Origin of the sequence: Shewanella sp. DC2-4, assembly GCF_013248875.1 — a bacterium.
Lineage (GTDB): Bacteria > Pseudomonadota > Gammaproteobacteria > Enterobacterales > Shewanellaceae > Shewanella > Shewanella oncorhynchi.
This window is the reverse complement of record NZ_JABRVR010000002.1, coordinates 4613061-4843746: the sequence shown is the minus strand read 5'-3', so window position 1 is coordinate 4843746 and position 230686 is coordinate 4613061. Positions and strand designations below refer to the sequence as shown.

Sequence of the window (230686 nt, the reverse complement as noted above, 5' to 3'; positions counted from 1 at the left end):
TGAAGATTTCAGTACGGCTAGCGTAGACAGCGATCTGCTCGGTCACATCGTAGACTAGGCCGTAGTAGGGGATGAAAATACCGGTTTTTTCCATGGTTGCATCTGTGCTGTTACCCACGAGATCATGCTTTTCATAGGACCAGTTACTTACGCGTCCACCGACCATTAATTTCAGTGAATCCAACAGATTGACACGGACTGTGCCGTAAACACCCGATTGGCTTTGCTCATTGGTTTGGCCATTGGTGGGTGAATTAGGAATATTAGGCTTGGGGTAATTGCCCTGATCCGCGACGTTATAGCGACGTTGGGGGGCGGAGTTCGTGTTGATGTTGTCAAACTCGTTGTCACCATAGTTAAAACCGATCACAGCGCTATGTTCACGGCCGAGTAAATCGAAGTTACCCGTTGCATACAGGTTGAAACTGTTGGTATCTGATTCGCGATCATGCTGGGCGGCATAAGTATCACCCCAAGGGCCAACAAATTCGCCGGTTGATTTGACGATATAATCGCCTGGGTAAAAGGCCAATGCATCTATGGTGGCGTTGGCGATACGATAGGCACTGACGAGTGACCAGTCGTTATCGAATCTATGTTTAAATTCGGCCATGAGACTCTTTTGGGTCACGTCCCAATGGGTCCAGTCCTGTGAGCTAGAGTAGTTGCGGCCAAAATCGACAGCTGTGCCATCGGTATAAAATGCGGGATTAGAGTTCCAGTTATACACACCGTCGGTTTGTGATTTTTGATAGTCCGCAAACAGCGACAAGCTAGTATCGGTACTTAGACTCGTTTCAACTACGCCATAGAGCACTGTGGTATCGCGCTGATAGCGATCGATAAAAGAATCGCCTTTCTTCACCGCACTGACGAATCGACCTTTCACATTGCCCGAATCCGTTAGCCAGCCAGAAACATCGGCCTCAAGTCTATAGGTATTCCATGAGCCATAACTTGCACTTGCCGTGGCACGGGTGTCATCCGTTGGACGTTTACGAATAAAATTAACCGTGGCAGAAGGTTCACCTAAACCGCTTAAAATCCCTGCCGCCCCTTTTAATACTTCAACCCGTTCGGCAATCACAGGGTCTAAACCTTGATCAATTGAGCCGCTGTAAACATGGGATGAAGAGGTTGTGATTAAGCCGTCAATTTGGACACCGCTGTCTAGTGCATAGCCGCGCACGAATATCTGACTATTTTCAGAGGCATCGCCCACCATAGTGACGCCAGGAGTGTGATTTAACACTGACTCCATAGTGACCAAACCTTTGTCACTGATCATTTCTTCGGTAATCAAAGTGACGCTTTGTGGGGTTTCTTTGAGTGACATAGACAAACCCGTGGCGCTATTCATTGCCGCGCGGGTGTATGTTCCTACCACGTTCAATCTTTCTATCTGTTCTGTATCTTTTTTCTCATCTTGCTTAGGGTCAGTATTGGCTTGAACCGACAGAGTAAGTGTGCTGAGAAGTACAGGGATCAATGGCGAGCGCCAAGACGTTAAAACAGATAGGGGAGGCATGGTATTTCAATCCTTTCAGGCGATTTCAGATTAAATAATGATTGGTGATCCTGAGTGCAAATAAAGTGTTTAGGTGCAAATGAGAATCGATCGCATGATAGGTTTGTTGAAAATAAATGCAATATGCTCAATGTGTAAATTGTTTAAGCTGGGTTGTAACTTATTGGCGAATAGCTTGTCAGCGAGCTGTGACAAGCCGTCGCAGTAGGATCTGCACTTTTAGCGCATGCCTTACTATAACTCGGTTTCAGGGCATTGACTGGGAACTCAGGCTGTTGTGGTTCGAGTCGATTTAGCCAACAAAAAGGCCACAGTCGTTACCGACTGTGGCCTTTAATCTTTACAATTGAATCGAAATCCAGCGGACTTGTTAAGCCTAAAAGTGTGATTTACACCTTAGGTTTATGCCCGTACTTGGCCTGTGCCTGAGACTAAATACTTCTCAGCGGTCAAGGATTCGAGTCCCATTGGGCCGTAGGCATGTAGCTTAGATGTCGCGATGCCGATTTCTGCTCCAAGGCCGAGTTCGCTGCCGTCGGAGAAGCGCGAAGAGGCATTGACCATTACCACAGAAGCATCGACCGCACGTTGGAAGTGTGCGGCTGTGACTTCATTTTCGGTGCAAATTACTTCGGTGTGCTGGCTACCAAAACGGGCAATATGTTGGATAGCATGGTCAAAGTGATCGACTTGGCGAATGGCAATTTCGAGATCTAAATACTCTTGGCCGAAATCGTCTTCTTCCATGTAAGTACAGTTTTCAAAATAACCACCGGATTGAGTACAAGCGTTGATTTTAACCTTATGCTCGGCCAGCGCTTTGGCTACTTTAGGCAGGAATTGCGAGGCAATTTCTTGGTGTACTAATAGGGCTTCGAGGGCATTACATACGCCAGTGCGCTGGGTTTTACCATTGAGCAGTAAGTCCATAGCAATATCCAGATCGGCATCTTTGTCGACGTATAAATGACACACGCCTTTAAAATGCTGGATCACTGGGATTTTACTGTTGTCAGTCACAAAGTTAATCAAGCCTTCGCCGCCGCGGGGAATGATCACATCGATATAATCTCGTTGCTGCAGCAGTTCTAGCATGAGGCCGCGATCTGGGTCTGGCACTACAGTGATTAACGCCTCGGGCAAGCCGTATTGTTTCAATACGCTTTGCAAAATAGTGGCGATAATTTTACTGCTGTGCAGCGCCTCTTTACCACCGCGCAGGATCACGGCATTGCCGGATTTAAAGCACAGGGCACCCGCATCGGCGGTGACATTGGGGCGCGCTTCATAAATCATACAAACCACGCCCAATGGAACGCGCATCTTACTGATGGATAAACCATTAGGTCGTTGACCAATATAGCGTTCGTTGCCAATGGGATCGGGTAAGGCGACGATGGTTTCAATGCCTACCGCCATAGCTTCGATACGCTCTGGCGTTAGCGTTAATCGGTCGAGCATGGCAGGGCCGACGTTATCGGCGGTCGCTCTGTGTAAGTCGATTAAATTTGCGCTTTGGATTTCATAGGACTTTTCGCGTAATGAGCGTGCCATATCGAGGAGTACAGTATTTTTAAGCTGTTCGTCAACTTGGGCGAGGATCAGAGCCGCTTTGGCAGCTTCTTGAGATAAATTTTTGATTAAAGTCATATTTACTCCGCTTAGATGTTTACTCGCTTAGTTTTATTCGGCTGATGCTTATTCGAGAATGGCGATGTTTTTCTCGGAAATAATCGGTCCAGTCTTTTGCTGAAATTCACTGGCAAACTCGCGATCGTCTTGGTCCGTAATAAAGCTAAGCAAACAACTGCTGTAATTGGATTTGGCCTTGGCCAATTTAGTGCCATCGTCTTTGCGTACTAAAATGGTGTCTCCGACAGAAAAGTCCCCATTGATGGCAACGACATCGTCACTGGTCAATTGCTCGCTATGGATATCAAGGGCGATATTAAAGTCATTTTCAACAATGACTTCGCCTTGAGCCTGCGAGGTATGTGTCATCCAGTGCAAGTGATCCTGCATTGGCTTTTCATCGGGGGTAAATAAGGTTCCTGGGTTTTGGCCCTTCAACAATTGGTTGAATGAGTCGGCATCAAAACCATTGATAATAAAGGTTTCGATCCCGTGGGAAATCGCCTTCTTGGCGGCTTGTATCTTAGTCCGCATTCCCCCCGTACCGACGGCACTGCTGGCGCCGCCTGCCATGGCGTAGATCTCGGCATTAATCTCGGTCACCTGCTTGATAAGCTGTGCATCGGGATATTCATGGGGGTTTTGCGTGTAAAGCCCATTCACATCCGAACAGATAATCAGCGTATCGGCATCGGCCGCCGCGGCGACCATGGCCGAGAGATTATCGTTATCGCCAACTTTGAGTTTGTCGGCGGTGACGGCATCGTTCTCGTTGATGATAGGCAATAGCCCATGTTCGAGTAGGCTGAAAATCGTGTCTTTAATACTGATGTAACGATCTCGATTGCGTAAATCACCGTGGGTTAACAGTAGCTGTGCGGTTGGGAAATCAAATAACTTGTTCCATGTGGCCATCATATCGGCCTGGCCCGCTGCAGCCATGGCTTTCTTCACTGTGACGCTCGGTTTATCAACCTCGCCAAAGTGATGCCATCCTGCAGCGACTGAGCCCGAAGAGACCAAGACAACTTGGATCCCTTGGGCACGACAATAAGTAATAAATTGGGCAATGCCGAGTAAGTAGTGGCTGCTGCAACCTTGTTTGTGTGGAGCAATCAGGGCACTACCTACCTTAACGACAATGCGTTTCCAGGGTAAGTCAGTCATACCTGCGCGCCTCATCTGTCTTCGGCTAAAACACGGCCAGCCTTATGGAATAATTTAGTGGTTTTGGCACAGGGATCAGTATCGAGTAACGAGACTATCCAAATCACCACACTGCTCACGGCAAAGCCGGGGATCATCTCATACACCACTGTGGTTAAAGCTTTACCGTCAGCAAGTACTGGTGCATAAATCCAAAACAGCACTGTGGCTGCGCCTGACACTATGCCGGCAATCGCGGCTTTGTGGGTTAGGTTAGCTTTATACAAGCTAAACAAGACTAACGGACCGAAGGCGGCACCGAATCCTGCCCATGCATTACTCACCAATGACAGCACACTGCTAGAGCGGTCAAGCGCCAGTAGACTTGCGACAATTGCCACGCCTGCTACGCCAAAACGTCCCATTTTCACCATGTCTTTTTCGCTAGATTCTTTCTTCGACAGCACGCGATAGATATCTTCCGTTAGCGAGCTTGATGACACTAATAGTTGCGATGAAATGGTGCTCATGATCGCGGCCAGAATTGCGGCTAATAAGAAGCCACTAATGATCGGATGGAACAACAACTCAGAAAACACGATAAAGATGGTTTCAGGATCGGTCAGCTTCATGCCAAATTTATTGGCGTAAGCGATACCGACAAGACCTGTTGCCAGTGCACCCACAATGGTCACTGTCATCCAGCCCATACCTATGTGTCTGGCGGTTTTAATGTCAGCGACTGAACGAATTGCCATAAAGCGCACAATAATGTGCGGTTGGCCAAAGTAACCGAGTCCCCAAGATAAGCTTGAGATAAGCCCTAACATAGTGACGTTCTGCATGGCATCGGTGAAGTGTGGAATCGATTGATACGCAAAGTTCAGCATAGTGTCAGCGCTGGTAAACTCTTGATATGCCACCACGGGCACTAAGATTAAAGCGACAAACATGATACAGCCTTGGACAAAGTCAGTGAGGCTCACTGCTAAGAATCCGCCCAACAAGGTATAAGAAACCACTACGCCGAGGGTGACGACTAAACCAATGTTGTAGTTCAGGCCAAATGCTGACTCAAATAACTTACCGCCAGCCACTAAACCCGCTGAGGTATACAAGGTAAAGAAGATCACAATGATCACGGCCGAGATAATACGGATACTGCCGTTGGCATTGCCGAAGCGTTTAGCAAAAAACTCCGGGATAGTAAGGGCGTTATCCGCGACTTCGGTATAGACCCTTAATTTGGGTGCAACAACCAAGTAATTAATTAGAGCACCAATTAATAGTCCAAGTGCGATGTAAATGGTTTCGAAACCAACCAAAAACATTGCACCGGGAAGACCCATTAGCATCCAGCCACTCATGTCAGATGCACCCGCTGAGAGTGCGGTGACCTGTGGGCTCACCTTGCGGCCGCCCAAAATATAGCCGGATACATCGCTGGTGGATTTTTTATAGGCGAATAAGCCAATAGCAAGCATGGCGATAAAGTAAATCGCTAAGGAAACGTAAGCCAGGTAATTCATGGGTTATTTGTCTCCTAACGCTTTGTTATTTTGAATAATACTCGGTTTCAAAATGACAAAGAGATAGGTGCTTAATATTGCGCATAAACACATAAACTGCATTGTTTCCTTGGCGTGTAATCGGGTAAAGCTTGCTACTTGCGAGATAAGATTTTCCTCTGGTGGGTTCTCCGTAGACATAATTGCTCCTTGGTTGATAATTGAATTTATATCACCAATATAGTTAGTGATCTAATTATATTAAGGCATTTTATCGGCCAAATATCAAGCTTCTATTGGATTTAAATGGTTTTGGCGGCGGTGCGAGAGTGGCTTTGGGGGCGGAAAATAGTTTGAGAACTGACTATTTTTCAGAGGTGTTTTTCTGCTCGGCGATACTGTGGGCAGTACGTTCGAAGGTTAAGGTGATGCGTTCAAACATCCCAGTAATCAGAGTGAATTGTTCGTGGGGTAACGGGCATTGCGCCAGCGCTTGTAATAAGGCTTCGCTGCTGATGTTAAACTCTTCTGCGACTTGGCCGTGGGCGCAGGCGATAAATGCCTGACCTAAATTGTGTTGCCAGAGGTTGAGTGCATTTTCTAAGCCTAAGTCTGAGTGCGTATCTGAAATCCCCTGCAACATGCGCCGCATTCGAATCGACACATGGCCTAGATTCAGTGCAGTGAACACCAGATCGGTAAATACCCTCGAACTCTTGCCCGAGCCTTTTTCGTAACTGGCTATCCGCAGCAGTCGATCGCCCATGCGGGCGTTAAACCAAGGCTCAGGATCATCATGCTGCGCGATATGCACTAGATCTTTTTGGATAGATTGCAGCAGACGATATTGCATCAGCCGCTGGCTAGGTTCGGTAATCAATTTAAACAACCAATACAGCACAGTAACGCCAACAAAAATCGCTAAGGCATTGCTGACAGTGTTTTCTATCGCAAATGAAATGGTATTACTGGGCTGTACTAATACCGCAAACGGCACGCAAATCCCGAGCCCATAGGGCAAGGTCGGTCGATTCGCTAAGGCGAGTAGCCCAATAAAAAAGGGGCCTGCGAGCACTAAAATGAGGATTTCGAAATCGCCGCTACTCTCTGCCAGCAAAGGTAAAGCGTAAAACACTGTGAGGGGCACAGCGATAGTGATACCAACAAGAATACGGCGCAAAATCGTGGTTAGCATCGGCAGTGGCTGGCGCGCCATCATGATGGAAAAGACTACAGGCATCAGGATCATCATGAGTACCGCACTCGACCCTGTGCCGATCCACAGCGAAGCCCCAATGACAAATACCGCCATGCTGCGTAGACCGGTCGTAAACCCTATCAGTGGATCTCGGTGAAATTCCATTGGCGGCGCGTTGAGTTGTACCGCAGAATTGCTTGTCAGTACGTTATAACTCTTGAGCACCATGATCAGATCGGCGCTTAACTCCATCGCAACTTTGAGTAAGCGAGTCTCTAATGGGTTTCGGTCGCGGTATTGCATCAGGTTTTGTTGGAGTTGATACCTTAAAGTACGCGCCATTTTGTAGCATTCTTGGTCATCAGTGGATTGCGCCATCAGGGTAAAACTGCTGCGCATATTGGCTAAGGTTTTCGCGAGCGGTTCGCTGACCAGATGGGAATGATTACGTTGTAGTCGGCCAAATATTTGGATTGCCGCCAACAGCGAAAGGGTTTTATTGCAGAGAAAGTTCGCCGCATGGCTCTGCCCGCGTCCTTCGGGGCCTTCATAAATCACTGCGCTGGAGTCGTCACTCAGCGCCGATACTGATTCCATAATAGTGTCGATATGTTCATGGCGGCTCGCATGTACGCCCTGTAAATCGAGTTCTAATGCAAGATAGTTAAGCGTTTGATTAATTGTGTTTTTAGCATGCAGTTGCAGACCATGTTTTACCTTAGTCGGCCAAAGTAGCGAACTGACCAAGACGGCACAAATTGCGCCGACGATAATTTCGCTGATCCTCGCCTGCGCCACATCGAATATTTTTGCACTATCGGCTGTGCCTGGGCTCGCCATCACAATGAGCACTATCAAGCAGGCTGTCATGCCCGCCATAGCAAAGGCATAGACAAAGTTTTGCTGGCGCACCATGGCCGACAACCCAGAATTTAACCCTATCCAGCAGGCGAGTAATCCTAAGGCGAGTTCGGGATAGGGCGTAAACCCGTTGAGTATGGCAATCCCCGCGAGCGCACCGACTAAGGTGCCGCCAATTTGGCATAAGCCCTTTTCGATAACGAGGCCACTTTCGGGGCGAATTTGCAAAAATACCGCCGACACCAGCGCCCAATATGGCCGTTCTAAATTTAAGAACATGGCCACATATAAGGCGAGCGCCATCGAAATCACGCCTTTAATCGCGAAGATGAGGGTTCGTCGGTCAGGAAAAAATAAACTCTTAAGTAACAGCGTCATAATGACTATTTGTCAGTCTGTAGCTGGATGGAAACTGTCATGCCGACGCTCAGCTCTATGTCCTTAGGAATGCTGTCTAGCTGGATATCGACCGGAATACGTTGTGACAATCTCACCCAATTAAAGGTTTGGCCGATTTGCGGTAATAACTGCCCATTAGTGGTGACATTGGTATTGGCGATTGCCTTACCTATGCTGACCACTTTGCCGTGCAAGACATGGCCACCACTCATTAGGCTGACATCGGCGTTTTGACCTATGTGAACCAAGGGGATTTTGGTTTCTTCAAAATAGCCTGTGATATAGAGAGAGTCTTGTTTGACGAGCGAAAATACTGAGTTGCCTTTGCTGACATAGTTGCCATTACGCAGGCTTAAATTGATCAGGGTGCCATTTTCGGGGGCGTGAATTTGCGTCCGCGCTAAGTCAATTTTGGCGGTATTCAATTGTGCCTGTGCGAGTTCATAACTGGTTCTTGCCAGTTCGGTATTGATAAAGGCTTCGTCGAAGGTTTCTTTGCTGACTAAGTTGGCGTTGGTCAAACCAATACGGCGTTTGTATTTATGTTTTGCCAGTTCCCATGCTAATTTTTGGCTTTCCGCTTTGGCATTCAATTCGGCAATGGTGGCTTTGTAGCGGGTATCGTCCACTGTGAACAATACATCACCTTTATTAACGACTTGATTGTCTTTTACATTCAGTTGGTTTACCCAACCGGATACATCTGGCGCTATGGTAATGATTTCGGCGCGAACTCGGCCGTCGCGGGTCCAAGGAGAATAAAGGTAGTGCGACCATATCCAATGTCCGGCGATACTTGCAATCGCGACCACAATAAGGGTGAGGCTGATACGAAAGATTTTTCCCATGAACAATCAACTCCCAAGCAAGTAAATGACCAAAGCCAGATAGCAGATAAACAGCCCAACTTCGAACCAAGCTGCGCGCCACAGCGTGTGATAGAGCCCAGTTTGATAGAGTACCAAGCGAGTGATGCAGGAAAGCAGAAAAGCTAAGGGGATAAAGATAATTAATGGACTAAATAACAAACCATCGAACGCGAGTTCTTTAAGCATTACGCTATTCATCCCGATAACAGTGGCGCAGCGATAACCGCGCTAGGTGTTTAAAATGCAAAGTACTCAGTCGAGATTATAGGAAAGTCGCGTGAGAGTTAATGGTTTTATACTATCTGTGATCAATTAGGGCCAGCATAAGCTGGCCCTAAATATGATGAAATCAAAGCGAAAATCGCTTCTACCTCATGGTAACAAACTCTTCGGCGCCCGTTGGGTGGATAGCAACGACCGCATCGAAATCGGCCTTAGTTGCACCCATTTTCATGGCGACGCCGAAACCTTGAAGGATTTCGTCCATACCAAAACCAATACCATGAATACCGACGACTTTTTCGTCCTTGCCAGCGCAGACTAGCTTCATCTTACAGGCTTGGCGATGGGCCGTAACGGCTGTGTACATGGAGGTAAACGTCGACGTATACACTTTGACGTTATCGTCGCCGTATTGAGTACGGGCCTCAGGTTCGGTCAAGCCCATAGTGCCGATAGGTGGATGGCTGAATACAACTGTTGGGATCAGGCTGTAATCCATTTTGGCATCTGTCATACCGTTAAATAAACGCTCGGACAACAAACGGCCCGCTTTAACCGCAACAGGGGTGAGCTCTACGCCGCCCGCCATAATGTCGCCGACACAGTAAATCCCTTTGTGAGTTGTATTTTGCTGCTCATCAGTGATGACATAGCCTTTGCTATCTAATTGCACTTCGGTATTTTCTAGGCCGATATTGCCTGTTGCAGGTGAGCGGCCAATTGCCCAAATCAAGCAATCGACTGTAATGCTTTCACCGTTTTCTAAGTTTAATGTCAGGCTGTCATTGGCATTTTTAACCACGGCTTTTGGTACGCTATGGGTGTGTAATGTCGGGCCTTCGGTTGCCATCGCATCGACGAGAGCATCGACTAATATAGGGTCAAAGTTACGCAGCGGCGCATGTTTACGCACTAATAAGTGAGTTTCACTGCCCAGAGCGTGTAACACGCCAGCGACTTCAACAGCGATATAACCCGCGCCAACAACGGCAACGCGCTTAGGTTGCTCGCGTAGGGCAAAGAAACCATCGGAATCGATACCGTATTCAGCGCCAGGAATATTTGGAATCGTCGGTGCGCCGCCAGTGGCGATAAGAATGTGATCGGCGGTGTATTGTTCGCCGTCCACTTCGATGGTGTTGCCATCCACAAAACGGCCGTAGCCATTTAACAGCGTCACTTTATTGTTGGCAAAACCACGGCCATAGGCATCGTGAATGCGACCAATGTAGGCTTCGCGGTTTTCGACCAAAGTGTTCCAATCGAATTTATTAACAGTGACGTCGAAACCATAATCTTTGGCGTAAAGGTTCATCGCTTCGGCAACATGGGCGCCATACCACATGACTTTTTTGGGCACACAACCTACGTTTACACAGGTGCCACCCACGTGTTTGGCTTCGATGAGTAGAACCTTAGCACCACGCATTGCCGCTCGGTTTGCTGAGGCGATACCGCCGCTGCCTGCGCCTAGGCAGATATAGTCAAAATGTTGAGCCATGAGTTTCTCCGTCTTACTTCAAGGATGAGATGCTTTACAGCAGAAGGTCATTGTAGGGGGCTTTGCGGTAACAGACCAGCCTATTGCATCACTAACGTATAAGGCATTGCTTTTAATAAAAATACTCCTAAAGTTGCATTCAGTTGTTATCGCGTGGCTGTTTCGCGGCGATATTGGCACTTAGAGTGATCGTTTTGAGCTGGGCCTTCTGCACCACATTTCAAACATTGCCACTCCTTTTGGCGGGCGCTGAGTTCATCGGCTTGATGCTTAGCAGCGTTATCTTGCTTGTTGCCGAGAAGGGACTCTAGCTGATCCATACGTTTATCGAGCCAACGGCAGTTAGGATCATTGGCGACATGTTCACGACTGGCTAGCTGTTGTTTGCGACTGAGTTTTTTACTCTTAGCGGCTTTGTTCGATTGAGTGGCTTTAGTTGATTTAGTGGTTTTGGATGGCTCTGCGGGTGTGACAGTGGGGGGGGAATACTCGAACGCACTTTGCACTTGGTTAGGCACATTAATCGGTTTGCCCTCATTGTCGAGCAAAGTGCCTAGGGGCAAAGGCGCGGTTTGTGTCGGTTGCGCTAAGGATTCTAGACTCGGTTCAGGCTCAGATACCTGCTGCGCATTTGTCGAGCTTGTAGCTTGGATAAAAAGCAGGGGCAAGGTAATGACAGCGGTTCGGATAAGATAGAAATGATGCGTTAACATTCCCTGTTCCTCGGCAAAATCGATGTGAATAGTGAGTCGCTCCGTCGACATTTTGAGTTTAGTTAGTGAGCTTTGTTTTTGCCAAATGTCACGGGATAAATTGACAGAGGAAGGTTGCAATACAGCGCTAGAAACATAGAGCTAAAACGATGTTAAAACGTTATCGCAAAGTGAATGCCGGCATAGGTTTGATCCTGTGAACTCATATCGCCATTGGCTGAGGCTTCTTGCTCAATATCACTCTGGGCAATGCTGTGGCTAATGTGTCCGCTAATACTCATGCTTGGGGTCAGTTGATAATTCGCTTCGAGGCCAAACTGCAGGTTATTACTGCCATCGTGTTCTTCTGTGCGGTATTTAAAATCAAACCCTTGAGTGATATAGGGCGTGAGGCTGAACTGGTCTGTGATATTCCAATAACTGTGCAAACTCACTTCAACAAAGTAGCCTGCCGCCTCTGTGGAATAGACATAACTCACCGATGGTACCAACCAATTTGTGGCGCTGTAGGCGAGTTCTGCAAATAGCTCGTTATCTTGGCAGCGGCTATTGCTATAGCCTTCAATGCGCTGATATCCCAGATTGGCCTCTAGGTTTTCGGCTAAGTCGAACCCATATTCAAGGCCGATATTCCACTCTGTATAGGCTTGGCTATCACCGCGTCCGACTAAGGCATAAGTGGTTAAGTTGCCGTGTTGAACAGCAGCATTGAGCCAATAAATACCCCCATTTTGCAAGTTATTGCGACCCTGTGAGACATATTTGCTGTCCCAACCTAAATCCAGCGTCACCGCCAAAGGTTCTGTTATCTGGCGGGGTAATATGGTGTTTGAAATACTATCGACTTGTTCTAGGCCCTCATTAGCAACTGCGTTGTGACTAAGGCAGTTGATCCCTAATGTGCAGAGGACGCTGGCGATAAGTTTCACTGAGTGTGTTGCCATATTTTTACTGATTTTGGTCGAGGTACGTTAGTTATGCAGATAATACCTTGCCCACATACAAACATTAATGCGAATTGATTCGATTTGCGATCGAGATTGCAACAATGTGTAGGTAAATAAAACGTAAATCCTAAATGCGAACTAGTTCACTTTTTTTCAAGGGAAATAGGGTTAAGTAAGGCGTTCGAAGGGGACAATCGGTTTTCTCGCCTTGATAAATAGGCCATTAGCCCTTATTTATAACAGATACAGATTGTTGAGGAGTCAATATGAGCAACCCTTTGCTTAGCGGCGCAAAATTACCGCTTTTTTCACAGATTAAACCGGAACATATTCAAGTCGCCGTTGAGCATGCCATTGCTCAGTGCCGCACTAAGATTGATGAAGTGCTGCAGAACCAAGGTCCTTTTACGTGGGACAACTTGGTCGCGCCATTAGAACAGGTTGACGATGAGCTAAGCCAAATTTGGTCGCCCGTTTCTCATATGAATTCAGTGACTAGCACAGATGAGTGGCGTGCCGCCCATGATGCTTGTTTACCTCTTTTATCGGAATACGGTACTTACGTTGGCCAACACCAAGGTTTGTATCAAGCCTATAAAGCGCTGCGAGCATCCAATGAATTTGCACAATTGAGCCAAGCGCAGCAGATGGTGATAGAGCACAGCCTGCGCGACTTTGAACTATCGGGTATTGGTTTAGATGACGCGCAAAAAGTGCGTTATGGCGAGATTGTAAAACGTCTTTCTGAACTCACCAGTGGTTTTTCGAATCAATTACTGGATGCGACGCAAGCTTGGACTAAGTTGATCACTGATGAAGCTGAGCTTGCTGGTTTGCCTGAGTCTGCCAAAGCCGCCGCTAAAGCGATGGCGCAGTCGCGTGAGCTAGAAGGTTGGTTATTTACCTTAGATTTTCCATCTTATCTACCCGTCATGACCTACAGCGAAAACCGCAGTCTTAGGGAAGAATGCTACCGTGCGTTTGTCACTCGCGCTTCAGATCAAGGTCCCAATGCCGGAGAGTTTGATAACAGCCCGCTGATGGACGAAATTCTTGCTTTGCGCCACGAACTCGCATTGTTACTCGGTTTTGACAGTTTTGCTGACAAATCCCTAGCGACGAAAATGGCTGAAACGCCGGCGCAGGTGATGGCATTTTTAAATGAATTAGCGCTGCGCTCAAAGGATCAAGCTAAGGCAGAACTGGCTGAGCTGAGAGCGTTTGCTGAGGCCGAATATGGCGTGACTGAAATGGCCTCTTGGGACTTAAGTTTCTATGCTGAGAAGTTGCAGCAGCATAAGTATGAGATTTCACAGGAAATCCTGCGTCCGTATTTCCCCGAAGATAAAGTGCTCTCGGGGTTGTTCTACACAGTATCGCGTTTGTTCGGCCTTAAAATCCTTGAGCAAAAGGATTTTGACCGATGGCATAAAGACGTGCGTTTCTTCGATATTTTCGACGAAACTGACGAACACAGAGGTAGTTTCTACCTCGATTTATATGCCCGCACAGGTAAACGTGGTGGTGCTTGGATGGATGACTGCCGTGTGCGCCGTCAAACCGCCAATGGATTACAAAAGCCAGTGGCTTATTTGACCTGTAACTTTAATGGTCCGGTCGATGGCAAACCTGCGCTGTTTACCCATGATGAAGTGACAACCCTGTTCCACGAATTTGGCCATGGTATCCACCACATGCTGACCAAAATCGATGTTGCAGGCGTGTCGGGTATCAATGGTGTGCCTTGGGATGCGGTCGAGTTACCAAGTCAATTTATGGAAAACTGGTGTTGGCAGGAAGAAGCATTAGCCGAAATTTCTGGCCACTTCGAAACGGGCGAGCCATTACCTAAAGCCTTGTTAGATAAAATGCTGGCGGCGAAAAACTTCCAGTCTGGCATGATGATGCTGCGCCAACTCGAGTTCTCGTTGTTCGATTTTAGAATGCACCACGAATACGACCCAGCTAAAGGCGCGTGCATTCAAGAAACCTTAGACGAAGTGCGTCGTCAGGTGGCCGTATTAACACCGCCGGATTTTAACCGTTTCCAACATGGATTTGCCCATATTTTTGCGGGTGGTTATGCCGCAGGTTATTACAGCTATAAATGGGCTGAAGTGCTGTCGGCGGATGCGTTTTCCCGCTTCGAAGAGGAAGGTATTTTTAACCCTGAAACGGGTCGTCGCTTCCTGCACAATATCCTCGAAATGGGTGGCTCAGCCGAACCGATGGACTTGTTCAAACAGTTTATGGGACGCGAGCCGAATATCGATGCTCTGTTAAGACATTCAGGCATTGCTGCATAAGCAATTGTGAGTTTTGATAAATCAGCCATTTTAATGGGATGATTATCTGAGGGTATTTAGCTTAATCGAACGATAAAAAGACGCCTTAGGGCGTCTTTTTTGTGAGCTATATCTCGCTTGCCCTGTGGTATGACCTCTGTTAGCCTGTGGCTCTTATTTCAAGGGCGGTGCGTTATGAATCTGTATTTTCGTTTGTTTTGGTTGTTATTCTGGCGCACGCGCCATTGTCGTAAGATCGATTTTCTAGGGACAAGCCGTATCACTTATCGTGCTTTACCGAGCGATTGCGATATCAATTTCCATCTCACTAATTCTCGCTATCCTGCGTTTATGGATCTGGCGCGGACTTATATGTTGGCTGAGATGGGTCTGCTGAAACGTTTCTTAAAGTTGAAGTGGATGCCAATAGTCAACGCCGCCGAATTTACTTATATTCGCGATATTAAGCCGCTAAAAACCTTTGAGATTGAAACCAAAGTCGTCGGTTGGGATGAAAAATATTTTTATATTGAACAACGCTTTGTGAGCGAACGTGGCCTACATTGTATCGTCCATGTACGCGGTGTGTTTGTGTGCAAAGGTAAGCAAGTGCCGCTAGATGTGTTAGTGAAAGAGGCTGGTTATACCGATCCTGCACCTGAGTTGCCGCCCGAAGTCGTGAAGTGGAAAGCGTTTTTGCAGTTGAAGAAAGAACGCAATATGTGATTGTGTTGAGGCATGACTTACTCGCTAAGGTATGCCTCTTATTCCTGCCGTTTCCTCCATCTCAGCCAGTAACACCTCTTCTTGTACTAACATCCAAGCGCCACGCAGTTGTGCCTGTTGCCAATAGCGCACGATTTCATCTAAATCCAACAGGTTTAGATGTTGGAAGCTATAGCTTAAGCAAGGGATGAGTGCACAGTCGGCTAAGGTAAAACTGTCGCCACAGACCCAATGATGTTGTGTGAGTTGCGCGTCTAAGCGTTGAAACTGTGCCAGTAGTTGCTTCTCTAATTGTTTGATTTCGAATTCATTACTGTCTTCTATATGCTTTAACTTTTCTAATTGAAATAATGGGTTGTTAATATCATTGTCTATGATGCGATCGAACAAACGTACCAGTAAGTTGCGTTGTGGTTCTTGTGGCAGCAGTTGGGTACTGTTTTCAAAATGCCTATCTAAGTACTCGATAATAATGCTGGATTCGGGTATCAGCTGTTCATTTTGGGCTTTAAGCAGGGGGATTCGCGCTTGCGGATAACGTTGGTGAAATTCCTTGCGGGACAAAGGGTCGCGTAGATCTATGATTCTGGGGTAGAAGTTGGCCTGCTTTTCATAAAGTGCGATGAGCACTTTCTGTGAATAGCGTGATAACGGGTGATAAAAAAGCTCCATAGGCACTCACTCCAAACCCAGTCTTTTACGGACTTTACGTTTTAACTTTAGTCGTAATTGAAGCGCTTGCTGTAAGAGTTTTTTTAAAAAATGCTGGAATAAACACAATTTTTCTTGGCAAAGCCAAGTGATCCATCAGGGATAAAAATCGGTATTATGAGCCCATATAGAAAGTGTCGGGATTTAATCATTTTAAAGGTAATAATATGAGCCAGTTAGAGCGTTTTTCATCTATTTATGCCAGAGCCAGTGAGCGCAAAGGCGGACCTGCTGGACTCGAAGCCTTATTGTCTGGTTGCCTGTCTGATGATGAAATTCGCCAATATCGGGATGCTGAATTATTGTCGGCGATGAGCCGTCAGGTGTTTCAAAGTGGTTTTGTATGGCGGGTGGTTGTTAACAAATGGCCCGAGTATGAGAAGTCTTTCTTTGGGTTCGAACCGCATAAAGTATTAATGTTATCACCTGAGCAAATTCAAGCGCGGGCAAGTGATGCGACCTTGATTCGCCATCTTAAAAAGACTCAAGCCATTTATGATAATGCTCTGATGATCCACGATGTTGCTCGCGAACATGGCAGCTTGGCGCAGCTGATCGCCGCTTGGCCGACGCAGGATATTATCGGGTTGTGGGCATTTTTAAAGAAACGCGGTACCCGACTGGGCGGCAATACGGGCCCCTATTTTCTGCGCGGTATTGGCAAAGATACTTTTTTGTTAACCGATGATGTACAAGGCTATTTTAAAGCACATAAGTTAGTCGATACGGGTTTTTCATCACAAACGGCGCTTAAACAAGTGCAAGCCGTATTTAATCAGTGGCAACAGGAGTCGGGTCGTTGTTTGGCTGATATCAGCCGTATTTTGGCTTGCAGCGTGGGCGATAATCGAATTTAGTCCTGTTAAGTTGTGATTGAAGATGAACAAATTAGTTTTAATAGACAAATATTGCTTTGTTAGCAATATTTTTCATTACAGAAGCATTATTTGTGGGAGTCTGAGTTTCATTTAATGGGGTATTAATCTGAATTTCGGGTTTGCTCCGTTTTGGGGTAACCACTAAAATAGCCCGCTAGCTATTATTTGTGACTGTTTAATTGTGTGGCGTTGGCTCATAACGCTGGCGCTGCCTTTTAGCCGTGCACAAATAGTAGATGTAATAAACTGCACAGCAATCCGCTATCGGATGTATTCATGTTTTTACGCACAAGCAGTCTGAAGCCAGCTCTTTGCTTACTCTCTTTCGGTATTGTCAGTCTTGATAGGGTCGTTTTTAACGACTTGATGCTGAGAGTGGCCTGAGTAAAAACAAGCGCGCTGCGTTTTCGTCTCTATGTACAAATTATTGCAACAAGTGACGGTTAAGCTAACGTCATTGAGCAGTGGGCCTTGGCCTGCCGCAAGTCTAGAATATGAACAGATTTGCAACATATTCAATATGGAGTAGGCTTATTGGGTGTTTTACGGCATATCCCCCTAACAATGCCACTCAAAGTTAACCGATTTTTTAAATCGAATAACAATTCGATGAATATAGTAATGCTGAATGAGTGAAAATTTTCATTAGTTTACAATTTAGTTTCGTTATCTTCCTTGTTGATTCATATAGGCTATGAGATAAATAACGGATTTGATTTTAGTTATAATTACGGCTCGTGTCAGCGCAATAAGTGTACTGGTATGTGGGCAGTTAATATTTGAAGGAGTTCTCATGCGGCAGACAATTAAACTTGCCTCAGTTATAAGCGTGGCGTTATGGATGGCAGCTTGCAGCCCTCAAGAAGAGAGCGCTCAGGCGGGCGCTGGTCCACGTAGTATGGAAGTGGGAATCCTTAATGTTGTTGCCCAGCCACAAGTGATTCAGGTGGAATTACCAGGACGCAGTAAAGCTTTCCTCGAGGCTGAAGTTCGTCCACAGGTTAACGGTATTATCACTAAGCGTAGTTTTGTTGAAGGTGGCAATGTGAAACAGGGTGAATCTCTGTATCAGATTGATTCTTCAACTTATAAAGCTGCTTTAGTGAGTGCCAATGCTGATTTAGCCAGAGCGAATGCGGGCTTAGCCTCAGCAAAAGCTAAGGCGGCACGTTATCAGCAATTGGTAAAAACCAACGCCATCAGTAAGCAAGAGTTCGATGAAGCTGAAGCGGCTTATAAAGAAGCATTAGCGAATGTAACCGTGGCTGAAGCTGCGATTAACACCGCTAAAATCAACTTGCAATATACTGAAGTATTAGCGCCTATCTCTGGTCGTATCGGTAAATCGAGTGTGACTGCGGGTGCGTTAGTCACTGCCAACCAGAGCCAAACGCTGGCGACGATTCAACAACTTGATCCTATCAATGTGGATATCGCGCAATCGAGTGCTCAGTTGTTACGTCTTAAAGCTAAGTTGCAGCAAGGTAAACTACAAGCTTCAGAAAATGCAGACGTGAAATTATTGCTTGAAGATGGTACTCAATATAGTCATCCGGGTAAGTTGCAGTTCGCTGAAGTGAGCGTGGATCCAAACACTGGCTCAGTTATTCTGCGCGCCGAATTCCCTAATCCTGAAGGTATCTTGTTACCTGGCATGTATGTTCGCGCTATGTTAAATGCGGGCACTGATCCACAGGCTATCTTGGTTCCACAAAAAGCGATTACGCGTAACTCTAAGGGTGAAGCTGTGGCTATGGTGGTGAATGACCAAGGTTTAGTCGAAGCGAAAACAGTGACGACCGCAGAAGTGATTAACAACCAATGGCGAGTCACTTCTGGTTTAACTGTGGGCGATAAGTTGATTGTGGAAGGATTACAGAAAGTTCGTCCCGGCGCTCCAGTAACCACCAAAGTTATTTCTGAAACGCAAGCACAATAGGGCATAGCTATGGCACGTTTTTTTATTGATCGCCCCATCTTTGCGTGGGTGATCTCCTTGATTATTATGCTGGCGGGGATCCTCTCGATCCGCTCGCTGCCAGTGTCCCAATATCCTAACATTGCACCACCGACCGTGGTGATCAGTGCTAACTATCCAGGCGCTTCCGCTAAGATTGTTGAAGATTCTGTGACTCAGGTGATTGAGCAACGTATGACGGGTATCGATCACCTCCGTTATATTGCCTCAGCCAGTGACAGTTTTGGTAATGCTGAGATCACTTTAACCTTTAACGCTGAAGCCGATCCGGATATTGCACAGGTTCAAGTACAGAACAAGTTGCAGGGCGCTATGACCCTGTTACCGCAAGAAGTGCAGGCGCAAGGGGTTAACGTTAACAAGTCGAGTTCTGGCTTCTTAATGGTATTAGGCTTCGTATCGACCGATGGTTCGTTAGATAAAGGCGATATCGCCGACTATGTTGGTGCGAACATCCAAGATCCTATGAGCCGTGTTCCTGGTGTAGGTGAAATTCAGCTGTTCGGTGCCCAATATGCGATGCGTATATGGCTAGATCCGTTGAAATTGACTCAATACAACTTGACCAGTTTAGACGTTATCGCTGCGATTCGTTCTCAAAACGCTCAAGTTTCAGCTGGACAGTTAGGTGGCGCGCCCTCTGTGGCTGGCCAAGAGTTGAACGCAACGGTATCGGCTCAAAGTCGCTTACAAACGGCGGAAGAGTTCCGCAAAATTATCCTTAAATCGGATATTTCAGGCGCAAACGTCTTCCTAAGCGATGTGGCACGGGTTGAATTAGGTTCTGAAAGTTATGCTGTGGTGTCACTGTATAACGGTCAACCTGCGACAGGGTTAGCGATTAAGCTGGCAACGGGTGCTAACGCGCTTGATACTGCTGAAGCCGTTCGTGAAAAAATTGCTGAGATGAAACCTTTCTTCCCGCAAGGGCTAGAAGTTGTTTATCCATACGATACAACGCCTTTCGTTGAAAAATCGATAGAAGGTGTAGTGCATACCCTGCTTGAAGCTATTGTACTAGTGTTCATCATCATGTACCTCTTCTTGCAAAATTTCCGCGCAACTTTGATCCCGACTATTGCGGTACCTGTGGTATTGCTGGGAACCTTTGCGATTCTGTCGTTAGCGGGTTTCTCGATTAACACTTTAACCATGTTTGCTATGGTGCTCGCCATTGGTTTGCTGGTGGACGATGCGATTGTGGTGGTGGAAAACGTCGAGCGGGTAATGGCCGAGGAGGGCTTAAGTCCACTGGAAGCGACGCGTAAGTCGATGGATCAAATTACCGGTGCTTTAGTCGGTATCGGTCTGACCCTCTCCGCAGTGTTTGTCCCTATGGCATTTATGTCAGGTTCAACGGGGGTTATTTATCGTCAGTTCTCTATCACTATCGTATCTGCGATGGCGTTGTCTGTTCTAGTTGCTTTGATTTTAACTCCTGCACTTTGTGCGACTATGCTCAAACCGATTAAGAAGGGCCATGCTCATATCGAAACTGGCTTCTTTGGTTGGTTTAACCGTAGTTTCGATAAACTGACTAATCGTTATGAGTCGAGCGTTGCTGGGATCATCAAGCGCGGCTTTAGAGTGATGGCGATTTACGTTGTGCTGGTTATTGCAGTGGGTTGGATCTTTATCCGTATGCCTACGGCATTCTTACCAGATGAAGACCAAGGTATTTTGTTCACGCAAGCCATTTTGCCGACTAACTCAACTCAAGAAAGTACCTTAAAAGTATTGGAGAAAGTGTCTGATCATTTTATGGCTGAGGAGGGCGTGAGATCGGTGTTTAGCGTGGCGGGCTTCAGTTTTGCGGGTCAAGGGCAAAACATGGGTATCGCCTTCGTTGGTTTGAAGGATTGGTCTGAGCGTGAAGCGCCTGGTATGGATGTGAAGTCTATTGCTGGTCGCGCTATGGGTGTGTTCGGTCAGATGAAAGATGCCTTAGTATTCGCCTTCGTACCGCCTGCGGTAATCGAGTTGGGGACGGCGAACGGTTTCGACATGTATCTGCAGGATAAGAACGGCCAAGGCCACGAGAAGTTAGTGGCGGCACGTAATCAACTGCTTGGTATGGCGGCACAGAATCCAAATCTGGTGGGTGTGCGTCCAAACGGTCAAGAAGATGCGCCAATTTATCAATTACATGTAGATCACGCTAAGTTGAGCGCGTTAGGCATTGAAATCACTAATATGAACAATGTGCTTGCAACGGCTTGGGGTGGTTCTTATGTGAATGACTTTATTGACCGTGGCCGCGTGAAGAAAGTATATGTGCAAGGTGATGCCCAGTATCGTATGCAACCGGGAGATTTAGATTCTTGGTACGTGCGCAATAACAAGGGTGACATGGTGCCATTCTCTGCGTTTGCCACTGGTGCATGGGAATACGGTTCTCCACGTTTAGAACGCTTTAACGGCTTACCATCGATGAACATTCAGGGTGCCACGGCTCCTGGTTTCAGTACCGGTGCAGCTATGACAATTATGGAAGACTTAGCCAAGCAGCTTCCTCCTGGTTTTGGTGTCGCGTGGAACGGTCTATCGTATGAAGAACGTCTATCGGGTAACCAAGCACCAGCGCTGTATGCTCTGTCAATCTTAGTGGTCTTCTTAGTATTGGCAGCACTCTATGAAAGCTGGTCGGTACCCTTTGCAGTTGTGCTCGTGGTTCCGCTTGGGATCATCGGTGCCTTAATTGCAATGAATGGTCGCGGCTTGCCAAACGACGTGTTCTTCCAAGTGGGGCTGTTAACCACAGTAGGGTTAGCGACTAAGAACGCCATCTTGATTGTGGAATTCGCCAAAGAGTTCTATGAGAAAGGTTCAGGCTTAGTCGAGGCGACCTTGCATGCGGTGCGTGTGCGTCTTCGCCCCATCTTAATGACGTCTCTAGCCTTTGGTCTAGGGGTTGTGCCGTTAGCTATCAGTACCGGTGTAGGCTCTGGTAGTCAAAACGCCATTGGTACAGGTGTACTCGGCGGTATGATGAGCTCGACTTTCCTAGGGATCTTCTTCGTACCATTATTCTTCGTGATAGTGGAGCGTCTCTTCAGTAAGCGCGAGAAGAAAGGTAAAGAACAGAAGCCAAACTCAGCTGAATAAGCTCGATCGTTTCTAAACTTCTAAACTAAAGCCCTGCAATTGCAGGGCTTTTTGTTATTTTAATGCTGTTAGTTATAAAGATGGATAGGCACTGTGCGCGAGTTCTGGCATATTGCGCTTAGGCAGTTAAGAGGACGAAACATGGATGATGCTGCGTTGGAATTGCAAAAACTAGATGCACTCATTGCTAAGGGTAAGTGGTACTTTATTTTGGTCTTTGGCGTACTTTACTGGGGTATGCTGACGTCCCTCGTGGTCGCCTTAATACATTATTTTATCTCGGGCGATCCATTCTGGGCGGAACTGCAAAGAGCGCTCTATATTTATCCCATTGGCGGTATTTTGTTTGGTTGGTTTGTGTGGGTGCAGATTAATCGTAAGCGAGATAAACTTCGCGCCTAATAGTATCAATAGTTCTGGTTAAGCTGAGTGTAGGAGTGACATGGTGTTTTCGTGGGGTAATCTTGCCACTAAGCAACTTATCGTGGGAATGGTATGCCATGGCATAGCGCTGGCATTTTTGGCCTATGGCGTTTATGCATTTTACTTGCAGGAGCTTGTACTACCAGAGTTAACTCGCTGTGTCGGTGCTGCTGTGTTATTTGTGGGCATGGGGTTAGCCCCTCAATTATTTTTTATGTCAGTGAGCCAGATAGTATCGCAAGCTGAGGACTCGACATTAAAATCTACCCTACAGACCTATGTGTTTAATCTAGGTATTTTTTTGATGATCTGCAGTCTGTTAATGGAATGGCTATACGACTAAAGCTATCGAATAAAGAAAGGGCGTCGACTTCATCATCGACGCCCTTTTTATTGCGGTTAAGGCGTGTAGTAAGTCGCGGCTCCCGGCCCAACGGGCAGACCAAAGCCAAATACCCACAGGAAGAAGAACGCTGTCCAACCCACGAAAAACACGAGCGAGTACGGCAGCATAGTGGCGATCAGCGTACCTATCCCCAGGTTTTTCTGGTAACGACAGGCAACCGCTAAGATCAAACCAAAGTAGCTCATCATAGGTGTGATTAAGTTAGTCACCGAATCCCCAATACGGTACGCCGCTTGAATCGTTTCGGGCGCATAACCAACCAGCATGAGCATAGGCACAAAAATAGGAGCGGTAATGGCCCACTGGGCCGAGGCACTGCCAAGCATCAAGTTGATAATGCCGCAGAGCATAATAAAGAACAAAAATACGATCGGGCCCGTCAAGCCAATGGATTGCAGAGCATCGGCACCTAACACCGCCAATACAGCGCCTAAATTACTCCAGTTGAAGAAGGCGACAAACTGTGCGGCGAAAAAGACGAGGACGATATACATGCCCATAGTGCTCATGCTGTGGGACATGGCATTGATGACATCTTTATCATTTTTGATGCTGCCCACGACTTTGCCGTAAATAAAGCCCGGTATGGCAAAACAGATAAAGATAAAGGCGACTATGCCCTTGAGGAATGGTGAACCTGAGATGAGACCGGTTTCAGGATGGCGCAGCGGTGCGCCTTCTGGTACGACTGAAATCGCTAAAATAACCGCGAGCACTAACATAGATAACCCAGCCCATTTTAAGCCGCGTTTCTCAATAGCACTGATGCTCTCCATCGATTGCAGTACGGTTTCGTCTGCATCATCATCTTGGTATTGACCTAACTTAGGTTCGACGATTTTCTCTGTGACAAAGGCGCCAAGGAAAGTGATCACAAAGGTGGAGACAAACATGAAGTACCAGTTTACTTCTGGGCCGACGTTGTATTGAGGATCTATCATGCGCGCCGCAGCTTCGGTAATGCCCGATAGCAAGGGATCGACAGTACCAAGCAATAAGTTAGCGCTATAACCTCCTGAAACCCCGGCAAAAGCGGCAGCTAAACCTGCAAGTGGATGGCGGCCAAGGGAGTGGAAAATCATCGCCGCCATAGGGATAAGTACCACATAGCCAAGCTCGGCAGCGGTGTTGGACATTATGCCGGCAAATACTATGGTCACAGTGACTAATCGTTTAGAGGCGCCCATGACTAAAGCACGCATAGCCGCAGATAATAAGCCAGAGCGTTCGGCAATCCCGACACCGAGTAGCGCCACGAGCACAGTGCCGAGCGGTGTAAAGCCGGTAAAGTTGGTCACCAGATGCGAGACTATCATCCGCAAACCTTCGGCGTTCATCAGGCTCACCACATGGATTAAACCGTCGGCACTGCGGCCGTGTGAGCCAATAGGTCTAGGATCAACCACGGTTAACCCAAAGTAGCCCGCAATACCTGAAATAATGACTATTGCAACACAGAACAGTGCGAATAAGGTGATTGGATGGGGCAGCAGGTTGCCTAAGCGTTCAACAATATTGAGAAAACGTACAAACCAACCACTAGAGCTGATATCGCCCGGTTGTGGATTGGGTTCAGAAGCTTTTTTTGGGGGAATATCGCCGGAATTAAAACTCATCGTCCTTCCTTTATGTCGACCTTTACGCAGCGCAATATTTGGACCCTATAACAGACTCGAGACATTGCCGACGGCCGATTGTGGATGACGTGGCTGAGGGGATAACTCTAGGTGCAAGACTCGGAGTGAAAGCTAAGGTAAAAGTTAAAAAATTAGCGGCAAAGTATGATTGTTAAGTTTTAATTGAAACTTAAATGTTGCTATTGACTGCGTTGAGGCGAGGAGGGCTAAAATTAGGATAAAAAAATGGACTCTCGAGGAGTCCAGTATTCACGAGCAAAATTGGATGCTCTAATGTTGTGCCATATCACTATAGACGTTGTTTGCTGTATCGGAGCTGAATATCGATAAATTTATAGGTTAAATGCTGTTTTTTATGCAGATGATCACTTTTCATCGCTGAATATGGCCAGTTTCGTTGATGATTGCTCGTTAGATAATATCGCCAGCTCTGACCAGCGAGTAATTTCATTGTCTTAATCAGCCCGCAGGTGAAATTTTCACTCATTTATGGTTAGCTGTATCCTATTAACAAGAATAAGAAACCTAAGGATGGAAGATGGAAAAATTGTTATTGGGATTAACGCTGATTTTTATCGTGACCTATCTTTGGTACGTCAGCCTAGTCAAAAAGCGCAATACCGCGCTCGAAGCCTTGTCGGGTATCGATGTACAGCTGACCAAGCGTGCCGACCTTGTGCCTAATATTCTAAAAATTGCTAAACGATTTATGGAGCATGAAAAGTCACTGCTCACTGAAATCACCGAATTACGCACTCAGCTCAGCCATAATTACAACAAGGCCGATCCGAGTGCCGTTAAAGAGCATTTAGTTCAGGCTGAGCGGTTGAACGACAAAATGAGCACCTTGATGGTGAATGTGGAGAACTATCCTGAGCTCAAGTCCGACAACACTATGTTGCAGGCGATGCAGACCTATAACGAGGTCGAAGCGCATATCTCAGCTGCGAGGCGTTTTTACAACTCGGCAGTTTCCGAGCTTAATACTGCGGTAGAAATCTTCCCCGGCTCGATTATCGCTTCTATGGCGAGTATTAAAGTGATGCCATTCTATGAGGTAAGCGAAGCGGCAAAAGCGCCCGTAGATGCGGCCGAATACTTGTAAGCTTAGCTGTGCAGGGTGAGTTATCACCCTGCAATACTATGACATCAATATGAATATCATCACTTTTATTTTAGGTAGCCCGATTCGGACTTATCGGGGGCCTGTTGGTTTGTCTGCGGATTTTGACGAACTACCTCAACTCGAAGCGTATTACGAAGAATATATCGCTCCAATCAGTCGCAAATATGAAACTAAGCGTGTGGCTTGCCTTAAGGCGGCGCGTAAACGTTTGTATTTGAGTTTGATGATAGTGCTTGGGCTGAGCTTGCTCACCGTTATTGGCTACTACAGCGGTGGCGCTTATTTCCCGCCTTTGCCATTGCTTGCTTTAGTCGGATTAAGCTGGTGGAGCTTTGCTCCGACTCGTGAGTTTAAGCATTTGGTTCAAAATGATATTTATCCGCTGATGTTTAAATATTTCGGCGATGATTTTATTTATAGCCGCGAAATGCGCCTCGACATGAATCGACTCGTTGCGGCTAAAGTATTACCGCGATACGACAAAGTCAGCTTCGGTGACTATATACAAGGCTGCTATAAGGGCGTTGAGTTGGCGGTTAATGAGCTTACCCTGACCAAGAATGTGCAAGTCGAAGAGCTGGATGTCAGTACCAGCAGGCGCAGAACTGTGACCCGCACGGAAACCCAGTTTCGTGGCTTAGTGGTTGAGCTGAGTAGCCATAAAGCGTTTATGGGTCATACTGTGGTGCTGAGGGATCGCGGTGGTGTAGCAAATTTCCTGTCCGACAGCCATGCGGGACTGGTACGAGTCAAACTTGAAGATCCGCAATTTGAAAAAGAGTTCGACGTGTTTTCAACGGATCAAATCGAGTCACGTTATTTGCTCAATACGGCATTTATGGAGCGCTTACAGGAGCTTGCCAAACATTTCGATGGCAATATTCAATGTGCATTTTTCCGCAATAAACTAACTTTGTTCCTACCGAATCGCAGAACGCATTTTCAAATGCAGTCCATTTTTCATGGCGCGACCTTTTCAGTAGAATTTAGTCAGATAAACCGAGAAATGAAGCAACTCTTTGCTATTATTGAAGTACTTAAACTTAATCAGTACACGGGACTTTGATGTTGCTTACTCGCTCAGCGCTTGCTCGTACACTGACTTTTGCAGCCTTTTCATTGCCCTGCAGATTTGAGGTGTTAGGCCTGTGCTTATTATTGATTTCGAGTTTGATGATAAATGCAAATGCTGAGGAGGCGCGCGAAAAAGCTAAGCCGCGTATTGTGGCGCGGTACTCACAGAGCGGCATAGTGAGTAGTGAAGGTCTAGAAAAACTCAAGGTTTATCAATACCAACAAGCTAATGGTGTCACCGTCTTTACCGACAAAGCCCCCGCAAATAACCAGTATCAAATTTTGTTATATGACTGTTTTGCCTGTCGTCCCGATTCGACCATAGACTGGAATGGTATTCGGCTATTTACCGCTAATTATGATGCCCTGATCTCCCATGCAGCCCATAAGCATCAACTTGATCCCGCCTTAATCCGCGCTGTGATCCACGCGGAATCTGCCTTTAATGCGCGTGCACTTTCGCGAACTGGCGCCATGGGATTAATGCAATTGATGCCAGAAACAGCAAAAGAGATGGGTGTGGCAAATGCATTTTTGCCCGAAGAGAATATCTTAGGTGGCAGTAAGTATTTGGCACAAATGCTAAAACAGTTCAATGGTGATGTCGCATTGGCCTGCGCGGCTTACAATGCGGGGCCGACTACCGTGGTTCAGTACAATGGCATTCCGCCTTATCCTGAAACCCAAGCCTATGTTGAGCGTGTGAAAATTTTATTGAAGCGTTACCGCGAGCAGAAGGACGTTTAGTTACCGCATTGATAAGCTGAAATGAAGTGGCGAAAATCCGGAGATCATCGCCGCCATTTGAGTCGAAGGTTACTCGCCGACTTCCCATTTTACAGTAATGTTACCGTCCACTTGTCCAAGTGTTTTACCCAAGTAATCCATTAATTCAGTTGCGATTTCGTCTAACTGCCAAGGTGGATTGATGATCCATAATCCTGCCGCAGTCATGCCAAATTCATCTGAATCGGGCTTAATGGCTTGTTCAATTCTCAGCTGACGTTTAATGCCACTGTTGGCGAGGCGCGATAACATACCTTCGGTCTGAGCGCGATTTACGACTGGATACCACAGGATAAACACACCCGTCGCAAAACGTTTGTGTGCTTTTATCAGGGTTTCGGCCACATCTTGGTAGTCGGTTTTCATCTCGTAGCTAGGATCGACTAGCACCAGAGCACGACGCTCTAATGGTGGTACTGCGGCGATAAGGCCTTTTAGGCCATCACCTTTGATCACTTTAACTTGTCTGTCTTCGCAGAAATAATCATCCAATAACACATAATCAGTGCTGTGCAGCTCGTGCAAGACCATGCGATCTTTAGGTCCTAGCTCCATGTCGATAATGGCGGGTGAACCTGGGTAGAAGTTGAGTTCGTCTGGATTTTCTTCATTAAAATGGCGCACGGTGGCGACATAGTCCTGCAGTGATTGTGGTAGGTCAGTTTTATCCCAAAGCTTAGCTACACCTTCGAGGTATTCACCTGTTTTCTGTGCAAATTCATCGCTTAAAGCATAACCACCCGCACCTGCGTGGGTATCGATATACACGAGTGGTTTGTCTTTCTTGTGCATCAGCTGCAAGGTTTGTAGCAAGATGGCGTGTTTCAACACATCGGCATAATTGCCAGCGTGATAACCATGGCGGTAACTTAACATGGGGGATCCTAGTAATTTGCAAACATAGCAAAGAGAGGCAAATGCCAGTCGCCAATTATACCTGCGATGCTTCTAGGCGTAAATTTAATGCCTCAGTTGGCGCTCTTTTTATTGGCAAACCAATGTGTGGGGGTTTGCATTTGAAAGGTTTTCAGCCAGAGATTCGCTGGTGCGGGTTTACCGAATAAATAACCTTGAAATTGTTCGCATCCTAGCGCAGTGAGTTGCAATAACTGGGCTTCGGTTTCGATACCTTCGGCAATGACGTTGAGTTTTAAGCTCTTGGCTAACAGGATGGCAGCGTTAACAATTTGGGTATGGCGTTCACTAATGCCCATTTGACTGACAAAGTAACGGTCGATTTTAATTGTGTCGGCACTGATATCAATGAGCTGGCTTAATGATGCATGGCCAGTGCCAAAATCGTCAATGGCGATAGAAACCCCCATGCGAGCTAAGGTGTTTAGGCGTCGGCCTGTTTCTTTATGGGTTGAAAATACAGAGGTTTCAGTAATTTCAATTTCCAACAATGGGATGAGTTCAGGATGATTCATATAGGTTTGGATCAACACTTTAAAGAAGCGATCCGACAGAATATCTTGCCCAGATAAATTAAAGGCAATCCTAACCAGAGGCACATTTTTAGGCCAAGAACGGATCAGTTGTAGTAATTGCCTGAAAACTTTTATCGCAAAAATCGCCTGCAATTGAGATGACTCTATGATGGGGATAAAAGTGTTCGGCATGATCATAGTGCCGTCTTCGTCAAACATTCTGGCTAGCGCTTCAAAGCTAGTAATGTGGCCATTGGCCATCACTTTAGGTTGCAGCCACATTTCAAGGCGGTTGTGTTTCAGCGCGTCACGGATTCTGGCTTTTTGCGATGAAGCTTCGAGCAGATTGTTAATCAAACCAATGTAATACACCATCACTGGGCTAGCTTGGGTGGTTTGTTTTATGGCAATTAAACATTGCTCCGCGGCTTGCTGCGGCGAGGCTTTATTACCAGAGCTGCAACCGACTCTGCACTCGAGATGATATTCAGTCTGTTGTTCTTGCTTAAGTTGTAGGTTTGTTGGAATACGCTCGCGTAATTGTAGCGCTAGGTTTTCAGGGGAGATAAGCGGCAGGCTAGTAAACTCGAGTGCAAACGATGCTCCTCTAAATCGGTATATTTTTGCGATATGACCAAAGCGATTTTTGAGTTCAATAGCAAAGGCTTTTAGGATGGCATCTCCGACGCTGATACCGAAAGCAGCATTAATTTGGCTAAGATTATCAATTTTGATTAAGGCTACGGTCATTTCCTGATGGATCAAGCTTGGCGCTGGATTATACCAGTGATTTTCGTTGGGTAATCCGGTCACTAAATCATAGAAATGCGTGCTGATGTGGTGTTTTTTAAGTCGACTCAGCTCAATCGCATGGTTTGCCTGTTCTGTGACATCGTGGCAGTGAAATAACAAAGTATCATGGTGCTGTAATGAGGCTTTTTGCAGCAGATATTTAGTGCTGTTATTGTTTTTTAAATGGGTTGGAAACGAGGCCGCCAGTAAATTTGTGCTGGTATCTTCGGTAAGTTCAAAAATGTCACATAGGCGAGTGCTGTTTAGTGTGACTTTCCCTGCGATTTCCCTCGCGGCATTATTCAGGTTGAGAATGACTCCATCCTCATTGCAGAAGAAAGAGGCTGTACCATTATTTTCAAAGATTTCAGCATATTGATCTAATGTATGTTGCAGTGCATTTTGATGCTGGATCATTTGCTGCGCATGGATTTTCTGGGTTTTTAGCAGGCGCATTGCCGACAACGGGATACAGATATTAAAAAACATAAACAGCAAACCGTTTAGATAAGCGTGGGTCGCAGGTAGGCTGATATCAATATCGATAATGGGTGGCAGGTTTTGGTTACGCAGTAGCAGTAAAAAAGGCAATACGTTGAAACACATCATAATAAAAGCGACTTTTCTGCCAAACAGGAAAAGCGCCATCAAGGGCAAGGTATATAAGAAAGTAATACCCACCTGCGATAAGTTAAAGTCAGGGATAAACAACAGCATAGATAAACAGGCTGCAATAACCATAGCCAGCAGGCTGATAGAGCTGACGAGTAAATATTTGCGCGTAAACCATAAAGACAGGAATAGTACGGTTAAAAAACTGACCGTAATGCTGATAATGAAAGTGAGGTTTAACTCATACGCAATTAAAGAGCTATGCAGCACTATGCTAGTGGTCAAGATGGCGCCACTAAGCAGAATAATCCGCAATAAGCTGGTTTTTAATATCGTTTTGTCAGGATTTAAAAAATCTTGCTCCCTGATAAACAAAAAACCTTTTAGCCATTGAAGCAAAAAAAGTCCTTATCCCGTACGGAAGTCACGCAGGTTGGCTGGGGACGTAACATATAACATAAATCACTAAACTGTTATACAAATAGATTGCTGCCTTTATAAATCAGTATATTACAGTGTGATACTTGTTTGAATTATTAAGGGCGCACTGAGACAAATTGGCTAATACAGTGGTGAGCTTGGTGATGTGTTTTGCTTACTAGCATATTCATAAACAAGATTTTTAGGCATAATGGCCATCATTTTCGTTGGTTAGAAGACAGCCTGTGACCCCGATTTTTTTCAATCAGCAATACCCAACACTTGTGGATATTTGTGCACGTTGGCAACTCGTCTACGATGCGAATGCGACCTTCGAATTGCGTTTTGAATCAGATACTTTATCACTGCATAAACGCGATGAGCCTAAGCTCGATGGCATAGTGGTGGATTTTGTGACTGGCGCCGTCGCCCATAGACGTAAGTTTGGTGGTGGTCGCGGCCAATCTATCGCTAAAGCGGTGGGATTGAAGCAAGGGGTAACACCAAGTGTGGTTGATGGCACTGCGGGTTTAGGGCGTGATGCGTTTGTGCTCGCAAGCCTTGGTTGTACAGTGACTATGGTAGAGCGTCATCCTGTGGTTGCGGCATTGCTTGAAGACGGCCTGCGCCGCGCCTATCAAGATGCTGAAATTGGCGATTGGATGCGTGAGCGGATGCGCCTGTTTCATGGATCTAGCCTAGAAGCACTATCGAAATTGGCACAAGAGGTGGATGTGGTTTACCTCGATCCTATGTACCCCCATCGTGATAAATCGGCCCTTGTTAAAAAAGAAATGCGTGTATTCCAATCCTTAGTCGGTGCCGATTTAGATGCCGATGGCTTACTCAGCCCAGCTTTAGCCTTAGCAACTAAACGTGTCGTCGTTAAGCGCCCTGACTATGCCGAAGATTTGGACGGGGTTAAGCCTAATACGGTTATTGAAACCAAGAAAAACCGTTTTGATGTCTATGTAAAAGCCGCGATGAAATAGCGAAGATTTTTCTCATCGCGAACATTGTATGCTTTCAGTGACAACGGCTTAGCTCATGTCGATATTTCAGTTTTATGGGCTATTTTCTTTTTTATACCCACTTGTGATTTTTTATATGAAACTCATTCCTCTGCTAAAACAACCGCGAATTCACTGACTATTCTAATGTGAAACTTCTCATAACATTATGTTTCATATTAACTATTTTGTTTATAAAGAGGATTTGCAATGCAGAACAAGCATTGGTCAAAAGTTCAGTTATTGCACGAGGTGGTCACCAATCCCAATATCATAGTCAAAGGTCAGCATAGCTATTACAGTGATTGCTGGGATGCTGGCTTTGAGGGAGCAGCGGTGAGATATCTTCATGGCGATGAAGTGAGCCGTGAGTGGGAGCCTAAGTGGCCTATCGATAAACTTTATATCGGTAACTATGTGTGCATCGCTGCCGAAGTTGTGATCTTAATGGGCGGAAATCATACGCATAGAGCAGATTGGTTTTGTTTATACCCCTTTATGGATTTCATCGAGGATGCCTACGTAGGCAAAGGTGATACTCATATTGGTGATGGGGCTTGGTTAGGCATGAGATGTATGTTGATGCCAGGTGTGACGATAGGTGAAGGCGCGGTTGTTGCCGCAAATAGTGTCGTCACCCAAAATATCGAACCCTACAGTATTGTGGCGGGGTCACCTGCAAAATTAGTCAAGTATCGGTTCGATAAAGACGTCATTACTGAGTTGCTGGCGTTAAAAATCTTCGATTGGCCTGCCGAAAAGTTTGAAAGCTTAAAGCGGTATTTGTGTTCGGCGGATTTTGACGCGCTCAGCAAAGCAATCACTCTCTATGACCAATCCGTACATCAAAGCAAGTAACCGTTAGTCCCAAAGTCAAAGGTCGCGCTTAGTCGAGGCCTTTTACTTATCCTGCCTTAAATCTGCCTTAAATCTGCTTTTGGGCGCTTTCGCTAAGTCGACCAGTTCTTCGATGATCACCCGTAGCTTGGGTTGGAGGTAAGGAGTTTTAAGCCAAATAAGGTGGATAGGTGTGTCGTCACTGGCGAGTTCGTCCAGTACCGAGATAAGTTCACCAGTTTTAAGATAGTCCTCAACCAACCATATTGGCACTTGCGCTAAACCCACTCCCGCCAGTGTGGCCGCTAAAATGGCTTCGCAATCAGCTATTTCGTGGCGTACTGGAATGTCATAGACCTCAGTGACCCCATCCTCATTTTTAAGTAACCAGCGATGTTGCTGCCCAAGCGGCCAGCCGACAATGCATTGGTGCTGGCTGAGATCTTCTTTGTCTTGTGGCGTACCAAGTCGAGCGAAATAGGCGGGAGATGCGCAGATCACTCGGCGTTGTTCTCCTAATCTACGGGCGACTAAATCCACAGTGTCGCCGAGTTGTCCGACACGCACCGCCAAATCAATGCCGTCACTGAACAAGTCAGTCGCTCTATCGTTGAAGGTAATAGATAACTCGAGCTTGGGATATTTTTGCGATAGTGATAATAGGGTTGGCAGTATATATCGCCGCCCAAATGTCACGGGTAAATCCACTCGCACTCGACCAGAGGGAATTTGCTGTTCGCTGCCGAGTCGGCTCTGTGCATTGTCTAGGATTGCCATGGCATTTTGGCAATCTGTGAGGTATGAATCGCCATCATTGGTTAAGCTCACACGCCTTGTGGTGCGGTGCAGCAGCTTAGTGCCTAAGCGGGTTTCTAATCGCACTATGCTTTTACTGAGCGCCGAACCAGTCATGCCTAACGCCTGCGCCGCTAAGGTAAAACTGCCTAGCTGGGCAACTGTGACGAAATGGCGTATCTCAACAAATTGATTATTTATCACGGCAATTAATTCCTTATAGGACTTAGTGAGGGTCATTTTAGTGACTTAATCATGGTAAGTGAATCGCGTAAGCTACTACCACAGTATGAAAATGAGCGTTAACGTACAAGCGAACGTCATTTTGTAATTGATTAAAAAGGTTTTTCTATACAATCAACCTTAACCCTCTATTGAGTGAGCTAACTATGAAATCGTCAAATAATCTGCAAGGTAAAGTGGCTTTTGTACAAGGTGGCAGCCGTGGTATCGGCGCTGCTATCGTTAAAAGATTGGCGAGTGACGGCGCCGCAGTTGCCTTTACCTATGTGTCATCTGAAGCCCAATCACAATTGCTTGTTGACGAAGTTATCACCCATGGTGGTCAAGCCATTGCCATTAAGGCCGACAGCACAGAGCCTGATGCGATTCGTCGTGCCATCCGCGAGACCAAAGCGCACTTCGGTGGCTTAGATATAGTGGTTAATAATGCGGGTACGCTGATTTGGGATAGCATCGAGAACCTGACGTTAGAGGACTGGGAGCGAACAATTAACACTAACGTGCGCAGTGTGTTTGTGGCGAGCCAAGAAGCCGCGCTGCACATGAATGACGGCGGCCGGATCATCAATATCGGTAGCACGAACGCTGAGCGTATTCCGTTTGTAGGTGGTGCGATTTACGGCATGAGTAAATCGGCCTTAGTCGGTTTGGCCAAAGGACTCGCGAGGGATTTAGGCCCTCGAGCTATTACGGTGAACAATATTCAGCCTGGACCTGTGGATACCGATATGAACCCTGATAACGGTGATTCATCTGAGCCCGTTAAGGCGATAGGCGCACTAGGGCGTTACGGTAAAGCCGAAGAGATCGCCAGCTTTGTCGCCTTTATTGCGGGCCCAGAAGCGGGCTATATCACAGGGGCGAGTTTGATGATTGATGGTGGGTTTTCTGCATAAGTTTTGCCTGTATTTATCTTTTAGGCAAAAAGTTTGATTCCACTCATTAATAAGCCTGCACAAGAGTCACTCTGGCGGGCTTTACTTAAGCTGTGGCTAGTTATGCAGAATCAATATGTTAGAGCATAAAAACTTGTTGAGTATGATGGTAAGAACTTAGGTCGTTGTTACTCAAATTATCTGTCAGCAAAGCGTGGTTTTATTGAAATGGTGGACTATGGCTTGACTCAGGCAAGGCAAAATAATTTGCTTGTTGATGAACTATTGTTACAATCCGCCGGTCTTATCTTCAGCTATCTGTTGAAAGACACTCATTTTTTATCTTTATTATCAAAGAATAAGACGAAGGGAAATCCAAATTTCTAAGTTATCGACTAAGCAAACAGGCAACTTATGGGGCGTGATGGTGTTTACTATTCTGACCTTGTTCTGTTTGACTCAAAATAGTGGAATACTTAACTTGTTGCTCAAGGAGTCGAGCGCGCAAGCGATGTCGGCTACGTCTTTTTCTGGTGCTGGTTTTAGCGCCAACTCAGCTTTAAACTCAAGTTCCGCTTTAAACAGCAGTTCAGCTTCAAACAATATGGCTAGCCACGCCGATGCTCAAGCGGCGGGTACTGAGCTGGTCAAAAGTGAACCTAAAAAATGTGAATTGTCTGAGAAATCGATCCGAACCTGTATCGACACTCCGAGTACCATCCCATTTCTTATCCTGCTGTTCCTACTGCCGTTACTTCCCCGCGCCTCCCGCGTGATAACACTGTTACCCATACAAGGTTATCAAGCTAAACCTAGGCGAATACATCTCACACATTGTCGCTTTCAAGAATAAAAACTTATTTATCAATTTGATAGGTGGGTTTGTTTAGGCATGCTTTCTCTCAGGCAATATTTGACTTTTCTCGCCAGTTTGCCGGTAGAAAAGAAAGTTAAGCGGCTGCAGAACATCCAATTTTACACATCACACCTCCCTATCTGACTGCTTGAACTTAAGCCTTCTATCACGCTGATGTTTCTTAAGCCATAACGATATTGGTAACCAGAACATAGCGTTAGCCAATATTTATATGGCCTAGAAGCAAGGTAAGCATGCACGCAGCATCACAGAGTCTTGTTTAACTTAGCTTGGTCTAACAGCGCTTAAGTATTGCAATGGCAAATGCTGACAATAATATCGAAGAGATTAATATGCAATTGAATAACAAACAGTTAATGCATATTTTGGGGACAAAATGAGTACATTAAAATCCATGTTAACCAGATTCTGGATACTCGCCTTGATAGTGACGAGCCCGTCGCTAATGGCCGCATCGACGGGGTGGTTGGTTAATGATAATCACCCGCCAGCCAAAGTACGTTTTATGCTAACGGGGGAGGTTGATCCTGCAACGAATACTTTGCCTGCTGTGCTTGAAGTACAACTTGAGGGCGATTGGAAAACCTATTGGCGCAGTCCTGGGGAAGGCGGTATCGCGCCGACGATAAAATGGGATGGCTCACACAATCTACAGCAAGTGGATTGGAGATGGCCTGCGCCAGAGGAATTCTCATTATTGGGGTTACAAACCTTTGGTTATAAAGGTAATACCACCTTTCCCTTAACCCTAGAAGTCGATGATATCGCTGCCCCAACTCAGCTGCGCGGCAAAGTGACCTTGTCGACCTGTACCACCATCTGTGTACTGACGGATTATCAGATTAGTCTCGACTTCACGCCTAATGCGCTGCAAGCGGATACCGATGCTATGTTGGCCTACAACAAGGCAGTGTCGCTTGTGCCGCAAAAAGTGTTGACCCAAGATGGCCAAAATCCTGCCATGACAATGGGTTGGGATGCCGCCAAAGGTCAACTTGAAGTCAGACTCAATGATGCCAACTGGCAGCAACCCACAGTGATTATCGATGGTGAGCCAGATACCACATTTAAGCTAGTGAGCTTAAAACCGAGTGAAAGCGATGTTAACGGCAAGCAATTGGTCGGTATTTTTAGCGGTAAAAGTTGGCTGGGCGAGCCTGAAGTTTTGGGCAAATCGCTGAACATGACTGTCGCCGATAGCGAGCGGGCGTTGGAATACAGCGCCGAAGTTAAGCCTGTGGTGATTACCCAAGAAAGTACCTCGATATTTGGCATGATTTTGTTAGCGCTTATCGGTGGTTTGATCTTAAACGTCATGCCCTGCGTGTTACCAGTGCTTGGCATGAAGCTCAGTTCAGTGGTTGCAGCACCTGATCTTAAGCGTAATCAAATCCGCCAACAGTTCATCGCATCAGCGCTGGGGATATTGGCCTCATTCTGGTTACTCGCTGGCTTTATCTTAATGCTTAAGCTCACGGGGCAGGCGATTGGTTGGGGCGTGCAGTTTCAAAACCCTTGGTTTATCGGCTTTATGGCGCTGGTGACCACAGTGTTTGCCTTCAATATGTTAGGTGTATTTGAGATTAACTTACCCTCTAACGTGCAAACCAAGTTGGCGACGACGGGCGGCAATAATAACAGCGGACACTTTTTACAGGGTATGTTTGCGACGCTACTGGCGACGCCGTGCAGTGCACCATTTTTGGGTACCGCGGTCGCCTTCGCTTTGGGCGCCGATGTACTGAGCTTGTTTGCCATCTTCACTGCGTTGGCCGTGGGTATGGCGTTCCCTTGGTTAATTGTGGCGGCATTTCCGCAAGTGGCGGGTTATTTCCCTAAACCCGGTCGCTGGATGAACACAGTCAAAGTGTTTTTCTCTGGCATGTTGCTCCTCACCAGTTTGTGGCTGATTAGCCTGTTGTCCAGCTTTATTGATGTGCTCTACCTCTGGCCCTTAGCGGGTGTCATTGCCCTGATATTTATGGTGTTTATGGCTAAAAAATATGGCGCGATTGCCATCGTGAGCTGCTTAGGTATCGGCATTTTACTGTCGGCGATTATCGCATTTATGACGGCGAACCAGTGGGCTAAACCTTTACCTGCGGATCTTGCTTGGACGCCATTGGATCAAGCATTGATTAATCAGCAGGTGGCCCAAGGCAAAACTGTGTTTGTCGATGTCACTGCCGATTGGTGCATTACTTGTAAGGCCAATAAAGTTGGCGTGATCTTGCAAGACCCTGTTTATAGCCTGTTGCAACAGCAGCATATTGTGCCGATGAAAGGCGATTGGACTACGCCTTCTAAGCCCATTACTCACTACCTGCAAAGCCATAATCGTTTCGGGGTGCCATTCAACGTGGTTTATGGCCCGGGTGCGCCGCAGGGGATTGAGCTGCCGGAAATTCTATCGACTGACCTTGTGCTTGCTGCGATTGAGCAGGCCTCAGCGTCCCCTGAAAAGTCATCCGTAGCGTCAGGGAAATAACGCTAACGAACAGCCATTCACTCGGACATGTCATTCGGCAATATCACTGGCGAGTCTCATTCAATAGCGAGTCGAGTGGCACTCAACAAATACTTAGGTCAGGGATAACTCTGACCTAAGACAATGGAAATCGATTATGAAACAGAAGATTGAAGTACAAAACAACACTGAATCAATGCAGAAAACTCAAGCCATTGGAGGCGCCCAAATGTCGAAATTTAGCTCTTTATTTAGTCCTTTATTTAGCTCTTTACGGAAAAATCGCAAGTTACAGATGTTTGCTGTCTCGGGTGTCGCCATGGCCATGCTGGTGGTTTCCTTGCCTTCGGTGAGCACCATGGCCTATGCCAAGGACAGCAGTTTATCGGCGGCCCAGCAGCAAGAGGTGCGAGCGATTCTTAAAGATGCCTTGATCAATGATCCTGACCTAATGAGAGAAGCAATTATTGCGTGGCAAGCAAGGGAGCAAGAGGGTGCCAATACCGCCATGCAAACGAGCCTAGTGACCCATCATAAAGCCATGTATGAGACTAAAAGCGATCCGTGGAAGGGCTCTGCGACACCTGAGATTGAGATGGTGTACTTCACCGATTTTAACTGCCCATACTGCAAGAAAATCGAGCCTTCGCTGAACCAGCTGATTGAAGAATTTCCGCAGTTAAAAATCATAGTAAAAATGGTACCGCTACAGGGCGAAGGCTCCAAAATGGCAGTCGATTTTGCCCAAACTGTTTGGTTAAACGAGCCTGAAAAGTATCTCAAGGTAAAGGATATGTTGATGTCGAGTCCGCGTGGACTCGATGCCGCCGCCATCGCTAAGGTCGCTAAACTGACGGCAACTGAGCGTTGGGTCGGCAACACAGATGCGCGCGTGGCTAAAATGGTCGATGACAATGTTAATTTAATGAATGAGTTAGGCATAGGTGGCACTCCAAGTATGATAGTGGCTGATACGCTTATTCCCGGATTAGTGCCTTACGAAGTGTTAAAAGAGCAGCTTGAAGCCGCGATTGCCGCTAAAAATAAGACACAGAAGAGCAGTTAAGATGCTGCCAAAGGAAACTGAAAATATGAGCGCCGAACAGGTTTCGACATCTTTACCTAAACGGATATTGGGCTGGATTAAGCAGTTACTACTTTGGTTATTGTTAGCCCTAGTGGTAACGAGCGTGATGGACATCTGGCGCGGCAAAGATATCCCGCGGGATAATTTGCCGCAGCTCCAAGGGACGACTTTGGCTGGGGAAGCGCTTGATATTGCCAAGTTAAGCCAAGATCAGGCGGTATTGGTATACTTTTGGGGCACTTGGTGCCCTGTGTGTAATTTTGTCAGCCCGGCAGTCAATCAAATGTCGGCCTATTACCCCGTGGTGACGGTTGCCATGAATTCGGGGGAGGATGAGAAACTGAGAAAATATCTTCAGCATCAAGGCTATGGCTTTGACACTATTAACGATAGTGACAGCAAGATTGCCCGTGATTGGTCATTGCAGGCGACGCCAACCATTATGATCTTTAAAGAGGGTGAGCTAAAACACTATACGACAGGCTTTACTAGCCTACCCGGTATGTGGTGGCGAATGATGTTCACTTAGAAGTGATGCTTCAGGGGCTGTTTTAGGAGAGAAAAAAAGCGCTAATCTTGGTTAGCGCTTTTGTATTATCAACTTATTTCAGGACTAGACAACTAGCTGAAAGCTTAGGATTTACTTCACTAAAGTGAGTAGTGGTGCCTGACTCACAACTTGGAAGTCGAGCGCCATAGTCACACTGAGCGCCGTAATAGTGATGATTGAAAAACCAAACACTTGGCGAGCCCAGCGTTGCATGTCGACGCCGTGGCGATAACCTTTTAATGCCATGGCAAGCCACCACAGGCTAGTGGCACAGGTGACTGCCATAAAGGCGATACCTGTGTAACCCGCGAGTGGTAACAGCGCACTGACTAAGGCGAACACGGCAATATAAAGCACGATATGCAGTTTTGCTTTGGTCATGCCTTCTGCAACTGGCAGCACAGGAATATTGGCTGCCGCATAGTCATTAAAACGGAAAATCGCGATGGCATAGGAATGCGGCATCTGCCATAGACTGAACATCAACAGCAAAATAGCCGCGCCCATGTCCATTTGCCCTGTCACACTGCAATAGCCCACCACGGGCGGTACTGCGCCCGAGAAGCTGCCGACCAAAGTGCCATACACTGAGTTACGTTTCATATAGAGGCTATAAACCCCCACATAAACGATGTAACCAATAACGGCAAATAGCAGGGCTAATGCATTGGTAAACAAGGCTAAGATGCTAAAGCCCAACACGCCTAAGGCGATACCAAACGCGAGGACGTTACCCACGGCAATTTCGCCCGTGACGGTCACGCGTTTGCAGGTTCGCTGCATTTTGGCGTCGATATCACGGTCAATACAGTTATTGACAGCGCAGCCCGAGGCTACAACCAAGGACAATCCTACTAAGCTCGCCAGCATCAAGACCAAATTTACGTCGCCTTTGGCGGCTAATAAAAAACCGCCAGCAACGGAAATCAGATTCCCGAAAATGATGCCAGGCTTAGTCACCTGCACATACCCTTTGAAGCGTGCTTTCCATTGCGGTGACATAAATCTGTCTTGTGTTTGCATAGACTGTTTCTCGTTACATCATCAAAGCGTTGGCTTCGAGTATGATCCACACCGACAGGCCGACGACCATGACAATAATCAGGGCGGTAAACAGGAAGGAGAAGGTATTCACTTTGCCTTCTTTCGAGAAATCTAAGTGCAAGAAGTACTTAAGATGTACCACTATCTGCACTATCGCCATCACTAGCACTAAGCTGAGGGTGGTCGCTTTCTCGAAGTGATGGGTCATTACCGCCCAAAATGGAATGGCGGTTAATACCACTGACAGCACAAAGCCTATTAGATATGACTTAATGCTCGCGGCCAGATCGTCAGTGCCATGGCTAGGCTGATTGTGCGTATGACTATGTGCGCCCATTACAGTGCTCCCAATAAATACACGACCGTGAATACACAAATCCACACTATGTCGAGGAAATGCCAGAACAGGCTTAAGCAGCTCAGGCGGGTGATGCTGCGATGACCTAAACCGGTTTTCGCCACTTCAATCATCATGATCGCCATCCAAATCAGACCTGCGGTCACGTGCAAACCGTGCATACCGACCAGGGTGAAGAAGGACGACAGGAAAGCGCTGCGCTGCGGGCCATTGCCATGTTCAATCAGGTGATGGAATTCATAGACTTCCATCCCGATAAACACACAACCGAGGACGAAGGTGACGAGTAACCAAGCCAAGGTCGCGGCTTTGTTATGGCGTTTAGCAAAAATCAGCGCCATGCCATAGGTAATACTACTGACGAGCAGGGCGGCAGTTTCAATCAGCACAAAGTCCAATTCGAAAATGTCTTTACCCGAAACGCCACCGTCCGTGTTCATGTAGAGCACAGCATAGGTTGCGAAAACCGAGGCAAACAAAATGCAGTCGGTCATCAGGTAAATCCAAAAACCAAACAGAGTGTTGCCACTCGTATCATGGTGTTCGTGATGATCTTCTGCGTGAGCTACTTCTAAATCTGCTGGGATTGCAATACTCATATCAGCCCCTTACTACATTGTTTAAGTGGGCATTTTCAATGCGAGCCACTTCATCGGGTTGCACGTAATAGTCGACGTCATTGTTATAGGCTCGGAATAAGAACACGATAAACGCGCCCACTAAGCCCACAATGGCTAACCAGAGAATGTGCCAAATAGCGGCAAAACCCGCGGCAGTGATCCCCAGCGCCATTAAGATACCGCTTGAGGTATTTTTCGGCATATGGATTGGCTGATAGTGTTTGAGGCCTTGATAAGCCAAGCCTTTTTCTTTCGCATCGGTAAAGGCATCGATATCAGCAACCTGTGGCAGCTTAGCGAAGTTATAGAACTGGGGTGGTGAAGCGGTTGACCACTCTAAAGTATGGCCATTCCATGGATCGCCCGTGGTATCGCGGTTTTGGTCGCGGTCACGGATACTCACGTACAGTTGGATAAACTGCAGAATGATACCGACCATGATGATGCAAGCACCCACGGCGGCTAAGTAGATCCACAGGTTCCATGCTGGGTTATCCGTATGACTAATTCGGCGCGTCATACCCATAAAGCCCAATACGTACAGCGGCATAAAGGCCACGTAGAAACCGATTTGCCAGCACCAGAATGACGCTTTACCTAAACGCTCATTCAAGTGGAAACCTGTCGCTTTCGGGAACCAGTAAGCAAAGCCTGCTAAGTAACCAAATACCGCACCACCAATAATAGTGTTATGGAAATGCGCGATTAAAAACAAACTGTTATGTAGAACGTAATCGGCTCCTGGTAAGGCTAATAGCACTCCGGTCATACCGCCTATGGTGAAAGTCACCATAAAGCCTAGCGTCCACAACACAGGTACAGTTAACCTTAGGCGGCCACGGTAGATAGTGAACAACCAGTTAAACAGTTTTACCCCGGTTGGAACGGCAATCACCATAGTCATCACCCCGAAGAAAGCGTTGACGTTGGCACTTGAGCCCATAGTGAAGAAGTGGTGTAACCAAACGATGAAACCTAAAATTGAAATCGCACCGCTCGCCCACACCATAGAGGTGTAACCAAACAAACGCTTAGCCGTAAAGGTTGAGATCACCTCGGAGAAAATACCAAAAGCAGGCAAAATCAGGATGTAAACCTCAGGATGTCCCCACGCCCAAAATAGGTTGATATACATCATGGCGTTACCGCCACCGTCATTGGTGAAAAAGTGGAAATCCATGTAACGGTCGAGCGTTAACATGGCTAACACGGCGGTTAAGATTGGGAATGACGCGACGATCAAAATGTTCGCCCAAGTACAAGTCCAAGTGAAGATTGGCATTTGCATCAGCTTCATGCCTGGGGCACGCATCTTCAGTACGGTGGCGATAAAGTTCACCCCGGTTAAGGTCGTCCCTATGCCTGAAATTTGCAGTGCCCAGATATAGTAATCGACTCCAACCCCCGGACTGTAAGCCAGTTCTGAGAGGGGGGGATACGCCACCCAACCTGTCTTAGCAAATTCACCTAAACCCAATGAAATATTGATCAGCACAGCGCCAGAGGCGGTCAGCCAGAAACTGAGGTTGTTCAAGAAGGGGAAGGCAACGTCGCGTGCGCCAATCTGCAGCGGCACTACTAAGTTCATTAGACCTATCATAAATGGCATCGCCATAAAGATAATCATGATCACGCCGTGGGCGGTGAAGATCTGGTCGTAATGTTCTGGCGGCAGATAACCTGCGGCGCCGTTGGTGGCGAGTGCTTGCTGGGTACGCATCATAATGGCATCGGAGAAGCCACGAATGAGCATCACTAAAGCCAACACTATGTACATGATACCGAGGCGTTTATGGTCAACTGAGGTTAACCAATTATTCCAGAGTACACTCCATTTTTTGTGTTTAGTGATCAAGGCTGCGATATACAAACCTACCACTGCGACGACCGCTAGGGTCACCATGATGATGGGCTCGTGATACGGAATCGCATCTAAGCTTAATTTACCGAGAAATGACATGATTACTCCGCCTCCACTTTATGAGTGGATGAGTGCTCTAAGGATGAAGGTTCTGTGGATGAATCCTGTGTTAATGACGTTACAGAAGGTGTTGAGCTATCCATGTCGGCCATGTTCTGTGTATTTTTCATCGCGTGCTCGCCTGCCATATGTGCCATGTCGTGCATACCTTTCATGTCTGCCATGTCTGCCATGTCAGATGTGTGCTCAGTGCCCATGTGTTCCATGCCTGCGTGACCTTTCATGCCCTCATGTGAGTCCATATACATGTATTGCATCACGATTTGGTCAAACATCCCTTTGCTCACTGAGCCAAAGTATTCAACTGGATTGTATTCACTCGGTTTGGCCAGTGTGGCATAGGCCGCTGAGTCCAATGTCTTGCCCTGTTGTTTTAACTTGGCTACCCATGCCTCGAAGTCGGCAGGTGTTTGAGTGGCAATCGCTTTAAACTTCATGCCCGCAAATCCGGCGCCGCTGTAGTTAGCCGAGATACCGTCGAAGGTGCCGGGCTCGTTAGCGATCAAATGCAGCTTAGTGGTCATGCCCGCCATAGAATAAATCTGGCTGCCTAACTGAGGGATGAAGAAGGAGTTCATTGCAGTGTCAGAGGTGATCTTAAAGTTCACCGGCACATTGGCTGGGAACGCCAACTCATTGACCGATGCCACGCCTTGTTCTGGATAAATGAATAACCATTTCCAGTCCAGCGACACTACTTCAACCGTGACGGGTTTCGCTTCGTGTTCTAAAGGCTTGTATGGATCAAGATCATGGGTCGAACCCCAAGTGATCACACCTAGCACTATCACGATCACAATCGGCACTATCCACACTACGGTTTCAATCGCCGTTGAGTGTGCCCATTTAGGCGCATAGATTTCCTGATCACGGCCATCGCGGTATTTCCACGCGAAGTACAATGTCATGGCAATCACAGGGATAACGACAATGAGCATGAGTAGGGTGGCGACGATAATCAGGTGTTTTTCATCGATACCGATTTGGCCCTTAGGGTCCAATACTCCGCCATCACAACCCGCGAGCATGAGTGCTACTGCCGCGATTGCTGCTTTACTTAATTTTCGAATTAACAAAGGAAGATTCCTCTAACCCTAAGGTTTACAACTCTGCCAAGCGTTAACCGGCAGTCGCACTAAGCGGCGTTATCTGAGCGCAAATCCTGAAACCCAAGAGGCATGACACAACAATGTGCCGCCATCCCGAGGCAAATCTAAGATCAGCTTTCAGCGCTTAATGCTTAATTTGAATTTAAAAACAGAGGGTTAAAATGGCGGAGCGCGACAACCGTGGGCGGTATATTCGAGGGATTTTAGCCTTGGGTGAGCTAAAAAAAGTGAAGCGTTAGTTAAATCGAGATGATTGAAAAATTTGAAGCAGCAGTCGATTAAATGCCATAACTGCAGAATAACGAGGGGATTGAGTAATAACAGGCTGAGCAAACTAGCGCCGATAAACTCGGCTAAAAAGCCATTGCTGAGGCTGATTAATTCACTAATATCGACACAACCGCCGATCAACACGGATAAAACGTCAGCAATAGGCAGCACAAACAATAACCCGAAAAACAGGGTTAGATTTGTCATGCTAAAGGTTGAAAGCCGAATAGTTAGGTTCAATCTTTCAACAATGAATTGGCTAAGAGCTAATTTCAATTAATGAGTCCGGCTGAACGGGAAAAGGAGTCAGTTGGCAGAACAAAAAATATTCAGCATGTAACTTTTTTATGCGGCAGGAGGATACCAAGAAGCGGCTATTGAATGAAAGCGGATCCCCGTAGTAAAAGGGCTTTAGTATTAAAAAAACCTTAATTAAAACTAAATTGGATCGTTAGCTTTACAAAATTAACAGTATTTAAACTGATTTTGTTCTCATAAAATAAAAAATTGTGAAGCCTCTCATTTATTCATTTTGACTAAAGTTGGTTTGCTTGTGGTGTCATTGAGTTGATTATAGCCCCTATAAACATGTTCGCTTTACCCGCAAAAAGACTAAGCTTAACTTCTATGGCGGGGCTAATGTTGCCGATAGTTGTCTTGATGGGTTAGCTTGTTTGTCGCAAGATTGGGTTCGCCAAGTTTGGCTGTGTGATTAAGTACATTTGAGATCGGCATCCCAAATAAAAACATCACGTTAAATGAGTGATTGTGTCAGTCATTTACGCTATTTACATTAGATAAACCGATTATTAAACTGTGAACTTATCTCGCCCCTGATATGTGCTTGAGATTGAGCCTGTGAGTCGGGCATGATGCTTCTCAATTCTCGAAGTGCGTCAGCATGAAGGACTACACATAAAGTCATTTATCCCATACCTTAAGGTAAACATTTTCATCGCCTTAGCTTACGTTATTGTAGGTAAAATTGGTTTGATGATTGCTTTGCCGCCTGGATATTCTGCTGCAATTTGGCCTGCCGCAGGTATTGCCATTGCCGCTTGTGTTTTATGGAAAGAATATGCGCCTTGGATTGGCGTGTTCATTGGTTCTTTGTTGATTAATCTCAACATCAGCGGACATATCCATTGGGGGTGGTTGCCCTTTGCGATTTCAATTGGCTCATCTATACAGGCAGTGCTTTCTGCCTATGTTCTTGGACGAGTCGATCATTTATTCACCCTAGATAATCCTAACGCCGTCATTAAATCCTGCTTGAGTTTAGCTTTAACTTGTACTGTAGCGACTGTTTTTGGCAATTTCTCCTTAGTGATTAACGGTACGATTCCACAGTCCGATTTACTGGGTAGTTTAATAAATTGGTGGACTGGGGATTTGCTCGGTGCCGTGATTTTTATCCCTCTGACTATGTTGCTATTTGATAAGCGAGTTATTTGGCGTTCTCGCCGCATTCAGACGGGTGTGCCTTTGCTGGTGGGTTTTTTATTTTGCGTGGGGATTTATTACTACTCAGATATGAATCAGCGCCAACAGTTACGGGATAAGTTTCTGGTTCAATCTAATGCGATTATTAGCAATATTGAAAGTTTTCAAGATGCTAACCTCCAACAAATTGTTGCCTTAGCAAGCTTGTTCGATAATAGCGAGCAGGTTTCTGAGGATGAGTTTGTACAGTTTGGCAAACGCAATATGTTGATGAAGGATGGCTTTAGAGCTTGGTCTTGGTCACCGCTTGTGGCGGCAGTCGATCAGCAAAGTTTTGAGGCATCAATTCGTTCTGTGGTTGGTGGTTCCTACAAAGTGACTCGTCCCGAAGGCTGGCAGGCGAATACTGATGGTTGGCTAGTCCCTGTGATGTATATTCAGCCGCAGATAGGTAACGAAGCGGCCTTGGGATTGGATCTCAATAGTGAGCCGACGCGAGCCGCAGCCATAGCAAAAGTGCGTGCGACGTTAGCACCCGTGATGACAGCCAAGATTCAATTAGCACAAGATCCCAATGGTCCTGGTGGCACTTTACTCATTGCTCCTGCTTTTGACAGATTGGGTAAGATCTCAGGGTTTTGTTCAGCCGTAATTGATTTGCAAGGCATTATTGATGATGTTGATAGTGTAAAAGGCTTGCAGTGGCAACTGACAGATATGAGTGCGGGCGGTACCTTACTTTATAGCAATACTCAAAAATCGTTTCCTGAATTTAGCAGCAAGCTCTTCAGCGATAAAACTGGGCAGTATTTTCAGGCAAACCTGATGTTAGCGGATCGTCATTGGCATATAGTGATTTATCAATCCTATGCGGTGCTGATGGGCGATACTTTTAGCTTATCGCTACTAATGCTGCTGCTCGCCTTTATCACTTGTGCGGTCGTGGGCGGCATGACACTGGTTTCCTCCGGCGAGCGCCAACGTATTGCCGAAAAAGTGACAGAAAAAACCATGGCATTGTCGAAGGAAATTGCCCGCCGTCAGGCTTTTCAAGCTACCTTGGTCGAAAGTGAGCAAAAATATCGAAACCTATTTGATAAGGCCCCTGTGGGGCATGTGCTTAAACGTTTAGACGATGGTCAATTTGTGGCGATTAACCCCGCCTTTCAAGCGATTACGGGTTATTCACTCGATGAGCTTAATCAACTTGATCCTTGGGATCTTACCCCAAAGCGTTATCAATTAAGTGAAGAAGAGCAATTAGAGCGCTTAAAGCAGACGCGCCGTTATGGTCCCTATCAGAAGCATTATTTACATAAAAATGGCCAATTAGTGGCGGTGCGCCTCAACGGGGCTTTAGTTACTGGTGCCAATGGTGAACAGCTAATTTTGTTTATCGTCGAAGATATTACCGAGCAGGAGCGTACCGTTGCGCGGGTAAATCTTTTGGCACAAGTATTTCAGCAGAGTGGTGAAGGCATCACGATTATGGATGCCAACGATATCATTGTGGATGTGAATAGCGCATTTTCTCAGATCACGGGTTATTCCCGAGAGGACATTATTGGTAAAAACTGCCGTTTTATAGAGGCTGAACGAACGGATAAAAGTATCGATTCTCAAGTCCGTGCTGCCCTCGAGCAAACGGGTTTCTGGCAAGGTGAAGTCTGGGATAGGCATAAACAAGGCTACGATTTCCCGAAATGGTTGATGATGTCTGTGGTGCGGGATGATTCTGGTGCCGTGAGTCACTATATTGGCAGCTTTACCGATATCAGTGAGCGTAAAGTCAGTGAGGAACGCATTCATTTCCTTGCCCATCATGACTCTTTGACCTTATTGCCTAATCGACTGAGCTTGCAGTCGCGCCTCGAAGTGGTGTTTAAGGATGCTCTGGTATCCCACAGCCAAATAGCGGTAATGTTCATCGACATGGACCACTTTAAAAATATCAACGATACCTTGGGCCATCATGTGGGCGATCAACTGCTGCTAGAGGTGGCCCGACGTTTGAAATACATCGTTGGTGATAATGATACTGTGGCGCGTTTGGGGGGCGATGAGTTTGTGGTTGCCTTGTCCGATACAAACCATGATGAAGTGGCCAGTTTGGCCGAGGCGCTGCGCAGTGGTTTGAGTCAAACCTATGTGATTAATAATCAAGCATTACATTCATCGCCAAGTATAGGGATCAGTTTATTCCCCAATGATGGTGACAGTGTTGAAGCCTTGATGAAAAATGCCGATATGGCCATGTACCGCGCAAAAGCGGCTGGACGCAATAACTATCAATTCTTTACTGCGGCAATGAACACCTTGATCACTGAGCGCCAGCATATTGAAACTGGCCTGAGGCAAGTGTTAGTAAACGACGAATTACGACTGCATTATCAGCCACAAATTGATATTAGAAGCGGGCAAGTGGTCAGTGTCGAAGCGCTTGTGCGCTGGCAGCATCCCGAATTTGGCATGATAGCGCCTGACCGTTTTATTCCCATTGCCGAAGAGATCGACATGATCATCCCAATTGGCCAATGGGTATTAGAAACGGCGATGGCGCAACTTGCTGTCTGGCGCGCTGCGGGTGCCACTGAGTTGCGAATGGCGGTGAATCTGTCGGCACATCAACTTCGTAAGGATACGATAGTCGCCGATATTACCAATGTGCTGGTGAAGCATAAGTTGGGCAAAGGCGCACTGGAGCTGGAGATTACCGAGAGTGTGGCGATGCAATATCCTGAGCAGAATGCGCGCCTATTAGCGGAATTGCGCCAACATGGTATCGAGCTCGCTATCGATGATTTTGGTACAGGATATTCCTCTTTATCCTATTTGAAACTCTTGCCCTTAGACAGGTTAAAGCTCGACCGATCCTTTGTGAAGGATATTGAGACCGACTCGAACGATGCAGCCATTAGCGCTGCAACTATTTCTATGTCCCATGAATTGGGGTTAACTGTGGTCGCTGAAGGGGTTGAAAACGAGGCGCAATTGGTATTATTGTCGAGTATGGGGTGCGACTTAGTGCAAGGGTTTTACTTTAGTAAACCCTTAGCGGCAGAAGAGTGTTTCCGCTTTATCCAGCGTAATTTATAACGGCAGAGTGTTGTTGTTTTTCTAATGCTGGCGCAGAGTTGGACTATACTTGAGTTTGCATTATGCATGCGTTAATCAAAATACTAAGGATGGTTTTATGCAAGTCATCTTCACTAAAGGTACTCAGCGTTATGGCCAGTTGCGTTGTGTGCGCATGGACGGTAGTGCGACACAAACCCAAATGCCAGAACAAGGTATAGCACCTCACGATATGATCCACTATGTGGTTGAAAAACGCCTGCATATTCAAGGCGCTTTCTTCTCGCAGATCAGAGCTGGCGCCGATATCAGCTTTACCTTAGAGCATAATGAAACCTCCCGCGGCATCGCTGATAAAACGGAGGTGTGGCAAACCGAATCCATAGTTGAGACCCTGCAGTCGCTACTGTGGTCGGGTGAAACGCCAACCTATGACGGCTTTATTTATCTGTTAGAGCAAGCCTGTAGCAGTCGAGACTTGGCCGTTCCTACTGTTAACCAAACAGATTTTGATCATATTCTCAATGAGATTATGGATTTGAGTGTTGAGTGGCAGGGAATGGGAGAAGGTCAGTCCTTGACCTTGAAGTTCTAATCTATTGATTAGGGCGGTGAGTGGCTAAATACCTTCCCCTAAAAAGACTTTGGTATAGCGCGGCTGGATCCAAGCGCTATCACCTTTGTTTATGCCAAGCTGTTTAAATTGCACTTTAGATAATTCAACATGGATCAGTTGGTTATCTAGCTCAGTTAGGACTTCTAATCTCACTGCTGGGCCAACTATGGTCACTAAGTCTAAACTGACTTTAAGGGCATTTTCAGTTGGTTGTGTCAGTACTTCGATTTCGTGTGGGCGCACATAGGCTAAGCCTTGTTGCTCTTCGTTAATCGTGTGCTCAGGTGAGGGAATGTGAATATTGCCTATAGTGCTATGCCCTTGTTTTACTCGGGCATGAAATAGGTTCACATTGCCAAGAAACTCGTACACAAAAGGATTGCTTGGATTATCATAGACTTCTTCTGGCGTACCTTGCTGCTCGATACGGCCTTGATTCATCACCACGATTTTGTCTGCGACTTCGAGTGCTTCTTCCTGATCATGGGTCACAAATACGGTAGTGACATTAATCTCATCGTGTAAGCGTCTTAACCAGCGGCGTAATTCTGCGCGCACTTTTGCATCGAGCGCGCCAAAGGGTTCGTCTAACAGTAGAACCTTAGGTTCGACCGCAAGCGCGCGGGCGAGTGCGATGCGTTGCCTTTGACCGCCTGAAAGTTGTGATGGATAGCGATTAGCAGTCCAATCTAATTGGACGAGTTTGAGTAATGAATGCACCTTATCGGCAATGTCTGCCTTACTCGGACGTGTTTTTCGTGGTCTGACTGTGAGTCCATAGGCGACATTTTCGAATACAGTCATATGTTTAAATAGGGCGTAATGTTGGAATACAAAACCGACACCGCGTTCACTCACATGCTGTGTGGTAATGTCTTCGCCATTAAATCTGACTATGCCACTGTCGGCCTGTTCGAGTCCGGCAATAATCCTGAGTAAAGTTGTTTTGCCTGAGCCGGATGGGCCTAAAAGGGCCGTCAGCTCTCCGGTTTTGATCTCTAAATTGACCGAGTCTACGGCAACAAAATCACTAAAACGCTTATTAACTTGTTGAATGTGTATGCTCATAATGCTCTGTTCCCAAGGACGTTGCGTTTAGTTAATTTGATGTTTGCGCTCATCTTTCCACTCCACGAGGCTTTTCAGCACTATAGTGACCAGTGCTAAACCTGTGAGCAGGGATGACACGGCAAACGCGGCCGTAAACATGTATTCGTTATAAAGCACTTCTATGTGTAGCGGCATAGTATTGGTCTCACCGCGAATGCGCCCAGAGACCACTGCTACCGCACCAAACTCGCCCATAGCACGGGCATTACACAGGATCACGCCGTAGAGTAAGCCCCACTTAATATTTGGTAACGTGACGTACCAAAAGGTCTTTAAACCACTGGCACCTAGGGTGAGTGAGGCCTCTTCTTCATCTTTGCCCTGTTGCTGCATCAGTGGGATGAGTTCACGGGCAATAAAGGGTAAAGTGCCGAACATGATGACAATGACTATGCCCGGAACGGCAAAAATCACTTTTAAATCATGGGCAGCAAGCCAAGGCCCAAACCAGCCTTGGGCACCGAAGAGGATCACAAAAATCAGCCCGACCACGACGGGTGAAATGGCGAAGGGCATATCGATTATCGAGATCAGTATGGTTTTGCCTCTAAACTCAAATTTAGCAATGGCCCAAGCGATGGCGACACCAAAAATAGCATTAGTGGGTACAACAATAATTAACACTAACAAGGTGAGGCGAATGGAAGCGAGCGCATCGGGATCGGTCACGGCTTGCCACCAGACCTTGAGACCCGCTTCGAAGGCGCCGTAGAGCACAACCGCTAATGGCAAAACCAGAAACAGTGCGAGAAAGCTTAATGCGATCCCGATTAAACTCCACTTTATCCAAGGTGCCTCAGTGGTAGCTTGATGATTTACAGTCAATATTTGGCCCATAGACTTAACCTCTTTTACCCGCCCACCATTGTAGGCTATTAATTAATAACAATAAGAGGAAAGCTGCTGCGAGCATGACCACGCCGATAGCCGCAGCGCCGTTATAGTCATATTGCTCAGCTTTGGACACTATCAGTAGCGGAGTAATTTCGGTGCGATAGGGCAAATTGCCCGAGATAAAAATGACGGAACCATATTCGCCTACTGCACGTGCAAAGGCTAAGGCGTAACCCGTTAATAATGCAGGTAATACCGCAGGTAGGATCACTCTTCTTATGGTGGTTAATCGATTAGCACCGAGGGATGCTGAGGCTTCTTCAAGTTCCTTTGAAAAGTCTGCTAAAACCGGTTGCACTGTTCGCACGACAAAGGGCAATCCAATGTAAGTTAAGGCGATCACAACACCAATTTGACTGTAGGCGACTTTAATGCCCCATAAATGTAAATATTGACCTACCCACCCGGTCGTTGAATAAAGCGTTACGAGCGCGATACCTGCGACAGCCGTCGGTAAGGCAAAAGGCAGATCAACTAAAGCATCGACGACTTTTTTACCAAAAAATTGATAACGTACTAACACCCAAGCGACGAGAGTCCCAAAAATGGCATTAATGCTGGCGCCAATAAAAGACGCCGTAAATGACAGCTTGTATGAGGCTACAACCTGAGGATGACTAATTGCGACCCAAAAGTCAGCCCAACTCATTTGCAGCGTAAACAGAACTAATCCGGCTACAGGAATAAGAAATAGCAAACTTAAATATAAAACTGAGAAGCCTAAGGTAATACCAAATCCAGGTAGCACAGATTTTATGACAACCTTGCTCATATCATTATTCCGTCGCGAGATAAGTGAAACCAATGGGCGGTTTCGTATTAATGAAACCGCGTAAAAGATTACTTGCTAATCTTGGTTAAAATAGAATCGAATTGACCACCATCATTAAAATGAGTTTTTTGTGCTTTGTTCCAGCCACCAAAAACCTCATCAATGGTAAAGAGCGTCAGTTGTGGAAACTTGTCTTTGTATTGCAACGCAATGTCTGGGTTTGTCGGGCGATAAAAGTGTTTTGCAGCTAGGTGTTGTGCTTCATCAGTATAGAGATGTGCTAGGTAAGCTTCTGCTAACTTACGTGTCCCTTTGCGATCGACATTTTTATCTACCACTGTCACTGGTGGCTCAGCAAGAATACTGACACTTGGAACAATAATTTCAAATTCACCTTTTCCTAACTGCTCAACAGATAATATGGCTTCATTTTCCCAAGCGATGAACACATCGCCAATGTTACGCTGTACAAAGGTATTGGTTGCGCCACGGGCGCCTGAGTCCAGCACAGGTACGTTTTTATAAATCTGAGTGACAAACTCTAACGCTTTTTCTTCTGAGCCGTATTGCTTCAGTGCATAACCCCAAGCGGCGAGATAGTTCCAGCGCGCCCCGCCTGAAGTTTTAGGATTTGGGGTAATGACTTCTACACCTTCACGAACTAAGTCATTCCAGTCATGGATATTTTTGGGATTTCCTTTGCGAACCAATAGGACTATGGTTGAGGTATAGGGCGAGCTATTGTGTGGCAGGCGACTTTGCCAATTTTCAGGAATTAAATCCGCTTTTTGCCTTAATGCATCAACGTCATAGGCCAGTGCCAGAGTGACAACATCCGCTTCTAATCCATCAATAACTGAGCGAGCTTGCGAGCCTGAACCACCGTGAGATTGACGTATGGTTGGGGCTTTATGGCCTTGTTTTTGCCAATATTGGCTGAAGAGTTGGTTATATTCCCGATAGAATTCACGGGTTGGATCATAGGAAACATTCAATAGCGTATCTTCAGCGAGTGCGAGAAAACTAGCCGAGGCCAAAACTAAGGTGAGTGTTGCTTTTTGTAGGTGAGATAAAATATTCATACCGAAATCCTCATATTATTTAATAAGGCTTCCGGTTGACCGGTCAGCGATGTGGTCTAACTGTGTTGATTGGGTGGTAAATTTCGTTTTTATTTCGACGGCGTAACTTGGTCTAAACGAATTTTTTCTTTCTTTTCTAATTGCACTAATTTCCCATGGTGAAAGGTTAATTCCACTGTCCCAAACTCAATTCTACCCAGTAGTTTTTCTAAACTATTGACGAGCAAGGGGATCACGGTTTGTAGATCTTCTTTGGTTGCCATATAAGTCCTCATGTAAGTGGTTTTTGACAACGTAATTGGAATTATAATCAAATATTGATAACTAAAAAGTTACATTTTGCAATTTGATATTCTTTTATGTAATAAGTGTGTCTTTTGTGTCTTTTGTGTCTTTTGTGTCTTTTGTGTCTTTTGTGTGTTTGAGTTTACGAGATCGTTAGACTGGCTCTGAGTTGCACTTTCTATTTGATAGATAAGATTACTAATAAGCACATCAATGAGGGGCCACTGTCCATGTCCGGAATCGACATTAATGTGGCCACTTAACCCTAAGTTGATTGTTGGGAATCCAAATTTCTTTGCCAGTTTTGCAGCTTGATTAAAGGGCATCCAAGGATCGTTTTCACTGGCAATGACAAGCCCTGCGACACCTAAGGGATGTTTTGGCAACAAGTGTTTGATCGTTTGAGTGCCATCGTGTTCAGGCAGAATGTGTCCATTCTCAGAAAATCGTGCCGGTGATGCTGGCGCGACTAAAATAGCTGCTGCTACCCGTTGTGGACGATGAGCGATGGCAAGGCTTGTCGCTAAACAGCCAAAACTGTGGGCGAGGATGAGGATTTCACCTTCGATTTGATCGATTACGCGGCAAATGGCATTGGCCCAGATATGAATCTTAGGCTCCAATAGTGGTAATTCATTGACCCATATAGCTAATTCATATTTTTGTGCAATCCAACTTTGCCAATGTAAAGGGCCGCTACCACCAAACCCTGGCACAATTAATAAGGTTGCCATATTTCATCCTCCAAGATGTGAGTTGATAAGAGAGCCAAATGACGACCGGATGAAGCCAGTTTGACTCGCACTCTGACTATATCTACAAATTTGGTTATTAAAATTGTTATTTGTAGTTCATTTTGGAATATGAGATATATTTAGGATATTAATTCTGGAGGAAGTTGCCTTTGTGAGGTGATGTTACAGATAAATAATCCATAAAAATGCCCAGTAAGAGGGTGAGTCTTCTGGGCACTCGTTTTCAGTTTATATCTTGTTATTCCCTATGACGACGTTCTTGGCTTTGAGTTGATCGACCTTGGTTATGTTCTACCGAGCGAGCGGTTTGCGCATTTTGGCGTGGCTCACTTTGTCTCACTCTCACTTCTTCGCGTTGTCTAGGCGCCGCTTGTCTTGGTTGTTCAATCCGTTGTGGCTCTGTACGTCTTGTTTCAGGTCGTGGCGTTTCAACTCTTGGGGTCATAGTTCTTGGTTTTTCTTGCCTTTGTGACTGTGCCCTTTGTTGATCGACATTACGCGGCTGTGACTCCCGAGTTTGATATTGCCTTTGCTGAGGCTCCTTTGATGGCATTGGCTTTGACTGCACGGGTCTTGATTGCATGTCATTACGCTCCTTGTGGGTTGGTGTTTGTACCATAGTCGCTGCGCGACGCTCCTTTAACTCGGCTTGCGTTTTCTGATAACTCGGCGCGCGGTTATCACGTTCACGGCTGACGTTGTGATAGTCTTTATTATCACGACTTTTATTGCCCTGATTACTCATATTACCCAGATTACTATGGGTATCTTGGCGTTCTTTAGACTTCGAATATTGGCTATTGAAGTGCTGTTTACTGCCGCTTGAGTGTGAATCTCTGCCGCGATATTTATCATCATTGTAATAGCGTTGTTTCACCACTGGATTGTGATAACTCACACCGCGTCTATGTTCGGGTTTATGTTTCCAAGGTTGTGCGCCATGGCTAACACTGTATCTTTCCCGTGGGCGATATCGGTGTGAATGGCGATAGTCGATCACCACCACTTTATGGTTGTGCCAGTGGAACGAACTGAAGAAGTAGTTAAAGGAAATATGGATGCCCGGTGACCAGTAGAAATGGTTATGACTCGGACGATAGGGATAGCCAGCATAGCCGCCAAATTCCCAATATACGGGTGGATAAGCCACTCCCCAACGCCATGTGCCGTAAACCACGCGTGGATCGTAATAGGGGACGTAGACGATTTCTCGCTTAGCGGGTTCTATGATGATCTGATTGTTGGCGCGGGTAATTGCCATGTTATCCATGTCCGCTAAGCTATTCGCTTTATCAGCCTGTTGTCTTAGGGACTGAATGCTGTTCATCACTTGGCCTTCATCTTCTAAGAAGGCTTCACCGAGTCTTTGAGTCCATTCGAGATCTTCACTCATTTTTTGCAGCAGAGTCGGGAAGGCCAGCAAGGCTTTGACGCTCGGGTCCCAGTCCTGATCTTCGGCTTGCGACATAATTTGGTCGATCGATGATTTGGGGCGTTGGGTTAACCAACGCTGCGCCTGCACTAATTCGAGTGGATAAGTTGAAGCGATAAGTATGTGGGTCAATAAGCTATCGGGATACAGGGCAATAGGCGCCAGCATTTGTTCGAGTTCGGCTTGGCTTGCCGCTGTGCTCGATCCTTGGCTCGCAGATATGCCCGCAGCCTGTGCTGTGGTAGTGAAAGGCAAGGCCACTAATGCCGCCGTTAACACTAGCCAATTCCATCGATGTAGTCTGTTCATGGTTTGCTCCAATAATCCTGTTCGAGGATGTTATGGGCATATTAGGCGTGTGAATATGAACATAAGCTGAAAGTGTTTTGCGGTTAAATATTTATTTATAGCCAAGTTTTAAGAGAAGTAATAAATCTATCGCATTGAAAATAAAGACTTAAACTGAGTGTGCAAAGCTGATGCTAAATTTGGCACCACCTAAGGTTTCTGAACGAGAGACAGAAATTCTGCCGTTATAGCTGTCGACTAAATCGCGCACGATAGCAAGCCCAATACCATTACCTTGAAGGTAGGAGTCTGCGCGAATACCACGTTCAAAGATTTGATTTTGCAGGGCTTCACTGATCCCTGGGCCATCATCTTCGATACAGATTAGCAGTTGATAGGCATCGCCTGTGACCGTTAATGTCACCGTAGACTTCGCGGCTTTACAGGCGTTGTCGAGTAAATTGCCTAGAATTTCAGTCAGATCTGCTTCATCCCCCTTGAATACTGCGTGTTCTACCATCTCGCCGCTGAGATTGATTTGTGGCTCTCGATAAATTTTAGCTAACGTGCGTAATAACTTAGCGGCGACTTCATCGACACGAATACCTAAATGCCACGAGGCCGCCGCTGCGGTTTGGGCGCGTTTTAGCTGGTGGCCAATGATCCGGCTGATCACTGATACTTGCTCACTGGAGGATTCGCTTAAGTCGGCCTGACTCTTGATCACCGCCAGTGGTGTTTTGAGGCTATGGGCTAGGTCGGCCAAGGCATTACGATAGCGTTTTCGTTGGGTTTGTTCGGTATTGAGCAAAATATTAAGCTGCCGAGCAACCGCTTGTAATTCAGTGGGGTACTGGCTACTTAGCTGCATCGACTTACCTTGCTCGACGGAATGTAACTCTTGGGTAAAGCGTGCTAAAGGTCGCAACGTCCACAGTAACCAACTCAATTGAAACACTAACATGACTAACATTAAGATCAGCAGCCAAGTCCAAAGCTGTTGATTAAACTGATCAATTTGCTGCTGAAATTCTCGCTCGTCTTTAATGATGTGGATTGTCACAGGCACGTTTTGATTTTGGCTGGCAAAACTGACACTAAAGCTATAAATCAAATGGAGTTGATCGGCGAGCTCGATTTGCTCAAATGCGCTTTGACCCGTGGCTGGGATGGTAAAATGTGGCGGTGGCGTAATCCCCATAAAAGATTGCGAGTGCCACACTATATCTTGTTTGCCGCTGGCGTCTTCAGTGGTTGCAATGGCATACAGTCCTGATTGAATGAGGTTAAAACGATTCTCTAACACTAACTCTGGGATGGAGATTTGTTTGTTTTCGACTTCAGTCACCGCGAGAATCGAATAGACATAGGCACTGAGTTCATTCTTGGTTGCGCTTTTAACTTGTTCAGTAAAGGCATCGTTTAAGGCAACGCCGATCAAGGGTAATAACACTAAGATAAATAATAGCGCGCTGGCAACTAAGCGTGCTTTTAGGGAGTTCAACACTTGCCACGCCATGGCGCGTTTACTCATCGGCTGCTTGCCCGGACGTTAACGCTTTTAGGCGATAACCTTGGCCGCGCAGAGTTTCAATTAAGTTGTATTGATTATCTGGGTCGAGTTTTTTGCGTAACCGGCGGATAAAGACTTCGATGACGTTAGAATCTAAATCAAAATCCTGATCGTAAATATGCTCTGTGAGTACAGTTTTTGATTTGACTTCGCCTTGATGCAACATAAAAAATTCGAATAGCTTGTATTCAGAACCACTGAGATTAACCAGTTCTTCGCCTTTACGTACTTCTAGACTGCTGGTGTTAAGGCTAAAGGGGCCGTTGTAGATCAGGGGGCTGGCCTTACCGGCGGAGCGACGGATCAGGGCTTTTAGTCGTGCGATGAGTTCTTGGGGATGGAAAGGTTTCGTCAGATAGTCGTCGGCACCGGCATCGAGTCCTTCAACCTTATCTTGCCAACTGTCCCTTGCGGTTAAAATCAGGATAGGAAAGTCGCGTTTTTGTTCACGCACGCTACGGATCAAGGCGATACCATCGAGTTTAGGTAAACCTACATCGATAATTGCTGCATCATAGTTGTATTCGAGCGCTTGAAATAAGCCTTCTTCACCATCACTCGCCACATCGATACTGTAATGGGCATCGAGGAGATGTTGCTTTAAGTTAGTCTGTAGTTCTATATCATCTTCAACTAGTAACAATCGCATCGTTAGTTCCTCGAGACTCGGCCCGTTGCGGCATCTACTGAAACAGAAAATACTTGGCCATCATTATTGAGGATTTTAATACGATATCCCGATCCGCTGGATTGTACGCTCAATACTTTGCCTTGAAATTGTCGTTGCGCCATTGCCACCGCTTGATCAGGGCTATTGACCGCTAGACGACGCTGCTCATTCTTCGCACCTTGGTTACGAGGCTGATTGCGATCATCATGTCTATCATTACCTGCTATGCAACCAAAGGAGGCTGATAAGCAAGTGATTAGGGCCAAGGTCAAACCAAGTTTCATATCGGGTACCCGCAATGTTCAGCGATCTTAAGTTAATGAGTGAGATGGATAACTTATCGAGTCGACTAAGAATACCTCATCACCTTAACAAACACATAGAGATCAGCCAATTGGTTGGCACAATTCCTTCAAAATTAACTCTGGCAGTTATTTTGTTATTCGTGACAGAACTGAAGTTCTGTTGGCGAGTCTATCCCTATGCTCGCGCTTGTATCGTTTAAGTTTTGTGAGTGTTACCCATTCCAGATGAACTCGGGCTGAACGTATCTTTTGGCTGAGAACAGTGGGCATTGATGTTCAGCTTATGTTCACCTTCATTGCACTTTAATAGCTCCAATTTGAACGGGTTATCCATAGGATATTCAAGATGAACACACTCAATAAGCAAGATATGGCAGCCACAGTTAATATTAAGCTATTTATGGCAACGGCTATTGCTGCGTTGTTTTTAGCGTCATCTGCCGCTAGCGCTCAGCCCCGCGAACTGGAGTCATCGCAAGGCTTAACGCCATTTACTGCAGCCAGCGTTGGTATTGCCAAAAAAGCAGAAAATAGCGAGCAAGCTGCCGAGCAGGAACAACAAGCCTTAGCTTTGTTACAACAAGCCGCGCCCGCAAAAAATGTCACTGAAGTCGCCGCTGCGGCCGTGAAATCCTTGGCGCCAGCCTTATCATCCAAAGCGCCGACGGCAAACCGCGTGCAACTAATGGGCGCCTCGCCTATGACGCGTGAGCAAGTAACAGCGAAACATGCGAGCCAAGGGATTCCGAGTTCGAGCGCGACCAGTGAAGATCCCTACCGCGCACCTGTGTATCACAGCTTTTCGATTTTTGATGCCAGCAGTCGTTTGTTTGAAGACTTTGATTACGATGGGTTTTATCAAACGTTTAGCGTGACCTTCGACGTTGATGTCAATGGTGCATATCTTAATGAAAGAGCTGATTTATTTGCCGAGCTTTATCTCAGTCGTGATGGTGGCCCTTGGGTGCATTACTACACCACAGACGTATTTACCATTTACGGCGATTCGACACAGGACGATTACGAAGTGTTGACCACGCTCTACACGGGTTATGCGACGGATCACTATGATGTGTTGATTGATGTGTATGAAGTGGGTTACAGCGATATTGTTGCGACCATTAGCGCCGATGAAACCGATAGTTTGTATGCGCTGCCATTGGAGAGTAGCGATCGAGACAGAGAGCCCGACATTATCGTTGTTGAGGAAAGTGGCGGCGCCTTCTCAGTATTAGGTTTGTTATGTCTTAGTTTGTGTGCGGGGCTGCGGTTGAATCGAACTCGAGTCTAATCGCCCTTATTTCTCTCGGTGTTTATCTGCGGTAAATAGGGCTAGTATGGATGAGTTATTTTAACTAAATGGAGAAAGACATGATTGCTCAAGGTCAAACATTACCCGCGGCCACATTAGGTCAACTGACTAAAGATGGCATGGTGAATCACCAAGTTACCGAATTGTTCGCGGGTAAAAAAGTCGTATTGTTTGCAGTGCCAGGTGCTTTTACTCCAACGTGTTCTGAAGCGCATTTACCTGGCTATGTGGTGTTAGCCGATCAATTTAAAGCGAAAGGCGTGGATTTGATTGCCTGTGTTGCTGTGAACGATGCCTTTGTGATGAAAGCGTGGGGCGAAGCACAAAATGCCTCTGAATTAATGATGTTAGCCGATGGCGATGCCAGCTTTACTAAAGCCTTAGGTTTAGAGATGGATACTGCCGGTTTTGGTGGCGTGCGTTCACAACGTTATGCCATGATCATCGATAATGGTGTAGTGACTCTACTGAATGTAGAAGAGCCAAAGGCTTTTGAAGCCAGTAAAGCTGAAGTTGTTTTGGCCGCTATCTAAGCGTATTTAAGACATGAAGTTTGGATGTGACCAAAGCCAGCCATTGATTGGCTGGCTTTAACTAAATCAATTTATTGTACGATTTGAATGTTGTCTGCATCTATGGTCACTTCAGACCAATCTTTATCCACTTCACCACGAATAATGACCTGAGTCTCAGGTGTTACTGTGTTGCCGCGCCATAAATCATCATCAATTTCGACCTTAATATCACCCGTAGCGTCACGGAAAATATAATCATCGTGTCCAATGGAAGAAATGATATGGCCCGTTAACTCAATTTGGGCGTCATCACTGGCATTGAGCGCGCTCACCACATCATGAATCACTTGTCTTGCGCTCGGCCCTTGGAAGCCACCCTGTATTTGAGGTTCACCCGTTGTAGGTTGAAAGCCTGCTTGGCTGGCCATAGTCGTGAATGAAAGTGCCACTGCGAAAACGGTAAGAGTCATTTTATTCATCTGTTTGTCCTTTCTATGGTTTTATGTAACTCAGCCTCAATGGCTATTACAGTGTTGCGAGCATAGTGCCAAGACAAGCGTGAAGCGGTTGTGAAGATTGGGTTTGCAACTCAGAATTTGCTAAAACGAGGTCATTTATCCAAGCTAACTTCGGTTAATGGGCATTATCTATAAACTGAACATAAGCCTGATAGCTAGCACCATCGTTTTGGGTTGAAAATGCCCAGCCCATTCGCTCGCAAATACGTTCAATAATAATTAATCCGCAGCCATAGCCTGATGTATCAGTACTTTGAGTGCTTAGTGGATTCAGTATCCATAATTGGTTGCTTTGCATCGTAATTTCAATGTTTCCGGCACTGTAATTGAAAGCATTTTTAATTAAATTACCTATCACTATGTCAATAAAGCTCAGTGGCGCCTTGATGCTCAAGCAATCTTTAAGCGTTAAGCTGTAGGTGATTTCTTGCTTGGCAAAATGCTGCGCCATTTCAGCTAAAATGTGTTCAAGGCGTGGTGCTAAATCAATTTGGCTGTAGTGCTGGGATTCAATGTCTTCTTTTCCGAGAAGTAAAAAGGCCTCGGTGAGCGTTTTCATTTGATGCCCTGCGTAATCAATACGTGTAATGGCTTTTTTGACCATTAATTGTTGAGCCTCGGTTGTCGCATTGGGGATTTTTTTGAGCAATTCTACCGAACCTTGGATCACCATAATGGGCGTGCGTAGTTCATGGGAGGCAAAACGGCTAAATTCTTGTTCTCGAGTGAAGTAGGCGGCAATTTTAGCTTTGTTGCTTAATAGGGTTTGCTCAATCTGGCGGGTTTCACGGTATGAAGTACTCGGTGTTGATGTCGGTCTTTTTGGTGATAGTTGATTGATTTTATTTTCAATCTCAGCGAGTGGACTGGATAGCAGACGTACAAAATACAATCCATACGCCATGATAAACAGGAGCAAACCGATCCCCATAATAGAGATCAAAATGTGCATTCTATCTTCATAGCTATCAAGGAAATCGTCCGCGTCATCCTTATAAACCACATACAGCAGCCCTTGCCCAGAAGGATGAGCGGATATCAAAAAGTGTTTATCTTCGTCACCCAGTTGATGTTCGTAAAATCCGGTATTTTGATAAGGTTGCAGCCAAGCTGGTACAAACTCTTTGCTCCAATATGTTTTCAATTCATTGATATCGGGGAGCTGTGCTTTATCACCAAACCTTTGATAATTCTTTAGATATTCGCGAGTCTCTGTGGCCAGCGTTTGCTCGAGGCTAATCTTCTCAATTTGTTCTTCGGCGATATAAATGAGGCTCCAAAAAATGGCAAACATCAAGCTAGTTAATACTAAAAAAGTGAGGCGTATTTTTTTATATAAACTCGGAAAATGCTCAGGGGATAAGTCGGTAACCTTGGCCATGGATAGTCTCTAATTTTGAGTCTGAAAAACCTTTATCGAGTGCACTGCGTAAGCTGTATATGTGGCTGCGAAGTGAGTCACTCGAAGGAGCATCATCTCCCCATACTGTATCTACCAATTGCTCTTTACTCACGATAGCGGGCGCATGTTTTAGTAACAGTGAAAGAATGGTGCGCTGAATTTTACTGAGCTTAATTTCTTTACCAGCACGGGTAACTTGGTGGGTTTGCAAATTTAAACTGATATCACTGAAGCGCAAAATACCCACATCTAAACGTGGGCCACGATTATGCAGTGAATGTAGTCGTAAGCATAATTCTTCCATCGCGAAAGGTTTATTTAAAAAATCATCCCCACCTGATGTAAAAGAATCAATTTTATCCTGCAGACTATCTTTGGCGGTTAAAAATATAATCGGTGTATTACAATAAATTTCTTCACGCAGTTTTTTGACCGTATTAATACCGTCTAATTTAGGCATCATAATATCCATTATGATGACATCGTAATGGTTTTGTTGAATTAAATTGATTGCACTTTCCCCGTGATATGCACAGTCGGCAATAATACCCTCTAGGGTTAAATAATCCATGATTGTTTCAATAACATCATGATTATCATCAACAATTAATACTTTCATAGGTTTATTCATTTCTTCACATTTGCTTGACGATCTTCATACTAAGATGCCCAGCACTGATTTAACAAGACAAAATAGGGAAGAAAATGAATAAACTCTTAGTCTGTATTACGGCCATTTTGCTGGCAGGTTGCGGTGGTAATGATTCATCAACAGATACCTCTAAACCCGATCCTATCGTTCCACAACCTACGTTACCCGCAAAAATTAACGGTACAGTAACAAATATTGCTTCTGACAATAATTCGATTACGGTCAATGGATATAACGTCAATATCGCTAATGCTAAGATTCACTATGGTCAACAGCCGTTAGAGGTTAATGCCATTCAAATGGGGATGAGGGTCAAAATTGATAATGAAGGCCAACAGGCTAAAAATGTCATATTAGATCCAAGCCTTGTGGGTGAAATCAGTTTCGTTAATCAAAATACTATTGCCGTTAATGGGATTAATTTAGTCGTTAAACCAGCGGACGCGACTCAGTATAAAGTAGGCGATTGGGTGGCGGTAAATGGTTATCCAACGGTTGTGGGAGAATGGCAGGTTAATTCTATAAACCTTATTCCCAATTTTGCGTTTGCTGAAATCGAGGGACGTGTCTCTGGATTAAATAAGACTGCGCAACAATTCAATATCGGTTCGGCAGTGATTAATTATGCCAACGCACGTTTAGAAGGCAGCTTACAGGAAGGCTCATGGGTCGAAGTGGAAGGCCAGCAAAGTGGTGCTTCATTTTTGGCCTCTGAAGTCGAGGTGGAAGATACGGCGTCTTTTAACGATATGGAGCTAGAAGGGACTATTACTTGGGTCAACCAAGATAAAACGCAGTTTGAGCTTAATGCCCGTACTCGACTCTATGTCACTACAAATACTCAATTTGAAGATGGCAAGCAAGCTAACTTGGTTGAAGGCAAGTTAGTCGATGTAGATATTCAATCTATGCCGCAGGGTTTATGGGCCAGAGAAGTTGAATTTGAAACATCACATGATAATGGCGGAATACCTCCAGCCTTAGGTAAAAAGTTCGAGCTAGAAGGTCTGGCGACACTGACTACCAATAATCAGCTACAAATTAATGGATTTACATTTGATATTGATGCCAGAACTCAATTCGATGACGGTTTAACCTTAGCGACACTTGACCAAAAATGGATTCAAATAGAAGGTGTTGAACTCGCAGACAACCAGTGGTTAGTGAAAGAAGTTGATCTTGAAGTGCGAAGCAATGAGCTTGATTTGTCGGGTTTAGTGATGCAAAAGACCTTGTGGGGCTATCAAGCGACTGATGCTTCATTAACGCCATTTGAAGGCAAATGGGTTGATGTCGAATGTCAGTTCGATGGCTCTAATATCCACAATTGTCGAATCGACGATTAAACACAAATAGAGAAATTAAGTGAATAAACGTGCGGTTTTAGGCCGCACGGTTTATTTGGCTTTGCCCAATCCCCAAGCTGGTTTCAATATCTTCTACACTCTGCTGTACTTCTTGGGCGATGACCTCACTCTGCTGTGAACTGGTTTGCGCTTGTTCTTTTAAACTATCCATAGTGCGAACAAATTCATCGAGATAATCGACTTGCTTTTTGGCATTTAGCGAGCCTTGTTTGGCGGTATTAGCCATTTCACTTGCTTGGTTTTGCACTGTTTGCGCCACTTGCCACAGGCTTTGAGCACGCAGTTTCTGGCTGCTGGTGGCCTGTGCTATGCCATCGACACTCTCACTGAGAGCATGATTTGATTGGGTAAGTTGTTGCAGAATTTTCACGATCTCATTCAAAGACACTTGGGTGCGTTGGCTTAAATTACGCACTTCATCGGCCACCACGGCAAAGCCGCGACCTTGCTCGCCAGCCCGCGCAGCTTCGATGGCAGCATTAAGGGCGAGTAAGTTAGTTTGCTCGGCAATATTGCCAATCACATCAATGATTTTCGATACATCCGTCACTGAGTTATTTAGGCTTTCAAGGGACGAATGGCACAGACCGACCGCGGTTTGTGTTTGCTCGGTTGCGCTCAATACCGCCTCGGCTTGTGCTTGACTCGACTGCATTTGGCGCATGGTTTCGGCTGCGCTGTCTTCCACGAGTGCTGAAGTGTGGCTCACCTCATTGGCGAGGCTGCGGATATGTTCGGTCTGTGTTTGCGTATCGGCCACAATCGTTTGGGTGTGCTCTGTGTGTTGTGATAGCTGAGTAATGCGCGCCACCAGTTGGCTTAATGATTGAGAAACCTTAGTGATTTGCTGGCGCTGTGCCTCGTCTTCCTGTTCAAACCTTTGTAGCAATTGGTTGAAATGGCCAGCTATTTGGCCAGTTTCGCAGCGACGATTAATGTCTAAACGCTCGCGGCTGTTCGATTCGCTTAATTTCATAAAAGCTTGGTTGAGACGTTTTAGCGGTTTGACGACACGATTTTGCTGCAGGATTAAATAACCAATCGCAAACAAGGCCATGATGGAAACCATAGTGTAGAGGATTAGCTGTAACTCATATTTCAGCTGCTGGTTCTTTGCAGCCTGAGCCTCACCTAAACCAATAAGCTGTTGTTCCACATTGCTAATCGCTTGAATGAGTTGATCTTGCATCTCTTGGTTGGTTTGCAGTAATTGGTGGGTATTGGCGACTTCTTTGTTGTATCGATTGGCGAGACTGAGCAGTTCACTGCGGTCACTCTCGCCGATTTCAATTTGTTCCGGTTCGCTTGCGCCGAGTGCAAATTCATCGGCTTCTTGCTGCTCATATACACCGATTAACGGCAGAGCGCTGAGGGTGTCGTGCCACGTATTTAGCTCTTTGCTGGTGCTGTCTAAAATGCCCTTGAGCTGCTGATTTTTACCGATCAGATAACCATCGGTCAGTTGGGAAAGTTGGTAGACGATAGAAGGTAAATTGCGGCTCAATTGCAGATATTGTTCGGCGACCGCCGCATTTGTGGCTAAGCCTTTATCGGCATAGCTGCCCAGACGACGGTTGTAGTCGAGCATTTCAGATTCCGCGTGGGCGAGCAGTTGCCTAGGATTGCCAGCGAGTTTACCCGCGGCGCGGTACTTGGTATCTAAATCTTGAATGAAGTTGCTTAGGCTGGCTTGCAAGTCATTGTCGGTAGCGCCCATGGCTGCGAGGTTAAGCTGCGTGAGCTGGTTTTTAATGGCGCTGAGTTTGGTTTTCGCTTGTTCAAGTTGGCTAGCGTTGCCACTGGCTAAATAGCCATCGAGATCGCGGCGTACACCGACGAGAAAATCCTGCTGAATAGCTTGTAATGTAAGTGTTTGCTGCTCAATTTGTTGCCGCTGATCACTGCTCCACAGCACTACGGCTGCTAGCAATCCCGCGAGCAATAACAACAGGGCAGAAGCAGAAAGCGACAGCGTTGAAATTTTCATTTTGCAATCTTCATAATGGTCAGAGCCAGTAACTGTGCTGAGTTTATGAATTTAAGGTGACATTAATATGACAAGTGCTCACTTGGATGTCAGCGTTGTCATTTGATTTGCAAATATGTGATCTCGCGTTATTCCAGCGGCAGCCACACTTGGGCTTTTAAACCGCCTTCGGCGCGGTTGGAGAGGGTAATTTGCCCTTGGTGTCTGTCGATAATCCGTTTGATAATGGCGAGGCCTAGGCCCGAACCAACACTACCACGGGCGATATCACCTTGGGTAAAAGGTTGAAATAGTTTGGTAATTTGCGACTCATCGATCCCTGGTCCATTATCTTCAACACTAAAACCGATACGCTTGCCATCGAACTGCGAGCTAATGCGGATCCAGCCAGAACCATAGCGAAAGGCATTTTCGACTAAATTACTCAGTACCCGTTTAATGGCAATCGCTTGAAATTGTGCTTCTGGGCAGTCAGTTAACACCACTTCAATTTCGCCGGAGCGATTGGCCTCTGCTTGAGCGACATCTTGAATAAGTTTATTGATTTGGCCTAGCTCACGGCTGGTTTCCTGATCTTGGCGAATATACGCAATAAACTGGCTGATGATGGCGTCCATATCTTCGATATCATTGACTATGCCATCTTTAAGATATTGATCTTCCTCAACCATCATCTCAGAGGCGAGGCGAATACGGGTGAGCGGTGTGCGCAAGTCGTGGGAGATCCCCGCCATCAATAGCGCTCTGTCTTGCTCCAGTTGCTTCATGCTGTGCGCCATCTGGTTGAAAGCATTGGTAACTTCGACAATTTCACTCGAACCTTTTAGCGGCAAGGGATCGGGAAATTCACCGCGGGAGACTGAAATCGCGGCTTTTTGTAATCGCCTAAGTGGGCGGTTTTGCTGGCGAGCAAACCACCATCCCCCAGCGACACTGAGTGCGCCAATCACCATTAAATAAAGAGTGAGTGGCGAAAGATCTGAAACATTTTGGCCGATAAGTGGCACTTTTATCCAAATCGAGGGCGCCTGTGGTGGACGGATCCAAATCTGTAATACGCTGCCATGGGTGACGCGGACTTCAGCATCGCCGCCAAGATATTCCGACATCTGCGATGACCAGAAACCATAGTAAGTGGCTTGCTCAATACCCGCTTCATGCGCTTGCTGTTGATTGTAGATTTTCATGCCATCGTCGTGGACTTTGGCATTAAGGGCATCGACTATGGTTAAGTGTTCGCGGCCAATATCTATACCGTCGACAAACAGTAATTTGACTTGGCGAGCGATTAACTGATTGATTTGTTGGTAACTTGGCTTAAGTACATAGACGGCGACCGTGACGTAAGACACCAGCTGATTGATCAGTAATAGGCAACCAATCAGCATCACGGTTTGACTAAATGCGCTGCGAGGAACAAACCGCCACCAAAACTTAGGTTTCATCGTGGGCTCAATAACCGCAGGAGATTAAGATGGCAGCGCGGCTCATCGACGCGCGGCACCATCGGGTACAAACACATAACCTAAACCCCAAACCGTTTGAATGTAGCGAGGATTCGCGGGATCTTTTTCGATTAAGCGGCGCAGACGTGACACTTGCACGTCGATGGAGCGTTCTAGCGCTGAATAATCGCGGCCACGGGCGAGGTTCATCAACTTATCCCGAGACAAGGGTTCGCGTGGATGGGTGACGAGCACTTTAAGTACGGCAAACTCACCGCTAGTGAGTGCGATGGATTCGTCGCCGTGGTACATCTCACGGGTCGCTAAATCCAGCGAGAACTCACCGAAGCTAATCTGTGCTTCCTGCTGAGCGGGCGCACCGGGCACATCTTGGGTTTGGCGACGCATCACGGCTTTGATCCGCGCAAGTAATTCCCGTGGATTGAAAGGTTTTGGTAGATAATCGTCAGCGCCCAACTCTAAACCAATAATGCGGTCGACTTCATCGCCCTTGGCCGTCAGCATCACGATAGGAATAGGGTTACCTTGCTGGCGCAGCCTGCGACAGATAGACAGGCCATCTTCACCGGGCAACATCAAGTCGAGCACGAGTAAATGGAAGTTTTCGCGTTCTAATAGGCGGTCCATCTGCTCGGCATTGGCCGCGCTGCGCACCTGATAACCTTGCTCCATCAGGTAACGCTCGAGTAACGCTCGCAGGCGCATATCATCATCGACGACGAGGATTTTCGAGGTTTCTTGTCCCATGGGATGTCCTTTAATTGCTCAGATTGGTGCTTATTCTACTGACGAGAAACAGTTAAGATTAACCAACTGGCTGAAATTGAAAACGAATCTGCCTAATATAGCCGCATTCAACCAAGGCGACTAGCTCACCTTAGTAACTTGAATGCGATAAATGCTGACATTGATTGCCCAATGTTAATACTAAGCAAATGAAATTGCATGGGAATACTCGCGTTTATTCACGCTATAGCTGAAATTGTAACTAAATTGGCATCAGTAAAAGAGGTGATTTAAAAGCCATTATGCACAGAGATGATTTAGTGGGTAAAAATAGTACACATACTTTGATGAATGTACTATTTGCATGTTCAGCTCTTAAAACCATCACTGACTTAAGAACCGTTGTCAGCTCCATAACCATAAAAAGTGGTTATGGAGCCATCTATGGAAATAGAGCTCCAATCGCTTATTGTTACAAGCGGTTTGAGACAGTTTATTTCCAATTAATCATATCGATTAAGGGCGTTGAATCGCTATTGGTTCCTGGACACTTAAGTAATGCTCCTGCTGTCGCTTGGTACTCAGGCTTGATGTGCTCTTGTATCCAGCCTTGAGCTCTTATTAGATCCTTACCCATGAGCCCGAAAATACGTTGTGGGTTTACAACTGGGGCATTTGGGAAGAAGTCACCGCTAGTGGCTTCAATCATGCTCAATAAAATGGCGTAGTTATCGTGGTTTTGGTCTGCGAGTGGATCCCCGTTTAAAATCGCATTTGTTAAATGCGCTGTGGTGTACTCTGGCGTGCAGACAATACCATTCTCGCCATCGTTATAATCCGCCGCGACCAGATTTTCCACATCAATATGATGCACATGGCTGCCTTTATAGGTTAGATTTTCAGGTTTAATATCGTGCAGGAATATCTCCTCGCTATGTAAGGAACATAAATCTTCTAAGAGTGATTTAAAGTGAATTAAGGGAATCTTGTCCCCTTGTTCAATTAATTGCGCTACTTCAATGCCACCATTATGGGCAATCATGGTCGAATCGTTTACATAAATAGAAGGACAAATTGAAGGATGAGATCTAAGTTGATTCATTGCTAATTGGTTGTATTTATTTTTATCTATATCAAACGTGTCATTATGAATATGTAATTGCACAAATTGACTATCTTGGCGTACTAACTGTTTGTAGGTTCCTTTCCCAGCAGGTTGAAACTTAGTCGGTGTTTTTGCGACTAATTCTGCTTGTGCATTATAGAAGTAGCTACGTCCTGCCTTAGCATTTGTGAGTGATTTAATACCTACTGTATTGAGCTCTTTTTCAGCTTTTTTTTGTTGATAAGAGCGATAACTTTTTTGTATTAGCTGAGCCGCTTCGATTTTCACTCGATGGAGAGATTTTTTGACATTGTTGATCTCTGCGAATGAACTTATCGTTTTCACAGGCTTTAGCGTATCAGCTCTACGTTGGGAAAGTTTTACGATATTGAGCGTGTTAGGTATAGCTGCGAATTGATTGTAGCTTTTATAGCTGGAAAAATTAGAATAATTGCTTGTATGAATCGGCATTATCAAATCTCTGAATGGAATATTAATACTAAAATAAATGAAAATTTTATTAATGGTTAATGGCAAATGATGAATAAAAAATGATTAATTTACTTGCACAATCCTAATTTTTAACTAACTAGTGATTACTTTTACTTGTCTAAATAAACAGAGTGATTAAGTCATTCCACTTTTACTCAGAATATTTCAGACAAAGTCTGTGTGTCCCTCTTCTACTTATTTATATAGTGATGGAGTAGATAGTTAATTGCTCACACATTTATAACATTAGTGAGCCTATGATCAGAGGAGTACCGGATGCCAATTTCCAATCACATCATCAATCCACCTTCATTCGATATCAAGAATAAAGAAGCCAGTATCGCCGCAACTGATAAACTCGAGATTAAGCAGGTGAGTAATAGACCGAGTATCAAAGAAAAGCCAGTTGCGAATAAACCGTTTCAGTTAGCTAAACCAGCCCAAGTTGCCAAAATGGCAGTTACAGTACCGAAGCAAAATGCGGATTCTAGACAGCCATTAATGCCAGCGATTCGTGATGGCGTTAAGTTGAGACCAGTAACGGCAGATCAGGAAGTACCACCTGTGACGCCCAATGCCGATACTTCATTTTTACAAGAAGTATTGAAAAAAATGCAAGACGCTCGGATGGTTTTATCCAGCCAAAGTACTGCACCATCCACAGTGCAAGGAGATATTCAGCCTTCTGTCGCATTAACTATGGTAAGTGGTACATTGCCACCGCCACCGCCACCGCCACCGCCACCGCCACCGGCTCCGATCCTGCCAGTAGGTGCGATGGCAAGTGACGTGGTTTCGCCGTCAGGTGGAGGAAAGGACGCTTTGCTAAATGCAATTACAGGTTTCAATAAAAACAACCTTAAAAAAGCAGTTACTGGAATCAAAAATGACGATTTTCAGGCACCTGTAACAAAAAATGAGCCCATGGATGAACTCTACTCTGATGAATTACTTAAAACAGCGTCCAATATGAATCAAGCTAATAGAGAGTTGCTCTGCCAACAAATTAGTGATTATGTTGTCAATGCTATGGAGGTTAATTGGGAAGGCATTTTACTCGATCAATATGGGCAGTATGCGGATATTGATGCGTTAGAGGCGGCAATGAACGGGCAGTCTAAATCGATTTCAAGTTATTGGGCCGAAGTGAAACGTTTTCCTGATCTATGGAAGCGAGCCGATGTTGTGTCTGATCAGCCTTTCCAGACGCAGCGTAAAGGTGTTGCCACTGAGGCGATGAGTCGCCTCGATTCAGGAAAAACTCGGCTTTTCCGTTCGGATAGTAGCCGTGGCGCCATTGAGATGAAAAAAGGGGAAGCTATTTTAGATGGGGCTCGTCGCACAGCCAATCAGCTGACGACAAATGAAGAAAAGTTGAATTTACTGGGTAGCAATTACCGTCAGTCAGCACTCAAAGTTCTTACAGAAATGCCTTTTATGGAAGGATTCGCTACTAAGAATGGTAAAGATGCGCAGGCAAAGTTGGAAAAGCAATTTATGGCAAACATCCATGGAGCCGACAGTCTTAAAGCAGATATATCAAGATTCCTATCGACTCATATGAAAACTGGATTTGAAGACTTTACATTTTTAGGACAGGAGGCTTTGGTGAAAGAACAGAGTGAGTTAATAAAAGCATTACAATTAAAACTGGGTGATTCTAACAGTTAAGCTAAACATAGTAAGTCGGGTCTAAGTAGATATTTTAGACCTGGCTTATGACTTAATGTATATAGATTTGTAAACATAAACATATGTGTACACATTAATAAATTAAGTTTCAACACTAAACTTTCCTAAAGGTAAATTTTCAATTTAAAATAATTAAGGTGAGTATAATAAAGAGTGTCATATTTTAAAGTATGAATATTTAGGTTTTTGTTAGTTATATTCTCTGTGGTTCCCGTAGTTCCTTATCACCTTCTAAGCATATCAGCGCAATGCACTGTAATCTTAATAATTAGTATTTACATTCGGCAGCTTGATACATTTAGTTTCGTTTGTTTTTCCATTGTATTCAAAGCTGCAAAAGGCCCGCACCTTGTTTTTTGAGTGTGTTTTTTTCGATTTTTTTCTGGTTAATTCATCTTTTTTTGGCGATTTTTTATTACTTTATTCTGAAAAAAAGACCACAATGTAACTCTGAGTTAATTTTGTGATGAACGAGTAATTCTTAGGAGGAATAGCAATGGCAAGAAACTATGCGTTAGGAAATCAGATGGTTTTTGATGTGCTTAAAAGACAGGTTAGCACTGAGGATAATGTAGTTAGCATAGGTGGACGTGAGGCTGTAATATTAAAACTACTATGTGATCATGTAAATGAAGTTGTAGGTAAGGAGTATATACAAGAAAAAGTTTGGGGTAAGGTTTTCGTGAGTGAAACATCATTGACCAAAGCCATTTCCAATTTAAGAAAATCTCTTGCGCAATTTGATAACTTAGCGTGCGAAATAAAAACCATTTCTAAAGAAGGTTATATACTGATTCTGGATGAAAGTGTTTCAGGCGTTTTAATTGAAGAGGAATATCCGATTTTTGAGATAAAGAATATTAAGCAGAGTCGTAAAGAATCCTTAAGTAATATCAATTTTTCTCCATATTCAATCGAACGAAATTTATCAATTCGTACTGACATACCAATGAGAAAGATATATTTTTTATTGGTATGTTTTTTCTCTGCTCTTCTTGCATCCATGTTAACAGTAGGAGCAATAGTCGTTTTCAATAAGTTTTTTTAAAATTATATCTCACGTAAATTTAAACTTATGCGTGCCAAGATTAATATTGGTTGACTTTTATTTTTAAAATAAGAGTTGATTCAATCTAAAAGATTTTTTAGTGTAATTTTTCACGTTCAAATTCAACCTTGAAACGAAATGAAATCATACGCAAGATTGTCTTAAATATTCTACTAGTATTCTATAATTTATGGGCTTCTCTACAGAGATTTGAGCCAAGGATAAGGCTTTTTTTGCTCCTTAAAGTCACTTTTACATCTTGGTATAAGCGCGACTGTTGGTTGTTATACATGTCGTTCGGTGATAGTTATTTTTTACGGATTTTTTCATAAGTAATCTGGTGATATTGATGTGCAGGATGATGGATAATTAAAGCTTAACCTCTAGGAGATATTATGCTTTCATTAAACAAACTAGCTGCATGCGGACAGACTGAAACATCTGAAATCATGGATAAAAAAAATATTGATTTAGATGTCAAAAAAATTTCCCACATTGAGAATAAAGATCCCATTGTTTCTTTAAGTAAATTGTTGAGTCCAAAACCTTACCAAAAAGTAAAAGTAGAACTAAAAAGCGGCAGTGAAATTTTTTCTTCTTTAATTAAAAATAAATTAATAAATGGTAAAAGTACTGCTTCTGAACGGGCTCTCGATGCAATGGCATCTAGTTTAACTAATATTCTTAATACGGCAACAGATGATGTAGATCTAAGTGGGAAGAAGGTATATGTGAAAAACTTTCTTCAATGCGATCAAAGTAAGCCTGTCAAAGTGACATCTGATCAATTTACACTTGTGCATAAAGCAGAGATCTTTTCACGGTTATCAGTATGTTTTGATGGGTTTATGAATTCTAACCAAAGTGATTTATCTGAACGTTTGAACACAATCAGAGACAAATTATCAAAAAATGAAAAATTGAATGAAAGTGAAGAGAAACACTTATTTGAAAAATTAACTAAAGATGCATTGAAGGACACTCAAGGTAATAACCTTTATACAAACAAACTCTTGAAACCAGAAAATTTAGTGTTAGAGTTTCCTGGTGATGCTGCGGTTGTTAAAAATGAAACTGAAGCAAGAAATAATAAGATATTAGTTGAGAATTTTGGCTTTCCTAGCAGCCTTTTAGATAGACCAAGCGCTAAGCTCCATGAAACCTATGCATTAAACGCATTTATGAGTGAAAAAGGTGAGCCAGTTACTTTAGGTCAGCTTTTTGGTGGTGCCTTGCAAGGTATTATGCGGGACCCTGTCGATTCCAGTAAAAGTAAAAGTGGCTTATTTAATGAGGGGATTTTAGCTTCTGGTGGGTTACATTTTGATTTTAAGCCTAACGAAAAAATGTATCAAAATAATATCGATACGTTAGGCCAAGATATACTTGATTTAGCTGTAAACCTCAATATGGATAATTTCAGCCGTCCTGATATGGAGGGTTTCACTGCAGGTGTATCTGGAAATGCTCTGCATTATACCATTCAGACAGCTAAACTCTGTCGTGCCACTAATGCTACATTTAATTTCGAACAAGTGCTTGATGTATGCTTAGACCACTTAGTTGGTGATAGCGTAAAGCAGCCTGTGCATCATAGTTTACCTGAAGTGATACAGGGGGCATATATAGCCAATATGCTAATAAATAAAGGTGTATTGGATAAAAATGATAAAATTATGAAGCATGATGAAATGTATAGTAGTTTAAAGAGTGCCATTTCTGATGCAGATAAAAAAATCACAGACTTGATGGCAACGACTTATCGTAGGTAATGAGTTAGTCTCTGGCATTAATTGATATCACAATGTCTCAGTGTTATTAAAAACCACTTTTAAAAGTGGTTTTTTATTGCAGATGTTATTTAAGATGTGGTTAATATTTTTATATTTATAAACTAAAGCCATTTGTAGTAAGAGAATAATATTAATGTATATGTTGCATGTCATTGATTGTATTCTTCGTGGAAGATGGTGTGCTTTTTATCAACAAATTTAGAGGTGTATATGTCATTTATCATAATTCCTTCCCTGCGAGAAAAGCTTGGGTTAAATATATCATCGAGTGAATTAAAAACGTTGGATGTAAAAAGTGTTCGTAATGTGGATATTTTACGCTTAAAGCAAACTTTGATAAGGAGCCTGAATATACAAAAAAGGGAAGTAATAGCCACATTTTTAGCTAAGCTAGCTACACCACAAAAACTACTACTACCAAGACCAAGGTTGAAGCCACAACTGCAGCATGAAGTTCTGCCATTGCATCTAGCACTGTCAAGTCATGTTGACTCAATAAACATCCGTCATCCAGAAACAATATCTCAATTAAAAGAGGAGGCTAAGGCGGGAAAATATGAAAAATTTGAGGGGACAAATCGAGAAGTATTTATCGATAAAAAAACAGGGAGAGGGTACAAGATCTTTAAACAAGATAGTACGTGGGGAGCGTTAACTAATGCCGACTTAAGAGTAAATGATGTATATTGTAATCATAATTTCTATGATGGTAAGTATGCAATTTTTGCGAACAATGACCTTATTACTATGAGGGATGATAGAGTATGTGGCTCTCCACGAGTAAGAGTGTTTACTTTTCAAAAAATACCAGGTGCAAAGCATCTAGATAATCATGAAAAAATTCCATATTCAGTGCTGGTTATGATGGAACAAGCAGGTTTTAGACCTTTTGATGTAAAGCCTGATAATTTTATGAAAGTCAAAAATTCACATGGAAGATATGACTATCTGCCTATTGATGCAAAACAGATAGGATTAACGAGGAGCAATAGCGAACGCTCTAGGGAGGTTCGTGAGTTTAAGCAACAACATGGTCCTTATTATTATGGTCAACGTTATGTTGATTATAATAAGTAATTGATAATTTATGATAAATTTTCAGTATTTGGAATATTGATAAGGTGCAATCCATGGCCTGGTGTTTTACATAAAATTGCGAATGTAACAAATTCTATAAACAAGTTTAATTGCAAGAATTTTTTTACAAATTATTTCAAAAGTTATCAAGTGAACCAGATGCTGATGATAGGATAATATTTTTTAACTAGATAATTTGGGAGTATAAATGTCTATCGGTTTTGATTTTAATAGAGCCCTGTTCAATTTAAATGTATCATCTCGTGAGTTAAATAAGTTGGAGAGAATAGATGTAAAAAAAATATCGGCTATTGATATAAACAGATTGGGAAAAACAATTTCAAAAACTCAGAGTAAAGCTAAGCAAGCTACTATAATTAAAATATTGAATAAGGCAGGTCAGTTTAATGAGGATGGAATTCATATTTTAAGTAAGTATTCCAAAGATGAAGTTATCAATGTCAAGCAACACATGCAAGATGGGAAAACCACTGATAATAATCAGGTTTTCATGATGAAAAACGCTGAAAATACTCCAGTTAATAATGTGTTTGATATCCGTTCAAAGGAAATGATTGATGACTTTATATTCGGTTTTTCTCAAAAAAAAGCAAAGCCTGATATATATGCTTTATTGAATAAAGTAAAGTTTGAAAAACACGTAAAACCTATGTTTAATGCTCTACCTTGTAATGAAAGAGATGCTATCAATTTCTACATAGGGAATAGAAATGGCGAAAACTTACAAAATCCAGAACGGTTTAATGGGATTTTTTTTAGTGACTTAAACTCATACTTGAGGGGATATGAGGTGAGTGAAGATATGAGGGAAAGAGTTAATTCTATTGCGACTGATATGTACTCTGGATTAATGAAATTACCAATTGGAGAAAGTAACACTATTAGCTATAGAGCAATAGATGCAAAAGGGGTGGCTGGTTTTGAGGCTTTGAACGAAGGAGTGGGTTTCTTTGATTTCGCTCCAATGTCATCCTCAGAGAATCAAGATTTTGTAAGAGGTTGGTTCAAGACAAGAATGGCAAACTATCCAGTTGAGAATCCTGCTGTATTTATTTTAGAAGGAAATCCTATCAATACAGGTGTATTAACAAATAAATCTGAAGTTATATATCCATCAGGTACAAAGTTTGAAATAATTCATTCAGATGTTAGGAATGTCAAGTTAATGGAAGGGTATGAAAGGAGTATGAAGTTTTTTGTTGTCCGGCAATTAGATCATAATAATGGCATTTTTATTGATTTAGCTTCAGGTAGAAAAAAATCATCTGACACAATAGCAATGAAATTAACAGATCTAGGACTTGTTCGCTAGTTTCATTTAACAGTAACACTCATTTAATTATGGATCACTATTGGTGGTCCATTTTAGCTATATAAAAATATTAAATATTTCTTAATGATCTGTAGTTCATTCGATGAAATATTTAACCCTAGAGTAGACCATAATTAAGTTAGAGCAAGTTACATGTCTTAGTACGACTCAGCGTGATTCAATGCTCAAAGCATCTGAGATGCTAATCATTTTGACTCACTAATATACATATGTAGTATTTTAATAAATCTATTTTAATCAATCAATTAGGTTTTTACTTTCACCTGCTAACGATAAATTAATACATTAGCTGATTGTGCTTTTAATGAGCTTTTTCCGTGTTTTATCAGAAGTTTTCACTGGCTTGGTCTGGTGCAGATGGCTTATATTTTGCGCATTCTAGAGCTATCTAGAGGTTTGTGTATTAAGTAGGCATGTTTAGTAGACATGTTAAGAATTAGAAATAAACGTATGAATAACTAGGGATGTATTAAATGGCTCAACAATTATCAACTGGGTATATAAGTGGTGTTTTTGGCGGTTTAGTTAATAATGCCGACGATAAGGTCAGTACATTCATTACCGATCATACTGGAAGTGTTGATAAAGATGGAAAATTTACACCAGATAAAGATGGTACGCTTATTTTGAGTGCATCTGATTCTTTATCGCTACAACAGTTAATGGCAGATCAAAGCATTACCGCTCAAACCTCAACAACTACATTAAAATCAATTAAAGACTCTATTTCTGCAGCGGCAAGAAATATTTAACTTTAATTTTATAATGCATTATGGGCAATAGAGAGTGCTATAGATGTTGCAATTATTGAATCCAGATAATGCATTTTCAGGAGCAAATTTAATTTTGCTCCTGACTCTGATCTTGTTGTCTACCGTATTCTTTATCTGTTTCTCTGGATATGTTAAATATAATATTGTACTTAACATCATTAAAAATGCGGTGGGTACACAACAAATTCCACCTACAATAGTAGTGAATTTACTTGCGGCATTAATGGCGCTTAATAGTATTTGGCCTGATATAAAACCCGGATTAGAGAGGGTTAAGCCATATTTTATTGAGCAGATTAATGGCGGAATAGACCCTGACGTCTTGCAATCATCCTCCCTATTTGAGGATAAAAAGCCAGAACAAGTGACTATGTATTATCTGGTCAGCAATGTATTTGAGTTTTTCCCTGAACTGTTGGCGAGGGCGCAGCGTAAAACTAATGAACTAACTGGAATTATTGACATTCCGCTTAATTTTGACTCAGGGAGTGATACGCTAAAATATTTTCTTGGTAATCTGATTTTAGATTTGTATCAAGGTTTCGAGTTTGGCCTAAAGCTATACATGATATTTGTGAGTATTGATTTTTTAATTGCTGTGATTCTCAGTGGTGTAGGTATGACTATGTTATCACCGACGGTAATATCGACACCTGTAAAACTCGCAGTATTTTATTTTTCTGATAGTTGGACTATTTTATTTAGAGCGCTCCAGTGATATGGATATGCTTTTATTTCCTAACTGGCTGTTATTTGCAGGATTATTTTTATTTTTAAAAATTTATAATCCAACACGTCTTTATCTTGATAATTCTACGGCACTTGCTATTGCTGTTGGACTTGCAATTGTTATAGATTCTAGTGATTTAGGAAATATTCCAACTCCTTTTTGGGTCTTAAGCGTTATTATTTTTGCTATGTTTTCATCTGTACCTTATTGGCTCAGTGGTATGGTTGGCAGTGTTATACAACAGTTATTATTGCTTAACGAACAGTCTGTACAAGATAAACGTTTTACTGATGAGTCTGAAGCGCTATCTAAGATTAGTTCTTTGATGTTTTTGATGTATGCCTTGGACTCTGGTGTGGTTTTTAGACCTTTGCTGGCGGTGATCTCAGAGAATATTGAACAAGGTGCTAATGTTGGTTTTGATACTTTGTATTTTTACATCACTGATAGCTTAACTATGATGGCTATGGTGACTGGTAAATACATGGTTCTGTTGTTGTGTATTACTATTTGTTGTGGCTATGTTGACCTTTTTTTCAAAAAAGCTTCTTTATCTATTAGTACAACAGCAGATATTAAAGCTATCACCATAATTATTATTCTTAACCTATGGCTGTTACAAGATCAGTTTTATGTTTTTAAACAAATAATGAAAAAGGCAGGGTATGAGTAACATTAATTTATTGAATGTCACATTGAATAGTCAGCAAATTAAAACCACTTCAGAAAAGGATGCCCTTCAGTTTGAGTCAGAACTCAAAGCTGCTGGTGAAGTACATTTAAGTGAACAATTTTCTGATAGCCAAGTAAAAGTACACGCTAGTAAGCAAAATGATTATGTTACTGAAGAAGAGTTTACGATGAAAATAGTAGAGCAAGCCATTATTAATCAAAGTATCAGACAAATGAAAGTTAGTCAGGAACGTATGAAGGAGATACTTGATGAAGTCTAGAATCTTACTTATTTTTCTTTTGTTTACGGCATTTACTTGTCAGGCAAAGGTATTTATCAAGCAGTCTGATATCGATTTGAAAGGCGCCTTGGCGGCAATAGCTAAGGATATGCAGCTAAAGTTAGTTGATGATATTGAAGAAAAAAAGGCTAAACAGCCTATTACTCAAACACTCTCTGGTGACGGTCTCGATTTGTTGGACCAGCTTTCTGATGTTTATGATTTTGATTGGTATGTATATGGCGGAACACTAACGGTTCACTCTGGTCAGGCTTATATAAATCATGCATTTAAACCAAGAAATATTACGCCAGCTAGCCTGCTTAAAGAATTAAAGAGTACGTTCAGAGCCAATAATACGACGAAAATTGAACTCGTGGGCAGTGGCAACTCTATCTTTATTTCAGGAACACGTAAGTTTGTTAATGACGTTGTTGTCTACTCTAATATGATTGATAAAAATCAGTTTTTAGAGAATGGTAATAATTTGGAATTGGCACGGATCGAGTTTGATTATATATCTGTTATGGATCGCCAAATTGATTCATATGACGGTAATGTTATTTTTCCTGGTGCGCAGTCTTTAATCTCATCGGCAATTGAGAAAATTGGTCAGTTTGAGAATATTAGCGATGGAGAAATGGTTAAGCGCGCTTATAAACTAAAACTTAACCAAAATGATAAACAACAGCTTGAAGAGGATGAGTTTACCTCTAAAGTCCAGGTATTACCTGGAAGTAATGCATTGCTAGTTCGAGGTACCCCTGAGGAGATCCAGTTAGCTAAGCGTATTGCCACTCTTATTGATGTTAAACGGCAGCAGTTGCTATTTTTCCTTCGGGTTTATGATGTTTCGGTAGAACGAACTGAAGCACTAGGTGTTAATAGTTCATGGTTGAATGGCAGTCGAGGTCTGTACGATATTATCGTTCCACCCTTTACGGATACAGTAGATTTTTTCAAAAATTTTCAAGCTTTGTATACTAATAATATGGCTAGAGGAGTATATGAAACTAATCTCTTAGTCTTAGAGAACCAGCAAGGGCATTTTGGTAAAAAAGAAACGGCTACAGTTGTACTTATATCTGATAAGCAAGTATCAACTCAAAAAATTGAGGCCGAAAATAGTTTGTATGTCACTGGCCGTTTATTGCCATCAGGAAAAGTGCAGGCGAAATTTAGCTATATAGAAGAGTCACTGAGTGATGATAAGACAGAAGGCGGAGCGACTCAGGCGCCTAGAGTTAACTCTCAATCTTTGACATCAGAAGTCTATATTGAACCAGGGCAGACCGTTATTCTTGGAGGATTTGACAATACAGTGACTGATAGTGTCGAGAGTGGTGTCCCTATCCTTTCAAGTATTCCTTGGTTAGGTGAATTATTTAAGAGTAAGAAGGAAACTAAACGTAAATATAAACGTTACGTATCAGTGTCATTTAAGGTTATCTAGTCATGATCAAACATTTTTTTAAGGTTAAAGAATCTTATCAAGATACAGTGATTTGTCATGTCAGTATAAATACTTTTGTGGGGCAGGAGTGCTTCATTATCACAGTCGCTAATGAGCGCATTCGTGGTGAGATAATGAAAATTACTGGTAAAAGAGTAGAAATTAAGTTGCTCCAGCCTGGGGCTATTCAACGGGGAAGTAAAGTTGAAATTACCCCACGGCGCTTCTGTTTCCCGCTGAATGAAACCGCTCTTATTGGTAAGGTCATTAATTGCTATGGCGAGTCATTGTATGGTGAACAATATTTGGGCGGTGAGGGTGATTACTATGATTTACCCATTATCGATAAGCCTATACCGCTTAATATTCGCGCACCAATCGACACTGTCTTTCCAACAAAAATTAAAATTATTGATGGCTTATTCACCATTGGAGTAGGGCAGCGTTTGGGCCTATTTGCCCCCGCAGGTGCTGGCAAAACTACTACGGTTTCGATCATGGCAAATAACATGGATGCCGATGTGGTGATTTTCGCCATGATTGGTGAGCGTGCAAGGGAGGTGGTTGAGTTTTTGGAGGGGGAGATTGGTCCTGCTGTGATTCAAAAATCGATCACTATAGTGTCTACATCCGAAGCAAATCCGTTGGAGAAAGTGAGATCGGGTTTAGTCGCTGTATCTATTGCTCGGCATTACATGGCTCAGGGCAAGAAAGTGGTGCTCTATTTCGATTCATTGACACGTTTTGCACGTGCACAAGCCATGTTAGATGGTACTCCCATCGAGGGCGGAATTCCGATCGGAGTCTCTTTGGCACTGTCACGACTGGTAGAGAATTGTGGTAACTCTATTCATGGCTCAGTGACTGGAATTTTTACGGTATTGATTGAAAAAGAAATTGATGAAGATCCTATTGCACATGAAGTTAAGTCACTGATTGATGGACATTTGGTCTACTCAACGACAATTGCTTCTACTGGCCGTTATCCTGCTATTGATGTACTAAAGAGCAAGAGCCGTCTACAAAATAAAGTTCAGGATCCTCAATATGTAAGTCTTTCTGAAAAGTTCAAAGATATGGTGTATCGCTATTTTAATGTTGAATTGTTAATCCGAGTCGGCGAGTACGAGAAAGGTAACGATTTGGCGACCGACGAAGCGATAGAGCGCTTCCCATATATCATGGAGTTTTTGAAGCAAGGTTACGACGGGGTCGAATATGAAGAAACCCTCCAAGCAATGGATCGAATTTGGTCAACTTATTGATGTAGTTGACATCAGAATTGGCAAGCAACAACGTAAATTAGTCAAACTAAATTTGAAGCATCAAGAGCTATTGGATTCGATAGAGGCCTCATGGGCATTAATCGCCAATGAGCAACAAAAGTTAAAAAGTCTAGTCGTTAAAGACGAATTAAATGGGCTTTCTCGTTTGTTTCAGCGAAGAGAAAGCGTTAAGTCTCATATCGAGTCTTTATTCTTCGATGCGTCTGTGACCCAGCAAAATGCTAATGAATTAGCTGCCGAGATTGCCCTTGTTATCGCTGAAAAGCGAAGGCAAGAAAAACGAAAGGACGCTTTAGCTGAGATCCAAGAACAGTTAAGAGATGAGTGACAAAATGACAAAGATGGATAGACTTGCCCCAGTTGCCCAAATAGCCTGTTTGAGCCCAGTAGAGAGCGAATTTGAACAGCTTTTGAATCTATCAAAACGGCAGGCTTCTTCTCATGATACATCAACATTTGATGGTGAAAAGGAGGCCATTGAAAGCCATGAGGCTGAGCATGAAGAGGGTTTTATTTGGGGGCATGTTGTACCTGTCACGGCTTATGTACCACTTCGGCAACATATATTTTCGGCGAGTAAAGCTATCAGAATCCATTCGTCTGATGCAGTTAGTGGCAGTCGGCTTAAACTAGAGACCAGTGAACCATTGGCAAATGTGGCTAATTTGCAGCGGCCTAGACGTGCAATACCAGTAGCGAATCATGTTCAATCTCAGTTAAAAGTGAGCAACACTGATGAGGTTGCGATGAATACCCAGGTGTCATCTTCAACGGTGCCAGTCAGCAAGTCTTTGAACACAGCTCAGTCAACAGTAGGTGCGGATAAGATTACGCTCCCTCTGAGGGCAAAGTCTGAACTTTCTCAGCCATTACTCAAGTCGTCACTAATAAAGCAACCTACTACGGCAATGGGGTTTGAGTCAGTAGCGAATACTCAAGTGTCAACGACGCTGGTTGGCAAATCCTTGATAGTAGGGCAACCAGTTGTGAATTCAGAACAGGCTACGCGCTCACAGACGCGATTACCTCAATCTATTGCGGCAGTGCCTCAACCGACTCAGTCGTCACCAATTAAGTCGCCACTAATAAGTCAGCCGCCCGCTGTTATCGGACGAGAGTCTGGAGCGAATGCTCAAGTGTCAACGACGCTGGTTGGTAAATCCTTGATAGTAGGGCAACCAGTTGTGAATTCAGAACAGGCTACACGCTCACTGACGACACCACCCCAGTCTATGGCGGCAGTGCTTCAACCCACTCAGTCGTCACCAATTAAGTCGCCACTAATAAGTCAGCCGTCCGCTGTTATCGGACGAGAGTCTGGAGCGAATGCTCAAGTGTCAACGACGCTGGTTGGCAAATCCTTGATAGTAGAGCAACCAGTTGTGAATTCAGAACAGGCTACGCGCTCACTGACGACACCACCCCAGTCTATGGCGGCAGTGCCTCAGCCTACTCAGTCGTCACCAATTAAATCACCACCAATAAGTCGGTTGGCGGCTATGGAGGGGGAGTCTGGAGTGAATCTTCAAAAGCAATCAGAATTAACAGTTGCTCACTCTAATGTACCTGTTTTGGCTCGAGTACAGCGAGAATCGAATGCTAATAAAGGCTTATCCGCCGGAGAGAAGAAAGAAGACCCGGTTATTAAAGCTTTTGTACCAGTTCATTCAAATTTAGAAGTAAAGGAGGGAGGTCAGCACATAAATAAGGTTTTTATTGAGGAAAAATCTTCAGTTTTAGTAACTCAGATGGAATTACCAAGTCTAGGTTCTAAACTTGTGGCGATTGGAGCTGTGAGTGCAGGCATGACTGTCCAACCTGTATTGTCTTCGTTGATGCTGCATTACCAAATCGCACCCGAGTATTTTACCCAATATGCGCAATTGAACACCTATCGAGTATTTTTTCGCAATAAGTACTACGTATTCCAGTTTGAGGATAACAAAGTGACTAACTTTCTTGAGGATTATTATGACCGTCATTGATGTCACAGCGGCATGCTTAGACATTCTCAAGAGTGCGATTATTATTTTTTCGCTTAGTTTTGTCGTCACGGGAGTTATTGTCGGTCTGTTGCAAACTGTGTTTAGTGTGCAAGATCCAGGCTTACCTATGGCGGCTAAATTAGTTGTATTTATCGTTTTACTTACACAAGTTGGCGGTGGGATTTATGATCAATTCCATCTGCTTTTTGGGCAACTCTAACATTGAATAGTTAAATATTAACTTTTAAACGGAAGGTATTATGAAAAAACTCAGAGAAATTGTTTATAAAACACTCGTAGATGATTTTAATGTGTCACCAAGCTTATTATCTCGCATCGAGGGTGATGATCCTATCGCAATCGAATTGAATGGCGGAGAGGAGATATTTGTTTATATAAATGATAGAACATTGCAAACTTTTATTGAAATCCCCTTGCGTGATCAACGCATGCTTAAAAATAAAGCGCCTAAAATAATAGAGAGTCTCATGTCTGATGAAGACGTTTTCTTCAATATAAAGAAAGAGAAATTAACAGTAGTGACAGAATTTTCCGCAGATATCGCTAATGTAGAACGAGTGTTGGCCGGTAAGCTGAAACTGTTCAATAACATGGTTGCATATATCAAAGTCTAGCCAGTAATTTACATCATTATTCAGGAATGAAATTTCTGCAGTTGATGATTCAAGAGGAATGATTTAGTTAATTTTAATGTTCTTTCATTATTATCTGTTCATCAACTGTCTCCAGTATATCCGACTAAGCTGGCTCCATAATGCACTGAAAAAGTGGCTATTGATTCTAAATCCAACGCAACGCGTGTTCGTCATGTGACTAATGGTGTCATCTATAGCCCTTTTAGCAATCAATTGTCTACCCGATAAAGTATTAAGAATATTTATGTTGTAGGCCATAGCGAAGCTGTTCGACTACAAATGACTTACTTAGAGAAGGAAAGGTGTTGAAGTTTTGGGTAAAGCGTAAAACTGAAGCCGATAAATACTTTCCTAAAGCGCATATATTTGGATATGACGGGTTAGGAGTTTAACTAATAACTCGGGGTCTATTAATTAACTCATTGTATTAAAAAGTTATTTTTAAACTCGTGTTTTTTCACTTTGATTCCAGTTTGTTCATTTGCTTGCTAACGATGGCAGCGGTTAAATATCAAACATTGTGAAGCGTATTGATTTAAAGAGTTGTTTAGAAATGGTAGATCTTAATGTACAAGCGATACAACCTTCTGTATTTGAAGATACCTTTAATAATATTGGTGAAGGTTTTCAAGAGATTATGAATAATTTACAGAAGATAAATGATGGCAAAACGATTACCTTGCAGGATACGTTGGCCTTACAGCAATCGGTATTTCATTACAGCATGTATCAGGAAACAGTAACTAAAATTGCTTCGAAGTCTGCCACTGCAATAAATGATGTCATGAAGGCCCAGTGATGAAAAAACTGTACTGGATAGTTTTTCTTGTACTCTTTGGATGTAATGATCAGGGCCGAGTAGAAGTTGCCAATTTTGATTCCGCTGATGCAGCGAACAAAGTGGTTGTTCTGCTGGCCCGATATCAGGTTTCCGCTTCTTTATCTATTAGTAAGGATCGTCATCTTGTCTATGTTGATAAAGATCACTTAGCTCAGGCGAGAGAAGTGTTAACAAAATTCAATTTCTATTTTGAACGAGAAGATCTCAATGATCTGCTTGAGTCAAAATTTGCTAGCTTGAGTAAGTTAGAGATAGTGAAGGGAAACTTGCTTGAGAGCCGCGAAATATATAACAAAATTAGTGTTATTCCCAATGTGCTACGGAGCAGTGTTATCGTCACTGGGGAAAAAAATAAGCGAGTCTCGGTTATTATTTTTAGCTTTGATGAAATCGAACGTGAAAATAAGTTGAATATTGAGCGTTTTTTGAAAGGCTTAGTTTCAGAGTTGGATACATTAACTGTCAGTTATTTTTTTCAGAATACGGGTAATGAAAAAGTATAAAAAACTTCATCAAACATACTTACATTATTTACTGGTCAATCGGCGACTTTCCCCGGATCAATATAGTGTGCTTACAACACTAACCGAGAGTGAGGTACAGGTATGGTTTACACCTAGACGTTCAAAAATTACTGCTTTAGTGAAAGTATTGGGTAGCGTAGTCATATACCAAGCTCGCAAAGGTGACGCAAGTGATCGATCTTGGCTGCTGAGCAAGCAATATCTCAATCAAAGTCAATATCTCTGGTCAAGTACACTAGGAATTAAACTCGATTCTAATGTGTCAAAAAATATGTGCACCCAAAAACTTGGAGTAGCATTATTGGCTATTCACAATCCACGTCATGCCATCATTTGGGCTTTAAGACTAGGTATATCACTGCCAGAATCCATATTAGCAGTAAAATCTTCAACTAGACTTGATGCCTTTATCTTACAAGTCGCCAAGGATACAGATATCGAACTCAGCGGCGGGTAAAATAACCGTTAAAATTGGATTGAATTTATATGAAAAAAAATACAATACGCCCAGGTGAAACCTGTGATGACTTTTTTGAGCTATTGAGTGGCACAGTCATTGAAAAAGATATTGCAGCTATGCGTAAGTCGCAGAAAATCACAATAACTCAACTAAAATCAATTTATGAATTAGGGGTTAAGTTTTATACTGACTTCCAATTTAAGGAAGCTGAGATTGTTTTTTCTGCCTATGTTGGTTTAAATCCGTATGATCATCGAGGCCCAGGATGTCTAGCTGCCATTTTTTTGGAAAAAGGGCAATTTAAAAAAGCTTTGGAAGTGCTAAACATATTAAAGACTTTCCCGACAAATGATCTAGATGAAACTATTCTCAACATTTCTTTGTGTCATTATAAGTTAAATGAATATACCGAGGCTAGTGTTACCTGGCTTATTGTAAAAGAAGATAATTTAAATGATTTCTATCTGCAACGATATCATTATCTTAAGTCGCAGCTGAGCCCGTATTTACCTTAATTATAGATAGTATTGCAGAGTCAATATGAAACAACCATTTGAATCTAAGTTTTTTCTTGAGATATAAGCCAATTTCATGACTCACACATTTAGCTGTTCTGTGTGAGTGCATTCCCAACCTGTACCATCAAGAGGATACAGGATTCTTAAATTGTAGAGACTCTATAAATGATAGTGAATAATGCACGAGTGTTATCAGATGCGCTAAATTTTGAACAAAAAAGTTCATCTTTGACTGATGCCGATAAAAAAAATCTAAATGATATAGAAAAGTTAGTTAAGTCTGCCTCCCAGCAAGAAGAAAAAACAAATAAAGCTCTGCCATTTACTAAGAGTGAGCCATCTCCATTTCAGACGCTTGCTACTTTTGCTGCCCATCAGAAAGAAGTTGTACGCTCAATGGTTGGCCTGAGCTCTGAAAGCGCGATCGCCTCTGCTTTGGCGGGAAGCATTGAAGCTTATGGTAAACAATTAGCACATATACAAGGTTGGACAACTGGCGGTCTGCCGATGTTCGAAAGTGCAATGAGAGAAATGTTCGAAGGTTTTCTGAAAGATGGTATCACAGGTAATGAAATTGAAGATTTATTTCAGCTAGCCATTATGGATTACATTTCACACTCAGCTGACTTTCCAGATCTCACGCCACAGATGATGGAAGACATGATGCATTTTTTAGAGAGCACGGGTTCTGGTTCACATGGATATCATGAGGGCTGGAATGGACAGAAATTCGCAGATAAAAGTACAGCTATCTTTGACTTTATGTTGAAAAATGCTCCGAAAGACAGCCTGTGTAATGAAGTACTGACATTTTTAAAAGATAAACAAGGCGCACCATCTGCATTAGTCGACCACTTTAAAAATAATTTTGAAAATAAATATTCGTTTATTGGTGATGCTGGATATCCAAGTGATGCAGGTGTCTCGCCTATGTTACGTATGGCACTAATGGCTGCCTATTTAAATAAGTATCCTGACGTAACGCAAGATACGATAAATTTATTTCTCACTGGGTCAGTGGGTGAGTTGAATGACTTTATTAAAAATAATACACCGGGCGGAAGTTATACATCTGCTATGGATTTTCTCTTTAAAAATGATGGTCACGGGGAAGATAGCGGTTGGCGTGAAGTCACTCAAAATGGGCATAAGGTGATTGATTGGGAGGGGGTTGGATTGGATTCCGGTTATTTTAAAGATATGTATACCGACTTTCCACCACGCGAGTTAACCGATGAAGATATTAAAGAAATTAACCGTATCGGCGATCAAGTGAAAATGATCCAGCAGACCCTTAAGTACTGGATTCAGATCTGCCGGGATGAACTCATGGCATTCGCTAGAAATATCTAACAATCAACAGGGAGTTTGCTATGAGTATTAATGGTGTTTCTGGTCTTCAGCCCCAGTGGACATTGCCGTCTACAACCGAAAATGCACCACTTAAAACTATGCAGCCTGTCGCGAATGAATCTAAGTTGGCGATTGCTGACCGTGCGCTCGCCTCACTCGATGTCGAAACGGGGGATGTAACAACGCTATTAATGGTTGCGGCGCAGCAGAAACAAGTGGTGATGGCTATGGCGGGTCAACATTCCGAGGCCGTTATTGCTTCGGCTCTTGCGACGAGTATTGAGGGCTATGGAAGTCAATTAGACATCGTTAATAAGTGGACCAGTGGTGGAAAACCTGCATTCGAGGCCGCCATTATGCAGATGTTTACTGCTATGAAAGAGGGCGGGATTAACGGAATTGAGTACGAGAACATGTTCCAGCTGGTGCTGCTCGATGTGTTGAGTAATAGTAAAGAGTACGGTTTAGAAGACGCTAACTTCTTGAAAGAATTGGGGACTCTACTGGAAAAAACTGGTAGTGGCAGTCATACCAATTGGGATTTTACCCCTGAGCAATTGGGGGCGAAGGTCAATAATGTTTGGAGTACTCTGAATAGTGCGATTCAGGGGGGGAAAATTCCAACGGATAGCATTGCTTACCAAGCTATGTCAGCTATGAGTGGCGGCAATATCTCATCGACGACGCCCACAGAGTTATCGAGTCGCTTTACCTCGTCTGTGTATAACGATCCCAATGCCGGTGGCTGGATCACCAGCGGCCTTAACGATATTAGCCCTATGGCAAGAATTGTGTTGCTGAGCGCGTTAAACGGTGATCAAACAGTATCGGCAGCCGAGGTCGAGACCATTCTCACTGGCAGTAAAGCAGAGGTTGATGGACTACTCACTAAATTAGCCAATATGGATGCGATGGCGTACTTGTTCAGTGCTAAGTGTCCTGGTTGGCAGAATTCGTCGGACACAAATAAGCCTTTACCACCTGGAGTGACTCAGGCCTTCGATTATGACGGAACGATTCAGGCTCAATATTTAACAGATCTTTATAAAAACTTCTCGCCTAGACAGCTTACTGATGAAGATATTAAAGAAATTAACCGTATCGGCGATCAAGTCAAGATGCTGCAGCAGACCCTTAAGTATTGGATTCAGGTCTGCCGTGATGAGCAAATGGCATTCGCAAGGAACATCTAAAGAGTCGTGTTTGTATTAAGTACAAAATAGAAGGGCATGGTAGCACTGGGAACATGCCGCTCGCATCGCGAGAATTTAGATGTGCAAGCTCACTTCAGTAACTCTGATAGTGAGTGCGCATCTATTCCCAGTATCGTCACATGAAAGGAAATAACTATGAGTACATTCATGATTACCGTCGCTGCGCCAAGCATTATTGGTACAGTCGATGAACAGAGCCAGAGTGTTCAGCGCCAAAACACTGCTGCGACAGAATCGGCTAAGCCGAATCAACCCTTACCAGGCAATACGATTGGAGTGTCCGATAGTCAGCTCTGGCGCATGGTGCAAGAGAGTATGAAACTGGCCGCTGAAGCGTTTTCTGGTACCGGTAAAGAAAACTCTGAAGCGAAAAAAACACTGATAGATATTCAAAAAAATACTCAGATCGATGCGCTTAAAGAGCGTATGGCGCAGATTGAAGAACAGAAGCAAGCCCAAAAGAGCCAAGGCATTTGGGGCAAGATTGCTATGGGATTAGGTTTTCTTGCGGCAATTATAATGGCGCCATTCAATCCTGTTATGGCTGCAGTGATGATTGGTTTCATGATTGCTTCGATCGTGTTGCCTAAAATTGTCGATAAGATTATGGAAGCCGCAGGTGTCTCTGAAGAGATCAGGGGCTATGTATCAATGGGATTAGAGATTGCTATTGGCATTATCAGTATGGTGGTCAGTTTCAATCCTGGGAACATGATGGCGACTGCGGGTAAGGCTGTTGCGAGTGGGGCTGCGAAAGTCGCAACTATGGTTGATAAGGCTGTCGACGCAGTTAAAACGTTGAAGTCATTCAGCACTATATCGACAAAAATTCAGGGTATGGTCAACAAAGTTATGAAGTTGATTGAGCCTTTACTCGATAAGATTAAGTCATTTGCAAGTGGTGGCGAAAAGCTGACCTCAAAGATTGCTCAAGCAAGTTCGGTTACTTCAAATGCAACTTCAGTCGTGAGTAGCGGTTACGCGATTAAGTCTGCCGACATTACAAAAGATCTTGAGATTGCTAAAGCAAACCAAGAGGAGTTGGAAACACGTATCCAGCAAATCTTGACCATGCTTAATCAGGCGTTGCGTGCGGTAAGCCATGCTTTTGAATCACTTTTTAAAGTTAATAGTGATCAGCGCGAATACAACGACAAGATTATTTCAATCAATATGTAAGAGGAAGCTAATTTATGAATTTAGTACAAATGAGTGCACTGTCACTACCATCGACAAAATCTGAAGAGACTTCTTCTGTTAATAATCTCAAGCCGATAGATCAAAAAGCATGGGGCAGTTATGAAAACTCATTGAAAGAGGCCAACAAAGGCTCGGTATCAATGGCTGATTTACTGGCACTTTTAGCACAAATTATCGAGTCGTCTCAACAGGTTCGCGCTCAAGTGATGAAGAATCGCATTGGTGAAGCTGTTGCTACGTCAGAGTTGGCGACTATGCTCGCGCAAGATAAATCTCAAGATGCCAAATTACGCTTCGGTATTACCTTAGCGTCATCTGTGGTTAACATGGGAATGACAACTGCAGCAACTGTTCGAATTGGCCAAACTAAAACGCTGAAGGATAAACACTTATCCAAAATGGGCGACCGAGGGGCTGCGGATACAGGAGGAGTCAAGTTATTAAAAACGACGGATCTTGAGTCTGGTAAAGTCACTAATGTTGATAAGTCTCCTAAAGTCTCAGATCTAACAGCAAAAGAGCTTAATCAATACAGTGCTAATCTTCAGCAGCAGCGTACTGCCAAGTACAACTCTGTCACTCAAATGGGTGGAATGGCTGATGGTATGGTTGGCAATGCAAATGAAATTCAAAATGCTGAACAGGTGAAAGTACAAGAAGAGACTCAAGCGAGCAAAGACTTGAAAGAGAAGTTTGATGCTCAGCTTGATCAATATATTCAAGATCTGACTGCTGAAGCGGTGAAGTTAAATGAGATCCTTGAAGCTGTAGCGAAAGCGAGTTTAGTGACTAACCGATAATACGGAGCAGAGCGAGTCTAAGCTCGCTCTGATTAACTATGCTTCGACCCGTTTCTTTTGCCGTGACACAACGCACCGAAAAAATTTCGGATATTAACCGAACTCAAAAGGCTGGTGACCACCGCCAGCCTCGCCGAGTAAAAGATATAAAGCAAGTCGACAAGCGAACTAAAAAATATCCTCGTCTGTTCCGGGTTAAACGTAAAAATTTAACATTGGATCAGCAAAGGCAATTTGCTCGACAGCTTAATAGCTATCAGCTCAAGGCGTTACGCGATTGGCAAGGTTTCTCTGATAATTTACTCGATGTTAAATCATTAAATGATGCTCAACTTTGGATATTACATGCGGCAGAGCACTGTGAGCACTTATATCCATTAACGTTAAGAAAGCAACTTAAAAAATATATTGCAGATGTTAAGTCCTCCGCAGGGAATATGGATGCGAATAGCAGCACGGTGCAGCAACTTGTCGCTTATGAACATAATTTAGATGGTTTACTGTCATTATTGGCTTTATGTCGCCGTTACTATATTCAAGAGTAAAGTATAAATGCCTACAAATAATCGCCATGTTCGTATCTCGCATTGTCACTTAAAGGGCAAAACACTTGATCCTTATCAGTTATTAAAGGCTAAGTCAGAACGGCTTAGTTGGAATAGATTATCTGATGTGGAGATATATGCCGATAAACAAGCGGTAATCGAATGGTTTGCTATGTTGCGCGATTATTCTGAAACAACAGTTAAAGCGATTGTGGTAGAAGGGATACTAGATAGTCAATTTCATAAAATTACCTTTATTTTAACATTAGTACAAAGTGTTGATTTTGAAGAGGTGACTTCGAAAGATGCTTATCAACAGCTTTATGACTTTGTTTGCAAAACACCTGCTGGAATACGTGATTGGATCGATGATATAGATTTTAAAATGAGTATGGATGTATTAGCACTGTTATCTAGGAATCGGTGAAATATATGAAACAAGAGCGCGTCACTCTCATGCCAAAATATGAGATGAAACCAGCAATGTACCGAGCAGTTAATCAGATTGCTGGGACAACTTTTAATAATCAAGAGATTAGAGTTGATGTGGGGGCTGTATGTCATCGATTTCAGCAGCAGGATTTCATATTACTCAGCTTAAAGCATGTTGGTATCGAGGCTGAACTATATGTTTCTTTATGCGAAGCAGGCAGGTTGCTCGGTTTGGATGTGAACCATCTCGAACAGGATTACTTATCCTATGTAATCACTCAAGTCTTAAGCCAGTATGGATTAGCGTTTAAATCATATCCTGAGATGGATATAGATGAGTTGCCTCTGTTAATGAGTTGCAAACTTATTATAGGAGATTTCAACATATCTGCATTGTTAAAAGTGGATACACTCATTATTGATGCTAACTATTTGAAAACTAGTTTATCTTCATTACCGAAAACGTTAGTTCTGATGGCATCTTGTACTATGTTTAAAACTAGTCTTAATGTTGAAGAAATATTGTCGTTAACTAATAATGACCTTGTATTGGTTTGTCCAAAGTAAATGAAAACTAGAACGTGTGACTACATTAAACAATTTTTACAGCGCCTCGAAAAAAATGAGGGTGTTATTTTTAGAGATTACCCAGACAATCTATTGCTGCCAGTTTTTCCTTTTTTCCAGTTAATACATCTCGTTAACTTGGAGGCCATTATTGATCTTATTTTACAATTTGAAATGGCCTCAAAAGGTGTATTTATTCGTGTTGATGGATTTCTTACTCTCACAATAGCTGAGCAAGATTATTCCGAAGATAATGTGAGACGGTTAAGCATTAATTTATTTGAAAAGATGAGATTTTAATATGGCACTTAATCCAGCGTTGACTCGTAGTACTTCTATGCCAGAGTTATCACGTTTAGACTGTGAGGCTCTACCTAGGAATATAGCACGATCTACCTCTTTATTGGACGTTAGAGCTCCAACACTTAGATCTGCGGAACCTCAAACTCCAGAGAGTGTCTCTACTGCCCCTAGTATTTTGGAGACGGAAGAGCCTCATTCTAAAGCTAAGCCTAAAAAGATTAAAGAAAGCACTAAAAAATCAAATAGAGTGAGCACAGAGAAAAAGGCTAAGTTTCATTTGGCTGCTATCGCCGGTGCCGTAACAATCGGTACTGTGTTAGCTCCCTTCACCTTAGGATTTAGTTTATTACCGACGGTATTTGTGGTGATGTATGGTAATGCATCTGCGATAGCTATGTATGGTGGCTCCCAATTTGTTACTGGCGATAAAGAGAAGAAAAAAGCCCCGTTTGAGCCGCCTAAAGTTGATGCCCCCAAAGATTTACCAACTAAGCGCCCTTTTCATTTACCTCCCCTGGCCGAGCTACCGGAACCTAAGCATACAGAAGATGTGACGGACAAAGACACCGAACGCGGAGATGTTTTTAATAACTGTTTTAACAACGTTAATAACTTTCATAACAGTTGGTATGTCTTTATTAACTCTTCCAAGGTTCCAGACATTAATCTGGTTTCAGAAGATCAAGTTAAGACCCCTAACGAGTCGCATGTTAATAATATCGGCACGCAAACAACTGATGCAACATCGATCGGGCGGGTCACGTTACCCTTTGCTGATGCTGCTGAAGTCACTGTTGTCGAGACGCCAGTTAAGGAGCGTCAAGCGCGATTAAAGACGTTAATATCTGAGTGCCAAGAGCAAGCAGATCCGCAGCTGGTAACCTTATTCAATTTACTTCTAAGCGGGGATGATGCATGTGCTCAAATGGTCGAAATAAAAGGGAAAGATGGTGCTACAGCGTATGCTGTTATTCCTAATAGTGAATCATTGGTTATTGATGAACACGATCGTGCGACGGGATCCGATGTACCTAGGCCTTTAGCAGGTACAACAACGAAAACCACAACGCCAGTTGCGACGCAGACGGACGATACACCTGCGACAGTGACGGGCAACGGTTCGCCATCGATGACAGATGATGGCACGCAAACCGATGTGCCGACAGCCGTCGCAGACACACCGACGAATGCGGGTACATCAGCTCGTCCGCCTGTCGCGGCGAACACCACAAACACGCCAGTAACGTCACAGACGGATGGCGTGCCTACGGAAGATACCCCTGCGACAGTGGTGCCTGAGGCGAATGCTGCACAAGGATACACCGGCCGTAAATGGGAGGTGAGTAGTTCAACACCTGTGAATCTGAGTCAGGGTGCGCAAACGGGCAGTAATTATACCCCAGGACCTAGACGTAATTTGGGGACAACCCCAGATGCAGCGCCGAGTGCTGCGACAGCTCACCCTCGTGGTCCTGTTGGTAATGGCAGCGGTACAACCCCATCGGTGACTGGCAACGGTTCGCCATTGATGACAGATGATGGCACGCAAACCGATGTGCCGACAGTCGTCGCGGACACTCCGACGAATGCGGGTACATCGGCTCGTCCGCCTGTCGCGGCGAACATCACAAGCACGCGTCAAACTACAACGCCCGCAATGTCACAGACGGATGGCGTGCCTACGGAAGACACCCCTGCAACAGAAGTGCCTGAGGCGAATGCTGCGCAAGGATACACTGGCCGTAAATGGGAGGTGAGTAGTTCAACACCTGTGAATCTGAGTCAGGGTGCGCAAACGGGCAGTAATTATACCCAAGGACCTAGACGTAATTTGGGGACAACCCCAGATGCAGCGCCGAGTACCGCGACTGGTCATCCCGGTGGTCCCGCGGCTGGCAATGGCAGCGGTACAACCCCACCAGTGATGGGCAACGGTTCGCCATCGATGACAGATGATGGCACTCAAGTCGATGTTCCGACAGTCGTCGCGGACACACCGACGAATGCGGGTACACCAGCTCGTCCGCCTGTCGCGGCGAAGACCACAAGCACGCCAGTAACGTCACAGACGGATGGCGTGCCTACGGAAGATACCCCTGCGACAGTGGTGCCTGAGGCGAATGCTGCGCAAGGATACACTGGCCGTAAATGGGAGGTGAGTAGTTCTACACCAGTAAATCTGAGTCAGGGTGCGCAAACGGGCAGCAATTATACCCAAGGACCTAGGCGTAATCTGGGGGCAACCCCAGATGCAGCGCCGAGTACCGCGACTGGTCATCCTCGTGGTCCCGCGGCTGGTAATGGCAGCGGTACAACCCCAGCGGTAACGGGCAACGGTTCGCCATCGGTGGCGGATGTAACAGATGATGGCACGCAAGCCGATGTTCCTACAAATACAGGTACACCGGCTCGTTCGCCTGTCGCGGCGAACACCACAAACACGCCTTCAATGTCACAGACGGATGGCGTGCCTACGGAAGATACCCCTGCGACAGTGGTGCCTGAGGCGAATGCTGCGCAAGGATACACTGGCCGTAAATGGGAGGTGAGTAGTTCTACACCAGTAAATCTGAGTCAGGGTGCGCAAACGGGCAGCAATTATACCCAAGGACCTAGGCGTAATCTGGGGGCAACCCCAGATGCAGCGCCGAGTACCGCGACTGGTCATCCTCGTGGTCCCGCGGCTGGCAATGGCAGCGGTACAACCCCACCAGTGATGGGTAATGGTTCGCCATCGATGACAGATGATGGCACGCAAACTGATGTTCCGACAGCCGTCGCGGACACTCCGACGAATGCGGGTACACCAGCTCGTTCGCCTGTCGCGGCGAACACCACAAACACGCCTTCAATGTCACAGACGGATGGCGTGCCTACGGAAGATACCCCTGCGACAGTGGTGCCTGAGGCGAATGCTGCGCAAGGATACACTGGCCGTAAATGGGAGGTGAGTAGTTCTACACCAGTAAATCTGAGTCAGGGTGCGCAAACGGGCAGCAATTATACCCAAGGACCTAGGCGTAATCTGGGGGCAACCCCAGATGCAGCGCCGAGTACCGCGACTGGTCATCCTCGTGGTCCCGCGGCTGGTAATGGCAGCGGTACAACCCCAGCGGTAACGGGCAACGGTTCGCCATCGGTGGCGGATGTAACAGATGATGGCACGCAAGCCGATGTTCCTACAAATACAGGTACACCGGCTCGTTCGCCTGTCGCGGCGAACACCACAAACACGCCTTCAATGTCACAGACGGATGGCGTGCCTACGGAAGATACCCCTGCGACAGTGGTGCCTGAGGCGAATGCTGCACAAGGATACACTGGCCGTAAATGGGAGGTGAGTAGTTCAACACCTGTGAATCTGAGTCAGGGTGCGCAAACGGGCAGCAATTACACCCAAGGACCTAGGCGTAATCTTGGGGCAACCCCAGATGCAGCGCCGAGTACCGCGACTGGTCATTCTCGTGGTCCCGCGGCTGGCAATGACAGCGGTACAACCCCACCAGTGATGGGCAACGGTTCGCCATCGGTGGCGGATGTAACAGATGATGGCACGCAAGCCGATGTTCCTACAAATACAGGTACACCGGCTCGTTCGCCTGTCGCGGCGAACACCACAAACACGCCTTCAATGTCACAGATGGATGGCGTGCCTACGGAAGATACCCCTGCGACAGTGGTGCCTGAGGCGAATGCTGCACAAGGATACACTGGCCGTAAATGGGAGGTGAGTAGTTCAACACCTGTGAATCTGAGTCAGGGTGCGCAAACGGGCAGCAATTACACCCAAGGACCTAGACGTAATTTGGGGACAACCCCAGATGCAGCGCCGAGTACCGCGACTGGTCATCCTCGTGGTCCCGCGGCTGGCAATGGCAGCGGTACAACCCCACCAGTGATGGGTAATGGTTCGCCATCGATGACAGATGATGGCACGCAAACTGATGTTCCGACAGCCGTCGCGGACACTCCGACGAATGCGGGTACACCAGCTCGTCCGCCTGTCGCGGCGAAGACCACAAACACGCCAGTAACGTCACAGACGGATGGCGTGCCTACGGAAGATACCCCTGCGACAGTGGTGCCTGAGGCGAATGCTGCGCAAGGATACACTGGCCGTAAATGGGAGGTGAGTAGTTCTACACCAGTAAATCTGAGTCAGGGTGCGCAAACGGGCAGCAATTATACCCAAGGACCTAGGCGTAATCTGGGGGCAACCCCAGATGCAGCGCCGAGTACCGCGACTGGTCATCCTCGTGGTCCCGCGGCTGGTAATGGCAGCGGTACAACCCCAGCGGTAACGGGCAACGGTTCGCCATCGGTGGCGGATGTAACAGATGATGGCACGCAAGCCGATGTTCCTACAAATACAGGTACACCGGCTCGTTCGCCTGTCGCGGCGAACACCACAAACACGCCTTCAATGTCACAGACGGATGGCGTGCCTACGGAAGACACCCCTGCGACAGTGGTGCCTGAGGCGAATGCTGCACAAGGATACACTGGCCGTAAATGGGAGGTGAGTAGTTCAACACCTGTGAATCTGAGTCAGGGTGCGCAAACGGGCAGCAATTATACCCAAGGACCTAGGCGTAATCTGGGGGCAACCCCAGATGCAGCGCCGAGTACCGCGACTGGTCATCCTCGTGGTCCCGCGGCTGGTAATGGCAGCGGTACAACCCCAGCGGTAACGGGCAACGGTTCGCCATCGGTGGCGGATGTAACAGATGATGGCACGCAAGCCGATGTTCCTACAAATACAGGTACACCGGCTCGTTCGCCTGTCGCGGCGAACACCACAAACACGCCTTCAATGTCACAGACGGATGGCGTGCCTACGGAAGATACCCCTGCGACAGTGGTGCCTGAGGCGAATGCTGCACAAGGATACACTGGCCGTAAATGGGAGGTGAGTAGTTCAACACCTGTGAATCTGAGTCAGGGTGCGCAAACGGGCAGCAATTATACCCAAGGACCTAGGCGTAATCTGGGGGCAACCCCAGATGCAGCGCCGAGTACCGCGACTGGTCATCCTCGTGGTCCCGCGGCTGGTAATGGCAGCGGTACAACCCCAGCGGTAACGGGCAACGGTTCGCCATCGGTGGCGGATGTAACAGATGATGGCACGCAAGCCGATGTTCCTACAAATACAGGTACACCGGCTCGTTCGCCTGTCGCGGCGAACACCACAAACACGCCTTCAATGTCACAGACGGATGGCGTGCCTACGGAAGATACCCCTGCGACAGTGGTGCCTGAGGCGAATGCTGCACAAGGATACACTGGCCGTAAATGGGAGGTGAGTAGTTCAACACCTGTGAATCTGAGTCAGGGTGCGCAAACGGGCAGCAATTACACCCAAGGACCTAGACGTAATCTTGGGGCAACCCCAGATGCAGCGCCGAGTACCGCGACTGGTCATTCTCGTGGTCCCGCGGCTGGCAATGACAGCGGTACAACCCCACCAGTGATGGGCAACGGTTCGCCATCGGTGGCGGATGTAACAGATGATGGCACGCAAGCCGATGTTCCTACAAATACAGGTACACCGGCTCGTTCGCCTGTCGCGGCGAAGACCACAAACACGCCTTCAATGTCACAGACGGATGGCGTGCCTACGGAAGATACCCCTGCGACAGTGGTGCCTGAGGCGAATGCTGCACAAGGATACACCGGCCGTAAATGGGAGGTGAGTAGTTCAACACCTGTGAATCTGAGTCAGGGTGCGCAAACGGGCAGCAATTACACCCAAGGACCTAGGCGTAATTTGGGGACAACCCCAGATGCTGCGCCGAGTTCAGCGATAGCTCATCCTCGTGGTCCTGTTCCTGCAACGGGTAATGGTTCGCTATCGATGACAGATGATGGCACTCAAACTGATGTTCCGACAGCCGTCGCAGAAACACCGACGAATGCGGGGACATCGGCTCGTCCGCCTGTCGCGGCGAACACCACAAACACGCCAGTAACGTCACAGACGGATGGTGTGCCTACGGACGACACCCCTGCAACAGTGGTGCCTGAGGCGAATGCTGCAAAAGGATACACTGGCCGTAAATGGGAGGTGAGTAGTCCCACCCCGGTGAGTCTGAGTCAGGGTGCGCAAACGGGCAGTAATTACACCCAAGGACCTAGACGTAATTTGGGGACAACCCCAGATGCAGTGCCGAGTGCAGCGACAGCTCATCCTCGTGGTCCCGCGGCAGGTAATGGCAGCGGTACAACCTCAGCTGCAACGGGTAATGGTTCGCCATCGATGACGGATGGTGAAGTCGGTGTTGTTGCAACGTTAGTTAATACATTAACCCCTGTGTCGACTGAGACAGCTGGTCCTGTTATTACCGCTGAGAGTCAAAAAAGTACTGCTAAACCACAACTTGACCTAGGTAAGATCGAATCGCGCATAGTAGGCCGAGCGGGGGGACATATTCAACATAGGGTACCTAAGTTCTTAGATCGTCCAGAGGCTGGCACGTTAATGGGATCTTGGCGACCTATACCTGAGTCTTTACGAGGTAAAAAAGATTCTGCTGAATTTGAAGAGTGGCGAAAACAAGATTTAGGTCAGTATTTGAAAAGTTTGAATTCGAAGGTCCTGTTGACTCAAGGGGCTACCAGTATGCGGGGACAAAATCATTTTGCCGGTAAATTAAATAATTTAAGGGATCGGGCCGAGATTAAGTCGCAGTTAAATCCCGTTAATCGAATGAATAAATCTGATTACCAGCAAATTTCAGGGTTGGATCTAGTGTCGACCGGACGCTCATATTTACTCGGGACTGCCAGTGGAAAACTGATTGTTACCTCTCCGGTTATTCGAAGTAATCTGGTTTTAGCGCCTTGAATCAATAGCTAACCACCAGACTCTCCATCAATTGAAAAGATTAAATCATAAGAGTTCAGGTTTAATCTTTTTTTTTCTTTTGTAGTGAGATTTAAGGATTTAGTAAGCTTAAATTCTAAACCAGAATGAGGTATGTCTTGTATATAGAAATCAATTCATTGCATCGATTAGTTCCACAGATTGCATTTAAGAAAGAGCGTCACTCAAACGTAATAAAGAAGTCTGATCTTCTTATTTATAACGAGGCTAAGTCGTTATTATCTGCTTTAGAAGAGAGAGTCGAGCAATACCAGCAAATGCTTGAAGAGCAAGTGGTGCAACTGATCGAGGAGAAAGAGCAGGCGCTCAATCTTCACGCTAATAATTTATATAATGAGATAGAAGAAGAATTTCAGGTTAATCAAGAGCGTTGGTTTGACGAAGCCAATCAACAGCTTGTCGATATTGTTGAAGAACAGTATCAAAGTCTTAGTTTGTTGAAAGATGAATTGAAAAACCGACTCGCTGAAACCGTAAAATTGCGTTTAACAGAACTGAGTCTTAATGAGTATTTAATCGGACATCTTGTGGACTTACTCCATGCTGAAATAGACGATCAGGCAAGACATTTGTCTGTAGAGCATACCTATGTCAATGGATTCGCCGTGCTGACGATAGAGAATGACGACAAGATTATTAGCATAGAAACTCAGTCGATTGTTGAAGCACTACGGACTAGCTTGGAGACGGTATGATTAAGCGTCTTCGTCGGTTTCCTATCAAGTTTAATCCCAGCAGTGTGATTATCGCATTTGCGTTGCCAACTATTATTTTGTTCACCCTTCCCGGAGTGGTGATCGATCTGTTTATTTTAATTAGTTTTATTAGTTCAGTATTGCTGCTGGTTATCATGCTTGAGAATGATCAACCTCTAATGGTGACATTTTTACCAACGGTCGTATTGTTACTGACGACCTTTCGCTTGTTATTGTCTATCGCAACGACCCGAAACATTATTGCGAATGAAGATGTAGGTAATGTGATTGAAACCGTGGGGGAGTTTGTGATGGGAGGGAACCTTATTTCAGGGTTACTCATCTTTATCATTATCACCATAGTGCAATTTTTAGTTGTTACCAAAGGTGGCGAAAGGGTCGCGGAAGTGGGGGCCAGATTCTCTCTGGATGCCTTACCTGGTAGACAAATGACGATTGACGGCGATTTAAAAAGCGGTCTTATTACAGGTGAACAAGCACAAAAGTTACGCTCTGATTTAAGCACCGAAAATCGGCTATTTGGTTCGCTCGATGGGGCAATGAAATTCGTCAAAGGTGATGCTATTGCTGGTATTTTGATCAGCTTGGTTAACCTATTTGGTGGCATTTATGTGGGGGTTAATCAGTTTGATCTCTCGCTATCTGAAAGTGTTAGCCGATTCTCTGTACTGACGATAGGTGATGGTCTTGTCTCGCAGATCCCCAGCTTATTGTTATCAATCGCTTGCGGTGTGTATCTCACGCGTATTAAAGGGGATGAAGAATCTAGTTCATTTATGGGGCAGATGGCAAAGCAGGTTAGCCGTTTTTGGAAAAGCCTGTTAGTTATTGGAGCCTTGATTTTACTACTCGGTCTACTCAGTCCAAGTCTGTTCTATGTGTGTATGACGTTATTTATCTTATGTACGCTGTCAGCGTTCTTACTGTGGCGAGTGCAAGGCAAGCCAAAAACTGTCGTAAATACAGGCATTGCCGGCAGTGGACTATATGAATCTCTTACATTTGTGCTAAGGGAACCTCAGCATTGCACCCTGGTAGAAACTAGTCTTGTGCAGATTGAAAAAGCACTTTGGGGCCAAGCCCTCGGCGCCCCTATTATCACAGTAGATGAGCAACTTACTGTTGATATAGAAGTTCATATTTCGGGTATTCGTATTTATAGCTTCTCACATGATGAGTCTGCAGAGCTAATCGAAGTACTTGGGGACGAAATTTTTGTTAGTGATGCTGCCACCCAAAATATCGCTACGATTGTGCAATATTTTTTACGGAAATGCTTAGTTGAAAAGTATAACCTTCAATACACCAGCAATATTATTGAAGGACTTGCAAGCCAAAGTGAAGTGATTAAAAACGAAATCGACTCGGCACTTGGTTTGAACCGTGTCCATGATGTGATTAAAGAAATGATCCGTGCTCGCGAGTTTTATCTCGATAGGGTGACTTTCTTTGAGGCATTAATTTATTGGTCTCGTATCGATAATGAGTCTAAAAATTGGCTCAATCGGATTCGAAATCAAGCAAGATATGAAATCACCTCACGTTTAATGAATTCTGAGGGAAAAATCTATGTTGCGCTGTTGAGTTCTGAACTAACCGAGTGCATTGAAACCTTTGTCATGGGGGAGAGTGAGGATTTAGATAGCTTAATTGAGCTTCAGTCAGCATTACGCCAGGAAGTTCTGCGAATGACCTCACTATATGGAAGTAAGCCGACTTTAGTTGTGAACGATAATGAAATTAATTCGGTTAAATCTTTCTTCCAGCAGGTGGTATCAACTATTTCAGTATGTAGCCATGGTGATATAGCTGATCCAAGTTGTGTTGTGAGTTCCGAACCACTACAAGTTTTGATCTAAATTTATGTCAAACGAATCAACTGAACCCAAAAAATATCCGCCAACGGAGAAGAAGCTTCGGGAGTTAAGAAAAAAAGGTCAGTTTCCAAAAACTGAACTAGCAGAACCGACCATGGAGTTAGTGGTATTTGCAGTGATATTTATTGGTACAATTTATTTTATTTTTGATTCGTCAAATGATTGGTTTGAGGTAATGTTATATGCAGATATACAGACAGGCTTAGACATTATTTACACTGTGATTGCGTGGGGTATATTCATACTGCTAATGATTAAGCTCGTCATGGCAGCTATTAGTTGGGTAATGCTAAATAAGAATGTTATTAATACTGAGTCATTAGGTCTTAAAATGGAAAAGATTAGCCCAGTTACGGGGGCTAAAAATATATTTGGAATTGAGGCAATATCCCGTTCATTACGTAAGGTGCTAGAGTTAACGTTTTTGTTGTTTTTGCTTAAATATGTTTTTGATATTGGTGGCGCAGAATTGACTAGGTTGGCACAAATAAACAATGTGTCATACTTTATTTATAATCTAATGCTGTATGTGGGTTTGGTTTCCTTATTGTTTTTTGTTTATGGCGTAAGTTTAGGTTGTGTAGATTTTATGGCTGAGAGTTATCACTTTAATCATAAAAACCGTATGACGTTTACTGAAATGAAAAATGAAATGAAAGAAACGGAAGGCTCGCCAGAAATGAAGTCTGAACGCAAACGGCAAATGCGAGAAGTCATGGATGCGCCAATAACTAAAGGGCGTACACCAACTTTTGCTATTGCAAATCCTACGCATATCTTAGTGCCTATTTGCTATGACTGCATGATAGATAAAGTCCCTGTCGTGCTCAAGATTACAACTGAATCATTTGCATTGGATGAACGCCGTAGATTAGAGGCGCTTAATATTCCGATTTTGGAACATATAGGGCTTGCAAGGGCATTCTATAAAAGTATGCGTACTGGTGAAGACTATATTCCTAAAGAGTTTTACCGCCATATCGCTTTTATTCTCTTAGAATTAAATAAGCAGGAAAGTGCAAAAAATGTTTAGAAATTGGCTTTGGATAGGGGTGATAGTTGGACTCACTTCATGTGCCCAGAATGTGAAAGATGATTCAATAATATGGGATCATGAGTGGAAACAAGATATTTATAATTTACTGTTTTCTGAGATTGATGATGTAGATCATCTACGTTATTGGGTAAAGAGAATACCTGAATATGTAGATGGTTCACCGCATCAAACGACATGTATTGAAGTTTCTACGCCTTCTCATCCAAGTAGGCTCTATCTCGCTAATTTACATACCTATGCGTTAAGCGAGGTAAGCAGTTGTCAAGGTGACTATTGGCTCTATTCAAATCTTATTAATGTAGTGAAGGGTAATAAATTTTCTGGCAGTGACCGTTCAACTGTAGCTGATACCGGTCGATCTATAGCGGGTGATCGTTGGAGTTCGGACGATGGGAAATATTGGATAGTAGACGATAAATCATCATGCGCATTAGATAATATATTCGATATTTGTCGTACTCAGTCTAAACACGTACGTTTAGTATTTAATGAGCTATTTATGGTGAATGAATCAGCTCTGACACCAGATGGTAGAAATATGTTGGTTCGCATGATTGAAGATCTGCGTGGAAAGCCAATAGAAAGCATATTGGTTTATGGCATTGCTGATTCATCAGGAGCTTATGAGAGTAATCGACGTTTAGCTGATGCGCGCGCTAAAAGCGTGAAATACTTTTTACAAACTGAAGGTATGAGAAATACGCCCATTTTTTTACGCGGTAGTGTTGAAAATGGTTTACCAACTGCTGAACAGCGTATTACTCAGCGCCGCTTTATGATTGAGATGAAGTTTAATTACGATGAAAAATAAAAAATTTACCTTATTTATAATGGAATTTACTCACTTAGTGCAAGCTTCAAGCCTATCGCTAGATGAACACCAAGCATTATTGTGTCATTTTGGTGATGTAAGCTGCCGCATTGAAGATGGTGCTCGCGTTGGTCTTGCCAACACTATCTTGATTATGGTTGAACTCGATATTGAGCATTTCCCTGCAGATACTGCGTTAAAGATAAATGCTAATTTTTCATTAACATCGGGTGGATATATTGCTAAGTTTAAGTCGAATGATTATTTCTATGTGCGTAATATGCCTTTACCGGACCATCCTCAAGGTTTATTAAAAGCGTTGAGTGATACTGTGAGTATTGCAAATATATTGAGACAAGAGTTGAACTTGCATGTGGTTAGTTGAATTCGTTGATGGCCACCTGCATGGCGTAATATTACCAGTCGAACCAAAACTAGTTATTACAGGGTCAAATAAAGATATAGATGCAGAAACGCTTTATGTTCCAGAAATTTTGCCTGTAAGTACTCGTTGGGAGTTTTGTAATGATAAAAATATCATCTGTATTAGAGGATCAAGAAAAAACGACCGATTAAAAAAACTGAAGTCAGGCCGTATCTATCGCTTAAGAGGCATAGCCTTTTTTGTTTATCAAGAAGGTAAACGTAAACCACAATGGTTAAGCTATCTAGCTCGAAAATATCAAGCACTCATTATGTTAACTTTGTTGCTTAATGCTGGATTGGGTCTAGGTATGTGGATGGTATATCAAGCTAACCAGTACACGCAAATTGCAGAACACTTAACTCAACTCAACGGTAGTTACGTCAAGAATGGCAAGCTTAAGGTGCCCAATAGCGCTTCCTTTTTGTTGTTGCCTGAGGTTTTGCAAGCAAATGCTGAGATTGTTGAAGCAAATAATTTGCAAATTCTCTCACAACCTGTTGTGGAATTAGTCTCAAGCGATTCGAAGCAGCCTGTTAGTTATAAGGTAATAAATAAAGTCGATCGTGATCAAATCCAGGTTGAGACCTTTGAAACTGATAATCGAGTTATGGCTGTGTTAGGCGAATATGGTTTGTCGTTTAATAAAATAAATGATACTTGGTTTGTCAATGATAACGCCAAAGCTGCAATTGTGCTAAGAGCTAATGGGCTACAGGATATTATCCCATCCGTTTCAGTTCGGAATGATAGCACTCAAGTTATTGATAATGCCAACTTTCCATATTCAATCTTTTACTCATCGACATCAAGAGGGTATATATATGACGACAAGTATCGATATTGGGTTGGTAGTAATGTACCACTTCTAGGTGTGATTCAGTCTATTTCACGTAATAAGGTCATTTTTAAAGACCGCAATCAAACACGCGTATATTTTATTCAATCATAATAGGAAAACTGAAATGCTAGATATTCAAGCTAGATCTATGACCAGTGCTATTCCCACTCCTGAGTCCGAGGCTAAGGCGCTCGAATTGGCCTTGAACCAGCTTCCCATAGCGACTAAAGCGGTTAAAGCATCATCTTCAAATTATTTATTTTCAGCGGGCAATCGAGACCCGTTGAGTCTGATTGATACAATTCTTTCAAAATATATTTCAGAACAGACAAAAAGTGCTGAAGCTAAAGCTGACAATATTTCATTAAAGTCAGAGGCCATTGCCGAAATTAACCGCCTATGGGGGTTAATTATGAGTGATAGATTACCGAACACTAAACCTGGTGATGATAAAAGCACTAAGTTAAATGGAGGCAGTGCAGCGGGATTTTTGAGTCAAATAGACGACATCATTAAAACTAAACTTGGCAATCCTCAGGGCGTTGGAGAGATCGCGGGTACTGATTGGAGCACTAAGAACGTAACTTATGATCAACTCCAATCTATGAATGCAACTATGACAGCATATTGTGACACCATCCAAGTCGATTTAGATACTGAGCAACAAAAGTTTAAAAATACGATGACAGAAATTACCTCTGCTCAAGAAGAGATCCGTGATGTCCGTCGCTCAATTATTTCTATTTCTCAGGGAGGCTAAATGATGCGCATCGCGATAGATGTTGTTATTGCAAATTGTACTATGACATTGGATGAACTTAATCATTTACAAACAAGTCAAATTAAGCCAGTAAACGACTTTGTTCAATCTGAAGTATTATTAAAAAGTGGTAATGAACTGATAGCAACAGGCTCATTAATAAAAGTAGATGACCAGTTTTATGTTTCTATTGAGCAAGTTAATAACATCGTGAATTAATTTATATTTTCAAGTTAAAACCTGTAATAGTTAAATTAATATAACGATTTATCTATTGGTTAAATCTATATATTTGTGGCGCATGTATATCAGAGGATATCTTGTGCCTTTATATTTTATTGTCATCCTAAAACCACCGCCTCTGGCGGTGGTGATTGTTCCTTGAGGCTATAGCCTGAATTACGCCCATGCTAAAAGAGACTTCTTATTCACCACAAGTAAGAGGAAACGAAAAGCATGGGCGATTATAGAAGTTCATCACATGTTTATTGGCGTTGCAAATATCATATTGTTTGGACTCCGAAGTACCGTTTTAAAATTTTAAAATGAAACCTTGGTGAGGAGTTATACAGGTCAATTTATATCCTTTGCAATATGAAGAGTTGTGAGGTTTTAGAATTAAACGTTCAGATAGACCACGTTCACTTGGTAGTCATAATCCCGCCGAAGCTGTCAGTATAAACGTTGATGGGAGTATTAAAAGGAAGAAGTGCGATAAGGCTATTCAATAAATTCCCTCATGTACGTAAAAAGCTATGGGGCAATAGCTTTTGGGCCAGAGGTTATTTTGTAGATACAGTAGGTGTTAATGAAGAAATTATTAGACGATATGTACGCCACCAAGATAAACAAGATCAGGAACATGAGGCTAAATTGTCGTTGCAGATGATGTAGGTTCTTGGAATAGCCCCTTCCAGGGGCAAGTCAAAGCCGCCTTCTAAGAAGGCGGATTCTTTACTTATTAGTAAGATTTTTTCTGCTAACTATATTGATTGGCATTAAGAGTTTCTATATTATGCAAGCAAGTGTTAATTAATAGTTAACTTATTTAGATATAAAACACTATGAAAAAATCTAATCAGATTTGAGTAGATGCGAGGTTAATTAGATAGACGTGTTTATTGCAAATAATTAGGCTGATAGATTTTTTAGTAAGGTACTACCTCCTATTCTAAAGTGTAAATACTCTATTCTAATTATGTATTTTACTTGCAGATGTCTGTGGAGAACTTATTTCTGTAGAGTTAATGCGTAGCTATTCACTCTTCATCACTATATCTGAGCTAGATTTATTGACTTGTATAATATCATTAGCCAATGCCTTGGCTATATAATGCAAGTGTATTTTGATTTTTATGGAATATATTTACAGCTCATTTTTACATGCTTATAATATATAATGAGATATTCAAACCAAAAACAGCTGTTATAGTTATTAAAATATTTTATTTATGGTAACAATAGCTACAACGGTAAACATCGATGCAAGTAGTGAAGAAATTAAGCATACTAAGAAAAAATATACATGCTTAATAGACAAATTTTCTCGCATCATTTCCGTTTTCTCTATGAAAGATGAAATCATGCCGTGATTGTTTAAAGCTTTATTTCCTTGTTCGATACTTTTGATGTCAATTATATCTTTTTTATCGGGAATTTGAATGTCCGTGGTACTTTCATCTAAAATAAGTACATAACCTTCTTTTGAAATTGTTTTGATTTCGCAAGCTAAGTTGTCGAATTGGGTAAGGGTTTTTCGCAAATTTGAAATAGCTTTTGTCAAGGATGTTTCGCTTACAAATACTTTCCCCCAAACTTTTTCTTGAATATATTCCTTATCCACAACACTATTAAAATTATCACATAGTAACTTTAAGATTACTGCCTCGCGACCACCTATCTTCACTGTATTTTCTTGTGTACTAATCTGTCTTTTAAGTACATCAAATATTAACTGATTTCCCAACACATAGTTTCTTGTCATTTTTTGCCCTCTTAAGTTCACTCGTTTGATATAAGTCTAGTGTTAAGTATGATAAATGGACCCTATTCGTTTTATGAATAAGGTATTTAATGATTTTTTCTTGGTTATTAGACTAGTTTGTTTGACAGCTTTTTGCTGTGTCATTTGCTTGCCGTGCTCATTACTGTCAAAAGCAGTCTTTAGTCTATTTATGCGGTGCAGCAATTTATTCATCGCTAGTGACTCATGTTGCTATATTGTGTTTTATAAATTAAAAATTAGTCATTTTATTAAGTTTAGGAGATAACTTTGTATTGCCCTCAGCACTTGATTTCTGTGTTATTCCTTGTTCGGTCATTTCAAATATTGTTGTTGATCAAGTTTAATTTACTTCAATAGTTAAACTATGCATCAATCGAAAAACACCGCCTTGTAAGTAAGTTAGTAATTTATATTTTTTTGTAATTGTTGTTTTTTGATATTTTCGTGATTTTCTGGAAAAAAATTTTCACATTTCCCAGTTGTGTCATGATAGTTTTTGGTAAAACTGCAAGTATATCGAATTGATATTTATGATTTTAATATGTACTAAACAACAAAACTATGCGTCAAGTGCTCAATAACGGAGAGGCATACTAGCGAGACTTGCTTAAAAAAAAAACTATATTTTTTTCATGGCTATGAATTTTTTGTTCTTTTGCCCTTTAACTTGCGAAGTTGATTTTCATAACTCACTGTTTTTTTTGATGGTTTTCTGGTAATTATATTGTTGTATTATTTGTCAAAAATGACCTTGAGGTTGTTAAAAAAGTCATTGCAGTGATTGATCTATGCCAACACACCTTCCTACAGTCAAGAGGTTTTTATCTGATAATATTTTCTGCTATAAGTCGAATGAGGTTGCAGTACACATTAGGTCTCATGGGCTAAAACTAGGAATGTCTGCGATACTAAGTCGTTGTATGCTGAAGCCAAATTTTAATAAGTCACGACGTAGTAGCAAATACCCTTATCTTAAACAAGAATTATTACTATTATTAATTGAGTGTTGTTTTGCCAATGGAGGTATTGCTTTTAAGTTCCAGTTATTACTCAGAGTGATCCTATCTACAGCTATCCTGCGTATGGAAATGTAGTAAAAAAGAAAGTCCATTATATTGAAGGAGATAGAATGAAAGCGTTGCCGAAACTAAATCAACTTAGAAATCTTAGGGCTATTATTCAACATGGAAATATTAGTGCTGCTGCACAAATGCTTCATCAGACACAGTCGACATTGACGAGAAGTATCCAGGAGCTTGAAAAGACGCTGGGTGTTACCTTGTTAGACAGAGGGATGAATAGCACTGTATTAACTAAAGCCGGCATGATGTTTGAGCCTAGAATGAATTTAATCCTGAATGAGTTAGAGAGAGCAGTTGATGAATTACGACAAATTGAGAAATTATCAGATGGAAAAATAGCTTTTGGTTGCTCTCATTTCCCAGCTACTAGTATTGTTCCTGATGTTATTAAAAAGTTCCAAGAACGCCATAATTCCACTCGGATTACTATTATTGAAGGGCAGCTTTCTGAATTACTAAGCTCTTTACGTATGGGGAAGCTAGATTTTTTTATTGGCGTTGTATCTTCCGATTTAATGCTTAATGAGTTTGTTGAAGAGAGGTTGACATCGTGTAGTTTTTCGGTCGTAGCTCGCAAAGGACATCCTCTTGCTAATAGTACTTCACTAGCTGAACTACAGGCTGCAAAATGGTATATTCCAGCTGCAAGTCATGGATATTATAGCGATTTAGAAATAGTTATTTTTCCTAATGGAGTCAAATCTTGTGGTTCGGTAATTTTTGGTGATTCAAGTGCTATCGCTCGGAAACTTGTATTAAATGAGGACTATTTGTTTGTTGGTCCTAGACCTATGTTTTTAGCTCCACATCACAAAGACTTGATATCTATTATTCCAATTAAGGATAAGCTTCCTGAGGGCCATTATAGCTTGATTTTTCCTCGTAACAAAAAATTAACTCCAGCTGCATTGAATCTCGTTAATGAAATTCGCTTTGCATATTTTGATTTCATAAAATCGCATAGCTAATTTATTAGGGTAAATCTAGATTAAGATATTTTATAGCCCTGTGGTGACGGCTCTGCAAGAACTCACCTATTACTGTGAACACTTAAAAAAACGACGGCGGCATTTTACGACAAGCTGTCAGCACTTTTAAAAAACTGACACCAAAACTATTTTAAACCGCCAACCTTTAGGCAATGAGTTGGCGCAACTTAAATACGTTATTTATGAAAGAATTAGCTCAATTTCTACCTCTATTATGTATTTAACTACTTTTAGTATTTCTTATTAAATCGACTTCGGGAACTATCGCTCGAACGCACATAATATTGTTTTTTTTAACATGGTGGCTAGATTTTTTGTTGTTCTATAATAGGATTAAATTATTGCGTCTAATTAATATGGACGCAATAAAATCTTATGTAATTGATAATTTTTAATTATCGGTTAATTTTCCAAATTTATAGATAATATAATCGCTCATTCGAGATGCTAACATTTGGTGTACCTCTTGGCTTGGATGAACTTCATCATGAAATACATGCCGATGTGCAGGATCAAAAGCTTTACTCGTGCCAAAGATATCCACATAACCGACACTATTTGCTGTGTGAGTGTCATAACCTACCTTATCAGCTTTATCTAGTAATTCAGTAAATTGATTATCGAAATCGAAAAACTGGATATTTACTCCTTCGGCCTTATATCGCTCCGCGAGTTCTGCTATTTTTTGGCTTAGGCTAGCATTATGTTCACTGGCGAGAGCACTATTACTGGTGCGATATGCTTCGTCTTGTTTTTGGGCATAGGCTGTCTTCGTGAAGTCTGGAATCCCTGTAACTAAGATGTTTTTTATTTTTTTATTTCCCACTAATTTAGTGATTTGTTTCTCGTAACAGTGTACCACTTTTTGAGTGTCTTTCTTATCGAACGTCATATAATCGTTGCTGCCCAGAGCGAGTATGACTAAGTCATCAGATTTAAAATCATGTTTTTTAATTTGACGTTCCATGTTGGAAATAAACCAGAAGGTGGGATTTAACTTGGAATATTTAGCTGCTACAGCACCACCTTCGGCATAATTTACCAGTTCTTTATTCAAATAGGCAGGTGAAGATATAAAATCTGGCCATACGAAACCATTGGTAAAACGTCCAGCGTGATATTGTTTAGAGGAAAGCATTATTCCCAAGGTTTTTGATTTCATTCGGCCTTCTGAATCCGATAGACTATCTCCTATCACGACCAAACGTTTAATATGATTCAGTGATGCGTGATCATGAGGGGTTAATATATTAGAAAGCCTTTGTTGACGCTCTTGGTGATCATTTACTGCGACTTCAAATAAACGGTGGCTGAAGTCTGTCATCTGAGTGGGTCCATCAATCGTATCCTGTGTCGATACAGGTCCCTTCACCACACTATTATGGTGCTGATACTTTAGTCGTGAGTGTGGAGATTGGGATGATGCTAATAGTGGCCGAACATGTTTTATTGAGATTGTAGGATTGCGGTGTTGGGTGTTCGTATTAAGTGGTACGAATATTGTTCCTTGAACTATGCGAAATGGCATAGGGATATTTCCTATTGGTTATCTGTCGGTTTTATGACTATCAGACTTATTAGACAGATGTACACCATAAAAATAATGAAATACTCTGATGATTATTGAATTAGAGCTTGAGGTCTGTATCTATATGGTTTCTAGACGATACATACTGTATTGGCTTGAAAATATTTTTCTATCCAAGAGGGCTTATTACTTAAATCACTCTCCAGTGACCCCATTCCTACCTTGTTTCCTGTGCTAAGGGCATAGCTAGCCTTATGACTTGTTCATCACTTTTAAACCTGACTGTTGTAATCCCGCAGACTCAATTTCGGGCTGATGGACTGTTTATAACAATTTACCGATATAGCTCACCTTTACATGGTGAGTATTTTAAAGGTGAGGTAGCGGCATTAGCCATTTATAGTCACCACCTATGCATTGTATTTACTAATTTTTATTTTTTTCAAACGTGTTTTCTGTGGCTAAAGTTTAAGTCTATCAATCCTGCTTAGTGAAGGAGGAGTGATAATATTTATTCATGTTTATTCACGTTAGTTCTCTTAAATAGTTTTTGATAATTAAAAGTGATGAAATATTATATTTTTTTCATTAAGGAAATATACTGATATCGAATATGCTCATTTTTTAACTCAGTGGAAAACTTGACATGCGCATGAATATATTTAGTAAAGCTAACTCTTATGACTTATTGACGCCGAATTTAAAAAATAGCGATAATGCGTCACCGATTCAATTGGTTTCTGTTCGTCCGTTGACTGAACAAGAGAAGAAAAATTTAACAAAAAATAAAACTTATTCTAACTTTATTAAAAATAACAAATCAATCAAGTCTGCAACCGTACTGACTAAAATTAAATCTTTATTTGATAATAGCTCTGGTAAGAACAAAATGTTAAGTAAGCGAGGCTTAACTATTGAAGTTAAAAAAGGTTCAACTGAAGAAGCAAGTGCTCAATGGAAAAATGACCCGCTACGAAATCACTTCAAGTCTGCAGACTTATCGTTACACAGCCTATTATCGGACAAGCAAACTGTTCTTAAAGGTCAATTGTCACCCTTAATCGGTAAGGGGATTATTGGTTGTCATAAAAAATACGAATACTTGCCTTTTCCTATTACTCATATTCAAAATGATAAGGATGGTAAACATGTATCTTCGGATACTCTTGAAAGTAAAGCTGGGTTAGGATATTACACTGGCGAGCATATCGCACCGGAAGAAATAATTCCAGGGAGCCCAATTGGGCAGTATTTTCATCAAGCATTATTTGATAAAAACTTGCACATTCTCGCTATTGATAATGGCAATAAAGGTACTTTTGGTATCTCATTTGATTTAAATCAAGTCAAAGAGGGCCAGCCTATTTTAGTTCATTGTAGGAGTTTGTCGGGTTGCTCAGTTGTGTTTGCCACTAAATCGAATAAGTTATTTGCTTTCCATGCTGGTCAACGCCCAAATGAAAAAGAACATTGGATTACAGCCGAGAAAGGTGCGGAATCGATTGCACAAAGTGCTGATTTTTTAGCTAATGGCACATCAAATACGTTATCATGCACTAATAACCAAGAGTTAGTAAGTTATTTATCAAACCATTTTGACCAATCTGCTTTTATTTATTGTGGTCACGGAGAGTCAGTCATGAGCCAACCCAATGTAAACTGCTTTGATTATAATATGGGACCACAGCGAGATGAACCCCGTGTAGGAAATGCCATGGCTTTAGTTAGTAAAAATAAAGGTAAAATCAGTGTGAATGTATTAGGAGATGATCTTGGTATAGATAGCGGTAGCTTTGAAACACGATCATTGCAACATTCGATGTTCGCATTATTTACTGACAAATAGTTTTCTCGTTAATTGGCTAATTTTGCTCTATTATATTAACTAATTAAGCAGCTAATCAGTTGGAAACAACTATTAGCTGCTGAAAATGTTATTAAGAAAATTGTTAATTTTTTAAAAAGTCATTTATTAGGTTAAATTATAACTAGCGGTCGTTGGTTTTTTCTTTGAACTATAAAGTTTCTGAAAGCTCACGGCTAAATTGCGTGGCTATACGTATCTACAGTTTACGCTACACTCGGCGCTTCCCATCTGTCCCATGCTTTTTAATTTTCCACTCGCCTTCTCCATCGATTTTCAAGTCCGTCGAGTGGATAGCAAAGTGTTCAATGGTGCTTCTTGTCTTGGTTTTGAAGGCGATATTTACGCTTTTTGCTCGCTTGATGATATAGGTGTAATGAGAGCAAGATAGTTGGATGTCGCCTAGTTTAAGCACTGAATTGATAAGGCCTTGCAGGGCTCGCAACGGCATAGAGAAAACATGTTTAACCATCCGGTGGTAATAGCTAAGGTCACTAAACAAGCGGGGACGCCTTTATTGCAATGCTCAGTTTTCGTTTTCCACATTGCGATAGCCTCTTCATCAATCCAGAAGGTAAGCAAACCACGGTTTATCAAGGCTTGGTTATAGCGTTTCCAGTGAGTGGTTTTGTCGTGAGGTTTTGGCACGATTGATAGTGAAGAAAGTGGATTATGCTGATCAGATCAGCAGGCAGTGTTTTAGTTCAATCGATTTAGGAAACAAAGCTCTTTTATAGCTCAAGCTGACCAGCAATAACCGCCAGCTTAATGATGGGCAATACAGCTATTGTATTTATTGGATTGATATTGATAGAAAACAGTAATGTATCAGTCGATCGAAGCTGAAATGGTTACTAAATTGGTATCAGTAAAAGAGGTGATTTAAAAGCCATTATGCACAGAGATGATTTAGTGAGTTAACTTTAGCGTCCAGTCTGAGTATCATCAGTCTAATATATTATCCCGCATCAATTGTGGTCGTTTAATCCAACGATTGAGTAATGAGTATGAAAGCGCATTTGATCACCCGACAGGGTTGGCAAACTTTAGATAAAGAATTGAAGTATTTGTGGAAGGAATATCGGCCGCAAATCACCCTTAAAGTCCAAGAGGCCGCGGCGCAGGGAGACCGAAGTGAAAACGCGGATTACACCTACAACAAGCGTTTGTTAAGACAAATTGATGGCCGAGTCAGATACTTAGTTAAGCGGCTTGAAGAGTTAAAAATCGTCGATTACTCGCCGCAGCAGGAAGGCAAAATATTCTTTGGCGCTTGGTTTGAGCTTGAAAATGAAGCAGGTGATCGAGTGCGTTATCGGATCGTCGGTAAAGATGAGCTCGATACAAAATTAGGCTATATCACCATCGACTCGCCCATGGCGCGTGCCTTAATCGGCAAGCAAGTGGATGATGAGGTGCTAGTGCAAACGCCATCGGGTCCAAAAGAGTGGTATATCAATCAGATCCGTTATACCCCTTTTGAAACTACTCTCGCCAGCGAGGCGAATTAACCACAGAGTTGCCGCTGTTAAAATAGCGGCGGTAGTCACGGGATTGCGGGAAAGATCAAACTCTCTGATTTGACCTAGGCTTTAGCATGAAACATACGGGGCGCCTGTGGTATCTTTGGCGCAATAACGACTTACTTTACAGTTAGGCACGACACTTTATTTATGCAAACTAATGCACATAACATCGCTCTGATTATCGCTCAAGAACTGAATGTTCGTGAGCAACAAGTTGCCGCAACCATCACTCTGCTCGACGATGGTGCGACAGTTCCCTTCGTTGCCCGCTACCGTAAAGAAGCCACGGGCGGTTTAGACGATACACAACTGCGTACCTTGTACACGCGTTTAGGTTACCTGCGTGAGCTGAACGACAGACGCCAAGTGATCCTGTCTAGCATCCAAGCTCAGGGTAAGTTAACGCCAGAATTACAATGGGCGATTGACGAGGCAGACAGTAAGACACGTCTCGAAGATTTATACCTGCCCTTCAAACCTAAGCGTCGTACTAAGGGCCAAATCGCTATTGAGGCTGGGCTTGAGCCATTAGCCGATGCATTACTGGCTGATCGTAGCGTAGATGTCGAGACTACAGCGGCAGGCTATATCAATAGCGAAGCGGGTTTTGCCGATGTTAAAGCTGTGCTCGAGGGCGCGCGTTATATTCTGATGGAGCGCTACGCCGAAGACGCTGAATTACTGCGTAAAGTGCGTGAGCATTTAAGCCAAAACAGTGTGTTAGAAAGCCGTTTAATTGCAGGAAAAGAGAAAGAAGGCGCGAAGTTCCGCGATTATTTTGAGCATACAGAACAGTTAGCTAAGATCCCATCACACCGTGCACTGGCTATGCTGCGTGGGCGTAATGAAGGTTTCTTAACCTTATCTATGAATGCCGATCCAGCCGCTGAAGCGGGCCAAGGTAGTTACTGCGAAGTGATTATCTGTGATCATTTAGGGCTGAAATTAGGTGATAGCAGCGTTGATCAATGGTTGAAAACTGTGGTGACGGCGACATGGCGTATTAAGATTGCCCTGCAGATGGAAACTGAGTTTATTTCGCAAATGCGCGAACGCGCTGAAGCCGAAGCGATTAAAGTTTTCGCCCGTAATCTAGGTGATTTATTGATGGCCGCTCCTGCGGGCGCGAAAGCCACCATGGGACTCGATCCTGGTTTACGTACCGGTGTTAAAGTCGCTGTGGTCGATAACACAGGTAAGTTGTTGTGCCATGCGACTATTTTCCCACACGCACCGCAAAATCTGTGGGAAAAGTCGATCCGTACTTTGGCTAACTTAGTCAAAATGCATAAGGTTGAGCTGATTGCGATTGGTAACGGCACTGCATCACGGGAAACTGACAAGCTGGCCGCTGAGCTGATTGCCGAAGTGAAAGATACCCATCCACATTTGACCAAAGTGATGGTCAGTGAGGCGGGTGCGTCTGTGTATTCTGCATCGGAATTGGCGGCGTTGGAGTTTCCTGATCTTGATGTGTCGATTCGTGGCGCTGTGTCTATCGCCCGCCGCTTGCAAGATCCATTAGCCGAGTTGGTGAAGATTGAGCCTAAGTCTATCGGTGTCGGTCAATATCAACACGATGTGAGTCAAAGCCAATTATCGGGTTCGCTGGAAGCCGTGGTGGAAGATTGTGTAAACGGCGTGGGTGTAGATCTCAACATGGCCTCTGTGCCGTTATTGTCACAAGTGGCAGGTTTAAATAAGACGTTAGCGAAAAACGTGGTCGATTATCGCGATGCCAATGGTCAGTTTAAGAATCGTAAAGAGCTGCTGAAAGTGCCGCGTTTAGGGCCTAAAGCCTACGAGCAAGCAGCGGGCTTTTTGCGTATTCGAGAAGGGGACAATCCACTCGATGCCTCGTCTGTGCATCCAGAGGCTTATTCGCTAGTGGAAACTATCGCTAAGACTAAGCAAGTAGAGTTGGCGAGCCTGATGGGTAACTCTGATTTGCTGCGCAGCATCAAGGCAGAAGAGTTTATTACGGCGGAATTTGGTTTGCCGACGGTCACAGATATTTTAGCAGAACTGGATAAGCCTGGACGCGATCCCCGCGGTGAGTTCAAAACCGCCAAGTTTAAAGATGGTGTTGAAGAACTTAAACATCTGAAACCTGAAATGGTACTCGAAGGCGTAGTGACCAACGTGACTAATTTTGGTGCCTTCGTTGATATTGGCGTACATCAAGATGGACTCGTGCATATCTCTTCTCTAACCGACAAGTTCATCAGCGACCCGCACACAGTGGTGAAAGCGGGAGATGTGGTGAAAGTCAAAGTGATGGAAGTTGACGTTGAGCGCCGCCGCATCGGTTTGAGCATGCGTTTGGATGAAGCTATCGACCAAAGCAAGCCGCAGCAAAGACCGCACAATCCTGCCAGAACTAATCATGGTAAAACACCGCAGTCAGCGAAACCGGCTGCGCGTCCTGCGCAAAAGCAAGCACCTAAAGCGCCAGCAAACGCGGCCATGGGCAATGCCTTTGCCGATGCCTTCGCTAAGCTGAAAAAGTAGACGCTGTAATGTTAATACTCGGACATACGTCATGTCCGAGTCGACTTTTTAACCTGTTACTCACAAAATTGTTGCATAAATGTCGTCTTAGGGAATATAAAGTCGGCATTTAATGCAACGTTAAGCAAAATCGGTTGTCATAGCACAGCTTATTCACCGATTTTTCAAATTGACACTCCAAAGCAGAGTGGCTCTTTTTACACGTTTTGGGGTAACACATGCAATCTGGTTTATCACCTCGCGGGCGAAAAAATGCCCATGGGCCTTTCCGCGCCATCTTTATCTTTTCGTTATTAGTGCTTTTCATTGTCACTGTGAGCCGTATCGCTTTAGGGCTGTGGCAAGCGGATCGCGTTGCCGCTGTGGATGGTTGGTCGCATCTCTTAATCCAAGGTTTACGCGTCGATATCGCTACCCTGTGCTGGTTATGGGGTATTGCCGCCTTAGGGACTGCATTATTTTCAGGTGATCATTTTATTGGCCGTCTATGGCAGCCGATTTTACGGGTGTGGTTAACCGTCGGTCTGTGGATCATGCTGTTTTTAGAAGCATCGACCCCCGCCTTTATTGAAGAATACGGTTTTCGTCCGAATCGTTTGTATGTGGAATATCTGATCTACCCGAAAGAAGTGCTTTCTATGCTGTGGGCGGGTCGTAAGCTTGAGCTTATTTTCTCAATATTATTAACCATAGGTACACTCTGGGGCGGTTGGGTTCTCAGCGGTAAACTGACGAGAAACCTGCGCTTTCCGCGCTGGTATTGGCGTCCAGTATTCGCGTTAATTGTTATCGCAATTACGATATTAGGTGCCCGTTCAACCTTGGGTCATCGTCCGCTTAACCCCGCTTTGGTGGCCTTTGCTGATGATCCATTAGTGAACTCTTTAGTGATTAACTCTGCCTATTCCTTGGTGTTTGCCATCAAGCAGATGGATAGTGAAGAAGATGCTTCTAAAGTGTATGGCAAGCTAGATAACGCGGAGGTTATTGCAACGATTAGGCAGGAAAGTGGTCGCCCTGAAAGTGCCTTTACTTCAACGGATATCCCATCACTGAGCTTTAACCAAGCCAGTTATACTGGTAAGCCAAAGAACTTAGTGATCCTACTGCAAGAGAGCTTAGGCGCACGTTTTGTCGGCAGTTTAGGTGGGTTACCCCTGACACCGAATATCGATGCCTTGTCTAAAGAAGGTTGGTATTTCGATAACTTGTACGCTACTGGTACACGATCTGTACGCGGAATCGAAGCCGTGACAACAGGTTTTACGCCAACGCCCGCTCGCGCTGTGGTGAAGCTAGGTAAGAGCCAAGTTGGCTTTTTCAGTATTGCTGAATTACTTAAAAATCATGGTTATACAACGCAGTTTATTTATGGTGGTGAGAGCCATTTCGACAATATGCGTAGCTTCTTCTTGGGCAACGGCTTTAGTGACATCATAGATCAGAAAGATTACAAATCTCCGGCCTTCGTGGGTTCGTGGGGCGCGTCAGACGAAGATTTAATGCGCAAGGCGAACAGTGAGTTTGAGCGTCTGCATAGCGAAGGTAAGCCTTTCTTTAGTTTAGTGTTTAGTTCGAGCAACCATGATCCATTTGAATTCCCAGATGATCGTATCGAACTTTATGAACAACCTAAGCAAACTCGCAACAATGCGGCGAAATATGCTGACTATGCGGTTGGTGAGTTTTTCAAATTGGCGAAAAACGCAGACTATTGGAAAGATACGATTTTTATCGTGGTTGCCGACCATGACAGTCGAGTGGGTGGTGCGGATCTGGTGCCAGTATCGCGTTTTCGTATTCCGGGATTAATTCTTGGGGATAATGTTGCGCCAAAACGCGATCATCGTATTGTGAGCCAGATTGATTTACCGCCGACTTTGTTATCCTTGATTGGTATTTCAGACTCTTACCCTATGCTGGGCCGTGACTTAACTCAGGTCAGCGATGATTGGCCAGGGCGTGCTCTGATGCAATACGATAAAAACTTTGCCCTGATGGAAGGTAAAGATGTGGTCATTCTGCAACCAGAGAAAGAGGCACAGGGTTTCGAATATAATGAAAAAAACGAGCAGTTAACGCCTTATCCACCCGCTGCTGCCGCGCTAGAGAAGAAAGCCTTAAGTTGGGCATTGTGGGGCAGTTTGGCCTACCAGCAAGAGCTGTATCGTTTGCCTAAATAAGCGTTAAACAGAATGGAAAATGCCGCTATTTTTAGCGGCATTTTTGTTTATCATTCAGGTTAATTTTGTGCGCAAACGGATTCATACGATTGGAATAGGTTAAATCCACGTCGACATAATAGATTCTTGCTCTGGCTGAGTCTGTTGTTGATAGAACTGACTAATGCGTTGCCCAAGTTGTTGATAAAATTGACTCGATTCGCCTTGAAGCGATTGCCTTGCCGTACTGCTGGTATTCGCTTTGGCGTTACTGCTGGCATAATTTGCCGCACCTTGACTGACCTTTAAGCGTATATCCTTACGTTGCAGTGCCGCTTGGCCTCTTGCTGCAATTTTTAGCGTTTTAGGTAAAACACGCTCGGCCACTACAAGGGGCGCTTTTTTCTCTTGCTGTTGTTGGTTCTGTTGCTGTGAGGATTGCTGTTGCTGCTGTTTTTCTTGAACTTGTTGCTGATTATGCTCGAGCGTTTTCGCCTGTTGTTGAGCTTGATCCGCAGTGCGTTCATTCTGTGGATTAAAGGCGCGTTCTTCGTGACCTTTAGTTGCCGCTTGTGGTGGGATGACCACAGGTTTCAGTTGGTTGTCGACCCGAGCCGAGTCCGTCGCGACATTACTGGTCGCTAGCGGGACTTGGGGGTAGTTACTGACAACTAACATGGGAAATTCCTTGGCACATTAATGGTTAAATACTAGTCATTAATCGCTCAAAGATAAAGCGTTAACGTGTCTGTAACGTTAACCAAGGCATAAATACTTGCAAAAACTCCTGCTGATGGGAAATAAAGGGCGCGTGAGAGGCTTTGGCGAGCATCACATCCTCACTTTGAGCTGTGATGGGCATTTTAGGTGGTACGCGTTTGGGCACTAGCCCGTCGAGTCGGCCCCAGATCCTTAGCCAAGGTTGTTGCAACTCTATCAGTTGTTGCCTTAAGTCGACGTCGGTTAGCATATTTAGGCCTTGAGTTAAGGCTCTGGTATTGGGTAAAGGACGTGCGAGGACAAGATCGCGCAGTTGTTTGATGTCTTCCTTGGCGGTTTCGCTACCCATGGCTTGAATCGCCAGAAATCTCTCTATAGTTTTAGGTAAATTTTGGCCGAGTTGTTCTCTAAATTGATTAAGGACTTGGGGCGGAATGCCCGGCCATGCTTCGTCTTCCCTTGCCATAAAGCAAGGGGATGAGGCAATAGTAATCAAGCCTTTGATTTTTTGTGGATAACTTAACGCTGCCTGAGTCGCAACGAGCCCACCGAGTGACCAGCCGGCCCAAATAGCGTGTTCAGGCAATGCAGCGACTAAGGTATCTACCCAGGTTGATAGGCCACCTTCAACCATTTGGCTATGGCCGAAGCCCGGCAAGTCTACATAGTGCACCCTATACTGAGACAGTGACTCATGTAATGGCGTAAACACAGCGCTATTCACTCCCCAACCGTGAAGCATCACCAGATCTGGCCCTTGGCCGCTGATTTCAATATGCAAATTTGCTTGGTTTGTGGATGTCACTTTGCTCACTTGAGTGCCTCAAAAATGGATTAGGTGAATGTATGCCGCACTTTGTCAAAAGGATTTGGCCGCAATCTGCTTTGCGGATAATGCGTTTAGGCTATCAACTCGGCACAAGGTGGTTGGCGGGCAGTTTACCTAACCGTTGCCTGCTGTGCCACCAATCCATATCACTTCCCGAGACTGGCATTTGTGCCGTTTGTCTTCAATCTGGCTTATATCATGGGTCTATTTGCTTAGGTTGCGGTAAGTCGATGCAAATAGAAGTCGATTATTGCGGTGAATGCCAAAAGCGCCAGCCACGTAAAGTCATTGCACCTTGTAGTTATCATCAAGGTTTGGGGACTTGGGTTGGTGCGATTAAATATCAAGGTCAACTTGCCGCTTTGCCAGTGCTGTGTCGCGCCTTAGTGGCACGACTTAAGGTATTAGAACAGCAAGGATTAATCTCGCTGCCTCAAGCGATAGTGCCAGTTCCATTGCATCCAAAACGCTTACACCAACGGGGATTTAATCAGGCGTGGTTAATTGCCCATGAGTTATCACAGCTCTTGCAACTGCCGTTAGTGAGCGAAGGGTTAACGCGCCAGCAAGACACTCGACCGCAGGCGGGGCTTTCGGGGGCACAGCGACGACGCAACTTACATGATGCCTTTATGTTAGCGGATGATTTTGCGTTCCAACGTGTTGCATTGGTGGATGATGTGGTCACCACTGGCACTACAGTCTCTGAAATTGCTCGCTTATTCGAAGCGCGTTATGTGCATGTTCAAGTATGGTGTTTGGCAAGGGCTGAAGCGCCAGGCTTGTTGGATGATATTTAAAAACGGTTAAAAGCATTGCTCCATTATATCTTTGTGTATGTCAAAATTATGTCAAAAATACTGAGTAAAAATGAATAAGTTTTAATTTTGCGACAAGATGTAAGTATCTGTATCAATGGGTTTTGTTTATTTTTTGTATTGAGATACCTTCCTATATTATTTCGTTTGGAGGGTATTTATGGACGCTAAACTGGCGCGATCAAATGCAGATACGGCATCAACGCTGAAGGACGTTATTCAGGCGATAAACTACTCTTTAAAGCTACATGGTTTTTGTGGCTTCTGGTTTCAAGGAGTTCCACATTGTGCGTATGAAAATTATCACTTTCCAAAAGATACCAATCTGTTCTCTCCTACGGCACTAAGAAAACCTATCGCCAGCATAGCTTCTTCCCCTGTTATGGCTGAATTACAGCGTTTTTATTTAAATCAGATAGCCTCCCATGATTTCAATTTTGGTTTTTCATTGGATACTTCAAAATCTTATATGTATAGATTCACGAGTGAAAAAAATGATAAGACCAGCCTATTGTTTAGTAAGCATAATATTCAAAGTGTTTTGAGCTGGCCCATCTCATGCCACTCTAATCGTCATTGGACAGGCCGGTTTATACTACTTAGCCATCTTAGTGCTTCGGAGGTGGTGTTAGAGGGATTGGCAGACACTTTAAAGGAAGCTCAAAACAAGCTTTTTGAATGTAATAAACAATTGTTCAATCCATTTCTACAAAGCTCTCTGCTTAAAGATAATGCGAGAGATATCCTACTTATGGTCGCAAACGGTCTTCAAAACGACGAAATTTCAACTCAGCTCCCGATAAGTGTCAGAGGAGTTGAATATCATATGGAATCCATGCGTAAGAAATTTGGTGCTACAAATAGAGCAAATTTAATCCATTTAGCCCATCAATATGAGTTGATCTAAATATGTTGATATTACTGGTTGAAGATAATCGACTTCTTTCTAACAACATCATTCAATATCTTGAATTGAGTAGTATAGAGTGTGATTACGCTTTCAATCTGGCACAAGCGGATATGCTCATTAGTCAGCAGCAGTTCGACGCTATTATTCTCGATCTAAATTTGCCGGATGGTGATGGGATTGAAGCGTGTGAACGCTGGAAAGCACAGTGCATTACCTCACCAGTAATCATGTTAACTGCACGTAGTAGTCTGAATGATCGCTTGAGTGGTTTTGCTGTGGGCGCGGACGATTATTTAGTAAAACCATTTGCAATGGAGGAACTGGTCGCGCGATTGAAGGTGGTTGCTCAGCGTCGTCCCGCGCCCCAAAGGTTGACTATTGGCGACCTAGAAATCGATTTTGCAAACCACATGGTGTATCGGCAAGGGCAACAGCTGGCTTTGTCTAAAACCGGATGGCAGATCCTGGCTTTATTAGCTAGGCGTAGTCCAGAAACGGTGAGTAGAGAAGAGATTGAGCGAATGCTTTGGCCCGACAGCGTACCTGATAGTGACAGCTTGCGCAGCCATATTCATCTTTTGCGTCGAGTGATCGATCGCCCCTTTGAACGGCAAATATTACATACGATTCGTGGCGTCGGTTTAAGCCTTAGAGATGATATCAATGCAAGCGCCTAAACTTAGCCTCAAGCGTAGTTATCAAGTGTGGGGAGTTATTTTTCTATTAATAACCTTAGGTGTAAATAGTTTTATCCCGCTTTGCATGATGTGTGCAGGTATGATTTCTATGCATGAAGTCACAATGCACAATGCAGGGCAAGCGGCCGAAGCATTACTGAAGCTGGCGGAGTCAACTCAGCAATCATTACTTCATCAACCACTTCTAAAAACCGATAACTTAACTGTCTATCCTCATTGGCTAGATATTCCGCTGCAAATTCGTGAGTTAAGTAACAATGAAGTCTTAACTGATGCGAGCACAATTCGCTATGAGCATGCAGAAGGTCCCATTGTTAACGCGTTAAGTGTGTACTACACCCAAACTGGCCAGCCGCTATACGTTTGGCTGCAGTTTAGTGTTACCCATGATTTGCAATTTGCCCCTAAAAATATGACGGCGATCTTGCTGCTTGTTTTGATAACCTTTTGTGCCAGTGCAAGTTTAGCGTTTTATATGCAAAGTAAAGTGATTACGCCTGTTCATCAAATTAGTCATGCGATTAAACAACATGATTGGGAAAGAGGAGGGAAACTGAGTTTACCTGAACAAGAATATGCTGAATTAAAGGCAATTGTTGATGCTCTAGATAACTCGATTTTACAACTTCAGGAGGCTCAGCAGCGAGAACTCAATTTTTTACGTTTTGCTAGTCATGAGTTACGTACGCCAGTCGCCATATGCCAGTCTTCATTTGAAATCCTCGCTTTACAACAAGGCGAGCTTGCAGGGCCAACGCTGTATGCTTCCCAAGCGACCAATCAAATGAAGTCACTCATTGAAACCCTACTATGGTTAACTAATAAAGAGTGTTCCAGCTTAGAAAATGAAAATGTCGCGTTATCGCCTCTACTTGCCTGTATTATCGAGGAGCAGCAACGGGTACATGGTTATGAGCAAAAAATTCAATTATTGTGTGATGATACTTGTTTGCCCGTTCAGCTTCATCCGCTAAAAATAATATTAAGTAATTTATTAAGGAATAGTATTGAGCATGGTGGAGTCGATATTACTGTTACTCAAGAAGGTCATTGTGTTGAAATTACTAATTCTTACAATAGTAACGGTCATAATGGATTTGGTTTAGGATTATTATTAGTGAAACGACTTGCAGATCAACTAGGTTGGATTTTTACAACATCATCAAAAAATGACATGTTTATAGCGAAATTAATTATAATGAAATGACTTCAAAGTATTGAATTGAAGTTTACTGCCTTAAACCACACACATTTTAAATGTAACAGAGTGATTTGCTCTAGGTCACATTGTATTTTCTTTGCAAATGGTTAAATAATTTTCATTGGATGGCTTAAAAATTTCAGATTGAAGGACAGTGTTTGTTTAATTTTCATGTAAACATTTATATTGCCTACTGAAATTTAAGTCAGATATTATTATTTAACCTCAAGAGGTAAGTGGATGAAGCTTAAGATAATAGCCGTTACCATTTCAACATTATTACTTACGGGTAATTCACAAGCCGTAGAATTATATGATGATCAGACCAACAGCGTTAATATGACGGGCTGGTTAGGCTTTGCCGCATTAAATGATGGTCATGAAACATCCGTGATCGATAATTTTTCTCGTGTTGGTTTTCGTTTCGATCGCCATGAAAAGAATGGCTGGAGTTCCTTTGCCCATACTGAATGGGGTATCAACATGGTGACCAGCGATGACGGTCTCATCTACACCGAAGGTCAAGGTGGTGGCCAATTATCGGCATCAAAAACCTCAGATTTCCTGTTTAACCGTTTAGGTTATGTCGGCATGGCACACGATAAATGGGGTACCCTCAGTTTTGGTAAGCAATGGGGAGCTTACTATGACGTGGCTTATACTACTGACGTGCTCAATGCGTTTACTGGTTGGTCTGTCGGTGCTTATACCTTTGGTGATGGTGGTCTCACTGGTGCGGGTCGTGCCGATGCGGCGCTGCAATACCATAATACCTTTGGTAATCTGCATATCGCGGTGCAATACGCTTCAAAGCAAAATAGCGATGTAGCGCTCTATGATAACCAAGGTAATGCCTTAAATGATGGTTCAGAGCTGAGCTTTGACCCTAGCTATGGTGCCAGCGCGACTTACTACATTACAGATAAATTTAAGGTGTTAGCAGGCTTTAACCGTGGCGACTTTACTGGAAACCTCGCCGGTAAAGAGGTAGATAATACTAACCAAATCATCGGGATTGGTGCGCAGTACGGTCGTTTTTATCAGTATGCGCCAGGTCGTGATGCCGATGGATTATATGTTGGTTTTAACGCCCATAAGAGTGAGCAAAACGAGTTAGTGGGTGGCGAACTCTACGATTCTACAGGAGCCGAATTTATTGTGGCTTATCAATATGACAATGGATTTGTGCCGAGCCTATTGTTGACATATCAAGATCTCGATACCAATGAAAACACCGCAATTCAAGGTAAATGGGCCCGCCAATTTGCGGTATTAGGTCTGCATTATCGTTATAGTCTCGACACTATTATGTATGCTGAAGCTAAAATTGATTTCAGTAATATGGACGATAAGGCTTACGAAGATCTGCAAGACAATAACTATGCTGTAGGTATTCGGTACTTCTTTTAAATGATTAATGTAATTAATTTTATTGCCAACTGATTTATTTTTATATTTTGGTATATAGATAATTTTTGTTTTATAAATTCGAGGTAATTAAATGAAAGGTTTAACCCGTTTTTTTGTTTTTTCAACAGTAGCTTTATGTATGCCTTTAGGGAATGCGATTGCATCGGAAAACATAATGTTAAATGGCAATTCTCTCGAAATTGCTGACTTGCTAAAATTAAAGGTGTCCGAAAATAAAATATCTTTAACTGCAAATGCTAATGAAAAAATACAAAAAAGTTATGATCTATTGATAGACTCTGCACGTCAAGGGACACCGGTTTATGGGTTGACTGTGGGCGTTGGTAAAAATAAAGACTCACCTGTATTTGGTAAGGATGGTTCATTAACTTCTGAAGCCAGTGAGCTTTCAGTAAATTTTAATCGCAATATGCTTTATACCCATTCCGCTGCAAGTGGTAATCCAATTGACCCAGAAATAGTAAGAATGGCGATGGTCATTCGCTTAAATCAAATCGCGACTGGACATGTTGGAGTTCAACCTGATGTAGCTAGAATTTATCAAGACTTTATTAACAATAACATCATTCCAGTTGTACCTGAGGATGGTTCTGTCGGTCTGAGTGATATCTTACTTGCTGCTCATATTGGTGCTGCGATGATGGGCGATTGGGATGTTTATTATAAAGGTCAACGTATGTCTGCTGATAAAGCGATGAAGTTGGCTAAGGTCAAACCCTTGGTTCCGTTTGGAAAGGACTCTCTTTCTATTCTGTCAAATAACGCATTGGCTACTGCTCAAGTGATTAATGCAATTGGTGAGGCTCAAAAGATAATTGATTTCTCCCCTACATTGATTGCTGCGGGATTGGAAGGCACTAATGGTAATATTAGCCCCTTACTACCTCATACTCTAGCAGCAAGGCCAATGCCACATGTTCAAGATGTTGGTAAGGAGATCCTTGATAATTTACAAGGTGGATATTTATTCACACGAGATGAAAATCGCCCTTTACAGGATGCCCTTTCTTTCCGTGGAGCCCATTGGCCCATTGCACATGCTATTTCACAAATAGAACAATTAAAAGAGCTGATTAAGATCCAAATTAATAGTTCAGATGATAACCCTACAGTATATTTGGATGCTAAAAATATTGAATACACAGATTCTTCTCAAGTTCAACAATATTTTACAACTGGTGATGTTTCTGGTGCGATTAATTCTTCTGCAAATTTCGATACGATTCAGCTAGCTTCACAAACAGAATCATTTATTAATGCAATGGCACAACTTGGTAAATATTCAAGTAATAGACAGATAAAACTTATTGATCCTAATTTTACAGGATTACCAAGAGCATTGGTTGACCCTGATGATACAAATGGGCAAGCCTTTTATACATTGCAAAATGGTTTTACCGCTTTATTTGTTGAAATAGCTCATGCTGCTAATCCTGTCTCATTTTATGGTATTTCAAACCAAGGTGGGATTGAAGATAACTTTAGTAATTTTTTCCAAGTGGGGAAAAATTTGACTAAAGTTGTTGATGGAGTAACAACTATTTATGGTTTCGAATTAATGCAAGTTACACAGGCCATGGATTTGCAGAAAAAAGTGCACAATAGGAAATTATCATCTAATAATCAAAGTTTACTTAATAGCTTTAGAAGTAAGGTTCCATACTATGGTAAAGACAGGATGTTTACTCCAGATGTTCAGGCTTCCAAAGAGTTTGTAATGGCATTTTAGTTTTAAATTTTTTAATTAATTGCGCTCCGTAATTTTATTATTTGTTAGCGGAGCGCTTTAATCGCTTTCTGTTGCTTGCTTTTAAGTCATGAATATATTTATTCATAGGTGGAAAAAATGATGTTATCAAAAAAAAATATTTTAAGTGTCGGAGTGAGTACGGCAATTGTCATTACAGGTTGCCAAGTCACACATCAAATAGTAAAAAGTCAAGGTACTGCCCAGGGTAAGCATGGCGAAGTGCAGGTCGAAACCACATTCAAAGACGGACACATTGTGGCGATTGATGTACTAAAGCAAAAGGAAAATAAGGTCCTTGCTGGTGCCGTATTTAAAGATGTTAAACAGGCGATTATTGATAATAACTCTATCGAGGTTGACGGTATTGCAGGCGCAACCGTAACGTCTAAAGCGCTTAAAGAAGCCGTGGGTAAAAGTATTGAAGCCGCAGGTGTTACGTTAGTTGCTGTCGCTTCAGCTAAAAAAAATGAAGCATTAACGCCAGCAGAATATACCTATGATGTGGTGATTATTGGCTCGGGTGGTGCAGGTTTCAGTGCTGGTTTAGAGGCTATGGCCGCAGGCCGCTCCGCCGTTATTATTGAAAAGATGCCTATTATTGGTGGTAACTCATTGATCTCGGGTGCTGAGATGAATGTGGCCGGTAGTTGGGTACAAAAAAATATGGGTGTTACCGATAGCAAAGACCTGTTTATTAGCGACACGCTAAAAGGCGGCGATTTCAAAGGTGACCCTGAAATGGTTAAGACCATGGTCGATAATGCGGTTGATGCAGCTGAGTGGTTAAGGGATTACGTCAAAGTAGAATTTTACCCAGATCAATTATTTCAGTTTGGTGGACACAGCGTGAAACGAGCGCTAATCCCTAAAGGTCATACCGGAGCAGAGGTGATCAGCAAGTTTTCTATTAAAGCTGAAGAAGTTGGCTTACCAATTCATACCAATACTAAGGCTGAAAAGTTAATTCAAGATCAAACGGGCCGAATTGTGGGTGTAGAAGCGACTCATAATGGCAAAACGGTAACATACTATGCAAAACGTGGTGTTGTGATTGCCACGGGTGGCTTCTCGTCTAACATGGAAATGCGTAAAAAATATAACCCAGAGTTAGATGAACGATATGGCAGCACTGGTCATTCAGGTGGTACTGGTGACGGTATTGTGATGGCAGAAAAAATACATGCAGCAGCTAAAAATATGGGATATATCCAGTCATATCCCATTTGTAGCCCAACCTCGGGCGCGATTGCCTTGATTGCAGACTCTCGCTTCTTTGGTGCAGTGTTAATCAACCAGAAGGGTGAGCGCTTTGTTGAAGAATTGGAACGCCGAGATGTGATTTCACAGGCCATTCTAGCCCAACCAGGCCGTTATACTTATGTGCTCTGGAACCAAGCTATTGAAGATGTTGCCCATACTGTTGAAATGCATCAAGGTGAACTGAAGGAATTCACAAAAGACGGGCTAATGTATAAGGTCGACACCCTAGAAGAAGCCGCTAAAGTCTTTAATATTCCTGAAGATAAGCTGTTATTAACGATTAAAGACGTTAATCGTTATGCCGCAACAGGAAAGGATGAAGCCTTTAATCATCGCTCAGGATTAGTCGATTTAAGTAAAGGACCTTATTGGATTTTAAAAGCGACACCTTCTGTGCACCATACTATGGGTGGACTAGCGGTTGATACACGTACTCGTGTACTTGATGAACAAGGAAAGGTGATTCCGGGATTGTTTGCTGCGGGTGAAGTGACTGGTTTAACCCATGGAACCAATCGACTCGGTGGAAATGCTTACACTGATATCATTGTCTTTGGTCGTATCGCGGGACAAGAAGCGGCTAAATAGTTTGTATTTTATGTCTGGCTTAAAGCGACCCAATTGGGTCGCTTTTGTTTGTAAATGATGGTGTTCACTCGCGTACAACACATTCGTTTAAAGCTTGTTTATGATGAATAAATCGTGATCGCTATGGCAAAAATCCATAAACTTGCTATCCAAAGGACTACAAAGCGAAGGTGAGTCGGAGTATCATACGGCTAATTCTTACTAAAACACTCAGGTATCCCCTGACGGAGCAGGTTTTCATGATTACCATTTCCGATGCGGCTCAAGCCCATTTTGTTAAGTTGTTAGCAGATCAACCTGAAGGCACTCATATTCGCGTATTTGTGATCAGTCCTGGTACCTCGCAAGCCGAGTGTGGTGTGTCTTATTGTCCACCGGATGCAGTGGAAAGTGATGATATTGAAATCGAGTTCACTGGCTTCAATGCTATGGTCGATGAGAAGAGTGCACCTTTCCTTGAAGATGCCACTATCGATTTTGTGACTGACCAATTAGGTTCACAACTCACGCTCAAAGCACCTAACGCAAAAATGCGTAAAGTGTCTGGTGATGCACCTTTAGTCGAGCGTATCGAATACGTGATCCAATCTGAAATCAACCCTCAGTTAGCCGGCCATGGTGGTAATATCATGCTGGTTGAAATCACCAAAGAAGGTGTAGCCGTACTGCAGTTCGGCGGTGGTTGTAACGGTTGTTCTCAAGTTGATATCACCCTAAAGGATGGTATCGAAAAACAATTGTTAGACATGTTCCCAGGTGAGTTGACTGGCGTACGTGACGTGACAGATCACCAACATGGTGAACATTCTTACGCTTAATCTTGTTTGTTAAGCGGAATGAAAAACGCGACCTTAGAGTCGCGTTTTTTATATTTGGCTTCCGCTTTAAGTGCTGTTGTTAAGTTATAACTTAGGGTTAAGATTGTCAGCTAAGAACTTATCTAAGGCTTTAAACGTCGCGAGTCTGTTGTCGTTATTGCTCAGGTAATGATCACCATTTTCCAACTCAATATACTCCACTGGTTTATTCAGTGATTTGAGCTCGTCATACATTTCTCGGCTATGTTGAACCTTAACGACTCTGTCCTTATCGCCATGTAGCAGTAATACTGGGATGTTAATTTTATCTGCTTTACTGATAGGTGAGCGCTCATAGAGGGCATCGAGATCATCTCCTATTTGCTCTTTAACCACTTCATAGTTGGTATGTCTGCGGCTTGATTTTACTAGGTAGGCCACATCGGTCACACCAGCCACACTGATGGCGCAACGGTAAAGATCGGGAGTCATAGCTGCCCCCATTAAGGCCGCGTAACCACCATAACTCGCACCGGCAATACAAATGCGTTTGGGATCGCTAATCCCTTGAGCAATTAGGTAACGAGTCCCGTCTTCAACATCGTTTTGCATTTCGAGTCCCCAGCTTTTTAGGCCAGCCTTCATAAACTCATAGCCGTAACCTGCCGACCCCCTGAAATTCATTCGAAATACCGCATAACCCCGATTAGCGAAAAACTGTGCCCAGTAGTCAAAGCCGTTACTGTCGTAACTGATCGGGCCGCCATGGGGGAAAATAATCGTCGGTAGCTGTTTAGCTTCGAGTCCCTTTGGTACTGTTAGGTAAGCATCGATTTTGAGCTTATCCCTTGCTTCGTAAGTTAGATGTTGGGTGTTGGCGAGTAGCTCACTATTGAGCTTGCCGTATCTGTTCGCGATGGGATATAACGTTTTTTCGTCCCTATCGCCGAAATAATAAGTGCCAGGCTCGGTCGAGCTGGTGGAATACACTATGTAGCGGCGTTCATTTGCACTGAATTGAGTAATATAGTTGTGAGCATCGGGTAATACAGCCTTAAGACCATTTTGTAGTCCGACATATTCTGTTTCCCAGAAGGTGTATTCCTCGCCGTCGCCTTCACTGATACCAATGACTTTTTTCTTTAATTGCGAGTAGAGTAAATCCCCTTCGACGTCAGTTGCTTCATTGGCGTAAACCAACTCTTTTGTAAGATTAGGGTCGGTCAGGTTCACTTTAAAAATGGCTTCGAAACCTTGGTGATAGGCGCGAACGTAGAGGATATTAGGGTCTGCATCAAAACCTAATGGCCAAACAGTGTCCTCAGAAAAAGCTTTAAAGGTCCAAAGCAAGCGTGAATCACTCTTTTACTCGGCCTGTTCATAAATACGGTACTCAGTATCATCGTTGTAGATAGAAATTCGGACTTTGTGCTGCCTGTCGGTAATCCAACTGATGATCTTCTTTTTAGCATTTTGGGTGTAACTGGATTTCCCCTGCGCTAAATTGACTTTCAGAACGCTGTCTTCGCCTACGTTTTCGCCCATTCCGTCTAATGACAGTAAAATATTATCGGGATCATCTGGCATAAGATCGATAATTTGCCCCTGATGTTGCGGGATCCAATTAAGACGGTCTAAGACGCTGCGCGGAAGGACACTCGAGGTCTTTTTCGTGGTCAAATCATACTTAACAAGGCGGGTTTCGGTTGTAGGTGTACCGTAACGGTTAGCCGGAAACTTAGCACTAATCAGTAAGATATTATCGTTTGCCCACTGCAGAGACAGGCTGACAAATTTTTGGTTATCTGTGTGTAGCGGAATGCTTTTTTCGCCTGTTTCTATATCTTGGATACTAACGACAGTACCTTTGAGTTTGGCTTGATCGACCCGTACAACAGAAGCGATTTTTTTGCCATTAGGCGAGAGCTGCACAGAGCTAACATCTGGGATGCTTGCAAAGGCTTCAACGGGTAATTGTGGCGCAGTGTTGGCAACCGTATAGTTACATAGCCACAGCAATAGCAGCGGTAAAATCCTTTTCATTATCGATTCACATCTTTGTTACAATTGTAAAATCAACATAATAATGATTTTGAGATTAGTAAACTACTGTCTTTACAGATTTATTTATGTAAAAAGGCCTGACTGAAATAATAATGCCCCGCGAGCGTTAGGCTTCTGACGATCATAAAGACACTCATCGCGGCCCAGAGGGCATGGTTGCCTTGCTCTGGTAGTAATAGCAGCTGCAGTAAATACCATGTTGGGAAAAACGCGCCAAAGGTGGCGAGTATCATGCTATTGCGCATCACTTTTCCTTTAGCGGCACCTATGTAAACACCATCGAATAAATACGAGCTAAAGGACCATAAAGGCAAGAATATTAGCCAGATAAGATAGGTTTGCGCAGTGGCTCTGACCTCATTAATGCTGGTCAATAACGCGATAATATTACTGCCAAAAAGACTAAATACAGCGCAGAATCCTAGTGCCGTTATGGCCGACCAGCACCAAGCTAAGATCACAGCTTCCCTTAATTGTTCTGCCTGTTTTTGCCCATAGGCTCGACCGACTTCTGCCTCGGCATAATAGGCAATGCCATCGAGTGCATAGGAGATTAATAGCAGTAAATTCAATAACACGGCATTGGCCGCAACGGTATTATCACCTAGACCTGCACCATGGAATGTCATAAAGGCAAAAGCTGCCTGCAAACAGAGACTGCGGACAAAAATATCTGTGTTGAGCCTCAGTAATTTGCCATAACCCGTTAAGGTGACATGGGGAAATAGCTGAGATAAGTGAAACTCGGGTGCGCGCTTGAGTTGTTGTAACACCATAGTGAGTGCGACTGAGAAAGCGGTGATATCGGCAAATACTGAGGCGAGGGCAGCGCCCTTAACTCCCCAGCCCAAGCCGAGGACAAACACCACATCGAGAATAATATTGGCAAGGTTCGCTAAAATCAGCTGCCACATGGCGGCTTTAGGTTGTTGTCGCCCTAAGAGCCAACCTAACATCACTAAATTGAGCAGGGCGAAGGGCGTTGACCAAATCCGTACCTGAAAATACTCGCGGCAATAACGTTCGACCTCGCTACTCGCTTCGGATAATCCTAACGCTAAATTCAATATCGGGACTTGCAGTGCGATAACGCCTGCGCCCAATAACATTGCTAGCATAGCGCCTTGGACTAAGAGTTTGTGCTGGGCGTGAAGATCGTCAGCACCAAAGGCTTGCGCGACTAAACCTGTCGTCGCCATACGCAAAAATCCCAATAACCAAATGATTAATGTGATAATCGTTGACCCGACAGCGACTCCACCTAAATAATAGGCCTCACTCAGATGGCCTATAACAGCCGTATCGACTAAGCCCAAAAGCGGGATAGTGATATTGGAGAGTATCATCGGCAGGGCGAGCGCTAGTAACTGGCGATTTTTCGCGCCGTTGAGCATGAGGTCGAGCCAAGTTGATTTAGCAGTATTCATTAATTTCAGAGGTGTTCACATTATGGTTAAACGTGTGCTGTTGGCACTCATAGGGCTAATGACGTTTTCTGCCCATGCCGTGGTCATTCTGCAATATCACCATGTGTCAGAAACCACTCCGGCGGCAACCAGCGTTACGCCCGCGCAATTTCGTGAGCAAATGCAGTTTCTCGTCGATGACGGCTTTAAGGTGATCCCGCTTTCTAAAGTGGTTGAAGCGATCAAGCAAAAACAAGATTTACCCGCTAAAACAATCGCAATTACCTTCGATGATGGTTATCGCAGTATAGCGACTACGGCGCATCCTATCCTAAAGGAATTTGGATTCCCCTACACCTTGTTTGTGGCAATTGAGCCGATTAAACAAAAGTTTACCGAGATGATGACTTGGGATGAACTCATCACACTATCCAAGGAAGGCGCCGATATTGCTAATCACAGTTGGGCGCACGAACATTTGATCCGCTCCTTAGAAAACGAATCACAGGCGCAGTGGTTAGCGCGGATAAAAGCTAATATCTTAGATACAGAAAAAGCGATTGCAGATGCCACTGGGCACAATTTTAAAATGCTGGCGTATCCCTACGGTGAGTACAATCAAGCGTTGCAGGATATGTTAACTGAGAACGGCTTTGTCGCTTTTGGGCAACAGTCCGGTGCCGCCGGGCCCTATTCGCCATTAACGGCCCTGCCGCGTTTCCCCGTTGCTGGACAATATGCTGACCTAAAAAGCCTTAAGGCAAAGTTATACAGCTTAAATATGCCTGTGATTGCACAAACCCCAAGTGATCCTGAGTTAAAGGGTGGTCATTGGCGTCCAGAGCTTAAAGTGACCCTCGATATGAGTGATATCTCTGCTAAGCAAGTGATGTGTTACATCCAAGGTCAAGGCTCAAAACAGCCGACTTGGCTCAATGAAAACGAGTTTAGTGTTCAAGCGGATTTAGCCTTGCCTGCGGGGCGATCGCGTTATAACTGCACAGCGCCGAGTAAGGCGCGCAATGGCTACTATTGGTTTTCTCAGCCTTGGGTGAGGCCAAAGGACGATGGCTCTTGGGTTAAAGAGTGATCAACGGCTAGGTTTGTATTGCGCCACTATTTTTTCAAAATCGCTAATTAATTTATCATTTAATACCTGCGGCGGTTTGCCTAACGCTGCCGTAGGTTTAAATACCGCAACTCGCGTTCCCTGCGGCGACACCAATACATAACCCGCACTATGGTCGACTTGGTAATTCTCTCCTTCACCCACCATGGCATAAGTGAGTCCTAAGCTGCGGGTGAGGGGAAATATCTGCGTTTGTTCACCCGTTACAGCTTTAAACTCTGGATTGAAAAAATTCACATAGGTCAGGAGTTTATCCGGTGTGTCCCGTTTGGGGTCGACGGATAAAAACACCACCTGCAATGGCGCTATTTTGTTTAGATCAGGATAAGCCGCCGCAAGTTTATTTAAGGTCGTAGGGCAAATGTCGGGACAAAAGGTAAAACCGATAAAAAATAAGCTCCATTTTCCCTGCAAACTGGCATTGGTAAAAGCTTGCTTGTGTTGCTCAACCAATTCAAAGGGCGCTAATTCATAGGCCAGTGGAAACAGAAAACCGCTCTCTAACTCGATAGGTTTTGGGGGATTAAATTTCACCGCAAATAGGCCGCCAAGACCGAACAACAAAATGGCGATGACTAAAATTCTTTTCTGCATTATTCGCTCCATAAATACAGGTTAGCGCGACAAACTCGTTCCATACACTAGTTCCACAAATAGTGGTCTAGCAGTAATGCCATAAATAACAACATTAAATGGTAGATAGAGAAGCGGAACACTTGCATCGCCAAGCCATCATGATCCCGATATTTAAGTTGCCATGCTTTATAGATAAATCCCGTACTGAGTAAACTCGAGCTGACGAAATACACTGGCCCACACATACCAACCAGCACAGGTAACAGGCAAGCAATCGCCAGCAATACTGTGTAGAGCAAGATGCAGGTTTTCGTAAATTCGACACCGTGGGTGACTGGTAGCATGGGAATATCTACTTTGGCATATTCGGCGCGTCTGTGAATGGCCAGTGCCCAAAAATGTGGCGGCGTCCACGTAAAAATGATGATCACTAGCAATAACGCATGGCCGTGAAATTCGTTCGTCACTGCCGTCCATCCCAGCAGGGGTGGCATGGCTCCCGCAAGGCCGCCGATCACAATATTTTGTGATGTTGCGCGTTTCAAATAGGCAGTATAAACCAAGGCATAGCCAATCAGGCTGGCAAAGGTCAGCCAAGCTGTGAGTGGATTGACTAAGGAATATAAGACGATAAAGCCAAAACTACCTAAGCTAGCGGCGAAAATTAACGCGCGGGTGGCCGAAATGCGTCCCTTAGGCAATGGGCGATTGTAGGTGCGCGCCATTAAGCCATCAATACGGCGATCGATCAGATGATTGAGCGCCGCCGCTGAACCCGCCATCATAGCAATACCCAGCATACCGGCGATTAAAGGTTGAACGGGGACCGCATGGGGCACAGCAAGACACATGCCGACTAAGACAGTGAGCAGCATCAGTGCGACTACTTTAGGTTTGGTCATTTCAAAATAGGCGCGCCATGTTACGCTGAAAGTGGGCAGGCTACTGGTGATTGAGAGTGGTTTTGCCATCTTGGATCCCTCGCTTATGCTTTGCGCCATAAAAAATAGTTGATTGTGACTAAGGTCAGTAGCAGTAGTGCCGCACCACCGTTGTGAGACACGGCAATACCGAGTGGTAAATGCATCACTACGTTAGAAATACCTAAGCTCACTTGTAGTATGACTAGCCCCACTAATAAAAGGCTTAAAGCCTTAAGTCCCGTAGCGCCCACAAATAATCGGTAGGCGAGCACGAGTAACAAGCTGGCAGTGACGATAGCGCCAATTCTGTGGGCTACGTGGATAGTCATTCGTGCAGGGTAATCGAGCACCCCAAATTCGAAGCTAGGGTGTTGGCCTTGGAACGGTGAAAATGCCTCGGCTATTGCTAAGTTATCTACCCAATTTCCTTCACAGATAGGTAAAGAGGTGCAGGCGAGCGCCGCATAATTCGATGATGTCCAAGCGCCCAACATAATCTGACCCACAAGGACGAATAGGCTCACCAATGCTAACGGTGCGAGATGTCGAGTATGGGTTTCGCTATTAAATATACGCCGAGGTCGGGTTCGCAGGTAAAGGAGTAACAGCAGTGAGATTAGGCTAAAGCCACCAATAAGATGCGACATCACAATTATTGGCATGAGTTTCATAGTCACAGTCCACATGCCTAGCGCTCCTTGAAAGAGGATCAGCAGCACTATGATGATCGGCAACTTTTTGGGTGCTTCCGGTGTTTTTAAGCACAAAATTAAGATGAACAACACCAGTAAGCCAAGCCCGCCTGCGATATATCTGTGGATCATTTCCAGCCAAGCTTTCTCTGGATTGATATCGTGATCTGGGAATATAGTTTGCGCATGGGCGATTTCATGGTCTTGGGTGGGCACTTTAATATGGCCGTAGCAGCCTGGCCAATCGGGGCAGCCGAGCCCTGCATCCGATAGGCGAGTATAAGCGCCCATTAAAATCACCAATAGGGTAAAGACTAAGGTTAAGCGTAGGATCCAAGTTAGTTGCATCAATCTACCCTCGACAGTTTTAACAACTTACGCAGATCCGCAATCAGCGCCTTGCCTTGAGCTAAATGTGCTTCTTTGCCCTGCACTTGAGGGTAGCGCAGGACTAAGCTGCCTAAGGGATCGACTATGATTAGCTGCTGTTCATCTAACCATTTGCTTAAGCCTGCATTGGCGGGACGAGTATTGAAGTTAAAGGTGCTTAAGGCGTTAATATCGCTGTCGGGATGAGTGAGGATGAGCGGTTCTACTCGCGCCTGATCTGGCCCTAGCGCTGTGTGGCTTTGGCGCAAAATATACAGGCGTTCACGGCAAGCATCGTTGCATTTGGCGGGCAATAAATACAGTAGCTGCCATTCTTTGGGATTAGAATTTTCAACCCCAAGGCTGGCATAGCTGGTTTCGGGACTGATCAGCTCGCCATGATTGGTGGCACCGCCATGGTATAAATTGAGGCTCAGCACTAGCTTAGCAATCATTACGGGTGCAATAAACGCCAGCAGTAATAGCCCTAATGCTTTGTGTTTAGATTTGTTCTGGGAGTTCATGCTTGCTCCTCTCATTCAAATTATCCCTAATTTATTGTTTTATATTTATTTAGTTTTATTGGTGTCTTGCTAAGTATGGTACGAATTTCCCTATTTGCTCCTTGAGTTTGCGACTGTTTGGGCGCTATGGCGTTTTACATATTTAATCCCTTGCCACAGCATTAGCCCTGCAAATACGGCTGCCATCGAAAACCACTGCAACGCATAGCCCCAATGTTTTTGTGCCGACAGTGGGAAAGGTTGCCAAGGATGGGGCAATGTGAGGGAAGGTAATTGCTCTGGTTGCAACACGACAGGTAACACTGGGTGCCCTAATACCTTAGCCATTTCGGGCATATTTAAATTTTGAAAGCGAATACTTGTCCCTGTTTCTGCCATTAAAGCTTGGCTCAAGGGATTGATTTGCTTTTGATAAAGCCTGCCTTCGATATTTAATGCCCCGCTTAGGGGAGTGATGTGGGGTAACTCATCCCGATGGGAGCCTGAGGCAACAAAGCCTAACTCGACCAGCAACCAAGGTTTTTCAACTTCTACTTGCAATGGTTGGAAGGCTAAATAGCCCACTTGACCTTGATAGATTTGATTATCCAGCAGCCAGATTTGTGAGCTTGCGGGAGTGGCGCGTACTTGCAGTCGATAACCAGTCACACCTTCTTTGCCGACCTTGAGTTGGAGCTGCTCAAAATTTAATGGCAGCAAAGCTTGCCTTGCTTCCATCTGGGCTAAAAGCGTCGTTTTATCTTCACCACGGGCTAACTGCCATAAACCCAACTTGACCAATATAGTTAATACAGCCACAGTCAATATCAGTAGAAAAACCGTTAATTTATTCAGCAGAACATGAGGATATTGTATGAATAGCCTGTTCATTTTTAAGTTGGTCTTAGTTCTGCTGTTGCTATTCATCATTTTTAATCTAGGTCGCGCCTTGTTTATTCTGGTGAAAGGTGATGAAAAAGTGCCTATGAGCCGTTATCTTGGGCGGCGAGTGATTTTCTCCGTGCTCGTTATCTTGTTATTGCTGGTGGCCTTAGGGACTGGGTTAATTAGCCCCAATCCCACGCCTTACTAAAGCACTAGAGAACGTAAACGAAAATAAACAAACACAGCCAGACCACATCCACAAAGTGCCAATACCAACTCCCCGCTTGGAACGCAAAATGTTTATCTGCGCTAAAGTGCCCCTTCAACACTCTGAAAAACAACACGAATAAAAAGAGCGTCCCCAGTGTGACATGCATGCCGTGAAAGCCAGTTAACAGGAAGAAGGTGTTGCCATAAATCCCCGAGGTTAAGGTGAGTCCCATCTCCTGATAGGCGTGGATATACTCTTCAGCCTGCAAGGCAAGGAACCCCATCCCTAAGAGTATGGTGATACCAAGCCAGAGAGTAATGGCAGAACGTTTACCTTTTTCTAGGCTGACATGGGCGAAATGTAAGGTAACTGAGGAGGTTAGCAGTACGATAGTGTTGATTAATGGCAGTCCAGTCCATGGCATAGCTTGGGTTTTAGTGCCATCTGGCGTAGTAATTAGCGGCCAAATAGCTTCAAACTGAGGCCAGAGCACTTCGTGGGTCATGGCATTATTCGATGCGCCACCGAGCCAAGGCACTGCGAACATGCGGGCATAAAATAGTGCCCCGAAAAAAGCCCCGAAAAACATGACTTCCGAAAAAATAAACCAGCTCATACCTTGGCGAAACGATCGATCCATTTGGCTAGAATAGAGCCCTGCCATCGACTCTTGGATCACGGTTCTAAACCAACCCACCAGCATGAATAGGATCACAGCGATCCCAACCAGCAGCACATAACCGCCACCAGATGCACCTGATTTCAACTGTTGCACGAAAAGGCCTGCACCAGAGGCGATTAAGAACAAGCCAATGGCACCTACAATAGGCCAGACACTTTGGGATGGAACGTAGTAAGTCTGATGTTTCGTTGTCATTTTGCAGCTCCTTGCTCTATGGCAGACGCTAACTGCTTGTCGGTAATGTCGTAGAGAGTGTAAGAGAGGGTCAGAGTGTGGATAGACTCAGGTAACTGAGGATCCACATAGAAAATGAGCGGCAGCTCAGCGCTAGTGTCCGCCGCTAAGGGTTGTTGATTAAAGCAAAAGCATTCTGTTTTATTAAAATAAGCGGCACCTTGGCCGGGCGAAACTGAAGGTATCGCTTGGCCAATAGTTGCTTTAGCGGACATATTGCGCGCCAAAAATGCCGTATGGATTAGCTCGCCAGGGTGAACTTCGAGCCGTTTGGTTTGTGGCGCAAATGTCCATGGCATGCCTGTTTGTACCTGAGAAATAAATTCTACAGTCACTATTCGGCTTGTATCTACTGTGATTGCTTGATAACTACTCGCGGTATTGGAGGGTTTTCCATTGATACCGAGTTGCTCGCACAACACATCGTAGAGCGGCACCAGCGCGAATCCAAAGCCAAACATTCCAATACAGCCGATAACTAACATGCTGATAAGTTTACGATTTGACTTAGGTTTATCTTGCTGGTGTTGGGTTGCCATTTCATTTCACCTCAGGTGGTGTCGTGAAGGAGTGGTAAGGTGCAGGGCTTGGCAATGTCCACTCTAAACCCTCGGAACCTTCCCAAGGTTTAGCGGGGGCTTTTTCGCCGCCACGGATGCACTTAATTACTAATACTAAGAAAATCAATTGCGATAAGCCGAAGGCGAACCCACCAATCGAGACGATTTGATTAACATCGGCAAATTGAATCGAGTAGTCAGGGATACGCCTTGGCATTCCTGCCAGCCCAAGGAAATGCATCGGGAAAAATAGCACATTGACTGAAATCACCGAGCACCAGAAATGCCATTGTCCCAGTCGTTCGTTGTACATGTGTCCCGTCCACTTAGGTAGCCAGTAATAGGCCGCTGCCATGATGGAGAAAATCGCACCAGTCACGAGCACATAATGGAAATGTGCCACAACAAAATAAGTATCGTGGTACTGGAAGTCGGCGGGTGTAATGGCGAGCATTAATCCCGAAAAACCGCCAATAGTGAAGAGTATGATAAAGGCTACAGCAAACAGCATGGGCGTTTCGAAACTGAGTGAGCCGCGCCACATAGTGGCAACCCAGTTAAACACTTTCACTCCAGTTGGCACTGCAATCAACATAGTGCAATACATGAAGAACAGCTCGGCAAACACAGGCATACCTGTGGTGAACATATGGTGCGCCCACACGAGGAACGACAGAATTGCAATACTAGCCGTAGCATAAACCATGGATGCATAGCCAAATAAGGGTTTACGACTGAAGGCTGGGACTATGGCAGAGATGATGCCAAAGGACGGCAAGATCATGATGTAGACTTCAGGGTGGCCGAAGAACCAGAAAATATGCTGGAACATCACAGGATCGCCGCCGCCAGCCGCATCGAAGAAACTCGTGCCGAAAAACTTATCTGTCAGCACCATAGTCACTGCGCCAGCGAGTACGGGCATAACCGCGATCAGTAGGAATGCCGTGATAAGCCAAGTCCACACAAACAATGGTAACTTCATCCATGTCATGCCTGGCGCGCGTAAATTCACTATGGTCACAATCACGTTGATTGCGCCCATGATCGAACTTATCCCCATGATGTGAATAGAAAATACAAAGAGCGCCGTGCTATCTGGACTATAAGTTGTTGATAGTGGTGCGTAGAAGGTCCAACCAAAGTTAGGTCCGCCACCTTCCATAAATAGCGAACTGAGAAGGATAGTGAAGGCGAAGGGGAGTATCCAAAAACTCCAGTTATTCATCCGTGGCAGCGCCATATCGGGCGCCCCTATCATCATAGGGATCAGCCAGTTAGCGAGCCCTGTAAAGGCTGGCATTACCGCACCGAATACCATGATCAGCCCATGAACAGTTGTCATTTGGTTGAAAAAGTTGGGCTCGACCAATTGTAATCCAGGTTGAAAGAGTTCAGCGCGGATCACCATGGCCATAGCGCCACCGGTTAAGAACATAATGAAGCTGAACCATAAATACAAAGTACCTATGTCTTTATGGTTGGTGGTTAGCAGCCAGCGCATGATGCCCTTTGGCGCACCATGATGATGGTCATCATGGGCTGCGGTTTGATCTTGAGTCGTTGTGCTCATCATTATCCCCTACTGTCCATGACTTGCGATATCAGCAGGTTGCACTGTATCGCCGGTATTGTTGCCCCAAGCATTGCGTTCATAGGTAATGACTGCTGCAAGTTGTTGTGGGCTAAGCTGTTTGCCAAATGCCTGCATAGCCGTGCCTGTTTTACCGTGCATCACAATATCGATGTGATTGGCGACTGGTCCAATGGCGATAGCGCTACCCACTAGCGCGGGGAAGGCGGGTGGTATTCCTGCACCTGTCACTTGATGGCAGGCAGCACAGAAGGTCGCGTAGACAGTTTCACCTTCGGCCATGAGGGCGTCATGGCTGAGTGTGGGGAGGCTTGCGGGATCGACTGCAGCTGAGACGTCTGTTGCAGGCGCGGGTGTCGGGGTTATACTGCTTGGTACCGCGGCGGATGTTTGTGCAGAATTGCCGTTCATGTACTCGTTGACGTCTTTGGCTTGCACTGCATCGCCAGTATTATTGCCCCAAGCATTACGCTCGTAGGTAGTCACTGCCGCGATTTCTTGTGCGGTCAATTGCTTACTAAACGCTTGCATGGCAGTACCCGTTTTACCGTTGAGCACAATTTCAAGGTGACCGCTGAGTGGTCCCGTTGCAATCGGGCTACCTTTAAGGTGCGGAAATACGCCTTGCAACCCTTCGCCATTGGGCTGGTGGCAGGCTGCGCAGTGCCCGAGGTAAACTTGTTCACCTTGAGTCATCAACTCTTCTTTACTTAGGGTTTGTGATAAAGCGGCTTGAGCGGCTTCAGCCGCAGCACCTGCGGCTTGTTTCTGCTCTGTGACCCAAGCCTCAAACTCGGCTTCGGGTAACGCTTGTACTACGATAGGCATAAAACCATGGTCTTTACCGCAGAGCTCGGCGCATTGACCACGGTAAATGCCGGGTTTGTCGATGCGAGTCCAGGCCTCATTGATAAATCCTGGATTGGCATCTTTCTTAATTGCAAAGGCGGGCACCCACCAAGAATGGATGACATCCTCTGAAGTCATCAGAAAGCGGATTTTGCGGTTTATCGGTAGAACGAGCGGTTTATCGACTTCCAATAGATAGTTTTCACCCTTGGTTTCGGTGCCTTCGATTTGTGCTCTGGGTGTTGTCAGTATGCTATAAAAATCAATATCTTGATCGAAATAGCTGTAATGCCATTTCCATTGGGAACCCGTGACTTTTACGGTGAGATCGGCGTTGCTGGGATCTTCCATTGCGATTAAAGTTTTTGTCGCTGGAATCGCCATTAAGATCAAAATGATAAATGGCAGAATCGTCCAAGCGATTTCAACTTTAGTGCTTTCGTGAAAGTGGGACGCGACAGCGCCTTTGGATTTTCTGTGGTTGATCATGGCGTAAATCATGACGCCAAAGACCACTAGGCCTATTGCGCAGCAGATATACAAGATGGTCATGTGCAAGTGATAAACCTTGCCACTGATCTCGGTCACGCCAGGGGTCATGTTGAACCGCATGTCTGCGGCGGTCAACGGTGGTGCGAAAAGCACCACGAGTAAACAATACAACAATTGCTTCACAAGACTTCTCCTCTGCCAATTGCGAATAGCAACTACAAAGAAGAGCAACACAGTAAGTCTCAACTCTATGCAAACTCTTCAGTTCCCAAAAAAGCTTTTTTGACTTCAACGTGCGTTGGCGGCTGTTACTTTTAATCAAGTATTGTTACTGCTGGTAATTAGCCACGCTGGCACATACTGCTGAAATAAATCTGTTCTCTATTTTTAGTGGCGCTTCGAGTTCGATAAATACTCGATTCATTGACCACGGTGGGTGATATATCATCACCGACTTAATCAACCATACTTGCTGTTTAAATATTGATCAAGATCACTTATTTATCTAATTATCTGAAAAATTGCCAAAAAAAAGCCTCACATTCATAGGTGAGGCGGCTTTCAAGGTAAAAAATTAAATGAATATTTAGTGTACAGCGCTAAAAAAAGATTGCTGGCCGAAGAGATTGCCTTGCTCAATACGTACGTCTGCATGTAAGTGACTGTTTACGTCTTCAAGCACTATGCCCATAGCTCTGGCACTTTTAGCCACGATTTGTAGGCGTCGATTATCCCGCGCATCTAATGATTGAGTCCAAGTAATGACTGCACTGGACGTACCACTTGTCAGGGCTTTTTCCATCGCCCACAGGGTTTCGACTTCATCTTTAGCATGTACCAGCAAAACTCTATCCATACGCACACCCGCGTTAGCGAGCGTTTGCTTGTAGCCAATACTTGGTGGGTTGATGAGCACTAACCAACGGCCCTGTTGGCTTAACTGAGCGAGTTGTGCACTCAGATGAATTAATTCTTGGCGACCTTGAGTCTTAGTTGGCATGCAGGCGATAGGCGCATGGTGCCAGTCATAGTCGGCATCACGGACTTCATCGAGCCACAAGCCCGGATGGCGGGGGGCATTGCCAAGTAGTTTATTCATAGCCAATCTCCATTACGGATCACACCGACGGCGAGTCCTTCAATTGTTAAACTTTGGAAGCCTAAATCCACTTTAATCGGGGAGTAATCTTCATTTTCGGCATGTAGATAGACCACATTACCTTTTTTTTCGAAACGTTTAACAGTGACATCGTCATCGACTCTAGCGACAACCACTTGACCATTTCTAGCTTGTTCTACTTTATGAACTGCCAGTAAATCACCTTCGAGAATGCCGATATTTTTCATGCTGTCGCCTTTTACTCGCAGTAAAAAATCGGCGGCGGGATGGAACATGCTTGGGTCGACTTGGTAGTACTGTTCAACATGTTCTTGGGCGAGGATAGGTTCACCTGCGGCCACTTGGCCGATGAGCGGTAAACCTGTTTCAGTCAAATCTTCGATTTCCGCAGGCAGACGAATGCCCCGAGATGTGCCAGGCATGATCTCAATGCAGCCCTTTTTCGCCAACGCTTTAAGGTGTTCTTCAGCCGCATTGGCGCTCTTAAAACCTAAACGGGTTGCGATTTCTGCCCGAGTGGGTGGCATGCCAGTATCGGCAATATTTCGTTTAATTAGCTCTAAAATTTCAGCTTGGCGTGGCGTCAAAGGTCTCATGGTGTTTCCTGTTTTTCTATACAGTTACTGTTAGTATATACAGTATTATTTGCAGCGCAAGTATTAACCACTTTTTAGCTATGTTGGAGAGAATTAGCGAATATTGCCCATAGTCTGGTATTCTATCGGGCTAGTAAACGCACTTAATTGCATAAGAATAATGCCTAAACACGACTCTCTTTGGTTGAAATCATTACGTTGGATCCAAAAACACTTAGTGCACACTATTGTGGTGCCTCAGGATCCCTTTGCCGATCTGAATCTGGATGCTTCCAGACCCCTTGTTTATGTGATGAAAACAGAATCCCTCACTGACATCGCTGCTTTGAGCGAAATAACGGCTAAGTTAGGCTTACCAAGCCCTTATGAGCCTCTAGTGGCTAATGGTGTGATTGCGCCTCGGGTTGTCTGTCTTCAAGGACGTAAGCCACTGTTTGGCGAACGTGCTGGTAATGAGCCTTTCCTCGAATGCTTTATGCGTTTGTTAGCCGTGCATAAGGAACGTCCTGAATTGGATATTCAACTTGTGCCCGTGAGCTTGTATTGGGGTCGAACGCCGAGGGAAAGAAGACGACACTATGAAGGCGGCCGTATTTGAGCGGGAAAACCCGACTTGGCTACGCAAGTGCTTGATGATTCTGTTCTTAGGTCGACATAACTTCGTGCAGTTTTCGAATGCCGTATCCCTGCGTTACATGGCTGACGAACATGGCACCGACATGGGGATTGCCCATAAGTTAGCACGGGTTGCGCGCGTGCATTTCCGTCGTCAACGTAAGGTAATGACAGGGCCTGTGCTGCCAAACCGCCAAGCACTGTTTCATTCGTTGCTCAAATCTGAGTCGCTGCGCAAAGCGATTCAAGAAGAAGCCGCCAGTAAAAAGATTTCTGAGACCCAAGCGCGCGAGACGGCTATTGAGTATCTCGATGAAATCGCTGCCGATTACTCAGATAGTTTAGTGCGTATTGCTGAGCGTTTCTTAACTTGGCTGTGGAACAAGCTTTACAGCGGGATCAACATTAAAGGTGCCGAGCAAGTTCGCCAGCTGCACCACGACGGCCACGAAATTGTTTATGTGCCTTGCCATCGTAGCCACATGGATTACCTACTGTTATCGTATATTTTGTATTATCAAGGCATGGTTCCGCCGCACATTGCTGCTGGCATTAACCTCAATTTCTGGCCCGCGGGACCTATGTTCCGTCGCGGTGGTGCCTTCTTCATCCGCCGTAGTTTTAATGGTAACAAGCTGTACACCGCAGTATTTCGTGAGTATTTAGATCAGCTGTTTGCTAAAGGTTATTCAGTGGAATACTTCTCCGAAGGTGGCCGTTCACGTACTGGCCGTCTGTTGGCGCCGAAAACTGGCATGATCGCCATGACGATGAACAGCGTACTGCGCGGTATTGAACGTCCTGTCACACTTGTGCCTGTGTATTTAGGCTATGACCATGTGATGGAAGTGGCGACTTACCATAAAGAGTTAAGCGGTAAGAAAAAGAAAAAAGAATCTGTGTGGCAGGTGTTCGGTGCCATTCGCAAATTAGGTAATTTTGGCCAAGGTTATGTGAATTTTGGCGAGCCTATTACCCTGCAAAATTTCTTAAATGAGCGTGCGCCAAACTGGCGTGCTGAGTTGGCCGATGATCCCGAGCAGAAACCAAGTTGGTTAACGCCAGCGGTAAACGTGCTGGCTAATCGGGTGATGACGCGTATCAATGATGCCGCAGCCGCGAGTTCTGTGACTTTGACTAGCTTAGTTTTACTGGCGACAGATCAAAACGCCTTAGAACGTAGTCTGCTGGAGCGTCAGCTTGATTTGTATCTGACCCTACTCAAAAAAGTGCCTTACACTTCTTATACATCTGTTGCCGAAGGTGATGGTAAGCATTTAGTGCAGCAAGGTTTAGAGCTGAACAAGTTTGTTGTTAGTGCCGATCCTTTAGGGGAAATAGTGTCTATTGAAGCGAGTCAGGCTGTGTCTATGACTTACTATCGTAACAATATCATTCACTTATTTATTGTTCCTTCATTAATTGCGAGTTGTTTAACCCATAATGAACAGATCCTGCGCCAGCAAGTGGTTTCAATCGTTGCCGATTTTTATCCACTGCTAAAAGCCGAACTCTTCATGGGAATTAAAGACTTACCAGCCTATGTTGAGCAAGTGCTGGATTTCCTGATTGGGCAAGATTTAGTGGTTGAGACTGATACCTTAACTGTCGTGCCTGAGCACTCAAGCCAATTATTGTTGTTAGCCAGTTCAGTGAGTGAAACTCTGCAACGCTACGCTATTATTTTCAATCTGTTAGCGAACAGACCTAAAATGGAGCGCTCAGAACTTGAGTCTGAGAGCCATTTACTCGCCCAGCGTTTAGGGGCTTTACATGGCATTACCGCGCCTGAGTTCTATGATAAAAAACTTTACGGCACCTTGAGCGTTAAGCTCAAAGAATTGGGATATCTGGCGGATAGTGAAGATAAGTCCAATATCAATCGCATACGAGATCAGGCCAATAGCTTATTACGTCCGTCAGTGAGACAAACGATAGTGGCGAGTGTCACCGCGGAGCACACAGTTTAATGGCAAATCATATGAATGCGGCTAAGCATAAGCCCGCAGGTAAGTCCTTGCTTGGTGGTGCCATGATTATTGCTGGCACTACCGTAGGTGCTGGAATGTTTTCTCTGCCCGTGGTCGGTGCAGGTATGTGGTTTGGCTATTCGATTTTAATGTTATTGGGTATTTGGTTTTGCATGTTGATGTCGGGCTTATTGTTGCTCGAAACCAATTTACATTTCGAACCCGGTGCTAGCTTCGATACCTTAAGCAAGCAAACTCTTGGGCAGTTTTGGCGGATAGTGAACGGCGTTTCTATCGCTTTCGTGTTGTATATTTTGACTTATGCCTATATCAGCGGCGGTGGTTCGATTGTGAATCACAGCTTGCAGGGCATGGGAATTGAGTTACCGCAAAGCGTGGCAGGGCTGGTGTTTGCCATAGTATTGGCGAGTATAGTATTGATCAGTACTAAAGCCGTGGATCGGATTACCACGATTATGCTCGGCGGTATGATCATTACCTTCTTCCTCGCGATCGGCAATTTATTGATCGAAATTGATGTGACTAAGTTGCTCGAACCCGATGGTAATAACCGTTTTTCACCTTATCTGTGGGCGGCGCTGCCCTTTGGTCTCGCCAGCTTCGGCTACCATGGTAACGTTCCCAGCTTAGTGAAGTATTACGGCAAAGATTCCTCCACCATTATCAAGGCGATTTTCGTCGGCACCTTTATCGCGCTGGTGATTTATGCCTGTTGGTTAGTGGCGACTATGGGCAATATTCCCCGCAGCCAGTTTATCGACATTATTGCCCAAGGCGGCAATATGGGTGTGTTGGTGGGCGCTTTGTCTGAGGTGATGGCGAGTAGCTGGTTAAACAGTATGTTGACCCTGTTTGCTAACTTAGCCGTGGCTTCATCTTTCTTAGGGGTGACCTTAGGTCTGTTCGATTATCTCGCCGATTTGTTTGGTTTTGATGATTCACGCTCTGGCCGAATGAAAACCGCGTTAGTGACCTTTGTGCCGCCGACGATTTTAGGATTATTGTTCCCCGATGGCTTCTTAGTAGCGATTGGCTTTGCGGCATTAGCGGCAACTGTGTGGGCGGTAATTGTCCCGGCGCTGATGGCTTATAAATCGCGGCAGTTGTTCCCCGATAGCACAGGTTTTAGAGTGATAGGCGGTACACCGCTGATTATTCTTGTGGTGTTATTTGGCATAGTCACAGGTGCATGTCATCTGCTCGCGATGGCAAATTTACTGCCGCAATATTCCTAATTTGTTGTGATGATTTAAGCCCTCTATGTGAGGGCTTTTTTGTCTTTAGTGGTTGAGTTTTGTCTTGCAGATCTTTTTAACCTGAATACTGGACAGAAATACAAACTCAGGCTTAACTCGAATGATTGTTAAGACAAAGGAGCCGATAATGAAAATGACTCAGTACGCACAAGGACATGCATGTTGGGTTGAACTTGCAAGCCATGATTGGCAGGGAGCAACAGCATTTTACCAAGCGTTATTTGGTTGGAACTCGGTTGAAATGCCCATCCCTGAAGGTCACTTTTCGCTATTTAATTTAGCGGGAGATGACTTAGGCGCCATGTATCAAATCCCTGAGTCAGAAGCACATATCCCCAGCCACTGGCGTATCTACTTTGCCGTCGATGATATCGATGCCAGCATTGCAGCGATTCAAGCGGCGGGCGGCCAAGTGCACATGGGGCCGCATATTGTGGGTGATGCGGGCGTGATGGCGCAGGTCAGCGATCCTGAAGGCGCACGCTTTGCTTTATGGCAAGCGAAGAACCACATAGGTGCTCGCCGTCAGGGTGAACTCAATACCCTTTGCTGGGTTGAGCTGGCTTGCAAAGAGCCGCGTACTGAAGAAGCCTTTTACTGCAAAATCTTCCCTTGGACCAACATACCAAGTGACATGCCTGACATTGAATACTCAGAATGGCAGCTTGATGGTCAATCCATCGGCGGCATGATGACGATAATGCCTGAATGGGGCGATATTTCTCCCCACTGGTTGCTCTATTTTGTGGTGGCGGATTGCGATGCGTTTGCTGAGAAAGCCCAAAGCTTAGGCGCGCAAGTGTGCATTCCGCCTAGTGATATCCCTGATGTGGGACGATTTTCTGTCATTGCTGACGCCCAAGGCGCTACCTTTGCGGTGATCAAGCTTAATCAGATGTGATTGCCATATTAAGTGCTGTCATTAAGGTTAAAAACGGCGATGCTAAATCGCCGTTTTTATTTGTCTAACCATTTGTTTAATTAGCGTTATCAATCATGATTGTTTCAGGGCAGGAGCCTTTTGAGGCCTTATTGGCTTTGGCGAGTAGGCTAGGTAAGGAGTCAGAAGTTTTAATGACTTCGGGCAAGTTAATGCGGATTTCACTTAGTAATCCCTTGCCACATTCTAGACTCATTTTAGTGTGAGCGCCTTGACCGAAGCTGCCATCAAAACTTTGGTTTAACTCACTTTTACTGACACTCTTACCTATGTTGTCATGAATAAATTTTTGTACCCATGCCGAGGCATTGACCGCTTGGGTCAGCTGGGTTGCCAATAAAAAGTACTCGTTAGGGTCTTGGCTACGGCAAGTGCCGTGTTTCCACCATTCGTGGCGTTCTAAACAGGTGCCATATTGGGCGCTTGGCATGACTTCTTCTAAATTTTTGCGCACCGATGGATTCAGTTCAAACTCCGGATAAGTACAGAAATCATTCGGTTGCAGTTTGACTGTGCTGCAATAGCCATATCGCGTGCCGCATTGTTGTTTATTCGGCCACAGTCCGTGCAGGCTGAAGTGTTGCCATTGGCTCGATTCTGGCGTTTGGCTGAGGGCGCGGCATTCGGCTTTACGGCGGCCATAGAGTTCACAAAAGGTGCTTTGCCAGCTTAATGCGAGCACGTTAGCATCGAATTCGCCACCGATTTGACATTGATTCCCTTGGCGTTTCTCTGGGGTACCATGCTCTTTAAGGCTATCTCGGCTTTTTGCTTTGATGTCCGATGCCGTGGTTGTTTGCGCCGGTTCCGCCGCCGTTGCAGGTGTTGATAAATTACTGCCAGCAACATTAGATAGATATTGACCACAATCGCCGCTGATCCAACGCATGGGAGACTTCACCGCATTGGTGCGCACTCTAAGCCAATCAGGTTTAGCGCTATTGCCGAGGATTTCAAGTACAGGGTAGCGCTCACCAATATTGCTCTGCCATTGGTCTGGGTTCGTCTGCTTATTTTTCGATTGAAATAGCTCACAGCGTTTGTCGGCAACGAATTCACCAGTTGCGGGTGCGGCAAAGGCGGGTGCTGTAATGATGAGCGCAGAGCATAAACCGAATGCAGCAAGTAACGCACGTGATGGGGTTTTAAGGGAAAGTACTTGCGGCCATATCCGGCTGATGGTTAAACAAAATGACTTGGTCATGTGATGGGATCCTTCCTGCGGCAGTGAATTGAGTCAATTCTGTGTGGCACTGAGTCAATGGTACACATAAGCGCTATAAACTTAGAGGCTTATTTTACCCAGAGTGGTGTATGGCACTGTTGCAAAATTAGATTTTTTAATCTGATTGAATGAAAAAATCCCCTCAAACTTTAATGGTTTGAGGGGATTTTTATCGGTGTTCTAGCGCCGTACACTCAATTACGCCGCGTCTTTCTTTAATTTACGCGAATAAATCAGTAGATAAAGCGCGGGTAGTACAAACAGTGACAGTAATGGGGCCGTAACCATGCCGCCGACCATAGGTGCGGCAATTTTCTGCATCACATCGTTACCCGATCCTGCACCCCACATAATGGGGAGTAGGCCGAAGAAGATGGTTGCTACTGTCATGGCTTTGGGGCGAATACGCATAACAGCACCTTCAATTAAAGCTTCTTTGAGATCGGTAACTGTATGGTAGTTATTCTTCTCTTGCCTGTGCTTAATGGCATTATTAAGGTAAATCAGCATGATTACCCCAAACTCCGCGGCAACGCCCGCCAAAGCAATCATACCGACTGCGACGGCGACTGAGATGTTGTAATCCAGTAGATACAATAGCCAAGTGCTGCCGACCAGCGCGAATGGGAGGCTGAGCATGATAATACTCGCCTGCAAAGTAGAGCCAAATGTCATCATCAACAGGATGAATATCACACCTAAGGCCATAGGGATCACTTGCTTCAGTTTTGCATCTACCCGTTGCATATATTCATACTGGCCTGCGAAGGTATAGCTGTAGCGCGGGGGCACTTTAAGTTCGGTAGTTAATGCTTGCTTTGCGGTAGTAATGTATTCGCCGATAGACGTGCCTTCAATATCGATAAACACCCAAGAGATTAAGCGACCATTTTCACTGGTGAGCATAGGTGCGCCATCGGTGATTTCGATATCCGCTAAATTTCGCAGTGGCAGGTAATTTCCCGATTTAGTGATCACAGGGAGTTCGCGTAGCTTCTCAATATTATCGCGTAGCTCACGGGGATAACGTAGGTTGATGGGATAACGCTCAGCCCCTTGTACCGATTCACCAATATCCATACCGCCAATGGCGTAACGCACTACATCTTGAATATCCTGCAATGACATACCGTAACGTGCGGCCACATCGAGTTTGGGGGTGATATCGATATAACGCCCGCCGCCACTGCGCTCGGCATAGGCCGACTTAGTGTGTGGCACTCTACTGAGGATGGCCTCTATTTCCGCCCCTAGACTTTGCAGCTCATTCACATCGGCTCCGGTGATCTTAATGCCAACGGGGGTTTTTATCCCAGTGGAGAGCATATCGATACGGGTTTTGATGGGTTGCACCCAAGCATTGGTGATACCAGGCACTTTCACCGTTTGTTGCAGTTGAGCGATGATGCCATCTAAGGTCATGCCCTCGCGCCATTCTTCATGGGGTTTAAGCATGATGGTGGTTTCGAGCATAGTTAACGGCGCGGGATCGGTCGCAGTCTCGGCGCGGCCCACTTTGCCAAATACGCGGGCGACTTCGGGGACGGTTTTGATCAAACGATCGGTTTGCTGTAACACTTCCGCGGCTTTGCCCGCACTGAGTCCCGGTAACGCGGTTGGCATATAGAGTAAATCGCCTTCTTCTAACTCGGGCATAAACTCACTGCCCATGCGCGTCATCGGATACCAAGCGCTGACTAAGGCAATCAACGCTAATGCTAAGGTGATTTTAGGAAACCTAAGTACCAGATTAAGCGATGGCTTATATAAAGCGATCAGCACGCGACTGATGGGATTTTTATGCTCACTCGGAATTTTGCCCCGAATAAAATAGCCCATTAAGACTGGCACTAATGTGATTGCTAATAATGCGGAAGCGGCCATAGCAAAGGATTTGGTATAGGCCAGCGGTGCAAATAAACGGCCTTCCTGCGCTTCGAGTGCAAACACAGGCACAAAGCTTAAGGTGATAATAATCAATGAGAAAAATAACGCAGGGCCGACTTCAATCGACGCTTCGGTGACGATCCGCCAGTGTTCTTTGGTATCGGGTTCTCGGTTGTGTTCTGTGTGAAACTGCTCCAAATGTTTGTGCAGGTTTTCAATCATCACAATTGCGCCGTCCACCACCGCGCCAATGGCAATCGCGATACCCCCAAGACTCATAATGTTGGCATTCACCCCCATCTTATTCATTACGATAAAGGCAATCAGGATTGAAAGCGGCAGGGTAATGATGGCGACTAAGGTTGAGCGTGCATGCAGTAAAAACAGCAGGCAGACCAGCCCTACGACTAACATTTCTTCGACGACCTTGCTGAACAGGTTATCAACGGATTTTAGAATGAGTTGCGATCTGTCGTAGGTGGGGATGATTTCAACCCCATCGGGTAAACCTGCTTTCAGTTCTTCAAGCTTAGCTTTTACGGCATCAATCGTGGATAAAGCATTTTCGCCGTAACGCATCACAATAATGCCGCCTACGACTTCACCTTCGCCGTCAAGTTCGGCTATACCGCGGCGTGAGGCAGGGCCTTTGCGCACGGTAGCAACATCTTTCAGTAATAAACCTGTACCAGAAGGGCTGGTGATACCAAGGGGAATTTCGCGGAAATCCTCAAGGGTTTGACGATAGCCTTTGGCGCGCACCATATACTCGGCTTCAGCCATTTCGATGACCGAGCCACCCGCTTCGCTATTAGATTTTTCTATCGCATCTTTAATGCTGGCTATATCCAGTTTATAGATCGCCATTTTGTCGGGTTCGAGTACGATCTGGTAGGTCTGCTCCATACCACCGACGGTGGCGACTTCAGACACGCCAGCCACGCTTTGTAGCTCTAATTTAAGATACCAGTCCTGCAGGCTTTTGAGTTGTGATAAATCTAAACTGCCGGAGCGATCGACCAGCGCATATTCATATACCCAACCCACACCTGAGGCATCGGGGCCAAGGGACGGTTGTACGCCCTGTGGCAATCGGCTACTGATCTGACTTAAGTATTCTAATACCCGTGAGCGCGCCCAGTAGATATCTGTGCCATCTTCAAAAATCACATAGACATAAGAATCGCCGAACATGGAATAGCCGCGTACCGTTTTGGCGCCGGGTACAGCTAACATGGCGGTAGATAAAGGGTAAGTGACTTGTTCTTCTACCAATTTAGGCGCTTGCCCTGGGTAGGAAGTTTTAATAATCACTTGCACATCCGACAGATCGGGCAGTGCATCAAGCGGCGTTTTGCGCAGCTCCTGTACGCCCCAGACAGTGATCATGATGGCAATGATCAACACCATCAATCGCTGCCTGATGGACGCCTCAATAATATATTTCAACATAACGCGCTCCTAGTGCTGATGACCGCTGCTTAAACGCATTAAGCTGCCCTTGAGACTGGCTTCAGAGTCGAGTAAAAATTGCCCTGAGATCACCACGCGCTCGCCTTCGGTTAAGCCCGAGACAATTTCTGCCTTACCTTGACTCATCATGCCGACGGTCACGACTTTAGCGGCAAAACTATTGTCGTCTTGTTTGACTATCACGCGATTCTCTTTACCCGTTTGGATTAAGGCTTCCTGTGGGATTACTAGCGTGTCTTTATTGGGGCCGCCAAAAAGCGAGACCTTGGCGAGGGTTTTAGGTCTAAGGGAAACATGGGTGTTATTGAGCACAACACGCACTCGCAAGCTACGCGTGACAGGATCAAGTTCCGGATAGATATAATCTATAGTGCCTTTTATCCCGCTTAAGTTCATGGCGGGCACAGCCACTTCAGCCTGTTGGCCTTTGACTATCCAGCTTTGTTCATTTTCAAACACATCGGCTATGACCCATACCTTAGAGAGATCGACTAACGACATTACTTCGGTGGATGGCTCAATATACATACCATCGCGGATAGACAGTGTTTCGACTACACCATCCTGTTGTGCATAAAAGGGTACCCGATATTGGGTTTGGCGCGAGTCGGCTAATTGCTTGATTTGTTGCTCGGTAAATCCTAAAAATGACAGTCTTAAGCCTGCTCTACGAACAAGATCCTGATATCTCTGATTGCCTGCTGTTTTGGCGGTATCTAAGGCAAGCAGATAATCATCCTGAGCATTGACTAAATCCGGTGAATAGATTTCATAGAGTAGCTGCCCTTTTTTGACTGTGTCTCCCATGGACTTAACCATCAGTTTTTCAACCCAACCCGTTACTCGCGCATGGATATGCGTTATTTGGCTTTCATCGTAATCCACTTGTCCAACGGTCTCGACAAATTTCCATAGCGTATCGCGCTCAACTTTAGCGACTTTTATGGCTAGTGCTTGCTGCATGCTGCCGGAAACATTGATATTGATTTCTTGGGTATTGCCGCCCGTTTCGACTTTTTCTAAGTTCATACCACAGATAGGGCATGTACCGGGTACATCGCTGATGATGTGGGCATGCATAGGGCAAATGTATTTAGTTGTTGTTTCTTCGCTGGTTTTTTTAACAAGATTGTTAGCCTTAGGGGTTGGTGTGTCGAACACTTGGCTTGCCGCTTTCGTGGTCGAGGTGTGCGCATGTTCTGTCGCTAAGTGATCTGTATGTTGATGTTCAGCATGTGGATCTGCTGAATTGGTATCGGTACCTTCCTTTTCAACTAAAAACATATTGCACTTAGGGCAGCGACCGGGCTCATGGCTGAGCACTTCGGGATGCATAGGGCAAGTGTAGGTTTTTACTTGATTTAACGGATTATTTTTAGGCGCTGTTGCAGAATTTACTGCAGCTTCGGTCGCCACGGGCTGTTGTGTGCTCGCCAGTTGGGCATGGCTCAACCAAGGCGTACCTAAGAGTAAGCTACTCAAGATCAGTACGGCTTTAGGGGTCTGCTTTTTTACGGTTTTAAATGAATTCATATGCCTCATCTCCAGCCTAGCTTAGTGGTGTTTGTGGGCGTTTTTTGCCGCACCTTCAGCTGGTTTTGCTTCTACCGCCTTTGGCTCTAAGTTCATACCACATTGAGGGCAAGTATCCTCTTTGCTGCCAGTCACTTCAGGGTGCATAGGGCAAACATGGGTATGGGTTTGTTCCTGTGGATTGGCATTGTCGTGTTGATGTGCGTGCGGCGCGGCCGTCGCAAACACGTTTGTGCTGGTCAGCAAGAATGCGATTAAGGCGAGATTAGTTAGTGTTTTCATATTATTCACTCCATCGGATTAACGGCCGAATACGAGCGCATAAACGTCAGTGAGCACAGTGGATCAAAGCGGTTCGCTTCGATAGACGTATTGATGCCACAATTTGGCATTCGGCTCAGTAATCAACGTTCTGCTAGACTCGGGTGCACGATTTAATGATAAGGCACCACAATAAACGGCTAAATAGGGCGTTAGCTTAGGGCTAACAGCATTGTCGTTTTAGCTTGGTCGTTTGGCTTTTTTAAGGGTTTATTTGCCCAATAAGCACAAAGTAGAGCTAGGCTATCGGTGGTTTAAAGGCCGAAGACAAAGAGATAGAGTGGAAATGAGGCATAGGAGTGGCCATTGCAGTATCGCTCATGCTCACACTTGGCCAGAGGTGTGGGCTGAATAGAGTGCCAGCGACTGAAATCGTCAAACAATGACCACAATCATTTGAACATGATGTGGTGCCATCACAGCAATGCTGTTTCGCGCCGGGAAGCATTTTATCGTTGCAGCAATCCGCGTTGGCCATTGAATGTGAGTCAGAACTGTTCTCTGTGTCCATCTGCATCATTGTAGCGTGGTGCATTTGGGAGGAAACCTCATGATTCATCGCACTCATATCCATAGTGTGTGGCACCATGGCGTGACCATTAGACACGACACTTTGCCCGACGAGTGCGAGTAGAGTGAATATGACTAAAAAATAACGACCGAGTGTGTGATGCATAAGTCTTCCAAATGATGAACGGCTCGATTCTAGCATAGCAATGTTTAGCTGTAATGATTTAACTCACACTTCAGTTAACGCCTCAATTCAAATATCTAATTAATCTAAATTAGCAAATAGAATTTCTGACTCGAAGTTTTGTCTTCAACGGGCTTATCATGAATATGACTGCGTATTCTAAGAGACTCAAATTGATCGTAGAAAGTTTCATTTCGAACAGTATTATTCGGCTTACCTGCGTTTTACCATTTATTTCTGCTTCACTCTCAAGGTGCAATAAACATTGGCGCGATCACATTTCTGTTTTCTAGAAAATAAATTTCTAGTTCTAGATTATCAAGGGGGAGCCTAACTATAAAAAAAATCGGTAACTTGCGATTATCGGGTGATTGCATTAGCTTTAGTTAAAGTGCATCACAGTTCAGCTAGCGGTTTTTACCAAATGACGTCCAAATAGTTAGAGCTAAGTCTCATTTTGCGCTTTTAAGGTTAATTTAATCAGCAAATTTCGGCTTAAAATCAAATTTCTAATAAATGAAAGAGCATAAACTAGTCTTATAAAAACTAATTTTGACAATTTTGGAGATAGAGTGATGAACTGGCGTGCACTATTTAAACCTAGCGCGAAATATTCAATCCTGGCGCTACTGGTCGTCGGTATTGTAGTGGGTGTTGTGGGATACTTTACCACTCAACAAACATTACACGCGACCAGTACAGATGAGTTCTGTATGTCTTGCCATAGCAATCATTCGCTGAAGGATGAAGTGTTGGCTTCTGCTCATGGCGGCGGCAAAGCGGGGATTACGGTTCAGTGTCAAGACTGTCACTTACCCCATGGTCCAGTCGATTATTTGATCAAAAAAATCATCGTATCTAAAGATTTATATGGTTTCATGACAATTGATGGCTTTAACACTCAAGCTTGGTTAGATGAAAATCGTAAAGAACAAGCGGATAAAGCGCTGAATTATTTCCGTGCGAACGATTCTGCTAACTGTCAGCATTGCCACACTCGTATTTATGAGAATCAGCCAGAAACTATGAGTAAAATGGCTGTAAGAATGCACTCAAATAACTTAAAGAAAGAACCTGACGCGAGAAAGACCTGTGTTGACTGCCATAAAGGCGTAGCACACCCATATCCAAAAGGATAAGGTTTAGCGTTCAGTTTCTTAATTGATAACCATTAAAAAGCCCTCAATAGAGGGCTTTTTGCTGTCTGTGTGCTTGGTTAATTCGCTTGAGTCATCACCCGTTGCCGATAAGCTAACAGGCTGAAAATTCCGAAGATAAACACTTGTAGATAATCTTGTTGCGTTAATGGTAGCAAGGTCTTAAACAGCATGTGAAAGATAGCGACTTGGAAACAATGCATCATGCAGGTAATGGCAAACAGGATATTTAAAGTAATCGCCACATTGCCTTCAAAGGGGATGACTAAGTTGTAGGCCATCATCAACCATGCAATCAGAGTGATGGCTTTACCTAAGTTAATTAATAAGGGCATGGTTTTCATCTTCGATGTGCTCAACAGTGGTTTCTGAGTGATATTGATATAAACGGTAGCTCACTTGCCCTGCATTCTTTTCTTTTAAGGCGTGCCAGCGAGAAGGGATAGCAAGTTGCGTCAATTCAGACTCGATTTCGACATAAATCAGCGCACCATCATTGAGCCAACCTTGAGTATCGAGCAGTTGAATCGTCTTTTCTGCCAATCCCTTACGAAAGGGTGGATCGATAAACACCACATCGAAACCTTGCTCGCAGCCCCTTTGCAGTACCACTAACGTATCAGCATTGAGCACTTCGGCCTTATCGCATTTAAGGGTTTGCAGATTTTCTTTTAATTGCAGGGCTGCGCCGCGTTGCAACTCGATAATTTTGGCGAAACTGGCATAGCGGGACAAGGCTTCGAGAGCTAAAGCGCCGCTACCGCCAAAACAGTCGAGTACACGTGCATTGACTAAATCATTCGCCAGCCAGTTAAAGAGTGTTTCGCGAACCCTGTCTGTCGTTGGGCGTAAACCTTCGAGATCTTGGATAGGTAGACGACGCGAGCGCCATTGGCCTGCGATGATCCGCACTTGTCCACTGCCGGGTTTATTTTTGGCTGTTTGACCCTTGGTCACATTATTTTTGACCGTTCGATGATTAACCAAAGTGCCCCCGTGATTTTGCCTGAAGAAAGAAAGTGGTAGACTGTGCCACCTTAATAAAGGCCGCTATTTTATATCAAAGTCTCACTAAAAGGTGAGAAGGCTAACTGAGCTTAGCTAATTGCCGACTTTTTGGGCGTAATTGCCGAGGCAATCTGGTATAACATCAGGGTCTTATTCAAAATTCAATACTGAAGTAGAGCGCTGGAATCACACATGGCAAAGAAAGGTTTTTTCTCTTGGTTTCGTAAAGATAAGTCACAAGATGAGGTCGTCGCTGAAACGCCAGTTGTTACTCCAACACAAGATAGTGATGCAGCACAGCGTGTCGCGCAGGAACAAGTAGAGACACAAGGGGTCATCGAGGCCGAAGCTCATGCTGAAAAACAGGCAGCAGAACAGTTAGCGGCCGAACAAACACAGGCAAAAGCCGAAGCCGAGCAATTCGCCCTTGAGCATGCCCGAATTGAATCGTTGCATTTTGCTAATCAGCAAGCTGAAGCGACACGTTTGGCTGCAGAACAACTTAGTGCAGAAAAGCATGCTGCAGAGAAGTTAGCCGAAGCACAGTTAGAAGCAGAACAACGCATCGCAGAACAATTGGCAGCACAGCAGTTAGCGGTTGAGCAAGCCGCCGCAGAGCAATTAGCTCAAGCAGAGGCGGCGCGTGTAGTTGCCGCTCAGTTAGAAGCAGAATTACTCGCAGCGGAACTTGCCCGCTTGGCCGCCGAACAGAATGCCGCTGAAGCCTTAGCGGCAGAACAACTCGCTGGCGAAGCACTAGTACGTGAGCAAGCAGAGGCTTTAGTCCAGCAACAAGCTGAAACTGAGCAAGCTGTTGTAGCAGTTGCTGAATTGCAACCTGAGCCGCAGGCTAGACCCGTTAAGGAAGGGCTCTTTGCTCGCCTGAAACGTGGCTTAATGCGTACCAGCGAGAATATTGGCAGTGGTTTTATCGGCCTATTTCGCGGCAAGAAAATCGATGACGATCTGTTTGAAGAACTCGAAGAACAATTATTAATCGCCGACGTTGGTGTCGAAACCACTACGCGATTAATCAAGAATTTGACAGAGCATGCCTCACGTAAGCAGCTTAAAGATGCCGAAGCTTTATATGAATTGCTGCGGGATGAGTTGCAAAAAACACTCGATCCCGTCGCTATCCCGTTAGTACCAGACAATGCTAATGGCCCATTTGTTATCTTAATGGTTGGCGTTAATGGCGTGGGTAAAACTACCACTATTGGTAAATTGGCCAAACAATATCAGAGCCAAGGTAAGTCAGTCATGTTAGCCGCGGGTGATACCTTCCGTGCTGCAGCGGTTGAGCAGCTACAGGTTTGGGGTCAACGTAATGATATTACAGTGATTGCCCAGCATACAGGTGCTGATAGTGCCTCTGTGTTGTTCGATGCTTTACAAGCGGCCAAGGCGCGTAAAGTGGATGTATTAATTGCCGACACTGCTGGTCGTTTACAGAATAAAGCGCACTTGATGGAAGAATTGAAGAAAGTCGTGCGAGTGATGAAGAAACTCGACCCAGATACGCCACATGAGGTCATGCTGACATTAGATGCGAGCACAGGGCAAAACGCGATTAGCCAAGCACAATTATTCCAGGAAGCCGTAGGTGTAACGGGTATTACCATCAGTAAGTTAGATGGAACGGCTAAGGGCGGCGTGGTCTTTGCGATTGCTGATAAGTTTAATATTCCGATCCGTTACATAGGTGTGGGTGAGCAAATTGACGATTTGCGTACCTTCAATTCGAAAGAATTTATCGATGCCTTGTTCACTCAAGAAAAAGCGGATAGCTAATTTATGATTGATTTTCAGCAGGTCAGTAAGATTTATCCTGGCGGCCAAATGGCGCTGGAGGATGTGAATTTTCATCTACAGCAAGGTGAAATGGCATTTTTAACCGGCCACTCGGGGGCGGGTAAAAGTACGCTGTTGAAATTAATCACGGTAATCGAGCGGGCAACAACGGGGCGCGTCGCGATTAACGGTCACGATATCGCCAAAGTCAGCCCTAAACATGTACCTTATTTGCGCCGCAATATCGGGATGATTTTCCAGAACCATCATCTATTGATGGACCGAAGTGTGTTCGACAATGTGGCTTTACCACTGGTGATTGAGGGATTCTCACACGGTGAAATCCGTAAGCGTGTTGCGGGTGCCCTCGACATGGTGGGTTTATATGGCAAGGAGCGGCATAACCCGATTATGTTGTCCGGCGGTGAGCAGCAACGTGTTGGCATTGCCCGTGCGATAGTGAACAAGCCGCCCTTACTGCTCGCCGATGAGCCTACGGGTAACTTAGATCCTAAATTATCTATGGATATTTTGCGTCTGTTTGAAACCTTTAATGATGCGGGAACCAGCGTATTAATCGCCACCCATGATTTAGGTCTTATCGCACGAATGAAATATCGCACTTTTACCCTCAAACAGGGCCGTATGTTAGGTGCACAAGAGTTGCATCCTAATGTGCACACTCGCAGTGCACCGACGAATAGAGGTGAAGGGCAATGAGCGATAGCGCAAAATTAACTCGCAGCAAGCTGCCTCTGTCTGGTCGGATTGTGATGTTTTTTATTCGCCATGCGCAGCAAGCAATGGCGAGCATGGGAGAGCTCTGGCGCAACCCAATATCCTCTGTGATGACCATGGCTGTCTTAGGTGTGAGCCTAAGTTTGCCTGCAGCATTGCAAGTGTTAGTTAAAAATGCCGAGACCATTACCAGTTCCTGGAACAGCGCGGCAGAGATCTCCTTGTTTATCGACGATAATCGTAGTGAACAAACGATTCAGAGTCTGCTGACGCGCATTCGGACATATCCCGAAGTGGATAAAGTGCAATATATTGATAAAAATCAAGCGCTAGAAGAATTTCAACGCTTATCTGGGTTTGGTGAGGCCTTGGCCTATTTAGATAAAAATCCTTTGCCCGCGGTCATTACCGTTACGCCTACGCCGCGTTACTCAACACCAGTGGGCGCCCGTGAACTCTTAACTAAACTAGAGCGCGAGCCTGAGATTAGCTTTGGCCGTTTAGATATCGAATGGTTAGAACGGTTACAGGCGGTAGTGCGTCTACTCGAACGTACTGTGATGGCGATTGCCGCGTTACTCGTGCTGGCCGTGGTCTTAGTGATAGGTAATACGATTCGCTTAGCGATTATGAATCGGCGCAGCGAAATTGAAGTGATGAAGCTAGTCGGAGCAACTGAAGCTTTTATCCAGCGCCCATTTCTCTACACAGGGATTTGGTACGGAGTCATTGGCGGCATATTGGCTTGGCTTATCATCAACTTATTAGTGTGGTATCTCGATTCCGCCCTTGCCGAACTTTTAGGCTTGTATGGTAGTCAGCTTGAAATGAAATCACTCACTTTTATTGAACTGCTGCAATTGGTTGGACTTGCCTCATTTTTAGGTTGGTTAGGTTCGTATTTGTCTGTACGCCAGCATTTACGGTCGATTGAACCTTCATAATAATCAGTCGATTAAACTAAAAAAAGTGACGAAAAAAATGCTGAGTAATGAACTTTTGTTCACTTGCAATGTCTACTTCAGCGAGGTAAAAAGGGTATCTGCAAACGAGCTGAGGTTGACATACTCTGTCAATTAGCCGATAGTTCGTGAGCTTATTCTTAGGGTATTTTGTTGTTGAACCTAAGAATGCACTCGTTAAGTAGTCTGATAAATGTAGGAGAGCGAATGACCTTTCAAACGCAATCAATGGCACTGACAGTCCCACAGGGCGCCAGTAGTCTAGAAGCTTATATCCATTCAGTGACTAGCATCAGCATGCTGGACGCTGAGGCTGAGTATGAGTTAGCCAAGCGTTTACAGGAAACTGGTGATCTACAAGCTGCGAAGCAACTGATTATGTCGCACTTACGTTTTGTAGTGCACGTTGCTAAAGGCTATTCAGGCTATGGTTTGCCACAGGCAGACCTGATCCAAGAAGGCAACATAGGCTTGATGAAAGCGGTTAAACGCTTCGATCCCGATGTTGGCGTGCGTCTAGTGTCTTTTGCTGTGCACTGGATCAAAGCTGAAATTCATGAATATGTGCTGAAAAACTGGCGCATTGTTAAAGTCGCGACCACTAAAGCACAACGTAAGTTGTTCTTTAATATCCGTAAAGCGAAAAAACGCTTAGGTTGGTTCAGCGATGCAGAAGTCACTATGGTGGCTGAAAATTTAGGTGTGTCTAAGGCCGATGTGACCGAAATGGAATCACGTATGGCAGCGCAAGATCCGGCATTTGATTTAACCAATGATCAAGACGAGGAGCATGATTTTGCCCCCGTCCATTATTTGGAAGATCATTCATCGGATTTAGCGGAAAATATTGAAAACGACAACTGGGAATCGAATGCTCAAGGTCGTTTATTATCGGCCATCAAAACCCTAGATGAACGTAGCCAGCATATTCTGCGCGCTCGTTGGTTAGATGACGATAAAACCACACTGCAAGAACTTGCAGAGACTTATCAAGTGTCGGCCGAACGTATTCGCCAACTTGAGAAAAATGCCATGAACAAGCTAAAAGCTTGTATGGAAGCCTAAGTTGCGTCACGTGTAAAGTGATTTTAACTTAGCCATAAAAAAACCTGCTGCGGCAGGTTTTTTTTTATGGGAGAAAGAATAGATTTAATCGCGCCATTTAAAGTGAATTTCGCTACAGATATACAACTCAATCGTATTGAAACGTACGCGACTATGGCTGATTTCACCACGAGACATCGGATTTATCCTACATTTAGAGCCGTTATAAATAGTTAATATATCGCTAACTTTTGAGCCTCAATTCGAAAGTTATTTTCGATGCTTATTATCGAACGGTTTGTTCCTCCGCATTTTGAGTATCGCCTTAAGCAAAGTTGATATGGATATTGAGCACGGAAGATTTGGTCGGGTAGCGATGGATTATGTACCAAGGAAAGCATTTAAGTTAGAAGGGATACCCGCCAATTTACGATAGATACTCATTATGCGTTTTTTTAATGCTTACAAAGGTGGGAAGTTATGTTCTCAATGATCACTAAGTTAGCCCTATCATCAGAATCTGGTTGGGGTACTGCATTTCGTGTCAATGGGGGCGTCGAAGTATGTCAGCAGAGCTTGTTTTGGTTAGTTTGCAAGGGTATCGCTTTTGAACGCGAGGACTTAAAGCTTAGTTATGTATTGGGAGCTGAGGTCATTCTATGCCAATTTGAGACGAGAGTTTTAATTGAGTTGCTTAAAAAAAATAACATTCATTATTTTCAAGACGATAGCCAAGTGCGATGGTTGCTGCCCCGTAATGTATCAACAATCTTCTATGCGCAGTGGAAGAATAGTATAGCGGTTGATCTTAACCAAACCTGTGCTGACTACTTTTTTTTTAAATGCTTATTCTTGCCATGACATTTTTATATGAATGAGTAGTGTTTTAAGCTAGATAAGTGTGATTAGTTAGTTATAAATTTTTAATCTATTAATAAGTACATTTATTGCCAGTAAATATACTTCAGAACATCCATTCTTGGTCGATAGTTAGGAGGTGTCCTACAAATCGAAATGGGTGATGAGATGTTAAAGGTATCGTTATTCGGCGTAACTACAGTCATGTTGAGCGCGGTGATAAGCTGTAACGTGATAGCAAAAACTGAGTTTAAAACTCTTTCTTTTCAAGGTGAGATAGCAGAACCAAGTTGCTACTCCGATCTATCTACCATTTCTTGTTATGACCAGAATCTCAATCAATTTATCTCTCAGACTATAACTCCCCAAGTGTATGCAAATTCTATAGATAGCGACAAAATACTTGTTATATCAACTCAGTTCAAACAAATTAATAATCTAGTTTTTAGCCGAAAAAATGAGAATGAAGTTATTCTTGCTCTTCATTATAATTGATTCACAATTTTGCCATTAATAATGGCGATTTCATTTTTTGAAATCGCTTTTTAATGTTTATCTTTAGTATATTTATTGTCAGAAATTTCCTACAAGATCGCAAGTCTAGTCCTATATGTAATTGTTAGTGTTGTTGCTATTGTGTGCTCAGCTTCGATGAGCCATAACCTTAATATTTCCATATAGTAACAACAGTAGGATGTCTGATGAAAAAATTAACGCTATCTATTTTAGTTTTAGGTGCATTGTTTGGTACTAGTGTTCAAGCGAATAATACTATTACTTTTTTGGGTGAAGTATCGGACCAAACTTGTGAAGTGGCGATTAACGGAAATGCGGCTAATCCCAGTGTCTTGCTACCAACAGTTTCTACGGCTCAACTTGCCACTGCAGGCTCAGTTGCTGGTGAAACACCTTTTACCATTTCAGTCAGTGGTTGTACTGTCAATGCAACGCAAGCTTTACCTATTAAAACCGTATTTTTGGGTAACAATATCACAACCGCAGGTAACTTAGGCAATACTGGTACGGCAACAAATGTAGCATTACAGCTTCTTGATTCAGTTGGTGGAACGAGTATCAATTTAACAGCAGGAAGTGCTGTTGATGGATTAAATGTTGCTGCAGGTGCAGACTCTGCCTCCCATGATTTTGCTGTGCAGTATATTTCTGAAACTGGTAGTGCAACAGCAGGTCGTGTGATTAGCTCTGTCCAATATGCAGTTTCTTATCTTTAATATACGATAAATTATGATTATTCGCTCACCCAGCCCATGGGTGAGCGCTGCTGCTTTTTGGGGCTTCTATGATTTTTTCTAGCTTACTTCTTCGTTTAATATTTTTGACTCTACTCATGATCGGTTTTTCAGTTAATGCGAGTGTGGTCATGACCAATACGCGAGTCATTTATCCTAGTGATGCTAAAGAGCGCAGTGTTCAGTTAACAAATAACGATGCTTTTCCAAATGTTGTTCAGGTCTGGACTGATATTAATAACCCAGAGTCGGCACCTGAGTATGCTGATGGCCCATTTTTGGCCTTACCCGCTATTTTTAGAATAGAGCCTAAGCGAGGGCAGTTAATTCGCTTAATTTATAGCGGCGGTGAGCTGCCAAAAGACCGTGAGAGTGTGTTTTATCTTAATTTTCTACAGATACCTCCATTATCGAAAGAAAATGCTGGTGAAAATCAGATGCTAGTGATGCTCAAAAATAGAGTGAAAATATTTTATCGGCCTGTAGAGATTGAATCTAATCCAGATGATGTGGCAAAAGAGATTGCCTTTGATGTTCAGTATGCTGATGCTGGAATTCACCTTGATGTGAAAAATAATGCGGCTTTTTTTGCCTCTTTTGTTGAGGCAAAAATTAAGTCGGGAAAACAAGAGCTAATCATCCCTATTACTATGCTTGAACCTAAGTCTAATCAGTTGATAGACATTCAGAATAAGCAGTTTGTCATCACATATCCAATGACGATTGAATTCACTTTAGTAAATGATTACGGCGGATTTGTAAAAAGTGAATATGTTATTGCATCTGCACATCATTGATAAGATTGGTTATGAAAAAATCCATGCGTTTGATGAGCCAAATTTACTCTTTACTGCTATTGATTGGTGTGATCTTTTGCATGTCTTCATCGTTGAGGGCCGATGACTTACAGGATTTCACATTTGATGACAGCCTATTACTTGGTGGTGGTTATGGCGATAGTTATCTTTCTCGCTTTAACTCGATTGCAGAAACTATTCCAGGTCAATACCAAGTTGATATCTATATAAATGGTACTTACTTAAATAGGGAAATTATTAATTTTGTTAAGGTTGGCTCCCAAGGAGTTGTGCCTTGTCTCGACCTTAATTTCTGGAACAAGTCGAATGTAACTGCAATATACATAAACGAAGATGCATTATTGCAGGCTGAATGTGCCGCCCCTGATACTGTGGTCAAGGGGGTATCGACGCAATTTGATGCCGAGAAATTAAGATTAGGGCTTGCGATCCCACAAGCTTATTTACGGCAGATTCCGCGTGGCTATGTTGATCCTTCATCTTGGAGCGAGGGAGAAAATGCTGGATTTATCAGTTACAACAGTAACTACTATCAAACTAATAGCCGCAGTGCTGGTAGCGATATGCGTGTCATTTATACGGGCCTTAATTCAGGTGTCAATTTAGGATTATGGCGCCTGAGAAATCAATCGAGTTATCAGTACAACGATGTTGGCCAAAATACTCAAGAAAGTTTTAATTCTATTAGAACTTATATCACCAGAGCCTTGCCGGATATGCAGAGCGAACTCTTGTTTGGTGATGCCTACACTCGAGGAAATATTTTCGGTAGTTTAGCTTTTACCGGCGTACAGTTGCTGACTGATAATCGTATGTTACCAGAATCCCAGCGTGGTTATGCACCTGTCGTCAGAGGACTCGCTAACTCAACCGCCAGCGTAGTGATTAAGCAAAATGGTGTGAGTATTTATCAAACCACAGTAGCGGCGGGGCCTTTTGTTATTAATGACTTATTTCCCACAAGTTATGAGGGGGATTTATTAGTTGAAATTAGTGAAGCTGATGGGAAGGTCTCTAGTTTTACTGTGCCATTCAGTGCTGTGCCTGGCTCGTTGCGTGAAGGAAGTTTCCAGTACGGGTTATCATTTGGTGAAGTAGATCAAGCAGAGTCTGGTGGGTACTTTGTAGATTTAATTTCTGAATATGGTTTGAGTAATATGCTGACGCTAAATAGCGGTGGGCGTGTCGGAGATGATTATTTTGCTTTGAGTCTAGGGACTGTATTAGGTACAGAATGGGGGGCTCTGGGGTTAACCGCAGTACATTCTATGTCTCGTATTTCTCAGTCTTCAGTATTAAATGAGTGGAAAAATGGCTGGCGCGTTGGACTTAATTATAGCCATTCGTTCGATTCGGGGACATCAGTGGCACTTGCTGGATATCACTACTCTACAGAGTCATTTCGGGAGTTGAATGATGTTTTAGGTTTGAGGAGGGCATTGGAGAGTGGGAATATTTTTGAATCTGAGACCTACCGTCAGCGGTCTGAAATGAGTTTGAGTGTGAATCAGAGTTTAGATGACTTTGGCTTTGTGTATTTGAGTGGTTCTAAACGTCAATACCGTGATGGGCGCGATGATGACGATCAACTACAGTTCGGTTATACGGTGGGTATTGGTCGTGTGAATATAGGGCTCACTTTTTCACGTCAATATACCAGTCAAGTTCCGCTACAGAATGGGTTTGGTGGTCAGCTATTAACTGAAATGAGCGGTTATTCCTCTGATAGGGTGAAGGAAGATCTCGTGAGTCTCACCGTGTCCATTCCATTTGGTAGTCGCCAGTCAAACATGCTTAGCAGTGGGTTTAGTCACTCATCTAGGGGTAATGAACAGTATAATCTAGGACTCGCAGGCACTGTGGACGATGATAATACTTGGACATATGGCCTGAATGCTTCACTACAGCGGCAGGATAGTTCGAGTGAAAGTGTCAGCGTCAATACGCAAAAGCGTTTTAGCCAAGCGACTTTATCGGGTAACTATTCGATTTCTGATACTTATCAGCAGGTTGGCGCTGGGTTGAGTGGTGCAGCAGTGGTGCATTCTGGCGGCGTAACATTAAGCCAAAACCTCAGTGATACTTTTGCGATTGTTCAAGCTGAGGGAGCTTCTGGCGCAAAAGTGACTAATAATTGGGGTACTGAGATTGATGACTTGGGATATGCAATTATCCCATCTTTGACGCCTTATCGCACAAATAGTGTCACGCTTGATACGGGATCTATGTTAAGTGGTACAGAACTTATCGAGACACAACAGCAAGTTGCGCCCTATGCTGGCTCTATCGTTAAGATGAAATTCGAGACTAGACACGGGATAGCCGTCGTCTTCATGACTCAGCAAGCCAACGGCGGCGTTATTCCTATTGGCGCCGAAGTCGTGGACGAAGATGGCCTAGTATTGGGCATGGTTGGACAGGCTGGTATGGCTTATGTCAGAGCTTCTAAACCGAGTGGTCAGTTGACCGTTAATTGGGGAAATAAACCCGATCAGCAATGTCACTTTGACTATACCCTCGAAAGCAGTCGTGATAACACTTTATTAAGAATGCCTGCGCTATGTGAGCGGGTTAATTGAGATAAAAACTATGATTGAGTTCAACCTAGGTCGGCTGTTGGCAGTGGTATCTTTTGTGTTTGCCACTTTAGTTAGTGGTCAAGCTATGGCGACTTGCTACCGTATATCGACGACTACAACAGATCCGGCAAATTTTTATTATGTCTCACCTGCGTATGGTAAAACAGCTATATGGTCTGGTGGTTACGATGCTAATAGGGGCATACTTAATCTGCCTATCATCAATGTTACCGATGAAAGTTTTCAACCCAATGGCACGTTATTGGGATCGAGTGTTGCGCCCTTCAGTACCTATGGACAGACTGGCGGGTATGATCCTGAACAGGTACTTTTTCGTTGCGATGCGGCGGATGAGCACCAACTAAATGAGATCTACTCAGTAAACGCAGATAATGCTTATGGCGGCATGTACGAAGATGGTGTGGCTTATGGTATTAACAAAGGTTATGCCACTTACCATCGAAATGTTGTGCTCAGGGTTAAGAATAATGCCACGGGTCAGTATTTTTCGCGCCTATGGCAATATCGGCCGCTGCGGGGTTTAGACCGTGATGCTCAGGGAAGAATATTAGTGAAGGCGAAAAACTTTACTGATGTCACGATAGAGCTGTTCCAGATTGGCAATATCAGAGGTGTGACTGAGTCTATCGCATACAGTTATAATCAACCTGCAGCTTATATTGCTTTTGGTGGGCCTGGCCTTGCCTATCCTACGGAAGGGGTTGACCATATTAGTCATTATCCAGGCTGGTATGCGAATTGGCCTGGGAATATCAGCTTATATCAACAGTTGTATACGCGAAGGGCTGGAGGTTGTGCGGTAATGAATGTCACACCTTATGTGTTGTTCCCCACTGTGACTATCGCGGAATTAAACAGCGGCGTTACCCGAGAAGCTGACATCCAGATTAATTATCGTTGCCAACAGAAAGCCAATATTAATGGCCCCGCAGTTAATGCGAATGCTATCGCCTTTAAGATTGAGAGTAATAATTACCAGATAGCGAGACAGTTGGGGTTTGCGACTCAGGATGCTGTGACATATCTAGTCAGTAACGGCTATGGTACTAATACGGTTGCTAATGGTGTGGGGGTAAAGCTACAACGCAATGATGGTGTGATTCAACCCTTTTTAAATTTTGATAATAGAACCAGCTTAGACTCACAATATAATGCATGGAAAGACGGTTGGCGGCCATTACAGGGGAATCGGACTGGTATTGTCGGTACGAGTTATCAATATATGGATAATTACAGAGTTGTTTTTGGTAAGTTGCCAGGAATGAGTCCAACGGCAGGAAAATTTTATGCAAAAGCGGAAGTGCTTATTCGGGTTCAGTAGTTTAGTTTTATGGCTCCTAATGTTGCAAACCGCTCTGGCTGGCGTAGTCGCCGATCGTAGTCGAATTATTTTTGCGGCTTCCGATCGGGAGCAAGGGTTGTCACTGGTGAATATTAATGACTACCCTGTGATGGTGCAACTGTGGGTGGATGACGGCGATCCAGACTCTGGCCCTGAAACGGCAAATGCGCCAATTTTGCCCTATCCTGGCTTGTTGCAAATTGCCCCAAAGGAGCGCAAGCACATAAATCTGCTTAATATTGCGGAGCAGGAACCTGAAAAACAAGAACAGTTATACTGGCTGAATGTATACGAAGTTCCACCCACCCCCGCCAAAAATATTGATGAAACTGAGGGGCAACTGTTGATTGTCGCTTTACGTACTCAAATGAAGGTTTTTGTGCGGCCCAATAAGCTCGCTATTGATGTTTTAGACTTAGCAAAGTGGCAGTCATTTATATTGAAAGACAATATGTTATCAATAGAGAATAAGTCACCTTACTATGTGACCTATCAGAACCTCAGTTTGAGTTTTAAAGGGAGGGATTATGCTATTTTTCAAGGAATGCTAGCTCCTTACTCCGCAGAAACTGTGACTATCACTGAGAGCGAGTTAATCGATCAGCTTGGGCTTATCCTAAAGGCCGAGTACATAGACGATGAGGGGAATGCTCAGCCGCTTGCTTTGACAGTGAATTGAACATAAGGCTCTGTTTACAACAGGGCCTTATGTATATGCATTTATACAGCGTGACTTGAAGCTATGGGCTTCGGCATTATTTTGAGGCTGTTTGGGTATAAGAGATCACTTCTGCCTCGAGTGAAGCAATAGCCTGAGATACGGCTTCAACATAAGCATTCAACTGCTGATGGCTCGCATTTTCCAGCATTTCACAGGCAGACATAAGCTTCTGTGCATCGATAATTCTCGCAGCACCTTTGATCTTATGGGCGAGATCTTTGATGGTACTCAAATCATTATTTTCGAGGGCTACATACAGGGACTGCAAGTCGCTTTGATTGCTTTTAAGGAGTTCTTTAAGCAATTTATCGACTAACTCTGCATTATTTCCTGTGAGTTTTTCTACTGCGTCAGCGGCAAAATGTGTGGCGGTTATGGTGATTTTCTCTGGGGTAAACCGTTTAATCATACTTTCTAGCTCCATTAGGCTGATGGGTTTGAATAAACAGTCATCCATCCCTGCAGTTAAACAGGCATCCTTGGCTTCTTTTTGGGCATTAGCGGTATAGCCGATGACGATAGCATGCGTGTGACGTTTGTGTTCGAGTTGGCGAATTTTCTGACAGAGTTCATAACCGTTCATTTCTGGCATATTACAATCGGTGATCACCACAGGGTACTGTTTACTTTCGAACATGTTTAAGGCAATTAAGCCATTTTCTGCTTCATCAACACTATGGCCTAAATATTTAAGCTGCTGGGCTAATAGCAAGCGATTCGCAGGGTGATCGTCAACAATTAAGATATCGAGGGGATTACTCACATGCGATTCTGGAATGGGTTGTGAAGGGTTATGGATTGCTTCGGCTTCAAGCTGGGTGAGGGTTAATTGCATGCTGATCTGAGTTCCTTGATGCAATTTACTTTCAAGGGTTAAACTCCCACCCATCATTTCGCACAGAGAGCGGCTAATCATGAGCCCAAGCCCTGTACCACCATGGGTTGTGTGGGTCCCTTGTGCTTGGCTGAAAGGGGTAAATAGTTTCTGTTGGTCCTCCCCCGAGATGCCAATTCCTGTATCCGTGACAGTAAATAGAATCGTGTGGGTTGTATTGGTGAAACTTTCTGATTGAATTTTCACTTTTACTCCGCCGCTGTCAGTAAATTTAATGGCGTTGCCAATTAAATTTGACAGTATTTGTTTAATCCTCATAGGGTCAACGAGTACATCATTCGCAATAACAGGATCGAAATCCAACTGTAAAGTGATTCCTTTTTGCCTTGCTAGTCCATCAAACACTCTCACGACAGAGGTTGCAATTGTCTTAAGATTGGTTCTCATGGGCGAAAGTGACAGCTGACCCGCTTCAATACGAGCAATATCTAAAATATCACCAATAAGTTCAAGTAAGTCATTAGCGGAATCATAGGCAACTTTAATTGAATTTAAATCAAACTGTTGTGAATTTGTACGTTTTAGTACCAGTTCTAACATTCCTATGATGGCATTCATTGGCGTACGGATTTCATGACTCATAGTTGCTAAGAAAGTACTCTTTGCTTGGCTTGCACTGTCCGCAGCTTCCTTAGCATTGTAGTGGCACACTAATTTTGGCCACCTAAATAGAGGTGATATTATTACCTCGTAGATGACTTTAGGTGAAAACATGAGATCGACAACCAGAAAAACATTTAGTGCTGAATTCAAACTTGAAGCAGCCCAATTAGTCCTCGATAAAAACCATAGCATCATCGAAGCTGCAAAGGCGATGAACGTAGGTAAGTCCACTATGGATAAATGGGTGAGACAGTTAAAACTAGAACGCCAGGGTGGCACACCAAAAGCATCTCCGATTACCCCTGAACAAATTGAAATCCGTGAGCTGAAGAAGCAAATAGCTCGTCTTGAGGAGCACAATCTTATCCTAAAAAAGGCTACCGCTCTCTTGATGTCAGACTCGATGAACAATTTACGCTAATCAGCGCACTCAAGCAGAGCCACTCTATTCTCACAATTTGTAATGCATTCAAAGTGCATCGAAGTAGCTATAAGTATTGGCTAAAAAGAAAAGAACATATTGATACAGACTTTACTATTTTATGCAGTGAAGTGAAGGCCGCACATCGTATTAGTCATGGCTCTGCCGGTGCGCGAACGATAGCGCAATTAGTGACTAACAAAGGGATTGGTCTCAGTCGTTATCGAGCCCGTAATCTAATGAAAAAAACTTGGGTTATTAAGCTGTCAGCAGCCTAAGCATTCTTATAGGAAAGCGACACAAGAGCATGTTGCAATCCCCAATACGCTTAATCGACAGTTTGCAGTAACTCAACCAGATCAAGTGTGGTGTGGCGACGTGACGTATGTTTGGGTCGGTAATCGCTGGGCCTATCTAGCCGTTGTTTTAGACTTATTTTCCCGCAAACCTGTTGGATGGGCTTTGTCATTATCACCAGATAGTGCGCTGACCTGTAAAGCTTTGAAAATGGCATTTGAGTTAAGGGGTAAGCCTGAGAATGTGATATATCACAGCGATCAAGGTTCGCATTACACAAGCTTGAAATTCAGACAATTAATATGGCGTCTTCAGATTGAGCAAAGTATGAGTCGCCGCGGGAATTGTTGGGATAACGCACCAATGGAGCGTTTCTTTAGAAGTTTGAAATCTGAGTGGATACCTGCCAGTGGTTATGGGAATTTTACAGAAGCAGATAAAGAGATCACAAATTACATCACTGGATATTACAGTGAGACCAGACCCCATCAATATAATGGTGGGTTAACGCCAAATGAGTCAGAACGTTTATATTGGAATGACTCTAAAACCGTGGCCAATTTTACTTGACCACTACACATATTCTAATTCTTCAATAAGCTTGACTCTATCGCTGACATCTATCCAACCACCAATAATCCCTTCTATATTGCCAGCTTCATCGCCATAGGATTTAAACCAATGATAAATATTATATTTATGTCCATTTATATGAAGTTCTCTATCCTTAAATACGGCAAGACCATCCTCTAAGGCTTGCACATATTCTTTATCTACAATAGGAGCCTCTTTAGAGCGACTGGCTCCTTCCATTGTGGTCTTATATAGCAAATCTTCGCGTGAGGCGTTGAAAGTATTAAGGTAACTCTCGTTACACATAGTCAGTTCACGCCGCTTATTTCTTACATAAATAGGATGAGGTATGGCATCAACAATGGACTGCATAAATTGCAGTTGTTGATTAAGTTCTTTTTTGGCTAATAGCCGCTTGCGATAATGAGTTCGAGTGTAAAGAGCCCAAATAATTGAGACTAAAATCATGATCGTTGAGGCAATCACAATAGTGTAAATAGTGTACTTATAATCCTTCCAGCTTTGGCGTGCAGGCAGGGCATTACGGCGCCAGCGATTTTCTGCCATTTGTAATTCATCAGGAGGAATAACAGTTAATGTTTTATTAAGTATACTCTTAAGTAGTTTATTTGAACTCGCCATTCCGAATGCCACAGACGCTCTTGGCATTTCATCTATGATCTTACTTACTTCTAAAGTATCGCTGAAATAACTATTTACATAGAAGTCGGCTAAAGCCAGTGGTACAATAGTGGTATTTGTTGCACCAGTCGCTATATCATTCAATGCCTCAAGATAATTGTCAGCGATTATAATGTCTGCATTAGGATTTATTTTTCTGAGCATGTTATCATTAAAAGTACCATCGGGAACAACTATAGCGTTAATATCTAGGTCTTGTGCATTTTTCTGTGTTACAAAAACATAAGGTGAATTTGAGAATTCTTTAGTAAAAATAATATTTTTATTAAGATCTTCACTCGGTGAGAATATTGTCATCATAGCTTTATGATTGAGGACGGAACTAATCTGTTCTGAAAACCTATTGTTAACAATATAGTCAAACTTTAGCCCTGAATACATTTGTATTAGTTCCAAAACCTCAATGCCAAACCCTTCAGCGTTATGTGTATCGTCAAGGTATGTTAGCGGTGCCGCATACTTATTAATTGCCACTGTTATTTTAGGGTTTTTTTGTAGCCAAGCCGTCTCATCTGCTGTAAAACTGGGGAGTTCTGAGGTAAAAGGAATGGTGCTTCCACCGCCACTCCAGCGTTTTCTAATCAACTTTCTTTGTTCGAGTGAAATATTACTAATAGATTTATTAATTATATCTATTAAGGCCTTATTTTGTTCTGTTGTAGCAAAGGCGCTGCCATAGGAGTTTAGAGACAAGTGAGTGTCTAATTTAAGTTTTCCAGAGAAGTTGTTGTTTATTAAATAGTTGGCGGAGACTTGGTCGACTATCACAGCATCAACTTGCCGAAATGCAGCTGCAGCAACGGCCGCCTGTCTAGAGGAAAATTTGAGTAATTTTCTATTTGGATAAATATCTGTTATCGCTTCATCTGGTAAGTACTCATAGGCCATAGACATTGACTTGATTTGTTCATTATCACCTAAGTTAGCATTTCTGAATATAGAAGGCTTATCAACAGTATAAGGTGTACTTAGTAGCAGACCGTGCATTTGTTCAAATTTATTTGCTGTAGTAATTAGATCTACTTCTCCATTGAGCGCTGCGGTAATTGTTTTTTCCCGAGATGTATAACGTTTTATATTGACTTCAATGTTGAGCATATTAGCAATAATATGTATATAGTCAGCACTAATTCCTTTATAAAATTCTTGTTCACCATTTACTGTCATGTCAAATGGTGGATAGTCAGGCGACGATATGCCAATATTCAGCAATCTATATTTTTTAAGTGTATCAATCTCTTCTAATGATAGCTGGATAGGCAATGCAGCCTTCTCTTGATAGCCGACCAAATGATAATGGGTAAATTTACTTTCATGTGCTAGTGAATAAATTGAATTCAGACTCAATATAAGAATGAAAATAACATTTCTCATATTAAGTTTTGCCTCTTTGCTATTTCAATTATATCTACCAAATTTTTTGCATTTAGTTTATCAAGTAGTCTAGTTTTATATGTGCTAATGGTTTTGTTACTTAACAGCATACGCTCGGCTATTTCTTTATTAGATAAGCCGACTGCTAGCTGCTGCAATACCACCATTTCTCGAGTTGAAAGCTTTTTTACGAGTTCGGCCTCGTCCTGACTCGATTTAGCAATCATGTTGTTATTGCTTATAATCGGAAAATAGGAGTGGCCTGTGAGAATTGCTCTAAGCGCGCCAGTGACTTCATTCATGTCCTTTTGTTTAGAGACAAAACCTGAAGCTCCGGCTTGAATACAACGGGAAACAAAGTGATCAGATGGTTGTGCCGTCAAGACTAAAATTGGCGGGCTCTTTACGAGTTTTCTTGACCTTTCTATCACTTCTAATCCATCTAATTGGGGGATGCCAATATCGAGAATAACAGCATCGGGTGAGAGTTCTTTAATAAGTTTTAATGCATCAACACCATTATTGGTTTCTGCTATCACTTCAAAGCCACTTTGTTCTAAAATGATTTTTAGTGCTAAAACAACAACTGGATGATCATCTACTATTAATATTTTTCTTTTCATTCATGTAACTCCATAACTATTGAGTACAGATTTTATCCTTTGTAAGTCGCTACAGTGAAATAAAACTATGTGATTAAGATTTTTCCTACATATTTTTCAGCAATTTCTTTTAAATAATAGTCGTAAAATATTTGAAGGCAGATGAATTTAATCATAGGCATTCTCATTGTTTTTAATTCATAAACATCTGTATATATTTGTATCTCGAGTTTTGATCCTCTAGTGATTTAAATTATAGCTGACTATCTATATCTCGGTGTTGCAGCTTTTTTGCGGCAAGGGCGTAACAGGCATTTGTCTATTAGTATTTTAATTTTAAAGGGTATTCAATGGGTAAGGTTAGAGTGATTGTCTTAGAAGACCACCCCTTTCAACGTGCAGTACTTGAGCATAATCTTGCATCTCTTAGCAACGTTGAGGTGTTTGCTTTTGGGGCAGCACAAGATGCGCTTGTTTGGCTCGATGAGCATCATAGTGCGGACATAGTGATATGCGATCTCATGATGGCAGGTATTGATGGTCTATCGTTTTTGCGCAAAGCAAAAGCAAAATACGATATAGCTTCAGTTGCATTATTTAGTTGTATTGATAAGGAACTCAGGCGGTCTGTATCGCAGATGATTAAAATGCTTAATTTTGAATATCTTGGTGATTTAAGTAAGTGCCCATCAGTGGATAATTTGCAGCGTATGTTAGATAGATTTACCAACAGTCGCATTCAAAGGAGTCAAATAGCTTCGGGTTTTATCGCAGCTAGGTGCCCCGAAAATTTTGTATTTGAGGATTTTGAACAGGCATTGAAGCAAAGACAGTTCGTGGGGTTTTATCAGCCTAAGTTTGATGTTGCAGGCTTTAGCTTGAAAGGGGCAGAAATGCTCGCACGCTGGCATCATCCTGATTTTGGATTGTTAAATCCCAGTACTTTTATTGACCGGTTAATTTCACATGGCTTACTTGACGATTTATTCTTACAGTTATTCGAGCAAGGCTGCGCTTTACAACAGCGTTTACAACAACATGAAAGCCTAATTTCTCTCGCCTATAATCTCGATATCTCGCAACTCAATTCGACTAAATTAGTGTATCAGATTGTCGATATGGTAAAGAAATTTAACATTCTTCCTCAATGTATTACCCTCGAAATTACTGAGACGGGTTTGTTGGCTGCGCCAGCAGTGAATATGGAGAATTTAATCCGCTTGCGAATGCTAGGATTTGAATTGGCGATTGATGATTTTGGTGCTGCACATTCTTCATTGGCACGTTTATGCGAATTGCCTTTCTCACAAATTAAATTAGATGGTTGTTTTGTGCGTGAACTTAGTGTTGAGCCTAGGTGCCAAGCCGCAATTTCCAGCGTGATAGCGTTATCACAAGCACTTAATATGGAGTTAGTGATAGAAGGTATTGAAACAAATTCCCAATTAGTATTGCTGCAACAGCTTGGCTGTACGATTGGACAGGGCTTTTGTTTTTCTCGTCCTATTGATGAGCAAACATTTATCCAACGTTTTTTCCCTGCGAGTTTACAGCTTAAAGAATTACAGGAGCTTAGCCTTGATTTTTAGTGGACTAACTTGTTTTTGTTAGCTCACGGATCAAGGATTTTCGGTTCACTTTCAGTCCTATTTGTTCATTATTTTCTGGCCATGAATAATATTGTCTTGGACGTTTGAAGCGGGCGATTTTGTTGGCAAGGAACAGTTCGAGCGTATTTGCAATCGACTCTGGGTGGTGGGTTAAACTGCCGCGAATGATGGCGGCAGGGAGATTGCCAAATTGTACATCTGGTATGGCGAAAACGATTGCATCGTCTATTTGTGGGTGCTGTTTAAGCGCGGCTTCGATTTCTTCTGGCTGGATGTTTTCGCCGCCGCAGATAAACATATTATCGACGCGGCCAAGAATGCGCAGATTACCATTTTCGTCCCATTCGCCCTTGTCTTTGGTGTAAAACCAGTCGTCTTGTTCAACGCACTTTTGTATTCCATCCGCGGTGAGATAGCCCATAAACAGACATTCGCCGCGCACCAAAATCACACCGTTTTCGATTTTAAGCTCACGCTTGGGGAGTAATTTGCCACTGCTACCGTCGCTTAAAGCGTGACCTGTGGTGATCTGCGAGCCCATTTCCGTCATGCCGTAACTGGTGTAACTGGCGATATTGTGTTGCTTAAGTTGTTGGAGTAAGTCAATTGAGACTGCGCCGCCACCAAGTAATAAGGCTTTGATACTTTTAAGCTTGCTGCTCGTATCGGCGAGTAACTTGCTCAGTTGTGTGGGAACGAGAGATATGTGAGTCAACTGATCTTGGTCAATCTGCTGACCAAGGCTAAGCGCTTGATCTGGTATGACAACACTGGCACCGACTAAGGCACAGCGGTTTAATATCGCAAGACCGCCAATATGGAATAAGGGCAAGGAGAGTAGCCAGGCATCACCTTGTTCGAGTGGGATTAAGCTGCGGGCACCTTCGGCATTGGCAATATGATTCGCTAAGCAATGCACCGCCGCTTTGGGAAAGCCACTAGAGCCTGAAGTTAAAATCACATTAGCTGGACGAGTAAAGTCGACAGGCAGGGCTAAGTCGCTGCTAATGTGATTGAAATTTAAGCGCAAGTGATGACAATTCTGTAGTTCACAAACCTCAGCACTCCAAACATAGCGGATTTGATGTTGATCAATTAAGCCTTGGATCTGCGCGAGGGGAAAACGTGGCGAGATAGGAAAAAAGATTACTCCTATATCGATGCAGGCCCAATAGAGACAAATGATCTCGAGATTATTGCTAGCAATACAGGCGAGCGGCTCACCGTTTGAGATCCCCGCAGCGCTTAGCTGCTGAGCCAGTGCGATAACGCGCTGGCTAAGCTCTGAGTAGCTAATGTCTTGCCCCGCCAACTTGATGGCTGTCTGCTGTGGAAACGCAAGCGCAGCTTGGTGCACGGGTGACAGTGCAAGCGGTTTTGATAGGCTGGCATTAGACAAACTCGTTTCCCTCACTTTTGGCTGTATCATCATTTTGTTGCATTGAATCAATGGTGTGCAGTGCAATTGGCTCAAGTTGTGCGAGTGTGAGGCAGTATTTTTTACCCGATGACACGACTAAATCTTGGCTAAAGGCGCTGAGGGTATCGAGCCCAGGGATTTCATCCGGAGTGAGAATCGCGGCTAAATGGGCCAGATCATTAATGCCTAAACTGCTCTCTAGACTCGAACTGATAATGCAACGTACGCCGTAGCTTTGCGCCGTATCGATTAAATTAGCTAGCTTTTCGATACTGCCGAGCAGCATAGGCTTGATGACAAGCGCAGTCAGGCCATTTTGCATTACAAACTGGTATTCTGGATCGTTGAGCGATTCATCGAGGGCGTAGGGTATACCAATTGATTGATAAAATTCATGATTATCATGAGGATTCAGGCAAGGTTCCTCAATGTACTCTATGGTATCTAGGGGCAAGCAAGCGGCAAATTCGATTGCTTGCTCAAGTGTAAACCCTCGGTTCGCGTCCAAACGCAATTTGAGATCGGGGCGGGTACGTAAAATGCCATAAATCAGGCTTAGTTCATCTTCGATTGAAGTTTGCGCGACTTTGACTTTAACCGAACGAACATTCCTGCTAAGGGCGGCAATTTTGCTATCGAGCAAGTCTTTGCTGGCATCCGTTGGATGATAAATCAAAGGGACTGTGGCCGTTTGTGGACGGATGGCATCGAGTTTGCCCATTAACTTGGCATGTAACAGACTTAAACCAAAGGCCAAAGAAGGGTAAGGACTTTGCTCGGCGCATTCCAGCAATGTATCAATATGCTGACCGCAGAGTTGGGGTAATAATCCAGTCAAAGCCGTTTGCACTTGAGTGAGTGTTTCACGGCTGAACCCCATCAAGGCTTGTTCATCGACATCTATGCCAGAGAGTGGGGCAATTTCAACTTCGACTTGTCTATGCTCGCCACCAACATTAGCGCTGGCACTTACATTGGCTTGTAGTACTAATCCCGCTCTGTGATCGATACGTTGCTTGCCGACGGGCAATAATACGTCGAGCGGTAGTCGATATTGATACAGGTTAAGCGAAGTTAATATCATATATTTCCTACATTTTAATTCTGTCATTACCCTAGCAACTTCACTATTTTTGAGGTTAATGCCTCGGGAGCGGCTTGGTGTATGTTGTGGCCGGCGCCGTGAATACTATGGATGAGGATGGGCGCGTGTAATTGCCACTCTTGGGCGAGGGCGTGGAACTTAGCATCTTGGTTGCCCGCAAAGAAATGGCACTCACAGGTAAGCTGCAAAGGTACATCCCACATCGATGCTTGGTGTGCGAGTGAGGTGGCTATGAATACCTCTTTCAGCCGCAGTTTAGGATGCAGATCTAATGCTGCAGAACGATGCTCGATTAAGGTTTTTCGTTTGGTAGCCGTCATATCGGTAAATATGGGCTGCTGATACCACAAGCTTAAAAAGTCTTTGCTATTCAGATGCAGTAAACGCTCGGCCCACTGGGTATCATTTTTAGTTCTGGCAAGTTTTTCTTGCGGGTCTGTAAGTCCAGGATGGCAGGATTCGAGGTTTAGGCTCAGAAGTCTTTCTGGATAGGCTTTGGCAAGGTGCAGAGCAATACGGCCACCTAGAGAATAACCATAGAGATGGAATTGACCAATATGAAGGCCATTCAGGTGTGCCAACACATCTTCAACACATTGGTTAAATCCATCTAATTCGGTTGGCTTCAACTCCCTTTGGCTATCCCCGTGGCCCGGCAGATCTAAGCAAATACAGTGAAAGTGCTGGCTTAGCGCTGGCATTAACGGCAACCAGTCGGTCTTGGTGCCTAAAAATCCATGCAGTAGCACTAAGGTCGGTAGTGAAGAATTGCCGTAACGGGCCATGGTTGGCATTAGCTTTGTTTCACCCACAAGTTGAGCTCGGCGATTTGGTCGCTGGCTTGTGTTTGACTTACATTGACTTCAATGATCGAAGCCCCCTGAAAATCCAGCGCTTCATTATAGCTATCTTGAAAATCGGCTAAATTATCCACTTGATTATAGGGTAAATTAAACATAGCTGCGGCGTAGCCAAATTCTAAACCGTGGCTGAGTCGATAATAATCGCTACGGACTTGTTCATTGGGAACAGGCAATAAGTTGAAGATATTACCGCCATCGTTATTGAGGATCACTATCACCAGCGGGCTGGTTAAACCTTTAGCGATGGCCAGCGAGTTAAGATCGTGCAGTTGTGATAAATCACCGATGATTAAACTCGTGGGTTTGCCTTCATGGGCCGCAATACCGCAGGCGGTGGCGAGTAATCCGTCAATACCCGATGCGCCACGATTAGTATAAGTGGTTGCCGTACAACAACTGACAGGGGCATACATGTCGTACAAGCGTACAGGCAGGCTGTTGCCGATAAAAAGCTGCTGTTCTAGCGGACGAGTATTGGCGATGGCACGCACAACTTGTGCCTCACCAAACTCCCCTTGGTCGATATTGCGCACAAATAAGTTATGCAATTCATCGTTATAGGTGATTAGGGTATTCGCCCAGTTTGCCGAGGATGAGCGATACCAATTTAAGGCTGCAAACTGTTGTGCATTCGCGTGCCAAATGTGTTTAGCATTGTGGCTAGGGTCAAGCCTGTCTTGTTCTGGTAAAACCTGCCAATAGCTGTGCCAATTTTGCTCGGTGAGATAACCTATCAAGCGTTTTGATAATAAACGGCCGCCGAATACGAGTACACGATCCGCTTCCTGCAATAGATTACGCGCCCTTGGATGTTGCAGCAGTTGATCAATATTACCTATTGCCGCTGGATGCTGACGCAGTTGCGACTGGGCATCGGTAAGTAATGGCCAGCCGATTTTTTGCGATAGGGCAATTAGTTGCTGTGGATCTTGCTCAGGCGTGAGAGTACCGACAACGATTACCCCTTTACCGTGGACGAACCGCATAATGGCATCATCACTTGGGCTGCTCACCTGTTTGCTCTTACCGTATTGGGTATACGGGCGTGCGAGCTGCAGCCAAGTTTGCAATGGTTTGAGGTAGGGTGATTCGGCATCGAGAATCGCGCCACCGAGTTCACTCGGATACAAGGGCTCACGGTACATGCAGTTGATGTGCACTGGACGAGTTTGATTCGCCACTGCTTCATCCACTGTGGTAAGCAACGCCTGCGGTGCGATATGTGTATCCGGTGTTGGCAAATTCACTTGAGTGGCGTAATTCGCAAAAATTCCCGGTTGGACTATGGCTTGATTGGCACCGCAGCCGAGTAATTCTGGCGGACGATCGCCACTTAAGACGATTAAAGGTACATGGGTCAGCCACGCCTCCACAATGGCAGGGTACAAGTTGGCGACGGCGGTGCCTGAGGTCGTAATGATGGCGACCGGTGCGCGGCTAGCTTTTGCTAGACCTAAGGCCATAAAGCCGAGCCCACGCTCGTCGAAATGTAAGTGACGCTGGAGTTTAGTTTGCTGGGCGGCGGCGAGGGTTAACGGTGTTGAGCGCGAGCCCGGCGCCATACACACATGTTGTACGCCAAGACGTGCTAACTCCTCAAGAATAAGGGCGCCCCAAATAAGATTAAGAGTGGCTGTATTTTCGGTCCGCATAGCTGAATCTATTAGGATAAAGATGGGCTTAGTGTAACGTGTTTATGCTCCAAGATGTATGCTTGGTTTAACAATTCTCGAGTGGATCGCATGGGGGCTGAGGTGGAGCCTAAGCTAAGGCAGAGGATGCCTGTCACCTCGTGTATCGGTGGTTTGTTGTTTGGATATGTTGAGCTATTGCTTGGCTAGATAATACGATCGACGATTTTTTTAATCTCTCCGCTTAACCATTTCAAGTCCTCATTGATTGCATTGGGCTGATTTTTTTGCACTAAGAAAATCGTTGGGGTTTCTGTATCTGCATATAAACGTTCTGCTTCATACTGCGATAGTTGACACGTATGCAGTTCAGGAATATCACTCACCATTTCGTAAACTATCCGATAAGGCAATAGGGAGACTGCATTACTTTCGCCTAGATATTCAAACAAACTTGAAATACTGGTAATGGTAATTTCAGTATTGAGTTTAATGCCATTCGTTATACAAAACTCTTGGTATGGACTCAATTTGGTGCTGGGATTACCAAGATCCGTATTGACATAGGGGTATTCCGCAATCGTTTCTAGGGTGATTTCCCGTTTAAAAATAGGATGATGCCTGCTAGCAATCAGGTAGAGTTTGTCCATACGTTGCAATTCAGTCGTTAGCAGTTTATCGCCGAAGGCGGCAACATCGGCAGCACTTTTATTGCAACAAATACCTAGGGTTGTATCACCATTAATAATGTCTTGAGTCGTATGCATAGACCAAGGGTTTATATTAATGTGCATGGGTTTTTGCTCTTCTTTAATAGCCTGCATCAAGGCCTTAGGGAAGGTGTAGGCAATTAATCCTGGCGCTGCTATTTCGACATGCGTCTTAACTTGGCGAGTGTTTGCTATTCTGGCTTTTTGAAACTTATCAGTACACTCAATTGCTTCTTTTGCAATTGGATATAAATGAGTAGCAAACTCATTTGGGAATAAGCCATATTTACGACGAATAAATAACTCATCACCAAAAATTTCCCGTAGATTTTTAAGGCTACGGCTGATTTTAGGGGCTGGAATGTCTAGCGCTTTCGATACATAGGTTGCTGACTTGTTCTCATATAATGAAACAAGTATTTTTAAACTCAGAATATCGAGGCCATCCATGTTACTAATGTGCATTTTTTATATTCCTTAATATTGAGCAAATACTTAAATCAATGCCTAATTATGGTGCTAATTAATAATTTTAATGTGAAACTAATCCCAAGTTTTGGATCTAGATTTTATCTATGTGTATCAAAGGTTTTTTGTTTTATTTTTTAATATTTAAAATGGTTTTTCATAAAATTTAAAATTTCAAAAACTGATATTTACATATTTAAAATGCAAATACTGAATTATCAAGTATCAATATTTGTATTTAAGATTTACATAATTTTGCAATGTGACGCGCAATGTAAATCATTGTTTATATTTAAGTTGTTATTTGCAAGTGTGACATGTGTCAAGAAAAAATAAGTGTTTTCAAATAATACTAAAGTTGCTTTAAAGGAGATAACAAAAAATAAATTAGTTTTTGGAGGCGTGTATGAATACTTCAGTCATTCTCAGCTATGCGTTTATGTACTTCGTACTATTCGTAGCAGTACCATTCGTGTTTGTGATGTTTGTCATGACTTGCATTAAGTTTTTTAAAGCAGGTCCTGATGAAGCCGCACATCATGAGATGAAACTTAAACCAGTATTGTTTGATAAACAAAGTTTCAATTTTTTTAAATCATTAAAAACAGTTGTTGAAGGTAAATACGATGTTTGTTGTAACGTGCCATTGGACACTGTATTTGAGATGGACAAACATGATACGGAATTAAATCATGAATGCCGACTTGATTATGTATTGATCGACCATGATTCATCTGAAGTGAAAATGGTTATCAGTGATTTTGGCAAAGAAACTAACTCACCACTGAAAAAACTGTTTAGCAAGTTCAATATCAGTTTCATTGAAATGAACCAGCATAAACAGTGGGATACTCAGAGTCTTAAGCAAGCCTTGGCTGTGTGATCTTGACCGTCGGGTTCGGAATTATCCGAACTCGACCCCTTCTTTACCTTCCTACGGATAAATGTGAGGACTTCCTATGTCCAAAAGACAATGGCTGTGGTCGTTACGCTTAGGTGCTGCTGCGTTGCTTTTAAGCTTTTCTGCAATGAGTGCTGAGCCAGCCAATCAAATTAACAGTGATGCTTGTATGAAGTGTCACAAGCGTAATGGTCAAATGTTAGGGCATCATGGTCAAGATGCGATGAAAATGAGCTGTTCTTCCTGTCATGGAGAAAAGGGCGACCACCCTAAAAAACCGAATGATATGGTGGTCTTTGGTATGGAAGAATCGTCGGATCTGACGGTTCAGCTGAGAGTGTGTCAGAAGTGTCATACCAAGAAAAAACTCAGTGGAGCAGATTGGACGCATAACGTACATGCTCAAAAAGTGCCTTGTGCCGCCTGCCATAAATTACATAGCCCAACGGATCCAATGGCGGATATGACGCCGAAGATTCGCAGTGAGCTATGTAGCAGTTGCCACACTGGCAAGCAGGAGTAAGGTTATGGAAAATTCAAAAAGAAGATTTCTAAAAGGCACCTGTGCCTTATTTGCTGGCGCTACAGGTGCATCATTACTCGCCACAGTGAATGCATCGGATAGTGTTAAAGCAGAACCTGATGTCAAATATGCACTTATTCATGATGAAACTAAGTGTATAGGTTGCCAAGCGTGTGAGGTGGCTTGTCGTGAAGTGAATAATGTACCCGAAGGTGTGTCTAGGCTTCAAATTAAGCAAGCGGGTCCCTTTGGCGAATACCCTAATCAGTTTTATCACTTTAGTCGCAAGTCTTGTCAGCATTGTGAAGACGCACCCTGTGTAAATGTATGTCCAACTGGAGCTGCATTTATTGATAAAGAAACGGGTATCGTTTCTGTCGATGCATGGAAATGCGTAGGTTGCCAATACTGTATTGCAGCTTGTCCTTATCAAGTCCGTTTTATTAATCCTGTCACCCATGCGGCGGATAAGTGTGATTTCTGCCGAGAAACTAACCTAGCTCAAGGTAAACAACCTGCCTGTGTTGCTGCTTGCCCAACAAAGGCACTCGTGTTCGGTAATTTAAAAGATCCGACTTCTGAGGTTGTTCAAGTTCTGCGGTCTAATCCAACCCAGCGCACTAAGGTTGATCTTGGAACGAGACCTAAATTGTTCCGTATCGTTGCAAAATCAGGGGAGGTGATACTATGAGTGCCCTACATTTTGATACCTTAGTGTGGCATTGGCCGATTGCAATTTACCTGTTTTTAGCGGGTGTATCTGCGGGAGCCATGTTCTTCGCCGTACTGTTGAAACATTTTGTTTTGAAGCAAAACGCCTATCAGTCTGGTTTTGTGCGAGCCGCTTGTATTGTCGCGCCTGTAGCTGTGATGGCCGGGTTAGGGATATTGGTCGCAGACTTAACTAAACCTCTCGATTTTTGGAAGATTTTGGTGTTCTACAACCCTAAATCTGTCATGTCGATGGGCGTGCTTATTCTGCTGATTTACCAAGTATTTATGTTTATGTGGATTGGTTTGACCTTCCGTAAACCTGTTGATGCTTGGTGTGAAACACGCTTTCCTATTGTGCTTAAGTTGACCGCATTATTGGCTCGATTTGAAGCGACAATTACAGGATTGCTCGTGATTCTATCCTTGGCATTGGGCGCGTATACAGGCTTCCTACTCTCGGCCTTGCCAGGCTATCCCATGCTTAAAAACCCTGTGTTACCTCTGCTGTTTTTGGCATCTGGTTTGTCTTCCGGTGCGGCATCATCTTTACTCGGTGGCGTGTTGATGAATGGCAAGCCTAATGACAAAGAGGTGCACTTTATCCACAAGGTTGAAATCCCACTGATTTTAGTCGAAATCGTGCTGATTTTTACCTTCTTTATGGGCTTAGTGCTAACAGGTGGACAGAGTAAAATTGCCGCCTTTAATGCCTTAGGGTATGGCTTCTGGGGATGGATTTTCTGGCTTGGTATTATTGGACTCGGTTTGTCGGGACCATTGGCGATGAATCTATTTATGACGGCGACATCTAAACGGAAATGGGCCTATGTGGCGGGGACGGCTTGCTTGAGCTTGATCGGGGTATTACTGCTACGTAACTTCATACTCTATACAGGACAAATGACGATCGCTTAAGGCGTACCGTTAATTAATGACGAAAAAATCATAATAATCAATGGAATCGACGGATCGCGGAAACAATGTCAAAGGAAAACATTGTAGATGAGGCCCTTGCGGCGCTGGCTGAGCTCTCAAGGGTTAAGTCTAGCCGCGGTTGGTTGTGTAACAGGGAGGTCGCTGGGCAAGGATGCCATATTTTACACTTCAATATTTTGCCCTGCCTCCAAACGGGCCTCGCCACCTTATTCCTAAGGGTGGCGTTTCTTGTTTTAGGGAGGCACGATTTATTCGCCGAGGTTATTAATCCATTCACTCATTACCACATGGGTTTTGATCTTGATGATGTCAGTGTGAGTGTCGATATACTCACGGATCTCATGCAGGCGGCGCATCGAGGGCGCATGCACGTACACGAGTAAATCCATATCACCAGAAATACCACGGCAGGTAATTACTTCGGGGATCGCTTGGAATACGTGTACCACGTCGGCGCAACGTGGACATTGATGCTGGATTTCGAAATAAGCCGATACTCCTTCTTTTTGCGACTCACTCAAGAGCACTTGATAGCCACGGATCACTCCGGTTTGTTCGAGCTTTTTTATGCGCTCGGCAACCGCACTACGGGATAGATTGACCTGTTCGGCGATATTCGACACGCTCTGGCGCGCATCCTGACGCAAACTATGAATGATGGCCGTATCGAATTTATCCAAGGGTGACTCCAGTGAAAATGGCTATATTGAATCTATGTGTTATTTTGCCATTGGTTTGAATAACCACAGAATTCGCTGAGTATTTTTGCTTAAAATTTTACCAAAATTTAAACTGACCGTCATTTTGATGGAAATAACGTTATTTGCCGCGATTTTGCCGGTATTGGACGTGGAGAACACTGAAATTAACGGCAGATTGTAGGGCGAAATCTCATTATACTGACAGCTCAAAAACCACAGAATATTAACAGATGAATTCAAATAGCGGAACTATAGGTCGTTGGCAAGGTGCGGGTTTAATGGCGACCACTTTGCTCGGTACAGGGGTATTTATTTTGCCTCAGATGACTATTGAAAAAGCGCATTCTGGCGCCTTAGTCGCATGGATCTTGTTAACCTTGGCCATTATTCCAGTGGCACTGGTCTTTGGTCGTTTAGCGAGTGTATTTCCCCATGCCGCAGGCCCCGCTTACTTTGTCGAAAAAGCCTTTGGTCGCACCGCTGGTCGAACAATTGGACTGATCTTTTTACTGGTTGTGCCCATGGGGGCGCCGGCCGCGATTTTGATGACCTTTCAGTTTGTGAATGCCTTAATACCGATATCGGGTTGGTCCAAGGTTGGTGTTGAAATATTCGTGATTTTTGGCTTGTTTCTGATTAATTTAAGAGGCATCCAAGTGTCGGCTAAGCTGCAATTTGGCCTGACACTTTGCATTGTCGCCGTTGTTGTGGTCTTGTTTGGTGCGAGTAGTTTTCAGCAAGGTCATCTCACGACACTTGCTAGCCATGGTATGCCTGAAATGCCGACCGTGATGATTGCCGCTGGCATCGCTTTTTGGAGTTTCTTGGGTATAGAAGCTATGACCCATCTTGCCGATGATTTTCGTCGTCCGCAGCAGGATATGATCCCCGCTATGATGATGGGCACAGTGCTGGTGGGCGTGATTTATGTGGCTTGTACACTTTTATTGCTATTAGTGCCGACAGATAAAAGTGTCGCCATGATCGGCGTGTTTGACCAACTGCTCGGTGGTTACGGTGCGCAAGTGATTGGTGTGTTAGGTATCGCAAGTGGATTGGCAACCGTTAACGTGTATGCGGCTAGTGCGGCACGTCTGGTCTGGAGTTTTAGTTGTGAAGGCATTTTACCGCGCTTCTTTGCCGTTAAGAATGCCCATGGTGTACCTATTCGCGCACTTGCTGCGCTGTTATCTGTGATGGCAAGCGTGATCGTACTGACTTACCTTACCGGGCAAGAGTTAGAGCACCTTATTGCATGGAGCAACGGCGTATTTGTGGTGATCTATTTGATGGCTATGCTCGCTGCCGCTAAGTTATTACCACGGCACAATTGGCCGCTGGTGGCGCTGGGTTGTGCGTTTTGCTTAGTATTAGGTTTTGCCCTAGGTGCAAGTATGTCCTATGTGCTTGTGTTGATCTTAGTGGTCGCACCATTTTTGTGGTGGCAAAAGACCCATATTAGTCGCAAACAAAGTTTGGCGTTACCTGAGTAATATTCGACCCCTCTGGGGCTAAATCAACATGATGGATTAATTAAGAAAGCCCCGAACTCTTTATTGTCATAAGAGTTTGGGGCTTTTTTGTGTGGCTTAGTGGATTTCGAAACTGGATATGATTGAGTGCGATTAAATTGCATGAAACAAAGAGGTAAACCTTAAGTCTGATGGCTGCCAAGCTTTGTTGCCGAAGGACTGCACATTACTGATATTTAATGTATCTCGGTGAGCGAGGCGATAACTTGTGTTCTATATTTTGATCATTCATACGGAAGGAGAATAAATATGGATTCAGCTGCGTTGCTCAATCGTGTCGATGAGTTACCTAGGTTACCTAAGGCGATCAGTGAATTGTTAGATGCGGTCAATGATGACAATGCGACAGTAAAAAGCATTGCCACTAAAGTTTCACACGATCCCTTAATCAGCGCTAGGGTGTTACGCCTTGCTAACTGTGCCCACTATGGACGCAGTCGAGAGGTTGGCACTATCGATGAAGCTGTTGTGCGTCTTGGGATGCAAACCCTACGAACCTTAGTGCTCGCATCGGCGGTGATTGGTGCTGTCCCTAAGTGTGAAGGAATAGATTTAGCCCAGTTTTGGGGGCAAACCTTTGAGATTGCGCTTTATAGTCAAGAAATGGCAAAGCGTTGTGGTGCTGTCCCAGAAGAAGCTTTTACTTGCGGTATCTTACATCGTATTGGCGATTTATTGATTGCGGCAGTATCGCCTGAAGATGCGGCGAAAATTGCCGAAGCTGTGGCGCAGGGTAAAGATAAGCATCAGTTTGAGCGCGAGTTACTCGGATATGATTCCCCGGATATTGGCGCATTACTAGCGAAGAATTGGAAGTTTACACCAGCGTTAGTGCAAGGCATTTTGTATCAAGACCACCCTAAGGATTCAAACCCATTTTCAAAACTTGCTGCGTTATTATGCTTATCTTACAAAGTTCTAGATGAGTGGGATACGATTGAGGATGATGAAAAAACCAGTTGGTTATCTCAATTAGCGACTAAGAAAGGATTGAAGATGGAGATGGGCGGGCTAAGGACTAAGTTGACTGAATTACACGGTTCGGGATATGAAATCGGTAAAGCGTTAGCTTAGAATTTTGTTTCGCTTAGTGTTTTAGTGAGTAGGACGGCAGTAAAAATATTTTTAGCCAAAGAGCGATATCAATTTAGTCTTAAGAAGACCATCGCGTGAATGGGGAACGGGTGTTTCGCATTCACGCTTTTTTATGGGCTTTTGTTGATTTGCACTTTGACTGAATAGTGGATGTGGTTAGCCAGTTTGTTGGGTTGCAGCTATGGCAAGATTACGCATTTGGATCAACTCGCTGTGTTTGAGGTGCAACAAATCAGCGGTGCGTCGAATGATCTGGTCTTCATATTGGGATAGCTGGCCATCGGCGTAGGCCAGTTGCCACATTGCGAGCAACAATTGCTGCTTTTGCGCTAGGCTAAATTCAGCGTTAATGGCTGAGGTGAATTCAAAGAGTGAGGTCGCGCTGCCTTGTACGCTTTTAGCTTCATCAATCAGTATCTTAGCGTCTATTTCTGACATTGATAAGGTATCGGTTAGCAGCCTAGGTAATAAGGCTTCTTCCTCTGCCGTTAAGGTCTCATCGGCAAACACGACTTCAAGTAACATACTCGCTGCGGCCAGTTTAAGTTGATGTGCCTTGTCTTCAGGGGAGACTGCTTGAGTATGAGCTTCAAAAAATCGTCTTAATTTCGCAATCATATTTGGCGGTTCTCATGCTGGAGGGAATATAAAGTAGAGTCGATTGGGAAGTGAAAGTTCACCCTAAACCTTGTATTGCTTAGGGTGAGGTAAGACTGAATTACAGTAGCGAGTTCAGACCTTTCATCAGTAAGTCTGAGGTGCCTTCAGTGCCATTAGTATCTAAGTAAGACTTAGCTATGTTGATCATTGGCATTGCTAGATCTTTAGAAATGCCCAATTTTTCAAAGGCGTCTAAAACCATAGCACTGCCTTGCAGTGATGAACCTAAATCACCCGCTTTGGATAATAAGCCAGAAACACCCGATTTTGAGTCCAATTTAGGCGCAGCGGCGACCAAACTATCGGCATTAGGAATGCTGGCTGCCAGTTTTGAGTAGTCGGTTGTTCCTAGGCTTGATTGCGCTAAGCCTAATAAACTGCCTAAGCCACCTTCGGCTTGAGTTTGGTTTAAACCCAATTGTGACATGACGCTGCCAACTAAATCATTCGACTGAGTTGCCGCTGCTGTAGTGGTCGCTTTTTCAGTTTTGGCTTGAGTTCCTGCCAAGTTATCTAACCAGCCTGCACTGGCGGGCGCCGCTAAAATACAAGTGCTGAGGAGGATAGAGAAGGTCAGAGTGTGTTTCATATGGAAGCGTCCTTTGATGGTTTGCGCACGAGTTCGCTGGACAGTTTAGCGGGTTTGTCACTTTTGTTGCAGTAGTTTTCTGTGATTTACGGTTCACACTGGTGATTTCTACTGTGCATTGCCAAGGGATTTTCGGTATCCTTAGCGGCAATTCTAAGTGTTAATTCATTTCAATTATTTGGAAAGTCGCATGTCACTATCCGCAATTTTGTCAGAAGCCTATAACTTCTTCCGTAATCATCTGGCGCAACTCGCTATGCTGACGATCCCATTACTCTTGATCCAAGTGGGGATCCAGTTATGGCTTGGTATAGAGATGAGTAAAGTTGATCTAGAAAACCCACAGTTTGGCGCACCGCATATGATCGCCATGATGCTGTTACTACTTACTTTTTCGGTATTAATTGCCGCTTTGACTCTGTTTTTAGAACTGCGCTCACAAGGGCATAGTCCTTCAGCGGGAGTGGTGTTGAAGGCGAGTTTACCGTTTGTTCCACCATTATTATTGGCTGGGGTGTTTTCTGGTCTAGCGATTTTAGCACCAGTGATGCTGTTTGCCGCCTTCGGTCCTGTGTGGCTGGTAGGATTGGTAATTAGCTTCTATCTCTTTGCGCGTTTAGCCTATGTGAACTTTATGGTTGTGGTTGAGCGCTTAACACCGCTAGAAGCGATTAAGGGTAGTTTTAGTTTTAGTGGCCCTATCGTACTGAAAACCATTGCATTATTGATGTTATATTTACCACTCTCCGTCATAGGTAGCCAGCTTTCTGGGTTAGCATCCATGGGCGGATTACCTGTGCAAATGTTAGCGGATACTTTTATGTCTTTTATTGGATTATTCGTTAACGTCGCTTTGTTCCGCTTATATATGGTGTCGAAAAAACCAAGCGTCGAATAGTGCAATATCAATTCAGCCTGCAGGGAATCACTCATGGGGACGAAAACAGTCATTAAGGATAGTGAGTTTATCCACGATTTTTCGGTCTCCTTGAGTGATGATTACCTCAAGGCGAAAAGCTATGTGCAGGATGTGCCGACACAGTCGCTACTGCACATTCGCAGTTTTACCCATAAACTTACAGAGTTACTGGGGCAAGATAAGCAAATCGCGTTTTCCAGTCCGAATTTATACGATAGGATCGAACAGCTAAATCAGCGGCGCGTGATTGATGTGAAGACCACTCGTGCCCTGCATCGATTGCGTGCCGACGGTAACCGCGGTGCTCATCCTGAGAAATACCATCTCACCCAAGAACAATTACTCGCGCTAGCGCAAAAATCCATTAAAGATGTCCTGACTTTAGTCGAGCACTTGTATCCTAAGGTTAAAGGTCGAGTTGCCCCTGACTACTGTTATGAAGCGACTGACGCTATGACGGTGAGGGACTTGTGCTACCGCGCTGTGATGGAAGATGACCCGCAAGCGCAGTATTTGGTTGGGATATCGTTTAAGACCAAGGCTTTGATACTGAAAGAACAAGAACTGCTCAAAGAGCAAGAACTTGCGGCAGAAGCCGAAGCTATATCAAGCCAAGATTTATCCACAGTTTCACCTCTAAATACCATTTCTCACATTAGCGCAGCTGACAGTTTTGCCCGAGCGGCCTATTGGTTTTCCCTTGCGGCACCTAAGCACATGGAAGCCTTACATGAGCATGGCGTAGCACTGATCCACGGTTATCAAGGCGCGCCAGAAGTGGCTAAAGGTGAACAGATCATTGCCACTGCAGCTGCAGCAGGTGTGGTCAATGCGATGGCGTTATTGGGATATTTTTATCTTGTAGGCAGTGAGTCGTTTCAACCCGACAGCAAGTTAGCACAGCAATACTTACAAGGTGCTGCAGATGGCGAGCAAACCGAAGCGATGGCGAATTTAGGAGTGTTGCATTACCAGCAAAAGAACTTAACTCAAGCCTATCATTTTATAAGCAAAGCCGCACAAGCAGGTTATCCCCATGCCCAGTATCATTTAGCATTAATGCTTGCCAATGGAGATGGTTGTACTCGAGATATGATTGCCAGTGAGCATTGGATGGCCGAAGCTGCCGAGCAAGGACAACTCGATGCTATGCTCACGCGGGCGCAGCATATGCTCAATGATGACAATGCCTTTGGCAGTGATTTGACTCAAGCTGAGGATTATTTGCGCCAAGTGATCAAATATAGCCACAGTGTGCCTGCGATGATTGAGCTGAGTATGGCACTGGCCGACGGTATCTTAGGGCGAATTGATGTCGTTGGATCTGCGGCTTTACTTAAGCTGGCACGGCAAAATGCCAATAAAAAAGAGGCGGATATTATCGAGCCTCTGTGGCGTTCACTGGTATTACAGATTGAAAATGTGCTTGAGGTAACCCAAGATCCCGCCGAAATTCATAGCCTTAAACGCGCCCAGACCTTACTCGCTTGAGCGCAGTTTTGCTTCGATTGAACTAGTGTTCATCCTCTTTATGCTCAAAAGTGCGCCCTTGATGGCGTGTCGCATTAGATTCCCTAACAATAGTGTCAGATCCATAAACCTGACTCTGCGGCTCCTCTGTCGCGTGGGCATGCTGCATTGCGTTTGCCTGAGCCTGATTAAACTTAGCCAACTGACGTGCCATATAAAAACGGCTAAATAGGACTAAACAACCGAGCGCAATGGCGCCAAATAAGAGCACGAAGGGCAATAAAAATAGTGATAAACAAATTAGGCTAATGCTAATTGCCATCGCTAACCAAGCCCGTGGGCCAGAAATTCGGGTCTGCAGTGGGCTCTGTTGGAACTGTTGAAAAATCATAAGAACTCCTCGATAGGCAGTGGACATTTAGTGTGCAATAGCGAGTGCGTATAGGTCACGTTAATCTTGATTAATTTACTTTATTTTACTCGGGAGGCCATTTTGGTGTTGCGCATTACTTTGATATGTGATCGCATGTCTATCTATATGTTGTTGCTCGAATAACAGTTGGTTAATTATATGTGTTTGCTAAAATCTTTTTGATGTAAATCTGAGCAATTTCTTTGCTAACTGTACATAATATGAGAAAATTCAGCTCAAATTTAACTGCAGTTTTAACTCAGTTAGCCGCCTTATTATATTGGTTGTAAATATTCGTTCGACCCGCTCAAACACCCTCTTGTTTCACTGCTTTGTTAATTAATTAGACGCCAACATGAACTCATATTCGCTCAAGCAAAAAATTCTGTTCTCTGTCGTGGCAGCCCTTTCACTCGTGATTGGTTTGTTGTCATGGCAAAGTTATTCCAGCCAAAAATCCCAACTGTTACAAAACAGCCTAGAACAAGTGCAGCGCTTAGGTGAACAGCAGGCTGAGCGGATACAAGAATGGTTGGCTGGCCGCCAAGATATTATGGGAGCCCTGGCGAATAAAGTTGAAGGTGACAGCCTCAATACACTTCAACAAGCACAGGCATCGGGCCGTTTTCAGCTGACCTATTTTGGCTCTCAAGCTGGGCAAATGTTGGATTCTGATCCGAGTATTGATCGTACGGGCTATGATCCTCGCAGCCGCCCTTAGTATCAACAAGCCATCAGTGAGCGCGGTCTTATTTTGACAAAACCTTACGTGGATGTTGCCTATAACATTCTGGTTGTGACTATGGCGCAGCCTACCGCACAAGGTGTTGTGGGTGGTGACTTATCTATCGCAAGCCTAGTTGACGGTGTTAATCGGATGAAGTTACCGGCAAACGGTTATGCCATCATGATGCACAAAGACGGCACTGTGATCGCTTATAAAGATCAAGCTAAGACGATGAAACCTATAGGTGAAATCGACAATGAGCTTAATCGCAACTTACCAGAACAGAGCCGTGCAGCGGGTACTCTGTTGCCTATGTATTTTGAAAATGAAGGACGTGACAAATTAGTCTGGAGCGTTGATATCCCTAATACAGATTGGGAATTAGTGTTAGTGCTTGATAAGGAAACGCTAGAAGCACCATTGTCTAACCTATTACTCACTCAATTGGGTCTCTCTGCACTCGTACTGTTGCTGAGTGTATTAGCCATTTCTTGGTTAGTTGGCATGTTACTGGGTCCTCTGAGTCGAGTATCGCAAGCTCTTGCGCGTATTGCCGATGGTAACGGTGATTTAACTCAGCGTATTTCTGTCGACACTCAAGATGAAGTGGGCGTGCTTGCCGACAGCTTTAACCGCTTTGTGGGCAGTCAACATCAGCTGATCAGCCATATTCGCCAATTAGCGAATGAGTTAGATGCCGATGCTGAACGTAGTCTTGCCACCACGCAAACTTCAGTTGCCGAGTTACAACGTCAGCAGCAAGAAGTCGCTATGGTCGCGACTGCGGTAACTGAAATGGCGAGTGCGACTAATGAGATCGCAGCCAATGCTGAGAACACGGCAACGGCAGCTCAACAGTCTGCAGCGAGCAGTTTACAGGGCAAAGAGTTAGTGAATAAAACTCGTAACTCGATTAATTCACTCGCCGATGAAGTGACTCAAGCAACGGATGTTATTGGCGATTTAAGTCGTCACGCTAAGTCTATCTCGAGTATTCTGGCGACAATTCAAGGGATTGCAGAGCAAACTAACCTGTTGGCGCTTAACGCAGCCATTGAAGCGGCTCGTGCTGGCGAGCAAGGCCGTGGTTTTGCGGTCGTTGCCGATGAAGTTCGAGTACTGTCACGTCGTACACAGGATTCGACTCAGGAAGTACATACCACGATTGAAACGCTACAACGGACTACTGCCAGAGCAGTCAGCTTGATGGAAAGCAGCCAAGCATTAGCGGGTCATAGCGTAGAAGATGCCAATGCGGCGGCGAAAGCCCTTGAAGAGATTACGCAAGCGGTCAACGTGATTTCAGATATGGCAGGCCAAATTGCTACCGCAGCGGAAGAACAGACTCAAGTGACGGGTGAAATAACCCAGAATACGGTTGCGATTAAAGATGTGACTGATGAGATTACCGCATCGGCCATGGCAGATTTGGCACAGGCGAGGGGCTTAAAAGCTCGCGCTAATGACCTGAATGCACAAGTCGCGACATTTATTCTGTAGCCTAAGTTTAAAATAGCGAATGATTTGATCTTGATATAAAAGTGCCATGAAATAAAAATGGCACTTTTATTACTTTTTCATCTAAATGCTTTTATAACTCATTTCTATTTAAGTTGAATTTAATTCGTAACTATTAGCATTAAGATAAGAGTAATTTTAAATTACATGAGATTTATAGTGCATATTTAAATATGCATAAATTAGGCGTCCTATTAAATAAGAGGTCGGTGCTCAGATACATACGTTGATCTATCTTGGATTTGTTGTGAGTTTGTTTATTCTTGCGGTCAAAATAAGTGTATTCTCCGTTATTTTTACGTATCTAAGTAAACTAAGCGCTACTAGGAATAGTTATTATTTTTGGTCAGCATAATTATCCAGTTTTTATTCGTGAAATATATTATGAAATCATATTCATTAAGACAAAAAATCCTTTTTTCCGTAATTCTCGCTCTCTCATCGGTAATTTTACTGTTATCTTGGCAAAGTTATACAAGTCAGAAGAAAGTACTATTAGACGTGAATTTAGAACAGGCTCAACGTCTTGGAGACCAGCAAGCGTTACTAATTAGTGAGTGGCTTGCAAGTCGTCAGAAAATTGTTAAAGGTCTTGCTGGGCAGCGCAATAATGACATTGTGCAAGCAATGAAACAGGCTAAGCAATCGGGAGGGTTTGAATCGACATATTTTGGTGAGTCTAACGGCAATATGAGAGATTCAGAGCCTGCAACTGACTATACAAATTATGATCCTCGTACACGACCTTGGTACCAAGAGACTATGCGAACTGGTGGAAGTGTATTTACTCGACCTTATCTTGATACTGCTTTTAATATTCTAGTGGTGACTTTGGCCGAGCCTGTTGCAGGCGGAGTTATTGCTGGAGATCTATCGATTAGTAATCTTATCGAAGAGGTCAACCGCATGAAATTACCGGCAAACGGCTATGCCATCATGATGCACAAAGACGGCACAGTGATCGCTTATAAAGATCAAGCTAAGACGATGAAACCTATAGGTGAAATCGACAACGAGCTTAATCGCAACTTACCAGAACAGAGCCGTGCAGCGGGCACTCTGTTGCCTATGTATTTTGAAAATGAAGGACGTGACAAATTAGTCTGGAGCGTTGATATCCCTAATACAGATTGGGAATTAGTGTTAGTGCTTGATAAGGAAACGCTAGAGTCACCACTGTCGAGTTTGTTACTCACTCAGTTTGGGCTTTCTGCACTCGTGTTGATCTTAAGTGTATTAGCCATTTCTTGGCTAGTAAGTGTCCTGCTGGGTCCTCTGAGTCGAGTATCGCAGGCGCTGGCGCGTATTGCCGATGGTAATGGTGATTTAACTCAACGTATTTCTGTCGACACTCAAGATGAAGTGGGCGTGCTTGCCGATAGCTTTAACCGCTTTGTGGGCAGTCAACATCAGCTGATCAGCCATATTCGCCAATTAGCGAATGAGTTAGATGCCGATGCTGAACGTAGTCTTGCCACCACGCAAACTTCAGTTGCAGAGTTACAACGTCAGCAGCAAGAAGTCGCTATGGTCGCGACTGCGGTAACTGAAATGGCGAGTGCGACTAATGAGATCGCAGCCAATGCTGAGAACACAGCAACAGCGGCTCAACAGTCTGCAGCGAGCAGTTTACAGGGCAAAGAGTTAGTGAATAAAACTCGTAACTCGATTAATTCCCTTGCCGATGAAGTGACTCAAGCAACGGATGTTATTGGCGATTTAAGTCGTCACGCTAAGTCTATCTCGAGTATTCTGGCGACAATTCAAGGGATTGCCGAGCAAACTAACCTGTTGGCGCTTAACGCAGCCATTGAAGCGGCTCGTGCTGGCGAGCAAGGCCGTGGTTTTGCGGTCGTTGCCGATGAAGTTCGAGTATTATCGCGCCGCACACAAGATTCGACTCAGGAAGTACATACCACGATTGAAACGCTACAACGCACTACCGCTCGAGCAGTCAGCTTGATGGAAAGCAGCCAAGCCTTAGCGGGTCATAGCGTAGAAGATGCCAATGCGGCGGCGAAAGCCCTTGAAGAAATTACGCAAGCGGTCAACGTGATTTCAGATATGGCAGGCCAAATTGCTACCGCAGCGGAAGAACAGACTCAAGTGACGGGTGAAATAACCCAGAATACGGTTGCGATTAAAGATGTGACTGATGAGATTACCGCATCGGCCATGGCAGATTTGGCACAGGCGAGGGGCTTAAAAGCTCGCGCTAATGACCTGAATGCGCAAGTCGCGACATTTATTCTGTAATCGCTATTCTTAATTGTTTGTCTCGATATTAGCCCGATAAAGCCTTTACTTTGTCGGGCTTTTTACTGGCCGTTTTGTCGTGTTAAAGCATTTCTGTGGGATTGAATAACTTAGCCACACTTTGACAAATGGTTTCTCTAATCCATTTATGCCCTTGATCTTCATCATTTCTTTGATGCCATAACAACACATAGGCCATTGGCATAAATTCGAAAGGCAGTGGCAGTTGTTTGAGCGGATAAAGTTGGCAGGCGTGACGGGCAAAGCTCGACGGCAGAGTGAAGATTAAATTGCTGTGGGCGCAAACGCTGGCGGCACCATAAAAGTCGGGTACAGTCGTGCTGATCCGGCGTCTATGCCCAAGATCGGCAAGAAAGTAATCCAGTGCCCACCAATCACTACCTTCACAACGAACCTGCACATGGGCCATATCGAGGTAAAGGGGTAAATTCCATTGTTCTGAGGTGAGCGCCGCCATCAGCGGGTGATCCTCTCGCACTAAGCAGACTTGTTGATCGGTAAATAATGTTTGATAGGCAATCCCTTCGGGCAGGCGATCCACTTGAAAATCCGACAGTGGATGCAAATCCCGCCCTGAAATGCCAAAGTCGATTTGCCCTTGCTGCAAATCCTGCATCGATTTTTCGGTCCAGACATAGGAGTCGAGTTTGACGTTGGGTGCCGTGGTCAGCATAGGGCCGATAAAATATGGGATTAAGGTTTCATAGGCGCTTTCCACCATGGCAAAAGAAAATTGTCGATTGCTACTGGCAGGATTAAAGGTCGGAGGCTGAGTGAGTTGATACAAGTCTTGCAATATATTCGGCAGTTTTTGCCCAAGAATGAGGGCGTGCGCGGTGGGTTTTAAGCCATGCGCCGTGCGCTGAAATAGGGGATCATCTAAGGTTTCTCTGAGTCGATTTAAGCTCTTACTGAGGGCTGACTGGCTTATATGTAATCGGCTGGCGGCGCGAGTGACACTCTGCTCCTCTAGCAGTACTTTGAGTATGACCAGCAAGTTCAAATCGATTCTGGCTAAGTTGTCGATATTCACAGATATTCCTCAGAGGAAATTTACTTTGGAAATTATACCATTTCTGTTCATACCTTGAGTTAATTAAAATAGCGCCCACTGAAATACCTTTCCCTGATCAACTGAGATTATTTATGCGGCGCAATCTGTTACCTATCCTGATGTCTATGGTGCTGCTCAGCCCATTAGCCATTGATATTTATTTACCTTCAATGCCAACTATGGCGACAGAATTCGCCGTATCTGCCAGTGATGTGCAATCCACGCTCGTATTGTTTTTATTCGCCATGGGCTTAGGCCAAGTGTTGATTGGGCCATTAGCCGACCGTTATGGCCGCCGTCCTGTGGCCATTTTCGGGGTCTTACTCTACAGCGCAAGTAGTCTTCTCGCTGCCGCGGCCATCGAGTTTCATTGGTTACAGATTGCTCGTGTGCTGCAAGGTTTAGCCGCCTGTTCAACTTCTATCGTGGTGTTTAGTGCGGTGCGCGACTGCTACTCACAAAAAGAAGGCGCTAAAATTTACAGTTACTTAAATGGAGCGATTTGCGTGATCCCAGCTTTAGCACCAACCTTAGGTGGCTTGCTAGCGATGCAATTCGGCTGGCGTTCAACTTTCGTTTTCATGACGTTATATGCCATGTTGATGATGCTCGTTGTTGGTTATCGCTTACCTGAGACTCGTCCAGTTAACACTGTTACTACTGGCCCACTTTACCGTTGGGGCAGATTCAAACCTGTACTCGGTAACACCCACTTTTTGTTTTATGCCTTTGCTTGTATGTCGGCGATGGCGGCTATTTTGAGTTATGTGTCTTATGCGCCTGTGTGGTTGATTGGGCATTTAGGGGTTTCTGAGCTAGCGTTTAGTGGCTTATTCGGGCTCAATGCTGTGTTTAATATCGTGGCCTGTTTTGCGGCACCGATCGTCATTCGCAAACTGGGTAATCGTCCAACGGTTATTTTGGCTCTGTCCTTACTCGTTTTGTCTTCAGTGGCGACAGTGGCGGGGCAACAGTTTGGTCCAAATACAGGGATGGCAGCAGCTTTTAACTTTATGTTACCTATGATGTTGTTATGTGTGGGATTTGCCTTCTTACTCGGCCCCGCGACGAGTATGGCGCTGTCAGCTTTCGGTGAGCGAGCGGGGACTGCCGCGGCTATGCTAGGTTTTATTCAGATGAGTGGTGCATCCGTTTTAGCTGGACTTATACAGCAAACGAATTTAACTGCACCTTACGCAGTGGCACTCGTCATGGGTGTGTTTTCTATCGGTTTATTGTTGATGATGGCGCTGAGTCGATTCGACCACTGGCACCAAGAGCAGTTAGTTGGCGAGCATTAGTTCGCGGCACTGATTAATTACAGAGTACACCCTTTACCCACAGTTTGTTTGACCGCGAACTGTGGGTATTTTTTATTGTGTCTAATACCCTTTTATCCTTTGGTATACTCGTAAAATAATTCACTAAACCGAGGGTAAAGCTTGTCCCGTCACTATTGTGCTATCTGTCGTTATCCGCAAAATACTTGCTTATGTGCGAGTGTTCAGCCTATCTCTCCAATGACTCAGTTGGTGGTTTTACAGCACCTGAGTGAAGTCGAACATAAGAAGAATAGTGTGCGGGTATTGAGTCTTGCTGTACCTAAAACGCAAGTTTATGTGGGTGAAAGCGAGTCTGATTTCAAAGGCTTACGGGAGTATTTAGCGGCGTGTAATAAGCCGATTTATCTCGTCTATCCCTCTGCGTTAAGTGTAAGTGTTGAACAGCAAAGTATTAATCCTGATTGTATATTGCTGTTGCTCGATGGCACTTGGCGCAAGGCATTCAAAATGCTGCAGCTGAATCCTTGGTTAGCCGAGTATCCTGCGGTGCATTTGGCTGAAGGTTATGAATCGCGCTATCGGATCCGTAAATCGAGTCGTAGCGATAGTTTATCGACCTTAGAAGCTTGCGCTTATATGTTAAGCGCCCTCGATCCTACCCTTGATGTTCAGCCGTTAATGATGGCATTTGATACTATGGTGGAACTGCGGATTAAGGCGATGCCGAGTACAGTGCAGGCTCGTTATCAGAACTCAAATGAATCCAGTGGTAAGGTATAGTTGATGGGGTTAAGGCTATTGAGTCTTAGATTTTTTAAGTATGAATTAGTGCTTTTAAGTTATTGAGTTTTGAGACTCCGTACGAATTAAAATAGTCAAAATCTTATTCAGATCACGCTAACTTAATGTGAAATACGGTTTAATAACTGGGATTCATTTGCGCAGCAAATGATGAGATAGCTTTGCCAGCCAATTGCTTTGCAGGGGAGTGATTCCATTCATTACTATTAGTAAATGGCGTGCTGGCAGGGCTATCGAGCTTAAATCATATGTTTTCTGCAAGAAAATCTTTCCCCTTCGTTCGCGACCCATCAGAATATTTCGATAAAACCTTAGCGGAATCTTTCGTTTTCCGTTGTAAACGTTGAGAGCGTTAATTTGGTACGCAGGTCGGATTATCGAGCCGATGCGAACATCGGCAGTCCTAAATCTGTTCTAGGCTAAGCGTTTTTCCGCAAGAAAGGCTTGGGTGAAGTTTTCGACTGAACTCGGGTAGCCAAATAGAAATCCTTGGGCGAAACCTTGGCCCATGTCTGTCATTATGTCTTTTTGTTGTTGAGTTTCAATACCTTCTGCGACAAAGTGAATGTCGAGTGCTTGTGCGAGTTGCACTATAGCATTGCAGAGCTTTTGTCCTGAGACTTCGTTTAAGCGCAAGGCAAACTCGGCATCAATTTTGACGCTGTCTATTGGTAAAGTCCCTAAGCGACTGAGTGACGATAACCCAGTCCCAAAATCATCGATGGCAATGCTGACACCTAACGCTTTAATACGATTGAGTGTGAGTCGTGCTTGCTCCGGTTGTCGTAACAATGCCGATTCGGTAATTTCTAAAATCAGTGCTTCGGCGGGTAACTTCGCCATTTCTAAGGCATTTATCACTTGGTCGATAAAATCTAAGTGTTCTAATTGCAGTGGTGACACATTGACTGAAATTCTAAAGTCGGGTTGATAATGTGCTCGCCAGAGGGCTGCTTGTACACAGGCCTGTTCTAATACCCATTGGCCAATGCTGACAATTAATCCTGTTTCCTCAAGCAATGGCACAAAGTCGGCAGCTTCATAATATTCTGTTGGTGACTTCTGCCAGCGGAGCAGGGCTTCGGCAGCAATAGTTTGATTTGTATGTAAATCGACTATGGCTTGATAAGCGAGAGTGAATTGTTTTAGGCTATGTGCATGCCTTAGGTTATTGATTAACTGTAATTTTAACTCGGCAGCTAGGCTCATTTCCTTATCGTAAAACACGAGATGCGGTAAGCTCTTTTTAGCGCAATACATGGCAGTATCGGCAAGACTAATCAGCTGTCCCGCTTGGTTACTGTGGGTAGGAAATAGCGCAATGCCTATGCTGGTGCCGAGGAAGAACTTTTGGCCTTCAATTTCAAAGGGGCTCTCAAATAAGCTGAGAATCTGCTCTGCAAACAGCTGAATTTCATCTTTACAGCTACAGTCTTGCAGCACTAAGGTAAATTCATCTCCTCCCATACGGGCTATATCGGCTTTTTCGATACAACCCGCCTCGAGACGGGCGGCGACGAGTTGTAATACTCTATCGCCCATGGAGTGACCGAAGCTGTCATTGATATTCTTGAAACCATTGAGATCTAAAAACATCAACGCGCCCAGTGCGAGGGGATCTGTTTTAAGTTTTTCGAGGGCACTATTGAGGATCTGCTTGAGATGGAACCGGTTAGGTAATCCAGTCAAGGTATCGTACATAGCCCGAGTTGTTAGCTGGGTTTCTAATAGTTTTTTAGTACTAATATCACTGAAAATATTCACATTATAATGAGCATCATCTTCAGTGACGATTTTACGACTGCTCTGCCAAGCAGGGAAGTTACTGCCATCTGAACGTCTTTTCCACGTTTCGCCCTGCCAAAATCCCCTTTGTTTCAAGGCGATTTGGCATTCGGTTTCTTCCCCCATATTATGGGTTCTTACCTCTAAAAATTCAGGGGTTTTACTGATGAGCTGCTCTGCGCTATAGCCGCAAATACGGCACATGGCTTTATTGACAGCCAAAATTTGATTATCAGTGTCAGTGATATACACAGCTTCGGCACTTTCTTCGAGCGTGGTCGACAAAATTTCTTTGGGAATATGAGCAAAACCATCAGAAATCGTTTCGCGCATTTGATTGCGGCGATTAAGAGCTTGTAATTCAACGAGTACTACGGGCTGTTGTTGCAGATAACAGCGATAGAGATTAATTCGAGTCGGCAGTTCATTGCCTTGTTGGCTCATGTGCAGCCAGTTGAATTCAACATTATTGCCTGCAATGGCTTCGAGGATCATTTCCCGCGCAAATTCAACACTATTGCGGCCTGAAGATTGGATCCTCGGAGAAAAATCATAGGGAGTCGCATTCACAAAAGCATCGTATTCAGTCTCAAAATAACTGAGGGTGGCTTGGTTGGCACTAATAAAGCTAAAGCCTTGAATTAAGGCTAAGGGGGTTTTATGGGGATGTGCTTGCCAGAGAGACAGCTTTTCTTGCAGTACAGGATCATCTGTACTGAGTTTCTTAAGTAAGTGTTGCCATCTGATCATTCAGGATACTCCCTTGTGACGCAAAATAGTCACATCCCATTTTTAGGTCTTCGTTGAACACGAAGTTGCCCAATAGTACATCATTCCAATGGGGTTAAAAATAAACCTAATTGTTGTTTCACTCAAATAGAAACTTAAAAAGTGTAGTTTAAGACTTGTATTCAAGCATATTTTTTAAGAACACCTGCTGCATATTTCAAGCTTAGGCAGATTTTATGCTATGTTTTGCACATCTTGCGTGAATTGGCTTTTATCATTGATTCATTCAATTATCGAATAAAGGAGATAGGAAATGGCGTATTTATTTAAAGTGTTAATCTCTAAAATATTAATATCGCTAGCCCTCATCTTTAATTTTCATCTCGCGTTAGCGCATGCCGCCGAGGCGCCAAAGCCTAGATTGACCCTAGAGCAAAAAGCCGATAAGGCACGCATCGACTCACAGCGATTAGAACAGGCTCAATTAGAAAAGGCCCGTCAAGCCACTAAAGAGACGACAGAGCGGGAAGATAAAATTAAGCAACAATCCCAAACCAACGATTGGGAAGCACAGCAAAAACTTAAGGCACAAAAACAGTTCGACGAAAGAGAAAGTCGCGAGCAAAAATATTTACGGGAAGCAAAAGATGCCGCCGCAAAAGAGCGTAAAATCCCTAAACCTTAATCAGGCCATCGACATAGTCGATTTCAGCTGGTCAGTGCTAGCATTATTTGTGGGCATTATGACTATTCTCATTACTATGCACCTTACTATCACTAGGAATTGTTGTTGAATATCTGCCCCTTATGTCATGGCGTTGAATTACTCACTTATCATCAAGATAGGAAGCGCAGTTACCAGCAATGCCAAACCTGCCAACTGGTGAGCGTGCCTTCTGAGTTTTATCTTTCGGCCGAGGCAGAAAAAGCCGAGTACGATAAGCACGAGAATCATGCCAATGATCTTGGCTATCAAACCTTTTTAAATCGCACACTTGAGCCACTACTTAGCCGTGTTAGCACTTCGGCCCAAGGGCTCGATTTTGGCTGCGGCGAAGGCAAAGCCTTGAGCTTGATGGCAAAGGCGCGGGGTTATCAGATAGATAATTACGACCTTTATTACGCTAATAACCCAGAAACCTTAGTCCGCCAATACGACTTTATTACCTTAACCGAAGTCATAGAGCATGTGAGTGATGCTAACGCTCTGCTTGAGCAGCTAAATAAGCTATTAAAACCTAAAGGCATTTTGGCTGTGATGACCAAGCGGGTACAAAATCAAACCGCATTTGCCCGTTGGCACTATAAAAATGACCCTACCCACATCAATTTTTACGCCGAAGCGACCTTTGAGTGGTTCGCGCATCACTATGGCTGGCGACTCGAAATTATCGATAAAGACGTAGTCTTCTTGCATAAAGATATGCATAAAGGAATTTATCAGTCGAGTTAATGCTGTTGTCGCTTAAATGTACTTATCATCAATTTGTGACGCTACAGATGCTTGATTTTCTATGGGTTTTGTTGCAATGCCAGTGGCTATTACTAATACCTCAAGCTCAGACTTAAGATTAGGGTTAACTGTTAGCCCGATAATCACTAGGGCATCATAGGGGAGTTTTTTGTTTACTGCACGCCTATCTGATTGTATTAACTGAGTTCTATGGTGTTCCTCGCGACGACACTCACAATTTCTATATCATCGAGTAGTGGATGTTGCACCGAACGTTTACTCGTATTCTGCGTGTGGTTTGCAAGACGCTCGATTAATTCATTCACCGATATTTTGTGGGGTGAGCGAGGGCTCAAACAGAGTAAGGGTCACTGACGCTGAAAATTAGGCTGTATATCTAGTTAATAAGGTATGACTGGAATAGCGGCTTTGTAAGTAATAGAAGGCTGCGACAGAATCTGTCGTAGCAATATGAAAATAGAATTTATGTGGTTAATTCGATTAACTAAGTTCGCCAAGTGTATATGTTCGCGGTATAAAGCAAATGGATTAATACTGCGGCAAAGTGTCAAGATGAAGGAATAAATACAATGGATGTTAAGACGTATCTACAAGCATTGAGTGCTATTTACGCCAACATGAATCAAACATTAGAACTGGATCGTGGCTTATCAAACTCAGTTTTAGATGAAGCCGAAAAACAATTAGGTTTTACATTTGTTTCTCCGTTAAGGGAGCTTTGGGGATATGCCAATGGCGGCAATGAGTGGAGCACAGTCTTTGCCCGGAAAGATTACTTTTGCCGGTATGATTTTTTGTCTTTAGCCTCATCTCTTACATATCGTGACCGAATGAAAAAAACGGGCCCAGCACTACGCTAATTACCAAGAACCAGAAGTGCGGGATCCCAAAATTCAATCGGGGTGGTATCAAGAAGGTTGGCTGCCCTTTGCCCAATTTGGGGGTGGCACATTACTCTTGATTGCAGATCATTCGCCCTCGGCATTAGGTAAAATGGGACAAGTGATCGCATACACCCATGACCCCGATATGATGGACTTTATCAGCCCAAACCTAAGCCAATTTTTTGCACAATCCTTGACGCAAATCGCGCTATATCCAGATGAATTAATTGAGGATTAAGGATAACAAAAATGTACGACCCCTTATTCAACAAACCGAGTGAACTGATTATTGAAGGTGAGCTTCAGGGCAACGATAAGTTACGCATAAAAATGCTCGAAGACGTTTCTCTGATGACACCAGAAACGAAGCATCAAATTCTAAATGCTATGCTCAAAATGCATAAGTACTTTGAAGATTATTGTGGTGATTTGGAGGTTTCTTTAAATACCATCAATGAAATAGCCGCAAATACCCAGCCGGTGTACATTATATTGGATGACACCAGCACAATGGAGGCTCGGGCAATTCGTTATCATTACACCTGCAACTGGGAAACCGATCATGGGGTAGAAGTGATGGTACTCAATGGTAATCAAGTGATTTTTGTGGGCAATTGCGGTTACACCTATGGCGTGTTATTAGCCTCCATTGATAGTGCTTTATCCCTCCAAGATGAAGAGCTTAATTTTTTGTGAGTTGCTGACTAAATTTCACTACCGTTATACCCGTGCAATACTGTGTTACTCAGAAAGGCAATTTTAGCTAAGCATCTTAGCCAGACATCTACATATGATGGCTCTTGTTCAAGTAATTTTAGCCAGTACAGGTGGTAGAGAAACCGAAAGTGCATTATGTTGTTGATTTAAAATGGGTGGCTAGACTTTGGCGGGTAAACCAAGCTAAGGAGCCAAAACGTAACAAAGCGTTTAAAATCTTTCGCTTTACTCACTGGAGTTTCAAACGGCTGCTTCAGTTTGAAACTCCTTTAACACGGAGTTAACTTCCTATGACACCTGAATATCTAGCCAAACAAGTTGAATTTATTGACTGGCTCTCGGCTGCAAGTCCGATTGAAGGCGTATTGGGTTCTACATATGGATGGGAATGGCTGCCTACAAGCAGAGATCAAGAGGATCCTTTGAATGGTCCGAAAAAATGTGAGGAAACAAAAGACGCGGAGATGCTTGTGTATAAATCGGCGCTCAGATCTCTGAGAAAAATTGGCCGGTCACATCCTTTGCTTGTGTATGGTCCTCATGATTTTACTGAGAGCTTTAGAGGCGGCGCACTCTTTGCCTTCAAAATGGCAGCGAGAGAAGCCGCTCTCAGACAAAAGGGCGTATGGAGTGAGGTGGCTGAGTTGTATAGCCAAGGCCGATGGCCATGTGGTTTTAAAGAAAATCGTGAATTTGTTGTTTTGTGACTAAAGCTAACGATGCCAAGCATTGGGACAGCTTTTCCGTTGCCTTGAGTTTCTTTAACTGAGATCCGCCATCCCTATCTTTTTTCAGGTTGATTTATCTAAAAGCTGGATTCCCGCCCACAAGCATTGCGGGAATGACGGTTAAAGACAGCCTTTAATGAAGCACAGTCTCTTTTACCTTTATCACTAAATCTATTAACAATTCCTCCTTGTCCGTGTAGTTTAGGTAGCTTATAAAAACAACAATAGGCTATCGCTATGACTTTACCCTCTGTATCACTTGCTGTATCAACATCATTTGAATTTAAGCCCCTAGTAAACCAATCCCGTTTTTCCAAGACCTTACTCGCTTCGGCCTTAGCCTTGAGCTTTATGGGCGCGGGTTTGAGTTCGGCTCAAGCGGCGGCCAGTGCTATGCCTGATGCGGCTAAGTTGGCGGCGGGTGTGGAGCAAAAGGTGATCGACTGGCGCCGTGATTTGCATCAACACCCTGAGTTGTCTAACCGTGAGTTTCGTACCAGCAAGATTATTGAAAAACATCTGAAATCCTTAGGGTTAGAGGTACAAACGGGTGTGGCGCATACAGGCGTGGTGGCCATTTTGAAAGGCGGAAAGCTGAAAGGTGGCAAGCCTGGTCCGCTGATTGCGATTCGAGCAGATATGGATGCACTGCCTGTGACTGAAGTGGTCGATGTGACTTTTGCCTCTAAGGTGACTGACACTTATCGCGATCAAAAGGTGGGGGTGATGCATGCCTGTGGGCACGATACCCATGTGGCCATGTTGATGGGCGTGGCCGAAAACTTGGTTAAAGTGAAAGACAGCCTAGCGGGGGATGTGATGTTTATCTTCCAACCCGCTGAAGAAGGTGCGCCAGAGGGTGAAGAGGGCGGTGCGGAATTGATGCTCAAAGAAGGGCTGTTTGCTCAGCGCAAACCCGAGCAAGTATTTGGTATGCATGTCACCTCGAGTATGCCGAGTGGCATGATTGGCCTGCGCAGTGGTCCAGCAATGGCGAGTGAAGACTCTTTTACTATCAAAGTGAAAGGCAGCCAAACCCATGGTTCGCGTCCTTGGAATGGGGTCGATCCTATTGTCGCTGCGGCACAAATTATCACTAACGTGCAAACGATCGTCAGCCGTCAGGTGGATATCACTAAAGCGCCGGCAGTGGTGAGTTTTGGCGCGGTCAATGGCGGTATTCGCTCTAATATTATTCCCGATGAAGTCGAGCTGATTGGTACAATTCGTACCTTCGACCAACCTATGCGCGCAGATATTAAACTGCGTTTAGCGCAAATGGCCGAGTTATCGGCAAAAACGCTTGGTGCGACTGCGACGACTGAGATCCATCAAGGTTATCCTGTGGTGGTCAATAATCCTGAATTAGTCGCCAGCATGCGGCCTGTGCTTGCGAGCGTGGTGGGCGATAAGATGCTGATTGAACCCGGGTTAATCACAGGTGCCGAAGACTTTGCTTACTATGCCTTAGAAACGCCGGGGATGTTTTTCTTCCTCGGGGTGACGCCAAAGGGAACGGACCCTGAAACGGCGGCCAGCAATCATTCGCCGGCATTTTATGTGGATGAAAGCGCGCTAAAAGTGGGCGTTGAGGCCATGACCAAAGTGGCGTTAACGGCGCTCAAAGCCCAATAAGTGGCTAATGCATTATTCCGTAAGCGCTGCGGTATAACTTGAGCTTACAAAAAATCGGCGCGGGATACGCTTCCTGCGCTTGATTTGTTAAACAATTTACCTCTATATGTGGATATTTACAGCAAGGAGCGAACAAGATGAAGCGCACGCTATCGGCTCTGGTGTTGGCCATGGGACTTTTGAACCCCCTAAGCCAAGCACAGGCCACCACGGCAGAAGACATTAAGAGTTTCACGCTAGATAACGGCATGAAAATCATGGTGCTAGAAGATGCCTCAATTCCCAATGCCAACATGTATTTATTTTGGAAGGTCGGTTCACGTAACGAAGTGCCCGGCATTACCGGTATTTCGCACTTTTTCGAACACATGATGTTCAACGGTTCGAAAAAGTACGGCCCAAAAATGTTCGACCGTACTATGGAAGCCGCCGGTGGCGCGAACAATGCGTATACCACTGAAGACATGACGGTTTATACTGATTGGTTCCCCGCCAATGCGCTCGAAACTATGTTCGATCTCGAGGCTGACCGCATCGCTAACTTAGATATCAACCAAGCCATGGTCGATAGCGAACGTGGCGTAGTGCAGTCGGAGCGTTCCACTGGCTTAGAAAACTCTAACTGGAATGCCCTCGAAGGCGAAATCAAAGGCGTGGCGTTTTTAGCCCACCCTTATTCGTGGTCGGTGATCGGTCACGAGTCGGATATCGCCGCTTGGTCGCTGGAAGATCTCGTGCAGTACCATAAAACCTATTACGCGCCGAACAATGCCGTGGTCGTGATTGCTGGCGATGTAAAGCTTGCCCAAGTAAAAGCCTTGGCAGACAAGTACTTTGCGCCTATTCCGGCACAGACTCCGCCTAAAGCGATTCGCACTGTCGAACCTGAGCAAAAGGGTGAGCGTCGCACCTTTGTGCAAAAGGCATCGGTCAGCACACCTAACGTAATGTTGGCGTACCATATTCCGGCGGCAACTCATGCGGATTTTTATGCGCTGGACTTATTAAGCTCGATTCTAAGCCAAGGTAATAGCTCACGTTTATATCAATCATTGGTTGATAAACAAGTGGCCTTAGAAGCGCAAACCTACATGCCGATGTCGGTCGATCCTAACCTCTTCTATGTGATGGGCGTTGCTACACCTGAGGTGAAAGCCTCGACGCTGGAGCATGCGTTGATTGAACAAATCGATGCGATTGCGACAACTGGCGTGACCCAGCAAGAGCTAGAAAAGGTCAAAAATATCAAATTGATGGATTTTTATCGCGCGATGGAAACCATCAATGGCAAGGCCGATACCATAGGCACCTATGAGATGTATTTTGGCAGCTACGACAAGTTGTTTAATGCACCTGAAGCCTATAACAAGGTCACGCCTGCGGATATTCAACGAGTTGCCCAAACCTATTTACGTAAATCGAATCGCACTGTGGCTGTGCTGGCGGCAACTGAGGAGTCTTCCCTATGAAATCGACAGCAGTGAAATCACTTAAGATGGCATCACTTGGGAAATCGTCTAAGTTAATGGCCGCATTAGCCCTAGGCACAAGTTTAGCCTTAGCGGGTTGTGCTACGACATCGGCACCAAAACGGGTCGATACTGGCAGCTTTGCGATGCCAAGTTACGATAAGTTTGTGTTAGATAACGGCTTAACTGTGTACTTAATGCCGCAGCGCGAAGTGCCGTTAATTACCTTAAATGCCGTGGTACGCGCCGGTGCAGTGAATGACACCACCGCAGGCGTGGCACAAATGACAGCAGAAGGCTTGCTGTTAGGTGCGGCGGGGAAATCTAAGGCGGATATCGAGCAGCAAGTGGATTTTCTCGGCGCAAGCTTAGTGGCCGAAGCGGATAAGGAAGGCAGTTATCTGAGTGCTGACTTTATGGCGAAGGACATTGACTTGATGCTGGGCTTATTTAGCGCGGCGATGTTAACGCCTGATTTTGATGCCGCCGAGTTCGATAAACTCAAACAGCGCGCGATTGCTGGGCTGCAGCAGGATAAAGAAAGCCCGCGGGCTGTGATTGGTCGCTACTTCGATAAGCTCGTATTTGGTGCACATCCTTATGGCAATGCGGCTTCGGGTAACCGTGACTCACTGGAGCAAGTGACAGTGTCACAGCTGCGCGCCTTCCATAAGAGTTACTATCAACCTTCCAATACCGCGATAACTGTCGTGGGTGACTTTGATGTGGCGTCGATGAAAGCCAAGCTGACGCATGCCTTTGGTCAGTGGCAGGGCAGCGAAAAGCTGGTGCAGCCTGATTTAAACCAAGGTTTGCCTCAGTTGACCGAGGCCAAAGTCTTGTTGGTGGATAAACCCGATGCAATCGAAACTACTTTTGTGATTGGGGGTTTAGGCATTAGTCGTGACAATCCAGACTATGTAGGTTTAACGGTAGTGAACACTATTTTAGGTGGTCGTTTCACCTCTTGGCTTAACGACGAGCTGCGGGTGAACGCAGGCTTAACCTATGGCGCACGCTCAGGTTTTAGCCCTTATACCGATTCGGGCGTATTCACAATCAGCACTTTCACTAAGACGGAAACCACTCAAGAAGCGATGGATTTAGCCTTAAAAACCTATGCACGTTTATGGGAAAAAGGTGTAGATCAAGCGACCTTAGATTCGGCTAAAGCCTACGTTAAGGGTCAGTTCCCGCCTCAGTTTGAAACCTCAGGGCAGCTGGCGGGGCTCTTATCTGGCATGTATCTATACGGTTTCGATGATAAGTTTATCAATGAGTTCCAAGCTAAGGTGGATGGTTTGACCTTAGAAGAAACCCAAAGGTTAGTGAAAACTTACTTCCCGCAAAAAGATCTGCAATTTGTGCTGATTGGCAATGCGGCTAAAATTGCACCTATTGCCGCTAAGTACGGCAAAGTGCAAACCGTCGATATTAACGCCACGGGATTTGGCCAATAAGCCATCATTGCGAGGCTTGATTCAATAAAGAAAAGGTCTGCATAGTGCAGACCTTTTGCTTTTCTGTTCTAGGTGCTATTGCGCGCCCGGCTTAGCATAATGGGTCATCCAATCTTTCACTTGGTTATACCAATAGATAGAGTTATTGGGTTTCATAACCCAATGATTTTCATCTGGGAAGTAAATCATCCGTGATTCCACATTGCGAGTTTGCAGTGTGCGGAACAGTTCAAATCCTTGTCCCACAGGTACCCGGTAGTCGAGCTGACCGTGGCTGACTAAGGTCGGAGTGTTAAAGTTAGCTGCAAAGTAATGCGGAGAAATGGCTTTATACAGCTCAGGATTATCCCAGTAGTTGCCAAATCGGGTGCTGTGCACGGCAAAATCCGACGCCATTTGTGAATACATGTCGTAAACCGCAGCGTGGATCAACAAGGCTTTAAAGGGATGTGGTTGACCTAAAATAATTGAGGTCAGATAACCGCCGTAACTTGCGCCACCCGCCACCATGCGGTCGCTGTCTATCCAGCTTTGCTGTTTAAACCAGTCGGCCGCCTTGAGCACATCTTCGAGGGATTTATTCTTCCAATCTGGGTTAATCGCATCGGCAAACGCTTGTCCGAAGCCGCTAGAACCATGGAAGTTTGGCCAAGCAGTGACATATCCCCAAGAGGCGAAGGTTTGTGCGTTCCAACGGTAATGGAAACCGTCGGTAATGGCGTTGTGTGGCCCGCCGTGAACCAGCATAAAGAGTGGGTACTTTTTACTGCGATCGAATCCGGGGGGATAGTGAACCCACATTTGAATATCTTGATTTTGATATCCCTTGTAGGTCACTGATTCGTAAGTGCCTAAATCAACATCTTTGAGAATATCGTCATTAAAATTCTCTAGGCGTACCGTCTTACCATTGCGGGGATTAATGCTGACCAAGCGCGCTGGGTGCAAAAAGCTCTCGTTGGTGGCAATCAGTTCACCGTCTTTACCTATGGCGGGTTGGCTAAAGTCAGTTGCCTCTGTAATGGCTTTGACTTTACCGTTTTTGGCATCGATATGATAAATGCGGTTAGTGGCGGCATCTTCGATGGTGGCATAAAAGCCTTTACTGTCGGGGGTCCAATTAAATTGGCTGACCGAACGATCCCACTCTGGTGTTAGCGTATTAAGTTTACGGCTATCGATATCCAGTAACATCAGCCTTGAAGTATCGGCATAGAAACCGGGGATTTTCTGACGGGTAAAAGCCAACGTTTTGCCATTGGGGCTAAAGCTGGGATCAGCATCTGCGGCTTGATTTTCTGGGGTGATATTCTCTGCTTTACCACTGCCAATCGTCGCAAGGAAAATATCCAGTTTAGGGTCGATACGGTTGTCTGAGCCATAAGTACTGAAGGCAATTAAGCGTTCATTAGGCGAAATATCGTAACTTGAACTGCTTTGGCTCGAGCGTGGTAACTCATGGCCGAGCGCTTGCGTCACGGATTCGACTTCGCCGCCCGAAGCGGGGATCCTAAATATATGGGCTTGGCGACGTTCATCTAACCAGTGATCAAACTGAGCGTAGGGCAAAGCGTTCCACTGGCGAGCGGAGACCTTATTGTCTTCGTCGGCTTTTAGTTGGGTCTTCATCTCGTCCCATGTTTGATTTGGGAATACATTGCTGATGAAATACAAATGCTTGCCAACCCATTTAATACCATTTACGCCAGTAGGTATGTCGGTTAAGCGTTGCGCTTCACCCGGACCGTCCATAGGCAATAGGTAGATTTGGCCTGCGTCGTCTTCATTTCGCTCACTCACAAAGGCCAAGGTTTTACCGTCGGGCGAAAACACGGGCTCGCTCACCTTTAACCCTTTGACTGTAATCGCGCGATTATTTTTACCTTCGCCATCAAAACGCCATAACTGGGTCGAACCTTTATCTTCCTTCAGATCATATTCTGTGACTGGCGCAATAATATGCTCACCAGAGGGCGATACGACTGGGCTACCAATACGCTTAAGTTGCCAGAGCAATTCCACCGAGAGCGGTTTACCCTGCTCCGCAAATGCTGAGCCGAATGGCATCAACAGACAGAGCAATAAGATTCCTATCTTCTTCACTGTGAGTCTCCTTATCATACATATAGTTATAATGATTTTATTTGTGGTGCAGATTCGAGAGTATAGAAACCGAGCATGAAAGCAAACTGAGTGATAACTCATAGCGGGACGCTTTGTGTAAGCATCTGTGAATAGTTGTCGGCTAATTGTGATTTGTTGATGGCAGAATTACAGGCTAATCTAGGGTGATATTTCGGCTGAGGACTAGGTAGATGCAGAATAAAATCAACCGATTAAGACTATTATGGGGAGTGACAATTGCACTGAGTGCTACTATTCCTCTGGCTGCGCACGCGGCTAAGGTGAGTTTTAGTGAGTTTTGCCCTCAGTTTACTGGTCAATGGGTGGGCGATGCAGCCAAGGTGGGGGAAGTGCCACGAAAAGTCACAGTCACCGGATTTTGCTCCCATGATAAGCGGCAGCTGTTATTGTCTGTGAGTGTTGGCACGCGTGCGCCCTATAGTGAAACCTGGTGGTTTAGGGAGCAGGGCGAGCAAGTGTTGTTGACCTATTACGATGGCGTGTCCCAAGAGAAGCAGCAAGTCTTTAGCTTATATCGTCAAAATGGCGATTATTCTTTGCTGGGTGAGGGCGTGGTGACTGCCCGGTCTGCGTTAATTCAATTACTGTTTGAGGCAAAGGGGGCGGGTGCTCAAGCTAACGCATGGCAATGGACGCAGAATATTCAATATTTAGACGATGATGTTGATCGCTATCAGCTTTTTCGCGGGATAGAGATGACGCCAGTCGCGCCATCTCCTTAGTCGCCAATCCGATTTACCTTCGATAGCGCTTAAAGTGCGCCAGCAAAATCCAGTTGGCGCCACGCTTCATAGCTGATAATCGCCACCGCATTAGAAAGATTCAAGCTACGGCTGGTGGCCGCCATGGGGATGCGTAGTCTCTGCTCAGTGGGGATAGATTCGATAATCGCCATCGGTAAACCTCGGGTTTCTGGGCCGAATAGCAGCACATCGTCTTTGGCAAAACTCAGTTCAGTATGCTGGCGACTCCCCTTAGTCGTACAGGCCATAATGCGCTTGCCAGCCATGGCTTCGAGGAAAGCATCGAAGTCTTTATGGCGAGTCACATTGGTTAAGTCGGCATAGTCCAAACCCGCGCGGCGTAGCTTTTTTTCTTCTAGATCAAAACCTAATGGCTCAATCAAATGCAGCTGGCAGCCATTGTTTGCGCAAAGGCGAATGATATTACCTGTGTTAGGTGCGATTTCTGGCTCATAGAGTGCGATATGGAACATACTGGCCCGCCTGTAGAAAATGACGGCCGATTATACGGCAAACGGCGCCCAAGCGCAGTGTCTGTTGTGGGTGGATTTGGCTAAGTTCATGCAATAGAGGTTGTAATCGGTGGAATTGTTATCTCAAGGCTTGCCTGTTTTATTATCTCAAAGTAATATATCTCAACATCAAGATACTTTTTAAGAAGTCATTATGCCCTTTATTATTGCGTTACTCGCCCCTGTATTTTGGGGGACGACCTATGCGTTAGTGAGTCTCTACTTACATGATATGTCGCCCTATTGGGTGGCTGTGTGGCGCGCGCTGCCTGCGGGGATATTAATGCTGATGCTGCGTCCTCGTTTGCCAACTTTGGTTTGGTCAAAGCTTGGTTTGCTGGCTTTTTGTAATATTGGTGCCTTCTTCACTTTGCTATTTATCGGTGCGTATCGTTTGCCGGGCGCTGTGGCGGGAACCTTAGGGGCCACTCTGCCGCTCATCTTCTTAATACTGGCTTGGCTTATTGATAAAAAACGCCCAGGAATGAAGTGGTTATTATTAGGTTTGATGGGATTAGGTGGGGTCATTTTACTGCTTAACCCTTCGGCGGATCTCGATCCTATCGGCGTGTTGTGCATGTTGAGCGCCACTACGTTAATTGCCTTTTCTTCTCGCTGGATGCAAAAGTGGGATGTGGGTGACTTTTTAGTGCTGACCGCGTGGCAGCTATTATTAGGCGGTTTGATGTTGATCCCACTGGCTTGGTTTATGGCAGGGCCACCGCAGCTACCGAGTATGACGCTTGTACCTTCACTGATATGGTTAGTGATTGCCAACACCGCCGTTGCCTATTGGGCTTGGCTGTGGTCGATGCGAAACTTAGGGCCAGAAATCATGGGTATGGTCGCTTTAGTCAACCCTGTGGTTGCCGTATCATTAGGGGTCATGATTGTGGGGGAAACTTTAGATATGCGCCAATGGATGGGAATAGCTGTGATTTTATTGTCACTGTTATTGATGAAGTTGCCGCAGAATTTAAGGTTAAATCCATTTAAAAAAGTGCAACCCTAGTCATTATTTTGGGGTGAATGAGGCATAGATGCTAAAACGTTTGGATCTGAATTTACTGCCCGTACTCGAAATCCTACTTGAGGAACAAAGCGTGACCGCTGCAGCTGCGCGGTTGCATTTGAGCCAATCGGCGGTGAGTAAACAGCTCACACGTCTGAGGGAAGTATTTGATGATCCTTTATTTGAGCGTACCGCCTACGGCCTAAAACCGACGCCCAAGGCTTTGTCACTCGCGCCTGAGTTGCGCCAATGCTTACAGCAATTGGCGCAATTTACTCGGCCGGATACCTTCGAACCCGCCTTGAGCCAACGACAGTTTAGAATGCATTTGGTCGAAACCACCTATTCGCTGACCTTTCCCCATTTTATGCCCATGTTGCTCACCCAAGCGCCCGGTGTGAGTCTCAATTGCCAAACGTGGCGACTCGATACCATGGACAGATTACTGCGCTGCGACATCGACTTAGCCATAGGTTGCCGCGAGTGGGATGAGCGTTCACCCATGCATGTGAATAATATTCCCGATGACTTATGCCATGTTGAGTTAGTGCAGGATTATCCAGTGTGTTTGATGCGTCGTGATCATCCGGCGTTAACACAAGAATGGAATTTAGATACCTTCTTGAGTTATCGCCATCTGCAAGTGGCCTTTGGCGGTTTAGAGCATTGGTTGCTGGATGATGTGTTGCAACTCGAGGGCCGTCAGCGGGATATTGCCGTGAATATGACCGACTTTCAGAGTGCTCTCACCCTGTGTGAACAGAGCGATTTGATCCTCTGCGCGCCTTCGCGCTATGCCTTGGCTGTGATGAAGTCTTTTGAGCTTCAGTCTTTACCATCACCCATCAAGCTGATCCCCGGTGCGTATTTATTGATGTGGCACAAACACTTCGAACACGACTTGAGCCATAAATGGCTGCGAGAGTTGATTATTAGCCAAGTGCGAGATATTAATTTATCATTATAAATTAATATCTTGTATCGTTTCCCTCCCTGTTTTTAATGGTTGATTTAAGTTCATCGTCCCAGTGGCATCTTGTTTTTTTGTAGGAAATATCTTAATTGGATTTTGACTACTGTAAATAATAGATAAGTAAATATAATGCCAGAGCACCACCTTTGCGAGTTGGTTAAATTTATAGCTAGGGACCTCGGGGCTAAACTTCTCGAAGGTAATTTTCGAAGGCCTATAATTTATTTAGAAGAGATGGTTCTCTTTTTTATTACATAGGTTTAAGTTTTATTATGATTAAATAGGTTGAAACTTTGCTTGATATTCAATTTTTTGGTTTAACTTTATATTCAATTGGATTGTTTTTAGGTTCATTTATAGTGCTATTTCTGTCTGCTTGGATTGGGAAAAAAGTTATCGGTAGGAAGGGCGTTAGTAATAATGAGGGCGATGAAGATTTTAGAGTAATACTAGGAGCTACTTTATCTCTTCTTGGTTTAATTATTGGTTTTACGTTATCGATGTCAATAAGTGGCTTCAATAGTCGGCAGGCAGCGGAAGAGTATGAGGCTTTTGTTATTCGTACTGGTTTTATGCGAGCAGATTTATTGACTGAATCAAGCCGTGATTTAATGAAGGCCACACTACGAGAATATTTACAGCAACGAATTAATATTTATGATGCACAATCGCCAGAAGGTATTGATTTTATTAGGATGAAAGTGTTGGATTTGCAGAAAGTATTATGGGAAACAGCGGTGCATGAAACTACCCAGAAACAGACTCCTGTGACCTCATTAGTGATTGCCAGTATTAACGAAATTGTACTAGCTCAACAGAAAACCTTTGCTGGATGGCGTCATCAAATTCCATTAGCCGCTTGGATTTTATTGGTGGTTATTGCAATTAATTGCAATATATTGATTGGTTATAATGCAAGGAAAGTTAAAGGGAAGTTAGGTTTGTTATTTATATTACCTGCAATGATTTCATTATCATTCTTGATGATTGCTGAAATAGATGCTCCAGGGAAAGGTATTATAAAAGTGACACCTATTAATTTACAAGCTCTAGCTAACATGCTTAATAAAGAATTGTAAATTAGTTTTTATCAATTTCAATTCATATTGAATAGCATATTGCTGAGTGCAGGAGCACGATTATGATAATTATCTGTAAAATCTGCCTGACTAAAGTATTGGCTAAGTGCATTGAGCGCTTCTTTCACTTTTGCGGGCTGCTTATCTCGCGCCGACGTTACGCTATAAACACTGTAGGTATTGAGTGACCATTCGGGTAATAGGGTGACCAGTTGGCCGCTTTCGAGGTATTTGTGTACTTCAGGTTCGGGCAGGGCGGCAAATCCTAGACCATCGAGTGTGAGTTGAATTAACGCCTGCATATTGTTGACGCTAATTCGCTGGCTTGTCAGTTCAAAACACTCTTGGCTGAAGTCGTGGGTTAAGATATCGCCTTTAGCATAAGTGTGATAGATCCGATTTAATTCAGTTAACTCCGTTGGGTGGCTAAGGTTTTTATGCATTGGCAGATAATTAGGTGAGGCGCACAGTAACATACGCCAATCGGCTAAATGGCGGGCAATTAAGTTGGAATCCGATAAGGGGCCGATGCAAATCGCCAGATCGATACCGTCGTTGACTATATCTATCGGGCCATCTTGCAGCAGTAAATTCAAACTTATCTGTGGATGTGCTGCCAACAGGTAATTAAAAGGTTCGCTTAACAGGCCGCCGCCAAATCCTATAGGCGCGGCAATCTTTAATTCCCCTGATGGAATACCTTTCAAGTTATTAAGTTTCTGCTCTGTGCTTTCGACTATCGCTATGACCTTGCGGCAATTCTCATAGAACAAACTGCCCGCTTCGGTGAGTGTGAGGTTGCGGGTATTGCGGTGGAACAGGCTGATCCCCATGTCCATTTCGAGCTTGGTCACTTGCTGACTTACCGCCGACGAGCTGAGATTTAATTGCTGCGCTGCGGCACTCATTGAGCCCTTTTCTGCGATTGTCGCAAAAACGATCATCCCTTTGATCATGTTTTTATTCATTTTTAAGTAACTCTTACAAGTGAATACCTAAAGTCTAACTTGAGCTGATTGTAACATAGAGATACATTGCCGTATTGAAAATTGTTCTCATTTACAATCTTTGCTCTAATGGAGACTTGTCGGTTATGTTGTTAAGTCGTAAGAAGTACCTCGCTCAAGTGATCACCGCTTTATGTTTGTTGCCCACAGTACCAGTAACAAATGCCCTTGCGGATACCGCGTCAGATAAAGAAAAGATGATGGAAAGAATCGTGGTGACTGCATCGGGATTTGAACAGCAAATTCGTGATGCGCCAGCTTCTATCAGCGTGATCACCCGTGAGGATCTGGATAACCGCTTCTACCGCGACTTAACCGATGCCATGTTAGAAGTGCCCGGCGTAGTGATTACGGGCGGTGCAGACCGTCAGGATATCAGTCTGCGGGGCATGGGTAGCCAATACACGTTAATTTTAGTGGATGGTAAACGCCAATCCTCGCGCGAGACACGGACCAACAGTGACGGCCCAGGCGTTGAAGGCGCTTGGACGCCACCATTGGCTGCTATCGATAGAATTGAGATCGTTCGTGGGCCTATGTCGTCACTTTATGGTTCGGATGCCATTGGTGGGGTAATTAACATTATCACTCGCAAAGTGCCAAACGAGTGGCAGGGTGAGGTACGACTCGACAGCACTTTGCAGGAAAAGTCTGACTCGGGAAATGTGTATCAAGGCAACTTTTTCGTCAACGGTGGTTTGATCAAAGATCTGCTAGGGATGCAACTTTATGGTCAATATACTCAGCGTGAAGAAGATCAAATCTATGGTGGTTACCGAGGTCGCGATGCGACTAACTTGACCGCGAGATTTGCGCTCACACCCAATGAAAATCACGATATCATGTTTGAAGTTGGTACTTCTAACCAAGAACTCGACAGCAGTTTAGGTAAAACCGTCACACCGTTAGCACCGGGCGAAGCCTGTGGTCGTCGCGGTTGCCCTGAATCTTCAACGACAGAATATGAAAACAGCACCTTCTCCCTTTCACATACAGGTCGTTGGAACTTTGGTACTTCGGATAGTTATATCAAGCATGAAGTGTTTGATAATAAATCCCGTAAGATGAAAATCACTAACACGGATGCGCAATCTAGCCTTATCACTACGTTAGGCCAAAGTCATACAGCGACCTTTGGCGCAGCATTCAACCATCAAGATCTCACCGACGAAACAGGTAACCAAGTGAGTGACTTAACTGATATTAGTCGCAAACAATGGTCGGTGTTTTCTGAGGATGAATGGCGCATTGTCGATAACTTTGCTCTGACCATGGGGCTGCGTTTGGATGATGATGAAAACTTTGGTAATCATGTCAGTCCGCGCGTTTATGGCGTGTGGGGATTAACCGACAGCACCACCTTAAAGGGCGGTGTATCAACAGGCTTTAGGGCGCCGAGTTTACGCCAGACAGTGCCCGACTGGGGACAAGTCAGCCGCGGTGGCAACATGTACGGTAATCCAGATTTACAACCTGAAACTTCAGTTAACTACGAGTTAGGTTTGTATTCTGATCTGACCGAGAGCATTACCGCCAGCGCGGGTGTGTTCTATAACGAGTTTAATGACAAGATCACCCGCGTAGCCTGTCCTGCGACTCAATGTACTGATGGTCCAAATCAATTTGGTTCTAATCCGACGACTTATGTGAACGTCGACGAAGCTGTGACCCAAGGGATTGAACTGAGTATCGACTATCGCATTCGCTCAAACTTGAGTTTGACAGGTAACTATACCTATACGGATTCGGAGCAAAAGACAGGTGTTTATAAAGGTAGCCCATTGAATCAATTGCCTAAGCATTTGATTCAAGCGTCTTTCAACTACGAGCCTATTGATAATTTAAGCACTTGGTTGAGGGTGAACTACCGTGGCGAAGAGAGCCAACCGACGACAGGACCTTCATCGAGCAGCTTAATCGCCCCTTCTTATACTCTGCTGGATTTGGGGGCTAACTACCAGTTGAACGATAGCCTGAAATTTAGCGCGGGCATTTATAACGCCTTCGATAAGGAAATTACCCAAGAGGAATACGGTTATATCGAAGATGGCCGCCGTTACTGGTTAGGTATGACCTATAGTTTTTAAATTAAAAATAGCAAGTTATAAAGAAGCCAGCACTTAGCTGGCTTCTTTTCTGATTATTCAAAATTCGGTTTACGAATAAACAGGACGCTGAGATCTTGCTTTGGCGTGAACTGTTTTTGCTGGAACTCAAAGGTGAGTGGGTCAGTTTTTTTAAGCTCGCCATCAAAACACAAGCTAATGAGATCTGTGGGCTGGGATTTTTTTAGGGTGAGTTTGAAGTCCTTAATCGACCCTTGCCAGTTATTAGCTGTGACCAAAATATAGCTAAGATGGCTCCATTCGACGCCAATCTCCTGATCTTCACCGTCTTGTTTAACGACGAGATTGCGTTTCTTAATCCCTTGCTTGGCGCTTTCATCTAAACAGGCCAGTTCAGTGTAAGTATCAATAATACTACTGGCAGTATCGGGGATGCCCGTTGAGAGGCTTGGCGTGTAGCTATGGCTGATAGCGACAGATTGGCCCGCGGGAAAGGTTTGTTCCCACACAAAGTAATCACTTAGGGTAAAGGCGATTTGTTGGTCCTCATCCAACCATTGCTTGGGGAGCGCGGGTTTGCCCTCGGGGACTTCGGCATATTCGGCAAAGTAAGCGACTTCATCTACACCCCAGCCAAGCTGTTTCAGCTCGGTTGAAATATCGGTTTTATCGGCAAGTTGGGCAACAAGCCTGTGTTGAGTTGGCTGGGTTTTGCCATTCACTTTAAGGGTGAAGTTATCAATACTGCTGTGATCGGCGGAGCCAAAAAACATCGGTGGCATGGGGAAGGCGATGGGGACGATAAGATCCTGCGAACTGGTGTTGGTAAACACATAATCGACCCTGACTTCGGTCTCGCTGATGAAGAGAGACTCTTTATCCATACTGATATTAGGCTGATATTTCAAGGTAATAGAGCCATTAGCATCGCCAAAACTGCTATCGTTGGCAGAGGCAGTTTCTCCGTAGACGAGTAAAACTATAGCAAAAAGGGGTATGGCTAAGTGTGCTGACATGTACTTCTTAACTCTAGTTGGATGTTTTAGTATCAATGGGGAACGATTATTGCGCGCGGGCGAGGTCGATGGCCGCACTTATCGCATTTCGCGCTTGTGGGCTATTTTTCCAGCAAGTGGTGCGCAGCATGCTGGCGACTAAGTTAGCAATATCATCCACTTCGTGTTGGGCGAGTTGTTGCAGCGAGCTGATGCCAATTTCTTCGAAGCGTTTAATTACCGTAGGGCCAACGCCTTTGAGTGCTAATAAGGCTTGTTTTTCTTGTTCATTAAAACCCATAACGAATACTCCTTTATTGTTGGGATTGTGCTCAATTAATAGTACTGGGCAAGATTACCTTTAAACCGAGTTAACAAAAAGGCCCTCGAAGGGCCTGTTTAGTCTTTATGAATCAACAATCATCAATAAGTGTTACATATCGCAGGGTTTGAGTGGCTTACGCAATTGAGCGCGCACGTTGTCCATGCCTGAGTAAAACTCTTTCATCATCAATAGACCCATCATCTTGCCGTTATCGGTGACGATCAGATTGTCTGGATCTGTTGGGTCGTTTTTGATGGCGCCAATCAGTTTCATCGAGGTCATTTCTTTAAATAAGGCGGTATCTAAATTGACGCCAAAGGTTTCGCGGAAATATTTACGCGATAAACGGCCGGAGAACATGCCCAGCAAAAAGCGATATTGCATCACGTCTTTTTTGCTGTAGTTCTTTTGTTGCTCGACACCCATTTGACCCGCTGCGATGCGTTCTTGGTACTTACGTAGCGAGAAAGTGTTCACATAAAGCGTGTCATTTAAGAAACTAAATGAGCCCGAACCTACCCCTAAATATTCGTCGTAATCAATAACGTATTCGTCAAATCCTTCGTCATCGGTTTTACCAAATGCCCATGCAGATAATTGATTATATTGACCATTAAGACTGTTTAATATTTGGCGATATTGGTTTGCCATATCCGCTTGCGGCGCCGCTAATTTGCCTTTAACACTCTTACGGGTTTGATGAGTGATCATCAGCGGATAGGTGGTAATTTGTCTTGGGTCTAAGCGCGATGCCATGTCGAGATCGTGTTGGATCACTTCATCGGTTTGGCCGCGGAAACCAAAAATCAGGTCGACGTTGATAATAGGGAATAACTCTTTGGCACCCATGATCTTGTCGAAGGTTTGCTGACCCGTGCCGAATTTATCGAGTCGGTCGGTCATTTTTAAAATATCGTCATTAAAGCTTTGCACGCCGATAGACATGCGATCCACTAAGCCTTTGAGCTGTTTAAAGCCTGGGCTGTCTAAATGCTGCGGATCGGACTCGCAGGAGACTTCTTTAATGCTAGGAAATAGGGTTTTAGCGTGTTCTATGGTACGGGCTAATTCGTCTTCTAATACCGTGGTGGTACCACCACCAATGTACATAGATTCAAAGTCATAGCCGAGGGCCTTGACCATTTCCATCTCTTTACGTAATGAGATGAAGTAGGCACGCGCCTTGTCTTCCTTAAACATAAAACGGTGGAAGGTACAGTAAGAGCACAGGGTATGGCAGAAGGGAATATGTGCGTATAGCATATATTTTTTGCCTTCAACCGGTGCTGGCATCATTTCTGCGGAAAGCGTATCGAGGCGAAGATTCTTATCGACATAGTACTGCATGACCCGTTCCATCGAGCCGAGCATCCAGTTAGGGACGGTAATATTCGCTTGATAAGGCGTTGCGATAGCGCCGCTGAGCGTTTGAATAACTGATGACATAACGATTCCTATCTGAGAGTGCTAACCGTAAACACCGAAATTGCTTTAGGTAATTCACGACCACCTAGCGCAATAAGACTACCTCGTATGTAATTGTTAAAACGTGAACTGGTTATAAGTTACGGTTTCCTAACAAGGAAATCACGGGCTTTTTGTTAAGCAGATCATGTTTTAGCGATTGAGAATGCATTTTTATCATACATTTTTTAGCGGAATTTATTGTAGATTTGCGGGGTTAGCTTGCCGTGTCAGTCTAAATACTGAGATTGAAAATCACCATTCTAGGCATTTTGTTGCTGGCGGATTAGCGCTTGTCTATCCAAGGGACGGCTGTCATCATCCGAGCGATAAAAATAACCTCTTGATGTAAAGGGCCCACTATGTTGGCAAACGTAAACCGCTTCTTCCCGCTGTTGGCACTGATAGGCGCAATGACAGCTTATCTGATACCGAGTTGGTTTACTGAGCTTAAATCCGCCATAGTGCCGCTGTTGGTGATCATCATGCTATCTATGGGGCTCACCTTAGATCTTCAGGATTTTGCTAATGCCTTCAAACAGAAACGTGCGGTACTCGCAGGACTCGTGCTGCAATTTTCGGTCATGCCGCTCAGCGCATTATTGATCAGCCTGTTATTAGGATTAGATAGGGAACTCACCATAGGCATGGTGCTAGTAGGCAGTGTTGCAGGCGGCACCGCCTCAAACGTGGTCTGTTATTTAGCGAAAGGCGACGTGGCTTTATCGATAACCATGACGGCCCTATCAACCTTAGCGGGCGTGGTGTTAACACCACTGATTATTAAGCTGTTGATTGGGGAAATGATCGATATACCCTTCGCCGATATGCTGCTGAGTTTAGTGAAAATTGTGCTAATCCCTGTCAGCGTTGGCGTGATTATCAATCATTTTTTTAAATCGCTGGTGGCTAAAGTCGCTCCTGCATTGCCACTGATTTCTATCTTGGCAATTGTGATGGCGATTACGATTATCGTGGCGTTAAATGCCAATCAGTTTGATAAAGTTGGCCCCATTATTCTGCTGGCCGTGTTCTTACATAATGGTCTTGGTCTCGCCTTAGGCTATTTCTGTTGCCGTTTATTAGGCTTTAACCACACAGTTTGTAAAACTATCTCTATCGAAGTTGGCCTACAAAACTCCGGTCTCGCCACTGCTTTATGTATTAAATTTTTTAGCCCCATTTCCGCTATCCCCAGTGCCATCTTCTCGATATGGCATAACCTATCAGGCGCCATGTTGGCCGGATATTGGGCGAGGGAATCGCAAGATTAATAAGATGTTGCTGTCGAAAATAGACTATGCCTGTAACCTGAGCAAGCGCGGCCACAGGCTTAAATTGCTGTGACTAATTAACCGGTAATGGGGTCTCGACGGGCATAAGTGTCAGCTGCAAGATATTTTCTTGCCGGCTTAATGCCAGTGGCAGTGTGTAGTTGGGAAAGCGCAATCCGAATACGGCACCTTGTTGTAACAAGTGATACAGCTGATCTGTCATGGCAATCGTTAAACTGGCGCAGCCATGCTCATCGACTCTGCCTTCTAGTGGTAAGGCGATTTTGTCAGCTAAGGTTAGATACGCCGCCATACGCCAGTGAGAGTTTTCTCCAATATTGTATGTGCTGCCATGCAGTTGGTTGTAGCCTAAACCACAGGCCTGCAAGCTTAATTGGTTTTTGGCCGCTGTTGGCAGCGAAATAATCTGTTGTCGCTGCTGTGCCAGAAACGTGCCCCACGCCAGGCGATGAATAACTGAGTCCAGTGAGATGGGAACATACTCATCTTGCTGTTTTAGAGCATTAAAGCGGGCAATGCCCTGTTCCAATTTCGTGAGATCATTTTCGTATTCTAGTTGTGCATTAAGCAGATTATATGCGGGCATTTTAGCTTGTTCCATGCCGGCTAACGCTGCTTTCTCGTAGTATGCCAGTGCTCGCACTTTATCGGCTTCTGCGCCCAAACCGCGCTCTTCCATGCTGCCTAAATGATAGTTAGCGATGGCAACTTGATGCTTAGCACCTTGTAAAAATGCGGCTTTCGCACCGCTGTAGTCATTTTCATTCAACAGCAGAGCGCCGTAGTTTGTCCACGCCGTACCGTCATCTGCTGCCATACCCAATTCTAGCCACTTTATGGCTTGCTGGCGTAACTGCGGGATGTTGAGGCTTTCTCTTTCGCTGCCGACACTTTGCATCGCCATTAAGTACGCGCGCAGACACTCGCGTGAGGCATTATCCAGATAGAGGTTATCGGGCTGGAGTTCAAAGGCTTGCCCAAAGTAACTCCCCGCTTGCTGCGCCGCAGTGATTGCTTTCGCTAGATAGAACCTTGAGCTGGGATCTGCCGGACTGTGTGCTCGTCCTAGGTTATATAAGGTCGGTAGTTTAAGACCCCGCGCCAGCGCTTCTTCTAACAAGGGGATGGCCTGCGTTTTGCTATCATTATCCAGCGCCATGCTGCCTAGATTATGGCTGGCACGGGCCGAACCTAAGGCTCTGGCTTGTTCATAGTATT

The 230686-nt window shown here is 44.3% G+C and carries 196 protein-coding genes and 7 pseudogenes (2 of these 203 only partly in view); 118 read left to right on the top strand and 85 right to left on the bottom strand.

The genetic code is table 11. The features are described from left to right. From HQQ92_RS21940 to HQQ92_RS21890, 11 genes are all read right to left on the bottom strand, one after another. Nucleotides 1–1528: the 5' portion of a TonB-dependent siderophore receptor gene (locus HQQ92_RS21940; RefSeq protein ID WP_173248390.1), read on the bottom strand. It extends 659 nt beyond the left edge of the window; 1528 of the gene's 2187 nt are visible here — the first part of the coding sequence; its start codon is at nt 1526–1528; its stop codon lies beyond the left edge, outside the window. 402 nt (nt 1529–1930) lie between these two features. Beyond that, nucleotides 1931–3178, bottom strand: a complete 1248-nt coding sequence (locus tag HQQ92_RS21935; protein WP_173248388.1) for a glutamate-5-semialdehyde dehydrogenase — start codon at nt 3176–3178, stop codon at nt 1931–1933. A 48-nt stretch (nt 3179–3226) separates the two neighbouring features. Beyond that, nucleotides 3227–4327, bottom strand: a complete 1101-nt coding sequence (gene proB, locus HQQ92_RS21930) for a glutamate 5-kinase (RefSeq protein WP_105250714.1) — start codon at nt 4325–4327, stop codon at nt 3227–3229. Nucleotides 4328–4338: 11 nt separating this feature from the next. Further along, nucleotides 4339–5835 (bottom strand): sodium/proline symporter PutP, encoded by a 1497-nt coding sequence (gene putP / locus HQQ92_RS21925; protein ID WP_173248386.1) that lies wholly within the window; start codon nt 5833–5835, stop codon nt 4339–4341. Between the two features lie 3 nt (nt 5836–5838). Then, nucleotides 5839–6015: a hypothetical protein gene (locus HQQ92_RS21920; RefSeq protein WP_168826181.1), complete on the bottom strand. Its 177-nt coding sequence runs from the start codon at nt 6013–6015 to the stop codon at nt 5839–5841. 163 nt (nt 6016–6178) lie between these two features. Continuing rightward, nucleotides 6179–8251, bottom strand: a complete 2073-nt coding sequence (locus HQQ92_RS21915; protein ID WP_173248384.1) for an FUSC family protein — start codon at nt 8249–8251, stop codon at nt 6179–6181. A 5-nt stretch (nt 8252–8256) separates the two neighbouring features. Then, nucleotides 8257–9120, bottom strand: a complete 864-nt coding sequence (locus HQQ92_RS21910) for an HlyD family secretion protein (RefSeq protein WP_173248382.1) — start codon at nt 9118–9120, stop codon at nt 8257–8259. Between the two features lie 6 nt (nt 9121–9126). Beyond that, entirely contained in the window at nt 9127–9327 is a 201-nt protein-coding gene (locus tag HQQ92_RS21905; protein ID WP_173248380.1) for a DUF1656 domain-containing protein, read from the bottom strand. Nucleotides 9328–9508: 181 nt separating this feature from the next. After that, entirely contained in the window at nt 9509–10864 is a 1356-nt protein-coding gene (gorA, locus tag HQQ92_RS21900) for a glutathione-disulfide reductase (RefSeq protein ID WP_173248378.1), read from the bottom strand. 146 nt (nt 10865–11010) lie between these two features. Beyond that, nucleotides 11011–11577: a hypothetical protein gene (locus HQQ92_RS21895; protein ID WP_173248376.1), complete on the bottom strand. Its 567-nt coding sequence runs from the start codon at nt 11575–11577 to the stop codon at nt 11011–11013. A gap of 152 nt (nt 11578–11729) precedes the next feature. After that, nucleotides 11730–12521: a hypothetical protein gene (locus tag HQQ92_RS21890; protein ID WP_173248374.1), complete on the bottom strand. Its 792-nt coding sequence runs from the start codon at nt 12519–12521 to the stop codon at nt 11730–11732. A gap of 269 nt (nt 12522–12790) precedes the next feature. On the opposite strand from HQQ92_RS21890, the gene prlC reads away from it, so the two are divergent. Together prlC and HQQ92_RS21880 are read left to right on the top strand one after the other, a co-directional pair. Further along, nucleotides 12791–14830, top strand: coding sequence for an oligopeptidase A (gene prlC, locus HQQ92_RS21885; protein ID WP_173248372.1), 2040 nt, complete (start codon nt 12791–12793; stop codon nt 14828–14830). A gap of 174 nt (nt 14831–15004) precedes the next feature. Continuing rightward, nucleotides 15005–15535: a thioesterase family protein gene (locus HQQ92_RS21880; RefSeq protein ID WP_011791203.1), complete on the top strand. Its 531-nt coding sequence runs from the start codon at nt 15005–15007 to the stop codon at nt 15533–15535. A 24-nt stretch (nt 15536–15559) separates the two neighbouring features. On the opposite strand, the gene HQQ92_RS21875 is transcribed toward HQQ92_RS21880, so the two are convergent. Continuing rightward, nucleotides 15560–16207, bottom strand: coding sequence for a glutathione S-transferase family protein (locus HQQ92_RS21875; RefSeq protein ID WP_173248370.1), 648 nt, complete (start codon nt 16205–16207; stop codon nt 15560–15562). Between the two features lie 206 nt (nt 16208–16413). Here HQQ92_RS21875 and HQQ92_RS21870 point away from each other — a divergent pair, with 206 nt between their 5' ends. The 5 genes from HQQ92_RS21870 (at nt 16414) to HQQ92_RS21850 (ending at nt 22973) form a co-directional block, all read left to right on the top strand. Continuing rightward, entirely contained in the window at nt 16414–17103 is a 690-nt protein-coding gene (locus HQQ92_RS21870; RefSeq protein WP_131524443.1) for a DNA-3-methyladenine glycosylase I, read from the top strand. An 814-nt stretch (nt 17104–17917) separates the two neighbouring features. Then, on the top strand, nt 17918–19063 hold the full coding sequence (locus HQQ92_RS21865; RefSeq protein WP_105250703.1) for an efflux RND transporter periplasmic adaptor subunit: 1146 nt from the start codon (nt 17918–17920) through the stop codon (nt 19061–19063). 9 nt (nt 19064–19072) lie between these two features. After that, nucleotides 19073–22207 carry an efflux RND transporter permease subunit gene (locus tag HQQ92_RS21860; protein ID WP_173248368.1) on the top strand — a complete coding sequence of 1045 codons (3135 nt, stop codon included), beginning with the start codon at nt 19073–19075 and terminating at the stop codon, nt 22205–22207. 141 nt (nt 22208–22348) lie between these two features. Continuing rightward, nucleotides 22349–22609 carry a hypothetical protein gene (locus HQQ92_RS21855; protein ID WP_173248365.1) on the top strand — a complete coding sequence of 87 codons (261 nt, stop codon included), beginning with the start codon at nt 22349–22351 and terminating at the stop codon, nt 22607–22609. Nucleotides 22610–22649: 40 nt separating this feature from the next. After that, the gene (locus HQQ92_RS21850; RefSeq protein WP_131524445.1) at nt 22650–22973 is read left to right on the top strand and encodes a hypothetical protein; all 324 of its coding nucleotides are present in this window, start codon (nt 22650–22652) and stop codon (nt 22971–22973) included. Between the two features lie 56 nt (nt 22974–23029). Here HQQ92_RS21850 and HQQ92_RS21845 read toward each other — a convergent pair whose 3' ends face one another. Next, nucleotides 23030–24652, bottom strand: a complete 1623-nt coding sequence (locus HQQ92_RS21845; RefSeq protein WP_217272657.1) for an AbgT family transporter — start codon at nt 24650–24652, stop codon at nt 23030–23032. Between the two features lie 559 nt (nt 24653–25211). Here HQQ92_RS21845 and HQQ92_RS21840 point away from each other — a divergent pair. Genes HQQ92_RS21840 through HQQ92_RS21830 form a run of 3 tightly spaced genes read left to right on the top strand, consistent with a single transcriptional unit; the run spans nt 25212 to nt 27620 of the window. Continuing rightward, nucleotides 25212–25778, top strand: a complete 567-nt coding sequence (locus HQQ92_RS21840; RefSeq protein WP_173248363.1) for a LemA family protein — start codon at nt 25212–25214, stop codon at nt 25776–25778. A 49-nt stretch (nt 25779–25827) separates the two neighbouring features. Continuing rightward, nucleotides 25828–26865, top strand: coding sequence for a DUF3137 domain-containing protein (locus HQQ92_RS21835; RefSeq protein WP_173248361.1), 1038 nt, complete (start codon nt 25828–25830; stop codon nt 26863–26865). Next, nucleotides 26865–27620: a lytic transglycosylase domain-containing protein gene (locus HQQ92_RS21830; protein WP_173248359.1), complete on the top strand. Its 756-nt coding sequence runs from the start codon at nt 26865–26867 to the stop codon at nt 27618–27620. The genes HQQ92_RS21835 and HQQ92_RS21830 overlap by 1 nt, the downstream gene beginning before the upstream one ends. 69 nt (nt 27621–27689) lie before the next feature. Here the strand turns inward: HQQ92_RS21830 and HQQ92_RS21825 are convergent, their stop codons facing one another. Further along, nucleotides 27690–28535: a 23S rRNA (adenine(2030)-N(6))-methyltransferase RlmJ gene (locus HQQ92_RS21825; protein ID WP_173248357.1), complete on the bottom strand. Its 846-nt coding sequence runs from the start codon at nt 28533–28535 to the stop codon at nt 27690–27692. A 92-nt stretch (nt 28536–28627) separates the two neighbouring features. Continuing rightward, complete coding sequence (locus tag HQQ92_RS21820) at nt 28628–30892, bottom strand: bifunctional diguanylate cyclase/phosphodiesterase (RefSeq protein WP_173248355.1); 2265 nt, start codon at nt 30890–30892, stop codon at nt 28628–28630. 266 nt (nt 30893–31158) lie between these two features. Between HQQ92_RS21820 and HQQ92_RS21815 the strand changes: the two genes are divergently transcribed. Together HQQ92_RS21815 and HQQ92_RS21810 are read left to right on the top strand one after the other, a co-directional pair. Beyond that, nucleotides 31159–31905 carry a class I SAM-dependent methyltransferase gene (locus HQQ92_RS21815; protein WP_173248353.1) on the top strand — a complete coding sequence of 249 codons (747 nt, stop codon included), beginning with the start codon at nt 31159–31161 and terminating at the stop codon, nt 31903–31905. A gap of 228 nt (nt 31906–32133) precedes the next feature. Beyond that, entirely contained in the window at nt 32134–32781 is a 648-nt protein-coding gene (locus HQQ92_RS21810; RefSeq protein WP_173248351.1) for a CatB-related O-acetyltransferase, read from the top strand. 42 nt (nt 32782–32823) lie between these two features. On the opposite strand, the gene HQQ92_RS21805 is transcribed toward HQQ92_RS21810, so the two are convergent. After that, nucleotides 32824–33759, bottom strand: a complete 936-nt coding sequence (locus tag HQQ92_RS21805; protein ID WP_173248349.1) for a LysR family transcriptional regulator — start codon at nt 33757–33759, stop codon at nt 32824–32826. A 185-nt stretch (nt 33760–33944) separates the two neighbouring features. On the opposite strand from HQQ92_RS21805, the gene HQQ92_RS21800 reads away from it, so the two are divergent. The 5 genes from HQQ92_RS21800 (at nt 33945) to HQQ92_RS21780 (ending at nt 39633) form a co-directional block, all read left to right on the top strand. Beyond that, nucleotides 33945–34694 (top strand): 3-oxoacyl-ACP reductase family protein, encoded by a 750-nt coding sequence (locus HQQ92_RS21800; RefSeq protein WP_173248347.1) that lies wholly within the window; start codon nt 33945–33947, stop codon nt 34692–34694. A gap of 403 nt (nt 34695–35097) precedes the next feature. Next, nucleotides 35098–35526 (top strand): hypothetical protein, encoded by a 429-nt coding sequence (locus HQQ92_RS21795; RefSeq protein WP_173248345.1) that lies wholly within the window; start codon nt 35098–35100, stop codon nt 35524–35526. 400 nt (nt 35527–35926) lie between these two features. Next, nucleotides 35927–38038 (top strand): protein-disulfide reductase DsbD, encoded by a 2112-nt coding sequence (locus tag HQQ92_RS21790; protein ID WP_173248343.1) that lies wholly within the window; start codon nt 35927–35929, stop codon nt 38036–38038. Nucleotides 38039–38174: 136 nt separating this feature from the next. Beyond that, on the top strand, nt 38175–39083 hold the full coding sequence (locus HQQ92_RS21785; RefSeq protein WP_173248341.1) for a DsbA family protein: 909 nt from the start codon (nt 38175–38177) through the stop codon (nt 39081–39083). A gap of 25 nt (nt 39084–39108) precedes the next feature. Beyond that, nucleotides 39109–39633 (top strand): protein disulfide oxidoreductase, encoded by a 525-nt coding sequence (locus tag HQQ92_RS21780; protein WP_173248765.1) that lies wholly within the window; start codon nt 39109–39111, stop codon nt 39631–39633. Nucleotides 39634–39744: 111 nt separating this feature from the next. Here HQQ92_RS21780 and cyoE (HQQ92_RS21775) read toward each other — a convergent pair whose 3' ends face one another. The 6 genes from cyoE (HQQ92_RS21775) to HQQ92_RS21750 all read right to left on the bottom strand — a co-directional run bounded on the left by cyoE (HQQ92_RS21775) (nt 39745) and on the right by HQQ92_RS21750 (nt 45312). Further along, nucleotides 39745–40677 (bottom strand): heme o synthase, encoded by a 933-nt coding sequence (gene cyoE, locus HQQ92_RS21775; protein ID WP_173248339.1) that lies wholly within the window; start codon nt 40675–40677, stop codon nt 39745–39747. 13 nt (nt 40678–40690) lie between these two features. Next, on the bottom strand, nt 40691–41035 hold the full coding sequence (cyoD, locus tag HQQ92_RS21770) for a cytochrome o ubiquinol oxidase subunit IV (protein ID WP_173248337.1): 345 nt from the start codon (nt 41033–41035) through the stop codon (nt 40691–40693). Beyond that, nucleotides 41035–41655 (bottom strand): cytochrome o ubiquinol oxidase subunit III, encoded by a 621-nt coding sequence (cyoC, locus tag HQQ92_RS21765; RefSeq protein ID WP_173248335.1) that lies wholly within the window; start codon nt 41653–41655, stop codon nt 41035–41037. The genes cyoD and cyoC overlap by 1 nt, the downstream gene beginning before the upstream one ends. Before the next feature lies 1 nt (nt 41656). Next, on the bottom strand, nt 41657–43636 hold the full coding sequence (gene cyoB / locus HQQ92_RS21760) for a cytochrome o ubiquinol oxidase subunit I (RefSeq protein ID WP_173248333.1): 1980 nt from the start codon (nt 43634–43636) through the stop codon (nt 41657–41659). Nucleotides 43637–43638: 2 nt separating this feature from the next. Continuing rightward, the gene (gene cyoA, locus HQQ92_RS21755; RefSeq protein ID WP_173248331.1) at nt 43639–44733 is read right to left on the bottom strand and encodes a ubiquinol oxidase subunit II; all 1095 of its coding nucleotides are present in this window, start codon (nt 44731–44733) and stop codon (nt 43639–43641) included. A gap of 189 nt (nt 44734–44922) precedes the next feature. Further along, nucleotides 44923–45312 (bottom strand): hypothetical protein, encoded by a 390-nt coding sequence (locus tag HQQ92_RS21750; RefSeq protein ID WP_131525510.1) that lies wholly within the window; start codon nt 45310–45312, stop codon nt 44923–44925. A gap of 615 nt (nt 45313–45927) precedes the next feature. Between HQQ92_RS21750 and HQQ92_RS21745 the strand changes: the two genes are divergently transcribed. Continuing rightward, the gene (locus tag HQQ92_RS21745; protein WP_173248329.1) at nt 45928–49575 is read left to right on the top strand and encodes an EAL domain-containing protein; all 3648 of its coding nucleotides are present in this window, start codon (nt 45928–45930) and stop codon (nt 49573–49575) included. Between the two features lie 97 nt (nt 49576–49672). Next, nucleotides 49673–50149: a cytoplasmic protein gene (locus HQQ92_RS21740; RefSeq protein ID WP_131525512.1), complete on the top strand. Its 477-nt coding sequence runs from the start codon at nt 49673–49675 to the stop codon at nt 50147–50149. A 24-nt stretch (nt 50150–50173) separates the two neighbouring features. Here the strand turns inward: HQQ92_RS21740 and HQQ92_RS21735 are convergent, their stop codons facing one another. The 10 genes from HQQ92_RS21735 to HQQ92_RS21690 all read right to left on the bottom strand — a co-directional run bounded on the left by HQQ92_RS21735 (nt 50174) and on the right by HQQ92_RS21690 (nt 59315). After that, on the bottom strand, nt 50174–51238 hold the full coding sequence (locus HQQ92_RS21735; protein ID WP_173248327.1) for a sulfate/molybdate ABC transporter ATP-binding protein: 1065 nt from the start codon (nt 51236–51238) through the stop codon (nt 50174–50176). Between the two features lie 27 nt (nt 51239–51265). Further along, nucleotides 51266–52117, bottom strand: a complete 852-nt coding sequence (gene cysW / locus HQQ92_RS21730) for a sulfate ABC transporter permease subunit CysW (RefSeq protein WP_173248325.1) — start codon at nt 52115–52117, stop codon at nt 51266–51268. A gap of 4 nt (nt 52118–52121) precedes the next feature. Next, nucleotides 52122–52946 (bottom strand): sulfate ABC transporter permease subunit CysT, encoded by an 825-nt coding sequence (gene cysT / locus HQQ92_RS21725; RefSeq protein ID WP_173248323.1) that lies wholly within the window; start codon nt 52944–52946, stop codon nt 52122–52124. A gap of 68 nt (nt 52947–53014) precedes the next feature. After that, nucleotides 53015–54028 carry a sulfate ABC transporter substrate-binding protein gene (locus HQQ92_RS21720; protein WP_173248321.1) on the bottom strand — a complete coding sequence of 338 codons (1014 nt, stop codon included), beginning with the start codon at nt 54026–54028 and terminating at the stop codon, nt 53015–53017. Between the two features lie 89 nt (nt 54029–54117). Beyond that, nucleotides 54118–54291 (bottom strand): YezD family protein, encoded by a 174-nt coding sequence (locus tag HQQ92_RS21715; protein ID WP_011790691.1) that lies wholly within the window; start codon nt 54289–54291, stop codon nt 54118–54120. A gap of 69 nt (nt 54292–54360) precedes the next feature. Then, nucleotides 54361–55047: an alpha/beta hydrolase gene (locus tag HQQ92_RS21710; RefSeq protein ID WP_173248319.1), complete on the bottom strand. Its 687-nt coding sequence runs from the start codon at nt 55045–55047 to the stop codon at nt 54361–54363. A 259-nt stretch (nt 55048–55306) separates the two neighbouring features. Then, the gene (locus HQQ92_RS21705) at nt 55307–56809 is read right to left on the bottom strand and encodes a DUF3300 domain-containing protein (RefSeq protein WP_173248317.1); all 1503 of its coding nucleotides are present in this window, start codon (nt 56807–56809) and stop codon (nt 55307–55309) included. A gap of 148 nt (nt 56810–56957) precedes the next feature. Next, the gene (locus HQQ92_RS21700) at nt 56958–58322 is read right to left on the bottom strand and encodes an ATP-binding protein (RefSeq protein WP_105250673.1); all 1365 of its coding nucleotides are present in this window, start codon (nt 58320–58322) and stop codon (nt 56958–56960) included. Next, nucleotides 58315–59010: a response regulator transcription factor gene (locus HQQ92_RS21695; RefSeq protein WP_105250672.1), complete on the bottom strand. Its 696-nt coding sequence runs from the start codon at nt 59008–59010 to the stop codon at nt 58315–58317. Before HQQ92_RS21695 ends, HQQ92_RS21700 begins: the two co-directional genes overlap by 8 nt. Before the next feature lie 2 nt (nt 59011–59012). After that, the gene (locus HQQ92_RS21690) at nt 59013–59315 is read right to left on the bottom strand and encodes a PepSY domain-containing protein (protein ID WP_105250671.1); all 303 of its coding nucleotides are present in this window, start codon (nt 59313–59315) and stop codon (nt 59013–59015) included. A gap of 367 nt (nt 59316–59682) precedes the next feature. Here HQQ92_RS21690 and HQQ92_RS21685 point away from each other — a divergent pair, with 367 nt between their 5' ends. Both HQQ92_RS21685 and HQQ92_RS21680 read left to right on the top strand, forming a co-directional pair. Further along, nucleotides 59683–60627 carry a choice-of-anchor H family protein gene (locus HQQ92_RS21685; protein ID WP_173248315.1) on the top strand — a complete coding sequence of 315 codons (945 nt, stop codon included), beginning with the start codon at nt 59683–59685 and terminating at the stop codon, nt 60625–60627. An 80-nt stretch (nt 60628–60707) separates the two neighbouring features. Then, nucleotides 60708–61181, top strand: a complete 474-nt coding sequence (locus tag HQQ92_RS21680) for a peroxiredoxin (RefSeq protein ID WP_113940228.1) — start codon at nt 60708–60710, stop codon at nt 61179–61181. A gap of 71 nt (nt 61182–61252) precedes the next feature. Here the strand turns inward: HQQ92_RS21680 and HQQ92_RS21675 are convergent, their stop codons facing one another. The 3 genes from HQQ92_RS21675 to HQQ92_RS21665 all read right to left on the bottom strand — a co-directional run bounded on the left by HQQ92_RS21675 (nt 61253) and on the right by HQQ92_RS21665 (nt 63714). Then, nucleotides 61253–61642: a YgiW/YdeI family stress tolerance OB fold protein gene (locus HQQ92_RS21675; RefSeq protein WP_173248313.1), complete on the bottom strand. Its 390-nt coding sequence runs from the start codon at nt 61640–61642 to the stop codon at nt 61253–61255. Nucleotides 61643–61796: 154 nt separating this feature from the next. Continuing rightward, nucleotides 61797–63062 (bottom strand): HAMP domain-containing sensor histidine kinase, encoded by a 1266-nt coding sequence (locus tag HQQ92_RS21670; RefSeq protein WP_131525517.1) that lies wholly within the window; start codon nt 63060–63062, stop codon nt 61797–61799. Continuing rightward, nucleotides 63034–63714 carry a response regulator transcription factor gene (locus HQQ92_RS21665; RefSeq protein WP_254306347.1) on the bottom strand — a complete coding sequence of 227 codons (681 nt, stop codon included), beginning with the start codon at nt 63712–63714 and terminating at the stop codon, nt 63034–63036. The genes HQQ92_RS21670 and HQQ92_RS21665 overlap by 29 nt, the downstream gene beginning before the upstream one ends. A 74-nt stretch (nt 63715–63788) precedes the next feature. Between HQQ92_RS21665 and HQQ92_RS21660 the strand changes: the two genes are divergently transcribed. After that, entirely contained in the window at nt 63789–65081 is a 1293-nt protein-coding gene (locus HQQ92_RS21660; RefSeq protein WP_173248311.1) for a DUF5666 domain-containing protein, read from the top strand. Nucleotides 65082–65118: 37 nt separating this feature from the next. Here the strand turns inward: HQQ92_RS21660 and HQQ92_RS21655 are convergent, their stop codons facing one another. From HQQ92_RS21655 to HQQ92_RS21640, 4 genes are all read right to left on the bottom strand, one after another. Further along, on the bottom strand, nt 65119–67089 hold the full coding sequence (locus HQQ92_RS21655) for a methyl-accepting chemotaxis protein (RefSeq protein WP_173248309.1): 1971 nt from the start codon (nt 67087–67089) through the stop codon (nt 65119–65121). Nucleotides 67090–67217: 128 nt separating this feature from the next. Further along, the gene (gene envZ, locus HQQ92_RS21650; RefSeq protein WP_113940234.1) at nt 67218–68534 is read right to left on the bottom strand and encodes a two-component system sensor histidine kinase EnvZ; all 1317 of its coding nucleotides are present in this window, start codon (nt 68532–68534) and stop codon (nt 67218–67220) included. Nucleotides 68535–68576: 42 nt separating this feature from the next. Beyond that, nucleotides 68577–69302 (bottom strand): two-component system response regulator OmpR, encoded by a 726-nt coding sequence (ompR, locus tag HQQ92_RS21645; protein WP_006079507.1) that lies wholly within the window; start codon nt 69300–69302, stop codon nt 68577–68579. Nucleotides 69303–69774: 472 nt separating this feature from the next. Then, nucleotides 69775–70857 carry a hypothetical protein gene (locus HQQ92_RS21640; protein WP_173248307.1) on the bottom strand — a complete coding sequence of 361 codons (1083 nt, stop codon included), beginning with the start codon at nt 70855–70857 and terminating at the stop codon, nt 69775–69777. A 297-nt stretch (nt 70858–71154) separates the two neighbouring features. Between HQQ92_RS21640 and HQQ92_RS21635 the strand changes: the two genes are divergently transcribed. From HQQ92_RS21635 to tnpA, 37 genes and pseudogenes are all read left to right on the top strand, one after another. Next, a complete protein-coding gene (locus HQQ92_RS21635) occupies nt 71155–72549 on the top strand; it encodes a WH2 domain-containing protein (protein WP_173248305.1) in 1395 nt (464 codons plus the stop codon). Nucleotides 72550–73066: 517 nt separating this feature from the next. Then, nucleotides 73067–73618: a winged helix-turn-helix domain-containing protein gene (locus HQQ92_RS21630; protein WP_173248303.1), complete on the top strand. Its 552-nt coding sequence runs from the start codon at nt 73067–73069 to the stop codon at nt 73616–73618. A gap of 395 nt (nt 73619–74013) precedes the next feature. After that, nucleotides 74014–75390, top strand: coding sequence for a hypothetical protein (locus HQQ92_RS21625; protein WP_173248301.1), 1377 nt, complete (start codon nt 74014–74016; stop codon nt 75388–75390). A gap of 231 nt (nt 75391–75621) precedes the next feature. Beyond that, entirely contained in the window at nt 75622–76488 is an 867-nt protein-coding gene (locus HQQ92_RS21620) for a hypothetical protein (protein WP_173248299.1), read from the top strand. Nucleotides 76489–76696: 208 nt separating this feature from the next. After that, nucleotides 76697–77821 (top strand): hypothetical protein, encoded by a 1125-nt coding sequence (locus tag HQQ92_RS21615; protein WP_173248296.1) that lies wholly within the window; start codon nt 76697–76699, stop codon nt 77819–77821. A gap of 494 nt (nt 77822–78315) precedes the next feature. Beyond that, nucleotides 78316–78594 (top strand): hypothetical protein, encoded by a 279-nt coding sequence (locus HQQ92_RS21610; protein WP_014620520.1) that lies wholly within the window; start codon nt 78316–78318, stop codon nt 78592–78594. A gap of 43 nt (nt 78595–78637) precedes the next feature. Next, nucleotides 78638–79333, top strand: a complete 696-nt coding sequence (locus tag HQQ92_RS21605) for an EscR/YscR/HrcR family type III secretion system export apparatus protein (RefSeq protein ID WP_168826332.1) — start codon at nt 78638–78640, stop codon at nt 79331–79333. Between the two features lies 1 nt (nt 79334). Then, on the top strand, nt 79335–80018 hold the full coding sequence (locus tag HQQ92_RS21600) for a type III secretion system apparatus protein VscT2 (RefSeq protein WP_173248294.1): 684 nt from the start codon (nt 79335–79337) through the stop codon (nt 80016–80018). Next, nucleotides 80011–80298, top strand: a complete 288-nt coding sequence (locus HQQ92_RS21595; RefSeq protein WP_173248293.1) for a hypothetical protein — start codon at nt 80011–80013, stop codon at nt 80296–80298. The genes HQQ92_RS21600 and HQQ92_RS21595 overlap by 8 nt, the downstream gene beginning before the upstream one ends. Beyond that, nucleotides 80288–81751 carry a secretin N-terminal domain-containing protein gene (locus HQQ92_RS21590; protein ID WP_168826338.1) on the top strand — a complete coding sequence of 488 codons (1464 nt, stop codon included), beginning with the start codon at nt 80288–80290 and terminating at the stop codon, nt 81749–81751. The genes HQQ92_RS21595 and HQQ92_RS21590 overlap by 11 nt, the downstream gene beginning before the upstream one ends. Before the next feature lie 2 nt (nt 81752–81753). Continuing rightward, entirely contained in the window at nt 81754–83016 is a 1263-nt protein-coding gene (vscN2, locus tag HQQ92_RS21585) for a type III secretion system ATPase VscN2 (RefSeq protein WP_168826340.1), read from the top strand. Continuing rightward, entirely contained in the window at nt 82970–83365 is a 396-nt protein-coding gene (locus HQQ92_RS21580; protein WP_173248291.1) for a hypothetical protein, read from the top strand. Before vscN2 ends, HQQ92_RS21580 begins: the two co-directional genes overlap by 47 nt. 4 nt (nt 83366–83369) lie before the next feature. After that, the gene (locus tag HQQ92_RS21575; protein ID WP_173248289.1) at nt 83370–85022 is read left to right on the top strand and encodes a hypothetical protein; all 1653 of its coding nucleotides are present in this window, start codon (nt 83370–83372) and stop codon (nt 85020–85022) included. Further along, on the top strand, nt 85009–85242 hold the full coding sequence (locus HQQ92_RS21570; protein ID WP_173248286.1) for a flagellar biosynthetic protein FliQ: 234 nt from the start codon (nt 85009–85011) through the stop codon (nt 85240–85242). Before HQQ92_RS21575 ends, HQQ92_RS21570 begins: the two co-directional genes overlap by 14 nt. Before the next feature lie 40 nt (nt 85243–85282). Continuing rightward, nucleotides 85283–85657, top strand: coding sequence for a hypothetical protein (locus tag HQQ92_RS21565; protein WP_173248284.1), 375 nt, complete (start codon nt 85283–85285; stop codon nt 85655–85657). A gap of 541 nt (nt 85658–86198) precedes the next feature. Further along, complete coding sequence (gene sctI / locus HQQ92_RS21560) at nt 86199–86477, top strand: type III secretion system inner rod subunit SctI (RefSeq protein WP_263162474.1); 279 nt, start codon at nt 86199–86201, stop codon at nt 86475–86477. Further along, nucleotides 86477–87022 (top strand): type III secretion protein, encoded by a 546-nt coding sequence (locus tag HQQ92_RS21555; protein ID WP_173248282.1) that lies wholly within the window; start codon nt 86477–86479, stop codon nt 87020–87022. The genes sctI and HQQ92_RS21555 overlap by 1 nt, the downstream gene beginning before the upstream one ends. Beyond that, nucleotides 87009–87500, top strand: coding sequence for a regulator (locus HQQ92_RS21550; protein ID WP_173248280.1), 492 nt, complete (start codon nt 87009–87011; stop codon nt 87498–87500). The genes HQQ92_RS21555 and HQQ92_RS21550 overlap by 14 nt, the downstream gene beginning before the upstream one ends. Before the next feature lie 29 nt (nt 87501–87529). Beyond that, a complete protein-coding gene (locus HQQ92_RS21545) occupies nt 87530–88018 on the top strand; it encodes a M48 family metallopeptidase (RefSeq protein ID WP_173248278.1) in 489 nt (162 codons plus the stop codon). A 168-nt stretch (nt 88019–88186) separates the two neighbouring features. Then, nucleotides 88187–89374, top strand: a complete 1188-nt coding sequence (locus HQQ92_RS21540) for a hypothetical protein (RefSeq protein WP_173248276.1) — start codon at nt 88187–88189, stop codon at nt 89372–89374. A gap of 20 nt (nt 89375–89394) precedes the next feature. Further along, on the top strand, nt 89395–90567 hold the full coding sequence (locus tag HQQ92_RS21535; RefSeq protein WP_173248274.1) for a hypothetical protein: 1173 nt from the start codon (nt 89395–89397) through the stop codon (nt 90565–90567). A gap of 156 nt (nt 90568–90723) precedes the next feature. Beyond that, on the top strand, nt 90724–91767 hold the full coding sequence (locus HQQ92_RS21530) for a VspD (RefSeq protein WP_173248272.1): 1044 nt from the start codon (nt 90724–90726) through the stop codon (nt 91765–91767). Nucleotides 91768–91781: 14 nt separating this feature from the next. Next, entirely contained in the window at nt 91782–92588 is an 807-nt protein-coding gene (locus HQQ92_RS21525; RefSeq protein WP_173248270.1) for a type III secretion system protein, read from the top strand. Nucleotides 92589–92626: 38 nt separating this feature from the next. Further along, nucleotides 92627–93133, top strand: a complete 507-nt coding sequence (locus HQQ92_RS21520) for a hypothetical protein (protein ID WP_168826357.1) — start codon at nt 92627–92629, stop codon at nt 93131–93133. A gap of 7 nt (nt 93134–93140) precedes the next feature. Then, a complete protein-coding gene (locus tag HQQ92_RS21515) occupies nt 93141–93560 on the top strand; it encodes a hypothetical protein (RefSeq protein ID WP_049821674.1) in 420 nt (139 codons plus the stop codon). Nucleotides 93561–93565: 5 nt separating this feature from the next. Next, entirely contained in the window at nt 93566–94132 is a 567-nt protein-coding gene (locus HQQ92_RS21510) for a hypothetical protein (RefSeq protein ID WP_173248268.1), read from the top strand. Next, entirely contained in the window at nt 94133–94432 is a 300-nt protein-coding gene (locus HQQ92_RS21505) for a hypothetical protein (RefSeq protein WP_173248266.1), read from the top strand. 250 nt (nt 94433–94682) lie between these two features. After that, on the top strand, nt 94683–101279 hold the full coding sequence (locus HQQ92_RS23825; RefSeq protein ID WP_375539964.1) for a hypothetical protein: 6597 nt from the start codon (nt 94683–94685) through the stop codon (nt 101277–101279). A gap of 137 nt (nt 101280–101416) precedes the next feature. Next, nucleotides 101417–102013 (top strand): hypothetical protein, encoded by a 597-nt coding sequence (locus HQQ92_RS21490; protein WP_173248264.1) that lies wholly within the window; start codon nt 101417–101419, stop codon nt 102011–102013. Beyond that, on the top strand, nt 102010–103893 hold the full coding sequence (locus HQQ92_RS21485) for an FHIPEP family type III secretion protein (RefSeq protein WP_173248262.1): 1884 nt from the start codon (nt 102010–102012) through the stop codon (nt 103891–103893). Before HQQ92_RS21490 ends, HQQ92_RS21485 begins: the two co-directional genes overlap by 4 nt. Before the next feature lie 4 nt (nt 103894–103897). Next, nucleotides 103898–104944 (top strand): EscU/YscU/HrcU family type III secretion system export apparatus switch protein, encoded by a 1047-nt coding sequence (locus HQQ92_RS21480; RefSeq protein ID WP_173248260.1) that lies wholly within the window; start codon nt 103898–103900, stop codon nt 104942–104944. Beyond that, a complete protein-coding gene (locus HQQ92_RS21475) occupies nt 104937–105779 on the top strand; it encodes an OmpA family protein (RefSeq protein ID WP_173248763.1) in 843 nt (280 codons plus the stop codon). Before HQQ92_RS21480 ends, HQQ92_RS21475 begins: the two co-directional genes overlap by 8 nt. Then, nucleotides 105769–106164, top strand: coding sequence for a hypothetical protein (locus tag HQQ92_RS21470; protein ID WP_251073515.1), 396 nt, complete (start codon nt 105769–105771; stop codon nt 106162–106164). The genes HQQ92_RS21475 and HQQ92_RS21470 overlap by 11 nt, the downstream gene beginning before the upstream one ends. Then, the gene (locus tag HQQ92_RS21465) at nt 106151–107155 is read left to right on the top strand and encodes a hypothetical protein (RefSeq protein ID WP_173248258.1); all 1005 of its coding nucleotides are present in this window, start codon (nt 106151–106153) and stop codon (nt 107153–107155) included. The genes HQQ92_RS21470 and HQQ92_RS21465 overlap by 14 nt, the downstream gene beginning before the upstream one ends. A gap of 13 nt (nt 107156–107168) precedes the next feature. Further along, a complete protein-coding gene (locus HQQ92_RS21460; protein ID WP_173248256.1) occupies nt 107169–107804 on the top strand; it encodes a hypothetical protein in 636 nt (211 codons plus the stop codon). After that, nucleotides 107805–108023, top strand: coding sequence for a FliM/FliN family flagellar motor switch protein (locus HQQ92_RS21455; RefSeq protein ID WP_242068362.1), 219 nt, complete (start codon nt 107805–107807; stop codon nt 108021–108023). A 237-nt stretch (nt 108024–108260) separates the two neighbouring features. Then, nucleotides 108261–108698: pseudogene (tnpA, locus tag HQQ92_RS21450) on the top strand (IS200/IS605 family transposase). A gap of 541 nt (nt 108699–109239) precedes the next feature. On the opposite strand, the gene HQQ92_RS21445 reads toward tnpA, so the two are convergent. Next, a complete protein-coding gene (locus tag HQQ92_RS21445; RefSeq protein ID WP_173248254.1) occupies nt 109240–109788 on the bottom strand; it encodes a winged helix-turn-helix domain-containing protein in 549 nt (182 codons plus the stop codon). Between the two features lie 1150 nt (nt 109789–110938). Between HQQ92_RS21445 and HQQ92_RS21440 the strand changes: the two genes are divergently transcribed. Next, nucleotides 110939–111859 carry a LysR substrate-binding domain-containing protein gene (locus HQQ92_RS21440; protein ID WP_173248252.1) on the top strand — a complete coding sequence of 307 codons (921 nt, stop codon included), beginning with the start codon at nt 110939–110941 and terminating at the stop codon, nt 111857–111859. Between the two features lie 22 nt (nt 111860–111881). Beyond that, nucleotides 111882–111989: pseudogene (locus HQQ92_RS23820) on the top strand (transposase); the annotation flags it as partial. 282 nt (nt 111990–112271) lie between these two features. Here the strand turns inward: HQQ92_RS23820 and HQQ92_RS21435 are convergent. Beyond that, the gene (locus HQQ92_RS21435; RefSeq protein ID WP_251071131.1) at nt 112272–113204 is read right to left on the bottom strand and encodes an SGNH/GDSL hydrolase family protein; all 933 of its coding nucleotides are present in this window, start codon (nt 113202–113204) and stop codon (nt 112272–112274) included. A gap of 850 nt (nt 113205–114054) precedes the next feature. On the opposite strand from HQQ92_RS21435, the gene HQQ92_RS21430 reads away from it, so the two are divergent. Continuing rightward, a complete protein-coding gene (locus tag HQQ92_RS21430) occupies nt 114055–115254 on the top strand; it encodes a cytotoxic necrotizing factor Rho-activating domain-containing protein (RefSeq protein ID WP_173248247.1) in 1200 nt (399 codons plus the stop codon). Nucleotides 115255–115486: 232 nt separating this feature from the next. On the opposite strand, the pseudogene HQQ92_RS21425 reads toward HQQ92_RS21430, so the two are convergent. After that, nucleotides 115487–115920: pseudogene (locus HQQ92_RS21425) on the bottom strand (transposase); the annotation flags it as partial. Nucleotides 115921–116279: 359 nt separating this feature from the next. Here HQQ92_RS21425 and greB point away from each other — a divergent pair. The 3 genes from greB (at nt 116280) to HQQ92_RS21410 (ending at nt 121492) form a co-directional block, all read left to right on the top strand. Next, on the top strand, nt 116280–116783 hold the full coding sequence (greB, locus tag HQQ92_RS21420) for a transcription elongation factor GreB (RefSeq protein WP_105250662.1): 504 nt from the start codon (nt 116280–116282) through the stop codon (nt 116781–116783). Between the two features lie 162 nt (nt 116784–116945). Continuing rightward, complete coding sequence (locus HQQ92_RS21415; protein WP_173248245.1) at nt 116946–119309, top strand: Tex family protein; 2364 nt, start codon at nt 116946–116948, stop codon at nt 119307–119309. Nucleotides 119310–119527: 218 nt separating this feature from the next. Beyond that, nucleotides 119528–121492 (top strand): LTA synthase family protein, encoded by a 1965-nt coding sequence (locus tag HQQ92_RS21410; protein ID WP_173248243.1) that lies wholly within the window; start codon nt 119528–119530, stop codon nt 121490–121492. A gap of 99 nt (nt 121493–121591) precedes the next feature. Here HQQ92_RS21410 and HQQ92_RS21405 read toward each other — a convergent pair whose 3' ends face one another. Both HQQ92_RS21405 and bioH read right to left on the bottom strand, forming a co-directional pair. Beyond that, a complete protein-coding gene (locus HQQ92_RS21405) occupies nt 121592–122149 on the bottom strand; it encodes a hypothetical protein (RefSeq protein WP_173248241.1) in 558 nt (185 codons plus the stop codon). 61 nt (nt 122150–122210) lie between these two features. Then, a complete protein-coding gene (gene bioH, locus HQQ92_RS21400) occupies nt 122211–123005 on the bottom strand; it encodes a pimeloyl-ACP methyl ester esterase BioH (protein ID WP_173248240.1) in 795 nt (264 codons plus the stop codon). Nucleotides 123006–123037: 32 nt separating this feature from the next. Here bioH and HQQ92_RS21395 point away from each other — a divergent pair, with 32 nt between their 5' ends. The 8 genes from HQQ92_RS21395 (at nt 123038) to nfuA (ending at nt 132494) form a co-directional block, all read left to right on the top strand. Further along, nucleotides 123038–123820 (top strand): ComF family protein, encoded by a 783-nt coding sequence (locus HQQ92_RS21395; RefSeq protein WP_173248238.1) that lies wholly within the window; start codon nt 123038–123040, stop codon nt 123818–123820. Nucleotides 123821–123998: 178 nt separating this feature from the next. After that, entirely contained in the window at nt 123999–124745 is a 747-nt protein-coding gene (locus HQQ92_RS21390; protein WP_173248236.1) for a helix-turn-helix transcriptional regulator, read from the top strand. A gap of 2 nt (nt 124746–124747) precedes the next feature. Further along, nucleotides 124748–125425 (top strand): response regulator transcription factor, encoded by a 678-nt coding sequence (locus tag HQQ92_RS21385; RefSeq protein ID WP_168827198.1) that lies wholly within the window; start codon nt 124748–124750, stop codon nt 125423–125425. Continuing rightward, on the top strand, nt 125412–126653 hold the full coding sequence (locus HQQ92_RS21380) for a HAMP domain-containing sensor histidine kinase (protein ID WP_173248234.1): 1242 nt from the start codon (nt 125412–125414) through the stop codon (nt 126651–126653). Before HQQ92_RS21385 ends, HQQ92_RS21380 begins: the two co-directional genes overlap by 14 nt. Before the next feature lie 234 nt (nt 126654–126887). Beyond that, the gene (locus tag HQQ92_RS21375) at nt 126888–128057 is read left to right on the top strand and encodes a porin (RefSeq protein ID WP_173248232.1); all 1170 of its coding nucleotides are present in this window, start codon (nt 126888–126890) and stop codon (nt 128055–128057) included. Nucleotides 128058–128148: 91 nt separating this feature from the next. After that, nucleotides 128149–129807, top strand: coding sequence for an aromatic amino acid ammonia-lyase (locus tag HQQ92_RS21370; protein ID WP_254306345.1), 1659 nt, complete (start codon nt 128149–128151; stop codon nt 129805–129807). 120 nt (nt 129808–129927) lie between these two features. Beyond that, the gene (urdA, locus tag HQQ92_RS21365; RefSeq protein WP_173248755.1) at nt 129928–131676 is read left to right on the top strand and encodes a urocanate reductase; all 1749 of its coding nucleotides are present in this window, start codon (nt 129928–129930) and stop codon (nt 131674–131676) included. Nucleotides 131677–131915: 239 nt separating this feature from the next. Next, the gene (nfuA, locus tag HQQ92_RS21360; protein WP_006079591.1) at nt 131916–132494 is read left to right on the top strand and encodes a Fe-S biogenesis protein NfuA; all 579 of its coding nucleotides are present in this window, start codon (nt 131916–131918) and stop codon (nt 132492–132494) included. An 84-nt stretch (nt 132495–132578) separates the two neighbouring features. Here nfuA and HQQ92_RS23960 read toward each other — a convergent pair. Both HQQ92_RS23960 and HQQ92_RS21350 read right to left on the bottom strand, forming a co-directional pair. Then, a pseudogene (locus HQQ92_RS23960) lies at nt 132579–134516 on the bottom strand (alpha/beta hydrolase family protein). 80 nt (nt 134517–134596) lie between these two features. Then, nucleotides 134597–135964: an MATE family efflux transporter gene (locus tag HQQ92_RS21350; protein ID WP_173248230.1), complete on the bottom strand. Its 1368-nt coding sequence runs from the start codon at nt 135962–135964 to the stop codon at nt 134597–134599. Nucleotides 135965–135986: 22 nt separating this feature from the next. On the opposite strand from HQQ92_RS21350, the gene HQQ92_RS21345 reads away from it, so the two are divergent. Next, complete coding sequence (locus tag HQQ92_RS21345; protein WP_105250650.1) at nt 135987–137033, top strand: polysaccharide deacetylase family protein; 1047 nt, start codon at nt 135987–135989, stop codon at nt 137031–137033. On the opposite strand, the gene HQQ92_RS21340 is transcribed toward HQQ92_RS21345, so the two are convergent. The 5 genes from HQQ92_RS21340 to HQQ92_RS21320 form a co-directional block, all read right to left on the bottom strand. After that, complete coding sequence (locus tag HQQ92_RS21340; protein ID WP_173248228.1) at nt 137034–137666, bottom strand: SCO family protein; 633 nt, start codon at nt 137664–137666, stop codon at nt 137034–137036. It abuts the gene before it with no gap. Nucleotides 137667–137713: 47 nt separating this feature from the next. Further along, nucleotides 137714–138619, bottom strand: coding sequence for a heme o synthase (gene cyoE, locus HQQ92_RS21335; RefSeq protein WP_173248226.1), 906 nt, complete (start codon nt 138617–138619; stop codon nt 137714–137716). Between the two features lie 14 nt (nt 138620–138633). After that, the gene (locus HQQ92_RS21330) at nt 138634–139611 is read right to left on the bottom strand and encodes a heme A synthase (protein ID WP_173248224.1); all 978 of its coding nucleotides are present in this window, start codon (nt 139609–139611) and stop codon (nt 138634–138636) included. Continuing rightward, nucleotides 139611–140156 carry a hypothetical protein gene (locus HQQ92_RS21325; protein ID WP_173248222.1) on the bottom strand — a complete coding sequence of 182 codons (546 nt, stop codon included), beginning with the start codon at nt 140154–140156 and terminating at the stop codon, nt 139611–139613. The genes HQQ92_RS21330 and HQQ92_RS21325 overlap by 1 nt, the downstream gene beginning before the upstream one ends. Nucleotides 140157–140246: 90 nt before the next feature. After that, a complete protein-coding gene (locus HQQ92_RS21320) occupies nt 140247–141011 on the bottom strand; it encodes an SURF1 family protein (RefSeq protein ID WP_173248753.1) in 765 nt (254 codons plus the stop codon). Between HQQ92_RS21320 and HQQ92_RS21315 the strand changes: the two genes are divergently transcribed. After that, entirely contained in the window at nt 141010–141228 is a 219-nt protein-coding gene (locus HQQ92_RS21315; protein ID WP_173248220.1) for a DUF2909 family protein, read from the top strand. The genes HQQ92_RS21320 and HQQ92_RS21315 overlap by 2 nt on opposite strands. A 4-nt stretch (nt 141229–141232) precedes the next feature. Here the strand turns inward: HQQ92_RS21315 and HQQ92_RS21310 are convergent, their stop codons facing one another. From HQQ92_RS21310 to lexA, 6 genes are all read right to left on the bottom strand, one after another. Then, a complete protein-coding gene (locus HQQ92_RS21310; protein ID WP_173248218.1) occupies nt 141233–142108 on the bottom strand; it encodes a cytochrome c oxidase subunit 3 in 876 nt (291 codons plus the stop codon). Continuing rightward, the gene (locus HQQ92_RS21305; RefSeq protein WP_105250643.1) at nt 142105–142686 is read right to left on the bottom strand and encodes a cytochrome c oxidase assembly protein; all 582 of its coding nucleotides are present in this window, start codon (nt 142684–142686) and stop codon (nt 142105–142107) included. Before HQQ92_RS21305 ends, HQQ92_RS21310 begins: the two co-directional genes overlap by 4 nt. Before the next feature lies 1 nt (nt 142687). Continuing rightward, nucleotides 142688–144280 (bottom strand): cytochrome c oxidase subunit I, encoded by a 1593-nt coding sequence (ctaD, locus tag HQQ92_RS21300; protein ID WP_105250642.1) that lies wholly within the window; start codon nt 144278–144280, stop codon nt 142688–142690. Nucleotides 144281–144289: 9 nt separating this feature from the next. Then, nucleotides 144290–145825 (bottom strand): cytochrome c oxidase subunit II, encoded by a 1536-nt coding sequence (coxB, locus tag HQQ92_RS21295; protein ID WP_173248216.1) that lies wholly within the window; start codon nt 145823–145825, stop codon nt 144290–144292. A 403-nt stretch (nt 145826–146228) separates the two neighbouring features. Continuing rightward, nucleotides 146229–146741 (bottom strand): cell division inhibitor SulA, encoded by a 513-nt coding sequence (locus tag HQQ92_RS21290; protein ID WP_173248214.1) that lies wholly within the window; start codon nt 146739–146741, stop codon nt 146229–146231. After that, entirely contained in the window at nt 146738–147358 is a 621-nt protein-coding gene (gene lexA, locus HQQ92_RS21285) for a transcriptional repressor LexA (RefSeq protein WP_105250639.1), read from the bottom strand. Before lexA ends, HQQ92_RS21290 begins: the two co-directional genes overlap by 4 nt. A 160-nt stretch (nt 147359–147518) precedes the next feature. On the opposite strand from lexA, the pseudogene plsB reads away from it, so the two are divergent. The 3 genes and pseudogenes from plsB to HQQ92_RS21270 all read left to right on the top strand — a co-directional run bounded on the left by plsB (nt 147519) and on the right by HQQ92_RS21270 (nt 152121). Beyond that, nucleotides 147519–149943, top strand: a pseudogene (gene plsB, locus HQQ92_RS21280) (glycerol-3-phosphate 1-O-acyltransferase PlsB). Continuing rightward, the gene (gene mtr / locus HQQ92_RS21275) at nt 149943–151199 is read left to right on the top strand and encodes a tryptophan permease (RefSeq protein ID WP_131524814.1); all 1257 of its coding nucleotides are present in this window, start codon (nt 149943–149945) and stop codon (nt 151197–151199) included. The pseudogene plsB and the gene mtr overlap by 1 nt, the downstream one beginning before the upstream one ends. A gap of 148 nt (nt 151200–151347) precedes the next feature. Continuing rightward, nucleotides 151348–152121 (top strand): VOC family protein, encoded by a 774-nt coding sequence (locus HQQ92_RS21270; protein ID WP_173248212.1) that lies wholly within the window; start codon nt 151348–151350, stop codon nt 152119–152121. 76 nt (nt 152122–152197) lie between these two features. Here HQQ92_RS21270 and HQQ92_RS21265 read toward each other — a convergent pair whose 3' ends face one another. The 5 genes from HQQ92_RS21265 to HQQ92_RS21245 form a co-directional block, all read right to left on the bottom strand. Continuing rightward, nucleotides 152198–153364, bottom strand: a complete 1167-nt coding sequence (locus tag HQQ92_RS21265; protein ID WP_173248210.1) for a ribonuclease T2 — start codon at nt 153362–153364, stop codon at nt 152198–152200. Between the two features lie 219 nt (nt 153365–153583). After that, on the bottom strand, nt 153584–156724 hold the full coding sequence (locus HQQ92_RS21260; RefSeq protein WP_173248208.1) for an efflux RND transporter permease subunit: 3141 nt from the start codon (nt 156722–156724) through the stop codon (nt 153584–153586). 9 nt (nt 156725–156733) lie between these two features. Continuing rightward, nucleotides 156734–158278 carry an efflux RND transporter periplasmic adaptor subunit gene (locus HQQ92_RS21255; protein WP_173248206.1) on the bottom strand — a complete coding sequence of 515 codons (1545 nt, stop codon included), beginning with the start codon at nt 158276–158278 and terminating at the stop codon, nt 156734–156736. Nucleotides 158279–158299: 21 nt separating this feature from the next. Next, nucleotides 158300–158560, bottom strand: coding sequence for a heavy metal-binding domain-containing protein (locus HQQ92_RS21250; RefSeq protein WP_173248204.1), 261 nt, complete (start codon nt 158558–158560; stop codon nt 158300–158302). Between the two features lie 277 nt (nt 158561–158837). Then, nucleotides 158838–159275 carry a hypothetical protein gene (locus tag HQQ92_RS21245; protein ID WP_168827238.1) on the bottom strand — a complete coding sequence of 146 codons (438 nt, stop codon included), beginning with the start codon at nt 159273–159275 and terminating at the stop codon, nt 158838–158840. Nucleotides 159276–159868: 593 nt separating this feature from the next. Here HQQ92_RS21245 and HQQ92_RS21240 point away from each other — a divergent pair. Then, nucleotides 159869–160432, top strand: coding sequence for a NapC/NirT family cytochrome c (locus tag HQQ92_RS21240; RefSeq protein WP_173248202.1), 564 nt, complete (start codon nt 159869–159871; stop codon nt 160430–160432). Nucleotides 160433–160509: 77 nt separating this feature from the next. On the opposite strand, the gene HQQ92_RS21235 is transcribed toward HQQ92_RS21240, so the two are convergent. Beyond that, nucleotides 160510–160794 carry a DUF1145 domain-containing protein gene (locus HQQ92_RS21235; RefSeq protein ID WP_173248200.1) on the bottom strand — a complete coding sequence of 95 codons (285 nt, stop codon included), beginning with the start codon at nt 160792–160794 and terminating at the stop codon, nt 160510–160512. After that, complete coding sequence (gene rsmD, locus HQQ92_RS21230; RefSeq protein WP_173248198.1) at nt 160769–161437, bottom strand: 16S rRNA (guanine(966)-N(2))-methyltransferase RsmD; 669 nt, start codon at nt 161435–161437, stop codon at nt 160769–160771. Before rsmD ends, HQQ92_RS21235 begins: the two co-directional genes overlap by 26 nt. 213 nt (nt 161438–161650) lie before the next feature. Between rsmD and ftsY the strand changes: the two genes are divergently transcribed. The 10 genes from ftsY to HQQ92_RS21180 all read left to right on the top strand — a co-directional run bounded on the left by ftsY (nt 161651) and on the right by HQQ92_RS21180 (nt 173543). Beyond that, nucleotides 161651–163252 (top strand): signal recognition particle-docking protein FtsY, encoded by a 1602-nt coding sequence (ftsY, locus tag HQQ92_RS21225; protein ID WP_173248196.1) that lies wholly within the window; start codon nt 161651–161653, stop codon nt 163250–163252. A 3-nt stretch (nt 163253–163255) separates the two neighbouring features. Beyond that, complete coding sequence (gene ftsE / locus HQQ92_RS21220) at nt 163256–163972, top strand: cell division ATP-binding protein FtsE (protein ID WP_105250626.1); 717 nt, start codon at nt 163256–163258, stop codon at nt 163970–163972. Next, nucleotides 163969–164934, top strand: coding sequence for a permease-like cell division protein FtsX (gene ftsX / locus HQQ92_RS21215; RefSeq protein WP_113940269.1), 966 nt, complete (start codon nt 163969–163971; stop codon nt 164932–164934). The genes ftsE and ftsX overlap by 4 nt, the downstream gene beginning before the upstream one ends. A 225-nt stretch (nt 164935–165159) precedes the next feature. Further along, the gene (rpoH, locus tag HQQ92_RS21210; RefSeq protein WP_006079635.1) at nt 165160–166017 is read left to right on the top strand and encodes an RNA polymerase sigma factor RpoH; all 858 of its coding nucleotides are present in this window, start codon (nt 165160–165162) and stop codon (nt 166015–166017) included. A gap of 459 nt (nt 166018–166476) precedes the next feature. Next, nucleotides 166477–166857, top strand: coding sequence for a hypothetical protein (locus tag HQQ92_RS21205; RefSeq protein WP_173248194.1), 381 nt, complete (start codon nt 166477–166479; stop codon nt 166855–166857). Nucleotides 166858–167555: 698 nt separating this feature from the next. Further along, complete coding sequence (locus tag HQQ92_RS21200) at nt 167556–168086, top strand: fimbrial protein (RefSeq protein ID WP_131524791.1); 531 nt, start codon at nt 167556–167558, stop codon at nt 168084–168086. A gap of 68 nt (nt 168087–168154) precedes the next feature. Beyond that, on the top strand, nt 168155–168901 hold the full coding sequence (locus HQQ92_RS21195) for a molecular chaperone (RefSeq protein WP_173248192.1): 747 nt from the start codon (nt 168155–168157) through the stop codon (nt 168899–168901). Between the two features lie 11 nt (nt 168902–168912). Then, nucleotides 168913–171501, top strand: a complete 2589-nt coding sequence (locus HQQ92_RS21190; protein WP_254306342.1) for a fimbria/pilus outer membrane usher protein — start codon at nt 168913–168915, stop codon at nt 171499–171501. A gap of 10 nt (nt 171502–171511) precedes the next feature. After that, nucleotides 171512–172843, top strand: coding sequence for a fimbrial protein (locus tag HQQ92_RS21185; RefSeq protein ID WP_173248190.1), 1332 nt, complete (start codon nt 171512–171514; stop codon nt 172841–172843). A gap of 19 nt (nt 172844–172862) precedes the next feature. Continuing rightward, the gene (locus HQQ92_RS21180; RefSeq protein ID WP_173248188.1) at nt 172863–173543 is read left to right on the top strand and encodes a molecular chaperone; all 681 of its coding nucleotides are present in this window, start codon (nt 172863–172865) and stop codon (nt 173541–173543) included. Between the two features lie 76 nt (nt 173544–173619). Here HQQ92_RS21180 and HQQ92_RS21175 read toward each other — a convergent pair whose 3' ends face one another. Then, nucleotides 173620–175131, bottom strand: a complete 1512-nt coding sequence (locus tag HQQ92_RS21175; RefSeq protein WP_309247082.1) for an ATP-binding protein — start codon at nt 175129–175131, stop codon at nt 173620–173622. Between the two features lie 61 nt (nt 175132–175192). Here HQQ92_RS21175 and HQQ92_RS21170 point away from each other — a divergent pair. Further along, a pseudogene (locus HQQ92_RS21170) lies at nt 175193–176371 on the top strand (IS3-like element ISSba5 family transposase). Between the two features lie 3 nt (nt 176372–176374). On the opposite strand, the gene HQQ92_RS21165 reads toward HQQ92_RS21170, so the two are convergent. Both HQQ92_RS21165 and HQQ92_RS21160 read right to left on the bottom strand, forming a co-directional pair. Further along, entirely contained in the window at nt 176375–178450 is a 2076-nt protein-coding gene (locus HQQ92_RS21165) for a transporter substrate-binding domain-containing protein (protein ID WP_254306341.1), read from the bottom strand. Next, nucleotides 178447–179073 (bottom strand): response regulator transcription factor, encoded by a 627-nt coding sequence (locus HQQ92_RS21160; RefSeq protein ID WP_113940277.1) that lies wholly within the window; start codon nt 179071–179073, stop codon nt 178447–178449. The genes HQQ92_RS21165 and HQQ92_RS21160 overlap by 4 nt, the downstream gene beginning before the upstream one ends. 329 nt (nt 179074–179402) lie before the next feature. On the opposite strand from HQQ92_RS21160, the gene HQQ92_RS21155 reads away from it, so the two are divergent. Next, a complete protein-coding gene (locus HQQ92_RS21155) occupies nt 179403–180641 on the top strand; it encodes an EAL domain-containing protein (RefSeq protein WP_173248186.1) in 1239 nt (412 codons plus the stop codon). 4 nt (nt 180642–180645) lie between these two features. Here HQQ92_RS21155 and menE read toward each other — a convergent pair whose 3' ends face one another. The 5 genes from menE to HQQ92_RS21130 all read right to left on the bottom strand — a co-directional run bounded on the left by menE (nt 180646) and on the right by HQQ92_RS21130 (nt 186856). Next, nucleotides 180646–182091 (bottom strand): o-succinylbenzoate--CoA ligase, encoded by a 1446-nt coding sequence (gene menE, locus HQQ92_RS21150; protein ID WP_375539970.1) that lies wholly within the window; start codon nt 182089–182091, stop codon nt 180646–180648. Further along, nucleotides 182054–183166 (bottom strand): o-succinylbenzoate synthase, encoded by a 1113-nt coding sequence (menC, locus tag HQQ92_RS21145; RefSeq protein WP_173248183.1) that lies wholly within the window; start codon nt 183164–183166, stop codon nt 182054–182056. Before menC ends, menE begins: the two co-directional genes overlap by 38 nt. Nucleotides 183167–183192: 26 nt before the next feature. Further along, nucleotides 183193–183981: a 2-succinyl-6-hydroxy-2,4-cyclohexadiene-1-carboxylate synthase gene (menH, locus tag HQQ92_RS21140; protein WP_173248181.1), complete on the bottom strand. Its 789-nt coding sequence runs from the start codon at nt 183979–183981 to the stop codon at nt 183193–183195. Next, nucleotides 183981–185702 (bottom strand): 2-succinyl-5-enolpyruvyl-6-hydroxy-3-cyclohexene-1-carboxylic-acid synthase, encoded by a 1722-nt coding sequence (gene menD / locus HQQ92_RS21135; RefSeq protein ID WP_173248179.1) that lies wholly within the window; start codon nt 185700–185702, stop codon nt 183981–183983. Before menD ends, menH begins: the two co-directional genes overlap by 1 nt. Nucleotides 185703–185887: 185 nt before the next feature. Next, nucleotides 185888–186856 carry a LysR family transcriptional regulator gene (locus tag HQQ92_RS21130; RefSeq protein ID WP_105250597.1) on the bottom strand — a complete coding sequence of 323 codons (969 nt, stop codon included), beginning with the start codon at nt 186854–186856 and terminating at the stop codon, nt 185888–185890. 409 nt (nt 186857–187265) lie between these two features. Here HQQ92_RS21130 and HQQ92_RS21125 point away from each other — a divergent pair, with 409 nt between their 5' ends. The 4 genes from HQQ92_RS21125 (at nt 187266) to nrfD (ending at nt 189912) form a co-directional block, all read left to right on the top strand. Further along, on the top strand, nt 187266–187742 hold the full coding sequence (locus HQQ92_RS21125; RefSeq protein WP_105250596.1) for a DUF2726 domain-containing protein: 477 nt from the start codon (nt 187266–187268) through the stop codon (nt 187740–187742). A gap of 76 nt (nt 187743–187818) precedes the next feature. After that, nucleotides 187819–188283, top strand: coding sequence for a cytochrome c3 family protein (locus tag HQQ92_RS21120; RefSeq protein ID WP_173248177.1), 465 nt, complete (start codon nt 187819–187821; stop codon nt 188281–188283). A gap of 4 nt (nt 188284–188287) precedes the next feature. Next, nucleotides 188288–188974 carry a 4Fe-4S dicluster domain-containing protein gene (locus HQQ92_RS21115; protein WP_105250594.1) on the top strand — a complete coding sequence of 229 codons (687 nt, stop codon included), beginning with the start codon at nt 188288–188290 and terminating at the stop codon, nt 188972–188974. Continuing rightward, nucleotides 188971–189912 (top strand): cytochrome c nitrite reductase subunit NrfD, encoded by a 942-nt coding sequence (gene nrfD, locus HQQ92_RS21110; protein ID WP_105250593.1) that lies wholly within the window; start codon nt 188971–188973, stop codon nt 189910–189912. Before HQQ92_RS21115 ends, nrfD begins: the two co-directional genes overlap by 4 nt. Nucleotides 189913–190181: 269 nt before the next feature. On the opposite strand, the gene HQQ92_RS21105 is transcribed toward nrfD, so the two are convergent. Continuing rightward, nucleotides 190182–190613: an Lrp/AsnC family transcriptional regulator gene (locus tag HQQ92_RS21105; protein ID WP_006079646.1), complete on the bottom strand. Its 432-nt coding sequence runs from the start codon at nt 190611–190613 to the stop codon at nt 190182–190184. A gap of 251 nt (nt 190614–190864) precedes the next feature. Between HQQ92_RS21105 and yjeH the strand changes: the two genes are divergently transcribed. Together yjeH and HQQ92_RS21095 are read left to right on the top strand one after the other, a co-directional pair. Continuing rightward, the gene (gene yjeH, locus HQQ92_RS21100; protein ID WP_173248175.1) at nt 190865–192127 is read left to right on the top strand and encodes an L-methionine/branched-chain amino acid transporter; all 1263 of its coding nucleotides are present in this window, start codon (nt 190865–190867) and stop codon (nt 192125–192127) included. A gap of 288 nt (nt 192128–192415) precedes the next feature. Next, the gene (locus tag HQQ92_RS21095; protein WP_173248173.1) at nt 192416–193240 is read left to right on the top strand and encodes an HDOD domain-containing protein; all 825 of its coding nucleotides are present in this window, start codon (nt 192416–192418) and stop codon (nt 193238–193240) included. Nucleotides 193241–193417: 177 nt separating this feature from the next. Here the strand turns inward: HQQ92_RS21095 and HQQ92_RS21090 are convergent, their stop codons facing one another. Together HQQ92_RS21090 and HQQ92_RS21085 are read right to left on the bottom strand one after the other, a co-directional pair. Then, on the bottom strand, nt 193418–193879 hold the full coding sequence (locus tag HQQ92_RS21090) for a TerB family tellurite resistance protein (protein ID WP_173248172.1): 462 nt from the start codon (nt 193877–193879) through the stop codon (nt 193418–193420). A gap of 100 nt (nt 193880–193979) precedes the next feature. Further along, the gene (locus tag HQQ92_RS21085) at nt 193980–194510 is read right to left on the bottom strand and encodes a DUF2780 domain-containing protein (RefSeq protein WP_173248170.1); all 531 of its coding nucleotides are present in this window, start codon (nt 194508–194510) and stop codon (nt 193980–193982) included. A 190-nt stretch (nt 194511–194700) separates the two neighbouring features. Here HQQ92_RS21085 and HQQ92_RS21080 point away from each other — a divergent pair, with 190 nt between their 5' ends. Further along, nucleotides 194701–195408 carry a hypothetical protein gene (locus tag HQQ92_RS21080; RefSeq protein ID WP_105250588.1) on the top strand — a complete coding sequence of 236 codons (708 nt, stop codon included), beginning with the start codon at nt 194701–194703 and terminating at the stop codon, nt 195406–195408. Between the two features lie 33 nt (nt 195409–195441). Beyond that, on the top strand, nt 195442–196920 hold the full coding sequence (locus tag HQQ92_RS21075) for a DUF4145 domain-containing protein (RefSeq protein WP_173248168.1): 1479 nt from the start codon (nt 195442–195444) through the stop codon (nt 196918–196920). A 22-nt stretch (nt 196921–196942) separates the two neighbouring features. On the opposite strand, the gene HQQ92_RS21070 is transcribed toward HQQ92_RS21075, so the two are convergent. Continuing rightward, nucleotides 196943–197290: a hypothetical protein gene (locus tag HQQ92_RS21070; protein WP_173248166.1), complete on the bottom strand. Its 348-nt coding sequence runs from the start codon at nt 197288–197290 to the stop codon at nt 196943–196945. Between the two features lie 376 nt (nt 197291–197666). On the opposite strand from HQQ92_RS21070, the pseudogene HQQ92_RS21065 reads away from it, so the two are divergent. Next, nucleotides 197667–199538 (top strand): annotated as a pseudogene (locus tag HQQ92_RS21065) (methyl-accepting chemotaxis protein). A 402-nt stretch (nt 199539–199940) separates the two neighbouring features. Further along, nucleotides 199941–201812: a methyl-accepting chemotaxis protein gene (locus HQQ92_RS21060; RefSeq protein WP_173248164.1), complete on the top strand. Its 1872-nt coding sequence runs from the start codon at nt 199941–199943 to the stop codon at nt 201810–201812. 82 nt (nt 201813–201894) lie between these two features. On the opposite strand, the gene HQQ92_RS21055 is transcribed toward HQQ92_RS21060, so the two are convergent. Further along, nucleotides 201895–202866, bottom strand: a complete 972-nt coding sequence (locus HQQ92_RS21055) for a LysR family transcriptional regulator (protein WP_113940290.1) — start codon at nt 202864–202866, stop codon at nt 201895–201897. Nucleotides 202867–202979: 113 nt separating this feature from the next. Here HQQ92_RS21055 and HQQ92_RS21050 point away from each other — a divergent pair, with 113 nt between their 5' ends. Continuing rightward, nucleotides 202980–204188, top strand: a complete 1209-nt coding sequence (locus HQQ92_RS21050; protein ID WP_173248162.1) for a multidrug effflux MFS transporter — start codon at nt 202980–202982, stop codon at nt 204186–204188. A 141-nt stretch (nt 204189–204329) separates the two neighbouring features. After that, nucleotides 204330–204950, top strand: a complete 621-nt coding sequence (locus HQQ92_RS21045) for a tRNA-uridine aminocarboxypropyltransferase (RefSeq protein WP_173248160.1) — start codon at nt 204330–204332, stop codon at nt 204948–204950. A 435-nt stretch (nt 204951–205385) separates the two neighbouring features. Here HQQ92_RS21045 and HQQ92_RS21040 read toward each other — a convergent pair whose 3' ends face one another. Continuing rightward, nucleotides 205386–207506 carry a bifunctional diguanylate cyclase/phosphodiesterase gene (locus tag HQQ92_RS21040; protein WP_173248158.1) on the bottom strand — a complete coding sequence of 707 codons (2121 nt, stop codon included), beginning with the start codon at nt 207504–207506 and terminating at the stop codon, nt 205386–205388. Between the two features lie 292 nt (nt 207507–207798). Between HQQ92_RS21040 and HQQ92_RS21035 the strand changes: the two genes are divergently transcribed. From HQQ92_RS21035 to HQQ92_RS20995, 9 genes are all read left to right on the top strand, one after another. Then, nucleotides 207799–208170: a hypothetical protein gene (locus HQQ92_RS21035; RefSeq protein WP_173248155.1), complete on the top strand. Its 372-nt coding sequence runs from the start codon at nt 207799–207801 to the stop codon at nt 208168–208170. A gap of 105 nt (nt 208171–208275) precedes the next feature. Then, nucleotides 208276–208938 (top strand): class I SAM-dependent methyltransferase, encoded by a 663-nt coding sequence (locus tag HQQ92_RS21030; protein WP_105250578.1) that lies wholly within the window; start codon nt 208276–208278, stop codon nt 208936–208938. A 590-nt stretch (nt 208939–209528) separates the two neighbouring features. Then, complete coding sequence (locus HQQ92_RS23800) at nt 209529–209819, top strand: SMI1/KNR4 family protein (protein ID WP_254306340.1); 291 nt, start codon at nt 209529–209531, stop codon at nt 209817–209819. Between the two features lie 16 nt (nt 209820–209835). Continuing rightward, nucleotides 209836–210081, top strand: coding sequence for an SMI1/KNR4 family protein (locus HQQ92_RS23795; RefSeq protein WP_309247081.1), 246 nt, complete (start codon nt 209836–209838; stop codon nt 210079–210081). A gap of 11 nt (nt 210082–210092) precedes the next feature. Beyond that, on the top strand, nt 210093–210539 hold the full coding sequence (locus HQQ92_RS21015; protein WP_173248153.1) for a DUF6985 domain-containing protein: 447 nt from the start codon (nt 210093–210095) through the stop codon (nt 210537–210539). Nucleotides 210540–210850: 311 nt separating this feature from the next. Further along, nucleotides 210851–211267 (top strand): hypothetical protein, encoded by a 417-nt coding sequence (locus HQQ92_RS21010; RefSeq protein ID WP_113940298.1) that lies wholly within the window; start codon nt 210851–210853, stop codon nt 211265–211267. A 258-nt stretch (nt 211268–211525) separates the two neighbouring features. Further along, nucleotides 211526–212923 (top strand): amidohydrolase, encoded by a 1398-nt coding sequence (locus tag HQQ92_RS21005; RefSeq protein WP_173248151.1) that lies wholly within the window; start codon nt 211526–211528, stop codon nt 212921–212923. Between the two features lie 137 nt (nt 212924–213060). Continuing rightward, a complete protein-coding gene (locus HQQ92_RS21000) occupies nt 213061–214392 on the top strand; it encodes a pitrilysin family protein (protein WP_173248149.1) in 1332 nt (443 codons plus the stop codon). Next, nucleotides 214389–215852 (top strand): pitrilysin family protein, encoded by a 1464-nt coding sequence (locus tag HQQ92_RS20995; protein ID WP_173248147.1) that lies wholly within the window; start codon nt 214389–214391, stop codon nt 215850–215852. The genes HQQ92_RS21000 and HQQ92_RS20995 overlap by 4 nt, the downstream gene beginning before the upstream one ends. Nucleotides 215853–215927: 75 nt before the next feature. Here the strand turns inward: HQQ92_RS20995 and HQQ92_RS20990 are convergent, their stop codons facing one another. Next, the gene (locus HQQ92_RS20990) at nt 215928–217955 is read right to left on the bottom strand and encodes a S9 family peptidase (protein ID WP_173248146.1); all 2028 of its coding nucleotides are present in this window, start codon (nt 217953–217955) and stop codon (nt 215928–215930) included. A 212-nt stretch (nt 217956–218167) separates the two neighbouring features. Between HQQ92_RS20990 and HQQ92_RS20985 the strand changes: the two genes are divergently transcribed. Beyond that, nucleotides 218168–218719, top strand: coding sequence for a hypothetical protein (locus tag HQQ92_RS20985; RefSeq protein ID WP_105250570.1), 552 nt, complete (start codon nt 218168–218170; stop codon nt 218717–218719). A 29-nt stretch (nt 218720–218748) separates the two neighbouring features. Here HQQ92_RS20985 and trmL read toward each other — a convergent pair whose 3' ends face one another. Beyond that, nucleotides 218749–219213, bottom strand: a complete 465-nt coding sequence (gene trmL, locus HQQ92_RS20980) for a tRNA (uridine(34)/cytosine(34)/5-carboxymethylaminomethyluridine(34)-2'-O)-methyltransferase TrmL (protein ID WP_173248144.1) — start codon at nt 219211–219213, stop codon at nt 218749–218751. Between the two features lie 193 nt (nt 219214–219406). Here trmL and HQQ92_RS20975 point away from each other — a divergent pair, with 193 nt between their 5' ends. From HQQ92_RS20975 to HQQ92_RS20965, 3 genes are all read left to right on the top strand, one after another. Further along, entirely contained in the window at nt 219407–220264 is an 858-nt protein-coding gene (locus HQQ92_RS20975; protein ID WP_173248142.1) for a DMT family transporter, read from the top strand. A gap of 28 nt (nt 220265–220292) precedes the next feature. Further along, on the top strand, nt 220293–221231 hold the full coding sequence (locus tag HQQ92_RS20970; RefSeq protein ID WP_173248140.1) for a LysR family transcriptional regulator: 939 nt from the start codon (nt 220293–220295) through the stop codon (nt 221229–221231). A gap of 299 nt (nt 221232–221530) precedes the next feature. Further along, nucleotides 221531–222316, top strand: coding sequence for a hypothetical protein (locus HQQ92_RS20965; protein ID WP_173248138.1), 786 nt, complete (start codon nt 221531–221533; stop codon nt 222314–222316). A gap of 17 nt (nt 222317–222333) precedes the next feature. Here HQQ92_RS20965 and HQQ92_RS20960 read toward each other — a convergent pair whose 3' ends face one another. Then, on the bottom strand, nt 222334–223284 hold the full coding sequence (locus HQQ92_RS20960; protein WP_173248136.1) for a LysR family transcriptional regulator: 951 nt from the start codon (nt 223282–223284) through the stop codon (nt 222334–222336). A 125-nt stretch (nt 223285–223409) separates the two neighbouring features. Here HQQ92_RS20960 and HQQ92_RS20955 point away from each other — a divergent pair, with 125 nt between their 5' ends. Beyond that, nucleotides 223410–225410: a ligand-gated channel protein gene (locus HQQ92_RS20955; RefSeq protein ID WP_173248134.1), complete on the top strand. Its 2001-nt coding sequence runs from the start codon at nt 223410–223412 to the stop codon at nt 225408–225410. Nucleotides 225411–225463: 53 nt separating this feature from the next. Here HQQ92_RS20955 and HQQ92_RS20950 read toward each other — a convergent pair whose 3' ends face one another. The 3 genes from HQQ92_RS20950 to HQQ92_RS20940 form a co-directional block, all read right to left on the bottom strand. Next, nucleotides 225464–226405 carry a DUF4424 domain-containing protein gene (locus HQQ92_RS20950; RefSeq protein WP_173248132.1) on the bottom strand — a complete coding sequence of 314 codons (942 nt, stop codon included), beginning with the start codon at nt 226403–226405 and terminating at the stop codon, nt 225464–225466. A gap of 46 nt (nt 226406–226451) precedes the next feature. Beyond that, a complete protein-coding gene (locus HQQ92_RS20945; protein ID WP_011787794.1) occupies nt 226452–226685 on the bottom strand; it encodes a hypothetical protein in 234 nt (77 codons plus the stop codon). Between the two features lie 132 nt (nt 226686–226817). Next, complete coding sequence (locus HQQ92_RS20940) at nt 226818–228155, bottom strand: coproporphyrinogen III oxidase family protein (protein WP_105250563.1); 1338 nt, start codon at nt 228153–228155, stop codon at nt 226818–226820. A 380-nt stretch (nt 228156–228535) separates the two neighbouring features. Between HQQ92_RS20940 and HQQ92_RS20935 the strand changes: the two genes are divergently transcribed. Next, the gene (locus HQQ92_RS20935) at nt 228536–229447 is read left to right on the top strand and encodes a bile acid:sodium symporter family protein (protein ID WP_173248130.1); all 912 of its coding nucleotides are present in this window, start codon (nt 228536–228538) and stop codon (nt 229445–229447) included. 73 nt (nt 229448–229520) lie between these two features. Here HQQ92_RS20935 and HQQ92_RS20930 read toward each other — a convergent pair whose 3' ends face one another. Beyond that, nucleotides 229521–230686: the 3' portion of a tetratricopeptide repeat protein gene (locus HQQ92_RS20930; RefSeq protein WP_173248128.1), read on the bottom strand. The gene runs 226 nt beyond the window's last position; only the last 1166 of its 1392 coding nucleotides appear in the window; its start codon lies beyond the right edge, outside the window; the stop codon is at nt 229521–229523.

Excerpts from the sequence above, each read along its gene's own strand:
- HQQ92_RS21630 (WP_173248303.1), top strand. The coding sequence starts at position 73,067 with ATGGCAAGAAACTATGCGTTAGGAAATCAGATGGTTTTTGATGTGCTT.
- ompR (WP_006079507.1), bottom strand. The coding sequence starts at position 69,302 with ATGGGACAAGAAACCTCGAAAATCCTCGTCGTCGATGATGATATGCGC.
- cyoC (WP_173248335.1), bottom strand. The coding sequence starts at position 41,655 with ATGAGTATTGCAATCCCAGCAGATTTAGAAGTAGCTCACGCAGAAGAT.
- HQQ92_RS21720 (WP_173248321.1), bottom strand. The coding sequence starts at position 54,028 with ATGAATATTTTATCTCACCTACAAAAAGCAACACTCACCTTAGTTTTG.
- HQQ92_RS21835 (WP_173248361.1), top strand. The coding sequence starts at position 25,828 with ATGAATATCATCACTTTTATTTTAGGTAGCCCGATTCGGACTTATCGG.
- HQQ92_RS21680 (WP_113940228.1), top strand. The coding sequence starts at position 60,708 with ATGATTGCTCAAGGTCAAACATTACCCGCGGCCACATTAGGTCAACTG.
- HQQ92_RS21245 (WP_168827238.1), bottom strand. The coding sequence starts at position 159,275 with ATGCATCACACACTCGGTCGTTATTTTTTAGTCATATTCACTCTACTC.
- HQQ92_RS21070 (WP_173248166.1), bottom strand. The coding sequence starts at position 197,290 with ATGATTTTTCAACAGTTCCAACAGAGCCCACTGCAGACCCGAATTTCT.
- HQQ92_RS21855 (WP_173248365.1), top strand. The coding sequence starts at position 22,349 with ATGGATGATGCTGCGTTGGAATTGCAAAAACTAGATGCACTCATTGCT.
- cyoB (WP_173248333.1), bottom strand. The coding sequence starts at position 43,636 with ATGTCATTTCTCGGTAAATTAAGCTTAGATGCGATTCCGTATCACGAG.
- ftsX (WP_113940269.1), top strand. The coding sequence starts at position 163,969 with ATGAGCGATAGCGCAAAATTAACTCGCAGCAAGCTGCCTCTGTCTGGT.
- HQQ92_RS21840 (WP_173248363.1), top strand. The coding sequence starts at position 25,212 with ATGGAAAAATTGTTATTGGGATTAACGCTGATTTTTATCGTGACCTAT.
- HQQ92_RS21595 (WP_173248293.1), top strand. The coding sequence starts at position 80,011 with ATGAGTAACATTAATTTATTGAATGTCACATTGAATAGTCAGCAAATT.
- HQQ92_RS21615 (WP_173248296.1), top strand. The coding sequence starts at position 76,697 with ATGTCTATCGGTTTTGATTTTAATAGAGCCCTGTTCAATTTAAATGTA.
- HQQ92_RS20970 (WP_173248140.1), top strand. The coding sequence starts at position 220,293 with ATGCTAAAACGTTTGGATCTGAATTTACTGCCCGTACTCGAAATCCTA.
- HQQ92_RS21635 (WP_173248305.1), top strand. The coding sequence starts at position 71,155 with ATGCCAATTTCCAATCACATCATCAATCCACCTTCATTCGATATCAAG.
- HQQ92_RS21435 (WP_251071131.1), bottom strand. The coding sequence starts at position 113,204 with ATGACAGACTTCAGCCACCGTTTATTTGAAGTCGCAGTAAATGATCAC.
- HQQ92_RS21095 (WP_173248173.1), top strand. The coding sequence starts at position 192,416 with ATGGATTCAGCTGCGTTGCTCAATCGTGTCGATGAGTTACCTAGGTTA.
- HQQ92_RS21825 (WP_173248357.1), bottom strand. The coding sequence starts at position 28,535 with ATGTTAAGTTACCGCCATGGTTATCACGCTGGCAATTATGCCGATGTG.
- HQQ92_RS21390 (WP_173248236.1), top strand. The coding sequence starts at position 123,999 with ATGGACGCTAAACTGGCGCGATCAAATGCAGATACGGCATCAACGCTG.
- HQQ92_RS21590 (WP_168826338.1), top strand. The coding sequence starts at position 80,288 with ATGAAGTCTAGAATCTTACTTATTTTTCTTTTGTTTACGGCATTTACT.
- HQQ92_RS21620 (WP_173248299.1), top strand. The coding sequence starts at position 75,622 with ATGTCATTTATCATAATTCCTTCCCTGCGAGAAAAGCTTGGGTTAAAT.
- HQQ92_RS21035 (WP_173248155.1), top strand. The coding sequence starts at position 207,799 with ATGGCGTATTTATTTAAAGTGTTAATCTCTAAAATATTAATATCGCTA.
- mtr (WP_131524814.1), top strand. The coding sequence starts at position 149,943 with ATGGCAAATCATATGAATGCGGCTAAGCATAAGCCCGCAGGTAAGTCC.
- HQQ92_RS21510 (WP_173248268.1), top strand. The coding sequence starts at position 93,566 with ATGAAACAAGAGCGCGTCACTCTCATGCCAAAATATGAGATGAAACCA.
- ctaD (WP_105250642.1), bottom strand. The coding sequence starts at position 144,280 with ATGAGCACAACGACTCAAGATCAAACCGCAGCCCATGATGACCATCAT.
- HQQ92_RS21905 (WP_173248380.1), bottom strand. The coding sequence starts at position 9,327 with ATGCTTAAAGAACTCGCGTTCGATGGTTTGTTATTTAGTCCATTAATT.
- HQQ92_RS21195 (WP_173248192.1), top strand. The coding sequence starts at position 168,155 with ATGATTTTTTCTAGCTTACTTCTTCGTTTAATATTTTTGACTCTACTC.
- HQQ92_RS21060 (WP_173248164.1), top strand. The coding sequence starts at position 199,941 with ATGAAATCATATTCATTAAGACAAAAAATCCTTTTTTCCGTAATTCTC.
- HQQ92_RS20995 (WP_173248147.1), top strand. The coding sequence starts at position 214,389 with ATGAAATCGACAGCAGTGAAATCACTTAAGATGGCATCACTTGGGAAA.
- putP (WP_173248386.1), bottom strand. The coding sequence starts at position 5,835 with ATGAATTACCTGGCTTACGTTTCCTTAGCGATTTACTTTATCGCCATG.
- HQQ92_RS20985 (WP_105250570.1), top strand. The coding sequence starts at position 218,168 with ATGCAGAATAAAATCAACCGATTAAGACTATTATGGGGAGTGACAATT.
- HQQ92_RS20945 (WP_011787794.1), bottom strand. The coding sequence starts at position 226,685 with ATGGGTTTTAATGAACAAGAAAAACAAGCCTTATTAGCACTCAAAGGC.
- proB (WP_105250714.1), bottom strand. The coding sequence starts at position 4,327 with ATGACTGACTTACCCTGGAAACGCATTGTCGTTAAGGTAGGTAGTGCC.
- HQQ92_RS21085 (WP_173248170.1), bottom strand. The coding sequence starts at position 194,510 with ATGAAACACACTCTGACCTTCTCTATCCTCCTCAGCACTTGTATTTTA.
- HQQ92_RS21405 (WP_173248241.1), bottom strand. The coding sequence starts at position 122,149 with ATGTTAGTTGTCAGTAACTACCCCCAAGTCCCGCTAGCGACCAGTAAT.
- HQQ92_RS21890 (WP_173248374.1), bottom strand. The coding sequence starts at position 12,521 with ATGGCAACACACTCAGTGAAACTTATCGCCAGCGTCCTCTGCACATTA.
- HQQ92_RS21305 (WP_105250643.1), bottom strand. The coding sequence starts at position 142,686 with ATGGCAACCCAACACCAGCAAGATAAACCTAAGTCAAATCGTAAACTT.
- HQQ92_RS21040 (WP_173248158.1), bottom strand. The coding sequence starts at position 207,506 with ATGATCAGATGGCAACACTTACTTAAGAAACTCAGTACAGATGATCCT.
- HQQ92_RS21600 (WP_173248294.1), top strand. The coding sequence starts at position 79,335 with ATGGATATGCTTTTATTTCCTAACTGGCTGTTATTTGCAGGATTATTT.
- HQQ92_RS21445 (WP_173248254.1), bottom strand. The coding sequence starts at position 109,788 with ATGACAAGAAACTATGTGTTGGGAAATCAGTTAATATTTGATGTACTT.
- HQQ92_RS21580 (WP_173248291.1), top strand. The coding sequence starts at position 82,970 with ATGAAGAAACCCTCCAAGCAATGGATCGAATTTGGTCAACTTATTGAT.
- HQQ92_RS21465 (WP_173248258.1), top strand. The coding sequence starts at position 106,151 with ATGTGGTTAGTTGAATTCGTTGATGGCCACCTGCATGGCGTAATATTA.
- HQQ92_RS21830 (WP_173248359.1), top strand. The coding sequence starts at position 26,865 with ATGTTGCTTACTCGCTCAGCGCTTGCTCGTACACTGACTTTTGCAGCC.
- HQQ92_RS21530 (WP_173248272.1), top strand. The coding sequence starts at position 90,724 with ATGAGTACATTCATGATTACCGTCGCTGCGCCAAGCATTATTGGTACA.
- menC (WP_173248183.1), bottom strand. The coding sequence starts at position 183,166 with ATGATATTAACTTCGCTTAACCTGTATCAATATCGACTACCGCTCGAC.
- HQQ92_RS21005 (WP_173248151.1), top strand. The coding sequence starts at position 211,526 with ATGACTTTACCCTCTGTATCACTTGCTGTATCAACATCATTTGAATTT.
- HQQ92_RS21610 (WP_014620520.1), top strand. The coding sequence starts at position 78,316 with ATGGCTCAACAATTATCAACTGGGTATATAAGTGGTGTTTTTGGCGGT.
- HQQ92_RS21310 (WP_173248218.1), bottom strand. The coding sequence starts at position 142,108 with ATGACAACGAAACATCAGACTTACTACGTTCCATCCCAAAGTGTCTGG.
- HQQ92_RS21120 (WP_173248177.1), top strand. The coding sequence starts at position 187,819 with ATGTCCAAAAGACAATGGCTGTGGTCGTTACGCTTAGGTGCTGCTGCG.
- cysW (WP_173248325.1), bottom strand. The coding sequence starts at position 52,117 with ATGGGCCAAATATTGACTGTAAATCATCAAGCTACCACTGAGGCACCT.
- greB (WP_105250662.1), top strand. The coding sequence starts at position 116,280 with ATGAAAGCGCATTTGATCACCCGACAGGGTTGGCAAACTTTAGATAAA.
- HQQ92_RS21205 (WP_173248194.1), top strand. The coding sequence starts at position 166,477 with ATGTTCTCAATGATCACTAAGTTAGCCCTATCATCAGAATCTGGTTGG.
- HQQ92_RS20935 (WP_173248130.1), top strand. The coding sequence starts at position 228,536 with ATGTTGGCAAACGTAAACCGCTTCTTCCCGCTGTTGGCACTGATAGGC.
- HQQ92_RS21605 (WP_168826332.1), top strand. The coding sequence starts at position 78,638 with ATGTTGCAATTATTGAATCCAGATAATGCATTTTCAGGAGCAAATTTA.
- HQQ92_RS21865 (WP_105250703.1), top strand. The coding sequence starts at position 17,918 with ATGCGGCAGACAATTAAACTTGCCTCAGTTATAAGCGTGGCGTTATGG.
- HQQ92_RS21520 (WP_168826357.1), top strand. The coding sequence starts at position 92,627 with ATGCTTCGACCCGTTTCTTTTGCCGTGACACAACGCACCGAAAAAATT.
- HQQ92_RS21080 (WP_105250588.1), top strand. The coding sequence starts at position 194,701 with ATGTCACTATCCGCAATTTTGTCAGAAGCCTATAACTTCTTCCGTAAT.
- HQQ92_RS21555 (WP_173248282.1), top strand. The coding sequence starts at position 86,477 with ATGAAAAAACTGTACTGGATAGTTTTTCTTGTACTCTTTGGATGTAAT.
- cysT (WP_173248323.1), bottom strand. The coding sequence starts at position 52,946 with ATGAGCAAGGTTGTCATAAAATCTGTGCTACCTGGATTTGGTATTACC.
- HQQ92_RS21185 (WP_173248190.1), top strand. The coding sequence starts at position 171,512 with ATGATTGAGTTCAACCTAGGTCGGCTGTTGGCAGTGGTATCTTTTGTG.
- HQQ92_RS21015 (WP_173248153.1), top strand. The coding sequence starts at position 210,093 with ATGTACGACCCCTTATTCAACAAACCGAGTGAACTGATTATTGAAGGT.
- HQQ92_RS21345 (WP_105250650.1), top strand. The coding sequence starts at position 135,987 with ATGGTTAAACGTGTGCTGTTGGCACTCATAGGGCTAATGACGTTTTCT.
- HQQ92_RS20950 (WP_173248132.1), bottom strand. The coding sequence starts at position 226,405 with ATGTCAGCACACTTAGCCATACCCCTTTTTGCTATAGTTTTACTCGTC.
- HQQ92_RS21485 (WP_173248262.1), top strand. The coding sequence starts at position 102,010 with ATGATTAAGCGTCTTCGTCGGTTTCCTATCAAGTTTAATCCCAGCAGT.
- HQQ92_RS21790 (WP_173248343.1), top strand. The coding sequence starts at position 35,927 with ATGAGTACATTAAAATCCATGTTAACCAGATTCTGGATACTCGCCTTG.
- HQQ92_RS21570 (WP_173248286.1), top strand. The coding sequence starts at position 85,009 with ATGACCGTCATTGATGTCACAGCGGCATGCTTAGACATTCTCAAGAGT.
- HQQ92_RS21115 (WP_105250594.1), top strand. The coding sequence starts at position 188,288 with ATGGAAAATTCAAAAAGAAGATTTCTAAAAGGCACCTGTGCCTTATTT.
- HQQ92_RS23800 (WP_254306340.1), top strand. The coding sequence starts at position 209,529 with ATGGATGTTAAGACGTATCTACAAGCATTGAGTGCTATTTACGCCAAC.
- HQQ92_RS21000 (WP_173248149.1), top strand. The coding sequence starts at position 213,061 with ATGAAGCGCACGCTATCGGCTCTGGTGTTGGCCATGGGACTTTTGAAC.
- HQQ92_RS21540 (WP_173248276.1), top strand. The coding sequence starts at position 88,187 with ATGATAGTGAATAATGCACGAGTGTTATCAGATGCGCTAAATTTTGAA.
- rpoH (WP_006079635.1), top strand. The coding sequence starts at position 165,160 with ATGACCTTTCAAACGCAATCAATGGCACTGACAGTCCCACAGGGCGCC.
- HQQ92_RS21660 (WP_173248311.1), top strand. The coding sequence starts at position 63,789 with ATGAATAAACTCTTAGTCTGTATTACGGCCATTTTGCTGGCAGGTTGC.
- HQQ92_RS21415 (WP_173248245.1), top strand. The coding sequence starts at position 116,946 with ATGCAAACTAATGCACATAACATCGCTCTGATTATCGCTCAAGAACTG.
- HQQ92_RS21710 (WP_173248319.1), bottom strand. The coding sequence starts at position 55,047 with ATGGCAACCTTATTAATTGTGCCAGGGTTTGGTGGTAGCGGCCCTTTA.
- cyoE (WP_173248339.1), bottom strand. The coding sequence starts at position 40,677 with ATGCAAACACAAGACAGATTTATGTCACCGCAATGGAAAGCACGCTTC.
- HQQ92_RS21165 (WP_254306341.1), bottom strand. The coding sequence starts at position 178,450 with ATGAGAAATGTTATTTTCATTCTTATATTGAGTCTGAATTCAATTTAT.
- HQQ92_RS21870 (WP_131524443.1), top strand. The coding sequence starts at position 16,414 with ATGAGCCAGTTAGAGCGTTTTTCATCTATTTATGCCAGAGCCAGTGAG.
- HQQ92_RS21240 (WP_173248202.1), top strand. The coding sequence starts at position 159,869 with ATGAACTGGCGTGCACTATTTAAACCTAGCGCGAAATATTCAATCCTG.
- HQQ92_RS21455 (WP_242068362.1), top strand. The coding sequence starts at position 107,805 with ATGATGCGCATCGCGATAGATGTTGTTATTGCAAATTGTACTATGACA.
- HQQ92_RS21200 (WP_131524791.1), top strand. The coding sequence starts at position 167,556 with ATGAAAAAATTAACGCTATCTATTTTAGTTTTAGGTGCATTGTTTGGT.
- HQQ92_RS21385 (WP_168827198.1), top strand. The coding sequence starts at position 124,748 with ATGTTGATATTACTGGTTGAAGATAATCGACTTCTTTCTAACAACATC.
- HQQ92_RS21260 (WP_173248208.1), bottom strand. The coding sequence starts at position 156,724 with ATGTTGAAATATATTATTGAGGCGTCCATCAGGCAGCGATTGATGGTG.
- HQQ92_RS21090 (WP_173248172.1), bottom strand. The coding sequence starts at position 193,879 with ATGATTGCGAAATTAAGACGATTTTTTGAAGCTCATACTCAAGCAGTC.
- vscN2 (WP_168826340.1), top strand. The coding sequence starts at position 81,754 with ATGATCAAACATTTTTTTAAGGTTAAAGAATCTTATCAAGATACAGTG.
- menH (WP_173248181.1), bottom strand. The coding sequence starts at position 183,981 with ATGCCAACCATGGCCCGTTACGGCAATTCTTCACTACCGACCTTAGTG.
- HQQ92_RS21475 (WP_173248763.1), top strand. The coding sequence starts at position 104,937 with ATGTTTAGAAATTGGCTTTGGATAGGGGTGATAGTTGGACTCACTTCA.
- HQQ92_RS21010 (WP_113940298.1), top strand. The coding sequence starts at position 210,851 with ATGACACCTGAATATCTAGCCAAACAAGTTGAATTTATTGACTGGCTC.
- HQQ92_RS21695 (WP_105250672.1), bottom strand. The coding sequence starts at position 59,010 with ATGCGATTGTTACTAGTTGAAGATGATATAGAACTACAGACTAACTTA.
- HQQ92_RS21690 (WP_105250671.1), bottom strand. The coding sequence starts at position 59,315 with ATGAAACTTGGTTTGACCTTGGCCCTAATCACTTGCTTATCAGCCTCC.
- HQQ92_RS21340 (WP_173248228.1), bottom strand. The coding sequence starts at position 137,666 with ATGCAGAAAAGAATTTTAGTCATCGCCATTTTGTTGTTCGGTCTTGGC.
- HQQ92_RS21875 (WP_173248370.1), bottom strand. The coding sequence starts at position 16,207 with ATGGAGCTTTTTTATCACCCGTTATCACGCTATTCACAGAAAGTGCTC.
- HQQ92_RS21625 (WP_173248301.1), top strand. The coding sequence starts at position 74,014 with ATGCTTTCATTAAACAAACTAGCTGCATGCGGACAGACTGAAACATCT.
- HQQ92_RS21785 (WP_173248341.1), top strand. The coding sequence starts at position 38,175 with ATGAAACAGAAGATTGAAGTACAAAACAACACTGAATCAATGCAGAAA.
- lexA (WP_105250639.1), bottom strand. The coding sequence starts at position 147,358 with ATGAGACCTTTGACGCCACGCCAAGCTGAAATTTTAGAGCTAATTAAA.
- HQQ92_RS21735 (WP_173248327.1), bottom strand. The coding sequence starts at position 51,238 with ATGAGCATACACATTCAACAAGTTAATAAGCGTTTTAGTGATTTTGTT.
- HQQ92_RS21125 (WP_105250596.1), top strand. The coding sequence starts at position 187,266 with ATGAATACTTCAGTCATTCTCAGCTATGCGTTTATGTACTTCGTACTA.
- HQQ92_RS21810 (WP_173248351.1), top strand. The coding sequence starts at position 32,134 with ATGCAGAACAAGCATTGGTCAAAAGTTCAGTTATTGCACGAGGTGGTC.
- nrfD (WP_105250593.1), top strand. The coding sequence starts at position 188,971 with ATGAGTGCCCTACATTTTGATACCTTAGTGTGGCATTGGCCGATTGCA.
- cyoE (WP_173248226.1), bottom strand. The coding sequence starts at position 138,619 with ATGGCAAAACCACTCTCAATCACCAGTAGCCTGCCCACTTTCAGCGTA.
- HQQ92_RS21515 (WP_049821674.1), top strand. The coding sequence starts at position 93,141 with ATGCCTACAAATAATCGCCATGTTCGTATCTCGCATTGTCACTTAAAG.
- HQQ92_RS21780 (WP_173248765.1), top strand. The coding sequence starts at position 39,109 with ATGAGCGCCGAACAGGTTTCGACATCTTTACCTAAACGGATATTGGGC.
- HQQ92_RS21880 (WP_011791203.1), top strand. The coding sequence starts at position 15,005 with ATGAATCTGTATTTTCGTTTGTTTTGGTTGTTATTCTGGCGCACGCGC.
- HQQ92_RS21325 (WP_173248222.1), bottom strand. The coding sequence starts at position 140,156 with ATGAACTCCCAGAACAAATCTAAACACAAAGCATTAGGGCTATTACTG.
- HQQ92_RS21255 (WP_173248206.1), bottom strand. The coding sequence starts at position 158,278 with ATGAATTCATTTAAAACCGTAAAAAAGCAGACCCCTAAAGCCGTACTG.
- HQQ92_RS21850 (WP_131524445.1), top strand. The coding sequence starts at position 22,650 with ATGGTGTTTTCGTGGGGTAATCTTGCCACTAAGCAACTTATCGTGGGA.
- HQQ92_RS21800 (WP_173248347.1), top strand. The coding sequence starts at position 33,945 with ATGAAATCGTCAAATAATCTGCAAGGTAAAGTGGCTTTTGTACAAGGT.
- HQQ92_RS21050 (WP_173248162.1), top strand. The coding sequence starts at position 202,980 with ATGCGGCGCAATCTGTTACCTATCCTGATGTCTATGGTGCTGCTCAGC.
- yjeH (WP_173248175.1), top strand. The coding sequence starts at position 190,865 with ATGAATTCAAATAGCGGAACTATAGGTCGTTGGCAAGGTGCGGGTTTA.
- HQQ92_RS21330 (WP_173248224.1), bottom strand. The coding sequence starts at position 139,611 with ATGCAACTAACTTGGATCCTACGCTTAACCTTAGTCTTTACCCTATTG.
- HQQ92_RS21155 (WP_173248186.1), top strand. The coding sequence starts at position 179,403 with ATGGGTAAGGTTAGAGTGATTGTCTTAGAAGACCACCCCTTTCAACGT.
- HQQ92_RS21795 (WP_173248345.1), top strand. The coding sequence starts at position 35,098 with ATGGTGTTTACTATTCTGACCTTGTTCTGTTTGACTCAAAATAGTGGA.
- HQQ92_RS20940 (WP_105250563.1), bottom strand. The coding sequence starts at position 228,155 with ATGTCATCAGTTATTCAAACGCTCAGCGGCGCTATCGCAACGCCTTAT.
- HQQ92_RS21480 (WP_173248260.1), top strand. The coding sequence starts at position 103,898 with ATGTCAAACGAATCAACTGAACCCAAAAAATATCCGCCAACGGAGAAG.
- HQQ92_RS21075 (WP_173248168.1), top strand. The coding sequence starts at position 195,442 with ATGGGGACGAAAACAGTCATTAAGGATAGTGAGTTTATCCACGATTTT.
- HQQ92_RS21655 (WP_173248309.1), bottom strand. The coding sequence starts at position 67,089 with ATGAAAATTTCAACGCTGTCGCTTTCTGCTTCTGCCCTGTTGTTATTG.
- HQQ92_RS21160 (WP_113940277.1), bottom strand. The coding sequence starts at position 179,073 with ATGAAAAGAAAAATATTAATAGTAGATGATCATCCAGTTGTTGTTTTA.
- HQQ92_RS21915 (WP_173248384.1), bottom strand. The coding sequence starts at position 8,251 with ATGACGCTGTTACTTAAGAGTTTATTTTTTCCTGACCGACGAACCCTC.
- HQQ92_RS21250 (WP_173248204.1), bottom strand. The coding sequence starts at position 158,560 with ATGAAAACACTAACTAATCTCGCCTTAATCGCATTCTTGCTGACCAGC.
- HQQ92_RS21935 (WP_173248388.1), bottom strand. The coding sequence starts at position 3,178 with ATGACTTTAATCAAAAATTTATCTCAAGAAGCTGCCAAAGCGGCTCTG.
- HQQ92_RS21505 (WP_173248266.1), top strand. The coding sequence starts at position 94,133 with ATGAAAACTAGAACGTGTGACTACATTAAACAATTTTTACAGCGCCTC.
- HQQ92_RS21460 (WP_173248256.1), top strand. The coding sequence starts at position 107,169 with ATGCTAGATATTCAAGCTAGATCTATGACCAGTGCTATTCCCACTCCT.
- urdA (WP_173248755.1), top strand. The coding sequence starts at position 129,928 with ATGTTATCAAAAAAAAATATTTTAAGTGTCGGAGTGAGTACGGCAATT.
- nfuA (WP_006079591.1), top strand. The coding sequence starts at position 131,916 with ATGATTACCATTTCCGATGCGGCTCAAGCCCATTTTGTTAAGTTGTTA.
- gorA (WP_173248378.1), bottom strand. The coding sequence starts at position 10,864 with ATGGCTCAACATTTTGACTATATCTGCCTAGGCGCAGGCAGCGGCGGT.
- HQQ92_RS21430 (WP_173248247.1), top strand. The coding sequence starts at position 114,055 with ATGCGCATGAATATATTTAGTAAAGCTAACTCTTATGACTTATTGACG.
- HQQ92_RS21410 (WP_173248243.1), top strand. The coding sequence starts at position 119,528 with ATGCAATCTGGTTTATCACCTCGCGGGCGAAAAAATGCCCATGGGCCT.
- HQQ92_RS21665 (WP_254306347.1), bottom strand. The coding sequence starts at position 63,714 with ATGAATAAACCTATGAAAGTATTAATTGTTGATGATAATCATGATGTT.
- menD (WP_173248179.1), bottom strand. The coding sequence starts at position 185,702 with ATGCGGACCGAAAATACAGCCACTCTTAATCTTATTTGGGGCGCCCTT.
- HQQ92_RS21715 (WP_011790691.1), bottom strand. The coding sequence starts at position 54,291 with ATGGCAACCAAAGAAGATCTACAAACCGTGATCCCCTTGCTCGTCAAT.
- HQQ92_RS21290 (WP_173248214.1), bottom strand. The coding sequence starts at position 146,741 with ATGAATAAACTACTTGGCAATGCCCCCCGCCATCCGGGCTTGTGGCTC.
- HQQ92_RS21375 (WP_173248232.1), top strand. The coding sequence starts at position 126,888 with ATGAAGCTTAAGATAATAGCCGTTACCATTTCAACATTATTACTTACG.
- HQQ92_RS21370 (WP_254306345.1), top strand. The coding sequence starts at position 128,149 with ATGAAAGGTTTAACCCGTTTTTTTGTTTTTTCAACAGTAGCTTTATGT.
- HQQ92_RS21910 (WP_173248382.1), bottom strand. The coding sequence starts at position 9,120 with ATGGGAAAAATCTTTCGTATCAGCCTCACCCTTATTGTGGTCGCGATT.
- envZ (WP_113940234.1), bottom strand. The coding sequence starts at position 68,534 with ATGAAACCTAAGTTTTGGTGGCGGTTTGTTCCTCGCAGCGCATTTAGT.
- HQQ92_RS21130 (WP_105250597.1), bottom strand. The coding sequence starts at position 186,856 with ATGCACATTAGTAACATGGATGGCCTCGATATTCTGAGTTTAAAAATA.
- HQQ92_RS21395 (WP_173248238.1), top strand. The coding sequence starts at position 123,038 with ATGCCGCACTTTGTCAAAAGGATTTGGCCGCAATCTGCTTTGCGGATA.
- prlC (WP_173248372.1), top strand. The coding sequence starts at position 12,791 with ATGAGCAACCCTTTGCTTAGCGGCGCAAAATTACCGCTTTTTTCACAG.
- HQQ92_RS21670 (WP_131525517.1), bottom strand. The coding sequence starts at position 63,062 with ATGGCCAAGGTTACCGACTTATCCCCTGAGCATTTTCCGAGTTTATAT.
- HQQ92_RS21265 (WP_173248210.1), bottom strand. The coding sequence starts at position 153,364 with ATGACCAAGTCATTTTGTTTAACCATCAGCCGGATATGGCCGCAAGTA.
- HQQ92_RS21565 (WP_173248284.1), top strand. The coding sequence starts at position 85,283 with ATGAAAAAACTCAGAGAAATTGTTTATAAAACACTCGTAGATGATTTT.
- HQQ92_RS21190 (WP_254306342.1), top strand. The coding sequence starts at position 168,913 with ATGAAAAAATCCATGCGTTTGATGAGCCAAATTTACTCTTTACTGCTA.
- HQQ92_RS21180 (WP_173248188.1), top strand. The coding sequence starts at position 172,863 with ATGTTGCAAACCGCTCTGGCTGGCGTAGTCGCCGATCGTAGTCGAATT.
- HQQ92_RS21440 (WP_173248252.1), top strand. The coding sequence starts at position 110,939 with ATGAAAGCGTTGCCGAAACTAAATCAACTTAGAAATCTTAGGGCTATT.
- menE (WP_375539970.1), bottom strand. The coding sequence starts at position 182,091 with ATGATACAGCCAAAAGTGAGGGAAACGAGTTTGTCTAATGCCAGCCTA.
- HQQ92_RS21545 (WP_173248278.1), top strand. The coding sequence starts at position 87,530 with ATGAAAAAAAATACAATACGCCCAGGTGAAACCTGTGATGACTTTTTT.
- HQQ92_RS20955 (WP_173248134.1), top strand. The coding sequence starts at position 223,410 with ATGTTGTTAAGTCGTAAGAAGTACCTCGCTCAAGTGATCACCGCTTTA.
- HQQ92_RS21705 (WP_173248317.1), bottom strand. The coding sequence starts at position 56,809 with ATGAACAGACTACATCGATGGAATTGGCTAGTGTTAACGGCGGCATTA.
- HQQ92_RS21235 (WP_173248200.1), bottom strand. The coding sequence starts at position 160,794 with ATGAAAACCATGCCCTTATTAATTAACTTAGGTAAAGCCATCACTCTG.
- HQQ92_RS21920 (WP_168826181.1), bottom strand. The coding sequence starts at position 6,015 with ATGTCTACGGAGAACCCACCAGAGGAAAATCTTATCTCGCAAGTAGCA.
- ftsE (WP_105250626.1), top strand. The coding sequence starts at position 163,256 with ATGATTGATTTTCAGCAGGTCAGTAAGATTTATCCTGGCGGCCAAATG.
- HQQ92_RS20960 (WP_173248136.1), bottom strand. The coding sequence starts at position 223,284 with ATGAATAAAAACATGATCAAAGGGATGATCGTTTTTGCGACAATCGCA.
- HQQ92_RS21470 (WP_251073515.1), top strand. The coding sequence starts at position 105,769 with ATGAAAAATAAAAAATTTACCTTATTTATAATGGAATTTACTCACTTA.
- HQQ92_RS21350 (WP_173248230.1), bottom strand. The coding sequence starts at position 135,964 with ATGAATACTGCTAAATCAACTTGGCTCGACCTCATGCTCAACGGCGCG.
- ftsY (WP_173248196.1), top strand. The coding sequence starts at position 161,651 with ATGGCAAAGAAAGGTTTTTTCTCTTGGTTTCGTAAAGATAAGTCACAA.
- HQQ92_RS21535 (WP_173248274.1), top strand. The coding sequence starts at position 89,395 with ATGAGTATTAATGGTGTTTCTGGTCTTCAGCCCCAGTGGACATTGCCG.
- HQQ92_RS21550 (WP_173248280.1), top strand. The coding sequence starts at position 87,009 with ATGAAAAAGTATAAAAAACTTCATCAAACATACTTACATTATTTACTG.
- HQQ92_RS21270 (WP_173248212.1), top strand. The coding sequence starts at position 151,348 with ATGAAAATGACTCAGTACGCACAAGGACATGCATGTTGGGTTGAACTT.
- HQQ92_RS21315 (WP_173248220.1), top strand. The coding sequence starts at position 141,010 with ATGAATAGCCTGTTCATTTTTAAGTTGGTCTTAGTTCTGCTGTTGCTA.
- HQQ92_RS21575 (WP_173248289.1), top strand. The coding sequence starts at position 83,370 with ATGACAAAGATGGATAGACTTGCCCCAGTTGCCCAAATAGCCTGTTTG.
- HQQ92_RS20975 (WP_173248142.1), top strand. The coding sequence starts at position 219,407 with ATGCCCTTTATTATTGCGTTACTCGCCCCTGTATTTTGGGGGACGACC.
- HQQ92_RS21685 (WP_173248315.1), top strand. The coding sequence starts at position 59,683 with ATGAACACACTCAATAAGCAAGATATGGCAGCCACAGTTAATATTAAG.
- cyoD (WP_173248337.1), bottom strand. The coding sequence starts at position 41,035 with ATGGGCGCACATAGTCATACGCACAATCAGCCTAGCCATGGCACTGAC.
- HQQ92_RS21525 (WP_173248270.1), top strand. The coding sequence starts at position 91,782 with ATGAATTTAGTACAAATGAGTGCACTGTCACTACCATCGACAAAATCT.
- HQQ92_RS21845 (WP_217272657.1), bottom strand. The coding sequence starts at position 24,652 with ATGAGTTTTAATTCCGGCGATATTCCCCCAAAAAAAGCTTCTGAACCC.
- HQQ92_RS21860 (WP_173248368.1), top strand. The coding sequence starts at position 19,073 with ATGGCACGTTTTTTTATTGATCGCCCCATCTTTGCGTGGGTGATCTCC.
- HQQ92_RS21895 (WP_173248376.1), bottom strand. The coding sequence starts at position 11,577 with ATGTTAACGCATCATTTCTATCTTATCCGAACCGCTGTCATTACCTTG.
- HQQ92_RS21380 (WP_173248234.1), top strand. The coding sequence starts at position 125,412 with ATGCAAGCGCCTAAACTTAGCCTCAAGCGTAGTTATCAAGTGTGGGGA.
- trmL (WP_173248144.1), bottom strand. The coding sequence starts at position 219,213 with ATGTTCCATATCGCACTCTATGAGCCAGAAATCGCACCTAACACAGGT.
- HQQ92_RS21675 (WP_173248313.1), bottom strand. The coding sequence starts at position 61,642 with ATGAATAAAATGACTCTTACCGTTTTCGCAGTGGCACTTTCATTCACG.
- HQQ92_RS21740 (WP_131525512.1), top strand. The coding sequence starts at position 49,673 with ATGCAAGTCATCTTCACTAAAGGTACTCAGCGTTATGGCCAGTTGCGT.
- HQQ92_RS21700 (WP_105250673.1), bottom strand. The coding sequence starts at position 58,322 with ATGAGTAAACGCGCCATGGCGTGGCAAGTGTTGAACTCCCTAAAAGCA.
- HQQ92_RS21640 (WP_173248307.1), bottom strand. The coding sequence starts at position 70,857 with ATGCCGATTCATACAAGCAATTATTCTAATTTTTCCAGCTATAAAAGC.